General features: G+C 52.2%; 184 protein-coding genes and 1 pseudogene (1 of these 185 running past the window's edge). 58 read left to right on the forward strand and 127 right to left on the reverse strand.

The features are described from left to right. From R70331_RS20755 to R70331_RS20850, 20 genes are all read right to left on the reverse strand, one after another. Positions 1 to 597, reverse strand: partial view of a response regulator transcription factor gene (locus tag R70331_RS20755; protein WP_042178662.1) — the 5' portion only. 198 nt of this gene lie to the left of the window's left edge; only the first 597 of its 795 coding nucleotides appear in the window; its start codon is at positions 595 to 597; the stop codon falls past the left edge of the window. Then, on the reverse strand, positions 575 to 2,431 hold the full coding sequence (locus R70331_RS20760) for a cache domain-containing sensor histidine kinase (RefSeq protein WP_042178663.1): 1,857 nt from the start codon (positions 2,429 to 2,431) through the stop codon (positions 575 to 577). The genes R70331_RS20755 and R70331_RS20760 overlap by 23 nt, the downstream gene beginning before the upstream one ends. A 26-nt stretch (positions 2,432 to 2,457) precedes the next feature. Beyond that, entirely contained in the window at positions 2,458 to 3,288 is an 831-nt protein-coding gene (locus R70331_RS20765; RefSeq protein WP_039875272.1) for a carbohydrate ABC transporter permease, read from the reverse strand. Next, positions 3,288 to 4,172 (reverse strand): carbohydrate ABC transporter permease, encoded by an 885-nt coding sequence (locus tag R70331_RS20770; protein WP_042178664.1) that lies wholly within the window; start codon positions 4,170 to 4,172, stop codon positions 3,288 to 3,290. Before R70331_RS20770 ends, R70331_RS20765 begins: the two co-directional genes overlap by 1 nt. A 96-nt stretch (positions 4,173 to 4,268) precedes the next feature. Continuing rightward, positions 4,269 to 5,675 (reverse strand): type 2 periplasmic-binding domain-containing protein, encoded by a 1,407-nt coding sequence (locus tag R70331_RS20775; RefSeq protein WP_042178666.1) that lies wholly within the window; start codon positions 5,673 to 5,675, stop codon positions 4,269 to 4,271. Between the two features lie 219 nt (positions 5,676 to 5,894). Continuing rightward, positions 5,895 to 6,368: an HIT family protein gene (locus R70331_RS20780; protein ID WP_042178669.1), complete on the reverse strand. Its 474-nt coding sequence runs from the start codon at positions 6,366 to 6,368 to the stop codon at positions 5,895 to 5,897. 179 nt (positions 6,369 to 6,547) lie between these two features. After that, a complete protein-coding gene (gene pflA / locus R70331_RS20785) occupies positions 6,548 to 7,288 on the reverse strand; it encodes a pyruvate formate-lyase-activating protein (protein WP_042178671.1) in 741 nt (246 codons plus the stop codon). Between the two features lie 123 nt (positions 7,289 to 7,411). Next, on the reverse strand, positions 7,412 to 9,673 hold the full coding sequence (pflB, locus tag R70331_RS20790; RefSeq protein WP_042178673.1) for a formate C-acetyltransferase: 2,262 nt from the start codon (positions 9,671 to 9,673) through the stop codon (positions 7,412 to 7,414). Positions 9,674 to 9,936: 263 nt separating this feature from the next. Further along, positions 9,937 to 12,558 (reverse strand): bifunctional acetaldehyde-CoA/alcohol dehydrogenase, encoded by a 2,622-nt coding sequence (gene adhE / locus R70331_RS20795; RefSeq protein WP_042178676.1) that lies wholly within the window; start codon positions 12,556 to 12,558, stop codon positions 9,937 to 9,939. Positions 12,559 to 12,913: 355 nt separating this feature from the next. Then, a complete protein-coding gene (locus R70331_RS20800; RefSeq protein ID WP_042178677.1) occupies positions 12,914 to 14,386 on the reverse strand; it encodes an ABC transporter substrate-binding protein in 1,473 nt (490 codons plus the stop codon). 145 nt (positions 14,387 to 14,531) lie between these two features. Next, positions 14,532 to 15,404: a carbohydrate ABC transporter permease gene (locus R70331_RS20805; protein ID WP_042178679.1), complete on the reverse strand. Its 873-nt coding sequence runs from the start codon at positions 15,402 to 15,404 to the stop codon at positions 14,532 to 14,534. 1 nt (position 15,405) lies between these two features. Then, on the reverse strand, positions 15,406 to 16,233 hold the full coding sequence (locus R70331_RS20810; protein WP_144027150.1) for a carbohydrate ABC transporter permease: 828 nt from the start codon (positions 16,231 to 16,233) through the stop codon (positions 15,406 to 15,408). A gap of 211 nt (positions 16,234 to 16,444) precedes the next feature. After that, the gene (locus R70331_RS20815; RefSeq protein ID WP_042178683.1) at positions 16,445 to 17,779 is read right to left on the reverse strand and encodes a response regulator; all 1,335 of its coding nucleotides are present in this window, start codon (positions 17,777 to 17,779) and stop codon (positions 16,445 to 16,447) included. A 16-nt stretch (positions 17,780 to 17,795) separates the two neighbouring features. Continuing rightward, a complete protein-coding gene (locus R70331_RS20820) occupies positions 17,796 to 19,589 on the reverse strand; it encodes a cache domain-containing sensor histidine kinase (RefSeq protein WP_442950556.1) in 1,794 nt (597 codons plus the stop codon). A gap of 797 nt (positions 19,590 to 20,386) precedes the next feature. Further along, positions 20,387 to 21,508 carry a 5-methyltetrahydropteroyltriglutamate--homocysteine S-methyltransferase gene (locus R70331_RS20825; RefSeq protein WP_042178686.1) on the reverse strand — a complete coding sequence of 374 codons (1,122 nt, stop codon included), beginning with the start codon at positions 21,506 to 21,508 and terminating at the stop codon, positions 20,387 to 20,389. Positions 21,509 to 21,686: 178 nt separating this feature from the next. Next, entirely contained in the window at positions 21,687 to 23,291 is a 1,605-nt protein-coding gene (locus tag R70331_RS20830; RefSeq protein ID WP_042178687.1) for a peptide ABC transporter substrate-binding protein, read from the reverse strand. 134 nt (positions 23,292 to 23,425) lie between these two features. After that, a complete protein-coding gene (locus tag R70331_RS20835; RefSeq protein ID WP_042182970.1) occupies positions 23,426 to 24,235 on the reverse strand; it encodes an alpha/beta hydrolase in 810 nt (269 codons plus the stop codon). Positions 24,236 to 24,375: 140 nt separating this feature from the next. Next, positions 24,376 to 25,020 carry a beta-phosphoglucomutase gene (gene pgmB / locus R70331_RS20840; protein ID WP_042178689.1) on the reverse strand — a complete coding sequence of 215 codons (645 nt, stop codon included), beginning with the start codon at positions 25,018 to 25,020 and terminating at the stop codon, positions 24,376 to 24,378. 47 nt (positions 25,021 to 25,067) lie between these two features. Further along, positions 25,068 to 27,365 carry a glycosyl hydrolase family 65 domain-containing protein gene (locus R70331_RS20845; protein WP_042178691.1) on the reverse strand — a complete coding sequence of 766 codons (2,298 nt, stop codon included), beginning with the start codon at positions 27,363 to 27,365 and terminating at the stop codon, positions 25,068 to 25,070. After that, the gene (locus tag R70331_RS20850; RefSeq protein ID WP_042178693.1) at positions 27,362 to 29,668 is read right to left on the reverse strand and encodes a glycoside hydrolase family 65 protein; all 2,307 of its coding nucleotides are present in this window, start codon (positions 29,666 to 29,668) and stop codon (positions 27,362 to 27,364) included. Before R70331_RS20850 ends, R70331_RS20845 begins: the two co-directional genes overlap by 4 nt. Before the next feature lie 412 nt (positions 29,669 to 30,080). Between R70331_RS20850 and R70331_RS20855 the strand changes: the two genes are divergently transcribed. Further along, positions 30,081 to 30,800 carry a Crp/Fnr family transcriptional regulator gene (locus R70331_RS20855; protein ID WP_260509899.1) on the forward strand — a complete coding sequence of 240 codons (720 nt, stop codon included), beginning with the start codon at positions 30,081 to 30,083 and terminating at the stop codon, positions 30,798 to 30,800. 195 nt (positions 30,801 to 30,995) lie between these two features. Here the strand turns inward: R70331_RS20855 and R70331_RS20860 are convergent, their stop codons facing one another. From R70331_RS20860 to R70331_RS20900, 9 genes are all read right to left on the reverse strand, one after another. Further along, the gene (locus tag R70331_RS20860) at positions 30,996 to 31,787 is read right to left on the reverse strand and encodes a formate/nitrite transporter family protein (RefSeq protein WP_042178695.1); all 792 of its coding nucleotides are present in this window, start codon (positions 31,785 to 31,787) and stop codon (positions 30,996 to 30,998) included. A gap of 29 nt (positions 31,788 to 31,816) precedes the next feature. Next, positions 31,817 to 32,158: a nitrite reductase small subunit NirD gene (gene nirD, locus R70331_RS20865; RefSeq protein WP_042178697.1), complete on the reverse strand. Its 342-nt coding sequence runs from the start codon at positions 32,156 to 32,158 to the stop codon at positions 31,817 to 31,819. Between the two features lie 28 nt (positions 32,159 to 32,186). Further along, positions 32,187 to 34,616, reverse strand: coding sequence for a nitrite reductase large subunit NirB (nirB, locus tag R70331_RS20870; protein WP_081947689.1), 2,430 nt, complete (start codon positions 34,614 to 34,616; stop codon positions 32,187 to 32,189). 257 nt (positions 34,617 to 34,873) lie between these two features. After that, entirely contained in the window at positions 34,874 to 35,569 is a 696-nt protein-coding gene (locus R70331_RS20875; RefSeq protein ID WP_156131167.1) for a hypothetical protein, read from the reverse strand. Between the two features lie 196 nt (positions 35,570 to 35,765). Then, entirely contained in the window at positions 35,766 to 36,476 is a 711-nt protein-coding gene (gene ric / locus R70331_RS20880) for an iron-sulfur cluster repair di-iron protein (RefSeq protein ID WP_442950591.1), read from the reverse strand. A 231-nt stretch (positions 36,477 to 36,707) separates the two neighbouring features. Further along, on the reverse strand, positions 36,708 to 37,430 hold the full coding sequence (locus R70331_RS20885; RefSeq protein ID WP_042178701.1) for a hypothetical protein: 723 nt from the start codon (positions 37,428 to 37,430) through the stop codon (positions 36,708 to 36,710). A 227-nt stretch (positions 37,431 to 37,657) separates the two neighbouring features. Further along, positions 37,658 to 37,975: a winged helix-turn-helix transcriptional regulator gene (locus R70331_RS20890; protein WP_036698497.1), complete on the reverse strand. Its 318-nt coding sequence runs from the start codon at positions 37,973 to 37,975 to the stop codon at positions 37,658 to 37,660. Between the two features lie 126 nt (positions 37,976 to 38,101). Then, positions 38,102 to 38,425 (reverse strand): protein YxiS, encoded by a 324-nt coding sequence (locus tag R70331_RS20895; RefSeq protein ID WP_042178704.1) that lies wholly within the window; start codon positions 38,423 to 38,425, stop codon positions 38,102 to 38,104. A 25-nt stretch (positions 38,426 to 38,450) separates the two neighbouring features. After that, positions 38,451 to 39,386, reverse strand: a complete 936-nt coding sequence (locus R70331_RS20900) for a Gfo/Idh/MocA family protein (protein WP_042178706.1) — start codon at positions 39,384 to 39,386, stop codon at positions 38,451 to 38,453. A gap of 132 nt (positions 39,387 to 39,518) precedes the next feature. Between R70331_RS20900 and R70331_RS20905 the strand changes: the two genes are divergently transcribed. Together R70331_RS20905 and msrA are read left to right on the forward strand one after the other, a co-directional pair. Continuing rightward, complete coding sequence (locus R70331_RS20905) at positions 39,519 to 40,037, forward strand: TVP38/TMEM64 family protein (RefSeq protein ID WP_052419143.1); 519 nt, start codon at positions 39,519 to 39,521, stop codon at positions 40,035 to 40,037. Between the two features lie 83 nt (positions 40,038 to 40,120). Then, entirely contained in the window at positions 40,121 to 41,107 is a 987-nt protein-coding gene (msrA, locus tag R70331_RS20910) for a peptide-methionine (S)-S-oxide reductase MsrA (RefSeq protein WP_042178708.1), read from the forward strand. Positions 41,108 to 41,199: 92 nt separating this feature from the next. On the opposite strand, the gene R70331_RS20915 is transcribed toward msrA, so the two are convergent. Next, positions 41,200 to 42,333, reverse strand: coding sequence for a DUF4349 domain-containing protein (locus R70331_RS20915; RefSeq protein ID WP_052419144.1), 1,134 nt, complete (start codon positions 42,331 to 42,333; stop codon positions 41,200 to 41,202). Between the two features lie 383 nt (positions 42,334 to 42,716). Here R70331_RS20915 and R70331_RS31185 point away from each other — a divergent pair, with 383 nt between their 5' ends. Then, on the forward strand, positions 42,717 to 42,869 hold the full coding sequence (locus tag R70331_RS31185; RefSeq protein WP_076108838.1) for a DUF1540 domain-containing protein: 153 nt from the start codon (positions 42,717 to 42,719) through the stop codon (positions 42,867 to 42,869). A 203-nt stretch (positions 42,870 to 43,072) separates the two neighbouring features. Next, on the forward strand, positions 43,073 to 43,450 hold the full coding sequence (locus R70331_RS20920) for a VOC family protein (protein WP_042178710.1): 378 nt from the start codon (positions 43,073 to 43,075) through the stop codon (positions 43,448 to 43,450). Positions 43,451 to 43,514: 64 nt separating this feature from the next. Here R70331_RS20920 and metE read toward each other — a convergent pair whose 3' ends face one another. The 5 genes from metE to R70331_RS20945 form a co-directional block, all read right to left on the reverse strand. Further along, a complete protein-coding gene (gene metE, locus R70331_RS20925) occupies positions 43,515 to 45,806 on the reverse strand; it encodes a 5-methyltetrahydropteroyltriglutamate--homocysteine S-methyltransferase (protein ID WP_042178712.1) in 2,292 nt (763 codons plus the stop codon). Between the two features lie 403 nt (positions 45,807 to 46,209). Then, on the reverse strand, positions 46,210 to 47,070 hold the full coding sequence (locus tag R70331_RS20930; protein WP_042178714.1) for an undecaprenyl-diphosphate phosphatase: 861 nt from the start codon (positions 47,068 to 47,070) through the stop codon (positions 46,210 to 46,212). 12 nt (positions 47,071 to 47,082) lie between these two features. Beyond that, on the reverse strand, positions 47,083 to 47,718 hold the full coding sequence (locus R70331_RS20935) for a DedA family protein (RefSeq protein WP_042178716.1): 636 nt from the start codon (positions 47,716 to 47,718) through the stop codon (positions 47,083 to 47,085). Positions 47,719 to 47,735: 17 nt separating this feature from the next. Next, positions 47,736 to 49,685: an FtsX-like permease family protein gene (locus R70331_RS20940; protein ID WP_042178718.1), complete on the reverse strand. Its 1,950-nt coding sequence runs from the start codon at positions 49,683 to 49,685 to the stop codon at positions 47,736 to 47,738. Beyond that, positions 49,660 to 50,430, reverse strand: coding sequence for an ABC transporter ATP-binding protein (locus tag R70331_RS20945; protein WP_042178720.1), 771 nt, complete (start codon positions 50,428 to 50,430; stop codon positions 49,660 to 49,662). The genes R70331_RS20940 and R70331_RS20945 overlap by 26 nt, the downstream gene beginning before the upstream one ends. Before the next feature lie 239 nt (positions 50,431 to 50,669). Between R70331_RS20945 and R70331_RS20950 the strand changes: the two genes are divergently transcribed. The 3 genes from R70331_RS20950 to R70331_RS20960 all read left to right on the forward strand — a co-directional run bounded on the left by R70331_RS20950 (position 50,670) and on the right by R70331_RS20960 (position 52,828). Continuing rightward, positions 50,670 to 51,707, forward strand: coding sequence for an NADH:flavin oxidoreductase/NADH oxidase (locus tag R70331_RS20950; RefSeq protein WP_042178722.1), 1,038 nt, complete (start codon positions 50,670 to 50,672; stop codon positions 51,705 to 51,707). A gap of 143 nt (positions 51,708 to 51,850) precedes the next feature. Next, complete coding sequence (locus tag R70331_RS20955) at positions 51,851 to 52,288, forward strand: MarR family winged helix-turn-helix transcriptional regulator (RefSeq protein ID WP_042182981.1); 438 nt, start codon at positions 51,851 to 51,853, stop codon at positions 52,286 to 52,288. A 255-nt stretch (positions 52,289 to 52,543) separates the two neighbouring features. Then, the gene (locus tag R70331_RS20960; protein WP_042178724.1) at positions 52,544 to 52,828 is read left to right on the forward strand and encodes a PQ-loop domain-containing transporter; all 285 of its coding nucleotides are present in this window, start codon (positions 52,544 to 52,546) and stop codon (positions 52,826 to 52,828) included. Here the strand turns inward: R70331_RS20960 and R70331_RS20965 are convergent. The 12 genes from R70331_RS20965 to R70331_RS21020 form a co-directional block, all read right to left on the reverse strand. Continuing rightward, on the reverse strand, positions 52,773 to 53,792 hold the full coding sequence (locus tag R70331_RS20965) for a sensor histidine kinase (RefSeq protein WP_042178725.1): 1,020 nt from the start codon (positions 53,790 to 53,792) through the stop codon (positions 52,773 to 52,775). The genes R70331_RS20960 and R70331_RS20965 overlap by 56 nt on opposite strands. Further along, on the reverse strand, positions 53,793 to 54,491 hold the full coding sequence (locus R70331_RS20970) for a response regulator transcription factor (protein ID WP_042178728.1): 699 nt from the start codon (positions 54,489 to 54,491) through the stop codon (positions 53,793 to 53,795). Between the two features lie 131 nt (positions 54,492 to 54,622). Further along, positions 54,623 to 55,381 carry an ABC transporter permease gene (locus tag R70331_RS20975; RefSeq protein WP_042178730.1) on the reverse strand — a complete coding sequence of 253 codons (759 nt, stop codon included), beginning with the start codon at positions 55,379 to 55,381 and terminating at the stop codon, positions 54,623 to 54,625. Next, positions 55,378 to 56,274 carry an ABC transporter ATP-binding protein gene (locus R70331_RS20980; RefSeq protein ID WP_042178732.1) on the reverse strand — a complete coding sequence of 299 codons (897 nt, stop codon included), beginning with the start codon at positions 56,272 to 56,274 and terminating at the stop codon, positions 55,378 to 55,380. The genes R70331_RS20975 and R70331_RS20980 overlap by 4 nt, the downstream gene beginning before the upstream one ends. A gap of 118 nt (positions 56,275 to 56,392) precedes the next feature. After that, on the reverse strand, positions 56,393 to 57,709 hold the full coding sequence (locus R70331_RS20985) for a GHKL domain-containing protein (RefSeq protein WP_042178734.1): 1,317 nt from the start codon (positions 57,707 to 57,709) through the stop codon (positions 56,393 to 56,395). After that, positions 57,709 to 58,437 (reverse strand): LytR/AlgR family response regulator transcription factor, encoded by a 729-nt coding sequence (locus R70331_RS20990; protein WP_042178737.1) that lies wholly within the window; start codon positions 58,435 to 58,437, stop codon positions 57,709 to 57,711. The genes R70331_RS20985 and R70331_RS20990 overlap by 1 nt, the downstream gene beginning before the upstream one ends. A 175-nt stretch (positions 58,438 to 58,612) precedes the next feature. Then, positions 58,613 to 59,407, reverse strand: coding sequence for a TIGR00266 family protein (locus R70331_RS20995; RefSeq protein WP_042178739.1), 795 nt, complete (start codon positions 59,405 to 59,407; stop codon positions 58,613 to 58,615). Positions 59,408 to 59,612: 205 nt separating this feature from the next. After that, on the reverse strand, positions 59,613 to 60,284 hold the full coding sequence (locus tag R70331_RS21000) for a YitT family protein (RefSeq protein ID WP_042178742.1): 672 nt from the start codon (positions 60,282 to 60,284) through the stop codon (positions 59,613 to 59,615). Positions 60,285 to 60,639: 355 nt separating this feature from the next. Next, on the reverse strand, positions 60,640 to 61,140 hold the full coding sequence (locus tag R70331_RS21005) for a Crp/Fnr family transcriptional regulator (RefSeq protein WP_042178745.1): 501 nt from the start codon (positions 61,138 to 61,140) through the stop codon (positions 60,640 to 60,642). 675 nt (positions 61,141 to 61,815) lie between these two features. Beyond that, positions 61,816 to 63,741 carry a PTS fructose transporter subunit IIABC gene (locus tag R70331_RS21010; RefSeq protein WP_042178748.1) on the reverse strand — a complete coding sequence of 642 codons (1,926 nt, stop codon included), beginning with the start codon at positions 63,739 to 63,741 and terminating at the stop codon, positions 61,816 to 61,818. Between the two features lie 38 nt (positions 63,742 to 63,779). Beyond that, entirely contained in the window at positions 63,780 to 64,691 is a 912-nt protein-coding gene (gene pfkB / locus R70331_RS21015) for a 1-phosphofructokinase (protein ID WP_042178751.1), read from the reverse strand. Between the two features lie 30 nt (positions 64,692 to 64,721). After that, a complete protein-coding gene (locus R70331_RS21020) occupies positions 64,722 to 65,486 on the reverse strand; it encodes a DeoR/GlpR family DNA-binding transcription regulator (protein ID WP_231576326.1) in 765 nt (254 codons plus the stop codon). A 317-nt stretch (positions 65,487 to 65,803) separates the two neighbouring features. Between R70331_RS21020 and R70331_RS21025 the strand changes: the two genes are divergently transcribed. Continuing rightward, positions 65,804 to 66,091: a hypothetical protein gene (locus R70331_RS21025; protein ID WP_042178754.1), complete on the forward strand. Its 288-nt coding sequence runs from the start codon at positions 65,804 to 65,806 to the stop codon at positions 66,089 to 66,091. Between the two features lie 8 nt (positions 66,092 to 66,099). Here the strand turns inward: R70331_RS21025 and R70331_RS21030 are convergent, their stop codons facing one another. Continuing rightward, positions 66,100 to 66,573 carry a general stress protein gene (locus R70331_RS21030; RefSeq protein WP_042178756.1) on the reverse strand — a complete coding sequence of 158 codons (474 nt, stop codon included), beginning with the start codon at positions 66,571 to 66,573 and terminating at the stop codon, positions 66,100 to 66,102. A 181-nt stretch (positions 66,574 to 66,754) separates the two neighbouring features. Between R70331_RS21030 and R70331_RS21035 the strand changes: the two genes are divergently transcribed. Continuing rightward, positions 66,755 to 67,855 carry an AI-2E family transporter gene (locus R70331_RS21035; RefSeq protein ID WP_042178758.1) on the forward strand — a complete coding sequence of 367 codons (1,101 nt, stop codon included), beginning with the start codon at positions 66,755 to 66,757 and terminating at the stop codon, positions 67,853 to 67,855. A gap of 112 nt (positions 67,856 to 67,967) precedes the next feature. On the opposite strand, the gene R70331_RS21040 is transcribed toward R70331_RS21035, so the two are convergent. The 4 genes from R70331_RS21040 to R70331_RS21055 form a co-directional block, all read right to left on the reverse strand. Further along, entirely contained in the window at positions 67,968 to 68,372 is a 405-nt protein-coding gene (locus R70331_RS21040; protein WP_042178760.1) for a hypothetical protein, read from the reverse strand. Between the two features lie 31 nt (positions 68,373 to 68,403). Further along, a complete protein-coding gene (gene ung, locus R70331_RS21045) occupies positions 68,404 to 69,072 on the reverse strand; it encodes a uracil-DNA glycosylase (protein WP_042182985.1) in 669 nt (222 codons plus the stop codon). Positions 69,073 to 69,126: 54 nt separating this feature from the next. Continuing rightward, entirely contained in the window at positions 69,127 to 69,789 is a 663-nt protein-coding gene (gene rnhA, locus R70331_RS21050; RefSeq protein WP_042178763.1) for a ribonuclease H, read from the reverse strand. A 147-nt stretch (positions 69,790 to 69,936) separates the two neighbouring features. Beyond that, the gene (locus tag R70331_RS21055; RefSeq protein WP_042178766.1) at positions 69,937 to 70,512 is read right to left on the reverse strand and encodes a TetR/AcrR family transcriptional regulator; all 576 of its coding nucleotides are present in this window, start codon (positions 70,510 to 70,512) and stop codon (positions 69,937 to 69,939) included. Between the two features lie 167 nt (positions 70,513 to 70,679). On the opposite strand from R70331_RS21055, the gene R70331_RS21060 reads away from it, so the two are divergent. Both R70331_RS21060 and R70331_RS21065 read left to right on the forward strand, forming a co-directional pair. Further along, the gene (locus tag R70331_RS21060; protein WP_052419145.1) at positions 70,680 to 71,234 is read left to right on the forward strand and encodes a hypothetical protein; all 555 of its coding nucleotides are present in this window, start codon (positions 70,680 to 70,682) and stop codon (positions 71,232 to 71,234) included. A gap of 29 nt (positions 71,235 to 71,263) precedes the next feature. Continuing rightward, positions 71,264 to 72,616 carry a metallophosphoesterase gene (locus tag R70331_RS21065; protein WP_052419146.1) on the forward strand — a complete coding sequence of 451 codons (1,353 nt, stop codon included), beginning with the start codon at positions 71,264 to 71,266 and terminating at the stop codon, positions 72,614 to 72,616. Between the two features lie 134 nt (positions 72,617 to 72,750). Here R70331_RS21065 and R70331_RS21070 read toward each other — a convergent pair whose 3' ends face one another. The 3 genes from R70331_RS21070 to R70331_RS21080 form a co-directional block, all read right to left on the reverse strand. Beyond that, complete coding sequence (locus R70331_RS21070) at positions 72,751 to 73,305, reverse strand: hypothetical protein (RefSeq protein WP_052419147.1); 555 nt, start codon at positions 73,303 to 73,305, stop codon at positions 72,751 to 72,753. 34 nt (positions 73,306 to 73,339) lie between these two features. Beyond that, on the reverse strand, positions 73,340 to 74,458 hold the full coding sequence (locus R70331_RS21075) for a DNA alkylation repair protein (RefSeq protein ID WP_042178769.1): 1,119 nt from the start codon (positions 74,456 to 74,458) through the stop codon (positions 73,340 to 73,342). 280 nt (positions 74,459 to 74,738) lie between these two features. After that, complete coding sequence (locus R70331_RS21080; protein WP_052419148.1) at positions 74,739 to 75,092, reverse strand: DUF3139 domain-containing protein; 354 nt, start codon at positions 75,090 to 75,092, stop codon at positions 74,739 to 74,741. A gap of 132 nt (positions 75,093 to 75,224) precedes the next feature. Between R70331_RS21080 and R70331_RS21085 the strand changes: the two genes are divergently transcribed. Continuing rightward, positions 75,225 to 75,443 carry a hypothetical protein gene (locus tag R70331_RS21085; protein WP_042178772.1) on the forward strand — a complete coding sequence of 73 codons (219 nt, stop codon included), beginning with the start codon at positions 75,225 to 75,227 and terminating at the stop codon, positions 75,441 to 75,443. A gap of 180 nt (positions 75,444 to 75,623) precedes the next feature. Here R70331_RS21085 and R70331_RS21090 read toward each other — a convergent pair whose 3' ends face one another. Together R70331_RS21090 and R70331_RS21095 are read right to left on the reverse strand one after the other, a co-directional pair. Further along, a complete protein-coding gene (locus tag R70331_RS21090) occupies positions 75,624 to 77,456 on the reverse strand; it encodes an ABC transporter ATP-binding protein (protein ID WP_231576327.1) in 1,833 nt (610 codons plus the stop codon). Continuing rightward, the gene (locus tag R70331_RS21095; RefSeq protein ID WP_042178775.1) at positions 77,453 to 78,406 is read right to left on the reverse strand and encodes a pectinesterase family protein; all 954 of its coding nucleotides are present in this window, start codon (positions 78,404 to 78,406) and stop codon (positions 77,453 to 77,455) included. Before R70331_RS21095 ends, R70331_RS21090 begins: the two co-directional genes overlap by 4 nt. Before the next feature lie 189 nt (positions 78,407 to 78,595). Between R70331_RS21095 and R70331_RS21100 the strand changes: the two genes are divergently transcribed. The 10 genes from R70331_RS21100 to R70331_RS21145 all read left to right on the forward strand — a co-directional run bounded on the left by R70331_RS21100 (position 78,596) and on the right by R70331_RS21145 (position 91,345). After that, positions 78,596 to 79,591: a LacI family DNA-binding transcriptional regulator gene (locus R70331_RS21100; protein WP_042178778.1), complete on the forward strand. Its 996-nt coding sequence runs from the start codon at positions 78,596 to 78,598 to the stop codon at positions 79,589 to 79,591. 152 nt (positions 79,592 to 79,743) lie between these two features. Next, complete coding sequence (locus R70331_RS21105) at positions 79,744 to 81,156, forward strand: tagaturonate reductase (RefSeq protein WP_042178780.1); 1,413 nt, start codon at positions 79,744 to 79,746, stop codon at positions 81,154 to 81,156. A gap of 346 nt (positions 81,157 to 81,502) precedes the next feature. Beyond that, positions 81,503 to 82,990, forward strand: coding sequence for a UxaA family hydrolase (locus R70331_RS21110; RefSeq protein WP_042178783.1), 1,488 nt, complete (start codon positions 81,503 to 81,505; stop codon positions 82,988 to 82,990). 37 nt (positions 82,991 to 83,027) lie between these two features. Continuing rightward, the gene (gene uxaC, locus R70331_RS21115) at positions 83,028 to 84,428 is read left to right on the forward strand and encodes a glucuronate isomerase (RefSeq protein WP_042178786.1); all 1,401 of its coding nucleotides are present in this window, start codon (positions 83,028 to 83,030) and stop codon (positions 84,426 to 84,428) included. Positions 84,429 to 84,445: 17 nt separating this feature from the next. Further along, a complete protein-coding gene (locus R70331_RS32160; protein ID WP_052419149.1) occupies positions 84,446 to 85,213 on the forward strand; it encodes an alpha/beta hydrolase in 768 nt (255 codons plus the stop codon). Between the two features lies 1 nt (position 85,214). After that, positions 85,215 to 85,904, forward strand: coding sequence for a rhamnogalacturonan acetylesterase (locus tag R70331_RS32165; protein WP_042178788.1), 690 nt, complete (start codon positions 85,215 to 85,217; stop codon positions 85,902 to 85,904). A 120-nt stretch (positions 85,905 to 86,024) separates the two neighbouring features. Then, complete coding sequence (locus R70331_RS21130; protein WP_042178790.1) at positions 86,025 to 86,867, forward strand: sugar phosphate isomerase/epimerase family protein; 843 nt, start codon at positions 86,025 to 86,027, stop codon at positions 86,865 to 86,867. 214 nt (positions 86,868 to 87,081) lie between these two features. Next, a complete protein-coding gene (locus tag R70331_RS21135; RefSeq protein ID WP_042178793.1) occupies positions 87,082 to 89,019 on the forward strand; it encodes an NAD(+) synthase in 1,938 nt (645 codons plus the stop codon). A gap of 245 nt (positions 89,020 to 89,264) precedes the next feature. Then, positions 89,265 to 89,699: a MarR family winged helix-turn-helix transcriptional regulator gene (locus R70331_RS21140; protein ID WP_042178795.1), complete on the forward strand. Its 435-nt coding sequence runs from the start codon at positions 89,265 to 89,267 to the stop codon at positions 89,697 to 89,699. A 23-nt stretch (positions 89,700 to 89,722) separates the two neighbouring features. Further along, entirely contained in the window at positions 89,723 to 91,345 is a 1,623-nt protein-coding gene (locus R70331_RS21145) for a DHA2 family efflux MFS transporter permease subunit (RefSeq protein WP_042178797.1), read from the forward strand. A gap of 120 nt (positions 91,346 to 91,465) precedes the next feature. Here R70331_RS21145 and tnpB read toward each other — a convergent pair whose 3' ends face one another. From tnpB to R70331_RS21170, 5 genes are all read right to left on the reverse strand, one after another. Next, positions 91,466 to 92,554: an IS200/IS605 family element RNA-guided endonuclease TnpB gene (tnpB, locus tag R70331_RS21150; protein WP_197071521.1), complete on the reverse strand. Its 1,089-nt coding sequence runs from the start codon at positions 92,552 to 92,554 to the stop codon at positions 91,466 to 91,468. Between the two features lie 194 nt (positions 92,555 to 92,748). Further along, complete coding sequence (locus R70331_RS21155) at positions 92,749 to 94,770, reverse strand: beta-galactosidase (protein WP_042178799.1); 2,022 nt, start codon at positions 94,768 to 94,770, stop codon at positions 92,749 to 92,751. 45 nt (positions 94,771 to 94,815) lie between these two features. Then, positions 94,816 to 96,492 (reverse strand): type 2 periplasmic-binding domain-containing protein, encoded by a 1,677-nt coding sequence (locus R70331_RS21160; RefSeq protein ID WP_042178801.1) that lies wholly within the window; start codon positions 96,490 to 96,492, stop codon positions 94,816 to 94,818. Between the two features lie 55 nt (positions 96,493 to 96,547). After that, positions 96,548 to 97,417, reverse strand: a complete 870-nt coding sequence (locus tag R70331_RS21165; RefSeq protein WP_039875391.1) for a carbohydrate ABC transporter permease — start codon at positions 97,415 to 97,417, stop codon at positions 96,548 to 96,550. 15 nt (positions 97,418 to 97,432) lie between these two features. Further along, positions 97,433 to 98,317, reverse strand: a complete 885-nt coding sequence (locus tag R70331_RS21170; protein ID WP_081947872.1) for an ABC transporter permease — start codon at positions 98,315 to 98,317, stop codon at positions 97,433 to 97,435. A 318-nt stretch (positions 98,318 to 98,635) separates the two neighbouring features. Between R70331_RS21170 and R70331_RS21175 the strand changes: the two genes are divergently transcribed. Genes R70331_RS21175 through R70331_RS21185 form a run of 3 tightly spaced genes read left to right on the forward strand, consistent with a single transcriptional unit; the run spans position 98,636 to position 102,277 of the window. Next, the gene (locus R70331_RS21175) at positions 98,636 to 100,366 is read left to right on the forward strand and encodes a sensor histidine kinase (RefSeq protein WP_042178803.1); all 1,731 of its coding nucleotides are present in this window, start codon (positions 98,636 to 98,638) and stop codon (positions 100,364 to 100,366) included. Then, the gene (locus R70331_RS21180; protein ID WP_042178806.1) at positions 100,344 to 101,711 is read left to right on the forward strand and encodes a response regulator transcription factor; all 1,368 of its coding nucleotides are present in this window, start codon (positions 100,344 to 100,346) and stop codon (positions 101,709 to 101,711) included. Before R70331_RS21175 ends, R70331_RS21180 begins: the two co-directional genes overlap by 23 nt. Positions 101,712 to 101,746: 35 nt before the next feature. Next, a complete protein-coding gene (locus R70331_RS21185; RefSeq protein WP_042178808.1) occupies positions 101,747 to 102,277 on the forward strand; it encodes a cupin domain-containing protein in 531 nt (176 codons plus the stop codon). 210 nt (positions 102,278 to 102,487) lie between these two features. Here the strand turns inward: R70331_RS21185 and R70331_RS21190 are convergent, their stop codons facing one another. Beyond that, positions 102,488 to 103,390, reverse strand: a complete 903-nt coding sequence (locus tag R70331_RS21190; RefSeq protein ID WP_042178810.1) for a class I SAM-dependent methyltransferase — start codon at positions 103,388 to 103,390, stop codon at positions 102,488 to 102,490. Between the two features lie 92 nt (positions 103,391 to 103,482). Then, a complete protein-coding gene (locus R70331_RS21195) occupies positions 103,483 to 103,884 on the reverse strand; it encodes an Rrf2 family transcriptional regulator (protein WP_042178811.1) in 402 nt (133 codons plus the stop codon). A 369-nt stretch (positions 103,885 to 104,253) separates the two neighbouring features. On the opposite strand from R70331_RS21195, the gene R70331_RS21200 reads away from it, so the two are divergent. Then, positions 104,254 to 105,459 carry an IS4 family transposase gene (locus tag R70331_RS21200; RefSeq protein WP_042178813.1) on the forward strand — a complete coding sequence of 402 codons (1,206 nt, stop codon included), beginning with the start codon at positions 104,254 to 104,256 and terminating at the stop codon, positions 105,457 to 105,459. A gap of 548 nt (positions 105,460 to 106,007) precedes the next feature. Here the strand turns inward: R70331_RS21200 and R70331_RS21205 are convergent. The 6 genes from R70331_RS21205 to R70331_RS21235 all read right to left on the reverse strand — a co-directional run bounded on the left by R70331_RS21205 (position 106,008) and on the right by R70331_RS21235 (position 115,365). Further along, positions 106,008 to 108,491, reverse strand: coding sequence for a glycoside hydrolase family 31 protein (locus tag R70331_RS21205; RefSeq protein WP_231576328.1), 2,484 nt, complete (start codon positions 108,489 to 108,491; stop codon positions 106,008 to 106,010). A gap of 46 nt (positions 108,492 to 108,537) precedes the next feature. After that, positions 108,538 to 109,461, reverse strand: a complete 924-nt coding sequence (locus R70331_RS21210) for a carbohydrate ABC transporter permease (RefSeq protein ID WP_042178814.1) — start codon at positions 109,459 to 109,461, stop codon at positions 108,538 to 108,540. A gap of 15 nt (positions 109,462 to 109,476) precedes the next feature. Further along, a complete protein-coding gene (locus R70331_RS21215; RefSeq protein ID WP_042178816.1) occupies positions 109,477 to 110,400 on the reverse strand; it encodes an ABC transporter permease in 924 nt (307 codons plus the stop codon). A gap of 299 nt (positions 110,401 to 110,699) precedes the next feature. Continuing rightward, a complete protein-coding gene (locus R70331_RS21225; RefSeq protein ID WP_042178820.1) occupies positions 110,700 to 111,989 on the reverse strand; it encodes an alpha-amylase family glycosyl hydrolase in 1,290 nt (429 codons plus the stop codon). A gap of 560 nt (positions 111,990 to 112,549) precedes the next feature. Further along, positions 112,550 to 113,497, reverse strand: coding sequence for a LacI family DNA-binding transcriptional regulator (locus tag R70331_RS30635; protein WP_052419150.1), 948 nt, complete (start codon positions 113,495 to 113,497; stop codon positions 112,550 to 112,552). Between the two features lie 260 nt (positions 113,498 to 113,757). After that, entirely contained in the window at positions 113,758 to 115,365 is a 1,608-nt protein-coding gene (locus R70331_RS21235; RefSeq protein ID WP_042178822.1) for an extracellular solute-binding protein, read from the reverse strand. 324 nt (positions 115,366 to 115,689) lie between these two features. On the opposite strand from R70331_RS21235, the gene R70331_RS21240 reads away from it, so the two are divergent. After that, positions 115,690 to 117,432, forward strand: a complete 1,743-nt coding sequence (locus R70331_RS21240; RefSeq protein ID WP_042178824.1) for a sensor histidine kinase — start codon at positions 115,690 to 115,692, stop codon at positions 117,430 to 117,432. Next, positions 117,429 to 119,042, forward strand: a complete 1,614-nt coding sequence (locus R70331_RS21245; RefSeq protein ID WP_042178826.1) for a response regulator — start codon at positions 117,429 to 117,431, stop codon at positions 119,040 to 119,042. The genes R70331_RS21240 and R70331_RS21245 overlap by 4 nt, the downstream gene beginning before the upstream one ends. Before the next feature lie 571 nt (positions 119,043 to 119,613). Here the strand turns inward: R70331_RS21245 and R70331_RS21250 are convergent. From R70331_RS21250 to pnuC, 11 genes and pseudogenes are all read right to left on the reverse strand, one after another. Then, on the reverse strand, positions 119,614 to 119,793 hold the full coding sequence (locus R70331_RS21250) for a hypothetical protein (protein ID WP_042178827.1): 180 nt from the start codon (positions 119,791 to 119,793) through the stop codon (positions 119,614 to 119,616). A gap of 26 nt (positions 119,794 to 119,819) precedes the next feature. Further along, positions 119,820 to 120,296, reverse strand: coding sequence for a hypothetical protein (locus tag R70331_RS21255; protein ID WP_052419151.1), 477 nt, complete (start codon positions 120,294 to 120,296; stop codon positions 119,820 to 119,822). Between the two features lie 159 nt (positions 120,297 to 120,455). Then, the gene (locus R70331_RS21260; RefSeq protein WP_042178829.1) at positions 120,456 to 121,262 is read right to left on the reverse strand and encodes a class I SAM-dependent methyltransferase; all 807 of its coding nucleotides are present in this window, start codon (positions 121,260 to 121,262) and stop codon (positions 120,456 to 120,458) included. A gap of 127 nt (positions 121,263 to 121,389) precedes the next feature. Further along, positions 121,390 to 122,853 (reverse strand): SMI1/KNR4 family protein, encoded by a 1,464-nt coding sequence (locus R70331_RS21265; protein WP_042178831.1) that lies wholly within the window; start codon positions 122,851 to 122,853, stop codon positions 121,390 to 121,392. A gap of 109 nt (positions 122,854 to 122,962) precedes the next feature. Next, positions 122,963 to 123,721 (reverse strand): ABC transporter ATP-binding protein, encoded by a 759-nt coding sequence (locus R70331_RS21270; RefSeq protein ID WP_042178833.1) that lies wholly within the window; start codon positions 123,719 to 123,721, stop codon positions 122,963 to 122,965. Positions 123,722 to 123,730: 9 nt separating this feature from the next. After that, positions 123,731 to 126,049: an ABC transporter permease gene (locus R70331_RS21275; RefSeq protein WP_042178835.1), complete on the reverse strand. Its 2,319-nt coding sequence runs from the start codon at positions 126,047 to 126,049 to the stop codon at positions 123,731 to 123,733. After that, the gene (locus R70331_RS21280; protein WP_042178837.1) at positions 126,034 to 127,332 is read right to left on the reverse strand and encodes an MFS transporter; all 1,299 of its coding nucleotides are present in this window, start codon (positions 127,330 to 127,332) and stop codon (positions 126,034 to 126,036) included. The genes R70331_RS21275 and R70331_RS21280 overlap by 16 nt, the downstream gene beginning before the upstream one ends. Further along, positions 127,325 to 127,990, reverse strand: a complete 666-nt coding sequence (locus R70331_RS21285) for a TetR/AcrR family transcriptional regulator (RefSeq protein WP_042178838.1) — start codon at positions 127,988 to 127,990, stop codon at positions 127,325 to 127,327. The genes R70331_RS21280 and R70331_RS21285 overlap by 8 nt, the downstream gene beginning before the upstream one ends. A gap of 454 nt (positions 127,991 to 128,444) precedes the next feature. Continuing rightward, positions 128,445 to 129,249, reverse strand: a pseudogene (locus R70331_RS21295) (NUDIX domain-containing protein). An 18-nt stretch (positions 129,250 to 129,267) separates the two neighbouring features. Further along, positions 129,268 to 130,287 carry an AAA family ATPase gene (locus R70331_RS21300; protein ID WP_042178842.1) on the reverse strand — a complete coding sequence of 340 codons (1,020 nt, stop codon included), beginning with the start codon at positions 130,285 to 130,287 and terminating at the stop codon, positions 129,268 to 129,270. After that, positions 130,284 to 130,961, reverse strand: coding sequence for a nicotinamide riboside transporter PnuC (gene pnuC, locus R70331_RS21305; protein WP_042178843.1), 678 nt, complete (start codon positions 130,959 to 130,961; stop codon positions 130,284 to 130,286). Before pnuC ends, R70331_RS21300 begins: the two co-directional genes overlap by 4 nt. 218 nt (positions 130,962 to 131,179) lie before the next feature. Here pnuC and R70331_RS21310 point away from each other — a divergent pair, with 218 nt between their 5' ends. After that, positions 131,180 to 132,166 carry a phosphotransferase gene (locus R70331_RS21310; protein ID WP_042178845.1) on the forward strand — a complete coding sequence of 329 codons (987 nt, stop codon included), beginning with the start codon at positions 131,180 to 131,182 and terminating at the stop codon, positions 132,164 to 132,166. 387 nt (positions 132,167 to 132,553) lie between these two features. Next, entirely contained in the window at positions 132,554 to 133,396 is an 843-nt protein-coding gene (gene yidC, locus R70331_RS21315; protein ID WP_042178848.1) for a membrane protein insertase YidC, read from the forward strand. 94 nt (positions 133,397 to 133,490) lie between these two features. On the opposite strand, the gene R70331_RS21320 is transcribed toward yidC, so the two are convergent. Genes R70331_RS21320 through R70331_RS21335 form a run of 4 tightly spaced genes read right to left on the reverse strand, consistent with a single transcriptional unit; the run spans position 133,491 to position 135,169 of the window. Next, on the reverse strand, positions 133,491 to 133,871 hold the full coding sequence (locus R70331_RS21320; protein ID WP_042178850.1) for a hypothetical protein: 381 nt from the start codon (positions 133,869 to 133,871) through the stop codon (positions 133,491 to 133,493). Positions 133,872 to 133,884: 13 nt separating this feature from the next. Continuing rightward, complete coding sequence (locus R70331_RS21325; RefSeq protein ID WP_042178853.1) at positions 133,885 to 134,265, reverse strand: PLDc N-terminal domain-containing protein; 381 nt, start codon at positions 134,263 to 134,265, stop codon at positions 133,885 to 133,887. A gap of 36 nt (positions 134,266 to 134,301) precedes the next feature. Continuing rightward, entirely contained in the window at positions 134,302 to 134,610 is a 309-nt protein-coding gene (locus R70331_RS21330; protein WP_042178857.1) for a hypothetical protein, read from the reverse strand. After that, a complete protein-coding gene (locus R70331_RS21335; RefSeq protein ID WP_042178860.1) occupies positions 134,591 to 135,169 on the reverse strand; it encodes an RNA polymerase sigma factor in 579 nt (192 codons plus the stop codon). Before R70331_RS21335 ends, R70331_RS21330 begins: the two co-directional genes overlap by 20 nt. 347 nt (positions 135,170 to 135,516) lie before the next feature. Here R70331_RS21335 and ahpC point away from each other — a divergent pair, with 347 nt between their 5' ends. Together ahpC and ahpF are read left to right on the forward strand one after the other, a co-directional pair. Next, entirely contained in the window at positions 135,517 to 136,080 is a 564-nt protein-coding gene (gene ahpC, locus R70331_RS21340; RefSeq protein WP_042178863.1) for an alkyl hydroperoxide reductase subunit C, read from the forward strand. Positions 136,081 to 136,094: 14 nt separating this feature from the next. After that, entirely contained in the window at positions 136,095 to 137,624 is a 1,530-nt protein-coding gene (gene ahpF / locus R70331_RS21345; RefSeq protein WP_042178866.1) for an alkyl hydroperoxide reductase subunit F, read from the forward strand. A gap of 387 nt (positions 137,625 to 138,011) precedes the next feature. Here the strand turns inward: ahpF and R70331_RS21350 are convergent, their stop codons facing one another. The 4 genes from R70331_RS21350 to R70331_RS21365 all read right to left on the reverse strand — a co-directional run bounded on the left by R70331_RS21350 (position 138,012) and on the right by R70331_RS21365 (position 142,806). Next, on the reverse strand, positions 138,012 to 138,488 hold the full coding sequence (locus tag R70331_RS21350; protein ID WP_042178869.1) for a hypothetical protein: 477 nt from the start codon (positions 138,486 to 138,488) through the stop codon (positions 138,012 to 138,014). A 234-nt stretch (positions 138,489 to 138,722) separates the two neighbouring features. Then, positions 138,723 to 139,880 carry a S8/S53 family peptidase gene (locus R70331_RS21355; protein WP_156131168.1) on the reverse strand — a complete coding sequence of 386 codons (1,158 nt, stop codon included), beginning with the start codon at positions 139,878 to 139,880 and terminating at the stop codon, positions 138,723 to 138,725. 621 nt (positions 139,881 to 140,501) lie between these two features. Beyond that, positions 140,502 to 142,100, reverse strand: a complete 1,599-nt coding sequence (locus R70331_RS21360) for a hypothetical protein (protein WP_042178874.1) — start codon at positions 142,098 to 142,100, stop codon at positions 140,502 to 140,504. Then, on the reverse strand, positions 142,093 to 142,806 hold the full coding sequence (locus tag R70331_RS21365; protein ID WP_042178877.1) for an ABC transporter ATP-binding protein: 714 nt from the start codon (positions 142,804 to 142,806) through the stop codon (positions 142,093 to 142,095). Before R70331_RS21365 ends, R70331_RS21360 begins: the two co-directional genes overlap by 8 nt. A 161-nt stretch (positions 142,807 to 142,967) precedes the next feature. On the opposite strand from R70331_RS21365, the gene R70331_RS31195 reads away from it, so the two are divergent. Further along, positions 142,968 to 143,999 carry an S-layer homology domain-containing protein gene (locus tag R70331_RS31195; protein ID WP_081947696.1) on the forward strand — a complete coding sequence of 344 codons (1,032 nt, stop codon included), beginning with the start codon at positions 142,968 to 142,970 and terminating at the stop codon, positions 143,997 to 143,999. A gap of 111 nt (positions 144,000 to 144,110) precedes the next feature. Here the strand turns inward: R70331_RS31195 and R70331_RS21375 are convergent, their stop codons facing one another. The 4 genes from R70331_RS21375 to R70331_RS21390 form a co-directional block, all read right to left on the reverse strand. Beyond that, on the reverse strand, positions 144,111 to 144,695 hold the full coding sequence (locus R70331_RS21375; protein WP_042178880.1) for an NAD(P)H-dependent oxidoreductase: 585 nt from the start codon (positions 144,693 to 144,695) through the stop codon (positions 144,111 to 144,113). A 117-nt stretch (positions 144,696 to 144,812) separates the two neighbouring features. After that, positions 144,813 to 145,355, reverse strand: coding sequence for a GNAT family N-acetyltransferase (locus R70331_RS21380; RefSeq protein WP_042178882.1), 543 nt, complete (start codon positions 145,353 to 145,355; stop codon positions 144,813 to 144,815). Positions 145,356 to 145,736: 381 nt separating this feature from the next. Then, positions 145,737 to 146,777 (reverse strand): HAMP domain-containing sensor histidine kinase, encoded by a 1,041-nt coding sequence (locus R70331_RS21385; protein WP_042178885.1) that lies wholly within the window; start codon positions 146,775 to 146,777, stop codon positions 145,737 to 145,739. After that, positions 146,774 to 147,448, reverse strand: coding sequence for a response regulator transcription factor (locus R70331_RS21390; protein WP_042178887.1), 675 nt, complete (start codon positions 147,446 to 147,448; stop codon positions 146,774 to 146,776). Before R70331_RS21390 ends, R70331_RS21385 begins: the two co-directional genes overlap by 4 nt. 210 nt (positions 147,449 to 147,658) lie before the next feature. On the opposite strand from R70331_RS21390, the gene R70331_RS21395 reads away from it, so the two are divergent. Continuing rightward, positions 147,659 to 150,052, forward strand: coding sequence for an ABC transporter ATP-binding protein/permease (locus R70331_RS21395; RefSeq protein ID WP_042178889.1), 2,394 nt, complete (start codon positions 147,659 to 147,661; stop codon positions 150,050 to 150,052). Between the two features lie 84 nt (positions 150,053 to 150,136). Then, positions 150,137 to 151,087: a class I SAM-dependent methyltransferase gene (locus R70331_RS21400; RefSeq protein WP_042178891.1), complete on the forward strand. Its 951-nt coding sequence runs from the start codon at positions 150,137 to 150,139 to the stop codon at positions 151,085 to 151,087. 276 nt (positions 151,088 to 151,363) lie between these two features. On the opposite strand, the gene R70331_RS21405 is transcribed toward R70331_RS21400, so the two are convergent. From R70331_RS21405 to uxuA, 5 genes are all read right to left on the reverse strand, one after another. Continuing rightward, entirely contained in the window at positions 151,364 to 152,614 is a 1,251-nt protein-coding gene (locus R70331_RS21405) for a GAF domain-containing sensor histidine kinase (RefSeq protein ID WP_042178894.1), read from the reverse strand. Between the two features lie 43 nt (positions 152,615 to 152,657). Beyond that, positions 152,658 to 152,948, reverse strand: a complete 291-nt coding sequence (locus R70331_RS21410; protein ID WP_042178896.1) for a MazG nucleotide pyrophosphohydrolase domain-containing protein — start codon at positions 152,946 to 152,948, stop codon at positions 152,658 to 152,660. Between the two features lie 158 nt (positions 152,949 to 153,106). Further along, positions 153,107 to 154,513 carry a glucuronate isomerase gene (uxaC, locus tag R70331_RS21415; RefSeq protein WP_042178899.1) on the reverse strand — a complete coding sequence of 469 codons (1,407 nt, stop codon included), beginning with the start codon at positions 154,511 to 154,513 and terminating at the stop codon, positions 153,107 to 153,109. Between the two features lie 18 nt (positions 154,514 to 154,531). After that, complete coding sequence (locus R70331_RS21420) at positions 154,532 to 156,142, reverse strand: mannitol dehydrogenase family protein (RefSeq protein ID WP_042178902.1); 1,611 nt, start codon at positions 156,140 to 156,142, stop codon at positions 154,532 to 154,534. Position 156,143: 1 nt separating this feature from the next. Beyond that, positions 156,144 to 157,220 carry a mannonate dehydratase gene (uxuA, locus tag R70331_RS21425; RefSeq protein ID WP_042178904.1) on the reverse strand — a complete coding sequence of 359 codons (1,077 nt, stop codon included), beginning with the start codon at positions 157,218 to 157,220 and terminating at the stop codon, positions 156,144 to 156,146. Between the two features lie 392 nt (positions 157,221 to 157,612). On the opposite strand from uxuA, the gene R70331_RS21430 reads away from it, so the two are divergent. Then, positions 157,613 to 158,266, forward strand: a complete 654-nt coding sequence (locus tag R70331_RS21430) for a GntR family transcriptional regulator (protein ID WP_042178906.1) — start codon at positions 157,613 to 157,615, stop codon at positions 158,264 to 158,266. 65 nt (positions 158,267 to 158,331) lie between these two features. Further along, complete coding sequence (locus tag R70331_RS21435; RefSeq protein ID WP_042178909.1) at positions 158,332 to 158,889, forward strand: hypothetical protein; 558 nt, start codon at positions 158,332 to 158,334, stop codon at positions 158,887 to 158,889. 93 nt (positions 158,890 to 158,982) lie between these two features. Here R70331_RS21435 and R70331_RS21440 read toward each other — a convergent pair whose 3' ends face one another. The 5 genes from R70331_RS21440 to R70331_RS21460 form a co-directional block, all read right to left on the reverse strand. Beyond that, positions 158,983 to 162,528 (reverse strand): glycoside hydrolase family 2 TIM barrel-domain containing protein, encoded by a 3,546-nt coding sequence (locus tag R70331_RS21440; RefSeq protein WP_052419307.1) that lies wholly within the window; start codon positions 162,526 to 162,528, stop codon positions 158,983 to 158,985. Positions 162,529 to 162,582: 54 nt separating this feature from the next. Next, the gene (locus R70331_RS21445; RefSeq protein WP_042178911.1) at positions 162,583 to 164,178 is read right to left on the reverse strand and encodes an extracellular solute-binding protein; all 1,596 of its coding nucleotides are present in this window, start codon (positions 164,176 to 164,178) and stop codon (positions 162,583 to 162,585) included. Between the two features lie 211 nt (positions 164,179 to 164,389). Beyond that, positions 164,390 to 165,184, reverse strand: a complete 795-nt coding sequence (locus R70331_RS21450) for a Nif3-like dinuclear metal center hexameric protein (protein ID WP_042183013.1) — start codon at positions 165,182 to 165,184, stop codon at positions 164,390 to 164,392. 12 nt (positions 165,185 to 165,196) lie between these two features. Beyond that, positions 165,197 to 167,365, reverse strand: a complete 2,169-nt coding sequence (locus R70331_RS21455; protein ID WP_042178913.1) for an alpha-glucuronidase family glycosyl hydrolase — start codon at positions 167,363 to 167,365, stop codon at positions 165,197 to 165,199. Positions 167,366 to 167,785: 420 nt separating this feature from the next. Further along, positions 167,786 to 169,942, reverse strand: coding sequence for a glycoside hydrolase family 52 protein (locus R70331_RS21460; protein WP_042178915.1), 2,157 nt, complete (start codon positions 169,940 to 169,942; stop codon positions 167,786 to 167,788). A gap of 179 nt (positions 169,943 to 170,121) precedes the next feature. On the opposite strand from R70331_RS21460, the gene R70331_RS21465 reads away from it, so the two are divergent. Further along, positions 170,122 to 171,030, forward strand: a complete 909-nt coding sequence (locus R70331_RS21465) for an AraC family transcriptional regulator (RefSeq protein WP_042178918.1) — start codon at positions 170,122 to 170,124, stop codon at positions 171,028 to 171,030. Continuing rightward, positions 171,027 to 171,518, forward strand: a complete 492-nt coding sequence (locus R70331_RS21470; protein ID WP_042178921.1) for an LURP-one-related/scramblase family protein — start codon at positions 171,027 to 171,029, stop codon at positions 171,516 to 171,518. Before R70331_RS21465 ends, R70331_RS21470 begins: the two co-directional genes overlap by 4 nt. Before the next feature lie 101 nt (positions 171,519 to 171,619). On the opposite strand, the gene R70331_RS21475 is transcribed toward R70331_RS21470, so the two are convergent. Continuing rightward, positions 171,620 to 173,071 (reverse strand): 6-phospho-beta-glucosidase, encoded by a 1,452-nt coding sequence (locus R70331_RS21475; protein WP_042178924.1) that lies wholly within the window; start codon positions 173,069 to 173,071, stop codon positions 171,620 to 171,622. A 37-nt stretch (positions 173,072 to 173,108) separates the two neighbouring features. Continuing rightward, positions 173,109 to 175,703: a glycosylhydrolase-like jelly roll fold domain-containing protein gene (locus R70331_RS21480; protein WP_042178926.1), complete on the reverse strand. Its 2,595-nt coding sequence runs from the start codon at positions 175,701 to 175,703 to the stop codon at positions 173,109 to 173,111. 135 nt (positions 175,704 to 175,838) lie between these two features. Here R70331_RS21480 and R70331_RS21485 point away from each other — a divergent pair, with 135 nt between their 5' ends. Next, positions 175,839 to 176,882 (forward strand): AraC family transcriptional regulator, encoded by a 1,044-nt coding sequence (locus R70331_RS21485; protein ID WP_042178929.1) that lies wholly within the window; start codon positions 175,839 to 175,841, stop codon positions 176,880 to 176,882. A gap of 10 nt (positions 176,883 to 176,892) precedes the next feature. On the opposite strand, the gene R70331_RS21490 is transcribed toward R70331_RS21485, so the two are convergent. Continuing rightward, the gene (locus tag R70331_RS21490) at positions 176,893 to 178,773 is read right to left on the reverse strand and encodes a beta-glucoside-specific PTS transporter subunit IIABC (RefSeq protein WP_042183015.1); all 1,881 of its coding nucleotides are present in this window, start codon (positions 178,771 to 178,773) and stop codon (positions 176,893 to 176,895) included. A gap of 408 nt (positions 178,774 to 179,181) precedes the next feature. Between R70331_RS21490 and R70331_RS21495 the strand changes: the two genes are divergently transcribed. Then, positions 179,182 to 179,730 carry a hypothetical protein gene (locus R70331_RS21495; protein ID WP_042178931.1) on the forward strand — a complete coding sequence of 183 codons (549 nt, stop codon included), beginning with the start codon at positions 179,182 to 179,184 and terminating at the stop codon, positions 179,728 to 179,730. 110 nt (positions 179,731 to 179,840) lie between these two features. On the opposite strand, the gene R70331_RS21500 is transcribed toward R70331_RS21495, so the two are convergent. Next, the gene (locus R70331_RS21500) at positions 179,841 to 180,920 is read right to left on the reverse strand and encodes an LCP family protein (protein ID WP_042178933.1); all 1,080 of its coding nucleotides are present in this window, start codon (positions 180,918 to 180,920) and stop codon (positions 179,841 to 179,843) included. A gap of 152 nt (positions 180,921 to 181,072) precedes the next feature. Between R70331_RS21500 and R70331_RS21505 the strand changes: the two genes are divergently transcribed. Then, complete coding sequence (locus R70331_RS21505; protein ID WP_042178935.1) at positions 181,073 to 182,041, forward strand: bile acid:sodium symporter family protein; 969 nt, start codon at positions 181,073 to 181,075, stop codon at positions 182,039 to 182,041. A 6-nt stretch (positions 182,042 to 182,047) separates the two neighbouring features. Here the strand turns inward: R70331_RS21505 and R70331_RS21510 are convergent, their stop codons facing one another. Further along, entirely contained in the window at positions 182,048 to 182,611 is a 564-nt protein-coding gene (locus R70331_RS21510; protein WP_042178937.1) for a TetR/AcrR family transcriptional regulator, read from the reverse strand. Positions 182,612 to 182,848: 237 nt separating this feature from the next. Here R70331_RS21510 and R70331_RS21515 point away from each other — a divergent pair, with 237 nt between their 5' ends. Then, positions 182,849 to 184,342: a DHA2 family efflux MFS transporter permease subunit gene (locus R70331_RS21515; RefSeq protein ID WP_042178939.1), complete on the forward strand. Its 1,494-nt coding sequence runs from the start codon at positions 182,849 to 182,851 to the stop codon at positions 184,340 to 184,342. A 153-nt stretch (positions 184,343 to 184,495) separates the two neighbouring features. Here the strand turns inward: R70331_RS21515 and R70331_RS21520 are convergent, their stop codons facing one another. Then, on the reverse strand, positions 184,496 to 185,257 hold the full coding sequence (locus R70331_RS21520) for a YheC/YheD family protein (RefSeq protein ID WP_042178941.1): 762 nt from the start codon (positions 185,255 to 185,257) through the stop codon (positions 184,496 to 184,498). 209 nt (positions 185,258 to 185,466) lie between these two features. Between R70331_RS21520 and R70331_RS21525 the strand changes: the two genes are divergently transcribed. Continuing rightward, entirely contained in the window at positions 185,467 to 186,282 is an 816-nt protein-coding gene (locus tag R70331_RS21525; RefSeq protein ID WP_042178943.1) for a DUF6492 family protein, read from the forward strand. A gap of 13 nt (positions 186,283 to 186,295) precedes the next feature. Then, positions 186,296 to 187,621 carry a sugar phosphate nucleotidyltransferase gene (locus R70331_RS21530; RefSeq protein ID WP_042178944.1) on the forward strand — a complete coding sequence of 442 codons (1,326 nt, stop codon included), beginning with the start codon at positions 186,296 to 186,298 and terminating at the stop codon, positions 187,619 to 187,621. 54 nt (positions 187,622 to 187,675) lie between these two features. Here the strand turns inward: R70331_RS21530 and R70331_RS21535 are convergent, their stop codons facing one another. Together R70331_RS21535 and R70331_RS31910 are read right to left on the reverse strand one after the other, a co-directional pair. Beyond that, entirely contained in the window at positions 187,676 to 189,667 is a 1,992-nt protein-coding gene (locus R70331_RS21535) for a Na+/H+ antiporter (protein ID WP_042178947.1), read from the reverse strand. 439 nt (positions 189,668 to 190,106) lie between these two features. Further along, the gene (locus tag R70331_RS31910) at positions 190,107 to 190,277 is read right to left on the reverse strand and encodes a hypothetical protein (protein WP_167336649.1); all 171 of its coding nucleotides are present in this window, start codon (positions 190,275 to 190,277) and stop codon (positions 190,107 to 190,109) included. Positions 190,278 to 190,560: 283 nt separating this feature from the next. Here R70331_RS31910 and R70331_RS21540 point away from each other — a divergent pair, with 283 nt between their 5' ends. The 6 genes from R70331_RS21540 to R70331_RS21565 all read left to right on the forward strand — a co-directional run bounded on the left by R70331_RS21540 (position 190,561) and on the right by R70331_RS21565 (position 198,847). Next, entirely contained in the window at positions 190,561 to 191,424 is an 864-nt protein-coding gene (locus R70331_RS21540) for a P-loop NTPase family protein (RefSeq protein WP_042178949.1), read from the forward strand. 130 nt (positions 191,425 to 191,554) lie between these two features. Further along, a complete protein-coding gene (locus tag R70331_RS30640; protein ID WP_052419153.1) occupies positions 191,555 to 193,393 on the forward strand; it encodes a sensor histidine kinase in 1,839 nt (612 codons plus the stop codon). Then, complete coding sequence (locus R70331_RS21550) at positions 193,368 to 194,975, forward strand: helix-turn-helix domain-containing protein (protein WP_042178951.1); 1,608 nt, start codon at positions 193,368 to 193,370, stop codon at positions 194,973 to 194,975. Before R70331_RS30640 ends, R70331_RS21550 begins: the two co-directional genes overlap by 26 nt. A 247-nt stretch (positions 194,976 to 195,222) precedes the next feature. Beyond that, positions 195,223 to 196,200 (forward strand): ABC transporter permease, encoded by a 978-nt coding sequence (locus R70331_RS21555; protein ID WP_042178954.1) that lies wholly within the window; start codon positions 195,223 to 195,225, stop codon positions 196,198 to 196,200. A gap of 42 nt (positions 196,201 to 196,242) precedes the next feature. Beyond that, on the forward strand, positions 196,243 to 197,199 hold the full coding sequence (locus tag R70331_RS21560) for a carbohydrate ABC transporter permease (protein WP_042178956.1): 957 nt from the start codon (positions 196,243 to 196,245) through the stop codon (positions 197,197 to 197,199). A 94-nt stretch (positions 197,200 to 197,293) separates the two neighbouring features. Next, the gene (locus R70331_RS21565) at positions 197,294 to 198,847 is read left to right on the forward strand and encodes an ABC transporter substrate-binding protein (protein WP_231576329.1); all 1,554 of its coding nucleotides are present in this window, start codon (positions 197,294 to 197,296) and stop codon (positions 198,845 to 198,847) included. Positions 198,848 to 198,953: 106 nt separating this feature from the next. Here R70331_RS21565 and R70331_RS21570 read toward each other — a convergent pair whose 3' ends face one another. Genes R70331_RS21570 through R70331_RS21605 form a run of 8 tightly spaced genes read right to left on the reverse strand, consistent with a single transcriptional unit; the run spans position 198,954 to position 205,243 of the window. Then, positions 198,954 to 199,379, reverse strand: coding sequence for a GNAT family N-acetyltransferase (locus R70331_RS21570; protein ID WP_042178959.1), 426 nt, complete (start codon positions 199,377 to 199,379; stop codon positions 198,954 to 198,956). Positions 199,380 to 199,394: 15 nt separating this feature from the next. Then, positions 199,395 to 200,153 carry an amino acid ABC transporter ATP-binding protein gene (locus R70331_RS21575; RefSeq protein WP_042178961.1) on the reverse strand — a complete coding sequence of 253 codons (759 nt, stop codon included), beginning with the start codon at positions 200,151 to 200,153 and terminating at the stop codon, positions 199,395 to 199,397. Continuing rightward, positions 200,146 to 200,886 (reverse strand): amino acid ABC transporter permease, encoded by a 741-nt coding sequence (locus tag R70331_RS21580; protein WP_042178963.1) that lies wholly within the window; start codon positions 200,884 to 200,886, stop codon positions 200,146 to 200,148. The genes R70331_RS21575 and R70331_RS21580 overlap by 8 nt, the downstream gene beginning before the upstream one ends. Positions 200,887 to 200,898: 12 nt before the next feature. Then, positions 200,899 to 201,774 carry a transporter substrate-binding domain-containing protein gene (locus tag R70331_RS21585; RefSeq protein WP_197071356.1) on the reverse strand — a complete coding sequence of 292 codons (876 nt, stop codon included), beginning with the start codon at positions 201,772 to 201,774 and terminating at the stop codon, positions 200,899 to 200,901. A gap of 24 nt (positions 201,775 to 201,798) precedes the next feature. Further along, positions 201,799 to 202,803, reverse strand: coding sequence for a glutathione S-transferase C-terminal domain-containing protein (locus tag R70331_RS21590; RefSeq protein WP_042178967.1), 1,005 nt, complete (start codon positions 202,801 to 202,803; stop codon positions 201,799 to 201,801). A gap of 34 nt (positions 202,804 to 202,837) precedes the next feature. Next, positions 202,838 to 203,815 (reverse strand): glutathione S-transferase family protein, encoded by a 978-nt coding sequence (locus tag R70331_RS21595; RefSeq protein WP_042178970.1) that lies wholly within the window; start codon positions 203,813 to 203,815, stop codon positions 202,838 to 202,840. Positions 203,816 to 203,831: 16 nt separating this feature from the next. Next, a complete protein-coding gene (locus R70331_RS21600; protein WP_042178972.1) occupies positions 203,832 to 204,269 on the reverse strand; it encodes a GNAT family N-acetyltransferase in 438 nt (145 codons plus the stop codon). Between the two features lie 14 nt (positions 204,270 to 204,283). Then, complete coding sequence (locus R70331_RS21605) at positions 204,284 to 205,243, reverse strand: glutathione S-transferase family protein (RefSeq protein WP_042178974.1); 960 nt, start codon at positions 205,241 to 205,243, stop codon at positions 204,284 to 204,286. A 299-nt stretch (positions 205,244 to 205,542) separates the two neighbouring features. Here R70331_RS21605 and R70331_RS21610 point away from each other — a divergent pair, with 299 nt between their 5' ends. Next, complete coding sequence (locus tag R70331_RS21610) at positions 205,543 to 206,412, forward strand: helix-turn-helix domain-containing protein (protein WP_042178976.1); 870 nt, start codon at positions 205,543 to 205,545, stop codon at positions 206,410 to 206,412. A gap of 66 nt (positions 206,413 to 206,478) precedes the next feature. Here R70331_RS21610 and R70331_RS21615 read toward each other — a convergent pair whose 3' ends face one another. From R70331_RS21615 to R70331_RS21630, 4 genes are read right to left on the reverse strand one after another with little or no spacing between them, the layout of a single operon-like run. After that, positions 206,479 to 208,380, reverse strand: coding sequence for a DUF2264 domain-containing protein (locus tag R70331_RS21615; RefSeq protein WP_042178979.1), 1,902 nt, complete (start codon positions 208,378 to 208,380; stop codon positions 206,479 to 206,481). Positions 208,381 to 208,392: 12 nt separating this feature from the next. Continuing rightward, entirely contained in the window at positions 208,393 to 209,529 is a 1,137-nt protein-coding gene (locus R70331_RS21620; protein WP_042178981.1) for a glycoside hydrolase family 88 protein, read from the reverse strand. Between the two features lie 38 nt (positions 209,530 to 209,567). Further along, positions 209,568 to 211,382 carry a heparinase II/III family protein gene (locus R70331_RS21625; protein ID WP_042178983.1) on the reverse strand — a complete coding sequence of 605 codons (1,815 nt, stop codon included), beginning with the start codon at positions 211,380 to 211,382 and terminating at the stop codon, positions 209,568 to 209,570. A 57-nt stretch (positions 211,383 to 211,439) separates the two neighbouring features. Then, complete coding sequence (locus R70331_RS21630) at positions 211,440 to 212,585, reverse strand: DUF2264 domain-containing protein (RefSeq protein WP_042178985.1); 1,146 nt, start codon at positions 212,583 to 212,585, stop codon at positions 211,440 to 211,442. Positions 212,586 to 212,709: 124 nt separating this feature from the next. On the opposite strand from R70331_RS21630, the gene R70331_RS21635 reads away from it, so the two are divergent. Next, positions 212,710 to 213,558 (forward strand): helix-turn-helix transcriptional regulator, encoded by an 849-nt coding sequence (locus R70331_RS21635; protein WP_052419154.1) that lies wholly within the window; start codon positions 212,710 to 212,712, stop codon positions 213,556 to 213,558. Positions 213,559 to 214,192: 634 nt separating this feature from the next. Here the strand turns inward: R70331_RS21635 and R70331_RS31200 are convergent. The 4 genes from R70331_RS31200 to R70331_RS21655 all read right to left on the reverse strand — a co-directional run bounded on the left by R70331_RS31200 (position 214,193) and on the right by R70331_RS21655 (position 224,266). Further along, entirely contained in the window at positions 214,193 to 220,843 is a 6,651-nt protein-coding gene (locus R70331_RS31200) for an S-layer homology domain-containing protein (protein ID WP_081947698.1), read from the reverse strand. A gap of 209 nt (positions 220,844 to 221,052) precedes the next feature. Next, positions 221,053 to 221,892 carry a carbohydrate ABC transporter permease gene (locus tag R70331_RS21645; protein WP_081947699.1) on the reverse strand — a complete coding sequence of 280 codons (840 nt, stop codon included), beginning with the start codon at positions 221,890 to 221,892 and terminating at the stop codon, positions 221,053 to 221,055. A gap of 18 nt (positions 221,893 to 221,910) precedes the next feature. Continuing rightward, positions 221,911 to 222,846, reverse strand: a complete 936-nt coding sequence (locus R70331_RS21650) for a carbohydrate ABC transporter permease (protein ID WP_042178987.1) — start codon at positions 222,844 to 222,846, stop codon at positions 221,911 to 221,913. 73 nt (positions 222,847 to 222,919) lie between these two features. Continuing rightward, positions 222,920 to 224,266 (reverse strand): ABC transporter substrate-binding protein, encoded by a 1,347-nt coding sequence (locus R70331_RS21655; RefSeq protein WP_042178988.1) that lies wholly within the window; start codon positions 224,264 to 224,266, stop codon positions 222,920 to 222,922. A gap of 357 nt (positions 224,267 to 224,623) precedes the next feature. Here R70331_RS21655 and R70331_RS21660 point away from each other — a divergent pair, with 357 nt between their 5' ends. The 4 genes from R70331_RS21660 (at position 224,624) to R70331_RS21675 (ending at position 230,520) form a co-directional block, all read left to right on the forward strand. Then, complete coding sequence (locus tag R70331_RS21660; protein ID WP_081947700.1) at positions 224,624 to 226,351, forward strand: sensor histidine kinase; 1,728 nt, start codon at positions 224,624 to 224,626, stop codon at positions 226,349 to 226,351. A gap of 32 nt (positions 226,352 to 226,383) precedes the next feature. Continuing rightward, the gene (locus R70331_RS21665) at positions 226,384 to 228,033 is read left to right on the forward strand and encodes a response regulator (RefSeq protein WP_042178993.1); all 1,650 of its coding nucleotides are present in this window, start codon (positions 226,384 to 226,386) and stop codon (positions 228,031 to 228,033) included. A gap of 107 nt (positions 228,034 to 228,140) precedes the next feature. Beyond that, the gene (locus tag R70331_RS21670; RefSeq protein ID WP_042178995.1) at positions 228,141 to 228,809 is read left to right on the forward strand and encodes a hypothetical protein; all 669 of its coding nucleotides are present in this window, start codon (positions 228,141 to 228,143) and stop codon (positions 228,807 to 228,809) included. Between the two features lie 4 nt (positions 228,810 to 228,813). Beyond that, entirely contained in the window at positions 228,814 to 230,520 is a 1,707-nt protein-coding gene (locus R70331_RS21675) for a GMC family oxidoreductase N-terminal domain-containing protein (RefSeq protein WP_042183028.1), read from the forward strand. The last annotated feature ends 166 nt before the right edge of the window (positions 230,521 to 230,686 follow it).

Raw genomic sequence — 230,686 nt, forward strand, 5'->3', positions numbered from 1 at the left:
TAATGCAAACCTGTTCTTGAATAAAAGACAAAAATAACTGCTGCTGATGCCGATTTTGCGCGCAACCTCTTCAATGCCCAGATCATGGCTCAACCGCTCGGAGATGTATTTTACCGCCTGGTTCATCAGCTGCTCCGGTGTTTTCTTATGTGTCTCCTCGGCGGCGGCAGGCAGCTCATGGAACAGCGGAATGCTGTTATACAGCTTATCCTTATACTGCCTGCTGCGGATTTGCGCGCCGATATTGCGCACCTTATTACCAAGCTCCTCGTAGTGAATCGGCTTGCAGATATATTCTTTGACTCCGAGGCGGATCGCTTCCCGGGCATAATCGAATTCCTGATAGCCGCTAAGCAGCAGTACCTCACTCTCAATACCCATTTCCCGCAGCTTACCGACAAAGGTAAGACCGTCCATAACCGGCATACGGATGTCGCAGAGCACCAGATCCGGCGCCTCCTCCTCTACAATCCTGAGTGCCTCCATCCCGCTGCGCGCCATGCCGGCAACCTCCATCCCCATCTCCTGCCACGGCAGCACCCGTTTGAGATTGTTCAGAATAGGGGCTTCATCGTCAACCAGCAGTACCTTTAGCATAATGATCTTCCCCCTGCTCATATTTGGGAATGACGCATTGGATGACCGTTCCGGTACCCGGGCTGGCACAGATAAAGATGCCGTACCGGTTGCCGTACTCAATACGGATACGGTCAGCTACACTGCGTACGCCCAGGCCCCGCCGCTCCTCGTGCCGGACGCCCTCTCCGTTCCGGCCCGGAGACTCCGTCTCAACCGGATCATGGACCATGTACTGAAAGATGGACAGCTGAGCCGGCGTCATACCGATTCCGTTATCCTCGATCCGCAGGATCAGATTTCCGCGTTCCTCCCGGACTGTCACTTTTACAAGACCATGGTATCCGATCCCCTCAAAGCCGTGCTGAATGCTGTTCTCTACCAGGGGCTGGAGCGTCAGCTTCAAAATGCCGCAGCCCAGCAGCTCATCCGGTATCTCAATCTCATAATCAAATAGATCCTCGAACCGGAACTTCTGGATATCCAGATAATTGCGCAGATGGGTAATCTCCTCCTGCAGCGTAATTTCGTCACGGTCCTGAATACTGATCCGCAGAATACCGGCCAGCCGATAGACCATCTCACTGACCTTTCGCCCCTCGTTCTGCACCGCCAGCACATTAATTGATTCCAGTGTGTTGAACAGAAAATGCGGCTTAATCTGCGCCTGCAGCACCCGCATTTCCGCCTGGTTTTTGCGGTGCTGCTCGACCTGAATCCGGTTGAACAACATTTGGATCTTGTTCATCAGATCGTTGATGCCTCTGGCCAGCAGGGTCATTTCGTCATTGCCCTTTTCCTCTACCCTTGTTGTCAGATCGCCATCCTCTACCCGGCGCATGAAGCGGACAATGACGGCGATTCCGCCGGCAATCCGGTTCATAAAGAACAGGTTGAAGATGACCGCTGCCAGAAGACACAGGAAGATCACGGCCACGAACCAGCGGGCGAACACCGTAACCTCACGGGACAGGGAGTCCCACGAGGTGACCGAGACCAGGCTCCAGGGATAGTCCTTGAGATGATAGACGGACAGGATGCTTTTATCGCCGGCGAACTCCGTTCTGAAGCTCTGGAAGCCCGGCTTATACGTCATTTTTTTGGCGGTAAAAGCGCTCAAATCCTGCCCGTCCAGACCGTGGTCCGGATCAAGCAGGATCATCCCGTTATCATTCACCAGCATAAAGGACACCTTCTGGCTGCTGTCTCCGATTTTCAGATTACGGAAGATCGATTCGAACTCCCAGTTTTTGATCTGGACCACCAGAATACCGATATCCTGAAAAAAGCTAAGCTCTTTAATCAGGCGAATCTGCGTAAATACCGGCTCTGTTCCGGTAAGCTCAGGATATTCATGCGGCGCCAGCCACTTGGGTACTCCATTAAGCTCCATTACTTCCTGGTACAGCTCACTTCCCTTAAATTTTTCGTATGGAAGCGTCCGGAAGTTTTCCTTAGTGAATATAGAGACAATCTCTGAGCTGCCTTTTCCGTTAAAATTGTACAAAAACGCATAGCTGATCGACGGATGATTATAGAGCAGACTGCGGAAATTGCGCTGGCTGGCGTTCAGGCTGAGTTGCTCGGCATCCGTCAAGTCCTGCTTGGAGGGATCCTCCGCACTGAGCGCCATATGGAACACTGAGGTGGCGATCCCGTTATCCGTTACATTGTTCATATCCTTGAACACATTAGAGATGCTGTAGCTGATCGCTTTGAGTGAATACTCGGACTGCTGGCTGTACTTCTTCTCAATGGAGTTATACGTGACGAAGAACATAATCATACCAAGGGTAAAGAGCGGAATAATGATCAGGCCCAAAAAAGCAGTAAATAATTTATAGCGCAAATTCATGAGCTGCGCTCCTGACTGTAGTAAGGTTAGCCCTTTACGCTGCCTGCCGTTACACCTTCAATTATTTTCTCCTGCAAAATGGCATAAATGATAACCACCGGCAGCACGCTGTAGACGATACCGGCGGACATCTGCGCATAGTTCATCTGATACTGATCACGGAATTGGACCATTCCCACCGGAAGCGTGCGCAGCTCATCATTGGAAAGAAAATAGTTAGCCAGCAAAAACTCATTCCAATTTCCCAGGAAATTGACGATGAATACTGTAACCATGGCGGGAACCGTCAGAGGTACAATAATTTTAGCAAAGATGCCAGGGGCCTTCAACCCATCCATTACCGCTGCTTCCTCAATTTCACTGGGGAGAGAACGCATGAAGGCAGCGAGAATGATGATCGTAAACGGGATCGCATTGGCAATATACGGAACAATAAGCGCCCAGTGGGTGTTCAGAATATGCAGCTTGCGTACAATCGTATAAATCGGCAGCATTAGCGCGTTGTTCGGAATCAGCATTCCGACCAGTACAAACGAGTACAGCAGTATATTCCAGCGGCCGTGGCGCATACGGGTAACAGCGAACGCGAACATACCAGCCAGTATAATGGATACTACCGAAGCAAAGACCGATATATATAAGCTGTTAAAAAAGTACGTGCTGATCTTCGCATTGACCCAGGCTTCCACATAGTTATTGAAGACGAACTCCTTCGGAATGCCGAACGGATTCAGGGCAATCGAGTTGTTATCCTTTTTTACCGATGAGAAAAGCACAAACAGGAATGGGAACAGTACAACAAGAAGATACCCAAGCAGTGCAGCATGCGGCAGACTTTTTTTCAGGGCGCGCGGCATCAGTATTCAATCCTTTCACTACGCCGGTTGAACAGCAGCTGATATACTACTGTAACAATAAGCGTAAATACGAAGATCAGGACCGCAATCGTATTGCCGTACCCGTATTTAAAGTTCGTGATTGCATACTTGATCATATAGGTGGCCATAACCTCCGTTGAACCCGCCGGCCCGCCTTTGGTCATAACGATGACGATATCGGCAGCCTTCATTGCCCCGGCAATGGAGAGCATGATTACCACCGAAATAATCGGCACAATCAGCGGCAGGGTGATCCGTGTAGCCCGCTGGAAGCCCGTAGCGCCGTCAATTGCGGCTGCTTCGTCAAGCTCTCCGGGAATCGACAGAATCGCTGCAAGCACCATTACAATGTAGAATCCGGTCCACTGCCAGGCGTTGGTGATCAGAATCGACAGCATGGCAAACCGTTCATCGGACAGCCAGTAGACCGGCTCTATCCCGACCAGGCCAAGCAGCTTGTTGAACAGGCCGATATTAGGCTCATAAATAAAGCCCCAGAGAATACCTATAACTGCCGTTGACATAATCGAAGGCATGAACACCGCTGTTTTGTATAAGCCCTTAAGTTTCTTGACGTTGGCAATCAGCAGAGAGAACAGGATAATCAGCGGAACCTGGATAAAGACAGAGAACAGAATAAACCAGCCGTTATTCTTCACCGAGATCCAGAAACGGTCATCACCGAGCGCTTTTTCGTAATTTGTCAGGCCGGTCATTTTAACGGTGTCGGATACACCGTTCCAGCTGGTCAGGCTGTAATAGATGGAGCTGAATATGGGATAGATAAAAAAGATCAGGAACAGGGCAAGTGCAGGAAGAACAAACAGGATGAAGACGAGCGGATTTCTGAGTGCTTTATTCATAACTACCTCCGATGCTAAGAATCTCTGGGAAAGGTCAGGCATTAGAGTAAAAAAATGTACCCTGGAGCAGGCACCAGGGTACATTTCAATGGTTGCCTACTCCACCGCTGCGTTCGCTTCTTCCTGAATCTTCTGCAGCTCTTCGCCCATCTTCTCAGGAGTCGTCTGGCCGCCGATCAGCTTCTGAATCTGGATGTTACTGATCTCGGTAGTTACATCAGCCTGAACCAGCGAGTCAAACGCCGGGAAGGAGGATGCGGAGTTATTCAGCACCGCTACGATTTCTTTCATCAGATCATCAGTAATATTGGCATCCAGCACCGACTGGTCCAGCTTCATTGCCGGCAGTACGCCATCCTCTACCAGGCCGCGCAGCTGCATTTCTTCGTTGTACATATTTTTGATGAAGGATTTCACAGCAGCCAGCTGGCGCTCATCCTCACCTGCCGAAGCAGAGAACCCGTAGCCGTTGTTCACATCACGCATCAGCGCTGTCTGGTCGCCCGCACCGCCGTCAACCGCCGGAATGTTAAAGAAGCCAACCTTGCCGATCAGCCCTTCACCGGATTGGCCGGCTTTGAATACGGAGGATTTCCAGGTTCCGTCATACATCAGAATGGCTTCACCGCTGGTGAATTGAGTCGTATATTCAGCATATTCGAAGCCGAGCTCACCCTTTTTGAAGTAGCCGTTATCGACCCACTCCTTGTATTTGGCGAAGCCTTGGACAACGTTCGGGTCACTCCACTTTGCTTCACCGGTCGCGAATTTCGCTGTAACATCCGGTCCGGCATAACGGGACCACAGGTGGTTAGCCAGCATCAGCGGTACCCAGCCGGCTTTGGAAGCGCCAGCGAGCGGCACCTTCCCATCCGCTTTAATATCAGCCAGCTGCTGCTCCAGCTCAGCGAAGGTGGCCGGTGCTTTCCAGCCTTTGCTTGCGTAATATTCCTTGTTATAGAAGAAGCCCTCGCCGGAGCCGCCAATCGGCAGTCCGTAGATTTTTCCTTCATAAGTAAAAGGGTCCAGATTGGAGAATTTGTCCTTGATGCCCAGCTCTTCGAGAATAGGAGTAAGATCCAGCAACTTGCTTTCCTTCGCATAAATCTTGGAATCCGGACTGCCGAACAGGTCGAATATTTCCGGCGGGTTGCCGGCGGCCATCTCTCCGCGCAGCTTCTCTTTACGGTTCACATCCGAATCTACACCATCCAGCTTAAAGGTGAGACCGGGCACCTCTTCCTGCACCTTGCCTACTACATCCTCCAGAATGGCAAGACGCTTTTGCTTATCAGCACCGACCTGGGTATGGCGGATCGTCATTTCAAAAGGCTCTGTATTCGCAGGCTCTTCTGTAGCAGGGGCATTCGTTGCAGCCGTTCCGCTGTTAGTAGCTGCTGCTTCTCCGTTGTTACCTGTATTATTTTTATTTCCCCCACAAGCAGTCAACAGCGCAGAAGTGACAAACATCAGGGACAGCAGCATTGTTATCCTTTTTCTCATTACGGGTGACCCTCCCTATTTAATGATTTCCCTTACTTCTTTATTATAGAAAACGCTTTTTGTAATCGTAAGGTTAACATTCCTCTACAACAGGGATAAAAATCTCTAATGTAAGCGAATACACATCAATTATCTCACATCACACGTAATCTAAGACAACATTCCTTTCAGCTCCCGCTACAAAAAACGGCCAAAACGTCATATTATCTATACATTACTTTAGATTTTTTGTGCAAAATATTCCCTAAGCATGACTGAATAGGAGTTCCGTTCTTCTGCCGTAGTCATTATGGCTTTTGAAGTGTATAGCTGATCGTCCTTGTAGCGCGGAAATACGTGCAGATGATAATGCCATACATCCTGGTTGCCTGACGGCTCATTATGCTGCCGTGAGGAGACCCCGTCACACCCGTACGTTTCCTTCAGCGCTTTTGCCACTTCAATTTCCAGCCTATGTATCCAGTCGGAGAGTTCTCCTGTCAGACTGTAAATATTCTCAATATGCCTATTGGGAATGATAAGCACATGTCCGGGATTGCCGGGCCACCAGTGTGAGGCAATAAACGCTGTAACGAGCTCGTCCTGGTACAGAATGTCCGACTGCCTGGAAAGAACATGCTCGTTTTCGGTCCCTTGTACAAGCAGGCAAAAAGGACAATGATAATCTTGCGGTTCATGGACATAAAGATTCATTTTGCTCTCTCCTAACGGATAGTGATTAATTAGACTAGCTCCATATGTGATCCAATGCCTAATATACCATGAGTTAACTTAATCCAACATGAGCTTTATTGCCTCTTCTACCGCCTAGCAAAAAAGCCGCCCCGCAGCAGATATCTGCTGTCAGGAACGGCTTCATTCATCTGTATTCATTATTTTACCAGCGCTGATTCTCTGCGTCCTTCTTCAATCAGGCGGTATGCACGCTGCACTTCCTCATCGCTTGGCGAAGGCACTCCTTCAAGCTCATAAGGACGGCCAAGCTCTTGCCATTTATAAATCCCCATCTGGTGATAAGGCAGGATTTCGAACTTCTCAACCCCGTTCAGGGTTCCGATGTAACGTCCAAGGTTAAGCAGATCTTCTTCCTTATTATGAATGCCGGGTACATATACGTGGCGGATCCACATTTTACGGTTATGATCAGACAGCCAGCGGGCCAGCTTCAAGGTACGGTCATTAGACTTGCCGGTCAGCTTAATATGGGCTTCATCGTCAATATGCTTCAGGTCCAGCAGCACGAGATCGGTAACATCCAGCAGGTCGCTGATCTTCGAACCGTCATTGTAGCCGTTGGAATCGAGCGTTGTATGCAAATTCCAGCGCCGTTTTACTTCAGTGAACAGCTGTTTGACAAAATGCGCCTGCAGCGTAGGCTCGCCGCCGGATACGGTAAGACCGCCGCCGGAAGTCTTATAATAGTTCAAGTATGGCTCAATTTCCGCAAGCACTTCTTCGAGCGTCATTTCCTTGCCTTCGTTCAGACCCCAGGTATCCGGGTTGTGGCAATACTGGCATTTAAGCAGACAGCCCTGCATGAAAAGCACGAAGCGGATTCCCGGGCCATCCACCGTTCCAAAGGTTTCTAATGAGTGGATATGTCCTTTAACCATATGAGGTCATCCTTTCGAAAAAAAACTTAAAATTTTAATGAATTTCAGACAAGAGTTTACCGCCCTCTTGCAAGGGCGGCAGCTCTGTAGTTTATTTCAGTTCCTGATGTCCAAGAACAAATCTTACATGGAAGAGTGGAACGTACGGTTGATAACATCCAGCTGTTGTTCGCGGGTCAGCTTGATGAAGTTAACAGCATAGCCGGATACACGAACAGTCAGTTGCGGATAGTTCTCTGGGTGATCCATAGCGTCAATCAGCTGCTCACGGTTAAATACGTTAACGTTCAAGTGCTGAGCGCTATTGTGGAAGTAACCGTCCATCATGAATACCAGGTTGGACTTACGAGATTCTTCGTCTTTACCCAGCGCCTTAGGAACGATGGAGAACGTATTGGAGATACCGTCCTGTGCATCGGAGTAAGGCAGTTTAGCAACAGAGTTCAGGGATGCAAGTGCGCCCTTCTTGTCGCGTCCGTGCATTGGGTTAGCACCTGGTGCGAATGGCTCGCCTTTTTTACGTCCGTCTGGAGTAGTACCAGTCTTCTTACCGTAAACAACGTTCGAAGTGATTGTCAGTACCGATTGAGTCGGAACAGCATCACGGTACGTTTTGTTTTTGCGGATCATTGTCATGAAGGTTTCAACCAGTTCAACTGCAATGCTGTCAACAGCGTCGTCGTTGTTACCGTAGCAAGGGAATTCACCTTCAGTTTCGAAGTCGATGGCAATGCCTTGTTCGTTGCGGATCGGTTTAACCTTAGCGTATTTAATTGCGCTCAGGGAGTCAGCAGCAACGGACAGACCAGCGATACCGCAAGCCATTGTACGCAGAATGTCGCGGTCATGCAGCGCCATTTCGATGCGTTCGTAGGAGTATTTGTCATGCATGTAGTGGATGATGTTCAGGGTGTTAACGTAAGTCTTAGCCAGCCACTCCATCATTGGTTTGAAGCGTTTCATCACTTCATTGTAATCGAGATACTCGGAAGTAATTGCAGGGAATTCAGGACCTACCTGTGCACCGGATTTTTCATCCACACCGCCGTTGATTGCATACAGCAGGGCTTTTGCAAGGTTAGCACGGGCTCCGAAGAACTGCATTTGCTTACCGATGCGCATTGGGGATACGCAGCAGGCAATTGCGTAATCATCACCCCAGTATGGACGCATTACATCATCGTTCTCATATTGGATCGCGCTGGTTTCGATGGATACCTTGGCACAGAATTTCTTAAAGCCTTCAGGCAGCTTCTCGGACCAGAGTACAGTCAGGTTCGGTTCCGGTGCAGGTCCCAGATTGTACAGGGTGTGCAGGAAGCGGAAGCTGTTCTTGGTTACGCGGGTAGTTCCGTCTTCAGCCATACCACCGATGGATTCTGTTACCCAGGTAGGGTCACCGGAGAACAGTTCGTTATAGTCAGGCGTACGCAGGAATTTCACGATACGCAGTTTCATTACAAAGTGGTCAACAATTTCTTGTGCTTGCTCTTCTGTAAGAGTACCTTCTTCGAAATCACGTTGTGCGTAGATATCAAGGAAAGAGGATACACGTCCCAGGGACATCGCTGCACCGTTCTGCTCCTTAACAGCTGCCAGGTAACCGAAGTATACCCATTGAGTAGCTTCTTTGAAGGAGTTAGCCGGTTTGGAAATATCAAGACCATGAGCGGCAGCCATTTCTTTCAGTTCGGCCAGAGCGCGGATCTGCTCGGACAGCTCTTCACGCAGACGGATTACATCTTCAGTCATGGAATCAACTTCAAGCTCAGTCAGTTGCTGTTTCTTGTCTTTAATCAGGAATTCAATACCGTACAGAGCAACGCGGCGGTAGTCGCCGATAATGCGTCCGCGGCCGTATGCATCAGGAAGACCTGTGATAACGCCGGATTTACGCACTGCTCTCATATCTGGAGTATATGCATCAAATACGCCTTGGTTATGCGTTTTGCGGATATTCGTGAACATTTCGACAATGTTATTCGGAAGCTCGAAGCCATAAGCCTTAGTAGCATCGATCATCATCTTGATACCGCCGAACGGCTGGATGGAACGTCTGAAAGGAGCATCAGTCTGCACGCCTACGATTTGTTCCTTGTCCTTGTCGATATAACCTGGGTTGTGGGAAGTAATAGTGGAGACAGTATCGAGGGATACATCCCATACGCCGCCTCTTTCTCTTTCTTCCTTGCTCAGCTGGGAAATGATCTTCCACAGTTCAGTGGTGTTGCTTGTAGGACCTACGAGGAAATCTTCATTTCCTTCATAAGGCTTGATGTTTGTTGTAATGAAGTTATTAACGTCAACTTTCTTGGCCCATTTACCTTTTGTAAAACTTCTCCAACCCGACTTTACCTCTTGTACATCTTTTTCAATCACCGACATGCTAAATCCCTCCATTTATATATTTATTATATTTGTAGAGATCGCGGGCTTGAAGGTTGATCCCGTGTCTCGTGATCCCAAGAATATGGTTGTTATAAAATTCACAATCACAATTTCATATCTCGGGTTCGTTGTTTATATAAACATTTTAGTTTATTTTCTGAAAAAGGACTGTGACAAATATCACCTTTCCGGTGATATTTGTCACTACCATCTAGTCCCATATTATCCTTTAAACATATTATTCGCCACTCAACACCTAATTAGACGTCAAATCTTCCGTAGAAGGCATTGCGGTATACGTCAGCCAGCTCGCTTACCAGCGGCAGCTTAGGGTTAGCTGTTGTACATTGGTCTTCAAATGCACGGTCAGCCAGGTAATCTACACGGGATTCGAAATCCTTAGGATCGAAGCCAAGCGCAGAGAAGGATTCTTCGATACCGAGCTTTTTGTTCATGTCGCGGATTGCGTTGATCAGGCTTGTTACGCCTTCTTCAGTAGTGCGGGCCGGCAATCCCAGAATGCGGGCGATTTCGGCATAACGCTCGTCAGCTACAAAGTGCGAATATTTAGGGAACGCAGCGAATTTCGTAGGTTTCTTAGCATTGTAACGGATTACGTGCGGCATCAGGATTGCATTGGTGCGGCCGTGTGCGGTGTGGTACTGCCCGCCCCATTTGTGCGCCAAGCTGTGGTTGATGCCCAGGAATGCGTTAGCGAACGCCATACCTGCAAGTGTCGATGCGTTGTGCATTTTCTCACGGGCAACTTTGTCTGCTTGCAGTGCGGATTTCTCCAGGTACTGGAACACCAGTTGGATTGCTTTGATTGCCAGACCGTCGGAATAGTCACTAGCCATAACCGATACATAAGCTTCAATAGCATGTGTTAGAACGTCCATACCAGTATCAGCTACAGCAGTTTTAGGCAAGCTGTATACAAATTCCGGATCGATAATCGCAACATCTGGAGTCAGTTCATAATCAGCCAAAGGATACTTAGTATTGTTCCCTGTTGTCTTGTCAGTAATAACCGCGAATGAAGTCACTTCCGAACCTGTACCCGAAGTTGTTGGAATCGCAACAAATTTAGCTTTGTTACCCAGCTTAGGGAATTTGTAGACACGTTTGCGGATATCCATGAATTTCTGTTTCAGGCCGTTAAAGTCAGCATCCGGATGTTCATAGAATAGCCACATCCCTTTGGCAGCATCCATTGGGGAACCGCCGCCGAGCGCGATGATGCAGTCCGGCTGGAATCTGTTCATCATAGCAGTACCTTTTTCAACGGTAGTAGTCGATGGATCCGGTTCAACTTCCGAGAACACTTCAATCGCTACAGGAGTTTGGCGTTGACGCAGATAGTGCTCAACTCTTTCCACATAACCCAGCTTAACCATCATAGGGTCAGTAATGATTGCTACGCGTGTGATGTCAGGCATTTTAGCCAGGTACTGGGTGGATCCTTTTTCAAAGTAGATTTTGTCAGGTACTTTAAACCATTGCATATTCACGGTACGACGGTTCACCCTTTTCACATTGATCAGATTGATGGCAGTAACGTTCTGCGATACCGAGTTGCGTCCATAAGATCCGCAGCCAAGTGTGAGCGAAGGGATATTCGTATTGTAAAGGTCGCCGATGGCGCCATGTGTCGAAGGCGAGTTCACAAGAATACGTCCCGTTTGCAGGCGGTGCGAGAACTTCATGATAACTTCTTCATTGTTGGAGTGGATAGCCGAACTGTGGCCCATGCCGCCAAATTCAACGATTTCTGCAGCACGTTCGATACCTTGGTCAGCATTTTTAACTTTGTAGCAAGCCAGAACCGGGCTCAGCTTCTCAGCGGACAGCGGATATTTAGTACCTACACCTTCGATTTCTGCTACCAGAATCTTAGTGCCTGCAGGAACCTGGATTCCGCACATTTCAGCGATTTTCACAGCCGATTGACCAACGATTGCCGGGTTTACTGCGCATTTTTCTACATTCATAGCGCCGTTTGTCAGCTTAGCAGCTTCATCTTTGTTAACGAAATAGCAGCCGTTCGCGATCATTTTCTTTTTCACTTGGTCAAAAATGGCTTCTTCGATAATAACAGCCTGCTCAGAAGCACAGATCATACCGTTATCGAATGTTTTGGAAAGAATAATGTCGTTTACCGCTTGATCGATATCAGCACTCTTTTCAATGAAAGCAGGTACGTTACCAGGGCCTACGCCGAGAGCCGGTTTACCGCAGCTGTAAGCTGCTTTTACCATTGCCGATCCGCCAGTTGCCAGGATCAGTGCAACGTCAGGGTTGTTCATCAGTGCATTTGTTTTATCCATGGTAGGAAGCTCGATCCATTGGATGAAGTTCTCAGGTGCACCGGCTTTTACGCCTGCATCATGAAGAATTTTGGCAGATGCCGCGCTACACTCTTGCGCAGAAGGGTGGAAACCGAATATAATAGGATTACGTGTCTTAGCGGAAATCAGTGCTTTAAACATCGTGGTGGATGTTGGGTTGGTTACCGGTGTGATACCCATTACTATTCCGACTGGTTCAGCAATCTTTTGGAAGCTGTCATAAGCGTTATCCTCAATAACGCCTACTGTCTTGTCGTACTTAATTCCGTGCCAGATATATTCAGTTGAGAAGATGTTCTTCGTAATTTTGTCTTCGTATACTCCGCGGCCTGTTTCTTCGACAGCCAGTTTCGCCAAGTACATATGTTTGTCGAGACCTGCCAATGCCATTGCATGAACGATTGTGTTAACCTGCTCCTGATCCAGTTCCATGAACGCATCCAGGGCTTTCTTTGCTTTATCCACCAAAGTCTGAATATATTCTTCAGCGGTGGTTTGTTTCACTTGGGCGGCGACTTCGTTCTTAACTGCCATCTCCCTCGTCCTCCTGTCAATTTTTAGGTTGTTTTTCTCTACACATTTATCTTAACACATCATTTCCGTCTTGTATAGTGAATTCTTTCACAAAGTATAAAGTTTTTTTGATTTGTTTTCAAAGCGCTTACATTCAATCATATTCAGGACTATTATCCACTTTTTATGTATTTTCCTTGGTTATATTTAACTGATGCGGATTTTCATACCCGGGCTGCAGTACTTTCACATGCGTTGGGCGCTCATGCCCTGTCACATTTTGTCCTGATTTGACATTGCGAAGAAAAAGACCGGCTGTCCTCCAGCGTCGGAGGCTTTGCCGGTCTTTTGTCTGCACTAACACACTATCTGTCTGCTACTCAACTGTAATAGTATCGAAGAATTGCTCCTGTACCGTTTTGGCTGCGGCATCAAGCTGGGCTTTGGAGTCCGTTCCTTTTTTGGAGAACAGCTCCTGGATCACGTTGGACATCGTAGCATAGTAGTCCTGGGTGTTGTACTGGGCTTCAGGTTTTCCGTCGAGCAGAGCCATAATCTCCGGATTGTATTGATATACAATGTCTGAGTATTTGTCATAGACAGCTTTGGTTTTCTTACCGAACTCGGAATCAGCGGCATAATAGTCCAGAAGCGGCGGGATGAAGTATTTGCCGTCCGCCTTACGCTGCTGCAGTATCGCATCAAGCGCCTCCAGACCCTTGTCTGAGAAATAATCGAATGTGATATAACGGAACGCCATTTCCTGCTCATCCTTGGAGGCGTTCGGATTGATTACGAGATAATCGCCGCCGAGCACCCCGGTATGCTTGCCGCCCTTCTCAGCTGCAGGCATCGGATAGGTCAGCACATCCGCCGGCTTGAGTCCGCCCTGGTTCAGTGCCTGCTCAATTACACCGTCAGAGCCGGCCATAACCATAGCTGTACGCCCCTGCTGGAATGCACCGACCGCATCGCCCCAGCCGAGCGCCCAGTCCTGCGGGATAGCTTCCGCTTCCCATCTCAGCTTTTTGTAGAAATCCAGCGCCTTGACACCGGCTTCAGAATTGAAGGTCGCAACAACTTTTCCGCCCTCCACGTTCTGAATCTCTCCGCCTGCTTCAAACAGGAAGTTAGTCCAGTTCCAGCCGGCCTCGTTGCCTTTACCCATCGGAGCAATTCCGGAAATGCCTTTCTTGGCATCGGCTACACCTTTGGCGGTATTCAGCATGTCATCCCAGGTCCAGTCCATTGGAGGAACGGCTACACCTTTATCATCCAGCATTTTTTTGTTGATCATGGTGGTGGTAACATAGCCCTTTTGGGTTACACCGTACATTTTGCCGTCAATCAGGAACTGGTTCTGCAGCACCGGATTGATCTGCTCCTTGTACTCATAGGCATTCCACAGCTCGGTGATGTCGGCCGCCCAGCCCTTTTCCACCAGGAATTTGGCTTCCGTCGCATACGTGTTGAAGAAGGTCGGCGCCTCATTGGCTGCCATCTTGATGCCGATTTCGCTGACACTGTACTGCCAGTCGTCCTTGATGATCTCTACATTCGGATATTCAGCCTGGAACCGCTTGATCCGGTCGTCTTCCTGAGCGCGCATTTCGGTCAGGTCCGGCGTCGGATAGTGGATTTTGATTGTTACTTTTCTCTGGGTGATATCGTCCGCAGGCGCATCTGTCGCAGCAGTGCTGTTATCCGCAGCTGTAGCCGCCGGCGCCGGAGTCGCTTCCCCTCCTGTGTTCCCCTGGGCATTTCCGTTGCTGTTATTGTTGCCGCCGCAAGCGGATAACAACGAACCTGCCACAAGGAGACCTGCTAATACGCTGGAAAATTTACGCATTGAAACTCCCCTTTTCAATTCATGATTAGCTTACAAATTCATCTTAAAAGAGAAACCGTTTACAAACGAGGTGTATTTATATTGCTTTCATGTGCAGGTTTACGATGGTGTGCCTTCTAATGTTAAACGGGCCAGCGAGCCGCCTTTAGCCTTTTACCGCCGACAAGGCCACGCCGCGCATAATAAACTTCTGGAAGATCAGGAATACAAGTATCGGCGGCAGCGACACGAGAAAGAGAATGGCAAACTTAATGTTTGTATTGAGCGCCTTAACGCTGATTACATATTTGTAGATCGAGGTCGCCAGCGTATATTTTTCCTCGGAATGCATGACCAGTGACGGCCAGAACCAGTCGTTCCAGGCAGTGGAGAAAATAAAAATCGCCAGCGTGGCAAAAATCGGCACTGACAGCGGCACTGCGATCACAAAAAAGCTTCTCGGCTCCGAGGCCCCGTCGATCCGCGCCGCTTCAAAGATTTCTGGATGAATTCCGTCGAAGAAATTCTTCAGCAGCAGAAAATAAAACGTGTTCGCCCCCGCCGGCAGCCAGAAAGCCGCATACTGGTTAAGCAGGCCCAGCTCCTTCAGATTGACGAAGTTCGGAATCATATAGCTCGTCGCCGGAATAAACAGTGTCATCAGGAAAAAGAAGTAGAACGCCTTGCGGTAAGGCACGTTCATCCGCGAAATGCTGAATGAGGCCATCCCCAGCACGACAAGCGTCATAACCATGTTGCCGGCAAAAATATAAAGCGTGTTCTTGAGATACTTGAGCAGATCAATATAATTCACCGCATCTTTTAAATTGCCGAAATGCCACTCCTGCGGGAAAAAATGCGGCGGAAATGAGTTGACCTCGACATTCGACTTCAGCCCGTTGAACATTGTCATCAGAATCGGATAGATCATCGTGAACACCATTACCGCAATGCACAGCACCATAATACTGTAGACAACCTTGTTGCTTGTCTTTTTCAGATCATGCTCAGACAGAATTCCTCTCTCCACACTCTTCATCCTAATTATCCTCCTTATTCAGCCTGAACTGTAAAATGCCCAAACCGCCAAGAACGATAAACATCAGCATGCCAAGCGCCGTTGCCGTGCCGTAATCCAGTCTGGTAAAAGCATACTTCACAATCAGCAGCGCATAGGTCAGCGTGGTCTTGTTCGGCCCGCCGTCCAGCAGCGCCAGCTGGGACTGATAGCCCTGCGAGGTCGCGATAATCTGCAAAATCAGCATCAGGATGATCAGGTTGCGCAGCGACGGCAGCGTAATGTGGCGAATCCGCGCCCACACCCCGGCCCCGTCAATCTCCGCCGCTTCATACCAGTCACGCGGGATGCTGAGCACAGCCGCCAGGTAGATCAGCATCCCCGAGCCGAACTGCTGCCACGTCTCCATAAAGACAAGTGAGAGCATCGACCATCTGCTGTCCGTCAGGAAAGGGATCTGATCTGCCCCCATTGTACCGAGCAGCGCATTAACAGGGCCGACAGGATCGTACAGCCACCGCCACAGCCCGTAGAGGACAACCGCCGGCATGACATAAGGCAGATAAGCCGCTACCCGGACGAAGCCGCCGAACTTCCGCAGCTCAGAGATCGCAATGGCGAAGGCAATCGGTACCCAGAAGCCGACAACCAGACAGAGCAACATGTAGTATAGTGTGTTTTGGATCGCGATCAGCACATCGGGGTCTGTCAGTGCCCGCGCATAATTTTCAAATCCGACGAAGCTGTTTCCCTTAACAAAATCCACCGTATAGAAGCTGTACAAAAAGCCTTTAAAAATAGGCACCCACATAAACATGATGAAAATTACAATGGCGGGGACGAGGAACATATAGCCCCAAAAATTCTTTTTCCAGCGGTTCTGCTTATACGGCCTGCTCTCAAGCTTTGCCGGCAGTTTGTCGTGAAGTGCAGCGGTCTGATTCATCTGGCTCCCTCTTTCCTTTTGTCTTCAAGCACTTTGACAAAGTGCTTCCTACCTTAATTGTAGGAAAGGCGGGGGACGCTGCACATGTGTATATCTACCGAAGTCATGAGTGTTCTTACTTCTTCAGCTCGCTCGGGCTGATGCCGTAGTATTTTTTGAAAATCTTGCTGAAATGCTCCGGCGACTCATACCCGACCCGTTCAGCAATTTCGTAGCGGCGCAGATCGGTATGCAAAATCAGCTCCCGGCTCTCCTCCATCCGCAGCTTAATTACATATTCCCACAGGTTGTGGCCTGTATTTTTTTTGAACAGATAGCTCAGATAATTGGGGCTTACGTGATTTTTTTTGGCTACCTCATGTATCGTTAAGCCCTTCTGGGCGTAATTTTCATCGATATACTCCTTCGCCTTCTGGACAATCAGGTTGCTGCGTGTGTGCAGCTCCTCGGCGGAGGGTTCACCTGCACCGGTATAACTGTTCCAGTTAAAGTCCCCGTAATAGAATACGTAGTGGTCGTTGTGCTCCTTATTCCAGAGGATGGCCCGTGACGCCTGGCGGTTCAGCACCTCCATGAACGGCAATCCTTTGAGAATCTGGCTGATCCCGATGACCGCGTTCAAATGCAGAAATTTGTGGATGTTAAAATGAAGGCTTCGGCCCAGCACATCCAGCCTGCTGACCTGATTCCCTCCTGCCTCCTCGTAGCTTTTCTCATCCCATTGGATGATTACAGTCATTTCTTCCTCCGGGGAATAAAAGGCCGTCGAGCTCCACTCCTGGTCCAGCAGCTCTTTGACGATGTTGAGCGCGCCGTAGCGCAGCAGTCCCCGGTCACGCGGGCTATATTGGGCTCCGTCTTCTGCACCTGGGAGCGGCAGCTTAATCTTAAGCACAGCAAAATAAGGGCCCTGCAGCTTCAGCTCATCCAGCTTACGCATGGGCTCTTCGACGCCCATCACGGCAGCAGAATCAGTAAGCAGGCTGTTCAGCACCTCGCTGTAGGCCGGCAGAGGCTCTTCAAGCCGGAAGCTATCGCCGGGTCCGGTCACGTAGCCTGCGAGCTCGGGCGAAGGCCGGTCCATTTTGAGCAGCACATTCCGCACAGAATCCAGAAACTGCTCGCTGTTCAGCGGCTTGATCAGGTAATCCTTTGCCCCCAGCCTCACAGCCATCTGGGCATACTGGAACGTTTCATGGGCCGAAATGACAATTGCCTGCACCCAAGGCTTCGCCAGCTTGGCATGCTGCATCAGCTCAATGCCGCTCATCGCCCCCATCTGGATGTCGGTGACAAGCAGATCGACCTCCTCCATCCGGATGCAGTCCAGTGCCTCAAAACCGCTGCCCGCCGTATAAATATGGCCGATATCCAGTCCGGAGGAAGCAAGCAGGCTGCTTAGGCCTTTACAGATAAGCGGTTCATCGTCCACAACCAGAATATTGAACATTTGCGGATTCCCCCTTCTATTGTTGAACCTCTGTTTTGGGCAGCAGGACGGCCGCAACCGTCCCTCCGCCTGCACGCGGTCCATAGGTAATGCCGTAATCCGGGCCAAAATGCAGCTGCACCCGCTGGTTAATATTGCGGATGCCGTAGCCGCTGGCCGGATTCGGACTCTCATCATGCAGTATCCGGGTGATCGCCTCGTAGTCAGCCTGCTTATAGCCGTTGTCTTCAATCATAATCAGCACCCTATCCTCTAAAGTAAAGGCAGTGATGATAATCTCCCCGTCCTCCTCCATATTTTTGACCCCGTGGATAATGGCGTTTTCGATCAGGGGCTGGAGGGTGATTTTGGGAATCAGATTACTCTTGGTTTCGGGTGCGATGTTCCAGGTTACAGTGAACACGTAATCATAGCGGTGCTGCTGCAGCTTGATATAGGCGCTGGCATGCTCCAGCTCCTCCTCCAGCGTAATCAGCTCCCGGCCCCTGCTCAGGCTGATCTTCATCAGCTTGGACAGCTCCTTGATCATTTCCGCGGATTCGACGTTGCCTTCCAGCGAGCTTTTCCAATAAATACTCTCCAAAGTGTTATACAAAAGATGCGGATTGATCTGCTGATACAGCAGCTGCAGCTGGGACTCCTTCTGCTTCAGCTCCATCTGGTATTTATACATGATTAGGCCGTTCAGCCTGCGCGCCATATCATAGGTTGAGGAGATAAGCACACTGACCTCGTCATTGCTGCCCCGCTTCGGCGTTTCCGGCACCCGGTTGCCCGGCTCATACTTACGCACAAAAAAAGCCAGCTTCTGCAGCGGTGTCATCAGCGAACGCCAGAAATACGTAATAATGATTAAGCCGAATAAGGCGTAGGCCACAGTTATGTACTGAATGACTCTTTTCATCTCGTTCTGCTGCTGGAGCAGCGCTTTTACCGGAACCTTGTAGACCAGCTTCTGCCCGAGCATATGGTTATTGTTCACCACATAGATGAAGTCGTCGGTAATCACGTCCACGGTTCCTTCCGGATCACCGATCTCCGCCCCGTCCGGCAGCTCAATAATCTCCCCCGTGGAGCTGGTGCTGGAGGCAAGTACCCTGTTGTTCATATCCGTCAGGTAAATTTCCCCGTCCGGCAATGAAATCGACTTCAGCGATTCGCCGATCTTAGCCTCCATTTTGGTGACCACCAGCACGCCGATTGTTCCCGCACCGAGGTATATGTTATTGACTGCCCTTACATAGGTAAGCGTCTTCAGATCCTCAGCCTGCGGACTGAGCCGGTCCATGAACATCAGGTAACCCCGGCCCTTCTGCTCCACTGCCTGCCTGAACCAGAACGGCTCCTCTTCCTTGGTAAAAAAATAAACGCCTGCCTTCTTCACCTGCGGAAAATTGGGGGCAAAAAAATAATAATTGTTCGGATCGTACACGTACAGCGAGTAATAAATCGCATCCCCGCGCTCCGCACCCTGCGAGTAGCTGCCAAGCAGCTTTTCTATCGTTTCGTAGCGTTCCACCCGCTCCATTATGGGATCAAGCCCGCTCATATTCAGCTGCTGCAGAAAAGGGTTCTGGATCACCGTCGACGTTATTTTGTTGACTGTATCGATGTCACGGTTGATGATCGCAAAATTCTGCTTGTTCAGCTCGACATAGGCGTTAGTGACATGGCGCTTCAGAACCTGCTCGGCCTTGTAATTGCCGTAATTATTGAGAACCAGAATGGGAGTAAGCATAATGACGAACAGCAGGATCAGCTGCTGCTTGACGTTCAGCCGGACAATCGGCTTAAAAAGTGCGTTCAACACCCCGGAACCACCTCCAGTTTCAATAATATAACAAATGAAGAAGCGCTTACATATGTTTATTTTAAAGTTGTTTAGGTGGGATTGTATGCAATTTTTGCGTCTGGCAGACGCCTCCGAGGCTGTGGGTGTCATTACGCAGAACATTTGGGCTTCCGGCCGCTGTTGTCTCCAGATTTTATGATTTATACCGCTTGTGGTTAAAATCCGGCGACAAAGGCGGGTGCTAACGCTCCTCCAGCTCCAAATTTCTGCTCCACGACTTCCAGCCTCTTCCGGAAACTGAAAAGCACAAAAGATTGCTTACGGGGTGTCGGCAGGGGGAGTGAACGGGGATATAGTCGCTGTTGCGTGGAGCGTTTGGGCTTACTGGCCGCTTTTGGTGCTGCGAGCTAAGCAGTTTAGTTGGAAAATCTCCATCAAATTATTCGTGTAACAACTAAATTTGGCTATTAGTTAGAAAAATACCACTTAATTTATGTGATTTCACTGGATGAGGGAGACATCAATCAAATTAATAGTACATTTTCCAACTAATCTGCTCAAATGCTAAAAAAAGATAGAATTAGGCGGAGGAAATCCACCTAGTTCCGAGAGCGGCTGCTATCGATTTCCGAAGCCTCCCTGACTCTCATCACACCGCTCTCTGCCTCATCCCCTGCTCTACACGCCACGCCGGATGATCCGCCTGTTCTGCAGCAAAAACAAAAAGCCACCCAGGCATAACACCAGAGGCAGCTAAGGATACCGTCTTATTTTACATTTCCGTCAATAGCCGTTGTATTCAGCAAGCCCCTCCGTTACTCTGCACCCCACACCTCTTCAGCGATTTCCCGGATCAGGCTGAGCTTCGCCCACTGCTCCTCTTCGGTCAGGAGATTGCCTTCTTCGGTAGAGGCAAAGCCGCATTGCGGACTTAGATACAGCCTGTCCAGCTCCACATACTGTGCTGCCTCACGGATTCGCGCGAGGATGGTTTCTTTGTTTTCCAGCTCGGGTGTTTTGGATGTTATCAGGCCCAGCACAACTTTTTTGTCCTTACCCATGTAACGCAAGGGTTCGAAGCCGCCCGCTCTTTCCGAGTCGTACTCCAGATAGTAGGCATCCACATCCTGCCGAGCGAAAAGCGCCTCTGCTACCGGTTCATATCCGCCGTAGGTGGCCCAGGCTGAACGAAAATTTCCGCGGCATACATGCGTCGTAAGCCTCAGGTCTTGCGGCTGGTTAGCCAGTACCAAGTTATTGATTCTTAGCTTTTCTTCCTTCCGCTGCTCATCGGTGCTTCTGTCTGCGTCAAATGCTGTGGAACGCCCCTCAAAAAACTGTCCCCAGGAGCAGTCATCCAACTGGACATTCCGGCAGCCCGCTGCGTACAGGTCGGAAATGACGGTTCTGTAGGCCTGTACAATATCCCGGATCAGCTCTTCCCTCTCCGGGTAGATATCATTCGTATTATCCAGATTGGCTGGAGAGACCAGATGATGAAGAAATTGTGTTGGCGAAGGGAGGGTCTGACGCACAATAATCCCTTCGTCGGCAATGCTTTTGACAAACCTGAAATGCTCCAGAAACGGATGATGGTTCCCGCTGATTTTCCCCGTCAGCTCTGCAGATTGTGACCGCGCCGGCGTTCCTTTGAACACATTTACCGAAAGGCTTTCCGTTTTGGCTACCCCCTGGAGACCCCAGAAGAAATCAAGATGCCACCAGCTTCTGCGGAATTCGCCGTCTGTAGCCACTTTAAGCCCGGCCTGCTTTTGCTTGTGCACCAGTTCGATAATGCACTTGTCCTCTACTGCCTTTAACTCTGCCTGCGGGATTTCGCCGCCTGCATACTTTTCTCTGGCTTCCTTCAGCTCAGCCGGCCGCAGAAAGCTGCCTACGATATCAAAACGGAACGGTGCTGCGTGGGTTGTGCACATTGTATTTCCTCCTTATTCAAACACCAGTATTCTCATGCATTTTATCTATATTAGTTCAAGTCTAGCCGCAAATATAGGAAAAAGCGGAACCACAAACAGGCCAACCGGAAGATCCGGCTGACCTAAATGAAATGTAGCCCATACTGCAGAATATGCCGGGCCGGCTGAGCATGAGTGATTATTTTAGATAACCTCTGGTAAAAGCAATCGAACCGTCAAAATCCAGATATACATTGTTAACGTCCGGGCTCTTGAGCACACCCGCAACATAATAGTACAGCGGGAGGATAACCATTTCATCAATCAGCAATTTCTCTGCTTTGGCATACAGGCGCATCCGCTCAGCGGGCTCCTGTTTTTGCCGTGCCTGCAGAATATAGCTGTCATACAGCTTATTGCTCCAGCCCGAGTCATTGTCTGTACTCCATGACGTAAAGTATTCCAGAAACGCAGCCGGGTCATTGTAATCCGCTCTCCAGCCTGCTCTGGCTACCGTATAATTCTGGCTGTAACGGTTGTCCAGCAGCTCACTCCAGCTCTGAACCTCAACATTCGCCTTGATGCCCAGCTTTTCTTTCCAGCCGGAAACGATGAGTGAGGCAATCAGATCATGATTTTGCTCTGCGTTCACAATGATATTGAATTCCGGCAGGCTGTTCAGGCCCTCTTCCTTCAACCCCTCCTGCAGCAGCTTTTGGGCGGATTTAATATCTTCCTTAAAGTACCTGGAGTCCGCAATCTCCGAACGGAAGTTTTGTTTGACCCCATAAATGGTCGGAGGAATATCTCCATAAGCCGGAGTGCCGTAAGGCAAGCCCTCACGGTCCACCGCGATTGCCAGCGCTCTACGGATTTTCACATTATTAAACGGAGGTTCGTTCACATTAAACTGATAGTAATACAAGCTGGCGTACGGATAAGTATATGTTTCAATACCGTTATCAGCAGCCGTTATGGAATCATAATAGTCAATAGCCGTATTCTCACCGCTCCCGACCCAGTCGAGATTTCCGGCAAGAAAGGTTGATGTATTGGAAGGCTCCCAAGCCGCCGGCTTGAGGAATTGAACCTCGGAGAACTGAATCTCCTTAGCAGCGTAATACCCGGAATTTTTGACCAGAATAATCTTATTGGCATCCCAGGCAGCCAGCATGAACGGGCCGTTGGTTACGTAAGATTCGGTACTGCCGGCCCAGCTGGCATTAGCTTTAACCGCTGCTGCGTTCACCGGCAGATAAATATTCTCGGCGAGCATCTGAAGGAACGTGTAATTCGGAGCTGCAAGCGTCACCTGTAGGGTATAGTCATTCAGCGCCTTAATCCCTACTTTGGAGGCATCCTTCTGCTTACCATTGTGATAGCTCTCCGCGCCGGCGATCATATACATTTTAAAGGCCTTGCTGTTAAAAGACTGCGGAGACAACGCCCGCTTCCAGGCATATTCAAAATCCGCCGCCTTTACAGGCTGCTGGTTGCTCCATTTGGCTGCAGTCCGCAAAGCAAAGGTGTACGTTTTGCCGCCGTTCGATATTTTCCAGGATTTCGCGATGCCCGGCACAGCCTGGCCGTATTCATTCAAGCGGACCAGACCCTCGAACAGGCCCTTAATGACCGATGAGTCCGTATCGTTGACAGTAAGGGCCGGATCAAGCAGCCCCGGGATAACGTCCACGCCAATTCTGAACACCTGCTTGCTTCCTTCAGCCGAGGCCTTTCCCTCTTGCGTTAATCCGATGCCCAATATCAATCCCATTGCTAAAAGTACATGAAGCAGCTTCTTCATCCACGATTCTCCTTTTTCCCTGTTAAATCAAACCAATACTGCCATCTTATCATGTAACACCACATTCAGATAGAAGAACAGCAAACAGCCCTTCACAAGCTCTAAGAACTCGTGAAAGGCTTCAATGCAGTTATTCAAGAACCGTCTATGTCCCCATAACCGTTCATCTGCAGCCAGGAAGCGCAAGCGCCGGTCCAGCCGCGCGTATGAGGCTCCTCTTCAGCCAGGCCCAGGCCATGTTCACCATGGGCATACACATGCAGATCAAATGGAATCCGGCAGCGGCGCAGCGCTGCGGCAAGCAGCAGGCTGTTCTCCACCGGTACCGCGCCGTCATCCGCAGTATGCCAGAGGAAGGCAGGCGGTGAATCAGGCGTGACCTGCAGCTCACCGCTTAAACGGCGGATCAGCTCCTCAGGCGGATTAGCACCAAGCAGATTGTCCCTGGAGCCTTCATGTGTCACACCATCCATCATGGATATGACCGGGTAGCATAGAATAGAGAAGTCCGGACGGCAGGACTCCCGTTCTAGCGCTTCCTCTGACTCCTTGTTCCCTCTGTCAAACAGTCCGGATACTGTTGAAGCAAGATGCCCCCCGGCGGAGAAGCCCAGTATGCCGACTCTTTGCGGATCAATTCCGAATTCCTCTGAACGATAACGGATTGTACGCAGCGCTCTTTGAGCATCCAGCAGGGCGTTCGGATACCGGTAAGGAGCTACACGGTAACGCAGCACAAAAGCGGAGATCCCAAGTAGGTTCAGCCACTCGGCTACCGGCCCCCCTTCATGGTCAGCCCGCAGCCAGTAAGCACCTCCGGGACAGATCAGCACTGCAGCATTATTGCTTCCTTCCGCCAAATAAGGCGTAATTGCCGGGCAGTCCTCATCACTTGTACCCTGCGCCCCCGGAGCACCCTCCGGCCATAATAACAACGTTTCCATCTGCATCCCTCAAGCTTTCCTACTATAATAGAATAATGAGTCTACATAGATTGAATGCTGCTATCCTGCTATTTATGTATGTTCTGAGTTCAATCTATATCGGGAGTTGCCCTTGCCACGACTCTTAGTCTATCAAGCCCCTATAATTCATGCAATCCGCTTACAATAATATCTGCCCCGCTTAATGCCTCAGGCCTTCCGGTTCCGACGACCTGCATGCCTGCCGCTTTACCTGCAGCTACGCCTGCTTCGGCATCCTCAAAGACTACACACTCATACGGCTGCAGACCCAGTCCCCGGGCGGCTGTCAGAAATACCTCCGGGTCCGGCTTGGCTCTGGATACCTTGTTGCCGTCAACAACAGCATCGAACATTCCGGCAATATTCAGCTTATCGAGAATGAACTGTGCATTCTTGCTGGCTGAGCCGAGGGCGATGCCGATACCGCAGCCGCGCAGCCTGATCAGATACTCTCTGACGCCAGGAAGCAGCTCTGACTCCTCTAACCGGGAGATGTAATCCACGTATAGACCATTCTTTTTATCCGCCATGGCAAGCTTCTCATCCTCCGTGAATTCCAGCCCGCCAATGTCCAGCAGAATATCAAGCGATCTCATCCGGCTCACACCCTTAAGGCGTTCATTATCCGCTTCAGTAAAATCAAAGCCGAGCTCTGACGCGAGTGACCGCCAAGCCAGATAATGATATTTGGCAGTATCCACTATGACTCCGTCCAGATCAAAGATGGCACCTTTCATTTGCTGCAGCATGCTATAATCCGGCATACATTCATGACCTCCTGTTGTAACTTTATATTCAGATTCACCAGCCGCTATTCAGCAGCACTGGCACCTGCAGCCCCCGCCGTCCGCAGCGTCAGCATAGCTCCAGGCTGGCACAGCTGATCCCTGCTGCCGCATCCGCTTACCTTAAGCGCCTCCCTGTTCCCGGCGGCAGCACTAACCGTTATCTCTTCCCGGCTGACCCTCAGCCGGAAGCTGTCTCCGTGCAGGCTCAGCGGCACTTCCACCGCTGTCCACAGCTCAGGCAGTGCAGGCTGCACCCGCAGCACCTTTCCGTCAAACAGCACGCCGGCAAAACCGAGCACTGCCGCCATCCAGGCTCCGCCGTTTGCCGCCGGATGTGTTCCGCCGATATACAGGTCCCCGACATACTGCTTGGATTCCCCGGTCAAGTCTACTGTTGCGGTACGCATAAAGTAAGGATATCCCCAGTCAGGCGATCCAATATCGGCAGCCACCAGCGCATAGATACACGGGCTCAGACTGGAGCCATGCTCCGTCCGCGGTTCGTAATACTCCCAGTTGGCCTGCTTGACCTCTTGGGAGAAGGTGCTTTTGAACAGATTCAGCATCAGCACCACATCTGCCTGTTTAAGAATGGCGGTCGTAGTCGCCAGCCCGTTACCGCCGCCAAAATATTCATTCGGGTGAATAACCCGGGCTTTAAGCTCTGCCAGCGGGACATCCTCAAGTATAAAGTAACGGTCGAACTGCTCGATGAGCAGCGTCTGCGGATCTGGCTGCGGAACATAAAGACCAGCCAGCATCTCTCTGAACTCTTTCAGGAACGGCCCGCCGGCAAGCCTTCCGGCCAGCTGCTCATACCGCTCCGGATATTTAGCCCGCAACAGCTCTGCGCTCTGTAGAGCAACCTCAAGTGTCTGCCGGACAAGAGCATTGGTATAAGCATTGTTATTGACCCGTTCATGGTATTCATCAGGACCGGTAACATCCAGCACCTCGTAGCGCCGCTTAACCGGATTATAGCAGGCATAGGAATAAAAGAACCGGGCACATTCCCAAATCACTTCTGCTCCGCCGTCAGCCAAGAGACTGTCATCTCCGGTAAACGCGACATACTGCCAGATTCCGTGTACTACATCAGCACTGATATGCACCTGTTTATCACGGAAGTAGGTGCGCATCGGCCGTCCGGTAAACACATCGTTTACGTTGAACAGCGTGCAGGCATCATCGCCTGTATCCTGGCTCTCCCAGGCGTAAAAGGCGCCAAGATATCCATATTCAGCAGCCTTCCGCCGCGCGCCGTCCAGCGTATGAATGCGGTACATCAGCAGATTGCGGGCCGTGGCAGGGTCACTGTGCAGGAAAAAGGGCAGCATGAACATCTCTGTATCCCAGAACACTGCGCCTTTGTATACCTGGCCGGACAGCCCTCTGGCTGGAATGGATACCTTCTCCGACTGGGTCGGTGCAATGATCAGCAGCTGATAGATACTGTACCTGAGCGCAAACTGGGCAGCTGCATCCCCTTCGATCACACAGTCACTCCTCTTCCAGCGTTCCGCCCAGGCTTCACGGTGCGCTGCAAGCAGTTGTCCATAGCCGGCTGCTTCCGCCGTACGGACATTTTGCACGGCCGACTCGGCAGGCTCACTGCAGTCCAGCTCCGTATAGACAGCTGCGTATTTATACCATTCATAAACCTCTCCAGCCTTGACGTCAAAAGCAATGAACCGGCGCGCACCACCCTCTCCTGACGTTTCCCCCGCCTCAAAATGGCATGTTGTCATTTCTGCTACCGCCACCTGCAGACCAAGCTCACCGGTAACGGCTTCAGCCAGAAGTACGCCCTTCGTATGCCGCTCCTGCAAGCCGTACAGATGCGGGCCGTTAATATCCCACACCTCACTGTCAATGCCTGTCTCCAGCTCAATCCGGCAATCCGCCGTGGCAGCCAGGCTAAGCCGGGACACCAGCACATGCAGCTGATCCATGCTGACGAAGCGCTCAGCGGTAAAGGCCAGCTCGCCTCCGCTGATGCCATACACCGTCTCACGCTTATGCAGCGCACAGGAAATATCCAGCTCCTGACTGTGCGACAGCGGCTCTGCGTCAAGCACGCCCAGCCGTTTACCATTACAGCTAAGCCTGGTAAACAACGCATTCGGCGCGTTAACCGGCTCCCGCCACTTCCCTCCGGCCTGATCGTATACTCCGGCCAGGGTGACGGCGGCAAGCTGCTCCTTCCCGAATTCCTCCAGCGTTCCGCGGAAGCCCATATATCCGTTGCCGGTCATATATTTATTGCCGCCTGTTATAATCTTCTCAGCACTGAATTGAAGGTCCTTTACTATCCAGCTCATCCGGCCACCAGCCCTTCAGCGAGCGGGAGCATTACATTGTCCGGGCCAATGCTGATACGCTGCCCGTAAACCATAATTTCAGTGCATCCTCCGGAAACGGCTTGTAACTGCACACCCTCCTGCGCGACAGCCAGACGGATCAGCACTCCTTCATACTGTACATGGAAGCTGTAGGACGTCCAGCGCTCCGGCAGCGACGGACTGAAGCTGAGGAGCTCCCCGTCTGAACGCATGCCGCCGAATCCGTATACGATGTTCATCCACGCCGCGGCAATCGAGGTGGTATGCAGACCTTCACGGGTGTTGCGGTTGTAATTATCCAGATCCAGCCTGGTCGCAAATTCAAAGAACCGGTATGCCTCCTCATGCTTGCCGATTTCACTGGCAAGAATGGAGTGAATCGACGGTGACAGCGAGGATTCATGAATACAGCGCAGCTCATAATATTCATAATTGGCAAGCTTGGCTTCCCTGGTGAATTCACTGCTGTACAGGAACATGAACATCAGTACGTCAGGCTGCTTAATCATGTCGTAACGGTACAGACGGTCATAGGACCAGTTCGAATAGAGCGGAAAATCGGTTACCGGAATAGAGTGAATATCCATATGCGGCATATCAAAGAATCCGTCATGCTCCTCATATACCCCGATGGCCGGGTCAGCAGGGATCTTCATATGCTCCGCTTTATGTGCCCAGTCAATAAGCTCTTCTTCACGCAGCGCGGTCAGGGCAGCCAGCTCAGCGAACTGCTCCGGCACAGACCTCCGCATTTCTTCCAGTGTATCATTAGTGTACTCAAACAGCTTTTTAGCCATCAGATTGATATAGCAGTTGTTATTTACCATCAGCTGGAATTCATCCGGGCCCATTACGCCAAAATAACCGTATTGCCCGCTGCGCGCCCCCCACTGTCCTCGTGTGGCATAGAAGCGGCTGATCTGAATCAGCATCTCGGCGCCTTTACTGTATAGAAACTCCTTGTCACCCGTATTTTTTACATAATGCCAGATACCGTAGGATACAGCCGTTCCGACATGCAACTGCAGATTGGAATGCTGCCACAGATCACAGCTTTCAGTTCCGTCAATTGTCGCTATTGGATAGCAGGCGCCTTCACAATCCACATCCCCGGCCCGCTGCATCGCCTCCGGCAGTGTCTTGTAACGGAATTCAAGCAGGCTCCGGGCCGCCTTCGGATTGTTAAACATATAAAAAGGCAGGCAGTACGACTCTGTATCCCAGAATGCCAGTCCCCGGTAAGCTTCCCCGGTAAGCCCCTTCGCTCCGATGTTATAGCCCGGATGATCGCCATGGTACGTCTGGTACAGCTGGAAGATACAGAAGCGGATGCCCTGCTGGTTCTCCTCATCCCCTTCGATAGAGATATCGCTGGTCTCCCAGATCCCGTTCCAGTACGCAGCCTGGGCAGCAAATACATCATTCGCCTCAAGCCTAGCCGCTTCTCCGGCAAGCTGTATGCCCTTCTCCCACAGCTCCTCAGGAGTACGTATCTTCTCTGTGTCCGCATAGTTGACGGCAAGCTTCGTATAATGAATTCTTTCTCCTTCTATTAAAGAAAGTGCAAAGGACTGGCCAGCGAACCTGTCACGCTCTACCAGACATGGATTCAGTTCAGCCGGTGACTGCAGGACAAAGCCGGAGAACAGCCTGTTGCCGGTGGTCAGCGTTTCCGCCATAATTGCTGTAATTCCCTCCGCAGAACCGCTATGCAGACTTTTCCACATGCTTTGTCCGCGCTCCTCATGGACCGCCCCGAAATCAAGTCCTGTAAGCACCTGCACCTCACCCGAGAAATTAAGCGGCTCAAACGCCACCTGCTGCAGCCCGAGATGTGACATCTTCATGCTGACCAGCCGGGTGAAGGTTACCTTCAGCTCTTTGCCGCCCTCCAGCAGCCATACGAATTCACGGCAATAGGTACCGGTGCGGAAATCCAGCCTGCGGCGGAAGTTCTTCACCCGGCTATGAGCCAGATCCAGCTGCTCACCGTCAACCGTAATCCGTGTATACAGCCAGTCCACCGCATTCACCATATAACGCAGCGAGCGGATAATTCCTTTATAGTGGTTGCCGATAGCGTGCTCTTCATATAATCCGTTAAAATAGCTGCCCAGCAGCATATCCCCCGAGTAGCCTTCTTCCGGATAGCCGCGGACTCCCATATACTCATTGCCCAGCGAAAAGATCGACTCCGATACCCTGTTCCGCCTCGGATCAAACCCTTCTTCCATTACCGACCACGGATCTACCTTTAAATATTTATCCGCTACTTTAGCCATGTCTGATTCTCCCTCTCCGTTTTTTGATGCTCAACTCCAGCGTACCTGTCAAGCGGCCTGGGGCCAATGTCCGGCTGTAACGGAGTTATGTGCATTTTTACGGAGTTGAATAAACTCCACAGTTCACCATATAATCAATACTAAATGTCTCTTTCCCGGAAAAAAGCATAAAAAAGCCGTTTCCCAACAATTGTGCAAACTGGGAAACCGCTGTTATAATAGACGTTAATTATGGATTTTCCTCCTGAAGGGGCATAAAACATATTAAATCTCACACATTTGAAGTGAAAATTATCACAATGTTATAAATTCGACACTTTTTCGCGAAATTTTTTAACCATAAAGAGGAATTTACATGTATAATTAATTTAAAATTTACTGAAAAACTGAGGGAATAAAGGGGATGTCGATTATGATAAAGGAACATTACAATGTTATCGAAGCCCACGGAAATACAAACTGTTTCTCCGAACAGAATTTTAACAGACTTCTCGTTACAATGAAGGAACGTATGGTCCCTGAGGGATCACACCTCTTCTGGGAAGGCGACTACTCGGATAAATTGTTTTATATCAAACGTGGACGCGTGAAGCTGACGAAATCTACTGACGAAGGCAAGGAACTCATTCTTTATATGTATCAGGCTGGTGATATGGTAGGTCAGGCTGACCCGTTCTTCAGCACGAAGCATAGCTTCACCGCCGAAGTTATTGAAGAAAGCGAAGTTGGCGTAATTGAACAGAAGGATCTGGAAATTCTGATCTGCCAGCATTGCGATTTCGCCATTGACTTCATGAAGTGGATGGGTATTCATCACCGTCTCACACAGACGAAATTCCGTGATTTGATGATGTACGGCAAACCGGGCGCACTTTGCTCCACTCTGATCCGTCTTGGCAATACCTACGGTGAGAAGAATGGCGACAACATTCTGATCAACAAAAAGATTACGCATACTGACCTGTCCAACATGATTGGCGCTACCCGTGAGAGTGTCAACCGGATGCTGAGCGATTTGCGTAAAAAAGATGCTGTTGAATATGAGAATGGTATGATCGTCATTAAGGACCTTGGCATGCTGCAGGAAATCTGCCATTGCGAGATGTGTCCGAACGAAATTTGCCGGATTTAATTTCCTTGTAATAATACCCTCTATTCTCCTCATTGAAACAGTTCTGGCCCAAATATTATTTAATAACAAATAGAGTGGTCAAAGGCGCCGTGCAGGCGTCTTTTTTTCTGCCGTCAAAAACCGCCGGCTGCAGATATAGCCAACAAAAAAACTGCCCTGAAGGCTAATGCCTCAGGACAGCTTATCAGTACTGCCTTAACGTTTGCTGAAGGTATTGCGGACGGGAGAGATGAGCCAGTACGCTGCACCGACGAACAAGCCGCCGCCGATGATATTGCCGAGCGTAACCGGAATCATGTTGTGCAGCCAGCCGGCTACCGAGACCGTTTCAGGGTGGTTAGGCAGCAGAACTGCTACACTGAGCAGGGTCATATTGGCTACACTGTGCTCATAGCCGCTGGCGATGAAGGCGAACAGGCACCACCAGATCAGCACCAGCTTGGCAGCTTCGCTTTTGGCACGGGAGGACATCCAGATGGCCAGACAGACAAGCCAGTTACAGAGGATGCCGCGGAAGAACAGCTCCGAGAAGGGCAGCGTCATTTTTTTGGCAGCAGCAGCGAAGATCAGATGCTCCGCAGGAGCCGCCTTAAATAATCCGGTCCCCTGAATCAGCAGAGCCAGGATAACAGCACCGCCGACGTTGCCGATAAAGACGATGACCCAGTTCTTGACCGTGTCCCATACTGAGGTTCTTCCTGCAAGGGTACTGACAGTAAAGAACATATTGTTCCCGGTAAACAGCTCCGAGCCGGCAAAAATGACCAGGGTCAGGGCGATTCCGAAGGAGGCGCCCATTACGAGCGGCTGCAGCGGCGATTTAATCGCCGCCAGCGGTGCTCCCAATGAGAAGATAAGAATAATTCCGATTCCGACGTATGCCCCTGCGAGTAGCGCCGCCAAAAAGTACCGCGGCAAATTTTCATTCATTTTATCCCGTTTGCTGACTGCTGCCTCTACGATGTTCTCGACGCTTTGCGTAAACATCTCTCCACCCCGCCATTTCTTATCTTAATTTAGCTTTGAATCAATGTACCCTGCAGGGTAACTTTAACACTTTCCCCGTCTACAGTAACCGGGAATGTGGCGACTCTTCCTTTGTCGGGAGCCTGAACCTCTCCGCTGCGCAGATCAATTTTCCAGTCATACAGCGGATCATACAGGTAATGCCCGGACACAATTCCTTCCGCGAGCGGGCCGCCCTTCGGATGGGGATTCTTGTTCTCCACCGCGAAAATCCGGCCATCCGAGGTTTTGAACACAGCCAGCTCCACCGGACCGCAGCCGACTACACGCCCGATCTGCGGCAGGAAATGCTGAACCGTCCCTATCGTATACTCATGGTTTGTGTTTTCCATTGTTCTCTCTCCTCCTGGGCTTTTTATTTTAGTGCTGGGCTTTTTCGAACAGTGCGCTGCGGGTGTCTTCTTCCTTCAGCATTTTTTTCCATGGATCGGATACCTGGGCCAGGGCAAAATCAATCCGTGCCGCAAGCTCCTTGCGGTTCTCCTCGTTGTTCAGAATCACGTTCTGGATTTGCTCAAGACCCATGCGTTCTACCCATTCCGATGTTCTTTCCAGATAGTTGCCTGTTTCACGGTAGAACTGCATCACAGCTGAGCATACCTCTACCAGTTCCTCATCTGTCTTCACTTTGCAGAAGGCATCTGCAATACGCGGCTTGATACCGCCGTTACCGCCGATGAACACTTCCCAGCCGCCGTCGTTGCCGACGATTCCGATATCCTTGGTGCATGATTCCGCACAGTTACGCGGGCAGCCGTTAACCGCCATTTTGAACTTGGCAGGGAAATCAAGACGTTCGTATTTACGTTCAAGCATCGCCCCTACCCCCATGGAGTCCTGTGTACCAAACCGGCAGAATTGGTTGCCGACACAGGTTTTGACGGTGCGCAGCGATTTGGCGTAAGCGTAACCGGAAGGCATATCCAGCTCTTCCCACACTTTTGGCACATCTTCCTTTTTGACACCGATCAGGTCCAGACGCTGTCCGCCGGTTACCTTAACTACCTTCACATCATATTTCAGGGATACATCCGCAATCCGCTTCAGATCTTCCGGTGTAGTCACGCCGCCGTACATACGCGGAACAACTGTAAAGGTACCGTCCTTCTGAATGTTCGCACTCATCCGTTCGTTGACAAAACGCGATTCCTTCTCGTCCTCATGCGTATCCGGATAAATCATCCCGAGGTAATAGTTGACGGCCGGACGGCACTTGGAGCAGCCTTCAGGCTGTTTCCACTCCAGCACGTTCATAACTTCCTTAGTCGTTCTGAGTCCCTTAGCTGTAATCTCAGCAACAATTTCGTCACGGCTGAGCGGGGTGCAGCCGCAGATACCGGCTTTGGCACTCTCCTTGAAGCTGTCACCGAGCACGAATTGCAGGATTTGTTCTACAACCGGCTTACAGCCGCCGCAGGAGCGCGTAGCACCAGTGCAGGCCTTAATCTCATCAACAGTGGTAAAACCGTTCTCCGTTACCGCATCAACAATCGCCTTTTTGGTAACTCCGTTACAGCCGCAGACGATTTCTTCATCAGCCATCGCTTCTACGGACATGCCCTTTTTGGCATTGCCTCCGCCGCCGCAGCAGCCCGTTCCCATCACTTCGCTGTAGATATCATCAGTCATTTCGGTGCCTTGTTTCACAAGCTTCTGCAGATTCGCAGATTCGGTAACATCACCGAACAATACAGCACCGACAATGACATTATTTTTGAGCAAAATCTTCTTGTAGGTTCTCTTCCATTCATCCTTGGCCGAAATAACGGTATGCTCCGGTGTATCTGTAAACTCGCCTGCCGAAAAGACATCCACGCCGGAAATCTTCAGCTTTGTTGATACCACCGAACCTTCATAGGGCTGTGTTGCTGCTCCGCACAGGTGCTTTGCAAGCACCATACCCTGCTCGAACAGCGGAGCTACCAGACCGTAACAGGTTCCGCGGTGCTCTGTACATTCACCTACGGAGTAGACGTTTTCCATTGATGTCTGGAGGTAATCATCGACAACGATCCCCCGGTTAACAGTAATGCCGCTGTCTTTAGCCAGCTGAGTGTTTGGCTTGATTCCGACAGCCATCACTACAAAATCCGCCTGCAGCTCCGAACCGTCGCTGAATCTCAGACCGTTAACACGTTCATCACCGGTCAGTTCCGCTGTCTGCTTGCCCATGGCGAACTTCACACCTTGACGGGTAAGCTCTGCCTGCAGCATCGATGAAGCCGTATGGTCCAGCTGACGCTCCATCAGATCCTCCAGCAGATGTACTACGGTGACATCCATGCCGAGGTTGACCAGGCCTTTAGCCGCTTCAAGTCCGAGCAGACCTCCGCCGATTACTGCTGCTGTACGGTACTGCTTGGCCGCTGCCAGCATTGCATCACAGTCAGCAATGTCGCGGAAGCCGACTACACCTTCTTTGGTGCTGCCCGGAACAGGCAGGATGAAGGAGTTGGAGCCTGTGGCAATAATAACTTTATCGTAAGGAACAGCCAGTCCGTTATCAGCGATGACCTGCCGGGCTTCCTCGTCAATCTTTACTACCGTAGTTCCTGTATGCAGTGTAATATTGTTGTCTGCATACCACTGGCGGTCGTTCAGAATGATATCCTCAATACTTTTACTGCCTTCAAGCACATAGGACAGCATAATCCGGTTATAGTTGGGGTGAGGCTCGCTGCCGAAGATCGTAATATCATAAGCGCCGCCCAGCTTCAAAATCTGTTCAATAGTCCCTACGCCTGCCATCCCGTTGCCTATCAATACTAACTGTTTTCTCTCCACTCTCACTGTTAAAACCTCCCCAAAGCTCTTAAAATTCTTTGAATTTTATCTCGTACCTGAATTATACATTTTAAATTTGAACGGCATTTGTGATTACAATCACAATAATTGTGAATGTTTTCACAATATTACATGTCATGTAAGCTTACGCGGGGGTTTGATAATTACTGATTTTTCCACAAAAAACAGCCAGATTCTCTATCGCCAATGAAGGCCGTATAGAGAAAACTGGCTGTATAAACCCGCTTTCATGTTACATTATGTTATCGCAGAACAAGGGATATCTCCAGCTCATCCTGAATTCTCAGCTTCATATCAATTCCGTTGTCCAGCAGCGCCTTATCATTCAGCTTCAGCTTCCACTCTTCATTGGATAACGGCTTGTATTCCTTGACAGCTATCAGTGTCTTGTTATTCTCCGCCAGGCGGACATGGCCGCTGCTCTTCAGCAGCCCTCTCACGGTCATATCTTCAGCATAAGGCATAACATAGGAATGTGTCAGCTCCGGCTGTCCGCTCCCGCCGTTAATAGTCAGGATGACGGGCTGCAAAGGAGCTTCTTGTGCCGCTGCGGCTTTTATCAGGATCGTGTCCTCACGCTTCACTATGGTGCTTAAATCTGCCGCCGTTTTACCGCTTAATTGAATCTCCCAGGCCATATCAGGACTGAGCGATATATGGTTTACACTCAGCAATGAAGTTCCGTCTCCGGAAAAAGTGACCAGGCCGCTGGCATTAAGCAGCTCCTTGACAGTGATGTCAGGCTTAAATGCATCACTGATCTGCCGCCCAGAGCTCCCGGTCAGGTCATTATCTCCGATCTTTACTGAGAATGCTGGCTGAGGAGCACCAGCAGCAACATTATTCACTTCAAGATTTGCCCCCAGGGCTTCACAGCCCCCTGCAATCATAATCAGGATGAGACCCAAACCTATCCGCCACAACCCGTTCACCTTCAATCCCAGGCACCCGCCTTCTTTTGCCTGACACAGCTTCCAGCTTCTTCTCAGGCATGTAGTCGTTATGTATTACTCCCTATTTAAGGATAACGTAAACAGACAGGCTTCTCAAATTATTTTGGGGATCCCCGGCATTTTTACTTTTCTGCACAGAAAAAGCCCCCGAAGGGGCTTTTCCACAGCCAGCTCTTGATGCTTATTGATAGCGCAGAAACAGGTTGTTATTTTCCAGATGAACATGCTCGAAGGTCATGCCTTCCAGCTCCTCAAGCCGGGCATAGGTCAGGCGATAGGTTGTGCAGGCATGCGGCGGCGGCGTGAAGTCTCCCGTAACCGCACGCAGCTCACGCAGAATTTCGCCGGCCCCTTCATGCTCCTGCTCCAGATTGTGCAGCAGCTCATGCAGCTCAGCCAAGCCTGCTTCGCTTGGATTTTCGCTGTAAGCCAGCATTTTGGGGAATTCCACTTCCTCTTCCTGTGCTGTATGCTTCAGCAGATCTTCACGCAGCAGGTTGAACAGGCGGTGAACTTCAGCCAGATGCGGGGAATCGTCACCATGTACCCGGAATACCTTGGTCACGTTCTGGCTGATCTGCGGAAGCTCTTCACGCAGGTAGCGGTGATGCTTGTTCACAATATGCTCTACCAGCTCACGGGAAGTTGCCTGATTCCATCTGGTATCTTCCTCAAGTACCGGATGCTCCTCTACCAGCTTCTGCAGATCACCGAGCAGCTGGTCTGCGTTCAGCCCCTTCTCTTCAGCTGCTTCAGCCAGCGGCTTTGCTCCGCCGCAGCAGAAATCGATCCGCTGTCCTTTGAAGTAATCTGCCGCTTTCGGAAATTGCAGTACGATATCTCTCACAAAATCTTCACCGCTGAAGCTAAGCTGTCCGTTTGTATGGTTCAATTGATTGGCCGTCATAATAGGCCCTCCCTTATCATTATTGGTCTAGGTTCTTTCTTACCTCTACACAATAACGTCTGGCAGAACCCCGGCTTGTGATTTTGCGCACTAAATATATAAAATTTTATTGAACACAAAGCTCAATGCGTTTAATTCCCCATCGGCGTAATTCAGATCCAGTTCTCCGTATTCCAGCAGGTCAAGCTCCATAACATTACTTATTCAGCTTATTGTCTACCTTACCGTTGCCTGCATATACGTCCGCTTCCCCTGAGCATCCTTCAGGTACGGCCCAAGCCCGGCAAACCGGGAATGATCGACATACACGCCGGTCATCCATCTGCCTTCGGTCAGCCCGCCGTTCCACTGCAGGACCAGATCAGGGGCGGATATCCACTCCTGGTAGACCTCTATGTGATCCTGCTTGTATTCTTTGTAACGCTTGCCGTTCTCCTTCAGCCGGTACGGATTAACATATGTCGGCACGAAATACGCGGATATTGTATCCAGCTCAGCACCATCCAGAAAGGCGTCATTGCCCAGATATTGCTGAAAAAGCAGTGTGTTTTCATATAGCGACCATATTGCCGCCTGCAGCACCATACTTTGCCTGATCCCGTTGTGAAACGTGAATAACCGCTGACCGCTGGCAGCAGCCTGCCTTGAGGGCTCTGCCGGCTCCAGGCAATGCCGTTCACAGCCGATGCATTTCCAGCCGGAAGGACTCTGGATCCATTTTTGAAATACACGTCCGCTGTCGTTATCCCCTTTGTACAGAGAGGAGATAATGTCATAGGGTACACCAATCCACAAGTCCCACAAGGAGTCAGGTAAATGGCCGTGCAGCATAAACAACGCCTTATCATAAATTAGCTGCACTTTAATCGAAGCGGTCTCCAGCTCGGCAACATCCTCTTTTCCATAGGTTATTTCCCGGGAAAACAAGGTATTTTTCATTTTCCTCGCCTCCTAAATGTTGTGCAGAACGGACCTCACAATTTGGTTGCGCTTTCACTATCATTCTCTGCGACATCATAATCAGGGCTAGACAGGCTGGCCACGCTATTTTTCCTATTATATTACATTTTCGCGTTAGTTGTGCAAGTTTTATTTATTTAAATTTGAAAAAGCCCCTCTCTCCATTAGCGGAAAAAGGGGCTATCAACAGGACTTGTATCGCCGGATTACTCGACCCAGCTCTCGGCCCAGGACTGGATCTGCTGCATGACCGGCTCTAGCGCACGGCCTTTAACCGTTAATTCATACTCGATGCGTACCGGAGTTTCGGGATACACATGTCTTACCAGAATACCTTCGCATTCCAGATCCTTCATTCGTTCCGACAGCATTTTATCGCTCATTGACGGGATCAGTCCAGAGATATCCTTAAAGCGCTTCGGGCCGCTCATCAATGTCTGGATAATAAGTCCATTCCAGCGTTTGCCTAAGAAAGAGAAGGCCGTTTCGAATCTTGGGCACATCGTCAGCTGATGTTCTTCCATTGTTCTCACCTCTCAGTTGTAAAGCTTACTATAAGTTAGTATATATAATTTTAACATATTTATAGCGTAATGAACATCGTTTACCAAAAAAAAGTTCATCAGCCCTATCCCATTATATCTGCATTGTCAATCCCTTGTGCCTTGCTGCGGCTTACGCCGGGCAATCGCCTCAGTTACTACATAAGCCAGATCATCATTTCCGTACAGCGACAGCACACCGAGAACGGTATCATCCGAAATATCTCCCGCTTCCTCTTCAGGCACAGTCAGAGCAAGTGCCCGGCCGAGTGCGGCATTACCCTCCTGCTGCGGATAAGCCTGCAGATACAATTCATGCGGGTCAAGCTTGTTGTTCACACTCCACTGGGCAAACACAAGAATCATCATTTCCTCATCCCGCTTATAGCTCTCGATGATTTGTTCCTCCATTGATTTGCGGTATTCGTCCATGCTCTAACTCCTCTCAATTCCTCTGTCAGTCAGTAAGCTCTGCAGCCAGCCTGTGGCTCGATAATACATTAGATGCGCCGATGCTGCATAGCTCCGGTGTATGAATAGTGCTTAAAAAGTGCTTTACCGCCCCGCTGAATCCTCTGCGCTCCAGCACCGTGTCCCAGCTTCCGAAATTCTGGCTGCGGGGCAATGCGCCCTTCTCATATAGAACAGCCTGTTCCAGATCCGTCACCTCTACTGATCTGCCATTGCCGTGTAGCTCCAGCTTCTCAATATCGGCTCCGGCATCCCTGACCATACTGTACATTCCGGTGACACCGGTGTTCCAGCCAAGAATTCCGGATGACTGCAGCAGACGGCCTTCACTGTCAGACGTAAGCCGGCTTCTCAGCAGCTCATAATCGTTACCGCAGAGCCACAGCAGCAGATCAAGCATATGAATCAGATCATCATGAACCGTCTCATGGCTGGTGCTATTCTGCACGCCGGTCCGGTGCTTGACCGCATTGCACAGGCTGATTCCCCCGGCCTTCTCAAGCCAGGCCTTGGCTGCCGTATACATAGGTGCAAAACGGCGGTTGAAGCCGACAGCAAGCAGCAGCCCCCGGTTCTCGGCCAGCTCTGCCATCCGCTGCGACTCCTCCAGATTGTAAGACAGCGGCTTATCTACATACACCGGTAAACCGTGCTCCAGACATTTTGTAACATACTCATAATGGGTTGTAGTTGGACTGTGCACAAATACTGCATCCAGGTCCCATGACAGCAACTCATCCAGATCCGTTGTCCCTTTGGCAAGACGGTAAGAACGGACAGCTCCCTGCACAGTTGCCGGTGAATGGCTCAATAAGCCGACTACCTCCGCCTGATCATGGCGGGACAGCAGCGGCAGATATACTTTGCGGGCAATATCGCCGATCCCGATCAGCGCCACTCTTTTACGCACAGGAGTATTCATAGTACATCTTCCTTTACATGTCGTATAGATGTATTATACCGTGACATCTTGCGGCGGCAATGATCTTTACTTCATTAATTACTTTTTTTTCAGTATGATGAGGGGAACAGCTTGTGAAGGGGCATAGTAAAAATGAAAAAATGGTTAACGGTATTCCTGTATGTTTCGCTTGTAATCCTTGCGTTTATCTACAGATATGATCTGCTGGAGTGGCTGCGCAAGGATCATAGCCCTCTGCTGTCCTTTGTGGCTGCAATATTGCTGGCTTTTTTCCCTGTCCTTCCGTATAAGCTGATTATCGGGTTATTCGGCTATATTTACGGCAGTACCGCTGCGGTATTGATCAGCTGGAGTGCGACCACAATCGCAGCTGCAATAATGTACGGTTTAGTAAAATATCTGTTTCAGCAGCGTGCGGCCACTTATCTGGCATCCGTACCGTCACTGCATAAATTCACTGCCGCTGTACAGCGGCGTCCGTTCGTATCGATTATTCTAGCCAGGCTTGCTCCGGTAGTACCGCAGTCGGCTGTCAATATTTATGCGGGAGCCGCCGGCCTTCCTTTTTGGAGCTATCTCGCAGCAACCGGTATCGGCAAGCTTCCAGGCATTGCTTTATACGCATTTCTTGGAGACAGGCTGTTTGCATAACGTTGGCAGATGTGGCCTGTTTGTTTTATAATAGTTCTAGATTGTGATCTATTTAATTGCACATCTTGAATGGAGGGATATTAATGAGTGAGAATCAATTTGATAATATAGGCTCTAAGACGGAAAAAGCTACCTTTGCCGGCGGCTGCTTCTGGTGCATGGTATCCCCTTTTGAAGAATTGCCGGGCATTGCCGGGATTGTCTCCGGTTATACCGGCGGTCATACCGTTAATCCGACCTATCAGGAGGTGTGCTCAGAAACGACCGGGCACGTCGAGGCGGTGCAAATCACCTTTAATCCGGATATTTTCCCATACAGCAAGCTGCTTGAGCTGTTCTGGCAGCAGATCGACCCTACAGATGCCGGGGGCCAGTTCCATGACCGCGGAACCTCTTACGGCACCGCTATTTTTTATCATTCGGAAGAGCAGCGGCTTGAGGCCGAAGCTTCCAAGGCAGCTCTTGCGGCCAGCGGTCGCTTCTCGGCACCCATCGTGACGCCAATCCTGCCAGCCAAGCCATTTTACCCTGCCGAGGAGTATCACCAGGATTATCACCATAAGAATCCGGGGCATTATAAGCGTTACCGCAAGGGCTCCGGCCGGGAAGCTTTTATCGAGACCCATTGGAAGCATAAAGAAGATAAAGAGAGCCTCAAGACACGGCTGACCCCGCTGCAGTATGAAGTGACGCAGAATAACGCGACTGAATCCCCGTTCCGCAATGAGTTCTGGGATCATCACGGCGATGGCCTGTATGTAGACATTGTCTCCGGTGAGCCGCTGTTCAGCTCCATGGACAAATACGATTCCGGCTGCGGCTGGCCCAGCTTCACCCGCCCCGTCCGTGATTACGCAGTCAAGGAGAAGACAGACCTCAGCCATCTGATGATCCGTACCGAGGTGCGCAGCCAGACTGCCGATTCACATCTCGGCCATGTCTTTACCGACGGTCCCGGAGAGAACGGCCTGCGTTACTGCATCAATTCGGCTGCACTGCGCTTCGTTCCCAAGGAAGATCTCGAAAAGGAAGGGTACGGCGAATACCGGGTTCTTTTCCAGTATGCTTAAGCACGGGCCTGCAACCAAATGATTTCCTGATTACAGATAAAGCCTCCACATCCGTCAAACTAACGGATTGGAGGCTTTTTAGGTTATTAAAGCTATTTATTCAATGTTTCATTCTTATTCTCGTCTTCGTCCCGAGAGGCTTCCTCCGCAGGCAAACCGCTGTATTCAGGCGCAGCCTTCTGCTGCGGTCCGCCCGGCTTCCGGCTCCGCTCCGGATCGGCCGCTTCCCGCTGTTTCAGCCGCTTGCGGATAAAGAGCACGATTACTGCAAGGATAGCAACTACAATTAAGATCGGCAGCGCGGCCGCCAGGAAGACAAACAGCCACTGGAACGTTACCGACAAGGCATGCAGACTCTTCGTCAGTGCATCAGATGCCCGTGTCAGCAGCGGTCCCTGCTCTTTTTTCTGAATATCAGTAATGCCCGAATCGCTCTGGTAGAGCCGGAGCTCCACTGTGGAGAAGGATACATTCTGATCAATGTAGCGCATTCTGCCCTTGATCTTTTCAATCGATTCCTGAATAGCTCCGAGCTCATTGGCAAAGGCAACGAGGTCAGCGGATTTGGTCGCTTTGGACATGAAATCGATATACTGCTTCTCCATCAGCAGCTTCGCCTTCAGGCGGGATTCCAGATCCACATATTCCTCTGACACATCCTGGCCTTCAATGCTCCGCTGTACTCCATCGTTCTTTATCTGCTCCAGCTTATCAAGAAACGGAGAAAAACCGGCAGCCGGCACCTTCACAATAAAGGTTCCGCCTTTTTCGTAATCTGACATATTCTCGGTGAACCCGATGATATACCCGCCTGTCAGGGTAACCAGATTACGTACCTCCGACTGGGCAGCGCCGTAATCCTCCACTTCCATTGTAATGTTCGCTTTGTAGATCAGCTTCTTGTTCAGCCCGGCTGCAACGTCAACACCGCTAAATCCTGCCGTACTGTCTGACCCCTGCTGTCCTGAGCCGGAGCCCTTAGCTTCCGGGCTGCCGCCTACTGCTTCTCCGCGTGCCGTTGTATCTGCGCTTGTGTCTGCGGCACTGCTGTACTCTGATGTTTCTTCAGCTGCAGGCGCAGCCTGTGTCAGAACCTCAGAAGATGCCCCCATATTAGCCATGCTTGCATTATCACTGGCCGAGTTGTTGTTGCCGGAACCGCAGCCTGCCAGTATGACCGCCAAAATCAGTAAACCTGTTAAGTAATGCAGACCCCATTTTCGCATCCTTATTCCTCCAAACATGTAGTGGATATCCCGCTTCTTTGCTTCAGCCTTGCCGGCGGTCAGATTTTGTCTGTATACAGCTGATCCGCCTAACTCATTTGACGTTCCAAAAGCTGGAAGGTTGCAGGAAGAATGGAGAAAAGAGTATCTTTTTTATAAATATTTCTCCACAAAAAAGATGCCCCGTCTCACGGAGCATCACGTTTGCGAAAATTCACGTTATTTGCTACAATGATCATGTCTGAGAAGACATGAACACCAAATACCCTCTATTCATTAGAATAAGGGTATGGCTCTGTTGGACAAGCTCCACCTTGCCCGACAGGACAGTACAACTTCGCACTGACAATATTGATAATCTACTACAAGGGGAGGTGACCCTCATGGCAAAAGACGTTCTGTGTGCAGTGAACTCTTGCACCTACTGGGCTGAAGAGAACAAGTGTAACGCTGAAAGCATCTTTGTTGCTTATCACAGCTCCAAGGAGCCAACGCAATCTGAAGAAACAGACTGCAAAACCTTCGAAAGCAAATAAGTAATACCCTAGAAGGGACCCTCCACGGTTCCTTCTTTTCATTTCCTATAGTATCAAGAATGATAATTATTATCAAGTGTTTCCATGAAAAAAAATAACCGGCTTTTCTGAATCCTCCGGTATTGTGGCAATCTTGCAAACGATGGAGAAAGACCATAGAATGGTTGTACGCTTTCACATAAATTGAATCCGGAGGGTTAACGATGATTAAACAAATCGGCCAAGTTATGCTGTATGTGAACGACCAGGACCAGGCACTTCGGTTCTGGACTGAAAAGGTCGGCTTCATCAAGGTATCCGAAGCAGACAACGGCCAGGGGCTGCGCTGGATTGAGATTGCACCGGCTGCCGGGCTGCAAACCTCCTTCGTGCTTCATAACAAGCAGCTCATCGCTGAAATGCAGCCTGAGCTTAATCTGGGCACACCATCCATTCTGCTGTTCGCAGATGATCTTGACACGCTGTATAAAGACTTCCAGGCAAAGGGCATTACTGTGGGGGATCTGGTGGATATGCCGGAGGGCCGGGTATTTAACTTCGCCGATGATGAGAACAACTATTTTGCAATTGTGCAAAAATAGTATCCTGACAACGACAATTACGCCACCACAGCTACTGTGGTGGCGTTTATTATGTCTAATGCATTTACACTAAAACCGCTTTTCTTACCTGCTCTGCCGCCTCTATCATGTTGCGCAGGGCTGCTCCGGTCTCCTCCCAGCCTCTGGTTTTCAGGCCGCAGTCGGGATTAATCCAGAACTGTCCGGCATCCAGCACGCGCAGGGCACGCTCAATGCTTGCCGTCATCTCACCGACATCCGGCACCCGCGGACTGTGGATATCATAAACGCCGAGGCCGATTCCCTTATCATACTCCTGTTCCTCAAAGCTGACGATCAGCTCGCTGTGGCTGCGTGAGGTTTCTATAGAGATTACATCAGCATCCATTGCCGAGATCGGACCGATCATATCATTGAACTCACTGTAGCACATATGGGTGTGAATCTGCGTTGTATCCTTAACCGGGTTCGTGGCAATCCGGAAGGCTCTGACCGCCCAATTCAGATAATGCTCATGATCCTCCGCCTTCAGCGGCAGTCCTTCGCGGATAGCCGGCTCATCTACCTGAATCATCTCGATGCCTGCATCCTCCAGTGCCTTGACCTCTTGACGCAGCGCGAGGGCAATCTGATTCGCTACCTCTTCCCGGCTCAGGTCATCGCGGACAAACGACCAGTTGAGAATCGTCACCGGTCCGGTCAGCATACCCTTTACAGGCAGGCTGGTCAGCGACTGGGCATAGACGCTTTCCTTGACCGTCATCGGCTCTACAAAAGCAACATCGGCATAAATGACCGGCGGCTTCACACAGCGTGAGCCGTAGGACTGCACCCAGCCGCCTCTGGTGAAGAGGTAGCCTGCCAGCTTCTCGCCGAAGAACTCCACCATATCCGTCCGCTCAAACTCCCCGTGCACCAGGACATCCAGCCCCAGCTCCTCCTGAAAGGCAATCGCATCAGCAATCTGCTGGCGGACAAACCCGTCGTAGCGCTCCTGGCTCCATACGCCTTTGCGCCATTTAAGCCGGGCCTGGCGCACTTCAGCCGTCTGCGGGAAGCTGCCGATGGTCGTTGTCGGCAGCAGCGGAAGCTTCCATTTCTCACGCTGAACCTTTTGCCGTTCTGCAAAAGGCAGGGTCCGGCTGTCGGGAAGCTGCTGCAGGCTGCGCACCTGCTCTGCTACATCACTGCGGCCACGCTCCGGCAGTGCGCGGAAGAGAGCAAGCGCCTCACGGTTAGCTTCCAGCTCTGCAGCGTAGCTGCCCTGCTCATCCAGCGCGGCTGCAGCGATCAGGCTAAGCTCAGCCAGCTTCTCGTCTGCGAAGGCGATGGCATTCTTGACCGTGCTCTTCAGCCGGTCTTCACTCTGCACCGTCACCGGCACATGCAGCAGGCTGCTGGAGGGCTGCAGAATCAGCCGCTCAGCCGGTACGAAGCTGTTAAGCCGGCTGACTAGCTCCAGCTTGGCCTCGGCATCGCTGCGCCAGATGTTCCGCCCGTCAATGATTCCTGCGCCGAGCCACTTATCTTCCGGCCAGCCAAGCTGCCCTATAGCCGCCAGGTTAGCTCCACCGTCATGGACAAAGTCAAGACCAAGACCAGCCACCGGAAGCTTCAGCAGCGCCTCAAGCGGCTCTGCAGCCTCGAAATAAGTCTGCAGCAGCAGCTTAAGTCCCGGTACCTCCGCAGCAATCGTCTGGTAGATTCTCTCCAGCAGAGCCAGGTCTTCCTTCGTCAGCCCGGTAACCGCCGCCGGCTCGTCAACCTGCACCCAGGCCACTCCCTCCTGCTGCAGCTCCTGCAGCAGCTGAATGTAGACCGGCAGGAAGCTGTCTGCCACTTCTGCAATATCAGCAGCACGGAATCCCTTGGATAATTTCAGGAAGGTATACAGGCCGAGAATAACCGGCTTCCCTTCAATCCCTGCCTGCTCCTTAGCGAAACGGTAGGCGGCAAGCGGTTTGTTGGACGTAAGCACCGGGGTCTGATTGCCGATCTCCGGTACGATATAGTGATAATTCGTATTGAACCATTTAGTCATCTCGCAGGCAGGCGCTTCTGCGCTTCCGCGGGCCATCGCGAAATACAAATCCAGCTGAATCTCTCCGCCGGTATAGCCGTAACGCGGCGGTACAATGCCGAACATTGCTGCCGTGTCCAGTACATGATCATAGAAGGTGAAATCGCCAACCGGAATCAGGTCAATTCCTGCCTCCTGCTGTGTTCTGAGATGCTGGAGCTGCAATCCGGCCATTTCGGCGCGGAAAACCTCTTCACTGATTTTACCGCTCCAATACGATTCTAGCGTCTTCTTCCATTCCCGGTTTCTGCCGATTCTCGGATAGCCGAGGCTGCTGGTAATCAGTTTGTTAGCCATTATGATTCACTCCTGATTTCATATAGTTTATTATCGTTGTTATGCGATGTGAGCAGATAATAATGTAAACATCCCGCTTATCTACCTGGCAGTCCGGACGGTTAGCTCCGCCGGTGCTGCACATCTGATCTGCTGCAATCATACTGAACCGCAGGGTCTGCCCGCAACAGCTTTATCACTTTCCGGCTATACGCTTTCCCTATAACTGACACTGCTAAGTCCCGGTGCGGCTATTCCGCCATTGCAGGCTTCCTGCTTCCCTGTCCTGCCTGCGGCATCCATAACCACCGGAAACAGCAGGTAAACCGCACAAAAGCGGCGGCTCCTGCCCTTTCCGGGGAGGAGCCGCCGCTTCCGGCAGCCTGCTATAAATTCGCTTTATGGACACAGCCTGACAGGCTGCTTAGAACCAGACCAGATAGACCACGGCAGCCAGTACAATCCGGTAGATTGCAAAAGGCAGCAGCTTAATCCGGTTGATCAGCTTCAGGAAGAAGCGCATGGACAGCAGCGCGAATACAAAGGCGCTGATGAAGCCGGCGATGAAAAACGGCAGTGCATCCAGTGTAAAGTACTGCCAGTTTTTAATCAGTGAGATCAGGCTCGCTCCGGCCATAATCGGCACGGCCATAATAAACGTGAAGTCAGCGGCAGCACGGTGGCTCATCCCCAGCAATACACCGCCGGAGATGGTTGAGCCGGAGCGGGAAAATCCCGGCCAGAGCGAGACACACTGTATCAGGCCGACTGACAGCGCCTGACGGTATGTAATTTGGTCGACCGTTTCTGTTTTTACTTTTTTAGGCGCAAAACGGTCTGCAATAATCATAAAGACAGCTCCGACGACCAGTCCGATCAGCACCGTCGAGGTAGAAAACAGATGTTCATCAATGTAATCCTCAAACAGCAGGCCGAACACTCCTGCAGGAATGAGTCCGACAAGAACCTGGCCCAGCTTCAGGCGGCCTTCAGTCTCTACCTGCTGCACACCGTCAGGTACAGCTGTCATTTCTTTACGGCTGAACCGCTTCAGGCCGAGCAGATCAATAAATCTTTTGTAGAAAATAATGACCACGGCAAGAATCGATCCCAGCTGGATTACAACCTTGAATGTGTTGGCTGTATATTTTCCCAGAAACTCCTGCGATTTCAGCCACATATCATCCACAATGATCATATGGCCGGTGGAGGAAACCGGAGCAAATTCAGTCAGTCCTTCTACGATACCGAGAATAATGGCTTTGATAATGGTAAGCAGCTCCATGTCTCTTCCTCCTTATTTTGTGGTCTGGCTGCTTGCTTTGCCGGCAGCCTGCCGTCTGCGGAAAAATAAAATCCCCAATAGAACAATCCCTGCGGCAAGCGCAATATAAACAACATTCGAGTACGTATCCATATAACCGGCAATGTCTTCCCATGACTCACCCAGTGCTGCACCGAGCAGGATAAGCAGCGTGTTCCAGCCCAGTGTACCGATAGTAGTGAACAGCATGAACTGGCCGAACTTCATCCCCGACATCCCGGCCGGGATGGAAATCAGGCTGCGGACGAGCGGAATCATCCGGCAGAACAGAACGGTCCAGTAGCCATATTTATCAAACCACGCATCCGCCCGCCGGATATCCTTGGCGCTGATCCGCAGCCATCCGCCCCAGCGCTCCACAATACGCTCCAGCCTGCTTACATCCAGCATCCGGCCGACCCAGTACAGCACGACAGCTCCGAGCAGAGAGCCGGCGGTAGCGGCAATCAGCACCCCTGGAATGGTCATATCCGAGGTTGTTGTCATGAATCCGCCGAACGGCAGGATAATTTCCGACGGAATCGGCGGAAAGATATTCTCAAGGGCAAGCATCATCATAATGCCGAGATAGCCGAACTGCTCCATAAAGTCTGTAATCCAGGTTTTCATTGTCGGGTCCTCCGCTTTCAGATGAGATTTTTTTTGAGGTTGCGCAGATAACGTCCTCTGATCAGAAAGAAATACAACCCCTGCGCCGCCAGGTATCCGGCCAGCACCGCGCCTGTTTCGGCGGCAATGGACAGGTAGAACAGCCGCTGCAAGGCGATAAAAGCAAACAGGCTGTGAAGCATGGCTATACCGACAGGAATAAAGAACATCAGTGCGAGCTGAAGAGTGACGGTACGGTCCAGCTCCCGGTCGGTGAGGCCCATTTTTGACAAAGTAGAGTACTGCTGCCGGTCATGATCCAGGTCTGTATAGAGCCGGAAATATAAGAAGCTGCCGGCAGCAATGAAGAAGACGGTACCGACCAGCAGGGAAGCGAACAGCATGGTACTGTACAGGATTTTCTGAATTTCAAACAATGTACCGCTGACCACTACCGCATATGGAGAAGCACTCTCATAGCTTACCTTCCCCTTACCGCTGAGTGTGCTTGCAATACCTGAAGTCAGCGGGAAATCTTCAACATAGAAGCCGGTATAGCTGTCGGTATACACCGCTGCAATTGCCTGGAACAGGCTGTCATTGACAACCATTCCGCTGAAATCGCCACCGTCTCTGCCGTCAAGCTCAGGCAGCAGATATTCGGCGATCGGGACATGCCCGGTATAACCGGCTTCCGTGATCTCTATCCCCTGCTCCAAGGTGTATACCGCCTTTACCCGGCTTTCAGTTAAGCTGCGGTCCCGCTGGGAGCCGATCATGACCAGCCCCTCATAGTTCTCCGGCGGCGGCTCTGCGGACACAAATCCGGCTTTTTCCAGTGCCTGCATATAGCCGGTGTAGGCAATCAGCGGAAGCAGGAAGGTGCGGTCCGGCCCGGTCTGAGTGGTAACCTTTGCGTATTTTACCGGAAGCGTCAGCGTCTCATAGGGCAGCCCGAGGCGCTCCAGCTCACTCCGTATTCCCTGCAGGTCAGCTTCCGGTCTATAGCCGGCTTGATTGGCCTTGGCCACATAACCTACGGCAGCCGGATAATCCAGCTGCAGCTCTCTGGACAGCGTATGGATGGACGCAAACACGCCTACTGAGGTAAAGGATACCGCGGACACAATCGTCACCATGAAAAACATCCGTCCGTTTGTCTTCCAGCGGTAGGACAGGCCTGAAAGCATGATCAGATTGGTCTTATGCCAATAGAACCGCCGCATACGGCGAAGGACATTTGCGATATACAGGCTTAGCTGTGTGTAGAACAGATAGGTTCCGGCAACTGTAATGGCAACGACCGGGAGCATGATCACCTCTACGGAGCTTGCAGATGCCGAGGCTGCAAGGGCGTATCCTCCCAGCAGCAGAAGCGCTGAGGCAGCAGCCGGCAGCGGGGAGATCCGCGGCGTCTGCTCTGCCCTGATTCCGCCGTGAAACAGGATACGCGGGGAATCCTGCCCGATCAGCACGAAGGTGATTAGGGAGATCAGGATAAACAGCAGAGCGAAGCTGCTGATGGTCAGTAAAAGCGCCTGCCAGGAAAAATAGAATATCAACGGATCAATACCGAGCAACCCCGCCCCGATCATCAGGAACAGCTTGCCGAGCAGCATGCCCAGCAGGGTTCCGCTCAGGATAGCCGAGCCGCCGATCATCATGTTTTCCAGGAATACCATTTTGTTCAGCTGGGCCTTTGTCATACCGTGCATCAGCAGGAGACCGAACTCCAGCTTGCGCGACTGCAGAAAAGAACCGACCGAAACCAGAACGAACAGCGAGGAGAAAACAAAGATAATCGCCTCTGCTGCAAGCATCGTATCAGCTGCCGTGCTGAGAATCAGATCACCTGAAATGGCCGGATGAAAAATAAACAAGGCACACAGGAAGAAAATCATTACCGAAAAGGAGCTGCAGACAAAGTAAGCGGCGTATTTGCGTTTGTTACGTGTGACGTTCCTATAGGCGAATTGGCGAAAGGTCATGGGAAGCTCCTCCCAGCAGCGACAGCATGTCGATGATATTCTGGAAAAAGGCTGCTCTGCTGCTGCCGCGGTACATCTCACTGTAGAAGCGTCCGTCTTTGATAAAAATAACACGGTGGCAGAAGCTGGCCGCCACCGCATCATGCGTAACCATCAGCACGGTGGCTCCTTCCGCTTCATTCACCTCAGCCAGCAGGCCCATAACTTCACCTGCGGTTTTGGAGTCCAGGCTGCCCGTCGGCTCATCAGCCAGAATCAGCGACGGGCGGTGGATCATCGCCCTGGCAATTGCCACCCGCTGTGTCTGGCCTCCGGACAGCTCAAAGGTCCGTTTCTCCAGCAGCTGCAGGATATCCAGTCTGGCCGCCGCCTCCTGCAGCCGGCGCTCCATTTCCGGAACCGGTACTCCGGCCAGGGTTAGCGGGAGAATAATGTTCTCCCCGGCGGTGAGTGTATCCAGCAGATTGAACTGCTGAAAGACGAAGCCCAGCTCCTTGCGTCTGAACAAAGCCTTCGCATTACGGTCCAGCTTATTCGGATCACGTCCGCCGATCATAACTTCACCCGAGGTAGGCTCATCGATAGTGGCGATGACGTTGAGCAGTGTTGTTTTGCCGCTGCCGGAAGGTCCCATTATACCGACGAACTCCCCTTTCTCTACAGCAAAGCGGATATGGTTCAGCGCCTGAGTCGATACCTTGCCCTCATATATTTTGGATAGATTGTGTACGTCTAACAGGGGCAAGTGCTTCCGCTCCTTACGTCTTTTAGATTGGTTTTATTATACAAAGTGTTAACACCCGGTGCTATTTCTGAAACTTACAGTCACCTTACATTATTGTAAGCAAGCAAGGGTTGACATTCTCAGCTGAGCCGCCTATATTTATATGCATGAGCATGCATTTATTAATTAGCGGATAATAATTACCCTTCCGTTTACATACAGCATGCCAAATTCAGGCACTCTGCCAAGGAGAGATACAAATGAAGGACTTGTTCACCCCGTATGAATTAAAGGATTTGAAGCTGAAGAACCGCGTAGTTCTGCCTCCTATGTGCCAGTATTCTGTAACGGCAAAGGACGGAATTGCTACAGACTGGCATTATAACCACTATGTAAGCCGTGCCGTCGGCGGCACCGGACTGATTATTATAGAAATGACCGATATCGAGCCTGACGGCCGTATTACGGATTATGATCTGGGCATCTGGTCAGATGAGCACATCCCTGCCCTTGCCCGGATTGTTGACGCCTGCCACGCCTATGGCGCGAAAGTCGGCATCCAGATTGCCCATGCCGGACGCAAGGCTGAAGATGCTGCTGTTCCCGTATCCTCTTCCCCTATTCCGTTCGATGATAAATCCAAGACCCCCCGCGAGCTGACAACAGCGGAAGTGAAGGATATGGTCGGCAAATTCCAGGCAGGTGTAAGACGCGCCGTCCAGGCCGGCTTCGATGTCATCGAGCTGCACGGCGCCCACGGCTATCTGATTCACCAATTCCATTCGCCGCTGACCAACCGCAGAAGCGATGAATACGGCCAGGATCTTACCCTGTTCGGCAAAGAGGTCATTGCCGCCGCGAAGCAGGAAATGCCTGAAGGCATGCCGCTCATTATGCGCATCTCCGCCCAGGAATACGTTGAGGGCGGCTACGGCCTTACAGAAAGCCTGAATATCGGTGCAGCCTATAAGGAAGCCGGAGCGGATATTTTCCATATCAGCGCCGGCGGAGAAGGGGCTATTGCCGCTTCGGGCAGACCGGGTACTCATGCCGCTTATCAGGTGCCGCTGGCCCGGGCATTCAAGCAGGAACTGAATGTTCCCGTTATTGCTGTAGGCCGGCTGGATGAAGCCGTACTGGCCAATGCGGTTATCGGCAATGAAGAGGCGGATCTGGTGGCTGTCGGACGCGGCATGCTCAGAAATCCTTATTGGACGCTGGAAGCAGGCGTACAGCTGGGCAAGGATGCAGGCATTCCAAAGCAGTATACCTTCGGATTTCCCCGGGTTAACAACTAAACCGTCAGATAAGAGCTTAGAGTAATGGATCGTGCAGCTTTCAGGCTGGCCGGCTTCTTTTCTCGCAACCGCCGGGGTGATAATGGTATAATGGATTTTAACTAATTTCATGCGCCGGCATGCACCGGGAGAGGATTATGCAGATGAAGAAGAATCTGGAGGATGACCTGATTACCAGCTGGTTGTCTCTGACCCATATACAGATGAATGTAGCGAATGAGCTGGAAGCTCGGCTGCAGGAGAACTTTCAGCTGTCGCTCAAGGAGTTTTACCTGCTGCTCTTTCTGTCCGAGGCACCGGAGAAGAAGCTGCGGCTGCAGCAGCTGGAGTCCATGGTCGGCCTCAGCCAGAGCGCGGTTTCGCGCCTGGTCAGCCGTTTCGAGGCCAAGGGCTGCGGAGCACTGGAGCGGAAGAATTGTGACAGCGACCGCCGGAGCATCTATACCTCGCTGACAGCGATCGGTCAGAGCAAGGTGGACCGGGCGCGGGTAACCGTAAGCGAGGTGCTGGCAGAGGCATTTCCCCATAGCGAAGCTGCGCAGCTGCTGGAGCAGCTTGCACGGCTGGGGCAGCAGCAATAGTCTGCTGTCGCCTTAAGTGGGGCATTTCCGGCCCGCCCGTCATAAAAACAACCCCCGTTGTACCATATTGGTCAGCGGGGGTCTTTGTTATGCAGTGTGGTCTGTTAACACCCTCAGGCGCTCAATTTCTCCGTTGTAAAGTCCCGCTGTCTTGTCTTCTAATCAGTTTGACTAGTCATCTGAATCATAAGCTGTCACCTATCCGCCCGCTACAACATACAACGTATAAGAAATGATAAACCCGGAGGTGTGTGTATGCTGTTTGCCCTGATGCAGCTGCTTGGCGGCATAATTCTGTCTGTAGGCTGGATTCCGCAGATTATGCAGATCATCAGAACCAAATCGGTCGCTGACCTCAGCCTGAACGCCTATCTGCTAATGCTGCTGGGCATCGGACTGATGGAGGCTTATGCACTCAGGCTGGCCGCTGACGGGACGGGACTGGCTTTTCTCATCACCAATACGTTATCGCTGGCTGTTGTCTCTATTGTTGTGCTGCTGATTCTGCGCTACCGGCTGCCCCGGAGCCCGAAAAAATAATCCGTACCGCCGTACCCTGCCCAGCCTCGGAGGAAATCTCCGCCTTATGCCCCAGCTTGCCGCAGATCTGCTTCACCAGATACAGCCCCATCCCTGTAGATTCCTGAAACGTACGCCCGTTCACTCCGGTAAAATAAGCATCAAACACCCGCGGCAGGTCACCGGGCGGAATGCCCACCCCTTCATCGCGCACCTCAAGCACCACCTGCCCCTGCTCTGCAGTATACCCGTGAAAATGGACGAATCTCCCCTCCTCAACCGTGTACCTGAGCGCATTAGTTATCAGCTGGGTCAACACAAAGCCAAGCCACTTCTCGTCTGAAGTAATCGTGAGCCCGCTCTCTATGCTGATTGACGGGAAGACGCGCTTGCGGATAAACAATCTTTTCTGCTCGGAGGTCACGCTGCGCACCACCTCTTCCAGCTTCAGCTGCTCTACGTAAAAATCATGCTCGAACGTATCCAGCCTTGCAGTATACAGCACGGTATCCAGCCCCTTCTTCAGCCGGTCCAGCTCATCGCTGATTGCCGTAAACGGCGGGCCATCCTTATCCTGGATGATCAGATGAATGACTGACAGCGGCGTCTTCATGCTGTGCACCCACTGGTTGATGAAATGAATGTGCTCCTCCAGCTTGTGGCGGTAGCTGTGCAGATCGTTCTGGTAGAGCCGGAACTGCCGGGTCAGCAGCTTGCGCAGACTGTCAGCGAGCGGCGAGCTTTGGACCGGCCCCCCTGATTCGTTCAGCGAGCCCGGCGGAGTCTGCAGACGTTCATAAAAGGTCCGGTTAGACAGATAACGGTAAGCTAAATAGGCCAGCAGCAGACAGGTGCTGAGCAGCGCCGCGTACAGGGTGACTTCCACTGCGCTGCCGCCGTCCAGGCGGTATACGAGCGAGATGATCAGCAGCTGGGCGAGATATATGATAATAAGCGGTGTCTGCTCCCGCAAAAACAGCTTCATCTATAATTCCCCCCAGTTCCCGGATAACCGGTAGCCCTGGCCGCGCACGGTTTGCAGACCCTCCTGGATGTCCAGCACCGCCAGCTTTTTGCGCACCCGGGTAACATAGACATTCAGGGTATTATCGTCGACAAAGGCCTGGTCGTCCCAGATTTTCTCCAGCAGCCGGTCGCGTGTAACGAGAGTACCGGCTTTTCGCATCAGCTCATCGAGAATTTTGGCTTCGGTATGGCTGAGCTCGATTCTGGCGCTGCCGCGTGAGAGGACAAGCCGCTCGGCATCAAGCGTCAGCCCGGACACACTCAGGCCGCGCTCGTTCCCGCCTGCAGCATAGGAGCCGTATGCCCGGCGGAGATGGCTTTTGATTTTGGCAAAAGCAATTTCATAGTCAAACGGCTTCGTGATATAATCATCCGCCCCGTTCTCCAGCGCCATGACCTGATCCATCTTGCCGTCGCGGGCAGAGATGAACAGTACCGGACAAGTGGAGATTCCCCGGATCTGGCGGCACCAGTAGTACCCGTCGAACTTGGGCAAATTGACGTCCAGCAGCACCAGGTGCGGGTCATACTGCTCAAATTCAGTTTTGACCGCTTCAAAATCCTGTGCGGCCCGGGTTTCGTAGCCGAATTTATGCAGATAATTCTGCAGCAGGGCAACGAGCCCCTGGTCATCTTCGATAATGAATATTTTAAACATAGAAGGCCTCCGGTCGCAGCCTTGGCTTCTGCCAAGGTGTTTGCCCATAATATATACAGTCCCGGCGGGCTAGTCAAATCTGGGATACACCGGCAGGCTGGCGGTAAGCGTGCTTGTCCGTAATGATCTCCTCACAAATCGATTTCTTTAAAGACAGACCTGCTCCGGCGGATCACTAGAATGAACAGCACCAGATTGATACCGGCCTGCAGCAGCAGAACCGCCGTTTCTGAAGGGAGCTCAAGGCTGTTCACTGCCCAATAGCCGGGTGAAGCATATTGGATGCCGGGAATATAGTTAAGAATCGAACACAGGGCATACAGCAGCAGCACAAGGACAACGGAAATGATCATGCTGAACTTCGTAGAACAGAGCAGCACGAGATGACACAGAAGCAGCATAAAGACATAAACTCCGATAATTTGTATAATTTCCGAGAGCAGGCTGTAATCGAATCTGACAGGCAGTGCGTAATCCGTACCATAAATAAACAGATAAAAGGCAATGACAGAGCTCATAAGATTTACAATACAAAACAGCGTTGCCATCGCAGTAACCGCCCAAAACTTTCCGTCCAGCACCTTGCTCCGGTCCGCCACCCTGGTGACCGCCAACAGCAGTTGCCCTTCTGTCCTTTCACCGGCGAGCAGGCCTGCTGACAAAAACAGCAGGACAAACAGCGGTACTCCGAATATAAATACAATGGCCCACATGGAAGAAGCGAAATTTACAACGGAGAAGCCGTCCAGCGTTACACTTACAAAGCTCCATTTGAATCTGAGCGCCATGGCATACATGAACGAAAGCAGATTAATGAACAACAGCACCGCTATCACTTTTTTCCTCATTAGCTTATACAGCTCTATTTTCATCAACTCATAGCGGCTCATGGGCGTTCAGGCCTTTCTTGGAATAATTTATCAAGGGAATCATCAGAAATCTCAATATCGTTAATTTCGAGGCCGGCCTGCAAAAAATCTTCAAATAATGTATTGTACCGCAAATTTCCCGAATTAAAAGTCATATGATCTTCAGCGAGCAGCAGCAGATTCTCATACTTGTTATGAAAAAGAGCCAGTTGGGCCGGCTCTGCCTTCCGGAAGGAAAATTTGATTTGTTTATGCTCATTTTTCTGGTATTCGCTTAATCTCCCTTCATTCAGCACCAGATACCTGCTGCAAAGATCCTGAATTTCCGCAAGCTGGTGGCTGGACATGAGTACGGTCATTTTTTTATCACGGGTCAATGTAAAAAGATACTCTTTAAACGCCTTGATCCCGACCGGGTCCAGGCCCACAAACGGTTCATCCAGTATCAGCAGCTTGGGCTCAGAAATGATCGCCAGTGCCAGGCCCAACCTTTGCTTCATGCCGAATGAAAACGCCGAGACCTTCTGCCTGCTGTCTTTTAGCCCGACGAAGGCCAGGGTTTCCTTAATCTTTGACTTCATCTCATCGTCTGCCGGCCTGCCGCTGTACCGCCAATGAATCCCTATATTTTCTGAAGCACTTAAATGATCGTATAATCTGCACTCTATAAGATAGCCCAAATCATCCATCATTATGGGATTATTTACATATTCTGCGTTGTCCAGAAAGCGGATAGTGCCCTGATCAAATTGAAGGAGCCCCAGAAGCCCTTTCATCAATGTGGTCTTGCCGGCACCGTTCTTTCCGATCAAGCCTACAATCTCCCCTTCTTCCAGCTGAAAAGAGGCTCTGTCCAGTATACGGTTTGCTCCAAAATGCTTGACTGCGTTCTCTACACTCAAAACTGTCCCCATAGCTCCACACTTCCGTTCCTTTGATGAATCATTTATCGTAAGCTAAAAATACCACAATGGCTCCGCTGATCTCTCCCGGTTGTCGTAACCTGCCTGGTTATTGTAGTCGTTTGCAGATTTAGCCCACATTCAGCAGAACACTTACTTTAAAATGAGGATAGGTGTAGTCAAGGCTGACCGTTCCGTCAAGCTTTTGTACATACATTTTTATAATATCAACACCGCTGCCTTTGACTGACCCTGCCCGTTTGCTGGAGTGGTAATCACCCGAATTTGAGATGCTGACTTTATCAGCCGTGTTGATCACCCGGATCAGCAGGGTATTGTTGTAATATCTTATCTGCAGGTCGATCCACCGCTCCTGCCCTTTGCCCAGCCGCATTACGCCTTCCAGCGCGTTATCCAGCATGTTGCCGATAATCAGCGACAGCCCTACCTCCATCCCGTCCAGCACAAGATCCTGCGGAATCAGGATTTTCCGGTGTACCTCAATGCCCTGTTTCTCGGCAAAGCCGATTTTTTCGTTGCAGATCGCATCCAGAACCGCATGCCCTGTAGACACCCCGCTGACTGTAAAAGCAGCCTCGATAACGGTGTCCAGATATTGGCTTGCATCCTGCAGCGGTTGGCCGCTCAGCAGCCCGCGGACAGTGACGAGAATATTCTTCATATCATGCCTTAAATACTGCAGCTCCTGCTGTTTTTGCTGAAGCTTTTCATACTCCAGAATCTGCTTCTCAATGACCTCATTGCGGGCCATCTGATTGATGTAATACAGCAATTTCCGGTATACATACAGCACGGCAATATTAACCGTCAGCAGGCCCAGCATGACCATCACGGCATGGCCGCTGACCTTGATATCCTCAATCGACATTTTCCCGGCTTCCCCGGCCAGTGCCGCAATCAGAATTACTAGGGAGCAGACCGGAATGACGGATAGTACGAGCCAGTCCCGGGAAGACAGTGTAATTAGACTGCTGCTTCTAAATACAAACAGCATCCTGACTAGAATAAGTGTACAGAGCAGCACAACTCCCATCTGCACAACATTAACGATCCCGCCATTGATAACAGGCTTCAGGAGCCCGCTCACAAAGATAATGATCATTTCAATTGAAGCAGTAAATACGGTATAAAATACTGCTGCGAACAGCTTCTCTGCTTGTTTTCCATAAAAACAGAAAGCCAAAACAATGAAATGGATCAGGATCGACAGCAGTATCTTTTCCGTTACCGTAATGTAACTCCCCAGAAAAGCCTTTATTAATAACAGGCCGGAAATAAGCATCAGAATATTTTTGATCCCGGTTTTTTTCCGAAAAAAGATGCATACGTACAAATAAAGAGAATATCCCTGCGAAATGTAAACCATCAGAAAAAATAGCAGCAACAGCAGCAGCTGGCTGGGGCCGAAATCCGACATTTCTGCCATTAAATCAGCCTCTTCTCAATAAAACGGTGATATTCCTGCATAAATTGTTCCCGCCTTCCGCGGCTTACAGGAACAATGTCCCTGTTCGACATTACAATTTCTGTGCTGTTCAGGGAACGGATACTATTCATATTTACCAGATATCCCGTATGTACTCTTGAGAAATAATAGGGCTGCATCTCCTGCTCCAGATTACTGAGCTTGCCATAGCAGGTCACTTCCCCGCTGTCCGTAATGATTCGCAGCTTACGCCCGCTCTCCATAGTGATATAATGAATTTCTTTAATCCGCAGCTGATAGGTTACATTCTTGGACGAAAAAGTAATCAGATTGCTGTTATTCAGGATATAATCAAACGCCTGGCAGACACTACGGTTAAGCTCATCAAATACGACTGGCTTGGAAATATAGCGGAAGGGATGTACCTCAAAGCTCTCTTTCATATAGGAATCATGACTGGTCACATAAATGATCAGCACATCCGGATCGACGGCTCTGATCCTTCTGGCAACGGCAATTCCATTCATGTCCGGCATCTCGATGTCCAGCATGATAATGTGGTATTTCTCCAGTCCCCTGCTGAAGTGTTCCATGAAAGACAAGGGATGCTGATAGACCTCAACCTGGGCCTGAACGGCGCTCATTGATTCAAAAATCTTATAAATTTGACTTTCCAGTAAAGATGCATGCTTTAGGCTATCATCACAGATCGCAATGTTTAACTCCATTTTTAAGTGCCCTTCCCTTTACATTTATATCCTTTTGACTGCTCTATTCTATAGCAAATCCTGGGCTATGCAGCTCTCATTTACGAACATTTCAGCACAAAGTAAAACAGCCGCCCCTCCGGTCAATCCGGCGGTACGGCTGTTACAATTCCCTCTATGATTCTTTGGCTGCTGCTTATCTGCCGTCCAGCAGATTGCCCAGGCCGCCAAGAATACTGCCTTCCTCCTTGCGGCCGGAGCCGCCTGCTGCCGACAGGATGCGGTCAGCCATCCGGCTGAACGGCAGCGACTGCACCCAGACCTTACCCGGTCCGCGCAGGGTTGCAAAGAACAGGCCCTCGCCGCCAAACAGCGCGGTTTTGACTCCTTTTACAAATTCAATATTGTAATCCACAGAAGAGGTCATCGCTACAAGACAGCCTGTATCCAGCTTGATTGTCTCCCCCGGCTGCAGCGTCCGCTCCAGCACATGACCGCCGGAATGGACGAAGGCAAGGCCGTCTCCCTCCAGCTTTTGCATAATGAAGCCTTCCCCGCCGAAAAAACCTACGCCCAGCTTGCGCTGAAATTCGATGCCTACAGATACGCCCTTCGCCGCACACAGGAATGAATCCTTCTGGCAGATCACCTTACCTGAGTACTGCTGCAGATCAAGCGGAATGATTTTACCCGGATAAGGGGCAGCGAAGGTAACATTCTTCCGGCCGTAATGCCCGCTGTGTGTAAATACTGTCATAAACAGGCTCTCGCCGGTCAGCACCCGCTTGCCTGCGCCCATAAGCTTGCCCATCAGCCCGCTGCCCTGCCGGGAGCCGGAGCCGTCACCGAAAATCGTCTCCATCGTTATTTCAGGGTCCATCATCATAAAGCTTCCGGCTTCGGCAACTACGCTCTCACCTGGATCAAGCTGTACCTCCACACACTGGATTTCTTCGCCCATGATCACATAATCAATTTCGTGTGCACTCATTCCTGCAGCCTCCCAAAGGTTAATAATGCATATGTATTCGCGTCTCTGCGCTTCCATGATGTTTCGAATGAGGTATATACGCTCTGCCCGCAGCAGCGGTTTCAATCTTCAAGGTACAATAAATAAAGGCCAGCATAGATGCATGTCTGCATCCAGCCTGGCCTTTGATCTTGAACCCCGCGGTACGGGGTTAACTTTGCGCTAATCACGCTACTGTACTATCCTGCGGCTTACTCAGCTGCGGCTGAAGCTTCGGTACTTTGTTCAGCTTCGGTTTGCCCAGTGTTGTAGTCAAGGTAATAACATAGCCGGCTACTACTACGGCCATTACAGTATACAGCGTCTCTTTGAGCGGCATGTATATAAGAGACAATGCCAGCACAATAACATCCATAAGGATAAAGACGGTACCTACCTTAATTCCCTTCCATTCACTGATCAGCAGCGATAAAATATCGTCACCGCCGCTTGCACCGCCGCCGCGCAGGATCATTCCCGCTCCAAGACCTGTCAGTACGCCGGATAACAATGCCGCAAGCGGCAGATTATCCTGCAAGTCTATCACCCATCCGGAATAGCGTTCCATCAGCCCGTAGAACAGTGTAAAGGCTATTACTGAGATGACGGTGTTCATTACGAACGATTTTCCTTTGAAAATGATTGCGATTATAAGTACTGGAATGTCTAATAGCAGAGTGGATATAGATGGTGAAATGCCTAGTACGTATTTGCCGAGCAGTGCCAGGCCGACGAACCCGCCCTCGGTCAAATGATTCTGATAATTAATGTGATAATAAGTAAAAGCTAACAGCAAAGTTCCGGACAAAATAACGGTGAGTCGTAACGGCAGCTTCATACCGTTGTTGTGATTCCTCATACAGGTCTCCCCTTATCGTAGTTGGCGGCTCAGACGTCGCTTAAGCCTCTACGGGGGGGCATGCCAGAGGAGCTTTTCCTTCGCATACAATACTCCCTTCCCAAGTGAGAGGCGGCTTCGTCAATTACAACGTTTCGCACCTTCGACAGGGAAGCTAAGTATAAGACAGATCATAACGTTTCCAAATCGTCCTTTGGGGATTCGTCCTTCGGGGACACATGGTATCCTGATCCTTTCTCTAATTTGATAACTTCTGAATAGATTATACCACGCGGCAGGCTGTCTCTAAACAGGTTTCCAGTAAAAACATCACGAATCATGTAAATTTTACGCTTCATTCATGTAAAATCTGCATTCAGCCCTGATTCCGCAGCAGACGATTGACCGTTTCACGCCGGACTCCGATCAATTGTCCGATTTCCTCCTGGGTCAGCAAATCTGTAAGCTGTGCACCGTAAGCGTAATCCTTCATCCAGCGGTTCAGCAGCTCCATCCGTTCAGCCGGCGAGCCGACGGTAAGGTGATCCAGCCGTGTCTGCATGAACCGGACCTTCTCCTGAAGCAGCAGCGCAATCTCCATCACTTTATCCGGATTCTCGCGCAGCTCCCGGTACCACTCCGCAGCCGGAACGACCTCAATTTCACTTTTTATCATGGCAACAGCCGTTCCATGCGCCTCCTTCGGCGAAATGAGGGAATGATGGGGAACGGTCTCACCGGGATACAGCAGGTTAAACAATACCATATTCCCGTTTTCATGCAGTCTTGTTACTTTGAACAGCCCGCTCTTGACCTTATATAGATAATCGCAGCTGTCTCCCTGACGGAACAAGACTTCCCCTCTGTGCAGAATCATTTCGCTCTCTCCTTTAACTTCTGTTTATATATATTATTAATTATACAGAATTACACCTCAAAATTGCAGCGAAATCGAAAGAACAAATCCACCCGAAGGGTGGATCTATATATAGAGTACTTAAGAACCTAATTTGCTGACTTCTAGCAGCTGCTTAACTTTAATTTGGTCTTACCCACTTAAGGAGTTCATTGTTCTTGGCAGCTGGCAGCTGTATTGAAATAGCGAATATAGGCACATACCCTGGCCTAATGTATACGAAAAACAGAATACAATAGGCCACTAAGAGGGCAAACTAGCCAAATGTATGCGAAAAAACGATTACATTTTGCCACCATGAGGGTAAACGGCACATTGTATGCGAAAAAACGATTACATTCTGCCACCATAAGGGCAAACTGGCCAAATGTATGCGAAAAAACGAATACATTCTGCCACCATAAGGGTAAACTGGCCAAATGTATGCGAAAAAACGAATACAATGTGGGGGGTGGTATCAGGTCGTTTCTTCCATGTCTCCTGATTCTTCACGTCCACCCCTCCTTTATTTTTCATCGGAGTTATCCACATTTTTTTGCATTGTATAATTTCCTATACAACCAAAAAACTGCGGGGCATCAGACAAGTGTCTGATGCCCCGCAGTTCTCTATTTAAAACGTACCGTTTTAGAAGCTTTATTTGGTCTGCAGCGGCTTTTTCCAGAGGCCGAGAGTCAGGCCGGATATTACACTGCCGATCAGAACGGCCAGCAGGAACAGCAGCGCGTTGCTGGATAATGCAGCGACGAAGATCCCGCCGTGCGGTGCAGGCACGTTAATGTGCCAGAGCTGTGTCAGTCCGCCGGCAACAGCAGAACCGATGATGCAGGTAGTCAGCACACGCAGCGGATCGGCTGCCGCAAACGGAATTGCGCCTTCAGTAATAAACGACAGGCCAAGTACATAATTCGTCAGCCCGGATTTGCGTTCGGTTTCGGTGAACTTGTTCTTGAACAATGTTGTGGCCAGTGCGATTGCCAGCGGAGGAACCATACCGCCGGCCATTACTGCAGCCATCATCAAGCCGTTCACGTTACCGCTGGAGGTAAACACACCGATGGCAAAGGTGTAAGCCGCCTTATTGAAGGGGCCGCCCATATCGATGGCCATCATTCCGCCAAGAACAACACCCAGGAGAACCATATTTCCGGTGCCCAATCTGTTAAGGGCATCAATCATTGCTGTATTAATGGAGCCAAAGACCGGATCGAATATATAATATGCTACAGCTCCGGTGATCAGCAGGCCAAAGACCGGGTAGAGCAGAATAGGCTTCAGTCCGTCCAGTGTACGCGGCAGGCCCGCAAAGGCTTTACGCAGGCCGATGATCACATAACCGGCCAGGAAACCGGCAGCCAGACCGCCGAGGAAGCCGGCGTTGGAATTCAGGGCCATAATACCGCCAACCATACCCGGCATCAGTGCCGGCCGGTCACCTATGCTCATCGCGATAAATCCGGCGAGGATCGGGATCAGGAAGTGGAAGGCACCATCGCCGCCGCCGATCGTCTGCAGCAGCTTCACCAGCGGGTTATCGACGCCGGCCACCTGCTCGATCAGGAAGGAAATGGCAAGCAGGATACCGCCGCCGACTACGAACGGAAGCATGTGCGAAATACCGTTCATCAGATCTTTGTAGATTTTGCTTCCCACGCTCCCCGATTTAGCCGGAGCAGCTTCGCTGCCCGTGCTGCGTCCGCCGTCCTGGTAGATCGGGGCATCGCCCTTGAGTGCTTTGCTGATCAGTTCTTCAGGCTTACGGATACCGTCACTTACCGGTCTTTGCAGCACCGGCTTGCCGGCGAAGCGGGCCATCTCCACATTCTTGTCGGCCGCCACAATAACACCGCTGGCCCGGCGGATCTCATCAGCGGTAAGCACATTCTGTGCGCCTTCCGAGCCGTTGGTCTCAACGCGGATATTAACACCCATCTCCAGCGCTTTTTTCTTCAATGCATCTTCGGCCATGAAGGTGTGGGCAATCCCTGTAGGGCAGGCTGTAACAGCTACAACAAAACCGGAGGATTCCGGATTTCCAACGATCAGCTTCTCAGGCGCCGGCTTAGCTGCAGGAGCAGCCTTATCTGCTTCTGCCTTGGCATCCTGCTCCGCCTGCTTGGCATCAAACAATGCAGCAACCTCATCAGGTGTGGTGGCCTTCATGAGCGCCTCGATGAATTCGCTTTCAATGAGCAACCGGGACAATGCTGCCAGAGTGCGCATATGCATATTTCCGGCACCCTCCGGTGCGGCAATCATAAAGAACAGCTTGGCCGGCTCATCGTCCAGTGATTCGTACGCTACACCTGCGCGGCTCTTGGCGAATACTACAGTAGCTTCATTAACTGCAGAGGTCTTGGCATGCGGCATGGCAATTCCGCCGCCGATGCCGGTGCTGGACTGGGCTTCACGCGCCAGAATCTTTTCCTTGAACAGCACCTTGTCATTGATCCGTCCGCTGGCCGCCAGGCTGGCAATCAGTTCATCAATTGCCGCCTCTTTTGTAGTTGCCTGCAGATTCATGATCATTGCTTCTTTTATCATCAAATCTGTAATTCTCATGTTTATCAGCTCCCTATGTTCCTGTTAATACCTATTGCCTACAGCTGTGTAATCTCGATCTGGGGGCGCAGCCTTCCGATAAAGCCGCCGTCTGCCAAATCATCGGAGAACGCTGTTGCACTGCCGGAGGCAACACCTGTACGGAAGGCTTCAAGCAGATCGCCCTCTATGGACAAGGTTCCTACAAATCCGGCGATCATCGAATCCCCTGCACCTACTGAATTCCTTACCTGTCCCGACGGTGCATTCGCACTGTACACGCCCTGCTCCGTAATCAGCAGCGCACCGTCTCCGGCCATGGAGACCAGCACATGCTGTGCTCCGGCTTCCAGCAGCTTACGTCCGTACGTGATAACCTCTTCTCTGGTGCTGATGGTAACCCCGAACAGCTCGGCAAGCTCATGATGATTCGGCTTGACCAGCAGCGGTGCGTATTGAAGCGCCAGCTGCAGCGCCTGTCCGGTGGTATCAATGACGAACTCAGCCCCCTGCTGCCTGCACACCTCGATCAGCCTGTTATAGAAATCCGCTCCAAGGGAAGGCGGGATGCTCCCGGACATCACCACAATGTCCCCGGCCTGCAGATTGCGTAGCTTACCTGTCAGGACATCGGCTTCAGCGGCGGTAATTTCCGGTCCGGTTCCGTTAATCTCGGTTTCTTCTCCGGACTTCAGCTTAATATTAATGCGCGTATCCCCGCTGACCGGAACAAAGTCGCTTGAGGTGCCTTCCTCATGCAGCCAGTCTTCAATGAACCGGCCGGTGAAGCCGCCCAGAAATCCTGTTGCCGTGTTGCTTACTCCCAGCTGGTTCAGGACACGCGATACATTGATCCCCTTGCCTCCCGGCAGCTTCAGGTCACGGGTCATCCGGTTCAGGCTGCCGAGCTTCATATCTTCAACTTCCACGATGTAGTCAATGGAAGGATTAAGTGTGACGGTGTAAATCATGTTCATCCCTCATTATTGTGGTTTACTTGCTTACACGATTGTGAAGCCGACATCTAAAGCTTCAAGGCCCCGTGTAAAACTGCCGGGCACTGCCGAGTCCAGAATACAGTGATCAATCTCCCGCAGATCTGCCACCTTACAGAAAGAAACCTGGCCGATCTTGCTATGGTCAGCCAGCAGTATAGACTGCTTGGCAACAGTAATCATTTTGCGTTTCGTGGCAGCCTCCAGCATATTCGGAGTGGTGATGCCCTCCGTCAGATCAAGTCCGTTCGTCCCGAGAAAAGCTTTATCCACCCGTACCATCTCCAGCGAGCGTTCTGTCATCGGCCCCACAAAAGCCATCGTATCCGGGCGGAGCATTCCGCCAGTGATCGAGACTTCGATATTCCGGCAATCCCTCAGCTCATTCAAAGCCATGATCGAGTTGGTAATCACCTTGAGATTCGAGAAGCTCCTAAGTGCTCTGGCTATCTGCAGCGTTGTGGTTCCTCCGTCAAGCAGAATGGCATCGCCTTCCTGGATCAGCTCGACTGCCTTGGCCGCAATCCGCAGCTTCTCATCAATAAAGCGGTCTTCCTTATCCGGAAAAGCGGCCTCGAAGTTGACGCTCTGCAGCGATACAGCCCCGCCGTGCGTCCGCTTCAGCAGCCTCGCTTCCTCCAGCTCCTTCAAATCCCGGCGGACCGTCGATTCGGAAACACCCAGCTGCTGGCTTAGCTCCTGCACCGATGCCCTTGTATGCTGGTCTACGAACTGAACAATGCTTACTTTTCTTTCTTCTTCAAACAGCACAGCAGCTCACTCCCTCAACGCATAGCGTAAGCATGAAGTCCGCCTGCTATGCAGTGTCATTATTCGTTAACGAATTTGATCATTTATCTGGCATTTCGTGCTCATTGTTGATCATTTGTGCTCATTTATGATTTTAACAGCGTTTTCAAAGTCTGTAAAGTGATTTTTTTGCTTAAATACAAGCAGAAAAGGCTTAGCCGTCCTTCGGTGAAGACAGCAACCTTTTTTGCGAGAAATATCCTCCCGATTGCCTATTTCATCCATGGAGGCAGCAACATATTTTATAATACATATGGCGAAAAGCAGGTGAACAGGGAATGGCCAATAACATTAACGGTTACGGCAGCGGCGTCAGCAGTAACAAGAGCAGCAATCATCCCGGAAGCACCGGAAATCCTGTCGAGTCTGCGGAATTGACCGCTGATGACTATGAGATTATTGCTGCCGGACTCGGTGCTCTAGGAGAATTCTTTGCCTTCTTGGCACTTGTTAAAGCCAAGCAGGTTGCAAAGGAAACAGGCGGCCAGGTGGATATTGAGCCCGCCTTGTTTATCCAATCGCGAAAAAAAGCGGCTAAACGGAAATCCCGTCTGCCGCGCAGATAGCTGATTAACTATTCAGCAGATGTGAACGGAATAGCGTCATGCTGCCCCATGATAGTGCTCACCTGCTTATTCTGATCCTCTTCAACCTCCACTATTACAATAATACGTTCCATCTCCGCATGCTCCGCATATTTAGCAGCATCTGTCTCCGGAATTCCGATTCCGATCAGGCTGACGGTCAGGCCATCTGTCTCAAGATCAGCTCCGGCCAGCTTGCGTGCTGCCGGTCCGGCAGCAACAGCCGTATCATTAATCATATTCAGGCCAACCCCTACCTCCCGGGCTGTCCCGAACAGGCCGGCATTACCCGCTCCGCTCTCTACTTTTCCGATTCCGGTATCCTTGCTGATCAGCTCAAGCGTACTCTTTTGCTTAGTCACAGCTGATATTTGTTTCTTCTTTATTCCGCTATCCTTCAAGGCCTCGATTGCCAGAACGGCATCGCTCCGGTGCCCGAATATCCCTATTACCAGCGTCGTCATCTGCATCCCCCTCCTGTTAAGGCGTATTAACCTCCCCCATACCTGCTTAAACCGCTCAGCCAGCCAGAATTAACCGTCTATCAGACTGAATCAATTTCTAGCGTTTCGGTTATAAAGATAGAATCGGGATGATCAGATTACATACGGTCACTGTATACATTTAAATTACGGGGGTGCTGCAATGCTGCAAAGCAAGTATTTTCGGACATGCCTGTCCATAATCGCTCTACTCACTATTCTCTATCTGGGCTCCAAGGTTATTGTGCTGTTTACTCCCCTGCTCTCCATCATTAATCTGCTGCTCGTGCCGATGATGCTGTCAGGGTTCATGTACTACCTGCTGCGGCCGCTCGTCAAGTTTCTGGAAAAGCATAAGGTTAACCGCGCATTATCCATTCTGCTGATTTATCTCGTCTTCGCCGGGCTGTTCGTGCTGTTCTGGATTCTGATCTGGCCGACGCTGCGCGAGCAGTTCCAGAATTTCATTGATAATATGCCATATCTTGTCCAGGGGATACAAAACCAATTCAACCAGCTGCGGAGTGATCCGTCACTGTCAAGGTTTTTCCAAGGCGATACTGACGTGTCCGACAAAATCTCGGAATATGTAACCAGCGCCATCACCTGGATGACCAACTCCATGTCCAATCTGATCGGTGTCATTTCCAGTATTGTAGTGGTTATTGCGACACTGCCGATCATTCTTTATTACATGTTAAAAGACGGACACAAGCTGTCGCCGATTCTGCAGGGCCTGTTTCCGCGGAAATACCGCAAGGAAGGCCAGGAGATGCTCAGTGATATCGATTCAGCGCTCAGCGGCTTCATTGTCACCAGGGTCATTCTCAATGTTGTGCTCGGGATTCTGCTCTACATCGGCTTCCTGATGATCGGCCTGCCGTATTCTCTGCTGCTTGCCGTGATTTCTATTCCGCTTAATTTCATTCCATACGTCGGTTCGCTGCTTGCAGCAGTGCCGGTCATCATTGTAGGCTTCATTGAATCTCCGTCGATGGCGATCTGGTCACTTGTCATCATTCTTATTGCCCAGCAAATACAGGATAATGTGCTGTCGCCGATCATTTACGGTAAATCACTGGATGTGCACCCGCTGACCACGGTGGTAATTGTACTGGTGGGCGGTGATTTCTTCGGTATTATCGGAGTGCTGATTGCTCTTCCGGTCTACATGATCACCAAAATTATTGTTATGCGGATATACGAGGTTATTGTCGCGGAACGGGTCGAGGAGATACAGCTGCCTAAAGAGGAGCAGATGTAAGGCCCGGCCTTGAAGGAACACATTAATGGAACACGGATTCAATAATAAAGAGCAGCATTCCCCCGGTAACGGGAGGACGCTGCTCTTTATTGTGTCGTTCTTTATAACCCGGTTATCCCCGCAGGGATCGGACCACAAAAACATGTGTGCCTTTCATGAGGTTCTGTCCGTCCTGCAGTGTAACCGCACCTTTCGTGTGAGAGACGATAACAGCGTTGAATGCGACCAGCTGGTCGCCCTTCCAGACCGTTACCGCTGATTTAAAATAGACTGCGTTATCAAACTGCTGCCGTTCTCTCATGACATATCCGACGGAGTGAAGAACCGGAGGCAATGCCCGCTCCTTGGGAGCGAGCGCCTTAATGAACACAATGTCACGAAAAGGAACAGCAATTTCCTGGTGGCCGATGACAGCCAGCGAAGCCTGAGGGTCCCATCTGCGCAGCACGCCCTTCATAATCGTATAAGGCGCCTCTCCGCAATACATGATGACCGGCCTGCCTACCCAATGCTTCATTGCTCTTCCCCCTTCACTATGCTCCTGCTGCCTATAGATTCGGTATCGACCAGTCTATCCCTGTCAAACCGTGTGATTCCAGATACTGATTAGCCTGTGAAAAAGGCCTGCTGCCCAAAAATCCGCGGTGTGCCGAGAACGGGCTGGGATGCGGAGACTGGATAACTTTATGGCGGCTCTTGTCGATATAAGCCCCCTTCTTCTGGGCATGGCTGCCCCAAAGGATAAATACCAGCGGCTCGGCCCGTTCATTCAGCTTCTCCATAATAGCGTCGGTAAATGTCTCCCAGCCCAGGCCCTTGTGTGAATTAGGCTGGCCTTCACGGACAGTCAGCACAGCGTTCAGCATCAGCACGCCCTCCTCCGCCCAGTGCAGCAGCGACCCGTGATTCGGCACCGCCGTTCCAACATCGCTATGCAGCTCCTGATAGATATTACGCAATGAAGGCGGTATGCGCACACCCGGCTTTACCGAAAAGCTCAGTCCATGCGCCTGTCCGGCACCGTGATAAGGGTCCTGTCCCAATATTACAACTCTCGTCTTGCTATATGGAGTCAGCTTGAGCGCAGAAAAGAGCAGCTCCTTCGGCGGATAAACGGTATACTGCTTGTATTCCGCCGCTAACGCATAGCGCAGCTCCTGAAAGTAAGGCTTCAGAACTTCCTCCTGCAATACCTCGTCCCAATCATTTTCAAACAACATTCCGTTTCCCCTTCCGGTCTCCCTGCTATTTATGCTGTATCTTGTATTACCCTATTTCCGCCCGTAATCCGCTTTGATCTCTCCCCATTCCTTCGTTTGCCATTTCAAGACTTTATTCGGGTATGTGTTTGTCTGCAGCCAGTGCTCAGCCCGGTCAATCAGCGTCCAGATCTCTTCTGTTGATGCATCACGTGCCAGCGTTGTCGCCACTCTCTTCTGCTTGACCCATTTCATCGCATTGACGGAATCACTGTAGACCGTCTTGCTGCTGCCTTCTTTTTGTAAAAGGGCAAGTGCATGCACGATCGCCAGGAACTCACCCAGGTTGTTTGTGCCTTTCTTAATCGGTCCGCAGGAGAAAATAAGTTCTCCGGTCTGCGTATCTACTCCCTTATATTCCACCGGACCCGGATTACCTCTGGTGCCGACATCTACTGATATGCTGTCATAATCAATCTCGGCAGATGTCGGTACGGAGGCGCTGCGGCTCCATGAGCCGGCTGCTTTGCTTTTAGCTGCGCCCGTGCCGGTGGCGCCTGTTCCCCAATTGCCCTTCCAGCCGGCTTTGAAGGCGGCATCTGCGGCAGCCTTTGACTCATATGATTTGTATTTTGCCCCTGTGTAATGATCCGTCTGAGCCTGGCATTCCGCCCAGGTGCTGTATACCCCCGGCTGCTTGCCCTCCCAGACCACATAATATTTCTGTTTCGCCATGCCTGCTGCTCCTCCTGCCGCTTAAAATTCATCAGAAGCTTATTGTAATCCAAACCGCCTCCAGATTGAAGCCCGTACACGAAGCAGTTCTCCGGCGGGACCGGCTGGCGGATAATTATAGTGTGGTGCGTTTATACTATACCGGTGCTATTCCAGCGCTTTGAGCGTCATCTCTATAACCGTCTGCAGCCTGCCGGCATCCTTTGTCGTTTTGACCAGCACCCTGAGGCCTACAAGTGCATTGTGCAGATATGCGGCCATATCGGCCGCCTCAAAACTGCGCGTAAGCTCGCCGCTTTCCTGCCCCTGCCGCAGCAGACGTTCAAAAAGCTGCTCCGTGTTCAGAAAGGCTTCTGTTACTTTGGCTGCTGCCTCGGGATCATGATTAGTAAGCTCCACTGCAGTGTTTACAAGCAGGCAGCCCTTAGGTTCAGAACTCTTCTTAAATGCAGCCGCTTCAAATATGAGCCGGATTGCCTCCCTTGCGGATGCCGCGCCCTCTGTCCTGCTCTCTAGCTTGCCTGCGACTGTATCAGCGTAGCGGTCCATTGCTTTTATATATAAAGTATGTTTGTCTCCAAACGTATCGTACATGCTCCGCTTATGAATGCCCATGCCGGATACAAGATCCTGTATGGAAGTCTTTTCGTAGCCCTGCTGCCAAAAGATCGTCATCGCTTTTCCAAGGACATTGTCCACGTCAAACTCTTTGCTTCTCGCCATAAATGATGCTCCTTTCCTCACTTCTGTATTTTATCATTTATAGAACGATCGGTAAATATTCAGGAAACAGTGAGCTATATCACTTCCATTCCTTACCAATCGTTCTATATTAATTTTTAAGCTATCCGTTGCAGCATAAGCAATCAACCTTGAGGAGGCTTTGTAACATGAATAAATTAGCTCTGAGCACTGCCGTATTTGCACTGTTTCTGATGAGCGGCTGCGGGAATGAGGGCAGCAGCAATACTAACGCCGGCGGCGGCGCAGCGGTGAACTCCGGTTCCAACAACGCTGAAGCGGCAGATGCCGACACTACAGCTTCTATCGTTGATAATGAGGCGGCTTTCAAGCATGCTATCAGCAAGGATGGTACCTGGATAGCCGCAGTCCTGCGGAGTATGACCTTCAGCGAAGAGCTGGTTGTAGACGGCCCGTTTCTTCATAATGGTGAACCTGCCCGTAAGATTGCTCTCTATACGCAGGATGAGGACCAGGACATAACCGATTCATTCGCATTAACCGCGCCGAAGCTGATCATCAAAAGTGAAAACACCCGGCTTGAAGGCGGGATTTTTATCGGAGATGTCTATGTTGAGGCTGACGGCTTCACCATTGTGAGTGCCACTGTGAGAGGAAATATCTATTTTGCCGATAAGCAGTATCTCTCTACGTTCCATTTAGGGGATCAGGGGATTGTAAGCGGGTCGGCCAAAGTACAATAAACAGTTATTCGTGAAAAGAGGTGCAGGAAATGTCCGTCCGCCGGCTTAACATCAGCCTTCTCTGCTCCCTGCTGCTGCTGCTCTCTTCATGCAGCAGGCAAGATGCCGCAGGACAGCAGGCGCTCCGGATTCAGTCCGGCCAGAATATAAAGCTTCTCACCACCACAGATACCCATTACCTGTCTCCCAAGCTGACCGATAACGGCCCGGCCTTCAGCCGTTTTCTCGCTGCCGGGGATGGCAAACAGCTTGCATACAGCAGCGAAATACTGGATGCCCTCGGTAACGATATCGGTATAGAGCGTCCGGGAGCCGTCATTATCAGCGGCGATTTGACCAATAACGGGGAAAAAGCCAGCCACCAGGACCTGGCGGAGCATCTGCGGACTATTGAACAGCAGACCGGGACACAGATTTATGTCATCCCCGGCAATCATGATGTACAGAATCCCTGGGCAAGGCGGTTTGAAGGCGAGAAGCAGATTCCGGTGTCTTCTGTGACCCCGAAACAGTTCCGCAGCATCTACCGTGAATTCGGCTACGGGGAAGCTCTGCTTATGGATAACGACTCCATGAGCTACCTCGCAGCCCCTTCGGACGACCTGTGGCTGCTGATGCTTGATACCAGCCAGTACAGCAGCAATAAAAAGCTGGGCCATCCCCAGCTCGACGGCCGGCTCACCGAAGCTACTCTGAGATGGATTGACCGCTGCGGCAAGCTTGCTACTGAGCAAGGCGCGCAGATTGTTGCAGTCATGCACCACAGCCTGCTGGACCACAGTGAATTTGTTCAGGAAGGCTTCACGCTGAATAACAACGGCCAGGCAGCCGCTGCCCTGATTAGAAACGGGATAACCACTGTCTTTAGCGGACATGTCCATTTTCAGGATATCCGCAGCAGCGGAGAGGATATATATGATATCGCAAACAGTGCCCTGTCTGTATATCCGCATCAATACGGAATTCTGGACTATACTCCTGCAGCCGGAACTTATGAATATCATACCTCAGGGCTGAACATGGAGCTCTGGGCTAAAGCTGCCGGCAGTACAGATTCCAATCTGCTGCATTTCAATACATATAGCGAAGCAGCATTCCGCAGGCTGTCTGCTGACAGAACCTACAGCCGGCTGGCGGAGGACAGCAGCTATACCGCATATACACAAAAGCAGCTCGCCGCTATGGCGGATGTTGTCGGCAGACTGAATGCGGTTTACTTTGCCGGGACGGCTGACACAGAGCTCGCTGCCGTTATTGATACAGAGGGGTACCGGCTATGGCAGGCTGCCCCTTACAGCGGCTTAAAGAATTATGTTCTGCGTATGGCGGAGCTTGAGCAGAAGGACAATAACCATCTGCTGGTAAAATTACCGGGATGGTAACGTTTGAATTGGAGGAATTACGCTGCTTGCTGTTGAGGATTTTTAACGGGCTTGTCGGGCATGCAAACAAAGGGCACCTGCCTATTCAGGATGCCCTTTGTTTGCTATGCCTCGTATTTGTAGCTTTAAGCAGATTAGTCATAACCCCCGACTGCCTCAGGCAGCTCCAGATAAGCCTGCTTCGTTTTCACCAGCTCAAAAATATAGCTCCGCAGCTCCTTTAGCTGCTTAGCATCTTTAGTGGTTTCGCAGGCTTCATCATCCCAATCAAATGAGAATTGTGCTCCGTCCATTCTGATCTGCCAGTGCTCCTCATCAAAAGGCGTCTTTGCACAATTCTTCCTGTCCGGCTCCAGTTCCAGCTCCCTGTAGATGTTAATTGTACGCATACGGGCATAAATGTCCGCCATTTCGCTGTCTGTCAAAACCAATTCCGCTTTTGCAGTTCCGTTGAGAACCAGGTCCTTGGTCACCGTCCCGTCAAACGTGTTAATCTCATGTTTGCCGGTAATACCGAAGCGCACCGAGAATGCGAAATCCGCCGGCCTTGCTTCCGGCATCTGAGCCGCGGCGGTTATGGTGGACCTGTTGGACTTATCGGGTGATTTGGATGAGACGGATGCATTTGGAGCACAGCTTGTCAGAAATGACAGGAGCAGCATTGATATGAAGGGTAGCAGCAGTCTCATTTACCTTCCTCCTCCTGTAACCAATTACTATTAATTACCCGTCCAGCGCCGCAGGTTCGAGCAACAGCTCCGTGAAGGCAACCTCCCTGCCGTTCACCAGCAGCGCAATCCGGTGCGCGCCCGGATAGTGGCGGCGGGTAGTCAGGTCCGCCCAGCGGTGTGTCCGGACAGCGGACAGCCTTGCTCCTCCCGGAACCGTTTTGTCGGACAGCAGGAATAGCTTACGGGAGGCTTTGCCGCCGGATTTCACAAAATCAATCCCGTATTCCACCCGGACCCGCACCGCTTCTCCCTCCCGCAGCCTTAGTTCATAGCTCAGCACACAGCTATCCCCAATCCGCAGAACAGACGGATCGACAGACAAGGCGGCGGAAGCCACAAGCGGTGCGCCTTCCTCCTCTTCGGCATAGCCAAAAATCGCCATAATCTCCGGGTTAGCCTTGCGGATCAGCGAGCGGCAGCCATGCCGCACGATCCAGTCGGTGCGGATACTTGTGCCCATCCAGCGGCGGGCAATGCCAATTACGACATCGGGATGATCCTTGGCAATATCATTCAGGTTGTTGGCTACACTTTTGCGAACATACAGAGAAGGATCATCCTTCAGCTGCTCCAGCACCGGCAGCACGGGAGAAGGGTCGCGCTTGAACACCGGCAGCGCCTGGCCCCACGGCAGCCGCGGGCGGCTGCCCTCACTGGCAAGCCGGCGCACATGCTCATCACTGTGCCGTGACCAGACCCGCATCTGCTCCATCATCCGCTGAGGGTCGCGCAGCAGAAACGGCCTTACTGCAAACTCTGCCGAAGATTTTGCCGTAAACCGTTCCAGCGCCTTTATTGACAGCTCCCAATATTCCTCGTTCTGCCCGAATACTTCGACAAAATCGGGGAAGATCAGGTAAGGAAAACCGATGCATTCATGATCTATCGCGTATAAGACAGCCAGAGCCTGCTCATAATCCGCGGGCAGATAAGCTCCTAAGGTCTCCGTAATCCGCCGCATCCGCGCTTTCAGCTCCAGCTCTTCCCACGGCTCCCGCATCGCTTCAGCGACAAAGGCTTCTATCTCAAACATCTCGCAGGCTCCATGCAGCTTCCTGCCCAAGCTCCGCAGAAATTCTTCATTGTACATTGCTTTTAACGGCTCTGCCATATCTTGAACCCTCCAGTAGTTGTTGAAATCCCAGTTATGAAAGCATACCATGGCATACTGGACAGCCTTGTGTCAGGTTTGTTTTTAAGCCTGCCTATTTATACGATTATCCTCTGCTCATCCGTTATTCTACCGTTGTGGTATACCAGCTATACCAGTCCCGCGCTTATACTCTTTCTCTTCAAGGAAACTCACCCCTCAGCCTCCTCCTTCTTTCCGCAATTTCCCAAAGCTCATCTATGTTCTTCTTGTCCAGATATACATGCTACACTTCTACGAATCATTCATAAGCGTCCACATGCTTCAATCTGGCCTCCCTGAATCCATTCTCCCGCCCCTCAGGCGTTATCCTGTAACTAAACTGCAGCACACCGTCATGGGCAAAATAAGTATACTCTACACCCGGCTCATCCTTAAACTCTACCCTTACCAAAAAAGGCGGCGCCTTGATGCTCCAGATCCCTTGTACTGAGGCGATTTCCTTCCTGCTGTAGCCCATTGTATCCGTCAGATAGGCGGAGACCCGCTTGGCGTATAATATTTTGTTAACCTGCACATACGCCACCGGTGTCAAAAGAATCAGCACAACCAAGGTACTCAGCACATAACCTGCCCTTCCTCTTATCCGCCTCACCTGTAAACGCCTCCTTCTTCTAATCACTTGTTTTCATCACTTTTGCAAATTAAACCTGTTTTCAAAACGCGTTTGCTGTCGTAAAATAGTTGAAAAGCTTTTGGAGCGAAATGGATATGGAGGGCCGGGACGATGCCTAAGCCTATTGTCAAAAATATTGATTTTTTTGTTGCCGCGATGTCACAGACCTTTGTGTCCGCACTGCAGCTGGACCCTGACGGGATGTATTCCCAGGTCGGCTACGGCATTATTGAAAAATTCTCCGAGGAATATGTGCGGGTCAAACGCTTTGACGGCACGGTGTCGCATTATGACCGGGATGTTACCAGATTTCAGCATAACCGGGCATAGGCCATCAAAGACTACTATTTCTCTGGCCGGACTGAATCCCCTGCTTTTCCCACATTAGGAAGATATTCAGAGGTCTTGGAGCAAATGAAGAGGAACCAGGCAGCCTTACGGCCCAAAAAAAGCGGACGCACGCTCAGCATGCATCCGCTTTTTGGGTTGTTTACATACAGCCGCTTCGCCTTACGTTTGCAGCTGTTTTAATTCGTAGAAGGCTCCTTTGCGGTTCATCAGCTCTTCAAAGGTTCCGATTTCGGCAACCTGCCCGTCCTTCATCACCACAATCCGGTCCGCATCACGGATGGTAGACAGCCTATGAGCGACGATAAAGGTAGTCCGGCCCCGCCGCAGCTCCCGCATTGCTTTTTGGACGATGAACTCAGAGATATTGTCCAGTGCAGAGGTCGCCTCATCCAGCAAAATAATCTCCGGATTACGGATCATTGCCCGGGCAATGGCAATCCGCTGACGCTGGCCGCCGGACAGCTTGCCGCCGTGCTCGCCGATCAGCGTATCCAGGCCCTGCGGCATCTGCGCTACCACATCCTGCAGATTGGCCAGCCGGATGACCTCCTGCAGCTTACTCTCCGGCACATCCTTCAGCCCGAAGGTGATGTTGCTGCGGATCGTGCCCGAGAACAGGACGGTGCTTTGCGGTACGACAGCCAGCTTTTGCCGGTATATGCGCATGTCCAGCTCCTCCATCGGCCTGCCGTCCACCAGAATACTCCCGCCGGTAGGCTTGTAAAAGCCGACAACCATATTCAGAACGGTCGATTTCCCTGCCCCCGACTCGCCTACCAGGGCAATGCACTCTCCGGGACGGACGCTCAGATTAAAATCCTTCAGCACATGCCTGTCTGTATCCTTATAGCTGAACTGGACCCCGCGGAACTCATATTCGCCTCGCAGCGTAGCAACCGCCGACGTTCCCTGATATTCTTCAACCTGTGTAGAGGTCAGCACCTCAGAAATGGAATGGATTGATTCAAAGCCCCTGGCGAACTGCGGATATACTCCAAGCAGGCTGTTGATTGAAGCCATAATCGTTGAAAAGAAGCCCTGGTACATCACCACATCGCCGATCTGGATTTTGCCCTGATAGGCCAGAATACAAGTGAAACCCAGACAGAGCAGCTGGAACAGAGTGAAAACAGCCCAGCTTGAAGCACCGAACAAAGCTTCGGTGATGTCGAGCCGGTACCCTTTTCCCTTCAGCTCAGACAGGGTGCCCTCGACCTTGCCGATCTCGCTCTCTTCCAGTCCGTGCGCCCGGGTCACCGGAATCATCTCGACGGTTTCAGCCACCTGGCCTGACATGTTCTCAATCTCGCTGCGGAATTCCCGGTTGCGTGTGCGGATTTTGGTACGGAAAAAGGTAATCAGCAGCACGCCGAAGGGAATGACAAGCACGAAGAACAGGGTAACCTGCAGGCTTTTGAAAGCAGTAATAGAAATAGCAATCAGAACATTGGTCAGCGCCGGCACAAAAGAGTACATCATCTGCTTGGACAGTGTCTCGATTGCCTCGACATCACGCAGTACCTTGGACTGCAGCCGTCCGGCACGCAGGTCTGTATGATACGCCATCGACAGATGCTGCAGCTTGCGGATCAGCGTACCGCGCAGCCCCGCTTCAACCTGCCGGGACGACCGGCTCATAAAGCTGACGTGGATATAGGCAGACGGAATATTTTGCAGGATAACAACAGATACGATCGCCAGGTCCCTCCACAGGAAACTCAGGCTGCTCAAATCAGGCCGGCTGAGGTGATTGATAATATCAGCAGTAACAATCGGGATGACCCAGACAGGCGAATGCTTGAAAATATAGAACAGCAGGGAGATAAGCAGGTTCAGCCGCATGCCTCTGAACAGCAGTAAAAGGGTGCGGAACGGGCGGTCCTTCTTCAGCTCCCTGCTCATGAACAGCTCTTCATAATCAGGCATGCCTTCTGCACCGCGCTCCGGAAAACCTCCGCTGCCGGCTGCATCCGGCCTGCTTAATGCACTCACTTCCAGAACTCCGTCCCGGCAAAGACCTGTGCTTTATCCGGCGCACCTTCCCCTGTCCCGGTCACACTTGCCCACGGTACACGCAGCCCCCGCAGCTCACTTGCGCCTGAAGCTGTATATTCGCTGTAACGTACAGTAGCCTCATTGGCCGGGTTGCCCCAGTTATCCCAGCCGGCAGGATGAATATGCGTCCCCAGCCGGCAGTTCACAAAGGCCGTTGCCGCGTAGCTGCGCCATGGCCGCCCCAGATAAATACCGAAGACGTCAGCAGCAGCCGTTAATAGACATTCCTCGAATACATAGCCGTATGCCTGGCCCTCAGGCGTAGAGGCTGCTGTAATATAACCGACACCATCATGGGTGGAGCGCAGGCTGCGGATTTCACAATGCTCGAAATAAGCGGTTGCCCCGCCAAAAATAAAATCCACGGTCCCTTCAATATAGCAGCGTGAGTACAGCTGGCGGCACTGCTCATGCCGCTGACGCAGCGGAATCCCGCCGAAGGCGAAGCCCTGCTTGTTCGCTGCAGGCAGCGGACCGGTAAAGATCGTATCCTGATGCCCCTTGAAGGTACAATTGCAGAACACGGCTTCGTCGCAATGGGCATATAAGGCTAACGCCTGGCCGATTTCCTGCCCTTGTCCGGCAGTGTTGGCGACGGTCAGATTTTCGATGACCAGCCTGCTGCCGTTCAGGAACAGGGTCGGTGTAGCAAAGGTCCCCTGCTCTTCTCCTGTTTCGTCCAGCTGCCGGGCATACAGATTGTTTGTAATAATAACCTCACCGACTCCGGCAATCGTCAGATCTGACCGGTAAATCCGCACGGCCTCATCGTATACCCCCGCCATAATATATAATGTCTCGTGCTCCTGGGAAGTACGGCGCTCAAGCTCATTTACTGCCTCCTGGATTGTCCGGTAATCGCAAAAGGCCTCTTTTCCTACCCACATGTTATATCCTCCTTATGATCTATCTCAGGCACCCTAAGGCCGCGTCAAACAAACAAGATGATTATAGCGCTTTCTCAATCAATGTTCCACCAAAAATTTTAACGTGTGCATTTCATTATTCCCTTGACTTGACGCGGTTTGAGGAATACACTGGAATCGTTAACAATTTCATTTTTCCGGGGAGAGCTTATGATAACGATCAAGGACATCGCGCGTGTTGCAGGCGTCTCCCATACCACTGTGTCCAGAGCACTGAACGGCAGCCCGCTGATCAAGAAGGTCACCCGCGACAAGATTGAACGGATCGCCGCTGAGATGAATTATGTGCCCAATTACAATGCGAAGAGCCTTGTTACCAAGCGTTCCTTCACCATCGGGCTATTCTTCTCCAGTATTGATCAGGGAACCTCATCTAGCTTTCTGGTCGATGCCATCAAGGGCATCAGCCATGCACTTGATGAGAACTTCAATCTGACCGTTCACGGGATTGACGGGGTTCACAATTTCGGCAACATTCAGCCGCAGCGCTTTGATGGTATTCTCGTCATGAGCCAGAGCGATGAGGATAATGCTTTTATTTATCATGTCAAGACCATCGGCATCCCGCTTGTCGTGCTGAACCGCCAGTTAGAAGACCCAAGTATTATGAATGTGGTGGCGAACGACCGGGAAGGCGTCAGGGAAGCCATTGACTATGTGGTATCCCAGGGGCATCAGAAGCTGGCCATTATTGAAGGCAAACCCGGCTTTAAGTCCTCTACCGAACGCAAGCAGGGCTTCATGGACAGCCTGATTACCCATCGCCTGCAGCTTGATTCCGGTTATTTTGCCCAGGGGGATTACAGCATTGAGAGCGGTTACGCGGCTATGTCCAGCCTGCTCACCCTGCCTGAGCCTCCGACCGCCGTATTCTGCTCTAATGATGATATGGCCATCGGGGCTATGAATGCCTGTTATGCCCATAAGGTCAGCGTGCCGCAGCAGATTTCCCTCATCGGCTTCGATGACATTATGTTTGCGCGGTATACGAATCCCGCCCTGAGTACTGTCCGCAAGCCAATTGCAGATATCAGCGAGCTCGGCACAAAGATGCTGATCCAGCTGCTTCAGCAGCCGGACACGAAGCCTCAGCAGCTGTTCGTCAAAACCTCGCTGGTTGTGCGCGATACGGTGGCTGACTGCTAAGATTACATCTGTTACTGCCTTCATTCATGTTCTTGCAGAACCGGAACCCCTGCTCATGCAGCAGGGAAAATCCGTTTCTTCCTGATAAAAAATGTTCACGTGTGCATTTATTAAACTTTATCTATTTAAATTTAAAGGAGACGTTGAAAACCATGACAAACCGCCTATCCAGAACCACCCAGCCCGGCCTGCCCGTCTATCCAGAACGGATGATCCAGTTCGGCGAAGGTAATTTTATGCGTGCCTTTGTAGACTGGCAGCTGCAGCAGATGAACAACCAGGGGCTGTTTAACGGCAGTGCCGTGCTCGTTCAGCCGATCGGCCAGGGTCTCGGCGGACTGATGGCAGAACAGGATAATCTGTACACAGTACTGTTGAACGGTATTATGCAGGAGCAGACCGTCAACTCGCGGGAGATTATCACCAGTGTCAGCCGGGTGATCAGCCCTTATGATGACTATGCGGCTTATCTGGCTCTGGCTGAGGATGACGCCCTGGAATTCATCACCTCCAATACTACAGAAGCGGGCATTGCCTACAATGCCGGCGACAGCCTGACCGATACTCCTCCAAAGAGCTTCCCTGCCAAGCTGACTGCACTTCTTCACAAACGTTTTGAGCTGGGTAAAAAGGGCTTCATCATTATTCCTTGCGAGCTGATCGACCGTAACGGCGAGAAGCTGCTGCAGATCGTGCAGCAATACGCTGCAGAGTGGCAGCTGGGCGAGGATTTCAATAAATGGCTGGTTGAAGAAAATACCTTCTGCTGCAGTCTGGTTGACCGTATCGTACCTGGTTATCCGCGCGACAAGGCCGCTCAGCTGGAAGAGGAGCTGGGCTATAAGGACAATCTGATTGTTACCGCCGAGCCTTTCCTGTTCTGGGTTATTGAAGGCCCGGCATGGCTGTCCGAGAAGCTGCCGCTCGCTGAGGCCGGACTGAATGTAGTGGTGACTGAGGATATGACCCCATACCGTGAGCGCAAGGTTCACCTGCTGAACGGACCGCATACAGCGATGGTTCCGCTGGCTATGATGGCCGGTCTGGAAACGGTAGAGGATGTAATGAACGACGAGACCTTCTTCCGCTTCGTGCAGGAGCTGATGAACGATGAGCTGAGTCCGATGCTCGATCTGCCGGCCGAGGAGCTGTCCTCCTATTCTGCCGCTGTACTGGAGCGGTTCAGAAATCCGTTCGTCCGTCATGAGCTTGCTTCCATCTCGCTGAACAGCATTTCCAAGTTCAAGTCCCGCCTGCTGCCGGTTCTGCTCCGTTACCAGAAGGAGCGCAGCCAGCTGCCTGAGCTGACAACACTGGCCTTCGCCGCCCTGCTGCTCAGCTACCGCGGAGACCGTGTAACCAGACAGGACGGCGCAGAGGTACTGGAAGCCTTCGACAAAGCCTGGAGCAATCCGGATAGCTTCGTGCAGACCATCCTTGCGGATGACAGCCTGTGGGGCCAGGATCTGACACAGGTTCCGGGACTGGAGGGCGCCGTTGCCGCGAAGCTGCAGGAGCTTGACCGTACAGACAGCCGTGCGGTGCTGCAGCAGGCTGTGAACTAATTAAAGTACCGGCTTTAAAATAACCGGGAATTCAGCGTACGTTTGATACCTCATTATCAAAAAGATTTGCTGATACAAACACTTTAATCCTATCTAACGGACTGAGATGCTCTTATTATTCCTGAATTTCATTTTTTACAGGCTAACGGACACCAGCGCCCTTATTGGCGGTCATTTCTCCACCTTCGGGCAACAAATGAAGAAATAAGCGCATTGCGGTCCGTTAGCCATCGGAATATACACTTTCAAGCCGAATAAGGGCTCTACGGTCCGTAAGAATCAGAATAAGGCAGGATACCCTCCTGCCTTGACTTCATAACAACTTTTTTTAGGAGGGACAGACAGCATGAAACGATTAATGAAAATGAATCCCCGCGATACAGTTGCTGTAGCTCTGCGTCCGGTTACCGCCGGTGAGCAGCTTGAAATCGACGGGCTGACGGTACAGGCAGGACAGGATATTCCGCAAGGGCACAAGATCGCCCTGACAGCCTTTAACGAGAATGACGTCATCACCAAATACGGCTATCCGATCGGGCACGCGATTGCCCCTATCGCAGCCGGCGATTGGATTCACACGCATAACATCAAAACGAATCTCGTAGGTGAGGAAGAATACGATTATATCCCTGAGCTTCACCCGGTTACCTATCCGAAACGCGACCTCACCTTCCAGGGCTACCGCCGTGCCAACGGCAAGGTCGGCATCCGTAATGATCTGTTCATTATCCCGACAGTCGGCTGTGTGAACGGCATCGCCGAGCAGATGCTGTCTGAGTTCAAGGCGGAGCACCCGGATCTGGGCGGCTTCGACAATCTTACCGTGCTGAAGCATCCTTACGGCTGCTCCCAGCTGGGCGATGATCACCGCATGACCCGCAGCATCCTGCTGGATGCCGTGAATCACCCGAATGCCGGCGGCGTGCTTGTCTTCGGCCTCGGCTGCGAGAACAATATCGTCTCCGAATTCCGCAGCATTCTCGGCGATTATGATAAGAGCCGGGTCAAGTTCCTTGTTGCCCAGGAGGTCGGCAACGAGGTGGAAGCCGGCCGGGCACTTCTGGAAGAGCTGTATGATGCCGCGAAGGATGATAAGCGCGAGCCGGTACCGCTCAGTGAGCTGAACATCGGCCTTAAGTGCGGCGGCTCCGACGGCTTCTCGGGTATTACCGCTAACCCGCTGCTCGGCGCCTTCTCCGATTTCATTATTTCCCAGGGCGGAACATCGGTCCTTACGGAAGTACCGGAAATGTTCGGTGCGGAGAAAATGCTGATGGCCCGCGCGGAGAGCCGCGAGGTCTATGAGGATATCGTCTCCCTGATCAACAATTTCAAGCAGTATTTCCTCTCTTACGGAGAGCCTGTGTACGAGAATCCTTCCCCGGGCAACAAGGCCGGCGGCATCAGTACGCTCGAAGACAAATCACTCGGCTGCACCCAGAAGGCCGGTACTTCTCCGGTCGTTGATGTGCTGGATTACGGCGTAAAGCTGCGTAAAAAAGGCCTCAGCCTGCTGCAGGCGCCAGGCAACGATCTGGTCGCTGCTTCCGCCCTTGCCGCCTCCGACTGTCAGCTGGTGCTGTTCACCACCGGCCGCGGCACACCATTTGGCAGCTTCGTGCCTACGGTTAAAGTAGCCACCAACAACGAGCTGTTCGCCAAAAAAGGCCACTGGATGGACTTCAATGCAGGTCCCCTGCTGGAAGTGCCGATGGCTGAAGTCCTCGAAGAGTTCATTTCTTATATCATTGCCGTGGCAAGCGGCCAGAAAACACGCAATGAGCAGAACGAAGTGCGCGAGCTGGCTATTTTCAAAACCGGGGTTACACTATAATCTCTTATCCTAAATTTCTAATAAAGGGAGCGTCATCATGTTTTTAAACGACGATTTTTTATTGACCACCGAACCTGCACGGCAGCTCTTTCATGAATATGCAGTCAAGATGCCGATCATCGACTACCACTGCCATCTTGATCCGCGTGAAATCTATGAAGACCAGCCGTTCAAAAACCTGACTGCAGCCTGGCTGTACGGCGATCATTACAAATGGCGGCTGATGCGCGCGAACGGCATACCAGAATCGCATATTACCGGCGATGCTTCTGATTACGACAAGTTCCTCGCCTGGGCCAAAACGCTGCCGAAGGCTGTCGGCAACCCGCTCTACAGCTGGACCCATCTGGAGCTGCGCCGCTTCTTCGGTGTTAATGAGCCGCTGAATGAGCAGACAGCACCTGCGATCTGGGAACAGGTTAACCGCAAGCTGGCGGAACCGGAATTTACCCGCCGCGGGCTGATCCGCAGCTCACGGGTCAAGACGATCTGTACTACAGATGACCCTGCTGATTCGCTGGAGTATCACAAGCTGCTGAAAGAAACCGAGAAGGAATTCAGCGTATTCCCTACCTTCCGTCCCGACAAGGCGCTGAACATCGATGCTCCGGGCTTCCCGGCATGGATCGCTGCCTTGGAGAAAGCCGCCGGACTGCCGGTAACCAGCTATGCTGAGCTGCTTGAAGCGCTGAAGAACCGTGTAGAATTCTTCCACGACAACGGCTGCCGCCTGTCTGACCATGCGCTGGATGTTCTGCGCTACCGGGCCGGTTCAGACGCTGAAGCCCAGACCATCTTCGCCAAACGTCTGGATGGTGCAGAGCTGTCTGCCGAAGAGATTACACTCTACCGCACGGAGCTGCTCACGAAGCTCATCGGCTTCTACCATGACAAAGACTGGACCATGCAGCTGCATATCCATGCTTACCGGAATAACAACACACCGATGTTCCAGAAGCTGGGACCGGATACCGGTTATGACGGCATAAACGACCTGTCCATTACCGAAAGTCTGTCCAGTCTGCTGGACCGGGCAGAGTGCGCCTCGGGTCTGCCGAAGACAATCCTTTATTCCCTGAATGCGAAGGATTATCCGGCACTGCTGGCCTTGATGGGCTGCTACCAGAAGGATACAGCCGGCAAAATGCAGCTCGGCTCCGGCTGGTGGTATAACGATACGAGAAACGGCATGCGCGAGCAGCTTACCCTGCTGGCTGACAACAGCCTGCTTGGCAACTTTGTCGGCATGCTGACCGACTCCCGCAGCTTCCTGTCCTATACACGCCACGAGTATTTCCGCCGCGTGCTGTGCGGACTGCTCGGCGAGCTTGTAGAGCGCGGAGAAGCACCGGATGATAAAGCACTGCTCGGACAGCTGGTTCAGGATATCTCCTACAATAATGCCGCGGGATATTTCGGCTTCCCGGCTGCGGAATAAGATTAGGGGGAGCAAGCATGCTGCATGTATGTCTTGACGGGGATGGGGTTGTGCCGGAGAATGCCGGCGCCTCCATCCTTTCCCTTTATCCGCTGCCTGTACAGGAGGAGCGGCCGTTTATTCTCGTCCTGCCCGGCGGAGGCTATCATCATCTGGCCCGGCATGAGGGCGAGCCTGTTGCCTTATGGCTGAACAGCCTTGGCATCCATGCGGGTGTGCTGAAATATCAGACGCAGGATATCGAACCGGCTATCCTAATTAAAGATGTCGGCGATGCGCTGGCCTGGGTGCGGGAAGCGCCCAAGAATTGGAGTGTCCGGCCCGGACAGGTCGGCCTCACCGGCTTCTCTGCCGGCGGCCATCTCGCTGCCATAACGGCAGTCACGGCAGCCCCGGCACGTAAACCCGATCTGCTGATTCTGGGTTATCCGGTCATCACGTTCGAGGAGCCTTATGCCCATATGGGCAGCCGAGGGAATATGCTGGGTTCAAGTCCGGCTGAAGACGAGATTGCCGCTCATTCAGCTGACCGGCAGGTTAACCCGGATAGTCCGCCTGCCTTCATCTGGGCTACTGCCAACGATGCCAGCGTCCCGGTCGAGAACAGCCTGAAGTTCGCCGCTGCCCTGTCCGGTGCGGGAATCCCGTTCGAGCTGCATATCTTTGAAGAGGGCCGCCACGGACTAGGGCTATCCGCGGAGAATGCAGAATGCCGGCAGTGGCTGAAGCTCTGCAGGGCCTGGCTTGGCAAACACCATTTTGTAACTGATAAGGAGGAAGCCTGATATGCCGACACTATACATTGCCGGTGACTCCACTGCCGCCCTGAAGGGGGCGGAAGCCAAGCCGATGGCGGGCTGGGGAGAATATTTCCAGACCCACTTCGGCCCGGAGGTCATCATTGATAACCGCGCCATTAACGGGCGTAGTACCAAATCTTTTCTTGAACAAGGCCGGCTGGCCGATATTGAAAAGGACTTTCAGCCCGGTGATTACCTGCTGATCCAGTTCGGGCATAATGATGGTAAGCATGACGACCCTCTGCGTTACACAGATCCTGATACAGAGTACAGGCAGAATCTGCGGCTGTACATTGAATCTGCCCGCAGCCGCGGCGGTTATCCGGTACTGCTGACCTCCGTCAGCCGCCGCCTGTTCACTGCGGACGGTGAACCCGATCCGCTGGCCTTGGGCGCTTATCCGGCAGCTATGCGCGCTGTTGCAGAGGAGACCGGAACGCCGCTGCTGGATATCTTTGCAGCTTCCCAGCAGCTCTACCGCACGCTCGGCATTGACGGTTCGCAGCACCTGCTGATGCATCTTCAGCCGGGGCAGCATCCTAATTATCCGGACGGCGTCACGGATGACACACATTTCAGTACCGAGGGCGCTAAGCGGATCGCCGCGCTTGTGGCCGAGGCTATCCGGCAATGCCCGGCGTTAACAGAGCTGCATCCGCATCTGCATAAAAGATAAGCGTACATAAGCCCGCCAACTGGTCATATTAACGGGATATGTACCGTTATTTCCCGTCCGCTAACTTTTGTATCGTTCAATCCAGCCATGAAAATATTACTCACAAGGAGGCCACCTGTAATGACTGCACCGCTTCATCTAGGTATCCGTGCCCATGATTTCCCGGCCCACTCCCTGCCGGAGCTGATCGGGAAGCTGAAGCACTACCGGTTCAGCCACATTCAGCTTGCCGTGCGCAAATCCTTTCCGGCCAGTGTCCCGTCGCTGTCCTCACTCAGCCCCGGAACGGCTGTTTACTACGGTGAAAGCTTCCGTCAAAGCGGCATCAAAATCGCTGTTCTGGGCTGCTATGTCAACATCATCGACCCGGATCCTAATCAACGTGCGCAAGCATTGCAGGATTTCAGCACCCATCTGCGCCTGGCGCGTGACTTCGGGGCCAGCCTAGTCGGTACAGAAACGGGCAGTGTCGGCAAAGGATACACAACGGATAATTTTACCGAGGAAGCCTTTCAGGAGGTAGTTGCCTCTGTCAAAATAATGGTTGCGGAAGCTGAACGGTTCGGCGTTACCGTGGGGATTGAAGCAGGCCAGAACCATCCGCTGCATAGCGTCAGGCTAACGAAGCGGCTGCTTGAGCTGATCCCGTCGAACAATCTGCAGATTATCCTGGATTGTGCGAATCTCATGTCTCCGGACAATTACCGGCAGCAGGAGGATGTTATCAATGAAGCACTGGATCTGCTGGGCGACCGGATTGCAGTCATTCATCTGAAGGATTTCACTGTAGAAGACGGCAAAATCGTCATCGTTCCTGTCGGTCAAGGCCTGCTCCGGTTTGCACCGGTTCTGCAATATATGAAATACAAACGCCCTCATATCCAGGGTCTGCTGGAGAGCACAACGGAGCCTTTTATACAGGAAAGTGTCGATTTTCTGCACCGGCTGTATAATGAAGTTTGAGCTGCTAACGTTCTTATCACCCCTGCCATCGTATTTTCAGGCATCCGCAGCATGCGGGTGCTTTTTTTGCGTCAACAGCACTGCTGTTATGTGCTCCCGGTAATTTTTCATGTAAAATAGACCATAGTGCCCGCCTCCATACATATGTTAGCCAGTCAAGATCATGGGTACAATTAGTTAGAGAGCTTCATTTATAAAAAGGATAGGTGAAACCATGCATAATTTTGGATTCGCAAGGGTCGCCGCTGCTTCCCCTGAGCTGCGGGTAGCAGACTGCGAGTTTAATGCAGCACAGATTATTGAAGTAATAAAACAGGCACATACTCAGCAGGTCGAATATCTGGTGCTGCCTGAGCTGTCTATTACTGGATATACCTGCGCAGACCTGTTTCTGCAGCCCAAGCTGCAGGCCGCGGCAATTACTGCTCTGCATGAAATTACGGCTGCCACTGCCAGCCTCAGCCTGATTGTAATCGCTGGTCTGCCTGTCGCCATTAAAGGCCGGCTGTTCAACTGTGCCGCCGTTCTACAGCACGGCAAGATCCTCGGTATTGTGCCAAAAACCTGCCTGCCCGGATACAGCGAGTTCTATGAGCCGCGCTGGTTCGCACCAGCCGAGGAGCTGGAAATTACAGAGCTTCGTCTGGGAGACATTACGGTGCCGATCGGCAACGATCTGATCTTCGCCAGCGAAACAGATGGTAATTTGTCGTTTGGAGTAGAGATCTGCGAGGATCTATGGGTACCGGTTCCTCCGAGCAGCCTGCTGGCACAGGCCGGTGCGATACTGCTGTTCAACCCTTCCGCCAGCAACGAGCTGGTCGGCAAGGCCGACTACCGCCGCCAGCTGGTATCCGGCCAGTCTGCCTCCTGCGTGGCAGCCTACGTATATGCCGGCAGCAATACCGGCGAATCCTCAACGGATGTTGTATTTGGCGGCCATTCGCTAATCGCTGAGAACGGGCAGACACTGGCTGAATCCGAACGTTTCACTCATGAGAGCCGGATCATTACCGCTGATATTGATGTGCCGAGGCTGCAATATTCACGTTCGGTAATGGGCACCTTCCGTGCCGGCAAGGGCGGCCGCAACTACCGCGAAATCCTGTTTGCCGACCCGGCTGCGCACCAGAAGGAACGCAAGCTGGTCCGTAAAGTGGCAGTTAACCCGTTCGTGCCCGGCAATCCGCAGCAGCGGGATGAGCGGTGCCAGGAAATTATGTCGATCCAGACCTCCGGCCTGATGAAGCGCATCCGCCATATCGGCACGAAGCAGGCTGTCATCGGTATTTCCGGCGGTCTTGACTCCACCCTCGCGCTGCTCGTCGCCGTTCGCGCAATGGAGCGGCTTGGACGTCCGGCAAGCGATGTGCTCGCTGTAACGATGCCCGGCTTTGGCACAACGAACCGGACCTATGATAATGCCGTAGGGTTGATCAAGGCGCTCGGAGCTTCGATGATGGTTGTTGATATCAAGGCGGCATGCCTGCAGCATTTTGAAGATATCGGACATGACAAGGATGTTCATGATCTAACCTACGAGAACGTACAGGCCCGGGAACGCACACAAATTCTGATGGATCTGGCCAACAAAAACGGCGGCATCGTCATCGGAACGGGCGACCTCTCCGAGCTGGCCCTCGGATGGTGCACCTACAACGGAGACCATATGTCAATGTACAGCGTGAACTCCGGTATTCCGAAAACGCTGATCCAGTATGTCGTCGCCTGGTACGCCGATCATGAAGCAGACGAGACGGTGAACAAGTTCCTGTACAGTATCATCGAGACAGGCATCAGCCCTGAGCTGCTGCCGCCTTCAGCTACCGGGGAGATTGTGCAGCTGACCGAGAATATCCTCGGGCCGTACATTGTGCATGATTTCTTCCTCTACTATATGCTGCGGACAGGCGCCTCTCCGGGTAAAATGCTCTACCTGGCACAGCAGGCCTTCGGAGAAGCCTATCCTAAGGAGCAGCTCAAAGCCTGGCTGAAGGTGTTCATCACCCGTTTCTTCACCCAGCAGTTCAAGCGTTCCTGCCTGCCGGACGGACCGAAGGTCGGTACCGTGAGCCTCTCGCCGCGCGGCGACTGGCGGATGCCAAGCGATGCTTCCGCTGCACTCTGGCTGCGTGAAGTAGACGAATTATAAGCTTCCTTAAGCTGAATAATAGCTGTACCCTCATCAGTTCCGGCTGGTGCGGGTACAGCTTTTTTTACATGCCCAAAAAATTAGTTAGGCTCTTGACGTATTTCTGAACAGATGATATATTGTTTCATGCTTTAATAATTAAGTTGTTAATTATTTATCAATTAATTATTTCCTGATCAATTATTAAAAGTTTCATTTAGTAAATAGCTTACTTATTTGAAGACAGCAATGCGGGAGGTGAAGGATTGACAGATCAGGAGCGTGACCGATACTTTGAATTTCCGATTCTTTTTAAGACTTTTCTGAAGGGGCTGGGCCAGCAGTGGAACAAACAAGGCTTCCCGATTACCCAGACGCAGTTCAAGGCGCTGCAAATATTGTCCAAGGAAGGTCCGATGATGGTCTCCCAGCTCGCTGCTGCGCTTGATTTGACACCTGCCGCTGTTACCGGAATTACAGATCAGCTGCTCACTGAAGGCTATATTCAGAAGGAGCGTGCCGCCGGAGACCGCCGGGCAATGAACATCACGCTGACACCCGAAGGAATAGCCGTAATCAGGGCTACCCAGGCGAAGCTCGGGGAAGTCATGCATTCTTATTTCAGCATTTTGCCTGAAGAAGACATGGAGCATTTGAGAAGAATTTTCGGGGTATTAATTAAGGAATTAGACAAAAAATAAAAGTGACGGTGAAGAAATTAACTATGGAAAATTTAACAGACAAGCGCAAGCTATCCATTATGATTGCCATCATGGCAGCCATGCTGTTTGCCGCGATTAACCAGACGATTACCAGCACGGCTATGCCGCGTATCATCTCCATCCTGGACGGTATGGACTACTATACCTGGACCATTAATATTTATCTGCTGACCTCGACGATTGCCACTGTACTTGTCGGCAAGCTTTCTGACATGTTCGGGCGTAAGCCGTTCCTGCTGGCCGGGATTCTGCTCTTTATGGTCGGCGCCTTTTTAACAGGTACATCTGACAATGTCTATCAGTTCATCACTTACCGCGGGATCCAGGGGATCGGCGCCGGTATTATCCAGTCCACTGCCTTTACCGCTGTAGGCGACCTGTTCCCTCCGCGCGAGCGCGGCAAATGGATGGGCCTGATGACCGCAGTCTTCGGTTTCTCAAGCGTACTTGGACCGACACTCGGCGGCTATCTGATTGACCATCTCGACTGGCACTGGCTGTTCTGGATCTTCCTGCCGCTTGGTTTTGTGGCATTTGGCATGATCCTGGCCCTGTTTCCAAAAGCACAACGCGGAGCATCGACCAGCATCGATTACCTCGGCTCACTGTTTATGACAACAACCATTGTACCGCTTCTGCTCGCTTTTTCATGGGCGGGTACTGAATATGCTTGGGGCTCTGCCCAGATTCTCGGTCTGCTGGCTGCGACGGTTGTATCTGCACTTATCTTTATCTTTATTGAAACCAAAGCCAAAAACCCGATTCTGCCGCTTCACCTGTTCAAAAATAGTGTGGTTACGATCTCCAATCTGATCGGGTTCCTGATGAACTTCGGTATGATGGGTGCGATGATCTACCTCTCCTTCTTTGTACAGGGTGTGCTCGGAATTTCCGCAACCTACGCAGGTTATGTTACTATGCCGATGTCAATCGTCATGGTCGTAGCTAGTGCTCTGACCGGCCAGATGATTGCCAAGAAGGGAAAATACAAACGTTTTGCTCTGATTGGTGTGCCGATTATGGTTGCCGGTATGGCCATTATGGTATTCATGAATAGCGTACCGATGGCTGTGCTCAGTATGATCGTATTCGGTCTGGGTCTTGGCCTGGGTATGCCTGTCTTCTCACTTGCTACCCAAAATGCCGTTTCCCATACAGAGCTTGGCGCAGTCACGGCTTCTACCCAGCTGTTCCGTAACCTTGGCGGTACAATCGGTATCGCGGTAATGGGTACTGTAATGTCGAACAATCTGACCAAGCACCTGAAAGAAGCGCTGACCTCATCTTCAGCACCTGACTTCAGCAAGCTTGATCCGGCAGTAGCACAGCAAATGACTGCCTTCGCCAACCCTCAGGCGCTAATGAACAAGCCGCTGCTTGAGCAGACGCAAGCCGGTCTGCCGGCCGATGTGCAGCCGATTTTTGCACAGATGATCGATAGCATCCGTGATGCACTGGGCCAGACCTTGTCCACAGTGTTCCTTACTGGTACCATCGTTCTGTGCCTGGCTTTCGTACTCGTCTTCTTCCTGAAGGAGCTGCCGCTGCGTTCCTCCAACAAGGCACCTGCTGATGCAGAAGCTCCGGCTGAGGGTGTGAATACTAAGAAATTGGCTGTGGATTGAATTCTCCCCCACTTAGCTAACGCTTGAAGTGGCGGATTCTTGCGAACAGAAGAGTAACCTCTTCTTATTTAGCAAGCGATTCCTGCGTTCCCGCAGTTCTATCATTTGGATAGGTGGCGGTTAAACCGCTACTTGTGCAATATTATGAGCGGCGTTTTCATCACGGTCATGAAGCGTACCGCAAACGGTACACGTCCATTCCCGAACCGCAAGATTCTTTACTTCCGGGTGAATCGTGCCACACACGTGACACCGCTGACTGGTCGGTTCGAACGTATCGGCGATCCGAAGGGTTCGTCCATACCAAAGGGCTTTGTACGTCAGTTGCCGTACCCACTCCCCCCAAGACGCATCCGCGATGGATTTTGAAAGCTTGGGATTTTGAATCATATTCGCGACACGCAGATGTTCGATACTAATCGTTTGGTTTTCACGGATCAGTTTCGTTGTCAGTTGGTGGAGAAAATCATTTCGTTTATTCGCAATACGTTCGTGAATGCGAGCGACATGCTGCTTCGCTTTCTTCCAGTTGGAGCCGCCCGGAGTACGCCGAGCCATCCGCCGCTGCCAAAGCGCCAGCTTTTTCTCATATTGGCGGTAAAAGCGGGGGTTGGCATACCGTTCACCATTTGAGCTTACAGCATACTCTTTCAAACCCAGATCGATTCCGATATGTGCGTCCACTTGCGGCAGTGGGTTCTTTTCAACTTCGCAGCCAAGCGAAACGAAAAATTTCCCACTGGCGTTTTGACGCACGGTAGCGGACAATATCCGGCCTTCCAGCTTCCGGGAGTTTGCAAAACGCATCCAGCCGAGTTTTGGGAGCTTCAAGCGACTCCCCTCAATGGCGATATTCCCGTTCGTGAATTTGGTCGTGTAACTTTGAACCGGATGCTTCCGGCTCTTAAAGCGTGGCGCTTGATTTTGCTTTTTGAAAAAGCGATCAAAGCTATCCGCCACATGACGGGCAGCCGACTGCAAAGCAATGCTATCGACTTCTTTCAGCCAGTCGTATTGTGCTTTTAGTGCAGGGAGTTTTGTCGCACAAGCGTGATAGGACAAGCCTTTTCCCGTTTCCGCATAGCTTTGATTCCAAGTGTCTAAAAAGTAATTGAACACAAAGCGGCAGCAGCCAAACATACACCTTATGAGTTGCTGTTGTTCCGGTGTGGGGTAGATCCGGTATTTATAGGCTTGATGTATCAGTATGTGCGACACCTCATTTTTTGGTAATATTATTCATATTATAGCACATACGTTCGGGTTTAGGTCAAATACCGCAGATTCATCCCCACCCTATCGAGGGTGGAGTATTCTCAGCTTTTTTAGATAAATCCCGGCTTACAACAATAAAAGGGCAATGCGTAGTCACGGCCACGCATTGCCCTTTTGCAGTATAAACCTTAAAATCCGGTTCGCGGAATCTCTGCCGGAAGCTCACGATAGGGTTCAGCTGTGCCTGTTCTTACCTTATACATCTGCTTGTGCGCCTGCTCAGCCCCCTGCATAAAAGGCTCATACAGACTGTTGCAGACATCAGCTGCTCCGATCTGATAATTCTCCCCGTCAAAACGCCCCAGCACCGGCTGGTCATTCCACTGGAAATAATGAACGCCGATCAGCTGCGGGATAGCAGCAGCCTGCTCCACAAAATAACGGTACGCCCCGCCGCGATCCTCCTGGGTAGCCACCGCACGGATACCGTAAGCCAGCATTCCGCTGTCTGCGCCGCCGAAGTGGTACTCGCCGATCATAACAGGCTTGCCGAGGCGGCTGCTGATCTGTTCAATCTGCTCCCGGTCCGGAGCAAACTGGTAGCAGTTCAGCGAGAATACATCAAACCACTCGCAGCCTTCCAGCACTTCATCGCTGCTGACCCAAGCATAACGCATGCCGAGATTCAGGTGATTGGGGGCTGCCTCCCGGCAGGCACGGGCCGGCAGCTCCACATAACGCCGGATCAGCAGCCGGTTAAACTGTGCATAGTCAGCTGCTCTTACTGAATCAGCCAGAGGCTTCGTATCATCCGGAATGTACAGCTCATCGTATCCGGTATAACGGCTGTTCCAGGCTGCGTTTAATTCATCCACTGTACTGTACTTCTCATGCAGCCACTGGATGAACCGCTCTTTGCTGGCCAAGCGGGTCGCTGAAGACAGCATCAGCTGCGTCAGGTTCAGGCTGTCCACGAACGCCCAATGCGGCTCGTTGCGCATGAAATACCCGACCATCCGCCGTTCTTCCTGCAGCGGGAGCAGCTGCTCTGCAAACTGCTGCGCATTCCGCCCGTATTCCGGACTGAACACATCCGGAAAATCGCGGAAGATCCGCTGCTCTGTCTCCGGGAACCCGCTCAGCGGATACACATACGGCAGGTCCGAGGCCGCGATGAGACGCCTGTCCGACCAGTTGCCGATGGTATTGAACCCGCCCTGCCGCAGCCGGTATTCAGTCAGCTCCGTCCAGGCGGTCCGCCACTCCGGACCGAAGGCTGTGATCAGGTTCGCTATCCCGAAGCTAAATTCACGGCCCTCCTGCGACCAGGCATCTTGATAAGCCCCATCCTGCCCGGGCAGTTGCGGGAGGAGATGCTCCATACCGGTAACACGCATGGGCGAGGAAGGGCCGACACAATCCATTCCGGTGCTGAACAGTGCATAGCCGTCCGGATCAACGAACCACCAGTTCCGGCCGTCGAACTCCGTGCGGAAATAACCGGTGGCAGTGAACTTCAGCTCTTTCCAGCCTCCGTAACGGCTGAGGGAACCGGCGCTGTAATCTGCTCCTGCCGTCTCTGCCGTCTCTGCCCATTCCGCCGCCCGCTGCCGCTCAGCCCGGAGCCGGCTGACTAACTCTGCAGCATCGGCCGTTTTGCCCGGCCACTCTCTTCCCTTCAGCTGTCCCAGCTCATCCACATAAGGCTGATAGATATAATCGAAGCCCGGTTCCTCCGTGCTTAGGCATAAGCCCAGTATATCGGCACTTCTCTCCGCAGCCGATGGAATAGTGGCAATCGAAAAGCCGGTTATCTGCTCCCGGTCGACCTTGGCATCACCACGCAGCACCGTCTGCATTACACCGGGATAACGGGGCAGGAACAGCTTTTCACCGCTCAAATGCTCCAGCGGCAGACAGATTACGGTTCTTACGCCCGGCAGGATGCCCAGATGATAAGTAATTTCACGGTCATACCTGTCACGGAGGGTGAATAGCAGGACCAGGATATCATGGCACTCATGGTACACCTCAGCATTCACATACCGGCAGGCCTGCCATTCAGCAGCGTCTACTTTGCCCGGCTGCAGCTCTGCTCCGCCGCCCTCAGGCGACGTCCACAGCCGGAAGCCCCCGGAGGGGCTAAGCGTAAGCTGTGCATGAGGGCCGGTGTCGAACCATTCCCCGGACAGCTGGAAGGATGATGCCATCTCTCTACCTCTTTTCTGCACAACGTTTCAGTGAGCACCAGACTCTCATTTAAGACCCATATTGGTCATGACATCCACTTTACCCGCATTCGTATACCATTCGTTCACTTCTTCCGTGATCTGCGTTCCACCCTTCTCGTACCATTGCTTAACAAAAGTGTCGTAGCTTTCGAGCGGTTCTTTACTGTAGATAATCTTTGTAAAGGTTTCCTTCTCCATCGTGTTCAGCTGCTCCCATGAAGTCTGCATTGTTTTGGTCGGCGGGCCGTTGAAAGCGTTGGGGAGCAGCACATCCCGGTTCTCGTATGAAATGACATACCCTGCAATGGTGGTAGGATCATTAGCCGCTGACCGCATCAGCACCCCGGTATCGGCTTTGGCGCCTTGTGCCAGATCATAGAAAGACTTGCCCGGTCCGTCTACGCTTGGCGTATTTTTGGTAAAAGCCATCTTCCCCACTCCCTGAACGGCGTCCAGCGGTGTGTTGAATTCCTTGGGATCAAAAACAACCTCCTCGTTCACGATGTCATAATCATAGCCCTGTGCATATCCGTATTTGAAATCTCCCGTGCCGAAGGCTGCATCATACAGCTTGTCGTAGTAGAGGAAGAACGCTTCCATATTGTTAAAATCTTTATTGAACATAAATACGCCGTCATTCTGCTGGCCGGACTGGTACGTCTTATCACCGCTGACCCCGCTGATTGTCGGGTAGGCACTGATTTTGGCACCCTGCACATTGGTTTCAACATCCTTCACGCTGCCGTACAGCCAAGGACGTCCGATAATAATGCCTGCTTTGCCTTCGGTAAAGTCAGCCAGCGCATCCCAGGCTCCCTGTGTCGCCAGCTCCTTGTTCAAATATCCCTTGGAATACCAGTCTCGCAGCTTGGCAAGCGCATCTTTCATGCCGCCAGCAACAGACCCGTAAGTAAGCTTGCCGCCCTCGTTATACCATTGCCCCGGGAGATGCTTGCCGGCGTAGGCGCTGAAGATCATGACCGAGTCGCTGACCCAGCCGGTGTTGTAGGAATCCTTTCCGCTAAAATCGAATCCGTACGTATCCTGCTTGCCGTTCCCGTCCGGATCATCATTTGAAAAAGCGGCAATGACCTGCTCGAATTCGTCGATCGTCGTCGGCGCTTTCAGCCCCAGATTATCCAGCCAGTCCTGCCGGACCAGCATCACTTCGCCTTCAGTCAGATTGGGAGCAATCGGCATACCGTATACCTTGCCGTCCTGGATGACCGGGTTGAAGGCTGTCGGATATTCCTTGTAAATTTCCTTTAGCCGCTCCGGCATATATTTGTTGATGTCCTCTGTAATATCCTTGACCAGCCCGGACTGGATCAGGTCATTCTCCAGCGAAGTATCATAGACCGGCAGCACATCCGGAAGCTTCTCCGAGCCGGTCAGCGCAAGCCGCAGCTTCGTGTTATATTGCGATGCATCGCCGCCCAGCAGTGTTGTCTCAATCTGTACACCCAGCTTCTCTACACCCCAGCGGGTCAGCACATTATCATTCAGGCTCTCACCGTTGATATATTTCCCGGCATTTTCATCCTGCTGCTTCGCAATCGTAAGCGTGATCGGCGGATCATATTTACCGTCCTTAAGCGTCGCTTCCGCCGTAGAGCCTCCTTCCTTTTTGACCGGGCCGCACCCGGCAAGCATTCCTGTCAGCAATACAGCAACGGAGAGTAATGCACCTGTTTTTTTCATGTATAGACTCCTTTATCGTTGAATTTAGGTTGAATTTAGGTTGTATCTGCTTCTGCTACTCCTTGACTGCACCCAGTACAATGCCTTTTACGAAATACTTCTGCAAAAATGGATAGACGAGGATAATCGGCAAGGTGCTGATAAAGATCTGCGCAGCCTTGATGCTCTGCTCCGATAGAGCCGCCGCCTCTGACTGGCTGAGCGCCATGCTCTGGGCTGAGCCCTGCACCACAACCGTCTGCAAAAAGGAAGCCAGCGGGTAGTTCTCGGTACTCGACATATACAGAATTCCGTCAAACCAGGCGTTCCAGTGGCCGACCATAATGAACAGGCCTACCGTTGCCAGTCCGGGAAGGGAGAGCGGCAGATAGATTTTGCGGAAAATAACAAAGAATGAGGCACCGTCGATAAACGCCGCTTCCTCCAGCGCCTTCGGAATCGTTTTGAAGAAATTCATAATCAGAATCAGATTGTAAGCGCCAAAGGCTCCGGGCAGCACCAGCGACCAGATCGTGTCCTTAAATCCCAGCTTCGTAACCAGGATATAGGACGGAATCAAGCCTCCGGAGAACAGCATGGTGAAGATAAAAATCCACATCAGCACATTCCGCCCGCGGAAATCCTTGGATAAGGCATAACCGGCCGTCGTAATGACAAACATGCTGATCAAGGTTCCCAGTACCGTCCGGAATACAGAGATTTGCATCGAGCCGGTAAAGTTGGTGTTCCTGAATGTTTTAGCGTAAGCGTCCATATTGAAGTCTACTGGCCAGAAGGACACCAGATTGCCGTTGATCGCCGATTTGCTGCTAAGCGACTGGGCAAGCAGATGGAGCATCGGCAGGAAGCATGATAACGCAATCAGAATCAGAAATATATAGTTGAAGAACGAAAAGATCTTATATCCCTTGGACTTATGATACACTCTCCATGCTCCCTTCTAGAATATCTTGTAGTTAGCCACCTTGTAGGCAATACGGTAGGAAATAACGATCAGAACAAAGCTGATGCCTGATTTGAACAGCCCGACCGCTGTACCGAACCCGTATTGGCCGTTTAACAGGGATGACCGGTACACATAGGTATCAATAATATCCCCAGTACTGTACACCAGTGGATTGTAGAGGTTAAAGATCTGGTCAAAGCCTGCATCGAGAATATTCCCCAGACTCAGTGTGGCAATAACAATAATCATCGGCAGCATGCTCGGCAGCGTAACATGTCTGATCTGCTGCCAGCGGGAAGCGCCGTCTATCTCGGCAGCCTCATAATAAGACGGATCGATTCCGGTAATAACGGCCAGATATACAATCATGCCGAAGCCGAAGTTTTTCCACAGATCACTGATAATGACCGTTGGTCTGAACAGGACCGGGTCGCCCAGAAAATAGACCGGCTGAATTCCGAACACCTGGGTCAGCACATGGTTGATGCCGCCGTCGAGTCCCAGAAGGTCAATCATAATGCCGGCCACCGTTACCCATGACAAGAAATGCGGCAGATACACGAGCGTCTGAATGCTTTTTTTGACACCCATATTGCGGATTTCACTTAACAGGATAGCCATAATGATCGGCACGACAATACCAACAACGATTTTGATTACCGCAATAATCAGCGTGTTCGTAATAGCCTGGGTGGCTTCCTTGTACTGAAAGATTCTCGCGAAGTTGTCCCAGCCGATCCAGGCGGAGCCGGTAATGCCCAGCCAGGGCTTATAATCCTGAAAAGCCATCACCAGTCCGACCATCGGCCCGTAGGCGAAAATGAGGACACACACTAGTGCCGGGATACAGAGTACATACAGCGGCCAGCTTTTTTTCACTTCCTTGCTCCAGGGAGCTTTTCCTTTTTTCCGGATGTCAGTCTTTAGCGGCTGCACCTGGTTTTTTATAACGTGAGCTATTGGTGTTACCCCCTTTAGGAATGCCGAGTAGTAGTTGCAGATTTAATGTTAGCAAAAGCGCTTTCAATCTAAAATGTCCCGATCTGAAGATCATAACCAATCCCTCAACCTTTTTGATAAGCGTTTTCATTTTATGGGCTGATTGTCTTTTTCTTTTGAATTTAATGAATTATGATAGATTCTGGCGGATGCACAGCAATTAGACAAATACGTGTTACAGGGAATGAGGACGACGATATGATTAAAAAGGTGAATATGAAACGGTTCATCTACTTCTTCATTTTTTTCCTGCTGCTTACACTGGGGCTGTTCTACATCATGAATACCCTTAGCTCACGAACGCTTCAGGAGAGTCTGGTCAATGCCTCCAAGAATCAGCTCGCTTATGCGGAGGAAATCATAGACGGGGCGATCTCCGAGGCAAGTATGTACGGAATCCAGTATACCGCCGACAACGATGTGCGTTTCTATCAGAACCGCAAGCTGGAATTAAGCAACTATGACGCACAGATGAACAAAAATGAAATTTCCGGCCGGTTAGCGGATCAGCTTTTCTCAAGCCTTGCGGTCGAGTCGATCGGGATTTACTGGAAGCAGGACGGCACCTTCATCCAGACCGGACATGATTCGCAGGCGAAGCTCCCTTTTGAACAGGTAACGGAGCGCGGCTGGCAGACTTATAATAATAGCCTATACTACTTTTCGGTCTACCCTTATATCCACCAGCCCAAAAATCCGGCAAATATAAAGTATATCGTCGGCGTAAAGCTTAAGAAGGAGTATCTGACCGGACTGCTGGGAAAAGCGGTTAACGGCGACAGCTCCAACGCTTTTTTCCTCGTGAATGACAGCCTTGTGATTAGCAGCAAGCCGGTGGACAGCCGGATCGAGGAAAAAGCGCGGGCGACGGTTACCCCCGATCCGCAGCAGATTCTGAAATTCGATTATCATACCGGCGAGGATGACTATTATGTGCTGTCCAAATACATAGAGCCTATTGATACGTATCTGGTGACGTATACTCGGATGAGCGATTTCCTGACTCCGCTGGACCGCAACCAGCAGGTGTTCGCAGCCAGTATTATCGTTATCCTGATCATCGGCCTGACCGTCATTCTGATGTTCTACCGTAATTTCTATCGTAATGTGCATCTGCTCAGCAAAAAATTCCATCAGGTGGAGCAGGGTAACTACAGCACGCGGATCAGCGAGAACCCGGTCAACGAATTTTATACCTTGTTCAAAAGCTTCAACCATATGGTACTCAGAACCCAGAACCTGTTCGCCTCACTCAAAATCGAAACCGAGCTGCGCCGGGATGCCGAGGTAAAGCAGCTGCAGGCCCAGATCAATCCGCATTTTCTGTATAACAGCCTGTTCTTTATCATGTCGATGGCCAAGTCCTCACCGGAAGCCGTCATGCAGATGAGCAAGCACCTGGCGGAATATTACCGCTACCTGACCAAGCTCGACCGCCATGATGCCACGCTGGCCTCCGAGCTGCAGCTTGCCGGCCATTTCTTATCGATTATGTCTCTCTGTAAAGAGCTGCATTATGAGATCAGCCTGCCGCCGGAGCTCGGGGAGCACCGCATTATGCCGCTGATTATCCAGCCGATTGTTGAAAATGCGATCCAGCACGGCATTGAGGAGCTGCAGGGCGCCTACCGTGTCTCCATCTTGGTAAAAGCACTCGATGAAGGGGCCCTGATCATTGTTGCGGATGACGGGAAAGGACTTACGCCGGATCAGCTCGAGCTGCTGGCAGCCCGTGTGGGTAGCGAGACTCCTCCGCAGGGCGCCCGGGGCATCGGCCTGTGGAATATTCATCAGCGGCTCAAAAATGCCTATGGCGAATTAAGCGGCCTGCGGTTCTTCATCAATGACTGGGGCGGACTGTCCGTTATGGCTTACATCGATTTCTCACTGGATGAAGGAGGAGAATATGAAATTACTGATTGTGGATGACGGGCATTATATCGTTGAATATCTGAAGCATCTTCTGGACTGGAAAAAATTCGGCGTACAGCAGGTTGTAACCTCAACCAATTCGCTGGAAGCCAGACATTTGCTTAGCCAAAATGACGTTGATATTCTGATTACCGATATCCGCATGCCTGAGGTATCCGGTCTTGATCTGCTGGAGCACATTAGCGGGCAGCTGCTGAAGACCAAGGTGGTCTTCCTCTCCGGCTATTCACAGTTTGATTATGCGCAAAAGGCAATCCGGCTGGGCGCCCTGGATTATCTGCTTAAGCCTGTAGATAAAGAGGATATGGAAAAAGCCATGCAGCAGGTGCTTAAGAATATTGACGAGCAGCAGCGGAAACAGCTGCCGGTGCAGGCGGAATTTGACGCTCTGGGCTTTCTGCTGTCTGTTATCGGCGGTGCTTCTCCCGCAGAGGGCGACAATGACGCCGCTGCTTGTGATACTGTGCATCAGCTGAAGGAACGCTACTGCTTCTTTCAGATTACAGACGCCAAGGGGACAGACGAAGTCACGTTAAGGAATCACAGCTGCGCTGCAGAGGGATTCATCTGGACAGCCGGCCAGTCCATTACCGGTCTGCTCCGGGTGTCCGGTGCCGGCCCGGTTGCTGCTGAAATAGAGGATATCTCCTTCTCCGGGAGCTTTGAATTCGCAGATAAGAATACTGTCCGGCAACTTTTCTGCCAGTTTTATTACCGGGAGGAGCCGGATGCCGGGGATTGTACGCTGCTGCAGAACTGCACTGCCCATCCGAAACGGGAGAATGGGGACTGGGAAAACGCCCGGAAAAGCATCCTACGAAGCTACTCCAAGCTGCAAACCAGAAAGCAGCAGATTCTCTATCTGCTTGATTTCATCCAGCTGCTGTACTTCACGTCCGGCCGGCTGCAGCAGTCCGAGGTGGCAGACTGGATCTTCAACGAGCTGGCTGAGCCCGATGCTGCGCTCCAGTCCGTGCTGCTCTGTATCACCCGGCTGGAGCGCAGCCCCAAATTAACAAACAGCCATATTGTAAGTACCATTCAAGCTTATATTACCGGACATATCGGTGATGGTTTGAGCCTGGATGATCTGGGTAAAATTGTACATCTTCATCCGGTTTATCTGTCAAAGGTATATAAACAGGAGACCGGCGAGAACCTGTCGGGCTTCATTGCCGCCAAACGGCTGGAGAAGGCATCGCAGCTGCTGCTGGAATCCAATCTGCATGTGATTGACATCTCCCACCTGGTCGGCTACAAGAAGCCGCAGTATTTCATTAAGCTGTTCAAGGAACAGTACGGAATTACCCCTTATCAATACCGCAGACAGCAAATCCAATAAGGAACAAGATTGTGGACTTAGGAGGCGATTGCTTAATGAAGCCGTTAGAACAGCCGGGAGCCGGGGCCGGAGGGGCCATCGAAACCTTCATTCTCCCGCAGGACGGCCTGCTGCCGAACAACCCGGTGCTGCCGGTCATTGTGTACAAGGCAGTTCTACGGGAGAACCCGGAGGACACCGAGCAGATCTTCAATGACAACGGCTGGCTGAACAGCTGGGTAAGCGGCGTGTTCAGCTATCACCATTACCACAGCAACGCGCATGAGGTGCTTGGTGTAATGTCCGGGACCGCCAGCCTGCAGCTTGGCGGCGATGCCGGCCGGACGCTTGCGGTGTCGGCCGGGGATGTGCTGGTGCTGCCAGCCGGAACGGCGCACAAGCTGCTGCACAGCTCAGCCGGCTTCCGCGTCGCCGGCGCTTATCCCGGCGGCGCGGATTACAACACCCTCCGGGCTACCCCGGAGGATCTCGCAGCGGCGCTGCCCGAGATCGCGAAGGTTCCGCTGCCGGACAGTGATCCGGTGTACGGCAAGACGGGGCAGCTGCTGGAGGCGTGGGGCGTCTAAAATAGGCGGCAGCCAGGTGAGTACAGGAGACATCCGGTCAATCGGATAACTGACAATTTGCCTAATCTTCACCGTATGCCGGTGCTCTTTTGCCCTGTACAGACTCGATGTTCATCCAGTTCAGGATGTCTTATTCGCAGCCCTTTCCTTGTGCGGCTAAACAAAAAGCGCTTTGCCGGATCGAGACGGCAAAGCGCTTTTACATGCGGCTTATTTAACTCTGCTATACATATTCTCATCCCGCAGCCGGATCAGCACCTTGCCGAAGCGCCCGCCCTGCTGTACAGTAACTGTTCCTTCGGGATACGTAGCGTTCATATAGTCAGAAACAGCTTTCCTGGTATCATCACTATCTGTTAGACGGTGATGTTTCAACAGCTGAAGCACCTCGTCAATGGCCGCTTCAACCGAATATTCTGTACTCTTCATTTCCTTGGTCACAATCGACTCAAAGGCGTAGTCCTTTAGATAGAGCAGGTTTAACAGATAGGCCATCTCGGAGGCTTCGGCAAGCGGCGCAGCCTCTCCTGTGAACAGCGGCAGCACCTCATTCAGCAGGCTATGCCGCCTGGAGCCGGCTGAAGTACTGATATAACAATATTGATTGGCACAGCTGATCACACGTTCCGCGCCTGTCCAGTCGGACACAGCCGGACACATCGAGACAAAAACAAGATCAAATGCCTGCTCCCATCCCTTAGCCGCCAGATCAATATCCTCGAAAGCTTCGCGTACCAGTGTGATTTCCGCTTTTCCGGGGCTGACCCGGGCTTTGTTCGCTTCAAATAAATCGGCCAGCAGCGCATTCGGCTCAACGGCAGTCACCTTCGCCCCGCGCTCGGCAAACGGTACACTGAACCCGCCTGAAGCCGCGCCGATATCCAGCACGGTCAATCCGTTAAAATCAACACCCTGCCCCTCCATCCAGCCGATAATCCGTTCTACTCTCTGTCTTCCGCCTTCGCTGAATACCTCTTCGTTAAACGTATGCGCTTTGGAATCAAAGGAGCGGGTAGGGTCCACACCGGCCTTCCTTGTCAAATTGATGTAGGATTTCGGGTCTTCCTTCCATGCCTGCTCCCATACCTGTGCATCAAATAAATTTTTACTCATACTCATCATTCCTTTTCGTTTAATAACTGCTGATATTACAAGGACTTAAAAGACTTCTTATATCTACAATAACGCCGTAAAAATAACGGCGGTTATAAATCCACCGTTACTTTTGCAGCAAGCTCAGAGATCTTCTTGTTCTGCAGATAGTCTTCCATCCGGTTCTCTGCCTCCACCATCACCTGCTGGATCAGGCATTCACTGGAATGGTTCAGCGTGCAGTCGAACAGCGAAGCCGTTCCTTCAATCGCATGGATCACATCGAGAAAAGAAATATCATCCTTCTTCTGCTTGAGCTGATACCCGCCGTTCGCACCGGATACAGACTGGATCAGCCCTGCCTTCACCAGCTTGGTCAGAATCTTCGACAGATACGTCGGCGATACATGCTGCCGCTCAGCCAGCTGCTGCACGCCCACAGGCTTATCAGGAGAAGCAGCAACCAGGAAAAGCATCGTATGCAGCGCATAGTTCGTCGCTTTGGAGTACTTCATGTTCCACCTCAATCTTCAATCACAGACTTTATAAGTCTATAATAGCTTTTATAGAGGCGGAAAGCAAGCTGCTTTTTCGGACTTTATAGATTGCACCTGAGATCAACCAGTAGCAAGGAGTCTGTGCCAGATGTCAACTTGTAGAACACAGTGTCCAGTGGCTGCACGACGTGCTATTAAGCCATCTCTTCGATGCTTAACTGCACTTTGTGCACTAGACATGCGGCAAAGCTAACATGAAAATTCATTTGAAATAGTTAGCTAATTATGGATAAAAAAGATGAGTTTACTCTGGTGAAAAATGAAAAAAGCCCTAATGTAGAGAGAGTAGGCAGGTTACCCACATCTCTCCACAAAAGGAGCTAATCCATGGGTAACATATCGCAAAATTCAGTTTTACGCAAGTACTTACAGCATTTAATGTTACATTCTTTTCGTTGTCCATTCGCAGATCATTATTCTAAAAAACTTACCGTTGGGGCCGCGATTACCCTTTTTGTAGAAGCTCAGTTGCAGCAGAGGCGGACTCTTTCGGACATTGTGCTCCATTTGGAAACGAATGCAGAGCTTCAGGACATTACCGGACTCACGACCATTCACGAATCGACCTTGAACCGCAAGCTTGACGCTATCCCTCTTGCTTATCTCGAGTGGTTGTTTACCGATCTTGTTCAGGAAATAAAATTGCGAAAAGCAGAAGCCAAGGGCATCAAGCATCTTGGAAAGTTAGCACCCGTCGATTCAACGAGCCTTTCGCTACCCAAAATACTCGGCGATTGGGCGTTTTATCAAAATAAGACCAAGGGTGTCAAAATCCATACGCGGTTGCTTTCGCTGGAAGCAGGGTGTCATTTTCCGGATGAGATTGTCCTTTCCACTATCGGCGTGTCGGATCAAAAAGCGGTCAAATATCTGGTTGCCCCTGGAGAATTCACCTACATTTTCGACCGTGGCTATGTGCATTACGGAAACTTCAGAGAATGGTCGGAAGGGACGGTGCTTTTTGTAGCCCGGATTCGTGCAAAAACAAAGTACACCGTGCTGACCGAACATCCCATTTCGGGTAGCAGCAATATTACTCGGGACGCTGACGTTGAGATTCTGGATAAAAATTCGGGCCAAACGTTTTGCGTTCGCCTTGTACAATTCAAAGATAAGCATGGAAAAATCTACGAGGTCATCACAAATCGTCAGGATCTTTCAGCCGAAGACGTTGGTGAAATTTATCGCTGTCGCTGGCAAATTGAGCTGTTTTTTAAATGGATCAAGCAGCATCTGGCCACCGTAACGTTCCACAATCACCACCCCCACGCAGTGTGGGTCCAATGTTACATCGGAATCATTACGGCGCTACTTTGTCAGCTCATCCATTTAGAAGTGCAGTCCACCCTAAGTGTATGGAGCATGCTGCGAAAGATGAGGTATTATGCCATGAAAGACTGGGATGTATTTATTGAAGCGCTGAATCGTGAACCGACTCGTCGTTCTAAAGGTCGGCAAAAGATCCCTAAGCCCGCAGAAACGCCAGAACAAACGAAAGAGAAACGAGCGACGGTAAAGATAATTCTTAGATAGCAAACAAAATATACCGTTATATGGTAACCAAGCCTACGACTTAAGGCGCCACTGTTCTTTTTTCGTTGGGTCTATAAAACAAAATGTAAAATTATTACTTTTATCTCGAATTAGCTCACATGTAAGTTTGTATGCATGTCTAGTGCACTTTGTGCAACTAAAACGTCTGTTTTTCTCCGAAAGTTCATTTTAACTGTATTCCGTGCAACTAAACTGCCGGAAAAAGCCTGTTTTTGCCGTTTTGAGCGGAAATAGCTGCACAAAATACAGTTATATGGTTGAGGGCCACATTTTCCTCGGATATAACTGCAGATTGTGCAGCTATTTTAATTTCTATAGGATGGTCTGCCCAATGAGTGAAATGCTGCCTCACACACAACGTATGAGCAGGGGCGTGCGTTCGAGAGACGAGCTTATTTAGCTGCCGGAGTTCAGCCGGAACAACTTAGCCCGGCCGGTGAGCTAGCTATTCATCCGTGCACCACAAAGCAAATGCAGCGTACAAAGCTCAGCGCCGGTGCCGACTCTACCTTCGCCCTGCTCCTCTCTTACCCCAAGCTGGCCGTCAAAATCTCACACAACGCGCCAAACAGCGGCTGCTCCAGCTTAAGCGTGGTCAGGGACGCAAGCGCTGCCGCCGGCGTGGCAGCGGACCGCATCAGCCCATAGATCTGCTCCTTCAGCTGGAATTCTATCTGCGCCCGGTTCAGCAGGGCGAATACGTCCGCTTCAATCCGGTTAGCAGCAAGGCGCGCGCCGCCGAGTTCAACCGTAATCGCGGCAGACACCGCGGTCTGCGGGATTAACACTGTAAGCGTATGTGTGGAATGGTCATACGCTGTATCCGCTGCCGTCTCCGCACCGCCGGCAAGCACCTTCACCTGCGTATCGGCCAAGCCTGTGAAGCTCAGCTTCCAGCTGCGCAGCGGAGGCAGGGCAGCCAGGTTACCGCTAGCCGGATGAATTGTAAAGCTGGCGCAATCCCCCCAGCTTAGGGCCATCTCCGTAACGCACCAGCTCTCCCCGCGCTCCCCCAACGCGCCTGCATCCTTCACGCCCTCGGCCGTAAGCCCATCTCCCGCGCTCGCCCGCTCCCCGGCCGCTTCCTCCGCATCCTCCCACAGGTGAAAGCTGCCGTCAGCGCCAGCGAACACCTTAACCTCCAGCTCCCGCGGGTTCGCCGTGGACGAATTATATACGCTGAGATCAGCCAGCGGAACAATCGCCCCGGCCTTCGCCAGTACCGGAATTGTCTCCAGATTCCGGTACAACGTAAGACTGCGGCCGCCGTCATACCTCCGGCCGCTGAAAAAGTCATACCAGTGGCCCTCCGGCAGCCACGCCGTAAACTCCGCCATTCCGGTCCGGCGGTCCACCGGTGAGGTGATCGGGCAGGCCATCAGCTCGGTGCCGAAGTAATACTGGTTCGGCACCCCGTAAGCCTCCGGCTGCTCCGGATGATGATAGTACAGCGGCCGGACCAGCGGCAGCCCATCCGCGCTCGCGTAGCGGTTCATCGTGTACAGGTAGGGAATCAGCCGGTGCCGCAGGCGCAGCGCTTCCTTCATTGCTGCTTCCGCAACCGGGTTGAACCGCCACGGCTCCTTGCTGTTGAACGGACTGGCTGAGCTATGCAGCCGCAGCACCGGCGAGAACACGCCGAACTGCACCCAGCGCATCACCAGCTCATCGTCGAGATAGCCCTGCATGTGGCCGCCGATGTCATGGCTCCACCAGCCGTACCCGGCATTTGCTGCACTCGCCGTGAAGTAAGGCTGGAACGCAAGCGAGTCCCAGGTGACGATCGTATCACCGGAGAAGCCCACCGGATAACGGTGGCTGCCCAGTCCGGCATAACGGGAGAACGTCAGCGGCCTGCCGCCGCGCCGGCCGCTGTCCAGATAGTGATAATGGTTCAGCATCCACAGCGGATCAAGTCCCGGCACCCGGGTTACACCGCCCTGCTGCCAGTCGATCCACCAGAAGTTCACGCCTTCCTCTTCCAGCGGATGGTGCAGATATTTGAAATAGGCCTGCAGGAATTTCGGATCGGTGATATCAAACTCCACCGCATCGCCCTTTTCCGGATCCAGCCCAAGCTCCCCGGCGATCGCCAGATAAGGGTCTTCGAAAGCGCGCACGCCGTCTGCCGGGTGAACATTCAGCGTTACATGCAGCCCCCGCTCATGCAGCCTGGCCAGGAACTGCTGCGGGTCCGGGAAAAGCCTGCGGTTCCATGTATAGCCCGTCCAGCCGCTGCCGTACTGCGGATCGACATCGACCAGATGCCAGTCCATATCGATCACCGCAACTGAGAAGGGGATCTGCTCCTGCTCGAACCGTTCCATCAAGGCCAGATACTCATCTGCGTTGTAAGGGTAATACCGGCTCCACCAGTTGCCAAGGGCATAGCGCGGCAGGAGCGGCGCCGGGCCGCTGAGCCGGTAGAAATCCTTCAGGCATTCCAGATAGTCATGCCCGTACCCGAAGAAATAAAGATCCAGCCCACCCGCTTCACGCGGCGTAACCTGCCCGTCCTCCTCCAGCAACAGTGAATGGCTGTCGTCCATCACCGTATAGCCGCCGCGGGACATCAGCCCCGGCTCCAGCGGGATCGCCCCGTTCGCATTATCCAGCGTCCGGGCCGTACCGCCAAGATCCTGCGGCGTGTCGCCGTAATGCCAGACCCCCATCAGGTGGCCTGACCCGTTACGCACACGCACATTAAGCCCGTAGCGGGAGAACGGCTGCTTGTCATAGCTCAAATGCAGCCGTTCCGTAATAATCTCCAGCTTGTTACCGTGATCCACCAGCTGGAACTCCGGCACCGGAAAATCCCGGTTAAGCACAGTCTGGGTCGCCCGGTTCTCGAACCTTCCATCAGGATGGTATTCCAGGCGAAGCAGCTGAGGGGTCAGAACAGTGATCCGGAAGCCCTCTCCTTCAATGATCGCTTCAGGACTGGCAACTGGCCGCACCTCCAGCTTCAGATGCTCAGGCAGCGGCTGCTGCTGCTCCATAATCTTTTTCATAATATTATGACCTCATTTCCGGCTATAACCGGCGCACCGATAAGAACTACTCCTTTACCGCGCCGATCATAACCCCCTGGTTAAAGTATTTTTGGATGAACGGATACACGCACATAATCGGAACCGTCGCCACAATAATGACGGAGTAACGCATCATATTAGCCAGCCGCAGCGCCAGCTGCGCCGCCTCGCCGGACCCTATGCCGGACTGCATCTGGTTGGTAATGAGGATGTTGCGGAGGATCAGCTGCAGCGGATGCAGATTGGGATTTTTGAGATAGATCAGGGCATTGAAATAGGAATTCCAGTGGCCGACGGCAATCCACAAGCCCAGCACGGCAATAATCGCTTTGGACAGCGGCAGCACAATCCCCGTAAAAAACCGGAGATTCCCGCACCCGTCAATCTGCGCCGCCTCCCACAGGTCGCCTGGAATACTGGTCTGAAAAAACGTACGGGCAACAATGATGTTATACACGCCGACCGAGAACGGCAGCACCATGACCAGAAACGTGTCATACATATGAAAGTCACGGACCGTCAGAAAGGTCGGGATCAGCCCGCCGTTAAAAAACATTGTAAAGATAAAGAACAGCGACAGGAATTTACGTCCCTTCAGGTCTTTGCGTGAAAGCGCATAGGCTGCCGAGATATTAACAACCAGACCAATGAGCGTGCCGACGATCGTATACAGGATGGTATTGCGGTAGCCGATCCAGATATTACTATGGCGCAGCAGCTCCTTGTAGCCGTCGAGCGTGAACCCTTTAGGGAACAGCCAGACCTGGCCCCCGGCCACCGCCGAAGGGTCACTGAAGGAAGCGATAACGATAAAATACAGCGGATAAATCAGAATAATCAGAAACAGTACCGCAATCACGTACAGCACAATCTCCATCACGCTATCGGAGGAGCGGTTGTTTTTTATTTTCCCCTTAGGCTCTTTAACTGCAGGTGTAAGTACTCCCATTGTGAACTCCTCCTTCTACCACAGGCTGTTTTCGCTGATTTTTTTGGAAATCTGGTTGACGATGATCAGCAGAATGAAGTTAATGACGGTGTTGAACAGATTGACGGCCGACGAGAAGCTGTACTGGCTGCTGAGCAGACCGATTTTATATACATAGGTGGACAGAATTTCACTGGAGGTGGCGTTGAGATCGTTCTGCATCAGGTACACTTTTTCAAAGCCAACCCCAAGCAGCCCCCCGACACGCAGAATGAGCAGCGTAACCGCCGTCGGCATCAGCATCGGAATATCGATGTAACGCACCTTATGCCAGCGGCTCGCCCCGTCCACGGTTGCAGCTTCATATAGACTCGGATCAACCGCAGACAATGCCGCGATAAAAATAATGCTGTCCCAGCCGACATGCTGCCACACATCCGACCATACGTACACGCTGCTGAACAGCGACGAGGAGCCGAGGAGATCGGGTGCTTCTTTGCCGAACAGGCTGAACAGGTTGCCGACCAGACCGGTGCTTGGCGACAGCAGAATGACCATCAGCCCGACCATGACCACGGTGGAGATGAAGTGCGGCATATACGAAACCGTCTGGAAAAAGCGCCGGAACCGGTTCGGACGCATCTGGTTCACCATCAGCGCCAGAATGATCGGAATCGGAAAGGTTACAAGACTGTACAGGCTGATAATCAGCGTGTTCTTAATCGTATTTGAAAACTGGTAGGAGTTAAAAAACTTCTCAAAATATTTTAACCCCGCCCATGGACTCTCCGTAATCCCCAAAGCCGGGCTGTAATCCTTAAAAGCAATAAGTATCCCGTACATCGGTTTGTACGCAAACAGCAGCGACAGCACCACCGCAGGCAGCAGCAGCAAATACAGCCCCCAGTTTCTTTTCACCGCCATAAGCGTCCCCCCGGAACTGGCTTGACCGGATCTCATGAAATCCCCTCCTGAATGTATTTATCTGTTTAAGTACCTAAAGTATATCTTCATGCCTCCGGCGGCTGCCGGACCTAATGGGTGTGTTAACCGGACTTTTATGATTTGTGAAAAAGCTTCCGGACTGCACGGTTTCCCGGGCAGCGGGCCGGTATGCGCAATGCGGACTTTCGCTGCTGTTATCCGGACTTTCGGCTTGGCAGGCAGCAGGACAGTATTGGACTGCTGCCGGATGCAAAAAAATACCGCCGGGCAGCATCTGCTATCCGGCGGTATCTCTTACAGTATGTTACACAGGCTTACACCTGCTCAATAATGACGGGCCGGCCGGCACAGAATAGCTTGCCGCCGCCATAGACCGTGACTTCACTACCGTCGATCAGGCTCTGGTAGCTTCCATCCGGCAGGCCGGTATCCACCTCGGCTTCCCTGCCCTTCAGGCTGAATACACCGGCCAGCTTCCGGCTGCCCCAGATATAGATACCGGCTACGATGTCTTCTTCCTCAACTGCATGCAGATGGCAGATGCCCTCCGACATGATCTCCTTCTGCTTAACCGGATACAGCGCAGCGAACAGCCAGGACAGGTCCGTTCCGGTATCCCAACTGACCGTGTCCTTGTCGAACAGGTCGGGGCAAACGGTATTTGCTGTTTCCTGACCGCCATAGATCAGTGGCATTCCCTTCTGGAAATACAGGAAGGCCGTCCAGTTAATCAGGCTCTGCTCATCCGGAATGAGCGCTTTAGCCCGCGGCCGGTCATGATTCTCCAGAAAACGCAGCTTAACGTAGTTGTCCGGGTAGAGGTACTCCTGGGCGTTAATTTTCTCTACATAGCTCGCAAGCGTGATCTTACCGGCCAGATAACCGCTGTAATACGAATAGACATCGTAGTCATAGCAGGCGTCGAACGCCTGCAGCGTTTCCGCATCGCTGAGCCCGGTCAAGCCAAGTGAACGCAGATGCATAATGAAATCCGGCTCGATGGATTCGGCCAGCCACAGGCAGCCGGGGTTGACCTCGCGAACTTCCTTCACGGCCCGCTCCCAGAATGCCAGCGGCAGAAGCGGTGCAACGTCGCAGCGGAAGCCGTCGACGATGCCCGCGCACCTCTTCAGCGTCTCAATCTGGTAGTCCCACAGCTCCGGACAGTTATAGTCGAGGTCTACGATATCGGCCCAATCCCCTGCTTTATTGCCGAGCTTCCCTTCCGGCGTTCTATAGAAAAATTCGGGATGCTCACTGACCAGCACCGAATCCGGCGAGGTATGGTTGTACACCACATCGATGATGCATTTCATTCCATGTTCATGTATCGCACCGACCAGCGACTTGAAGTCCTCCAGCGTGCCCAGCTCCGGGTTAATTTCCCGGTAGTCCTGGTTGGCGTACGGGCTGCCTAAGCCGCCTTTGCGCTCGGCCGTACCGATCGGATGAACCGGCAGCAGCCATATAATGTCCACCCCAAGGCTGCGGATGCGTCCGAGATCACGCTCCACCGCGCGGAAGCTCCCCTCTTCACTGTGGTTGCGGATGTACACCGAGTACACAACACTGCTGCGCAGTGATTTTGCCGTATGCTTTGCCATTTCTGTTACACTCCTACTCCTATAGTTAAATGGATTTAAGGCTGGATGTTTGGCGGCTAAGTTAGCTTGTTGACAGTTTGGTGCTATGTGGGAGTTTGGCGCTATGTGGGAGTTGAATGCTATGTGAGAGTTCGGTGCTATGTGAGAGCTTGGTGCTATGTGAGAGCTTGGTGCTATCTGAGAGCTTGGTGCTATGTGAGAGTTCGGTGCTATCTGAGAGCTTGGTGCTATCTGAGAGTTCGGTGCTATGTGAGAGCTTGGTTTTATGTGAGAGCTCGGTGCTATATGGGAGTTTGTTGCGTAACCGTGTGTTGAGTAACCAATCTTTGGGCCGGGGTGTATTGAATTAAGTGGATTTTCGTCACCTGATTCTGCATAAAACAACGATATTTATACTTTAGTTGGAAAAAGGATACTTAATATGCCCAATTCACCTGTTCGGGGGTAAATCCACCGAATTAGGTGACGTTTTTCCATCTAATCGTCCGGATCAGCAGATAAGGATGGATTTAAGTGACGAAAATCCAACTAAAATCCACCTCCCCCGCATTTCAGAGTAACTATCCGTTCATAACCGGCCGGCGCAGGACAAACTGGGCCATCCAGCCCGCGTTCCCTCCGGGAGACTGCTGCTGATGCCGCCGCCGGATGCTCCCGATCAGCAGCTCCGAAGCCATGGCACCCATCCGCGCAACACTTTCATCCGGCATGCCGGGAAAAGTTACTACCGCTGCCGCCAGCGCACCGGCACCCTCGTCAGCGCTTTCCCTGCCAATCTTCGTCTGCCCGGCACTCCCGGCATTCGTTTCATGCAGATACGCCTCTACCTTACTCCCGGCCCCTGCCTCACCCCGGCCATTTTCCACCAGACTACTACTTCTACTATCTGCTATCTTCCAGCCAGGCTTCCCAAAACTAAAACTCCAGCCAGCTCCCACCAGATTGTTACTCTCACCACCAGCACCTTCCCGACTAGATCTAGTCTGACTCTCATCATCGCCAGCCGCCTGCTGATCCGCCGCCACCTCACTACCGCTGTCCGCCGCCGGCCCATCCTCCACCAGCACAAACGGATAGCCCTCCTGCTGCAGGAAATCAACAACCGAGCTGCTCCGGCGGGCCGAGAGCAGGATGGCCCCATCGGCCCGGCCGCCCTTCAGCAGCCGGGAGACGGCATCCAGCTCCTCCCGTTCCCCATCGCCGGAGGCGAGCTGGATGTCGTAGCCCAGCTTGCCGGCGCCGGACACAATCCCCCGGATCACCTCCATAAAGTAGAGGTTGGCCGGCCATATCTCTGCCGTGTCCGGCAGCAGGACACAGACACACCGGGTGCTCCGTGACACCAGGTTCTGAGCGATAATATTCGGTGTATAGCCCAGCTCCTCCATCGTCTGCCGGACTTTACGGGAGGTCTCCTCACGCACATTGGCATGGCCCGATAGAACCCTGGAGACGGTGGACACGGAGACGCCCGCCCGGCGGGCCACCTTTTTCATCGTAACCGTCATAGACACTAGAATCAGCCTCCTCTCCAACGCCATACTCTCAACCTTTCATGCCCTTAACTGCACTTCCGCACTGTCAATGCCCTGCGCACATGCATACATCGTGACACTTCGCCGTATCCCTACCCCCTTCTTCCTCCGTCTCCTTACACACCCGAGTCAGCAGGGTGGCGGAGTTGGAGGTGCGAGTATGGGGGGATGACCAACTCCCACAGACAATCCCGCCCCACGCAACGGATTGCGCGGGGCGGATAACAAGCGGATTATTTTACACTGGTATAACGGCTGTAGGCTTCGGTACGGATCTTGAGCAGCTTGTCGAGCCCCATGTCGTTCAGCTGCTTCACATAGGCATCCCAGCCCTCATCGATATTGCCCTTGCTGATGAATTGGGCACGCATGGTGTTCACATAGGAATCAATGTCGGTGGTCAGCGTCGGCAGCTCCTCGAACTCCTCAGCGGTGTACATTACGTTAGGGAAAGGCTCAGTTACATACTCACTGCCCAGCTTATCGAGCTGCAGCTTCAGGCCGTCGCCGGATTCTGTGCTCAGCACGATATTTTTCTCAAAGGCCGGGCTGACATATTTCGGACCGAAGTCACGCAGCGACTGCTCCCAATACCAGGCGTCGGCGCTGGTTCCGGCAGGCGGGTCCATCAGCGTATAGGTGCCGTCATCGTTCTTCTGGATAACCGTGCCGATCGCGCCCCAGAAGTTCTGGATGCTCGCTTCATCGGTGTAGAACTGGTCAGCCCAGCGTGCGGCGATTTCCGGCGTTTTGCAGGAGGAGGTGATCAGGAACTCGTTGCGGGCCAGGTTCATCCCGTTCGGATTGCCAATCGTGTAGCGCTTGCCGTCCGGTCCGGCGATTGGCGGAATCGTTACGTACTGCTCGCCCCATTTGCCGAATACGGCATCCGGCGTCCACTGGTAGGAGAAGCCTACAACTGGAGCATCCGGGTTCTGAAACTTGGCGGATCTCATCGTGTCGTCCTGGGTGAACAGCTCTTTGTCGAGCAGGCCTTCAGTGTACAGCTTGTTTTCCCATTTCAGGCCTTCCTTGTATTCCTCCGAGGTCGGATAGTATACCGCTTTGCCGTCCTTAACCAGCATGTTATTGTTGTTGAGGTCGGCGATGCCGAACGGGCTGATCAGGTCGTTGCTCACTTCAATATACGGAATTTCATCCGCCTTGCCGTTGCCGTTCGGGTCCTGCTCCTTGAATGCCTTCATTACGTTATACAGCTCATCGATGGTGTCCGGAACCTTTAGGCCGAGCTTTTCGAGCCATGTTTTGTTGATGACCGGCTGGCGGGAGCTCTTTGGACGCGAGGGCAGTCTTGTCGGCAAGGAGTAGATTTTACCGTCCGGGAACGTGCTGATCTTCTTCATATCCGGCGTCTCTTCCATTGCAGCCTTAAGATTAGGCATGTACTGGTCGATGTATTCATCCAGCGGACGGAAATAGCTCAGGTTGTTCACGATATCGGAATCCGAGAAGGTCTGATCCCCGATCACCACATCCGGCAGCGTGCCGCTGGCCAGCATGATCGATTTTTGCTCGCCCCAGTCATTGGAGGACATGACCTGCCAGTCGATTTTTACATTCGTATTCGTTTCCAGATCCTTCAGCCACTGGTTCTGCGTGAACGTGTCCCCCATGCTGCCCCAGCGCACAGTCAGTACCTTCAGCGTTACCGGCTCGCTTACAATCGGCAGCCCTTCCTTGTTGAAGCTGCTTGTATCAGTGCTTGCAGCATTGTTCTCCCCGTTACCGCCGCCGCAGCCTGCGAGTCCTGCAACCATTACGGCTGCCAGAAGTCCGGTCGTCAGCTTTTTGGCCGAAGCTTTTTTGCCCTGTTTGACCATTGTGTAACTCCCCCGTTTCTTATGTGTGCATATTGACTTTACATGTCTAATCATAACGGCTTGCAGATAGGCATTCCGGACGCTTTGCCGCCGTTATTCGGACCTCTGGCGCAGATTTGCCTGTTATCCGGACACGAATCTCTTTGCAGGCCCTTGTTTTCATAACACTTTCCAGACCTTTGTTAGCGCTTTCCGGACTTTGCGGCAAAACGCCTCCCTATACTTATGTTTTTTTCGGGCAAAGGTTTTATAATGTTGATGTTACCTAAATAAAACGCATTCATTATTGAAATCGCGCAGAAAGGGACCGGTACGTACCCAGCCATGACCAAAAAAACAGCAGCACCCAAGCCGCTTCCCATCCGCCACTATGTAAGGGTTATGATCCTGATTGCCGTCATTGTCCTCATCGCGGACCTTATCATTAGCATTACTTCCATTATTATCGTCAGGCAGCAGTCGACCCGCTATCTTAAGGATACGGCGGCGCTGTACATTAACCGGATCAATCATGATTTCGCTTACATGAACCACTATATGGGCTGGACGCTGGCCAATGACGAGACGCTGAACACGATGAATGCCTACCGCATTAACAGCATTGAATTCCTCAAATCCAACGAGAATCTGCACAAAAAATTTACCGAGCTGCAAAAGAACTACGGCCAGGAATATAATTTTTTCTACTATTTAAAAAATCAGTCCTACTTCCTGAACTGTGCACCGATCAGCGTGAACTATCCGGACTATCTGGAGCTGAAGCGGCAGATCATCTCTTTTATTGATGACAAGGAGGTGTACGAAAAGTTCTATTCCAAATGGACGCCTATTCTGGTAAACGGCAAATATTACGTCATTAACATCGTCCCGTACTACAACCGCTATCTGATCGGACTGATCTCCGCCGACAACCTGATCCGCCCGCTGCGCGAGATTAATCTGGGGGCTAACGGCTACGCTTCGCTCGTGGATGACCAGGGCACAGTGCTCTCAAGTCCCGTATCCAACAGCGGCAGGGTGCTTCCCGAAGAGGGAGGTTCTTCCCTGCTTATGCAGCCGCGCACCACGATCAGCAGCGAGTTCCTGAATACAACATTCAGCGCGGACATGGTGATCAAATTCGGGGCTTTTGAAAAAATCATGATCGCCCAGCTTCTGATCGTCCTGCTGTTCTTCATGGTGATCTCGTCGCTGTCGATCATTATGATCTTTTTCAACCGGAGGGTGCTTGGACCGATCCAGAGCTTCTCCGAGAATCTGGCCCGTATTAATGAAGAAAGCCAGCCGGCAGACTACAAGGGCAGCAAAATCATTGAGCTCGAGCAGGCCAACTCCCAGTTCAAGGATCTCGTCCAGCAGATCAAAACGTTCAAAATCACGATGTACGAGCAGGAACTGGAGAAGCAGCAGATTCAGCTGGATTATATGAAGCAGCAGATCAAGCCGCATTTTTTCCTGAACTGTCTGACCAGTATTTACAGTATGGCTCAAATTCAAATGTATCAGGAAATTGAGGATATGGCGATGACCACCTCGAAGTATTTCCGCTACCTGTTCCAGAACGGGGAGAACTTCGTGCCGCTGGAGAGCGAGATTGAGCATGTGCAGATGTATCTGGAGATTCAGAAGCAGCGCTACCGGGACGCTTTCAGCTATCAGGTCGAGCTGCCTGAGGAGGCCAGGAATGTGAAGATTCCGCCGCTTGTGCTGCAGACTTTCATTGAGAATTCCGTCAAATACGCCATCTCCCGGGAAAATGAAATGCAGATCACGCTCACTGTGCAGCGCTGCCAGCTGGAGGAGGGAATTGCCGGTACGCGGATTGAGCTGTCGGATAACGGGCCGGGCTTTCCGCCGGAGGTGCTGGAGAAGCTGCAGGACGGACTGCCGCTGGACCAGACCAAGGGTACGCATATCGGCATTATGAACACACTGAAACGGCTGGAATATCTCTACTATAATCTGGCCGACGTGACTTTCACCAATATTCCCGGCAGCGGTGCATGCATCACGTTATACCTGCCCGATCTTCCGGAGCCTGCAGCAGAAAGGAAGTTAGATCTATGAATATTTTGCTGGTAGATGACGATTATTACGTAATTGCCGCCCTGCAGAAAAAAATCAACTGGCCGCAGCTGGGCATCGAAACGGTATATACCGCAAACAATGTAGCCCAGGCGCGCGAGATTCTGGAGAAGCATCCTGTGCAGCTTCTGATCTCCGACATTGAAATGCCGCAGGGCAGCGGCCTGGAGCTGCTGGCCTGGATCAGGGAGCAGAATCTCAGCGTTCAGGCAATCCTTCTGACCAATTACGCGGACTTCAACTACGCCCAGAAGGCGATCGAGCTGCAGAGCTTCGAATATTTCCTCAAGCCGATTGAGTTCGACAAGCTGATGCTGATCATCCAAAAAGCTGTCACCCGCGCCAAGGAGCATCAGAGCAATGAGGAGGCGATTATCGGGGGCTACTTCTGGCAGAAAAACCAGTCCAAAAATCTGGAGCATTTCTGGCGGAAGCTGGTCAGCGGCAGCACCTCCTCCCCGGTTAAGCAGGCCGAAATCAGCCGTGCCATCGGGGAGCAGAACCTGTCCTATCAGATGAACGATCTCATTCAGCCTGTCCTGTTCAATGTCTTCCCCCATAATGGCAGCATGGGCAAGGAAGAGAAGGATCTGTTCGACTTCGCGCTGCTGAACGTGCTGTATGAGCTGCTGCAGCATCCCGGCTACACGGTCCAAAGCATTCTTGAGGTAAAAGAGTACAACTGGATCGCCATCCTCAACTGGAGCGAGCCGCCGCTGGACAATGCCTTGCTGCAGACAACCGGGGCTTCTTTTATCCAAAAGGCGGTGCCTTATCTGAAATGCGATGCCTGCTGCACAATCGGCCTGACGGGTGAGCTGCTGCAGTTCGGCAGCATCCTGAAGCAGCTGCTGAACATGGACGAGGAGCTGACGAGATGCCGGAACCAGACTTACCTTGTGGAGAACGATCTGCGCCAACCGAAGTCCTCCTACACCCCGCCGGATCTGGCCCAGCTTGAGGAGCTGCTGAACCAGAACAGGCTGGCTGCTTATCTGGAGGAGGCTATCCGCTATCTGCGCTCCATGCTCAGCTACAAGTCGCTCGATACCCCGGTGCTCGGCCTGTTCCGGCTGGACATGGTGCAGCTGGTGTACTCTTTTCTCAAGCAAAAGGGCATCCAGGCCCACAAGCTTTACGCCGGCAAGGCCAATGACAAGCTGCTGCTTCACTCCCTGCACTCAATCGAGGATATGGAGGAATACCTGAAGTACCTGGTCAACACCGCCATGGAGTACCGCGACTTCACCGCCCAGCCCAAATCGATTGCCGAGGAGATCAAGCAGTATATCCACGAGCACTATGGGGACGACCTGACGCGCAACGATCTGGCGGAAATCGTCTACCTCAATCCGGACTATCTGGCCCGGCTGTTCAAGCGTGAAACCGGCATCTCTCTCGGCAGCTACGTCATCCAGGTGCGCATCGCCGCTGCCAGACATCTGCTGGAAACAACCAGCCTGTCCGTCTATACCATCGCCAGCAAAACCGGCTACTCTAACTACTCCTACTTCTCCAAGCTGTTCAAGCAGGAGGTCGGTTTATCGCCGAATGAGTATAAGAAGGAGCAGCAGCCGCATGGGGTGGGTTAGGTGGCGGGGATAGGTTAGGATGAAAATAAAGAGCGGCAGTCCGGGATTTTGGGTCCGGGGTTGCCGCTCTTTTTAGCTGAATCCGGTTGTTGGCAGCTGATTTGCTGCATTTGATGGGTCCAGGACGGGTTGGAGCCGGTTATGAGAGATTTTTGCTGAGAGGATAGTTCCTCCTCCACATTTAGTTCGATTTTGGTCACTTAATTTCACTTTTTCTGACTACTTAAACTGATTAGTTGTAAAAATGTCACTTAATTCAGCCCAAACCCCCTCCAGGCGCAGAAACAGTAAAATTAAGTTACCTTTTTCCACTTAGATGGATCAAACAGGGTGTTTGACCGGAATTAGGTGTCCTTTTTCCACTTAATTCAATCCTACAAAAAACCCCGGAAATCCGAATACCCAAATCAGCAGCCCAAGGAGGATGATCACCCCGCCGGCAGCTTTAAACAGTACAAGGGGGGGCTTCATGAGTGTACTCTTTAGACTTTACAGTACGAATGGTTTTAATATTTACCTTCACCGTTTTCTGCCGAAGAATCGAGGCTCCGGCTATAAACCCTACGTAATCTCAGCTTCTCCGCTTGGAGTTCATAGCCATCCAATATCCTGCTGCGCCTACGACAATCGCATAAAGAGTGTATACTATCTTCTTCTGAGTAGACCATTCATCATACAGCAGCCAGACAGTAGCGGTTAATCCTCCACCGGAAAAGAGTCCAACTATAATAGACTGGGTTTTTATGGACATTCGGCGCCTCTCCTTACCTTGCCATATTAAGCATCCCGCTCCCGCACATACTCCGCAACCATCCGCTGATTCTTCTCATCCAGCCGGAAGCCGATTCCCAGAACATGAAGCTCAGCAAGCATTTTGAGGATGTCCTCTCTGCCGAGCCTTCTCATCTCGAGCTGGATGAGCTGCTGCAGATAATAGTCGGCCGCTTCCGCCGCGAATTTATCCTCTGAGAATACCCACACTTGATTGCCCGAACCAATGTATGGGTAATTCGTGTGGACATCATAAGCTATATATAATGTCTCCGCATTTAAGACAGCTTCCTTTATCGCAGTAAAAACCCTCTGCTCATCCAGGTGCTCCGCTCCTGGGACCCTGCCGTCCGCCGAGCTGCGGGCAGATTGAAGCATTCTAATCGAATCCTGGATCGTTAGTCCTTCGCTTGCTTTCATCGACATCGCAGACACAGATTGAACCGTTCCTTCCAGTCCGCCGTTGCTCCATTCATCGTTCATTGCCGGCGCTCCATTCGGTTTACAGGATATGGTTAGGTCTTGTCATATTATTAATACACTAACCAAAGTCTGCTTACGCAGCATCCCCTTCATAACAGCTAAAAAGAAACAGCGGCCGCCGGATCGGTTCATATCCTCAGCGCCGCTGTTGCCGGTGTGCTATTTGGTTATTTTTTTGCGGTAGGTGTAGATATCCCCGCCGGATTTGCTCACATGGTAAAAGACTTCAAAGCCCCTCCGCAGCAGCTCGTCATCGGGTTTTCTCTTATGGTCGTCGTCTCCGATACAATCGATGATCACACCGCCGTTTTTGACCACTCTGGTCAGCTCCGCCAGCTCAAGGTCATAGTGGTCACCTACGACATGCCCTGACATTACGATATCAAAGGTATTATCCTCGTAAGGCAGGCTGTCTGCTGTACCGTCAAGAACCTTTACATTGCTGACGTTCTCCCGCTTGATCTTGTCGCGTATGTATTCTCTCAGCCTGTCCGTAGGCTCACTCGCATAGACCCGTCTGGCCTGCTCCGCCGCCGCAAAGGCAAGCCGTCCGGTACCGCTTCCCACATCCAGCACCAGAGCGTCTCTGAAATCCGCCAAATCGAGCAGATGCTTTTTATCCCAATCATAGATGTAGTTACAATTCCGGTTCATAATTTCCGGGTAAGCGTACACCACAGAGGTTTCCATCGCCTGAAGGACAAACACCTCCGCCCGGCGTACCTCTTCGGCACTCAGCCCCTTTGCAGCAGCAGCAATGATCTGCTCCACATACGCTTTACTCTCCGGGCTCCGCTGAACGAAGTACCAGGCAACCGCGGGATTATAGGCCAGCGCAGCTCCAAGGCTCTGTTCATACTCCGTCCACTCCCGGTAATCCCGGCAGATCATCTCAATAATCCAACGGTCCAGCAGCAGGAAGCTGTTAAAGGAAAATTCCTCAGCATTTATCCAGTTATATCGCATTAACACCTCTCCTTGTACACCTGCATGGGGGAAGCTCCAATCTGCTTCACATCCATTATTTTACATACGCGAAGATTAAGGTATCAAGGGAGAGTTTGATTATAAACAATCTATTTTCCGGACTAACCTACCCCTGGTAAGAATTAAGGTTGAAGTGTTTGCTGAACTCAGCAACAATAGATTTAACATGTTCTTTCGAGGATGCCTCAAATATCCTGATCCCTCTAATATTACACCTGAAAAGCTCCGCCAGCCCGCTATATCTGGATGCATCTACTCCAATTTCCCGCAGACTCAAGCAATTTGCGAAAATGGATAACTCGCCAACCGGATAGATAAACTCCTCAAGCCTCCGCAGCTCCCCCAGGACTGCCATGTCCGATTCATCCTCAGCCCGGCCATCCGTTCTGAATGTGGTCAGATTCTTCAAATCTTTCATGAATGCAAAATCAGGGATTACCACTTTATTCAGCTCCAGCTTTTTCAGCTTTGTAAGGTTTGAAATGCAGCTTAAATCGCCAGCTTCTAAGTCTTCCAGTTCTAATTCCGTCAAATTCACTAGAGCACCTATCGTGTTGCTGTCGATTGAATCTATTTTAATTAATCGGAGTGTTTTTAATTTGGGGATATCCTTCAGTTTGTGTACATTCGTTAATGTAAGTCTTACCAGGGTCAGTTTCCTTAAATCCCCTAAATAAGCTAAGTAGTCCAGATCGGACTCTGTAAAAGAGGACCCGCCGATTACCAGCTCTGTTAGTCCTGTCAGCTGCTTGAATACTTCATAATCTGCAACGTGATCAGCATGGATAATAAGTTCCTTAAGATTAGGCATACGCGTCAAAAGCTCCAAAGACACTGCCCCGTGTTTTTCCGCCAATTCAGACCGGATAAAGATCCTATTCTGTTTGTTCAACGTTTCCGTAGAAATAAGGCCGTCTTCAAGCTTGTCTGCAAAATGCTCCGCCCAGTATCCGTCTAGCGGAATAAGGCTGTTCTGTACATCTTGCATATGGGCCAGCGTGAGCAAATCATCAAATAAATGTCCCCGCTTCCGGTGAACAAAGATCACATCCTCCGTTTCCTTCGGTTCTAAATCACCTGTTCTGAGCTGAGCTGCGATGGACTCTACAAACTGTCCGAAGCTCTCTGCAAGGACATAAGAAATATTAGTATTACGGTCTAACGAGATCACCTGACTATAAGTTCCCTTCTCTCCGGGTTCCAAATCCATAATAAGAACCGACCCGCCGCCATCATCTGCAAAAGGGACCCAGCCCTTTCTGTATCCTCCTTCTTTTATCGCATCCGGTTTACCGGAGATTATATTCAGGCTCGGATTCCTCCAATTATTCCCGTTAGGAAGAATATGCCAGGAAAATCCGGCCATGACGCCCATGACCTGATCTCCCTCGCCGTTATGCTTCATATACAGTTTTTTGAAATCATCCGGAAAGGGGAACCCGATTCTATTCTCAGCCTCCATGATTTGCGCTTCCTCCACTCCCGGATTCAGCAGCTCCTCTACCTCCGGTATGTATGCTTTCAAAGCTTCAATCAGACTGCACTCTCCATTTTCATTAAATAACGGCATATAATGGCCCCATTCCGCAAAAGTAGATTCTATTAGAACAAATCCAATATATCACATAAAAACCAAAGACCCTCCACTCTTTTTTAGAGTGAAGGGTCCTCCCGGTTATCTATATCCCCAGCTCCCTCATCCGCGTCACAACCTGCTCCATCCGCCCCTCAAGCTCCGTTCCCCTGAATTTCGGCAGCTGCAGCTCGCTCACGATCTGCCCGTCACACATGAACAGAATGCGCCCGGTCTTGGCGGCAATTCTGGCGTCATGGGTGACCAGCATCACCGCAGTCCCCGTCTCATTGATCTCGGCGAACAGGCTCATGATGCCTTCGGCAGCCTCCTGGTTCAGCGCTCCGGTCGGCTCGTCGCCAAACAGGATCTGCGGACTGCTCATCAGCGCCCGGCAAATACCTGCCCGCTGCAGCTGGCCGCCGGATACCTGGGTGATGTCCCGCTTTTCGAGCCCGGCAATGCCGGTTTTCTTCATAAGTGATCTCGCCTGTTCCGTAATCGTCTTCACGTTCCTTCTGTTATCACGCATGGACGGAAGGATAATATTATCCAGCAGGTTCATATTCTTCATCAGCGTTGGCTGCTGGAATACAAAGCCCATCTGCGTCCGGCGCAGGTCAGCCAGCTCATTCTCCTTAAGTCCTCCAAGCTCCCTGCCGTCAAAAAGCACCTGCCCGCCGTCAATCGTGTCCATCCCGCTCACCGCAAACAGCAGCGTCGATTTGCCCGAGCCCGATGGCCCCATCACCGACACGAACTCACCCTCGCTAATACTTACCGACACTCCATTAAGCACCTTGCGCCGTTCTATGCCCTGGCCGAAGGCTTTTTCGATATGGTCAGCAGCTATAATCTTCTTCATCTTCCTTATCTACTCCTTAATATGACCGGATATAGTGATGTGTCCCGTGCCTGATGTACCGATTATAGTGGCGATAAGCACCAGGCCGGCGAGCATAAGCGGACTGAACAGATACGCTTCAAGCGGATCGACCACGAATTCGAAGGAGGCTGCACCGAACGAGCCGATAAGCGCCCCCGCCAAGCCCTCGCCTAGTGTGTTCGCCAGAATGGTCCCAAGTACAATTCCGGCCACCAGCACAGCTGCCGCACGCGCAAAATACTGTACTCTGAGGTCAGCATTAGTGAACCCCAGTGACTTCATGACAGCAATCGGATACCGGTCTTTCGCTACCAGCAGCCGCATAAACAGCACTGTTACCAGCACGCTGATCAGCAGCATCATAACAATGGCTATCCGGGAAGCCGTACCCACAGAGCTTATGGTCGGGCCAAAGGTTTGCGCAACATACTCATCGACACCGGATACCTTGGCAAAAGAAAACCGGTCCGCATACTCCCCTGCTTTACTGCTGACAAGTGCCTTATCATCAAGCTCCGCGTAAATGACGGACCACATCACATCTGCAGCTTGACTGGCAAAGGCGGCCTTGGCGGTCTTCCCGCCATTGGTAACGTCCGAGTAGATGCCGCATACCGTCAGATTTATTGACTGCCCGCCGGACTTCAGCGTAATGACATCACCGGGCTGCTTGCCGAGCTCATCGGCGTTCATCACGGACAGGGCCATTTCATGGTCCGCCGCAGGCGCTCTGCCCTTAGCATATTTCACCGGGAAAATGGAATGGTCACCAAGCTCGATCTTGATTCTCTCCTCTGCTCCATCCTCTTTTAAGGCAGTAAAGCTCTCCGTTGTCAGCACGGCGTACCGGGAGATAGATGGGTCCTTCTCCATAACCGCAGCCACTTCCGCTGCTTTGGCAGCGATATTGTCCGTCTGCTGGATATCCAGGCGCAGATCGCTGTTGCCTACGCCCATGTAGGTAATGAAGCTTTTGGCAGCAATCGTGTTGTACAGGTTCCGGGGGACGGTGATAATGAATGATGCAATGATGATTACAGCAAGCATCGTCACATACAGGCTTTTCCGGGCAAGCACATCCTTGACTCCAAGAAAAACATTGGTGTTCAGCAGCCGGTTTGCACTCAGCCGCAGCTGCCTGGCTCCCCCTGATTTATCCTGCGTGGTACCGAACCGTACGGCTTCAGCAGCAGAGATTCTCCGGAAGCGTCCCAGCACCCTGTTCACATAGCCGGTAATGGCCAGGAACACAAGTACAGCTCCGCCCAGTCCAAGCAGCAGGGTCAACGAAGCCTTTTCGTTCCCGCCCATGTACAGCCGGATATTGTCCAGCAGCATCCCCCTGAACACCAGTGAAAGGACATATCCCAGGGCACAGCCAAGGGCTGCGATGCCCGCATATTTTACGAGATACAGCTTCTTGATGTCTGATACGCGAAGTCCAATAGCCTTCATAACGCCAATCTCACGAGTATCCCGTTCAATGGTGGCAAGTAAAGTAAACCGGATGCACATAAAAGCGACAGCAACAACAAGCAGGCTGACCAGCAGAATAACGAATATCATCAGCCCGTCGGACATGGCATTAAGCATTTTGAACAGAGGGTAGGTGATGGAGGGGCCGTTTGCTTCAAGTCCTGCCGAGGTGTAGTCATTTTTAAAAGCGCCAAGCATAGATAGTTCCTTCAGTCTGAATTCAATCAGATATTCGGTGCTCCCGGAGGCTTGGATAGCGGTGTAGTCGTGCCCGCTGACCAGAAATCTTTTGGAGGAGGCCAGCAGGGAGTTCATCTGGGAATCGCGGAGAAATCCGGCCACAGTCCATTCTTTTCCGGCAATTACAGCTGTATCTCCCGCCTTGGCGGTTCCGTCCTTCATGTAGACGATTGGCACATACAGCTCGCCGTCAGCCGGAGTGATCACCTTCCCATCCAGGCCTAGGAGGTAGTCAAATTTGCCGCTCTGTGTGCTGAACCCGTTGTCCTGGACATTGTCCGCCAGCGACTTGCCGCCGATGATAATCCGCGCATTCTCTACATTTACAAATTCAAGCACCTGGAACGCTTCAACCTTGCCGTTCTGCTCTGCAAAGGCCGTAAGCCGTGCCCGGTCCAGCTCTCCTGAATGCATCTGCATGAAATGCGGCGTCTTCGCCTGTGTCATCAGTGTATCAATGGCCCCCGCAAGATTGACGGTCAGAATGGCGGACAGGGAAACCAGCATAGCAGCAGCGGTGACGAACAATAGAGTGGTCAGTGTAATCAGCTTACCGGCGCGCAGGTCGCCCCGGATTATCCTGTAGTACATGGTTCACCTCCGGTTTCCAGCTTTTTAATGGATTTCAGGTTATATAGAACAACCGCAGCCGCACTTAACAGCAGCCCCGCGATAATGATCAGAAGTCCGATTCCCCGGCCGCTGCCTGTACCGGTAATCCGGCCCAGCGTACCTGCAAACATTCCATTGTCTGTCAAAAGCGGAGTGAACAAGCGGTCAGCGAGTACCCCTGACAGCATATAAGCGGCAATGAAGCCCAGCTGTGACACTAGCCCGATTAGTGACCAGGCCCGCCCCTGCACGGCATTCCTGATATTAGTCCGCAGCAGATAATCCAGGCTGGCATTGGCAAACGGTAAGGTGGCGAAAAAGAAAAACCCGGAAACGCCAAGCAAAAGCATATTTTCCCGGAGCCCGAATACGGCCATACACAGCCCTCCGCAGAACAGGGACAGCGCCAGGATCTTTACGAAATTCTTCTTGAGCGGGAGAACGCCGATAATGATACTGGATGCCAGCATTCCTAGTGCGATGACGGTTTCAAGCGTACCGAGTGCAGCGCTATCGGCAAAAGCCAGGATCATCGGCATCGACAGGGTCTCTATGAATCCGAGACAAAAGGTCATTACCGATGTCATTATTACCAGCATCAGCACACCTCTGCTTACGGAAACCGCGCTCCAGCCTTCTTTTAGCTCAAGGATGAAGGACCCGGTCTGTTCCGTTTGCTTGGAAGGAAGCCCCCTGCGTACAGCAAGCGTTGAAGCAACGGTTACCCCAAAAGTGCAGATGTCGATGACCAGCAGCAGCTTCACATCCGACACCATGAGCAGATAGCCGGCAAGCGCAGGGGATATGAGGTACTTGGCTGATCCGGCCACCTGGACGAAACCGCTCGCCCTGGTATACTGCTCCTCCGTCAGCAGATCCGTCACCGTTGCCTTGTACGCCGGATCAAGCAGTGAGGAAAACACCGAGCTGACGGTGACTCCCAGGCAGATCTGCCAGAGCTGCGCTTCACCGCTAAGCAGACAGACCAGAATGTAGATGAGCCCGGTTGCAGACAGGCTGTCACCCAGCATCATTAACAGCCGCCGGTCATAGCGGTCCGCAAGCACACCGGCAACAGGACTTAATAAGAGTGAAGGCATGAACGCCAGCAAAGTAACCAGAGCCATGGCGGATGCCTGCCCGGTCTGCTGATACAGGTATACCCCCAGACCGAACGCTGTGAGTCCGCTGCCGACTGACGACACAAGCTGTCCCGACCACAGCAGAAGGAATTTGCCGAAGGCCCGCTCCCGGTTACTCATTGCCCGGCTCATCTCCCTCTCTGCCGCCGAACGCCTGCATTACACTCATCAGGCTTCCTTCCTCAGCCCCGAGCAGCCGCTCCACATTGGCGATAAAAGCCAGAATGCGCGACATCCGTACCTCGTCTGTCATCTCAACCATCTCCTCATCAAAAATGGTGTTCGCATAGATGATAATCATCTCCATACTTTCATACGGGTACTGCGTGTGGAACAATCCCTGCTGAATACCCTCCCGGACAATGGGCGTCAGAATCGGCGGAACACCGTTAACCATGATCTTCTGGATCTTCTGATGCATCAGCGCATTCTGCGGCCGGTGGATATGCTCCATAATTTCCGAGCTGCTCTCCCCCCCGTTGCCGCTGCTGATATTCATAGCCATAACGGCACTGAGAATGCGTTCGACTACGGGAATGGTGGTGTCCAGGGCAATGGCCTGCGCTGCCCCCAGCATCTTACTGCTGTACCGCTCAATCAGCGCATCCATAATATCTTCTTTGGACTTGAAGTGATGATACAGCGTGCCCCGGGCAATCCCGACCTTGTTCAAAATATCATTGGTGCTCGTTCCGTCGAACCCTTTCTGACCGAACAGCTCATCGGCGGCGTCGAGGATTTCGTTTCTGCGTGCTTCGGCTTCTTTTACAATTCTCATGGAGGCTCCTTGTTGGGTGGATGGTTATGGATGGTTATAGTAAACGGGCTTACCGACCGACTGTCTGTCGGTTATATGGTAAATAATAACACATTATTAGAGGGAGGGGAAGGGGGGAATATACCTTTAGACCGATGCAAGCTTCAAAATAATCCAGTGCTCAAGCAGCATCGTACGCCAGACCGCCTTATAATGCTTCAAGTGCCCCAGTGCCAAATGCTAATACTGGTTTAACTGTATTCCATACAACTAAAACCAGCTAAAATCCGGGTCTGCACCGTATAAGTGTACTCTGTACAATTAAATCAGCCCAAATTAACAAAACCGGGCTTTTCAGGCGATTTTAAGTGTACAGAGTGCAGCTAAACCTGTTTCAGGAGGAAAAAGCAGCTTTTTAAATGTACAAAGTGCAACTATGCTAATTAATTATTCTCCGGGATGATACACATTAGAATCAGGTGGCGAAAATCAAACTAAATTCCCACTCCCAATTCCTCTGGTACAATGTAGGACCAACTTGTCCCGCATCATCCGCATTTTCATCCGTCTCTTCCACCAGCCCAGCGCATATCGCTGTCAATCTTCCACCTCCGCAGCCTCTCAATAGCACTAACAATAATCTTCGCATGATCAAAGGCCAAGCCTTCACTCGACTCTATGGCATATTGGACTGACTTCGAGTACAGCTTGGCTGTTACAGTCCGGCCTATAACCGCCGTCAGCTCTTGGCCGCCGCTGCTCAGCTTCAGCTCATATCTGCCCGTTTTGACGGAGCCCTTACCCAGCCGCTCCGTATGCTCCGCCAGCTGCCGGTAACTCACCGTAAACCAGGCAGCGTCCTCGGCATCATCTCCTGCCTGTACCTGCAGACGGCTGCTGTCGATCAGCGCAAGATAGCTGCAGCTTATCACCCAGGTGCGCGGGTCCCGGCCGACATCCGAGAAAACGCCAAGCTGCTCCAGATAAACATCGCTTAAGCCGGTCTCCTCGCACAGCTCCCGCGTAGCAGCTTGATCTGCCGTCTCGTCCGGCTGGACAAAACCGCCAGGAAGCGCCCATTGTCCCAGGAATGGATGTCCTCCCCGGCGGATGAGCAGAAGGCGAAGCTCTTTCCCGGGAAGCTTAGGTTCTTCATCCTCCAAGCCTGTGACCGCAAATATCACCATATCCGCCGCCACCGAAGGCCGTTCATAATCCCCTGGCCGGTATTGCTCCAAAAACTGCTGCTCGGTAAGCCCGTTACGATCCACTAGTCCCACTGTTGTCCGCCCCCTCATTCATCTGTTGTTACTAAGCCTGCCGCCAAAATAATTGCTGTAAGGCTCAAACTCCGCCAGCACCTCATCTACTCTGCGCATCCGCTCCTCAAGGCTTCCCCTGAGTGTAATGTAAGGAATCCGCCGGGCCTGCAAATCCGCGATAATCTGCTTATGAAACACATGCCGCTTCTGATCCCCGCTGCGGTCCCACGTATCATCATAAGGAATATCGTCATCACACAGGAAAAACAGATCGTACCGCTGCGCATTCTCCAGCGCGAGCCGGGTCAGCAGTTCAGGTGCCTGCCCGTGATAATCCAGCGCATACATATATGTGGTGACCGCATTGGTATCAACAAAAAGATACCGGTCCGCTCCAAGTAATGCCCGCTCTTCCCGCTCAATATGACCCACAGCAATTTCGTCAAAGGCCTTAAGCCCGATCCGGCGGTCCACCTGATGCTTTGCCCAGTAATCCCGTCCATACTCACTGGCGTAAGCCGTCCGGTACCGCCGGGCTAGCGCTTCGGTAATGGTGGATTTACCGGTGGACATTGCTCCCACGAATACCACTTTGGTAATTAAATCCCGGTACACGAGATCACTAACGTAATCCCGGTACTTATACGGATCGGAACGGACCATTGTGGCTGATACAGGTACCTTCTCACGTGCCTCATCCACCCGCCGGTCTGCTGCACCAAGGGCAATACTCATATGCTTGCCGTAGAACTCGCTGGAATAGAAGCGGGTCACCTGCTCGCCTTTTAACAATCCCAGGATGTACTGCTCTTCACGGATCTCATGCTCCCTGTCGTCAGAATAGCCGTCCGGACCGTCCCAGGCTTCAATCACACGGACCGCCGGATAGAGCTTACGTATCCAGCCTGCCCGGATATGCAATGGAATAGGGGAAACAGCCGTTTCATAGATTACCACAATGAGTTCATCTACCTCCTGCAGCGCCGTTTCGAACATATACTGATGCCCTTTATGCAGCGGGGCGAATTTGCCCAGCGTTAATCCACGTGTCTTCATGCCAGCGCCTCCTTAGCCCCTTTGTTCCAGTTATAGTAGCCGTAAGCTGCATTGAGCAGATAGGCGCTCCACATGACGATCATCAGCGGGCCTTCACTGCTCCCATCCGCCGTCCGGATACCCCACAGCAGCACCGTGAAGATATTGAGCACAATATAGACCAGCCACTGCTCCTTGAATCTGCGTACCATCAGAATGGTTGCCACAACCGATAAAACCGTTGTTAGAGCATCAATATAAGGTGAGTTCTGCCCCGGAAGGAACGACAGCCCGAAGCCCAGCAGCAGGAAGCCGGAGATACAGACTGCCCCGACCAGCAGCATGCCTCTAAGCTCCATCTGCCGCATCGCCAGCTTGCCGCCCTGGAAATTCTTCTTCCACATGTAGAAGCCGACGATATTCATCGGGACAAAAAACAGCAGATTCAGCATCACTTCCCCGAACAATCCGTTTATATAGGCCAGATAAGCATAGCCGAACGTGTTATACATGCCAAATACATAACTCATAAGCTTCCCCTTCGCCGTAAGCACTACACACAGCACTCCGGTGATAAAAACCGTGAAGCCAAATAATGAATCCTTGGATATAAACGTAAAAAGAACTCCTATAGCCGTAAATACAATCAGCCAGACGATTTCAAACCACTTCCAGTTCCCCATAGCCTTGCTCATGCTGCATCCCTCCGTTTATTCGATTGTTCTACACAACAACACTTATTAACTATTTGATAATTTCATTTTGTTAATATCAATTTAACAGAGGCTCCCTCCAAATGCAAGGAACATTTTCAAGTAGCTGTCCGTGACAGCAATCTGTTTATCCGGGAAGGTTATAGAAGTCTCCATACGGAATATAAACATATACATTATACATATCGGAGTTGACCCAAATGGAGGCTATATCTGCAGAGGAAATGATCCTGGATGACCTACTAGAAACCTTTCATTGTGTATTCGGTTTGAATGTAATGGAGACGACTTCAATAAAACGGGGCTGGTTGAACTTAAAATGGAAAGTTACGACTGAGGCAGGAGAGTATTTACTCAAACAATACAACAAAGAAAGATATAAATTGTTTAACCGGGAGGAGCTGTTGTTTGCATTCTCTCAGCAGATCAGATTATATGATCAGGGTCTTGCGTGCCCCAAACTGTTATCCCATAATGACAGTATTTTGCTTGAATCGGGTAATGGCGAGCTCTTCATGGTAATGGAATATTGCCAGGGCATCTTAATTCCGCCAGGCAGGACCAATGTCCATCAAATATACGATTTAGGCCGGGCAACAGGTAAAATGCACCGGATCTTAAATGACGGGACTCTTGGCTTTAATCATAGTCCGCAATTTATTCCTCCAAGCCGTGAGGAGCGTCTAGCCCACTGGAACGCAGTTAGGGAAAAGACTGCGGAAGCTGGTAAACCTCAGCTGCTTGCCGGCATAGAGACTCAATTTAAGGCTACTGAAGAAATGGATATAGAAATTTTCAGGCTCCTTCAAACAGGATGGGCACATCGTGACCTTTGGGCAGATAATCTTTTATTCAATGACAACGGATTAACGGCAATTCTGGATTTCGATCGGCTAAAGTATGACTATCCGCAGCTTGATGTGGCCCGTGCTGTTATCTCCTGTGCCTTAGATGATCATTTAGATGTCTCTCTGGCATCGGCCTTTATGGAAGGGTACAGTGAGGAACGGAACGTGGCAGAGGGCTATTTAACCTATTCATTACAGTTGTTATGGTATATGGAAAGCACATGGTGGATTCATGCGAACATGGATCAGCATAGTGTACCGCCAACCCGCTTCGCAAAAGAAATGATTTGGCTTGCAGAAAATCTAAAAAACCTATCCGCTATGTTAGGAAATATTTAGACAGTAAAGCAATGAAGAATAGACAGGTTACTGAAACTCCGCGGTTGTTCTGACGTATGACCCTTATTCATATTTTTCCAAGCACGGCTCATACGGAGGTGAACTTGACTGGAGCAATTTTATGACTTGTTTCAACTGGCACTCTCGATCGCCCTCTTCTCTTCCTTAGTATTCCTTCCATTCACCTATTTACGTTCACCTAAGATACACTGGGATCATGAAATTACTGCAGCCGGTTCATCCTGGTATGTAGCTGACAGACTATCGCAAGTGAACAGTATTCAGCGGTGGATCATACGTATTGCCAGAAGAAGAGAAGCACCGGCTGATGAAGACAGCTGTCCTTCCCCACATTGATATCCAGACATTCAATTAGGGAGGACAACAATGAAAAAGATTCAATTGCTCCAAAAAAGGGCCAAGCCCGTTCTCGTCATGCTGATCGGACTGATTCCGGTCCTTGTACTCAGCGGGTGTACGGCAGCATCGCCCATAGATCCGATTAACGCTGATTCGGCAGGGCTATTTAACCACCTTTTGATTTATCCCTTTTCGCTCATGATCAAATTCATCGCGGATGCATTTCACGGAAACTACGGATTATCTATTGTGCTGATGACACTGATCATCAGGCTTGCAATCATGCCGCTCATGATGAATCAAACCAAGAAACAAATGAGCATGAAAGAAAAGATGGCCATCCTTCAGCCGGAGTTAACTGCACTTAATGAGAAGTATAAGAACGACGTTAGTGCGGATGCAAAAAAACAACAGCAAGCCGAGATGATGCAGCTCTACCAGAAGCATCAATTTAATCCCTTAAACATGGGGTGCTTACCGATGCTTCTCCAATGGCCGATCACCCTCGCATTTTATTACGCCATTCGTCGTACCCCCGAGATTGCAGCTCACGATTTTTTGTGGTTTAACCTGGGGCAGGCAGATATGATTTTACCGCTGATTGCCGCTGCTGTGTATTACGTTCAGTTCCGGGTATCTCAATCTGCTTCAGCACAGGTTCAGCACAATCAAAAGAATCAGATGGCGTTCCTCGGATTGCTGTCACCGGTCATGATGGGTATATTTTCTTATCAGATGCCCGCCGCTTTACCGTTGTATTGGGCAGTTGGCGGCATATTCATTATCGTGCAAACGATCCTTCTTAATAAAAGCTATACTAAGCCAAAGGTAGCGGGTACTAACCGGCCTGCCAGCGCTGAAGAAAATTAATTCAGTTGTAAAGCAACACAAAAACAGAGCATCCGGGGTCAATCCTCAGATGCTCTGTTTTGGGCTGGCAGCTCGGTTAACAAGATCCCCTCTATTATTCAGTGCTGAACTTTATCTCATAGCTGCCCTTGGCGCCTTCGCCGGTGATAATAAACTTGTACGTCCCATCCTTGCCTGCTGTAATCTCCTCACTCCCAGCTTCGCCTGTATTAAAGTCCTTGACCAGCTCACCGTCCGGATCATAGAGCGCTATGGTCAGCTCTCCCCGCTCCACCTTGGACTTATAATCAACAGTAAGCGTCTCCCCGTTTTTGAGCTTAACCTTCTTATCGTCCGTACCGCTGAACAGCTTATACGAAGCCTTAATTTTCGAGCCGGATTCAGAGGCTATGAACATCATTTTTTTATCACAGGCGGTCAGCAGCATTGCAAGCACAAGTACGAGCATGCCCGGTACAATCCATTTCTTCTTCATCTCTTGACACTCCTTATGGGTGGATTAAGTTACCGCAGTGTGGGCACTGTACGGGATTAGCCCCCGGATCAGCAGCCGCAGGGATATGCTGCTGTCTGCGGGCAAAGAAATATAGCAGAAGTCCGATAAAGTTGGGAATATAAATAACAGCCAGCATCCACAGCCAGGGATTCATTTTTTTTCTGGAAGCATCTTTATAGATAAACACAGCGATCAGCACATTCAAAGCTATAAAGAGCAGCATAAGCCCCGTAATTACAGCCAGCGCAAAGTCATCCTCAAATGCTGCTTTTATAGAAGGAGCCATCATAATGAAAACTGTCCCGAATCCCAGCACAACAATCGTTGTGAACGCCCAAAAAACAAACCTTTCAAGCCCTGCCCGGTTCTTCATAGTACTCCCTTCTGAAAATAATAATGTCGGCATATTCTAATTCGTCGAAGCCTCCAAACTGCCGCCGGAGATACGGTAAAGCAGAAGAATTACAGCAATCATCTGAAATAAGGCAAACACCAGCAAGATAACTATTTTCCAGAATAAAAGGAGCGGACCGGCCAGCAGAACCAGTGCCAGAAAAAGCGCCATAATGATATTCAGTGCCGCTGCGCTGATTAAAATGCCAATAGGCTGACGGTTATTAATCCTCCGGAGTGTGTCCGCGACCAAATGAGGCGGTACGGCTGCAGGAGCGTTGAAATATTCTTTTAACAGCTCCTCACTATCCATTGATTGCTTCATAATCTCTGCCCCCCATTGCTGCTTTTAGCAGCTTTTTGCCTTGATTAAGTCTGGACTTCACGGTCCCCAGCGGAACATCAAGCACTTCGCCAATACTCTCATAACTGAATTCTTCATAATAAAATAAAATTAACGGGGCAAGATAACGCTTGGGCAGCGTTCGCAGGCATTGCTCCAGATACAGGAACTCTTCTTTTTTGAGCAAAAAATCTTCTGTTAACGGTGCGCCATCTCCGGGTTCCCTGTGCTTGCTGTTATCGTCGGTCCAGGCCAGCGTCAGGCGTTCACGCAGCTTTTTCCATTGACGGTAACGGTCCTTATGTAGATTAACGGTCACCTGAAACAGCCAGGCTTTGAACGGCCGCTCCGGATCGTACTTCTCCAGCTTGCGGAGCACACGCACCCAGACCTCCTGAAACAAGTCTTCTGCCTCCTGCCGGTCCAGAGAAAGATGACAGCAAAACCGGAATAAATCATCCCTGTACCGGCCAATTAAACGTTCAAGCCCTGCCTGCTGTCCGGATCGATAGTCTTCTACAAGCTGTCTGTCGCTTATCATTCTCCCCCTCCGTCTGCATTGTTCAATTTACATTACGAATGATATGAGAGCTTTGTTCGAAATTTCACAAGAAAAGTTTTGCGGATAGAATGAACAGGCACTTTCTCCGCACTATATACATTGTTCAAATATTCTACACAATTATCAGGGCGATTGCAGGGTAATTTATTATAGAAACTATGTAGTAGTGTCCTACTGCCCTCTTAAGAACAACTTGTGAAATGGATAACACACGCTTGACAAATAATAATTTCTAGATGATAATAATTATCAATAAAGAAAAGCTATTCAATAGCAATTCAAAAAAAGCCGCTATCATGCAGGCTCACTTTAGGAGGAAAATAAAAATGTCCCTGATTGGAAAAGAAGTACTGCCGTTTAAAGCGTCCGCTTACCACAATGGAAGTTTCATCGATGTATCCGAAGCTAATCTAAAAGGTAAATGGAGCGTAGTCTGCTTCTACCCTGCGGATTTTACCTTCGTATGCCCTACTGAGCTGGAAGACCTGCAGAACGAATACGAAACTTTGAAGAGCCTGGGTGTTGAAGTATATTCTGTCTCCACCGATACCCACTTTACACATAAAGCATGGCATGACAGCTCCGAAGCCATCGGCAAGATCACATACATCATGATCGGCGACCCGTCCCACACCATCTCCCGTAACTTCGACGTTCTGATTGAAGAAGCCGGTATGGCTGACCGCGGTACCTTCATCATTGACCCTGACGGCGTGATCCAGGCTATCGAAATCAATGCAGACGGGATTGGCCGCGATGCCAGCATCCTGGTCAACAAGATTAAGGCTGCACAGTACGTACGCAACAATCCGGGTGAAGTATGCCCGGCCAAATGGCAGGAAGGCAGCACAACCCTGAAGCCAAGCCTTGACCTCGTAGGCAAAATCTAAGGAGCGGATGAATTATGGCGCTTGATGCGGATATCAAAGCACAGTTAGCGCAGTATCTTCAGCTCATGGAGGGCGAGGTACTGCTGAAGGTCAGCGCCGGAGACGACAGCGTTTCGCAAGAAACGCTGTCTCTGGTGAATGAGCTGGCCGAAATGTCAGCCAATATCAAAGTAGAACACACTTCACTTCCGCGCACGCCAAGCTTCAGCGTAAATCGTCCGGGCGAAGATACCGGCGTTACCTTTGCCGGTGTTCCGCTCGGCCATGAATTCACCTCGCTGGTGCTGGCCTTGCTGCAAGTGAGCGGCAGAGCTCCAAAGGCGGAGCAGGAGACTATTAATCAGATCAAAGGCCTGGGGGGTGAATACCACTTCGAGACCTACATCAGCCTGACCTGCCACAACTGTCCCGATGTGGTGCAGGCGCTGAACCTGATGAGCGTACTTAATAGCGGCGTAACGAGTACCATGATCGATGGTGCTGCTTTCAAGAGCGAAGTTGAGAGCAAGGATGTTATGGCGGTTCCGTCGGTCTACCTGAACGGCGAGTTCTTTGGCAGCGGCCGGATGACCGCAGAAGACATTCTCGCCAAGCTGGGTACCGGACCGGATGCTTCCGAATTATCCGGCAAGGCACCCTTTGATGTACTGGTGGTTGGCGGCGGTCCTGCCGGTGCAAGCGCCGCTATCTATGCGGCCCGCAAAGGGATCCGTACCGGTATCGTCGCTGAGCGCTTCGGCGGCCAGGTCATGGAGACGATGGGCATTGAGAACTTCATCGGTACGAAGTACACCGAAGGTCCGAAGCTCGCCGCGAGCCTGGAAGAGCATGTGAAGGAATACGAAATCGATGTGATGAAGACTCTGCGCGCCAAGCGTCTGGAGAAAACAGATCTCATCGAAATCGAGCTGGAGAACGGTGCCGTGCTGAAGAGCAAGACGGTTATCCTCTCTACTGGCGCCCGCTGGCGTAATGTGGGTGTTCCCGGCGAAGCCGAGTTCAAGAACAAAGGCGTAGCGTACTGCCCGCACTGCGACGGTCCTCTCTTCGCCGGCAAGCATGTCGCCGTAATCGGCGGCGGTAACTCCGGTATCGAAGCGGCAATTGATCTGGCGGGTATTGTCAGCCACGTTACTGTCCTGGAGTTCATGCCGGAGCTGAAGGCAGACTCTGTGCTTCAAAAGCGTCTGTACAGCCTGCCTAACGTAACGGTGCATAAGAACGTTCAGACCAAGGAAATTACCGGCACCGACAAGGTGAACGGCATTACCTTTATCGAACGCGACACCGGCACGGAGCAGCATGTCGAGCTTGAAGGTGTATTCGTACAGATCGGCCTTGTGCCGAATACCGACTGGCTTGCGGATACCCTGGAGCGCACCCGCTTCGGCGAAATCGTCGTCGACAGCCACGGCGCAACCAGCATTCCGGGCGTGTTCGCTGCAGGTGACTGCACCAACAGCCCTTATAAGCAGATCATCATCTCCATGGGCTCCGGAGCAACCGCCGCCCTGGGTGCATTCGATTATCTGATCCGCAATTAATCTGGCATTATAAATAACCGGTTCTGCTGTTTACCCCATGGGCAGCAAAACCGGTTTTTTTTGGTGCAATGCTTATGAAAAGCTATACTTTGATTTCTGATGGTAGGTTATTTCCCTGCCTTGAACACTTCTGATTCCGTTTTGTTTAACTAGAGCTGCTCGGACGCTGTGTCTCCAGCGGACACCCCCGGAATTTGGACTTAACCAGTCTTCTTCAGTCAAGGCCGCATTTTTCTCAACAATAGAATAAAGCTCGCTTAGTAAATATACATGAGATGGAATAATTAAATACTTATTGGTCAAAACCGCTGTAATCCGTGCATTCCGATTGGTTGTCATATAATCACCCTTTTTATAAAATTTAGTTCAAATCCGAATTGGAATACCTTATTCAACCTTAATAATTTTAATAATGTTTGCCTCTTTATTAAATCCAACGCTGACTGTACGTCCACTTTCGAACTCCTCAAATCCCCGGTATATTTTGGAAAACCCATTGAGCCTCCCCTTCTGGGAAGGGTAATTATCCAACTTAGGGATGCTGCACATAAACCGTTCGTCCTTAAACTCCACCATGACCTGGGAGCCTTTGGGCAAAGCTTCAGCAATCCGCGAACCAGCCGGGAAACGCAGCAGCCCGTATTTGAGATCGTTCTCACTGATCACCGCTTCTCCCGGTATGCTATCACCCTCTTCCATCTCCGTCTCCATCTCAATATCTTTAAATGTTGCCGTACCCGGTTCGCTCTTAAGTTTGATTAGTACTTCGATTAAACTCATCCTATCCTTCAGTTCACGCAATTCATTTCTCAATGAATCTACATCCAATCCCGAAACAAAAGTGATATAATCTGCCGAATTCATGCTCCAATACTCCTTTCGCAATATTTATTTAACACCACTTTAACACAAATAAAGTTATCAGTAAAGTTAAACCGGTTTTGTTTTAATAACTTTTTTTCACATCACCATAGTTTCCTATTATCTAATTCTGAACTGATATAAAACTGATTCACCCCATCATTATACTCTTCCACGTTAAATTATACAATTACTCAAATGAACTTTTTTTGTTATTTTACAAAGATTTATAACTTATTAGTTATTCCCCTTTTTATCAAACTCAAGCCACTCCAAAACCGGCAATGCCTTGCCCGGTATTTCATCGGGATCATAAGTCATTTCCAGTTTCGGCAATCCCGGAAACTTCTCCAAATACCTGCTGACACACCAGCGGACACTCCAGTTGGGATCGGCAGCCCAGGGAATCCAGTGTTCCACTTCATTTTCTGTTGCCTCCTGTAATAACCCGTACGCATACCAGCCTCGCACTCCGCCCTCCTGCTCCTCACGTAGATTTGTCCAGAATGTCGTACGTTCATCAGCACTATCAGGTTTGTGTAGCGCCTTAGCAGCGATTTTTCGGACCACAGATGACGGATCTTGTGTATAAGCCCAGAGCTCCGCACGTCCACAACGCTGCTCTTCGAGCAATAAGGTAAGTCCCAAAGCCCGCTCTATAGGATCACCGGAAACAATAGCTGTGAATGAATTTCGGACATCAATTGGAGCTGCGCGGTAGAGAGCATTGCTTTTGGAATAGCCGTTGTCCAGCGCTTTTATCACATTCGCAGCATTTACTCTGGGCGCTTGATTATCATAGCCTTCAAATGAAACTCCGCAATCCACCAGTACATTTCTTAAAGTGTCTGCCTGAAGCTCCGGATATCTGGACAATAAAGCTGCACACATCCCTGCTACAATCGCGGATGCCCCGGAGGTCCCCCAAAAATACGATAACGCCTCAGGCTGCTCGAATGTTTCGCAATAAGGAACCGGCAGATACACTCTCGGCGCGAGAATATCCGGTCTGAAATGCCCATCACCGTTTCTGCCGTACGGCTCATCCGGATGGGGAGAGTGCAATTCCGCTTTTGCAAAGCCATGATCATTGTAGCCGCCAACTGCCAGAAATTCTGACGGGGGCATGATATTGATTGAGCTTGAGTTACCGTTAGCACATATGACCAGGATGCCATGCTTAAGCGCCGGGGCCAGCGCCTGAACCGTTTGGTTTCTGCTTGTATTTTTAAGTAAAGTCACATCATCCAAGGCGTGCCAGCCCATGCTTAGCATGATTTTGATGTTCCATTCCCGGCTTCGTTCGAGAATATAATCGATCCCGCGGTCACCGTCTGCATCATCCGGCTCTTCGCAGGCTATGTCCCGGCACTCGATGGATAAATCCTGATTCACAGATATATATTTGAGCCGTGAACCCAAATGACGGATGGTTTGATGCGGCCTTAGCGTATCAATGATTACAATTCCGACGCCTCAGCCGGCGTCTTCTTCTGGCGGATAAGGAAAGCCGAGCCTTGACCATACGGGTTCATGCGGTTTACTTGTCATTACAATCTCATCCTTCTCTTTAAAAAGATTAATGCTGAGCTAGCCGGCTAAGTCAACAAGCTAAAGGCCACCCCAAATGAGATGGCCTTGTTGTTAAAGTATTCATTGTTATGTTGCATGCGAATATTGAAGTCACTCTAAGTCATATTAAGGGATGTGGAATATAGAGTTCCTCTAAGCTTGCTATTTCGTCAGCACTCAGCTGAATTTCCAGTGAAGAAACAGATTCTTCAAGATGGCTAATCCGGGTAGGCCCGATGACCGGAGCTATCGCGCAAAGCTTCCATCGTTTCAAAGGCTATACGCAGACATTTCTGGATCTGTTAACCGGCCAGGACATCGAGTCGATTGCACGACTGACAGATAAAACAAAAAATCCTTAACCGCTGAGCTCAGCAGCTGCTGAAAATGACTAATACCCCTTCGCCAGAACTGGCGGAGGGGTATTGCCTGAATACTATTAAGTCACAACCCCAAAAACAACCGTTCTCCCGCATTCTTCAAATACCTATACATCCCCGCACACAATCCGGCCAAAATGACGCCTATTCCGAGCATGATTACCTTTCCGTCTAATCCTGTCAGCAGGAACTTTAGCGCCACAGGCACCAGCAGGCTGACAAAACCCAGCAGCATCGCCACCAGCACCGCTGCGCTCTGCTTAACAACCTGAACCTCGGTGGTCCACTCCAGCTTGGGCAGCTTCAGGTTGACGATGACTCCTGTCAGGGCGGAGAAGCAGGCGTAGATAACCGGAATTACCAGGAGAAGCAGACTATCCAGCCATCCTGTACCCAGCGATATCATCAACAGCACACAGCTCACAACCGTAACCGGTACGGTAATGGACAGGTTCACCGCCACCTTGCTGAGCAGAATAATGTGCTTGGGCACAGGCGAGCTCCGCAGAATCCATAAATGGTTGCCTTCCAGAGAAATTGAGCTGGACGTAGTGCAGCTAAGGGCTACGAAAAATGACACAAATATTGGCGCCAGCGTGTTCAGATACTGCTGCAGCTGCGGAATATCGGCCAGCTGTCCAAGCTGCTCCGGACTGGTAAACAGCAGAGAGACTGACATTACGAGCAGCAGCACCATGCCGATTCCTGTATTCAGCACATAGATGGATGAGCTGAAATAGCGGCGCAGCTCCTTCCGGTACAGGGCCTGAAAGGCTGTGGATGCCTTAAGCGGCTGCATGGTATATTTACGGCCTGCCCGGCTGGTTGAAAGCCCGGTATGAATCGCTTTGTAACGGGTTCCCAGTATGGTACAGAACACGACGAAAGAAAGCACGGACAGCAGTGTGAATACAAGAAAAGCATCGACACGGTAAGCACTTATTGCATCCACATACAGCTCCGTAAGCGGGTACAGCTTGAATATCGTATCCGCCAGCCCTGTTCCCAGATCTGCCAGCTCCGGCTCGTTCCCGTCCAATGTGAAAGAGCCGAGAATAAGGACAACCACAAACAGCAGGGTTAACACCAGATTAATCATCCGGCTTGCCCGGAACCGGGAGGATACCCAGCTGATCAGTGCACCGACCACCGTTGCTGCAATAATCGGAATGAACGGGATACATAAGAGCAGCGGTACAAAAAGCAGATAATAATAGGCTTCCGGACGCACCTTTAACGCGTACACCACTCCCGCCGGGAGCATAACTATCAGAGTAAAAAACAGATTCAGCACATACAGCTGCAGTACCCGGCTCGCCACCACATGACTCGTCTTCACCGGCAGCGACATCAGCAGATCGTAGTCCTTGTAGCTGAACAGTACGCCGCCCGCTTTATACACCGTGGTGAAGAATGCAACCACTGATGTAACAGCCATCATAATGGCCAGGAGCAGATCCAGACGGCCGATTTGCTCAAAAGCTCCCGCCATCGCATAGCTGTATCCGAACGAAAACACGGCGGCCAGCAGCACACCGCAAACAATAGCAAGACTAACCAGAAGCTGCTTACGTCTTTCTTTTGCATCCTTCGTATGAAGGGCTTTATTGAGGCCAAAGGTGGAGAGCAGCTGCAGCTTCGTAAGTCTCCAGATATTAATCATGATCGATCAGCTCCATAAAGACTTCCTCCAGACTATTCTCCCCTTTTACATCCTCGGTTTTGCCCTCGGCGATCAGCCGGCCTTCCTTGATAATCGCTATTTTATTACACAGCTTCTCTGCCGTATCCAGCACATGTGTGGAGAAAAAAATCGCACTGCCTTCCCTGCACACCTCCGCCATGATCGTCTTCAGCGTATGGGCCGCCTTGGGATCCAGTCCGACAAACGGCTCATCCAGCACCAGCAGCTTCGGCTTATGGATAAGCGCAGAGATGATTGCCAGCTTCTGCTTCATCCCGTGGGAGTATGAAGAGATCATATCGCCCAGATGGGCAGTCAGCTGAAAAGCGCCGCCGTATTTGGTTATGAGCAGCTCACGGTCCTTACGGGGTACACTAAACAGGTCTCCGATGAAACCCAGGTACTGAATCCCCGTGAGATGGTCATACAGATCCGGATTGTCAGGAATATAAGCGATACGTGACTTGCAGGCCAGAGGATCTTTTTTCATGGAGATGCCGTCAATTTCAATCTCGCCCTCTTCAAAATCGAGCACACCGACCACCGCCCGGATCGTTGTCGTTTTGCCTGCCCCGTTATGACCGATAAAGCCGTAAATATCCCCTCTTTCGACTGTGAGACTGAGGTTATGTACAGCTTTCTTCCCGCCCTTATAGCTTTTCGAAAATTGTCTGATGGTTAACATGCCTTCACCTCTTCCATACTGTTCAACAACTGACTGTAATACGTATAGCCCGGGGGAATCGTTCATTCCTTCGGATAAAAAATCCGCTGTAACCTTTTTGCACCTTCGTCCGTCTATGAAAACAAATAACTAACCACAAACTAACCACGAGGTGAATTCTAATGAAAAAATCATTTAAGCTTGTTACACTATCCGCCGCTGCTGCAATCGCATTTACTTTTGCCGGAGAACAATTCGCTTCCGCCGCCGCCTTTACCGATCTGAATAATGTTGCGGATAAAGATATAATCATTGCCCTGCAGGATCATGGGCTGATCAAAGGAATCAGCGCAACCCGGTTCGGCCCGCATCTGCCGGTCTCTGAAGCGGAAGGCGTGCAAATGATCGTCAATGCTGCCGGGCTCAATCTGGATACGATCCGGTTTGTGAAGGCCCCTAAGGCTTCGGATTATTTCGTGAATGCGAATGATTCCGCCTGGTATGCGCAGGCTCTCATCATTGCCGGTGTGCACGGGCTGGACCTGCCGGCCGATCTCCAGCCGGGCAGTAAGCTGACGCGTGAAGCCTTTACCCATCAGCTTATTGACGCAATTGAACTGGGCGGACGCCTGCCGATGATCAAGATCGCACCTGTGGAGTTTGCAGATCAGGATCAGGTTACGGCGGAATATTCCGGCTCGCTCCAGCGTGCCCTGGCTTACGGGGTAGTGAAGCTGGATAGCAGCGGCAAGCTGAATCCGAAGCAGCAGATTACCCGGACTGAAGCTGCAGTGGCAATTAGTAATGCGCTCGCATATTTGAAAGCACATCCGGCACCGGGTGCCCAGAGCGAGATCCTTACCGCAGAAGAAGCTGTTCAATTGATTAAGGAAGCCGTAGGCCCGGAAGCGGATCTGCAGATCAAGATTGACCCGGCGGCCAGCATGAGCAGAGAATCGTTCACCTACTTGCTTATCAATACGCTGCAGTCAAGCGGCCAGCTGCCGATGTATAAGCTCATTCCGGTGGATATTGCGGACAACGCAGAGATGGACATTCTGAACTCGGGAGCCATTCAGACAGCAATTGCCCTCAAGATTGTCAGCCTGGATCAGGACGGCAATTTTAATCCGAAAGACCCGATCACCCGTACAGACGGGACTGCGATGGTCAGCCGGGTGCAGGAGATTCTGAAGAATAAAAACTCCTTATAAAAGTTTTGAAGTTGTTCATTCCTGTTAACAAACACCAAAAAGAACGGCACTGGATGCCGTTCTTTTTGGTGCGCATTGTTTATCTGATGCTGCTTCTGCTGCCCAAACGGCTTACAGAGCGCTGAATGTTTCCTTTACCTGAGCCAGCATCTTGCTGCGTTCTTCATCACCCGCACCACTTCCAACGCCGCCGAACAGGAGATGCTCCAGCACTTCAACGCCGCAGAATTCAAAGATTCCGCCGCCGGACGTCTGTTTCAGTGAATTGTTCATGCCAATAGCCTCATACACTTCACCCGGAGTACCGTGGGTGTTAACGATGATCCCCTTCTTGCCTGTGAACAGCTTGTCTATGCCGCCCTCCGCATTGTACTGATAAGCGAAGCCGTAAGAAAAAGCACGGTCTACATAGCCTTTGAGAATAGCCGGAAGCCCTGTCCACCAGATTGGATAGACAAAAGTAATAACATCCGCCTTACGCAGATATTCCTGCTCTGCGGCAATATCTGCCGGCGTGTTACCTTCACGCATCGCTGCAGTATCTGCAGGGGATAATACCGGATTGAAGCCCAGCTTGTACAGATCACGGACATGAACCTCGTGGCCCTGGCCTTGCAGAGCAGTTACTGCAGTATCAAGAATAGCTTGATTGAAGCTTCCTTCATGCGGATGAGCGTAGACGATCAGGTGATTCATTATTTTACAACCTCCGGTTATATAGTATTAGCTTACGGGCACAGGCTGTGCAATAAAAAAAGTGCCTCCCGAGATGTAACTATACCAGTTACAACTAAAGAAAGCAACTTCATTTTTCTATGGGCGGATAATACCGTAATGCACCAGATCCACGTACCTGCCTTCTTTTCTTATATGATCTCTCAGGATTCCTTCCCTACTCATGCCAACTTTCTCCATCACCTTACCCGAGCCTGCATTGGAGCTGAAGTAACGCGCAAATACTTTATGGTACAGCCTGTCTTCAAAAGCGAATTTGACCATTGCCTCTGCCGCCTCAGTAGCAAATCCGTTTCCCCAGAATTCCTCGCCTATCCAGTAAGCCAGTTCGCCATGGTTGAATTTGCCGCTGTGGGACAATGCTATCGCACCATATAATGCTCCGGTGAGCTTGTCTGTTACGGCGAACTCATACGACAGCTCTGCATCAAAGTTAGCCGCATGGCGGTCAATCCAGCTCAGGGCATCCTCCATCGTATAGGGATACGGCAGGTACATTGTTGTCTTGAAGATATTGTAGTTATTGCACAGCCTGGCTACCTCCGCAGCATCAGACGAGGTGAATAATCTGAGCAGCAGCCGCTCCGTGGAGATTGTTCTTTCACCGTTGTTATATGACATATGCAGCAGCCTCCTCAAAAAAGTTAGTGGTGACCAAATTTGCCGGTCTATTGTACAAGGAGCATTGAGTTTCTTTGGAATACCATGTCATTCGCCGCAGCGCACTTTATTTCCTCTATGCCGGGCACACGCTGCAGAATCTCCGCCATAGAGCGGCTCATCAACTTAGCTGCACTTTATACACTTATTATCCCTGTTTTTTGCTGCAACAGCACTTTAAGTGTATTTCGTGCAACTAAAAAAGCCGAAAACAGCCTTTTTAGCCGATTCGGACAGCTTTAGTTGCACAGAGTGCAGTTATACTGCGCAGATGCAGTTTTTCACTGTTTTTAGTTGCACAGAGTGCAGTTATTCCCGGACAGATAGTGGATTGCATACCCCTTACACCGGCAAAATAACGGTAAACACCGAGCCCTTCCCCGGCACACTTTCCGCCGACACATTTCCGCCGTTCAGCTCCACAATCCGCCGCACCAGCGCAAGCCCTAGACCGTTGCCCTCAGCGGAACGCGACTTGTCACCCTGATAGAACTTCTCGAAGATCCGTATCATTACTTCCTCGGTCATCCCCGTACCGGAATCCTTAATCCGCACAGTTACCGCATGCTCCGTCTGAGCCAGACTGACTGTTATCTCTCCGCCGCTGTCTGTGAACTTGATCGCGTTGCCCAGCAGATTCAGCCACACCTGCATCAGCAGCTCTTCATTCCCGTAATAAACGACCGGCTCAAGCGTAAGATCCAGATTAAGCGCCTTATCATTCCACTGGGCTTCCAGCAGCAGCAGGGCCTGGCGGAGCTGCTCATCAAGCGCGAACTTGATCCTGCCGGCAACAATCTCCTGGTTCTCCAGCTTGGACAGCTTGAGAATGTTGCTGGACAGCGATGACAGCTGCCGGGTACTCTCAATGATGAGCCTGCTGTAGTCCGCACGTTCCTCCGGCGACAGCTCCTGGTCCTGCATCAGCGAAGCATAACCCTCAATTGCAGCAATCGGCGTTTTGAATTCATGCGACACATTGACGATAAAATCATTGCGCAGCGTCTCCATACCGCCCAGCTCCTGAACCATGCTGTTAAAGTTCACCGCCATCTCGCCGATTACATCCACTTTATGGTCTTCATGCGCCACTCTGGCGCTGAAATCCCCTTTGGCTACCCGCTTCGCCGCTTCACTCAGATCGTTAATCGGAGCCAGCAGCTTCCGTCCGACAATTGCGGTAATGGCTGTACCGGTAAGCACGCTTGCAAGCAGCAGCACGGACACCGGCCAAAAAATATGAAACCGCCCTACATCAATCAGGCCTGATTTGACAATCAGCATGCTGAGGCCGAACATGAGTATCCCGTCACACAGCAGGATCAGAAAGACGCTCAGTACCAGCGCCCCCCACAGATTACCGTTTTTACCCGGCCTGCTCACAGATGCTTCACCGCCTTATACCCCAGTCCGCGGACCGTTACAATCTCGAACTCGGGGCAATCTTTGAAGCGTTCACGCAGCCTGTTGATATGCACATCCACCGTACGGGCATCCGTCTCTGAATCCATTCCCCAGATTTCGTCCATCAGCTGCTGGCGGGTAAATATTTTGTTCGGATAGGACAGCAGCTTGTACAGCAGAAAGAACTCCTTCTGGGGCAAAAGCGCACTGCGGTCCCCGCGGTGTACCGTCAGCGAATCATAATTCAGGATAAGTTCGCCGATTCCCAGCCTGCGCTCACTTACAATCTTAGCCCGGCGCAGCAGCGCCCCGACCCGCAGAATCATCTCGTTCACATCAATCGGCTTCACCATATAGTCATCAGTACCTGCCAGGTAGCCGCGCTGCTTATCTTCAAAGCTTTCTTTTGCCGTAACCATCAGCACAGGAGTATTATAGCCCGCATCACGGAGCCGTCCGGTCAGCTCATACCCGTCCACATTCGGCATCATAATATCGGAGATAATCAGGTCAATATGCTGTGTATCCAGCAGCGCCAGCGCATGCTGGCCATCCTCGGCCAGTACCGGGTTATAGCCGTGCTTCGCCAGTACGGTGCCTATCAGCTGCCGCAGCTTGCCGTTGTCTTCCACTACCAGAATGTTTATCATTTATGCACCTGCATTCTCTTAAGGTTCAATTCTTAACTATTGTACAACAACTTTATGAACCGATTGTGAACCAACGCACGTATCAGTAACTATACATAAGCTTCTCCCCTGCCTGCCGGCGGCACGGAGTTGATGTTCAGTTCATAATCGTATGTTACGCTTTGCACAAAGACAGAGAATCAAGGATGAAGAGAGGATGAGATTAACGGTATGCTGCAGCTTAAAAATATCTCCAAAAGCTATACCACAGGCAGTTTCACGCAAACTGCACTTAATGATGTAAGTCTCGATTTCAGGAAAAGCGAGTTCGTGGCCATTCTCGGGCCCAGCGGCTCAGGTAAAACAACCTGCCTTAACATTATCGGCGGGCTTGACCAATATGACAGCGGTGACCTGATCATCAACGGAACCTCGACCAAGAACTTCAAGGACAGCGACTGGGATGCCTACCGCAACAACAGTGTCGGTTTTATTTTCCAGAGCTATAATCTGATCTCCCACCTGAGCATAACCGATAACGTGGAGATGGGGATGACCCTGAGCGGCGTGAGCGCCGATGTCAAACACAAGAAGGCTGTAGAAGCGCTGGAAAAGGTCGGGCTGAAGGAGCATATCCACAAAAAGCCGGGCCAGCTGTCCGGCGGCCAGATGCAGCGTGTTGCCATTGCCAGAGCACTGGCCAACGACCCTGACATTATTCTCGCGGATGAGCCGACCGGCGCACTTGATACCGTGACCAGCGAGCAGATTATGGAGCTGATCCGGGAGATTGCCAAGGACAAGCTTGTTGTTATGGTTACCCATAACCCGGAGCTGGCAGAAGCCTATGCCGACCGGACTGTCCAATTCAGGGATGGTAAGATGATCTCTGATACCAACCCTCCGGCTGATCTTAAGACTAACACGAATTATCAGCTGAAAAAGACGGCAATGAGCTACTTTACCGCACTTAAATTATCCGGTAAAAATATCTCGACCAAAAAATGGAGAACGGCGCTGACTGCCTTCGCCTCCAGCATCGGGATCATCGGAATTGCACTGATCCTGTCCTTATCGAACGGGTTCGACAAGCAGATCAGCAGCTATGAATCCGGTGCTTTATCCAACTTCCCTGTGACGATCAGCGAAACAGCCGCGCAGATTGATATGTCCAATCCTCCGGGAGCACAAGCGGAAGCGGCTGACAGCAAATGGACCGAGTTCACGGATGCAAGTGAAGTTTATCCATATGATCCAACCGCTAACACCGTCCTGCATTCAAATGTGCTCAGCAAGGAATATCTGGATTACCTGGACAATATCGATCCAGCCTATCTCGACGGAGTATCTTACAGCCGCAAGGTAAATATGAACATTCTCCGTTTGGATGGCGAAGCCGCTGTCCCTGTAGACACAGCCAGCCTGAATTTCACCTCCTATCCGGATAAGCCGGACGGTACAGAAGGCAGCTATCTGGCAGACTACTATGATCTGCTCGCCGGCAGTCTGCCTGAGCAGCCGACTGATCTGGTAATGGTTGTCGATGAATACAACCGTATGAACCAGAGTATTCTCGAAGCCCTCGGTCTTGATTTTAATGCAGCTAACCTCAACTTCGATGATATTGTCGGCCGGGAGTTTAAGCTGATCTATAATGATGATTATTATACTAAAGCAGACGGGATGTTCAGCCTGAACGGCAACGCCGCCGATCTGAGCGAGATGTATAATGATGCTAACGCGGTTACCCTGAAGATTTCCGGAATTATCCGCAAGCAGCAGGATTCACCGATGTCCACCATGTCGGCAGGAATTGCTTATTCGGACAGCCTGTCGGAACAGTTCATTGAGAATGCACAGGGCTCAGCCATTGTGCAGGCCCAGGAGCAGCAGGATCAGGTGAATGTACTGACCGGCAAGGTGTTCTCCCAAATCGGCGGAATTGATATGAGCGGTATGGGCATGGGTATGGGAATGGGCATGGGCGGCTCAAGCACAAGCACCGACCCGGGCAGTGCAAATTCCAAGGAAGCTGCGCTTGCAGCACTTGGCGCTGTAGCAACACCATCCTCAATCTCCTTGTATCCGAAGGATTTTGGGGCGAAAGAGAATATTGTTGCTTATCTCGACAAATGGAATGAAGACCACAGCAATGAAGAACTGATTGTGTACACCGATTTGGCTGCAATGGTAACGAGCCTCTCCAGCGGGATTATGGATGGAATTACGATGGTCCTGGTTGCTTTTGCATCCATTTCACTGGTCGTATCCCTGATCATGATCGGGATCATCACCTATATCTCCGTGCTTGAACGGACGAAGGAAATCGGTGTGCTGCGTGCCCTCGGTGCGCGCAAGAAGGATATCACCCGTGTCTTCAATGCAGAGACCTGCATTATCGGCTCGCTCTCCGGTCTGCTCGGTATCGGGATTGCTTATCTGCTGACCATTCCGGTTAACCTTGTGCTGAAGTCACTGACCGACCTGTCGAATGTAGCTCAGCTTAATCCGCTGCATGCCTTCGGACTTGTTGTACTCAGCGTTGGGCTGACCATGCTGGGCGGCTTCATCCCCGCCAAATTCGCAGCCAAAAAAGATCCAGTCGTGGCGCTGCGCAGCGAATAACTCTTGCCATACAGGAAGCCGGTCTTGGACCGGCTTCTTTTTTTATTTATAATGAAGAAAAAACGAAGCACTGGAGTATAAAAAATGAGGAAGTTCACGAATGAAACCGCCAAAAAAATATTGGCAAATGAGATCACTGTACAGACCTTGCTGCAGCAATATCCGGAGTATAAGGAAGAGGTGCTCCGCGAGCTGGGTGAGATTAAAAATAATGCCGGGGCTAATGTCATACAGGCCGTCATCGACCGTTATACCGCCAGCGCCAAAACTGCCAATGCCAAAATCAGCAAAAGCGGGATGAATGAAGTCACCGTGAATGCTTTTCTGCCGAATATTATTAAAGCCCGGTTTGCCATCCACCTGCTGGAGCAGCTGAATGTTGCCGTATCCGCAAACTCTGGAGGCAATGTCCGCTTTAACCGCTGGGACGGAACGATCCTGCAGAAGCTGCTGTTCCGTAAAGGATTTGAGCGTAAGCCGGTATCCCTTCCCTTGTTCCGCTTTTTCTGGAGGCTCATTAAGGACAAGAAGATTCTGATGCCGCTCGTGGGCAAAAAGGGGATTTACTGTTTCTACTCCAAAGAGCTGATTAAGGAGCTGGCAGTGCTTACAGGTGGACACAAATGCCTGGAGATTGCAGCGGGCGACGGAACGCTAACACGCTTCATGAATGAAGCCGGCACGAACTGCACAGCCACCGATGATTACAGCTGGAAGCATTACATTGATTACCCTGCGTTTGTAGAGAAGGCAGATGCTAAGACAGCACTGGCCAAATACAACCCTGAGGTCGTGATGTGCTCCTGGCCTGTTCCCAGAAATCCCTATGAAAGACATGTGTTCAAGACGGATTCCGTACAGCTCTATATTGTGATTGGAACCCGGAACCCGCAGACAACCGGTGACTTCGAGGCTTACCACAATCCCGGACCATTCAGCATGGAGCTGAACGAACGCTTATCCGCACTCATTCTGCCTCCGTCGGGCGACAATGCAGTGTACCTGTTCAGACGGAAACCGGCGGGAAATCTCTGAACCTTACATACAGGTTTAGCCGCCGGCGTATAACTGCGCAAATAGAAACGGCACGCCGGCTGATGCCGGCATGCCGCCCTTGCTCCGCTTGACCTGTCCTCCGACGACATTGCCTGCGCAAGGCGCTGCTCTCTCTTTCGGCTGACAAGGGCGGGATTTGTGAGGCTCCCCGCATAACCGGTGTTATTGTCCAGATTGTCAGCAGCTACTGATGCAGGAAAGCAATTCACAATTCAAATTTACCCGTTAACCGGCATTTAAAACGCCATTTCTGTCTCAGGATATTTTACTTGAGAGGTTCTGCGCCGCTGCGGGCGCAAATGGAATAGCAAAGGCAAAGGTACACCCTTTGCCACTGGTCTCCTTCAGCCACACTTTACCGCCCATAAGCTCGGCCAGCTGTCTGCAGATGGAGAGTCCGAGCCCCGCTCCGCCGTATTTACCCGGAGAACGATGCTCATGAATCTGTGAAAAGGAGCGGAACAGTATATCCTGCTGGTCAGGAGGCAGTCCGATTCCTGTATCCTTCACTTCAATGGACAAAGTGACATTCTCCGGGTGAAGGCTTGCATCCAGAACAGTGAGTCTGACCTCGCCCTGTTCGGTGAATTTCAGCGCATTGCTCACCAGGTTCGTTACAATCTGGGACAGCTTGGGGCTGTCACCCAGCAGCAGCGGACTTTCCGTGCTGTCGTATACCGCATGCAGCCTGATCCCCTTCTTCTCCGCATCGGCTGCGAACAATTGCAGGACATGAGTAATGACATCCCGGATATTAAACGGGCTAAGCTCCAGCTTCATCGTCCCGGCTTCCATTCTGGAATAATCAAGAATCTGATCCATCATCGTCAGCAGATTGTTACTGCTCTTCTCAATGACATCGATGTAAAGCGTCTGTTCCTCGGTCAGCTCGGTTGTCTTCAGCAGGCTGGTCATGCCGATTACCCCGTTCATCGGGGTGCGGATTTCATGACTCAGCACGGCGAGCAGATTTTTTTTGTCCTCAAGGACCCGTTCAGTCTTCTCCTCTGCAGTCCGTAACTGATTAAGTGCCGTTTCCATTTCCAGCAGGTTGGTGAAAAAGGCCGACAACGACACCAGCAGCTCCACATCCCGCTCCTGATACTGATAGAATCCATGGTCAAACGAGCACAACGAACCGTAAAACTCCCCTTTTTCGTTACGGATCGGCACTCCGATGAAAGAGCATCCGCCGACGAACTCGGTCGCATCCATATCCTTGGTCAGCGGATGGGTCAAGTTATTGTCTATTACAAGCGGTCCCTGTGCATGTTCGGTGACAAGAGCACAATACGACTCCTCATTGTCTACCACCAGCCCCTCGACCAGCATGATTTTATCCCGGTTAAAGGACTTGAGCACTTTAGTCGAGAGGCTGTCCAGATTGGCAATACAAAATGTATTGGCCGGGATAAGCCTGCTTGCAGTATCCATCACATTTGCCGCTGACGTGTATAATTTGCCGGAAATAACCGACAACACATCGATGTAATCTGTTTTCAACATCAATCTGCCCGTCCTTTCATTAGTTATATAAAATAGGATTCAATTAATCCCAGTTCCTGTGGTCGTTGATCTCCCGTTTCTCCCGGAAAGCCTGTTCCAGATCAATATCCAGCTTGTTCGCCAGATCAAAAATATTCCAAACCACATCATACATCTCATAGCCCAGATTGGCTTTACGTTCGGCATCCGGATGAAAGGAGACGGACAGCACCTCTTTGGACAGTTCACCGACCTCCGTCATCAGATACAGCATCCGCTGCTCGATAGTGCTCGTATCAAAGCCCTTCATTTCACTAAACTTTCTGACATACTGCTGAAACGCTGCTGCATCCATTTCTTCCGCTCCCCGCCCATTTTCTTCTCTCTATTCTACAAATCTCATTTCATTATACATGAAAAAAAACGCAGTACCCGAAAAAGCGGGCCCTGCGTGAAAACTTACTATTCATTTTTCTGCTGCGGCTGTGGCCGCGAGTCCGGAAAAATGCAGACTCACTCAGCCAATCCAAAATAACGCTCAGCATTATTATAGCAGATGTCCTGCACGATGCCGCCCAGGAAAGGCAGGTCGCGCGGCGCTTCGCCGCTGGCCACCCAGCCGCCGATCAGGTTGCAGAGAATCCGGCGGAAGTATTCATGGCGGGTATAGGACAGGAAGGAACGGGAATCGGTCAGCATCCCGACAAAGCAGCTCAAGAGACCCAGATTAGACAGTGAGGTCAGCTGCTTGATCATGCCGTCCTTCTGGTCGTTGTACCACCAGCCGGAGCCGAACTGGACCTTGCCCTTGATCCCTTCGCCCTGAAAAGCGCCGATCATTGCCGCCAGCACATCGTTCTGCGCGCCGTTCAAATTATACACAATCGTCTTCGGCAGCTCACCTGTCCGGTCAAGCCCGTCCAGCAGCTTGTATAGACGCTCGGCATAGCTGTGGTCGCCGATGATATCAAAGCCCGTGTCCGGCCCGAGCTTCCGGAACATCCGGGTATTCGGGTTGCGGAGCGCTCCGATATGCAGCTGCATCGTCCAGCCGTGCGCTGCATACCCCCGGCCCATTGCCAGGAACAAGGCCGTTGCATACTGGTCACATTCCAGCTTGCTGAGACTTTGTCCGCCGAGCCGTTTGCTGAAGATCGCTTCAAGCTGAGAGGAGGATGCCTCCTCAAACGGCAAATCGGTGAAGCCGTGATCCGAGATCATGCAGCCGTGCTTGCCGAAGTATCCGATCCGCTCCAGCAGGGCGCGTTCCATCAAGGCATAACTGGTAATCCCGTACCCTGCCGCCTGCTCCAGGCTGGCCAGATAGGCCGGGAACGTCTCAGCCCCGATTAACATGGCCTTATCCGGACGAAAGGTTGGCGTGACGCCGGTTTTGAACTCTTTTTGCGCGGCTAATTCAGCATGGTGCTTGAGGTCATCCGCCGGATCATCGGTCGTACAGATCCATTTCACGTTAGAGCTTGTGATCAATCCCCGGGCCGTGAAGCCGTCTGTCGCAATAAGCTTGTTGCAGTGGTCATAGATCTCCCGCCAGTTCTGCGGATTCAGCTGCTCTTCGATACCGAAGTAGCGCTTCAGCTCCAGCGCAGACCAGTGGTACAGCGGGTTGCCGATTGTATAGGGCAGTACCTCGCTCCACTTGGCGAACTTCTCTTCATCTGAAGCCGGGCCGGTGATATAATTCTCCTCCACGCCGAAGGTTCTCAGCGCGCGCCATTTATAGTGATCCCCGCCCAGCCAGACATCGGTGATGCTGCTGAAGCGTTTATTCTCTGCTATGGCCTGCGGATCAAGGTGACAGTGATAGTCAATGACCGGCAGAGCCTTGGCATACTCGTGATACAATATCCACGCTTCCTCAGACTGCAGCAGAAAATCCTCCTGGATTAATCCCTTCATTACGTATGCTCCCCGCCTTTAATTCACGTATTTCTCAAGTGTGCTTCTTACAGCTCCCGGTCCGGCCAGCAGCTCGTAGAACATGCCTTCAATCTTGCCGCCAAGGCCGATGTCATACAGCTTCACGCCGAACAGCTGCTCATCTTCGAGAATAGCACGCACATTAGAGCTGGTGTCGCCCAGCTTCACACCCTGCAGATGGCTCTGCAGAGCTTCAAGCAGCGGGTCAGGACTGAGCGTAAAAGCTTCGCCTTTATCATCCACAGCCAGCAGATAACGGCACCATACCGCAATAGCCAGCGGAATAGCAGTCAGGTCAGCCGGGTCCAGATCCTCCCTGCGGACATAGGACTTGATTGTTTCTCCGAAGCGGATGCCCACCTTCTGCGAGGTATCTGTCGCGATCCGCTGCGGCGCATCGGGAATGAAAGGATTGGCGAAGCGCTCTTTCAGCACCTCATCCAGGAACTGCTTCGGGCTGATAATGCCCGGATCAACAACGACCGGCAGCCCTTCCTTGTAGCCGATAATCTCAACCAGCTTGCGCAGCGTCTCGTCCTTCATCTCATCAGCGATCAGGGTGTAGCCGAGCAGACAGCCGGATACGGCAAGTGCCGTATGCAGCGGATTAAGGCAGGTGGTAACCTTCATCGTTTCAATATTATTGACTGTATCCCGGTCGGTGAAAATAACCCCTGCCTGCTCCAGCGCCGGACGGCCGTTCGTGAATTTGTCCTCAATAACCAGATATTCACTGATCTCGGCATTAACAAACGGTGCAGTATAGGTATTCTTGGAGGTAACAATAACATCCATCTCGCCGATCCCCTGCTCCAGCAGAGCAGCCTGGACGGTTTCGGACGGGCGCGGTGTGATTTTATCGATCATCGACAGCGGGAAGGTAATCAGCTGCTCATTCAGCAGGTAGTCCACGAAGCCCGCTTCCACCGAGCCTTTTGCCGCCCATTCCTTGGCAATTGTAACGATCCCGTTCTTCAGCTTATCGCCGTTATGCGAGCAGTTATCCATACTGACAAAAGTCATCGGGTACGCGCCCTTCAGATAACGCTTGTATGCAAGGGCAGCCACGATGCTCATCGCATGAATCGGCTGCTCCGGCCCGCCGGCGATATCCTTCTCTACAATGCCGAGATATTGGCCGTTCGGCCCGGTCAGGGAATAGCCCTTCTCGGTAATCGTGAAGCTGGCCATCTGCAGGCTCGGGTTCTCAAAGATTTCAGTCAGCCTCTGGTCGTCGGCTTCACGGGTTTTGTCGGCAGTGATGCCTTCCGCGATGCTGCTGACCACTTTTTTCTGGAAGTCGCCGCGCGCATTCATCAGCACCAGCAGAGTCAGATTGTCATACGGCTTGTAGACCTTGTCGATCATCTCAAAATCAAACGTCTCCGCTGCAATGATCCCCGTGTCCGCCGCCCCGCTGTCGAGCAGCTTCTGATGGGCATTTGCCACGAATCCGCGGAAGATGTTGCCTGCGCCGAAATGCACCCATTCCGGCTTCTCCAGTGTATTCTTCGCTACTGTGTCATAGTCGAACTTGGGAAGCTCGACACCGGCGGCTTCCCAGGAGGCCGCTTCATTCCGGATACTGGATCGGGTCAGGCGCAGCATGTTACTTCGCCCCCTTTACATTCTCCAGGCTATCCCATACGCCAAGCAGGTACATAATACCCATCGCTCTGTCGTAGAGACCATAGCCCGGACGGCAGTTCTTCTCTTCTCCCCACAAGTGGCGGCCGTGGTCCGGACGGACATAGCCGGTAAATCCGCTCTCATGGTAGGCCTTAACCACTTCAGCTACATCGACACTGCCATCTCGGCCGCGGTGGGACACTTCGATAAAGTCCCCATTGTCGAATACCTTAACGTTACGGATGTGGGCAAAATAAATCCGGTCATGGAACTCGCGGATCATCGCCGGCAGATCATTCTCAGGATTCGTGCCGAGCGAGCCTGTGCAGAACGTCAGTCCATTGTAGGGGCTGTCTACAGCATCCAGCATCCGGCGGATGGAGTCGCGGCTGCGGATAATACGCGGCAGTCCAAAGATCGGCCAGGCCGGATCGTCAGGGTGAATAGCCATTTTGATATCCACCTCTTCACATACCGGCATAATGCGCTCCAGGAAATACACCAGATTCTCAAACAGTTTATCTTCCGTCACATCGGCATAAGCCGCGAACAGGTCATCGAGCTTAGCCAGACGCTCCGGCTCCCAGCCCGGCATCGTGAATTCCCCTGCGCCTTTGAGGATGCGGTCAACCATATCGCGCGGATTATCGGTAATGGCAGCCTTTTCATAAAAGAGGGCGTTCGATCCGTCCGGCAGCTCCTTGTACAGCTCCGTACGTGTCCAGTCGAACACCGGCATGAAGTTGTAACAAATCACCTTTACGCCGACTTTTGCCAGCTTGCGGATCGTATCAATGTAAATGTCAATGTATTTATCACGGGATGGCAGACCGATCTTGACATCATCATGGACGTTAACACTCTCAACTACTGCAGTGCTGAAGCCCTTGGCTGTAATCTGATCCGCAACCTTCTGGATTTCTTCCATCTCCCACACTTCACCAGCCACCTTATGATGCAGCGACCAGACAATGCCCATTACCCCCGGAATTTGCCGGATATGATCGAGAGTAACATTGTCGTTCCCTTCGCCGTACCATCTCCATGTCATGTTCATAAATAAACCCTCCTTATAATGTTAAAAGCGAATGACACCATTGTGCCCAATCAGGCTTATAGAGTGATATACGCGGGAATCCAGTGCAACAAAGCAGCTGGCACGACCGGACACAAACGCCTAGCAGGCCTGAGGAACAATCGAATTCAGCGGATCTGAAGCGCAACCCCATCCAGCGGGCCTGAGGTACAATCTCATCTTGTATACAAGTTTGACTTGATCATAATTTAAACTTTATAAAGTTGTCAATAGCCAATTAGAAACGCTCATGTATACCCTTACAACAGTGTTAATTGAGGTTTTTATCACAAGGTTCCTGATTGTGTTCTTTTTTAAACCTTTAGCATGATGTATACTAGACATTAAAATATAACAATGGAGCAAAAGTAGCCATGTCAATCAAAGAAGAAATCATGAAAACACTAAAGCAGGAAATTCTCACCCTGACTCTGAAGCCGGGCGCTATCCTCAGTGAGACAGTTCTGTCCGAACGGTTCCAGATTTCACGGACTCCGCTGCGTGACGTGCTGAAGCAGCTCAGCCTTGAAGCTTATATTGATATCTACCCGAAGAAGGGGAATCTTGTTTCCTATATTGATCTGGAATCGGTGGAGCAGATTATTTTTCTGCGGAGTGTGCTGGAGAAGGAGATTATCAAATATCTCTCGGAGCATCTTGCGCTGAAGGGCGTGCATGAGCTGAAGGACATTCTGGACCGGCAAAAGGCCGTTATCCTTGAAGATGCGGCTACCGAGCCGTTCCTTAATCTGGACGATGCGTTCCACGCCGCCTTGTTCCGGCTGGCCGGACGGGAATACCTGTGGAATCTGATTCAGCAGTCCAATGTACACTACGTCCGCTACCGCAGACTGCACATGCTGAGAAAAGAAAAGCTGGAGGAAATCTGGGACGAGCACCAGCGCATCCTTGAATACATGACCCGGCGTGAAACCGGCAAGCTGGAGGCGCTGATCCACCACCACCTGCGGGAGGATATCAATTCCCTCTATCTGCAGGAGAATTTTGCGGATTATATCCGGGGCTAGAGCGGCAATGAATGATCCCTTCAGGGAACATGTTGGTTGAATGATGAGAAAAAGAGGTGCAATTAATGAGTGAATTTACATACGGCAATATTATTAGAGCAGTTGACAAAACAAAGCTGATCGGGAACCTGCCTGCAGGCACACCCACTCTTAAGCTGAGCGAGGAATGGATTGCGTTCTTTACATCAGAAGACGGGGAGTTTGCGGCATCACAGCAGCTCAAGACATTATCAGAGCATTGTCCGATCTTGTACTTTACCCATTTGGAGGATCATGGCTGGGGGTTTGAACTCTTCCATAAGGGGGAGGTTGTTTCGAATCTTCAGGTGATGTATGAGTTAATAGACTATGAGTTTAAAGAATTAATGGAGGAATATGAGGATGTAGACTCCTCCATTTTTGATGGATACCTGAATCAAAATCCTCGTCCCGAGGCTTTTAGAGTATTCGGACTGAAGGAAGAGCAGATACAATCCATTGAAGAACTCCTGGCCGGCAATCTTGCGTTTGATGAAGAGGAGTTCGCTACTGTAGAGCAGTTCAAGGAGTTACTCGGGATCGAAGCGATGAGCTGGATCAGATACGAGCGCACAGATGATCGAGAAGAAGTGGATTACATATAAGGTTCGTATCCAATAATAAACAGCGGCCGCCCGGGACGTCATTTCCCCCGTCCATGGCAGCCGCTGTTTCAATTTCGCCTAATGCCCGTTGCCTTACTCTCCGCTTCCATCCCCGCCACCCGGCAAAAACCGGAACCACTGCAGGTCAAAATTACTGCCCGGCAGGAACAGGAATGTCACAGTCTGTGCACCGTACACTGGCTCAAGCATAAATTCCTGCACCGTATAGCTGTCCGATCCCCGGAATTCAACAAGCTGCTTCGAGTCGCCGTCCGGGCTGCTGAACAGCAGATGGACCGTATTGTTCGCAAGCTGGGAACGCCCGCAGATCTGCAGCCGGACTGCTCCGCGCTCACCAAAATCCATATCCTCATAGATCAGGGACACATTGTTGCCGATTCCCTCAACCGCATTCTCCGTGACAGAGAACGTATCGCCGTATATCCGGCTGTTCTCCAAAGCGCCGAGACTGGCGAAGGCTTTGTGCCGGCGGGCGAACTGGAAGCCCTTAAGGTGAATCTTCTTCTGCAGAGCGAAGGATAATGTCACAATTCCGCTCAACCGCTTAGGCAGCCTGTAGCTCTCCTCCTGGTATTCATTCCATTGTGACGGCTTCTGGTAGAGCACGGTATCCAGCAGCACTGCACCGGACTGGCCGGGAATGCCCTCCCAGATCCCTATCTGATATTCCTCACTGTCCAGTGCGAATATAGGCAGTGTCATTTCATCAGCACCGTAACTGCCGAAGTCGATCCGCTCGAAGCAAATCAGGCTCTCCCCTTCACGCGCCGTCGCTACGCCGCGTTCATTGCCGTTGGTCAGATTGTAGCTGGCACTGCTGTGATAGGCTGCGGAGACAAACGCATACGGATTCAGATACGCCTGCCCGAAGCCACTCAGCTTAATCTCCATCTGCGAGTAGAGCCGGATGCTGTCTGCGCCGTTCCGCACTCCGCAACGCACAAAGACATCGCCGTCGCCTAGCGCAGTGATCAGCACTTCATGCCCGTTCACCTCAAGAGAGCCGATATTGGAATCCACCCCGGCTGCATTGGTGATGCGCCACTCCACATCTTGATAGGTTGCGTTCTCTGGGTGCAGCTTCACCCGCAGAGGCAGGCCGGCCCTTTCCGGGGTCAGCAGCGTACCTTCAGGGCAGAGGATCTCCAGCTTCCGCACCGGCACCTCAGGCAAGACCCCGCTGCTGGCAGAACCCGCTTCCAGATCGGCTCCCCGTCCGGCTTCCAGCGGACAATCCGCATAGAGCACCTGCTCTTCCGCTCCCGCAGCAGCCGCCACAGACTGCAGCACAATCTCTGCACCGGCAATGCCTGCCGACTCCGCGCGCAGCGTAATTGCCCCCGGGTCCAGTGTTCCGGCAATAATCGCCAGCAGCTTGCCGCTGAACATCCTGCGGCTTGTGCCTTTGTAGGCATCGTAATCGGTGCTGTCCCCGTTATCCAGGCCGACCAGCCGTCCCGGTCCTTCAATGCTGAGCTGCACCCGGTTATTGGCGTTCTCGACCGGCAGACCCGCTGCATCTGCAGCAGTAACCGTGACGAAGATCAGATCCTGCCCGTCAGCAGCAAGCTCCTGCTTGTCTGCTGCAAGCACAAGGGAGGCGGCATCGCCGAAGGAAGCACGCTGCTCCGAGGCTATTACCTGACCCTGATCATCATAGGCATCGGCCCGGAGAACCCCTGCCCTGTACGGCAGCTTCCAGTTCTCTACCAGCTGCAGGCCGTGTTCATGGTCAATATCATAGGTCCCCTGCGACACGTCATCCAGGAACAGCTCAATCCGCGGCGCATTGGAGCAGACACGCACATCAATCAGCTGCCCTTCTGAGAAATCCCAATACGGGAAGATATGAATCATCGGGGAAATGCGGTAATCCGTCCATTCCGCCTGATAAATATAATAAGAATCCTTCGGGAACCCGGCGGTGTCCAGCTGCCCGAAGTAAGAGTTCTTGGTATGATACGGGGTCGGCTCCCCGATATAGTCAAAGCCGGTCCACAGGAACTGTCCCAGGGAATACTTGGCGTCCCGGTCACCGGTGATGCAGGTTTCTGTATTCTTCGCTCCCCAGCTGGTTGAGCTGTTGCCAAGTGCCGAACATTGCTGATCATCGTCGGCAAGCACGGGCTGGTCCTGCGGAAAATGATAGATACCCCGGCTCTGCACCGTCGAGCAGGTCTCACTGCCGTAGATAATCCAGTCCGGATGCTCCGCATGATGTGCATCATAATATTTCTCGCCGTAGTTATACCCGGCAACCTTGACGATGTCTGCACATATCTGTGCATTCTCCCACGGCATATAGTTCGAGCCGATCGTTACAGAACCGTTGCCGCGCGGGTCATGCAGCAGCACCTCATCCTGCAGCATCCGGGTAACCTCCTGGCCCCGCTCGCCGGCATGGGTATCATAGATTTCGTTGCCGATGCTCCACATGATCAGGCTCGGACGGTTCCGGTCGCGCCGGACCCAGCTGGCAATATCCCTTCTCCACCATTCCGGGAAAAAACGGGCGTAGTCGTAAGGCGTCTTGCTGCGCTCCCACATGTCAAACGCCTCCGAAACGATCAGCACGCCCAGCTCATCGGCCAGCTCCATCAGCTCAACTGCAGGCATGTTATGGGCGGTGCGGATGGCATTCACGCCCATCTCCTGCAGCAGCACAATCTGCCGGCGCAGCGCTGCCATATTAACTGCTGCCCCCAGCGCCCCAAGATCATGGTGCTGGCACACCCCGTTCAGCTTAAAAGAGCGGCCGTTGAGGAAAAATCCCTTGTCACTGTCAAGCTCCACTGTCCTGAAGCCGAACCGCTCACGTTCCACCTGGACAGTAGTCCCGCCGGCCAGCAGCTCTGTCTTTAGCCAGTACAGGCTCGGACTGGCAATATCCCAGAGCGCAGGCTGTTCCACTGTCAGCCGGCAGTGGGCATGCACGGTTCTGCTGCCGTCCGCCACCAGCACTGCGAACTCCTCCTGGGCCACTGCATTACCGTCGCCGTCCAGCACCGTATGACGAAGCCCATATGCCACCTTTTCCCCGTCAGCCGCAAAGCTCTGCTCATTATCCAGCGTCCGGACGGCAGTGTCGCCAAGCACCAGCTCTGTGTCCACATCCACGGTCCAGTCTCCGGCGTCCCCCGGCCGTGCAGCAATGTAGATGCCGTCAGCAGCAATATGACTCAGCGGATATTCACGCAGCCACACTGAGCGGTAAATGCCTGCACCGGAGTACCAGCGGGAGCCCGGCGATTCATGGACGACCCGCATAACAATGCTGTTATCGCCTTCCTGCAGATAAGGCGTAATGTCAAACTCAAAGGTGGAATACCCATATTTCCACTCCCCTGCCTCCTGTCCGTTTACATAGAGTGTAGAATCCATGTATACGCCTTCAAACCGCAGAGACCAGCAGCGCTCCGGCGGTATTGTATCCAGAGTTAGCGTCTTGCTGTACCAGCCCTCCCCGTTCTCATAGAGCGCATTCGTATCGTAGATCAGCCAGTCATGCGGCAGGGTAACCGGCATCCAGTCGGCTTCCGCTATTACATTTGACAGCCTTGAACCTAGTGGCTGCTTGCTGAACTGCCAGCCCCCGTTTATTTTGCGTGAAGTGTTCATCATATGTTCTCCTCCTGTATCCATTCTCTCCGTCAGCTTCCTTCAGGCCAAAATTCAGCGCTTCAGATACCGCTCATAGGCTGCCTGCTGAATATCCAGCGCCCGCTCAATCCCCATGTCCCGCATCTGCTGCACAGATTTGTCGTAGTGATCCACCGGTTCGGTGCCGAGGATGATTTTGAGCTCCGCCTCCTTCACCAGGGTATTGATGTCGTTCATAATGCTGCCCAGCTCGTCGGATTCCTCGCCTGTCGGCGTAACCGGAGGGAGCAGATGGCGCTCGTGGTTCGTATTCTTCCAGATGTCGAGGGCCGCAGTGGTCTGGGCAAACTTCACCGGCAGATGATTATCCTGCTGAATCATTGGAAAGTTCGTGCTGTGCGAGTACTTGAGCATCACCTTATCACTGGAAATACCATCCGGGTTATTCGCCACAAAGTCCGTGTACACCGGCTTACCATCCTCCAGAGTGTATGTAATACCTTCTATTCCGAAGGCGTTCAGCATACTCCCCTCCCCGGTAAACGCATAGTCAAGCCAGCGCATAGCCGCCTCCACATGCTCCGTATCAGCCGAAATTGCCGCAGAGTAGGTTCCCGCATAGGCATTGTCGAGCTGGCCGAACTCCGGCGTTTCCCCCTTGGCGGCTGCAGGATACGGGGCGGCTGCAAAATCAGCCTGTTTCCCGGCAGCCTGCGCTGCCGAATTGTAGCTCTCAATGTAAAATTGCCAGCCGATGGTCGCCCCGCTTTCGCCCGAGGTCATCTTTTTATCCACAGTCGCGGCATCAATGGAGGCAAAATCCTTGTCGATCAAGCCCTCCTTATACCACTGGGCCATCGTCTTCAGATACTCCTTATACCCCGGCTCAAGATACCCGTAGACCACCTTACCGTCATTGACGTAAAAGTTGCCCATCACCCCGAAGGCCCCGGCAAATCCGCCGGTCCGCTCACCCAGGAACAACGTCCGGAGCGTCAGCGGGGCGGCAGCCTGTTTCTTGTCTTTAAAAGCGGTCAGCACCGTATGCCACTCCTCCATTGTCTCAGGCACGTCCTGGCCCAGTTCATCCAGCCAGTCCTGGCGGATAATAGGTCCGCCGTACACCCGCCCGTTCTCTGAGCGTATGAACGGAAAGGCGTAGTAGGTGCCGGCGTCGGTTTTGATCATTTTATCAATCTCCGGGTGGGCCTCGAGCGTCCGTTTCAGATTGGGCGCATATTGGTCAATCAGGTCATTGAGCTTGAGAATGTAGCCCTGCTCCACCGCTTTATCCGGACCGCCCGGATACTGCAGCCACGTATTCAGAAAAATATCCGGCAGTTCCCCTGACGCCAGCAGCAGGCTGAATTTCTGGTCACCCATCGGCGTGCCCCCCAGCTGCCTGATCCGGATTCCGGTCCGGGCTTCATACTCTTCATCTATCGGCAGACGCTCCGGTGTGCCTCCCAGCTGCTCATTCATAAACGTAAGCGTAATATCACCTGCCACCGGATAGGGCAAACCGGTTTCCGCAGACGGGTTACCCGGGGGCGTATTCAAAGCGCTTTCATTACTTAAGCCTCCGCAGCCGCCGGCGAGCAGGATAACCCCCAGCAAAAAAACGGCTGAACCTCTGGCTCTTCCATCTCTCCCACTTTTGATCAACATGATGACCTCCACTGTAAATTTGGGTCCGGTGACCGTTCTAGTGCAACATCATACGATTTCATGCACTCTCAATGTAAGCTATAACCAGCGCCCGCAGCAATGTTCAATATGGTAAATGGATTGTCATTATCATAAAAAAGCCTGCATTGTCCCGCTGCCAGGACATGCGGGCAAAACCAAAAACCTCCTTGGCTGCAAGGAGGTTCCGGCGTTAAATCACTTCAAACACCGGACGTTCCGGGATGTAGCGCACCGGCACCGCCGGAAACTGTGCGGCCAGCCGCTCTGCCAGCTGCTTCATGCCCGGGGCCTCACTTTCGGCATGCCCAAGCATGATCAAAGCCTTGCTGCGTCCCTGCTGCAGCGCATCCCTCACATATTCCGGTGTCTCCCATTCCGGGCCTTCACCGGCAATAATCAGGTCAAGCCCCTCTTCCCCGTAGAGGGGAATCACCAGCTGGCCGCCGCCCCGGTAGCCGGCCAGGATGCCTATTCGGCTGCAGGAGCCCGATAAATCCCCTGCTGCGCGCACATAGGATATCTGCAGCTTGCGCTTCACATACTCCGCGATTTCCCTGAGCGGTGCGGGCGGAAGAGTAAGAACGGACACCGCCGGACGGTGCTCCTCCACATACTCCAGCCAGCCCAGTTCAGCAATTAGCCCTTCGGTAATACCGTCCGGCGTATAGCGGTGTATATAGTCATGGAAACGGTAGATGCCTGTCTCCGTTCCGGCAATTAGCGCTGACTTCTGCCGGTAAACAGGGTCCTGTCCAAGCCAATCCCGCTGGTCGTGATGGCTGTAATAGATGCCTTCATGGGATATAACAAGGTTGGCTCCCAGAGCAGCCGCCTGTTCTATCACATATTGCGAAGCGGTAAATGCGGTGACAATTCCCCGCACCTCCGTCTCCGGTATTCCTGTTTCCAGCCTGTCTACCGTCTGCTCCGGCACGGGGATTCCGTCCGTAAGCCAGTCAATAACCGTACTGAAGGTAATCATCATGTTCATATCCATTTAGTAGATGGTACGTGACAACTGATCTTCTATACCGCTTTTCCGGTAAAAATACGTGTTGATCTGGTCACGCCATTCCTTCGCATGCGCGGCTTGGCCTGTAAGACGCTGTTCCACCTGTACATACAGATCCTCTCTTACCTTATCCTTCAAGGTCTGCCAGGAGGATAACAGCCCTTCTGCCCGCTGCGCTCCTTCAAAATGCGTATCGTAAATGTGCTGGATTACGGTTTTGCCGGAATGGAGCACATGGGTGTACGGCACATGGTGGAAGAACAGCAGCAGCTCATCCGGGCATTCCTCAAGCGACTCATAGCGGGCTGCATTGCTGTCGATGTACTGGGCGCTGTACCCGGTTCCCGTCTTCACCGTCCGGTCGACCCCGATCCCGCGGTTGTCGGCGTAATGATAGGTGCCCCACTGAGAATATTCATAACCGTCCACATTCGGCCCGTAGTGATGCTCCGGATTGATCATCCAGCCCACACCGAGCGGCGCGGTATAAGATTCATAGATTTCTAATGAATCCAGCAAAATCCCGCTGATCACATCCGCCACCTCCTGATTGCTGCCGAAGGTCAGGGCAATCCATTCAGCGGCGATGGCTTCAGCGCTGAGCCCGGGATTCCAGGCCAGACGGCCGTAGCCATACAGATTGGCCTGGGCCAGCAGATGGCCGGTCCAGTTAATGTCATTGCCGGTGTTGGACACCGCGGCAATCCCGCTGTGCCGGTTGCCCCACAGCGAACCGTCCACGATACGCTTCACCGGAGAAGCCTCCCCTTTGGCTAGGGTCTGGAACTCCAGTACTTCTTTCCACTGGGGAACCAGGTAGCAGACATGGCGCTGCTGGCCGGTATATTCCTGGGCGATCTGGAATTCAATAATCTGATTGGTCTGCTCCATTGCCCCGAACAGCGGGGAGACCGGTTCTCTGACCTGGAAATCCATCGGCCCGTTTTTGATCTGCAGGATGACATTGTCCTTAAATCTGCCGTCAAGCGGCTTGAAATGATCGTAGGCAGCTCTTGCCCGGTCTGTCCTGCGGTCCCGCCAGTCCTGCTTGCAGTTGTACACGAAGCAGCGCCAGATGACGATGCCGCCGAACGGCTCCAGCGCTTCAGCCAGCATGTTGGCCCCGTCAGCATGGTCGCGTCCATAGGTGAACGGGCCTGGACGGTTCTCCGAATCCGCCTTGACCACAAAGCCGCCGAAATCCGGGATTGCCTGATAAACTTCAGCCGCCTTGTTCTGCCACCATGTGCGCACGCCCGGATCGAGCGGATCGGCAGTACCCGCACCGCCTTCCTGCATAGGACCGGCAAAATTCACGCTCAGGAACAGCCGGATACCGTATACTCTGAACTGGTCCGCGATTTCGGCCACCTGCGGCAAGTACTCCGAGATGAACAGCGTTTCCAGCGCATGCACATTTACATTGTTGATTGCAATGGCATTGATACCTGCGGAGGACATCAGGCGTGCATAATCGCGAACCCGCTCCATATCTCCGATAAACCGGTTATTGTCATATAAAAAGGACCTGCCGGCATAGCCCCGCTCCACGCTGCCGTCAAAATTATCCCAGTGGTTAATCATCCGCAGGCCGTTGACCGGGTTGACTGCTTCATCGAGTGCCTCGATTGGCTGCAGCGTGCCCATGAGCCGCAGCAGATGGAACACTCCGTACAGCACACCAGCCGGTGTGGAGGCGCCAACCGTAATGCAGTTATGTTCTGCACTGGTACGGATGGCGAAGCCTTCGCGGCCGACCCTGCGGATGTCGGCCTCTGCAAACACGCTGCTAATCAGCGTGTTGCCGCCCCCGAAGGTGCCGAAGGCAACGAGCGGTTCTGTGTCGGTTCCGGCAGAACGCTCCGGGGCATTGGCTGCGATATTTGCCGCAGCAGCATTCTTTGAATCGCTCCCTGATTTAGTCTCAGGAGCCGCTTGCTGCACCTGCACCTCAATGCCCAGCATCGAGGCAAGGCCTCTCCGCCATTCCGCAAGCGCAGCCTGAACGGTGTCATCTGTCTCCGTAACGCTCACCGCTCCGCACCATTTCACATATTGCTCCTGAAGCTTACCCTGCGGCAGCTCAGGGTAGCTCAGCCAGGCATTGTAGCCATGATCCTGCAACAGATTGTTAATTCCGCCCGCCTCATTCATCCGGATATCTCCTCCTGCTTGTTCCTGATTATTGTTACTTAACACATTTTATTTCCACACTTGCTTCTACACACTTGATATACTCACTCAACCTGTCCGCTCTGCGCATACGCCTCACACTTCAATCCCACAGCTAGTTGCTCAGTACTCTTGCATGAACCTGACATGGTTTCAATAGGTGCGCTTTCCGCTACAACTGACTTTAGCTGCACTCTGTACAGCTATTTCGGCCATTTTTGCTTACCGAACCGCTTTAAGTGTACTCCGTACACCTATATCGGCCGACTAAGCCCGTTTAGCACGATTTCAGCCTGTTTAGCTGTACCAAATGCAGCTATTTCGTCCAAACGCGGATTTCTCCTGCTTTTAGTTGCACAAACTGCAGTTATAGAGCCTCCCTGCTCTTAGTTGCATAATCAGCTATTTAACACCGGCCTGCCGGGCCAGTTCCGTCAGCGACCGGCTGCCCGTACCTTCAAGCAGCCAGAGGATGGCTGTAACGCCGCGCGGGTAATATTTGCTGCCGCCGATCAGGCCGGCCAGAATCTGGTCACTCCAGCACCAGTAGGACAGCTCGGGATGGAGCAGCCAGCTCACGTGGGCGGCATCCGCCGCGCGGCCGCTCTCCTCCCAAGGCAGATGCAGGATCTCTCTGGCGATAAACTGAGAGAGATAGATTTTGCTGAGCCAGGAGTTGTTGCTGGTGGAGGACAGCTTCCAGCCTCCGTCAGCGAACAGGCAGACGCCCGGAACCAGTACGGTCTGCAGATGCGTGTTCAGCGCACTGAGGTACCCGGCAAACCGGCCGGCCGGATCAAGCGCTTCCTGACATCCGGTGAAGAGCGGGAAGATCAGCCCTTCAATCGCCGGAATGATGCGCGAATCGTTGTTTTCGTGAATGACAGCCGGAATGTACCCTTCGCTGTTCAGCTCTGCCGCAATGGAAGCGGCGCATTTCTCCGCCTGCAGGCCAGCCTCCGCTGCCAGCTCCACCAGCCCCTCCTGCCCGAAAAACTTCTCCAGCGCCACATACGCTGCCCAGCATTTGCCCGCCATATAAATGTTATTGCGCGACTGTCCCAGCGAGGTGTCCAGACTGTCGTAGGTGGTAATCTCGGCACCGCCCTGCGTCCGGTTGCTGTCCAGGCCCATCAGGCCGTTACGCCGCTCCTTAACCGGGTGGTCACGGTTCAGCATGCTCTCGAAGCAGGCCCGGAGCACAGGCAGCATGTTATCCGTGAAATCACGGTCCCCGGTCTGTTCAATATAGACGAGCGCCGAGACCAGCCAGTTCACCAGCTCCTCATGACTCATATAAGAAAAGCAGTCATCCAGCCCCGCCAGCTCATAGGCGGAATACTGCGGACGTGAGAACACATTGGCTACCCCGACATCGTGGGTGAAGCTGATGCCGCCCGGATACTCCCTGGTTTCGCCCGGGAACACAACCTTATCCTCATAGCTGTAACGGTCCACGAATAATTCCAGCTCATTACGCACCGTCCAGGGATTCATCACCAGCTCAAAAAACAGCTGATCCGCCGTCAGATCCAGCGTATTCATCATCCGGTATTCGCCTTCGTTGACAATCCATAGATACTTCTCCCCGTCATGCAGCAGCTGCGTGCTGCCGTAATAGCTGTGAATCGCATGCGACAGCATAAAAGTCTGGTCTGCGCTGAGCCCGGCCGAGTGAATCCAGGCATCAGCGTCCGCACAGGCAGCCGTCAGCTCAGCGAAATGCTCCAGTGCATAACCGGCCACCTCCTCAATATTCCGGAAAAAGCGGGTATACGCATAGCCGGCATCAATTCCTGTAGTCACCAGACCGCCGCGGTAAAAGCAAACCGCAAGCCGGTACGTCCGCTTTTCGCCCGCCGGAACCTCCATCAGTACCGCACCCGTGCCGCCCAGACCAAAGGACAGATTATGCTCAAGCTTGGCTTCCAGAATCTTTTCCATGGTAAATCCGAGCGCCGACTGCACGCCTTCCTCTGCACAGGCAACCGCCGTCAGCCGGCCTTGTCCGATCCCCTGAAAAGCGCCTCCGCTCGTATCGCCCAGCCTGCGCATGGAGCTGTAAGGATCGCTGCCTTCGTAGCCAAAAAAGCCTCTGCGGGCAATAGTTCCCCGGGTGTTATCGAGCGTAAGCTCAGCAAAAACCGCCGGCAGCAGCGCTGCCTTCAGCGATTCATCATCAGCCGTGGACGGATCAGGTACCGACCGGACGGGAGAGTACACCTTGAAAGTCAGGTCCCCAGCCTGCCACGTATCGCTCGCTGTTCCCAGCGTCCGGCTGATTGCCTCATCTTGAAACGCTTTCAATTTAATCTTAGCGGTCTCATCCGCTTTTTCTATATCATATCTGGCTCCGGCATCTGCCGCCTGCTCAAAAAAAGGCAGCACCTCATAGCTTTCACCGTCCGCAGACTGAAATCCGATGTACATATTCTGGTCAGCCGGCTTGCCCAGCTCCAGCCCGAGCCCCCCGTTTTTACCTTTAAAGCCGAGTGTAAAGCTTGCAAATGCCCCGATAGGCGAATGCTGGACATTATAGAATGGATTAGACTTTGTCATAATAGCTCCTCCCTGATGCAGCATGCGAGTTTGGCAGTTGATAGATTGCCTATTCTCATCCTATCACGGGGCTCTATGCCGGGAACATTGCCAAATCAGGCAGATTTTTACCCAAATCAAGCCGAACTTCGATATACTGGAAATAGACAGTGAACCTGAACAGCAAGGAGGAACCGCCTATGGCTTCGGCCTTTCTGCCGCCAGAACTCAGTCAGAATATTAGTGAAATCATTATTCCTGACGTCAAAACAACGCTGAACCTGTTCGGCATGCATCTGCGGACGGTAGGCGGTGCATGGAGTTATCCAATTCATGCCCACCCGCAGTACGAGTTCAACTATGTGCTGGACGGAGAGCAGCGGATCATTGTGAACAGCCGAAGCTATACGCAGCGTGCCGGGGATCTGGTCCTGCTGAGACCGGGCGACTCGCATTCCAGCCAGAGCGGCAACGGACGGCCGTTCACGTATTTTTGTATCCATTTTGATATCGACGATAAAATTCTGATTTCGCTCTTAAGCCGGCTGCATCATGTACTCTTTCCGGCTGACAGCACGATTGCCCATAAGTTAACGCCCTCGCTCACCAGACTTGTGGACATTTCCCATCAGATACAGGGTGACATTACAATGTCCCAGCGGATGAGGCTGCAGTCTGCCGTGTTTGACCTGTTCGGCCAGCTGTGGGAAGCCTTCTCCGTTGAGGCCAATCTGCATTCGTCCGCCAGCTATGAAAAGGTCGAGCTTGCCCATCAGATCCGCAGCCGTCTGCAGGGTCTTGTCTACCAGCAGTTCAAGCAGGATATCCAGGAAGACAGGACGCTTGGTGTCGATGACATCGCAGCTGAGCTTGGCATCAGCTCCTCGCACTGCTACCGGGTGTTCCGCCAGGTGTTCGGCCTATCCCCGAGAGAGTTCCTGTCCCAGCAGATGCTGCATGAGGCCAAGGTGCTGCTGGACGATCTCCGTCTGCCTGTCAGCCACATCTCCGCAATTCTCGGCTACCGGGATATCGCCCATTTCAGCCGCCAGTTCAAGCGCTGGCACGGCAAATCACCGCGCGAATACCGCGAAGGAGGTTCATTATGAGACAGCTGTATATGAAGCAGAAGGTATTTAGCCTTAGCGGCAAATTCACTGTAAAGAACCAGCAGGAGCAGGATGTGTATTTTGTAGAGGGCAGCTTTATGCAGATCCCAAAAACATTCTCCATTATGAATACCCGAAGAGAAGAAGTCGCACTGATTACGAAAAAGGTGTTCAGCTTTCTGCCGAAGTTTTTTGTCGAGGTGAACGGCCGGGAAGTGCTGACAATCAAGAAGGAATTTTCTTTTCTAAAAGCACGCTATGCCATTGATTCGGCCGGCATCGAGGTCCGCGGCAACTGGTGGGACATGGACTTCGAGGTCCTGCAGCACGATTCAGTCATTGGTGAGGTCAACAAGGAGTGGTTCACCTGGGGCGACAGCTACAGGATTCACATCTTGAATGAGCAGATGGAGGCCATTATGATAGCGATTGTGGTGGCGATTGATTGTGTGAAGGCTGATGATGCGGCGGCTGGCTCTTCCCAGTGATTCCATCTCTAACAAAAAAACACCTCCATGGATAATTCTATCGAACGATAGAGCTTACCCTCTTGGAGGTGTTTTCTGGCTTTCATCCTATGCGGCTTATCCTAATCCAGCCCATCCACTGACAGATCCCCGCCGTTACTGGCAATCACCTGCTTGTACCAGTGGAAGCTCTTCTTCCGGCTCCGCTGCAGCGAACCGTTGCCGGCGTTGTCCTTGTCGACGTAGATGTAGCCATAGCGCTTGTTCATCTCGCCGGTTGAGGCGCTGACCAGATCAATCGGGCCCCAGCTGGTGTAGCCGATAATGTCCACTCCGTCCTCAATCGCTTCGCCCATGGCGGCAATATGCCGCTGCAGATAGTCGATCCGGTAGTCGTCGGCTACCTCACCGCCGGGACCGGGTTCATCGGCAGCACCCAGCCCGTTCTCGACCACAAACAGCGGCTTCTGGTAGCGGTCATACAGCTGATTGGCCGTAATGCGGAAGCCGAGCGGGTCAATCGTCCAGCCCCAGGCTGACTTCTGGAGATACGGATTATCGACCGAGCCGAATACATTGCCGCTGGTCATCCGGCCCAGCACTTCAGGGTCCGTGCTGGCAGTCCGGCTGGCATAATAGCTGAAGCCGATGTAATCCACCGTATTGTGCTTCAGCAGCTCCTCATCGCCCTGCTCCATCTCAACCGTGATTCCTTTATCCTTAAAGAACCTCTTGGCATAGCCGGGATACGCCCCGCGGGACTGGACATCGATGAAGAAAAATGATTCGCGGTCTTTGTTCATGGCATCCCACACATCCTCCGGATTGCACACATACGGATAAGTCGAGCCGGCGGCCAGCATACAGCCAATCTGCGCATCAGGTATAAGCTCATGACAAGCCTTCACCGCCAGCGCGCTCGCCACCAGCTGATGATGGGCCGCCTGATACTGGATCTGCCGCTTATCCTCCCCCTCACCAAAGACCAGCCCCGCGCCGACAAACGGCAGATGCAGCAGCATGTTAATCTCGTTGAAGGTCATCCAGTACTTCACTTTGTCCTTATAGCGTGTGAATAGCGTAATAGCATACCGCTCAAACAACCCCACCAGTTCGCGGCTTCTCCAGCTTCCGTACGTCTGCACCAGATGAACCGGCACATCGAAATGCGCGATCGTTACCACCGGCTGTATCCCGTACTTTAGCAGCTCATCAAACAGATTATCATAGAACTCTAGCCCCGGCTCATTCGGCTCAGCATCATTTCCGTCTGGAAAAATCCGCGCCCAGGACACCGACACACGCAGCGCCTTAAAGCCCATTTCGGCGAACAGGGCAATATCCTCTTTATAGCTGTGATAAAAGCCGATCGCTTCATGCGACGGGTACATCAGCCCAGGCTGCGGCTCAAAAGCATCCAGCTTCCCGCCCATCACAGGCCAGCGCTGCGGCCCGGACGGAATCAGATCCACCGTGGTCAGCCCTTTGCCGCCCTCCCGGTAAGCCCCCTCCGTCTGATTGGCCGCAATTGCGCCGCCCCACAGGAACCCTGCGGGAAAAGTATATTTTGACATGTTATTATGCTCCTTCTGCTTCTGTTTCAGCTACTACCTACCGCAGCACCACCGGACCCAGCAGCCCTGACGGCTCGTGGATCATGTACTGGGACAGGAAATCCTGCTCCTGCTTGCCGAGGTTATTCGTTACCTCAATCACCAGCCGGTTCTCGCCAACAACCAGCGCGCTGCCTGCATCAAAGATGTACGGCGGGCAGATTTTGACCCCCAGCTGCTGGCCGTTAAGCATAACCTCCGCTACTTCATACACGCGTCCCAGATCAAGCACGGCATTGGCCGGAGCTGCTTCCTCCAAAGTAAACGCCAGCTCATAACGCATCGTTCCGGAGAACCGTGCCTTGCCTTCCACTCTGGAAATGTCCCCCAGCGATACCAGTGTCTGCTCTGCAGAAAAGGACGGATAAGCTGTGGCTGTGGCAAAAGAAACGCTCCATTCTCCACCGATTTCTGCGGCCTCATTTGCCTGCTGCGGAGCCGCTTCCGCTGCCTCCCGGCTCTCGAGCACCACAATGGATTCATACGGATGCAGCACCAGCTGAACTGCAGTTTTGCCATCGGCCTGCGACTGCGATACCGGCTTAACCTGATTGGTGAAGCCGTCATAGGCAATAACCGGACGATCCCCGCTCAGCGTCACCGTTGTCTCAATCACCTTGTAAGGATCTTCATTGAAGAACATGTACACATCACCTTCGGCCTGACGGTAATGATAGCTGCGCAGGTACGGCTGATGCTCTGAGGTGTGCACATCGTGATGATTTTCTTTTATCAGCTGAGCCGTAAAATCCTCCAGCCCGCATACCGCCGCCTGCTCCACTAGCGCACCGTCCACCTGCTCCCCGTGCTCGTTTCTCACCGGAAGACCGTCAATGAACTGCACCCGGATACCGGCATCCGTGAACACCTTAACCCGCTCCAGCAGCGTCTGCGGCAGTGCCTCGGCATAAGGGATGACCAGCGCGCTGAACATCTGTCCGTTAATCGTATACGTGCCGCTGCCAAGCTCAGCCTGTGCAATCAGATCCGCCGGAATAACATCAAATTCGATCTGATGCTGCGCCAGCTCCTTTGCCGGCTTCTGGAACAGCATATACTCACCCAGCCATTCCGCTTCCGCATGATACAGCAATCCAACATTAGCAACATGCTGCCCTCCGTTCAGCAGATGGCTGACCCGGTTCAGATAATCAAACAGCACGCTCATGAACCGGTACTGCGGATTATGGCCTCTGGCATCGAGATGCGGCGGGCAGTCGGGATCGGGGAACTCTTTTGGCGAAAAGGCATGGGGTACAAAATGGGTCACGCCCCGCACCAGCATATGGTCGGTAATCCACTTCATCAGCTTGATGCCTTCCGCCCAGCCGTAAGCCCCGTAGACCTCGCACATCGTGCGGTTCCGCTTTTTGGGATCGAGATGGCCGAGGGATGCGCCCATCTTAGCCAGTCCGTAATGGAAAAACTCCCCGTCCCAGCCCTTCGCCGTCATCGATTTGAACGGGCCTTTGTCCATGCCGGGCATAATCTGGTTCAGCACCACGTCGATGCCGGCCATATCCTGCTCCCAGATCGCTCTGAAAAAATGTCCCGCCCCGTAACCGAGCCGCGCATGCGCATTGTTGTCCTCGATCAGATGGCCGATATACTCTACCCCGTGCTCCCGGCACCAGGCCGCCAGCGTTCCGGTGAACGCTTCACCATACATCCGGCTTACAATGTCCATGTATTTGTAGCGGATGGCGTGCTCTGCACCCTCTGCCTCCACGGTTGAGAGCAGCGGCAGCAGCAGCCGTTCCTCACCAGTGAACCTGTCCTGCAGGCCTTCCTTCCAAGGCAGCACCATTTCTGTCCGGCCTATCGAGCCGAAGGCCCCGTGCATATTGCCGAACCGCGGCTCATCCGAGAAAAATCCGGCAAACGTCCGGCCGAAATCCGCCGCATAACGGGCATAATGCGATTCGTAGACCTCGTTAATCAGCACTTTTACAGCTTCAGGATCAAGCGGATTCAGATAGCCTTCGGTGTGCGGCTCACCGCCGTGAATCGTCTCCAGCAGGATAAAGATCCGCCAGTCTCCTTCCGGGATGTCCCAGTAGAGCACGCCGTCCTGCTCATGGGAGCTGATATCCACGAAGCTCGCCGGATCGACGCTGTTCTCACCAGTTCTCCGGGCGGCGATGATGCTTAGAATCTTATCGTTCACGGCCTTCGGCGTTGCAGTCAGGCTCATCCGGTTGCCGGGGCTGCCCCATTTTACGAGAAAAGAGGCGTCCTGCAGCGGACCGGTGAAATCGAGCTGGTGGATTTTGAGGTATTTTTTGACCAGCTCCGGGTGATCGGACTTGATCTTTCCGTTCGCATAGCCCGTAGGAAAATGGGAGTCGTCCAGCAGCCATACCTTCATATCACGGCGGCGGGCCTCATCCATAATAATGTCCATGTCGCGCCACCAGCCCTCACCGCAGAAATCGGGGTGCGGCCGGGATTCCACGCAGACGGCGTGTATGCCGGACTCCTGAATTTTAGCGACCGATTCTCTTAAAAGCGCCTCCGGCTCTCCATGCAGCCACAGAAAAGGAAGCACGTAGTTTTCCTGTTTATTGTCCAGAACCTCAGTAAGTCTTCTCATAATGCTCCACTCCTGTCTATTTCGTATATATATATATATCTATCTGTTCCCGCTGGAACACGGATTATTAATTTGACTTACCAAACTTAACTTCATATAGTTGATCTTATCTTTGGACAAAGGGGGACCTCAGCTATGCAGAGAGATGAATTAAGGCGGCGGCTGTCCGAGCTGTCGGAAAGCGAGCACCGTCACCGGAAGGACCCTGACAAGGGCCTGCTTATATTCGAACAAATGAACCGGACGGTTAACATCACCGGAAGCCCGGTGTACATTCTGGATCTGGACCCTTATTCAACCCATGCATGGAGAGACTCCAAATTTCCCGCTAACTCTACTAACTCTTTTCACATCAACCAGATGACGATCCGCCAGCATTCCCGCTACAGTAAAATTCCGATGCATATCCATAACTACGTGGAAATCAATTACGTCTACTCCGGCCAGTGCAAGCAGATTATCGACGGCAAACACGTTACCCTGCGGGAGGGTGATCTGTGCATGCTCGATACCAATGTGCCGCATACCATTCTCGAAACAACCGAGGACGATATCATCATCAATCTCATTATGCTGAAGCCGTTCTTCACCACAGGTTTTCTGAGCAGGCTGGCGACGACCGGGATCATTTCCAATTTCATCGTCAATGCGATCTCGCAGATTCATAATCACAACCGCCACATTATTTTTCATACCGGGAATGAAACCTCCTTCAAGGAGACGATGGAGAGCCTGATGTGCGAGACCTTTGATCCGGGCTTCTGCTCCAAGGAGATTATCGAATCCTATATGGTTATTGTGTTCAGCAAGCTGCTGCAGTCGTTCCAGGGCGGTCAGGACAAGGACTACGGTGATGATAACGGCAAGGCTAATCTGATCAAGATCCTGAAATACCTGGAGGACCATTACAAGGACGTCACCTTGATCTCCGTAGCCGAGCATTTCAATTTCCATCCCAATTACTTTAGCAGCTATCTGAGAAAAGCGACCGGAAGAACGTTCAAGGAGCTTGTGCAGATTCAGCGGATGACCAGCGCCGGCCTCCTCCTGACCAATACTTCGCTTACTGTGGAGGAGGTGGCCGGTGAGGTCGGCTATAACAATCTCGGCTTCTTTTATAAAAAATTCGTGGCTTATTACGGCCAGACTCCGAGCGATTACCGCAAGCAGCACCGGTAGTGCAGTTTTATTAGCGGATGCTCAGTACCAGCTCGCCTATCTTAACTTCGCTGCTGCGGTCTGCCTTGAGCTCAACCGATTCATGCTCGGCTGTATTAGTAACAATTACCGGGGTCGTCACCTCGAACTGGTTGTCCCGGATCATGTTCCAGTCGACAATGGCCAGCAGCTGGCCTTTTTGGACGACATCGTTCTCCTGAACCTTAAGCTCAAACGGCGCGCCCTTCAGCTTAACCGTATTAATCCCCATATGGATCAGCAGCTCCACACCGTCATCCGACACCATTGCAACCGCATGCCTGGAGTTCGCCACGGTTACTACCGTACCGTCGAACGGCGCGTAAACCTTATTATCTGCCGGAATGACGGCATAACCGCTGCCCATTGCCCCGCTTGCAAAGGCTTCGTCCGGCACCTCACTGAGCGGGATAATCGTACCTTGAATGGAGTTGTAGACCTGGGTTTTCGTACCCGCCGCTGGTGCTGTGCTGCTTGCCCCGGATGCTGCCGGCGCTGCCGCTGGAGTCTCCTGCTTGTCCTTGAAGCCGAACAGATAGGTGAGCACGGCTGCGATAACAACGGCCACCGCACTTGCAATGACATAGGCATAGAAGCTGTTGTCGAGCCCTGCAGGATTAATGAACATCGGAGCTGCAAAAATCCCCCCGCCGCCGAAGCCGAACATCTTCGCACTCATCGCCGCAGTAATACCGCCGCCTACAGCCCCGGCAATTCCCGCCATGACAAAAGGCTTTTTGTACGGAAGCGAGATCCCATAAATCGCCGGCTCTGTTACACCCATGAAGGCGGATATGGCGGCCGGACCGGCAATGCTGCGCACCTTCGCATTTCTTGACTTCAGGAACACCCCGAGCGCCGCACCAACCTGGGCAAATACAGAGGCACTCAGAATCGCATTCACCGGATCATACTGGAGCGTTGTAATATTGTTGATCAGCACCGGGATAAAAGCATAATGCAGGCCGAAGATGACAATCAGCTGCCACAGCCCGCCGAGAACAACACCTGCGACGACCGGACTGAGGTTATAAATCCACATGGTCGCATCTGCCAGCAGGCTGCTCGCTTCCGTTAGCACCGGACCCACCAGCAGGAAGGTCAGAATCCCGGTAATCAGAATGGTAAAGAGCGGTACGAAGAACAGCCTCAGGGAGGCGGGAAGCTTGCGTTCAAACCATCGTTCCAGCTTCGCCGCAACCCAGGCGGCAAGAATAATCGGAAACAGTGACGAGGTGTAGCTGGCCAGCACAACCGGAATCCCGGCAAAGGTCAGGCTGTCACCCGCATTATAGGCGGTAATGACCGCCGGATAGACCAGCGCGGCGCCGATGGCTGCCGGAATAAACGGATTGCCGTTAAATTTCCGGCCGGCCGAGAAGCCGACAATAATCGGCATGAAATAGAACAGCCCGTCTCCAAGCGCATTCAGCAGAATATAAGTGCCGTCTGTTGCCGCCAGCCAGTCCAGTGCAGTGGCCAGACCAAGCATCCCCTTGATAATCCCGGCAGCGGCCAGCAGGCCGATGATCGGTGAGATAATGCCGACGATTACATCGACGAAGCGGTTAAAGGCATTTTTCTTTTTGCCGGATGGCGCTGCTTCTGCATCATTCGACAAGACTGCTCCGCCGAGCTGGTCCGTGACCTCTTTATAGACCTCTTTTACCTTGTTGCCGATGACAACCTGGTATTGGCCTCCGCTTTTGACCACTGTCATAACGCCGTCCAGATTATTGATCGTGTCCGTCTGGGCGGCGGATTCATCCTTAAGCGTAAATCTTAACCGGGTGACACAATGCTCCAGGTGGCTGATGTTGCTCCTGCCCCCGACATTCCGGATAATCTCCCCCGCTAATTTCTGACTGTCCATAATAGACCCTCCCTGTTTCTGAAAAAAGGATATGATGGAAAACGCCGGCATCTGCTGCTTCATAGGATTTCATCCCAGTATGCCGATCATTCCAATTAAGCGTATAGCATGTACCGTAGAGCGTTTACAATGAAGCTGAAGCGGATATTTCCAGGTTAGGCCTTTACCCTTGAATACCCTTACAAGGCTATGATAACAAACGGGGACAAGGTAAGGTATCGTCAGTTCTTAATCAATTTACTTACCAAACTTAAGGTTAGGTAAAGCGGTTACGGAGATGCTTGGGTGTAATGCAGGAGGGGTTGGGATGGCGGACTGCGGGGCGGAAAAAGTTTCCAATAAGCGGAAGACGGCTGCAACCTTCCCCCTCAAACAACCGTCAGATAAGTATTATGGAGGTGAACCCTTATGCGCAGAGCAGCCCTGCTTGCTCTTTTAATCATCCTTTTCCTGCCTGCCGGCAGATCGAGTGCCTTATCCTGTGCCGAATTTCAGACGGTTGAACAAGCCTATGATTATTACGACGGTATCGTGATTGGACAGGTGGATAAGGTGTCCCGGAGTAACGACGATTCCTCCAATGAGATCCATGTCACGGTTAAGCGCAGCTTCAAAACAATAACGGAGCGGTCGCTCATCCTGAAGGAGAATATCACCTGGGGGGCGCTCAACGGACCGAGCGAGACTGGAAAGGACTACCTGTTCTATCTTAAGCAGACGGACGGGGAGTGGGAAAATCCGTTATGTTCACCTTCTGCGTTAATCAGCAGCGATTCTGCCGCGCCGGAGTATTTGCAGAATAAAGAGATCGCACTGCTGCCTGCTCCACAGCCGCCCGGAGATAACAGCACTTTGGCTGAGAATACGTCCATCGATGCCTGGACCATCGGCGGCTTAGTGGTCATCGGCATATTAACAGCTGCAACGATTGTCCGGTCCCTCCGGAGGAGGGGTTAAACCTACGTTAAATCTGTATTTGAAAAGAACACCTGTATTTAAAAAGAGGGAGCTGCTCTCCGCTTTATGGAGAATAGCTCCCTTTTCTTGTGTTGCCTTTTGAAAAAGCATTATTTCAGAATACCGAAATCTCGAAGCAGCTGAGAGTTATCCAGTGCAGGCAGGCCAAGCGGGCTGCGCAGCTTCTCCAGCTTCTCCACCAGATCTTCCTGATTCGCATAGACATAAGGGCTCTTCCATTCCGATTCCAGCGTGATTAGCTCCGTTGCGGCAGGCTTCATCGTTTTGTAGTTCAGAATCCAGCTGATCAACTGATCCTTGCCGATATCCGTACGGATATTATCGCCGAGAATATCAATAATCTCGCCCAACTTGGTTAACCCGTTCACAGAATCCAGCTTGTCGAGGATCAGGTTCAGCACTTCCTGTTGCCGCTCATTCCGGGAAAAGTCAGAGGATTCCGCCGTTCCGCGGTTGGATTTGCGGTAGCGGACGAAATCGAGCACTTCCTTGCCGTTCAGATGCTGCATCCCTTTTTTAAGATTAATATTGGTGCCGTCCGCGTTATCGACATACCGCATATCCATCGGCACGTCAATATCCAGCCCGCCCAGCTCATCGACGATACTGCTGAAGGCTGCAAAATTAACCAGAATCATATGATCAATATCCATCTGCAGCAGGCTGCCGTAAAACTCTCTCGTCTTCTGCAGGTCTTCGCCCTTGTTATGGGCATAATAATAGGCATAGTAATAGTTCGCCTTGTGCGTTCCCAGCTCACTGCTGGTGAGCTTCATATCCCGGGGAATAGACAATATGGACAAGCGTTTGGTAGCAGGTTCATAGACAACCGGCATAATGACATCCGTGTTCATCGTCCCGCCGCTGCCGCTTCTATTATCGACGCCGGCCAGCAGGAACGTAAGCGGCTTGTTCATCTCTTCTCCGGCAGCAGCATCTGCAGCAGCCGAAGCTTCCGGGGCAGGCGATGCCGTTCCGGCTGTTCCACTCGGGGCTGTGCCCGATGCCGAAATCCGGTCCAATGCCCGTTCTGTCTTATAATACAGTGTTCCGGCATATACCGCACCGGCAATCAGGCAAGTGCCGAGTATAGCAGACGTGGTGATCAGCACAGTGCGTTTACGTGTTTTGCCGAGCTGCACTTTCCTTCTCTTACTCCGTTGATCCATTCCCTTCCTCCTGCTTGCTATGTATTAACTATTATAAGTCGACAACTATTATACCATACGCTGCCAGAGGTCCTCAAAAAGCATAGTCTCACATGCACGATGCGGCAAAAGGTGTATAATAAGGGAACCCTACTGAAAAAGGATGTCATAACATGCTTCTCAAGCTGAACCGCATACTTAACCGGATGATGCCGTTAATTACGCCGCTTAGTGTGCTTACCGGAGTGCTCTGCGGCAGCGCCCTGACCCCTTATACTCACTTATCCCCCTGGCTGTTTGCCTTTATGACGTTTGCCGGGAGCATCAGCCTTGGTGTCAAGGATTTCGTAAATGTACTCAAAAAACCGCTGCCCCTGTTCGTCTGTCTGTTTATCCTGCATATTGCGATGCCGCTGGTCGCTTTCGGGCTCGGAAATCTGCTGTATTATACAGATCACTTTACCATTACCGGCCTGGTGCTGGCCGCTGTCATCCCTACCGGGATCAGCAGCTTTATCTGGGTCAGCATCTATAAAGGCAACACCGCCCTTACTCTCTCCATTATTCTTATCGATACCCTGCTTGCCCCGTTTATTGTCCCGGGGGTATTGTCTGTACTGATCGGAACGAGCGTGGAGATGGATACATGGGCGATGATGAACAGCCTCTTCTGGATGATTGTAGTGCCTTCGCTGCTTGGAATGGCACTCAATGAATGGAGCAAGGGTGCCGTCGCCCCCGTCTGGAGCCCGCGCCTGAATCCCTTCTCCAAGCTGTTCATGGCTGTTGTCATTATGATTAACGGCTCGGTTATCTCGCCGTATCTGGCTAACATTGACCTCAAGCTGGTCGGGCTGGCAGCCGTAATCGTGTTCATGGCCTCCACCGGCTATGTTCTCTGCTTCCTGACCGCCAGGCTGCTGCGCTGGAATGAAGCTGACGAGGTCGCGCTGATCTTCAATGGCGGCATGCGCAATATCAGCGCCGGTGCCGTCCTCGCTGTATCCTATTTCCCGGCCCCGGTTGCCGTACCGGTAGTTCTCGGCATGGTATTCCAGCAGCTGCTCGCTTCACTGGCCGGCTTCATACTCGGCCGGCGCTCCAAAGTCAGCCATCCGGCAGACCGGACCTCAGCGGCCTAGCCGCGGTTATCGCGAGCGCAGCAGCGTAATCTGTCTGGCTAAGTACGCAGGGGTATAAGGCATATCCCTGCGCAGCCATTTGACAATAGTGCCGATTAGCGCTGCAGAGCCGTACCAGAGCGCAATATCCCGCTGTACTGCTGACTCCGGAGTCTCCCCTTGGCGTGCAAGTCGTGAAGTAATCATATCCTCGATCAATTTTACCAGCCTGTCCGTAAAAATCGTGCTGTGCCTAAAGGTCAATGTAACCTTATACAACCGCGAGTTAGCCTCAATATGCTTCAGCAGGCTCTCCAGCAGCGGCCACTCCTCCCCTGAAGCCTGTTCGGGATGACTGCTTACCACCTTATAAATATCCTCCACCATCTCATCCGCCATTCTCTCCAGCATATCCGGCAGGTCCCGGTAATGCAGATAAAAGGTCACCCGGTTAATCCCCGCCCGCTCAGCAATACGGTTTACTGAAATCTTCTCAATATCCATTTCCTCCAGCAATTCAATCAGTGCATTCTTCAGCAATTGGCGCGTGCGCAGTACGCGGGGATCGATACGCGGCATTTCACTATCCATCCTGTTCTCTCCACTCCCTCACTCTAAAAAATCAGACTACAATTCACGTGAAAATGTCTCATTTGCTCAAGTTAGACTACAGTCCTCAGCAGACCGTCAATTACTTTACACATTTTCTGAAAACGTCGCTTGATTACATGAAATTTTCAATTATAATATGTTTTATGCTTTGTAAACTATACAACACACTGTAAATTAAGTCCATGCAGTATGGGTAACAGGAAAGGATGGCTTGAAATGAGCACAGTAACAGAAAACAATAATTTCATAAAAAAAGGCCCCATCTTGTTCATCATGATTCTAGGTGCCTTTCTGGCGACGCTGAACCAGACGGTTATGAGTGTTGCTGTTCCGGGGCTAATGAAGGATTTCGGCATTACCGCAGCAACAGCCCAATGGCTGACCACTGGCTATATGCTCGTTAACGGGGTACTTATCCCGATTACTGCCTTCCTGATGCAGCGTTTTACCACACGTGAGCTGTTCCAGACCTCGATGTTTGTATTTCTGGCAGGGACGGTTGTCTCGGCGCTAGCCTCAAGCTTCCCCGTGCTTCTGACCGGGCGAATGATTCAAGCAGCCGGGGCTGGCATTATAATGCCGCTGCTGACCAATGTCATCCTGGCCCTTTTTCCCCGGGAAAAGCGGGGCGCGGCGATGGGGATGGTCGGGCTGGCAATTATTTTTGCGCCGGCAATCGGGCCGACACTGGCCGGATATATTCTGGAGCATTACAGCTGGGAGACCATGTTCTACGGCATGATTCCTTTGACGCTCATCGTCATCGTCTGCGGATTTCTCTATCTGCGAAATGTATCAGAGCGCACTTATCCCAAAATTGACCTGATCAGCGTAGTCCTGTCCACCGCCGGGTTCGGTATGCTGCTGTACGGCTTCAGCCAGGCAGCCGGCAGCGGCTGGTCAAGCGGCGAGGTTCTGCTGACGCTAGGAACGGGAATTGTTGCGCTTGCCCTGTTTATATGGCGGCAGCTGGCTTCGCAGAACCCGCTGCTTGATCTGCGCGCCTTCAAATACAACATGTTCAGCCTGACCACGCTTATCAGCGTTGCCGTTACAATCGTAATGTATGCGGATATGATGCTCCTTCCGCTCTATCTGCAGAATGCCCGCGGCTACACTGCACTTGAATCCGGCTTGCTGCTTCTGCCGGGCGCCCTGATTATGGGGCTTCTGATGCCGGTCACCGGCAAGCTGTTCGACCGGTTCGGCGCAAAATGGCTGGCTGTCACCGGCCTGCTCATCATGATCCTCACAACGCTCGGCTTCGTGAACCTGACCGACTCGACCAGCTTCACTTATCTGGTGCTGATGTCTACCGGCCGGCGGATCGGGATGGCGCTGCTGCTGATGCCGATCCAGACTCTCGGCCTGAATCAGCTGCCGTCAAAGCTGAATGCGCACGGCACGGCCATCTCCAATACAACCCGGCAGGTAGCCGGCGCTGTCGGAACCTCTCTGCTGGTTACAGTAATGACGAGCCGCACGACCGTACACATGAAGGAGATGCTGGCTGCAGGCGCTGCCACAGGCGGCACGCAGGAGCATATGATTATGGAAGCATCCATCCAGGGCATCAACGATGCCTACCTCGTCATCGTCGGGATCGGTGTCCTCGGCCTGCTGCTCTCCTTCTTCATTAAGAAGGTCGGACCGGCCGCAGGCTCAGAATCCGGCCGGCCGCTCAAGCAGGCAGCCGTGGAGAACGCCTGAGGCACAAGCTCTCACTCTGGGGGCCACATCACAGGCATTATTGTACTGTTAATCCGCACCCCACCGGGCGCTGCCCGCAGTAAAGAGCCCAGCCGGCAAACCGCCGCTGGGCTCTTTTTTTATATCCATATTTCTGCACTAGCGCTGCTTGCTTTATTGTTTCTTTTTCAGCTGTACCCGCCGGTACCGCATTACTTTTTTATACATAGATTTGTCTTTAAGCTGATTGAAAATATACGGGTCGGGCATCATGTTCACTTCAATAATCCACGGGATCAGCGACCGGTCCAGACCTACATCCACACCAATCTGATGAATTTTCGGGTAGGTCTTCTGCATATGGGCTGCCATGCGCACACCAAGCGTGTTCAGCTCTTCTGTCAGCCGGGCCAGCCGGTGCGGGGACAAATGGCTCTGGAGCAGTGCTTCGATGGCCATCGGCTTGCCGCCGCTGTGGTAGTTCGTAACAATTTTGCGCGGATGTCCCAGCCGGCCGATAATGCCGGTAGCCTCCCAGGCTCCCTTCGGACTTACCTGCACCATCACCCGGATGTCAAAGCGGCGGCTGTTATGCTTCAGCAGATGAATGCCCTTTTGAATCAGATATCTTCTGCGGCCTGCTTTCTTCGCCAGACTTTTATGGAAGGCTTCGAACGTATCAAACTGGCGGACCGTCTCCTCATACTGGTAGGTAAAGCCCCCCCGTTCTCCCCGTTCAGCCCGGATTACGCCGTTCCCGTACGTTCCCCGCTCAGGCTTGACATAGATCATTCCGTAGCTGTAAATCATCTGCTCCAGGTTGCTTCTGCTGAATCTCCGGGTGTCCGGAATATAGCGCTTAATGAAACCGCTCTGCAGCAGCAGCTTGGTCTTATACCATTTACTCTGCAGAGGGTCTGCCTTCTTCACCTTCACATCTGCACTCTCCTGTCCGGGTAAGACAGTCCGCCTCCCCTGATATACATGACAGTGCATTTTATGCTGCGGCTGCTCCGGTTGAATGAACCATCTGTCCAGTGGCGGCGCATTATCTTTAAAGTCGCTTTTGCCCTGTCACCGTCAGCTTGCAAGGCATACCTTAGTGCAGACGCTAACGTGTCAATTCACACACGGAGATGAATCCCATGTCAGCACCTTCAGCAGGCAGCGCGGTAAGCGGGCCCCCTATCGACGTCCTGATCCCGGCTATTGAAAAGGATCTGGCGACCCTCCCTTTTGTAATTGACAGCCTGCGCCGCTATGTCCGCCATCCGATCAGTCATATCTACATCGTCTCACCGGCCAGCAGCAGAATCAAAGCATTGTGTGCACGCAAAAATTGTATTTTTGTCGATGAAACCACTGTGCTGCCGTTCACCAAACGAGACATCCAATACTCCTCCTCACGCTGGAACCGGTCCGGCTGGCTGTATCAGCAGCTGCTGAAAATGAATGGAGACCGCATCTGCCGCGAGGCCTTTTTTCTGGTCATTGACGCAGACACTGTGCTGATCCGCCCCCACCGCTTCCGCACAGCAGGCAAAACCGTCTTTTATTGCCGGGACTGGAGCCAGCCGGAATATTTCCGTACGTACCGGAAGCTGCTCGGGAGCGCCGCCCCTTCCCCCAGGTCTTTTGTGACCCATTACATGCTGTTTGAAAAACAGAAGCTGGCCGCTTTAAAAAATGGCATTGAAGCACGGCACGGCCTGCCCTGGCATGCGGCCATTATGCGCAGCATCAATAAGAAAAAGCAATTTGGCTTCTCCGAATATGAGACGTATGCCAACTATGTATACAGCCACAGCCGCACTTCGGTGCTGCTGAGAAGCGCCAACAATAAATCTCTGCACAGTCCGGCAGCCAGCCTGAATGAAAAACAAATCCGCAAGCTGGCCCGCACCTACCGTTCTCTGTCTTTCCATCAGCGTAAGGGCTATTCCATTCCCGGCCGGCACTAAGGAGGTTTACCGTATGCAACATACCATTCTGCTCTGCGGCGGCTCCGGGCAGCGGCTGTGGCCTCTCTCCGGAGAGATCCGGTCCAAAATGTTTCTTAATCTGCTCCCTGCACCGGACGGAGGCACAGAATCTATGCTCAGCCGGGTATGCCGCCAGCTCACGGAGGCAGGACTGGGCGAGTCTGCCCTGTTCGTGACACATAAGGATCAGCAGGCTCTTGTCCGGCGCTACACCGGCAGCACCTATCCAGTCATCGGGGAGCCCTATAAACGCGGCACTTTTACGGCAGCCGCACTTGGAGTGCTCCATTTATGTTCGACAGGAAAAGCACAGCCGGAGGACACGATATGCGTGGCTCCGGCTGATATGTTTGCGGACGATGATTTCTTCCAGTTATTCCACCGTTTTGCCGGCGTGCTGACAGCTTCCGGCGCCGAGCTTGCCTTACTTGGGACAAGGCCCGCCTATCCGTCTGACCAGTATGGTTATATTGTCCCCGGGATAGGCGGTTCCACAGGCTGCGACCCGGTGCTTTCTTTTGCAGAAAAGCCCGGCAGCAGCCGGGCGGAAGAGCTGATCCGTAAGCATGCTCTCTGGAACTGCGGAGTATTTGCTTTCCGGGTAAGCTTTATGCTGTCCCAGCTGGCGCAGATGGGCCTGCCGGTTGAATACGATGCTTTTGCCAGCCTGTATTCCGGCCTGCCGGTACGCAGCTTCGACAAAGAGATTGCCGAACGCAGCAGCCGGGCTGTAGTCCTGAGGCATGAGGGGGAATGGAGCGATCTCGGAAGCTGGGCTGCCCTGACAGCGGAGCTGGACCGGATGGTTACCGGACATGGCGGCATTTGGGGAGAATCGCAGAATACTGTAATCGTCAACGAATTAGACATTCCGCTGTATGTGATTGGCGTACCCGGCATTATTGCCGCTGCAAGTCCGGAAGGCATTCTGATTGCCGGCATCCATGAGGCTAATGCAATTAAAACGGTTCTGCAGGAGCATTCAGCCGCACCCAGGTACGGGGAGACCGGCTGGGGCAGCTACACCGTACTTGATCAGGCATCCAGCGGTGCGGACCGGATACTGACAGTTAAGCTGTGTATCCTGCCGGATCACGAGCTGACTGAAGCTGCCGGTCTGCATTCCGGTAAGCACTGGAGGATTGTCTCCGGGCATGGCTTGCTCCAGCAGAACGGAATGCTTATGGCGGTAACAGCAGGAGATTTAATCGCGTTCGGCCGCGATGAGCAGCATGGAATCAGAGCTGCAGCCGCTATGGAAATTATCGAAATCCGGACGCTTGGTGAAGCTGACAGCGGTCTAATCTATACCTCCTGATGACGGCCACTGGGCTGTCCATCCTGTGATGGGAACCGGCGGCAGGCGCCGCCGTTATACTGCCTCTTCGCGCAGATCATGCTCCATGAACAGAATGTCCCGCTTCATTTCCTTCATACCCTGGCGGGATATTCTGCCGCTCTCGAACATCGCCTGCAGGCTGTCGCGCTCCAGCTGAATACCAATCCGCGCAAGCTCCCGGATCGACTCGTCATAATCTTCACGGCTGCCGGAATAGGCTTCGCCCCGCGTCAGCCGCAGCAGCATCCGTTCATACTGCAGGATGAACGAGCTGACCGTCTCGATATCCGGCCCGTCCTCCAGCAGCGGCCCTTTCAGTTGCTCAAGCACATAGGTAACGTTGCGGATTCTCAGCCGGCTGAGCTCGGCGCGTCGTTCTCGTCTGCTGAGCCGTGCCTGCTGCAGAATACCGACCACCTCATCCCAATGCTTGACGGGGAACAGCTCCCGTTTATACCGGGCATCGCGCGTATGCATGAACAGCAGTCGGTTAATCCGGTTCAAATATCTGTAGCCGGTATAAGGGTCTACCTCCTTGATCTCAAGCACCTGCAGCGTGTTCTCCCGTTCCCATTTCATCACCTGCAGGCCCAGGGAGCGCTGTATTTCATCCTTTCGGTCACTCTTGCGGAGCATACGGATTCTTGAAGTATACGTATTAATAATCTGGACGGAGGCCAGCCGGTTCTGCTCCGTGGACAGATCATTCAGCCCGGCGACTACACTTCGCAGAATCTCTATTTTAGCCTGCGTTTCCTCTTCCTCCTGCGCCGTCGCTGCCTCTGCCCCGAGAAGCAGCGGCAGCAGGTAATTGGAGGCCAATAATGTCCACAAGATAACGCCGGATGCCAGGAAAATGATCAGATCCCTGGACGGAAAGGCCGTGCCGTCATCCAGAAAAAAAGGCAGGGACAATGTACTTGCGAGTGTAATGGTGCCCCGTACACCGGAGAGTGCGAGAATCAGTGCAGTTCTGAATCTGCTTGCACGCGGGCTGCGGCCTGCTCCTTCGTCTCCGGGCACCTTCATCAGCAGCACCCAGATCAGCCGAAGGCCGAGTACAGCTAATGTAAGAAGCAGCGTATACAGAATCACCCTCACATTGCCGATTTCCGGGCTGTTCCATACGGTTTGAATAATCTCCGGCAGCTGTGTACCGAGCAGCAGGAAGACCAGGCCGTTCAGCACAAAGATGATAACTGACCAGGTGCTTTTGGAAACTACACGCAGCTTGGCGACTTCGGGATTCATTTTTTTATAATTAAAGGAATGGGCAATCCCGGCGGCAACTACAGCCAGGATACCGTTGACCCCCAGCTCCTCTGCCGCCAGAAAGATCAGAAAAGGTGTCAGAATCTCAATCAGCATATGGAGGGTAACATTCTCCATCCCCAGCCTGCGCAGCCATTTGACTACACCGTATTTGATCAGCGTGAGCAGCAGTCCGAGCACCACGCCGCCGAGTGAAATGGCGAGGAAGCTTAGCCCGGCGGACCGGAATGAGAACATTCCCGTAACCATCGCGGCAGCCGCAAACTGGAAGGAAACCAGGCCCGATGCATCATTAATCAGCGATTCCCCCTCCAGAAGCTGCATCGTACGGTGGGGAATCTTCACCTTCTGCTCCAGCGCTCCTACCGCTACTGCATCTGTCGGCGCCAAAGCCGCCGCCAGGGCAAAGGCTGCAGCCAGCGGGATAACCGGCAGCAGCCAGTTCACGAAGTAACCGACAATGCCGACCGTTACAAAGACAAGCCCAAGCGCCAGCAGAAGAATCGGCTTCCGCAGACTCCAGAGCGCTTCCTTATCGGCATGCCGACCGTCATTGAACAGCAACGGAGCAATGAAGAGCAGCAGGAACAGCTCCGGATTCAGCGTTAATTCGAAATGCAAAGGCAGCAGCGTAATCGCCACCCCCAGCGCAATCTGGATAATCGGCACAGAGACCGACGGTATAAACCGGTTCACCAGATTAGATACGGCAAGCGCCGCCAGCATCAGCAATATGTATTCAAACAATTCCAAAAGCTCTCTACCTCCGTCTTATTAGTCAAGCTTAGTGTAAACAAACAATGCAAACAGAATGTAAACAGGCTGTTTATTTTTTATCGGTATTGCTGCCGTTAGATTAAGTGGATTTTCGCCATCTAATCCTCTGTCCTCCACTTTAATTTATAGATTAGTTGGAAAAAGCGCACCTAAAACCATCGTATCCCACCAAAGCGACTGTAACACTATGATTAGGTTGCTTTTCTCCACCTATATGTTGTAAGGAGCCTAATTTATTGAAATTAGGTACCTAAAATCCACTTATTTCCCTTATGAAACGGTAGCTAATTCAAAATAATGACTCCTCTCCAGCACTTGTCGTTTGACCAGCTCTGAAAAGGAGTCATTATGCGGCGTTGCGTCCGCTTTGCTCTGCAATTGTACGACTGACAGCCATGCACAGCTCAAAATGCTGTTACAGCGGCTGCGTTGGCGGAACCTCCGGCGGTACAGCTGGCGGGATTTCCGGATGTTCACGGGGAACCACCTCTGGCGGAATATCGGCTGGCTTCGGCTCCGGTATCCGCTCCGGGTCAACCTCGGGAACAATCTGCGGGGGAAGCTCGGGCGGCAGATCTTTATTCATGGCCTCACACCTCCTTCATTCCTGTTACCCCATAATACCCGGCAGGGCTTTTTTTAAACGGTATCCGGGCAGGAGCAGCTCTATTGAATTGCCGGTTGTCTCCGGCTCTGCCAGATGGTAAGCTGAAACGCAGAGATGTATACAAAGGAGCCTCCGACCAGTCATGTGGATTAATCTGTAACGGTTAACATTGCCTATGCCTGCCCGAAAACAGTATTTATGCTGTTCTATTCGGCTTGCCCGCATCTAATCCTACACTTAATCCGAATGGAGGAATCTGAGTATGACACCCAAATTAATTCTAATTGAAGGCCTGCCCGGCTCAGGTAAAACAACAACCGCTGCACTGGTCCAGGAGCTGCTGAAGGAAAAGAATATCAGTGCCCGGCTATTTCTTGAAGGAAATTTGGATCACCCTGCTGACTATGACGGGGTTTCCTGTTTTGAGGAGCATGAATTTGCAGAGCTGCAGAGCTGCTTTTATAAATATAAAGATTTCTTGAATGATCATATCATCCGCCAGGATGGCCGCTGCTTTCTGGAATACCGCAAGCTCCAACAGAAGGCTGGGACGGAATTCCCGGATGAGCTGCTGAAGGCTATTGTCCAAAAAGATATTTATGAGATTCCGCTCGATGACAATAGAAAGCTCATTACTGAAAAGTGGAGGAAATTCGCTGCTGAGGCTGCGGATGGACAGGACACCTATATTTTTGACTGCTGCTTCATCCAGAATCCCGTAACGGCGGGAATGATTAAATATGGCGCTGACAGGGAGACTGTCACTAGCTACGTAACAGAGCTCGCTGCCATTATAGAGCCGCTTCAGCCGCTGCTGATCTACGTTACACAGAATGATATTGACCGCTCCTTTAAGAAGGCTGTCCGGGAACGCCCGATCGAATGGTCACAGGGATTCTTTGAGTATTATACAAACCAGGGATACGGTGCGCGGCACCAGTATTCGGGTATAGAAGGAACGCTCCAGGTACTGAAAGCACGCCAACAGCTGGAAGCTGAAATTTACAGCAGCCTGACCATCGCCAAGCATAAGGCGGATAATTCTGCTTTTGACAATGAAGGTTATAGACAGAGGGTTTCGGAGATTCTGAATGTATTCTTTAACACGGCACATCAGCCTGACTAATCCGGCAAATCCGCTTTACTGCAAGGACAAAGATTAAGGGTTCTCCCTTCATCTCTGTCCTTTTTTGTTGGCAAACTCCAGACATTGCGTTATTCTAGTATGCAAAACATTTTAACGGAGGAGGGTTCAGATGCGGTACTGGCGGTCGATGCGTTTTCGGATCGTATTCGGATTTCTCCTCATTGTGGCTCCGCTTGTGCTGTTCCTGATGTACAACAATCTATACGCCGCCCGCATTGTACGCGCCCAGCTTTCGGCTAATTACGGCAGTCTGATCCGCACTGAGGTCAATGCCAATGATGCGCTGCTGAAAAGCACCTATAATTTTCTCATCCAGCTCGGCACCGCCAATGATTCCGAAATGCTCTCCCTCAAAACACTGCCTGTCAGCGACCCGGAGTATACACTCGCCAAGGTACGGCTGTATAACCGTTTTTTGATTGATACGAATTACTACAAGATGGTGGACACCTTCTTCGTCTATCTGACCAAGGAAAGCAGCTACCCGCTATATTCTACACAGAACATTAACAAATCCAATGCCCTGAATCTGCTGCTCAGCTCCTATTCCGCTGAATTTATCGCGAACGAGCCGCTGCAGAGTGACCGCTGGGAGACTGTAACGATGCAGGACGGTGATTCCTATCTGATCAAGGCTATTGACATCGGCTTCGGGATGCTTGATGGCGCGCTTGTCCGGACAGACACCTTGAACCAGACGCTCGCCGCGCTTGATGTCGGCCCTGAGGGCTCCGTTTTTATTATGGACGGCGGAGGTGGCCTGCTCTCCTCCATTCAGCTTCCGGACAGACTGGACAGCGACTTCCGCACAGCCGTGCTGCATATGAAGTCCGGCGCCGATACCCTCCAGTGGAAGAACAGGAATTATCTTGTGCTTACGGAAGCATCGCAATATTCGGACATCCTGTACGTGGTCGTTACCCCGGAGTCCTACATTCTCAAGAATCTGCCCCTGCTGCAAAAAATGCTTTATTACTGGGTCCCTCTGCTCTCCGTCATGGCCCTTTGCGGTTATCTCCTGTATCTGCAGCGCTTTTTGTTCCGTCCTTTAACCGGTCTGATCGGCGGAATGCGAAAGCTCGGCTACGGGATGCTTGATGTGCGGCTGCCTGCACAGGCTGCCGACACCAGGGAATTTTCGCTGATGACAACCACCTTTAACGAAATGGCCCGGCAGATTGAAGCGCTCAAAATTGATATCTATGAAGAGCAGCTGCGGGTGCAGAAAGCCGAATACAAACATCTTCAAATGCAGATCAACCCTCACTTTTACATGAATACACTCAACATTATTTATAACATGGCTGCACTCAGGGACTATGCGTCGGTACAGAAAATGTCGCTGCATCTGGCTGATTACTTCCGTTTTCTGATGCATGGCGACAGGACGACCGTTCCGCTGGAGAGTGAGCTGGCCCACATCCGCCATTATCTGGAGATTCAGAAGCTCCGTTATGTGGACATGCTGGATTATGAGATCAACATGCCGCCGGGGCACCTGAAGCTGAATATTTCACCGCTGCTGCTGCAGCCCTTTGTGGAAAATGCCATTGTGCACGGCTTGACCCGCAGGCAGCAGGATGGCACGCCCTTCCGTGTACTGATATGCTCCGAGGATGCTGCCGATGCTCCGGCTCCGTACATCCGGGTTCTCATCTCTGATAACGGTCCGGGCTTTCCCCCCGCGCTGCTTGAAGCACTGGATAGCGGAATCTTCGCGGATGGCATGGGTGAGAGACACCTTGGCATCTGGAATGTGCTGCGCCGGTACCGGATTATGTACGGGGAGCAGGCGGGCCTTCTGTTCCGCAACAGCCCAGAAGGCGGCGCTGTCGTTGAGGTCCTGCTGCCGTTTCAGCAGCAGGGTACCTTTCAGGAGATGCATACCGGGATAACACAACAGGAAACGGAGGACAACGGCGATGGTACAGATGCTGGTAGTCGATGATGAAATCTATGCACTCAAAGGGATTACCCAGGGCATTGACTGGAGCGGTCTGCCGCTCTCTGCCATCCTTGAAGCCGGCAGTGTCACAGCGGCGAAGCAAGTGATGGAGCAGCAGCAGGTTGATCTGGTCATCTCCGACATTGAGATGCCGGGGGCAGGCGGCCTTGAGCTGCTGCGCTGGATTCATGATCGTTTCCCTCACACGCTGGTGATATTCCTGACCGGCCATGCCCGGTTTGAATACGCCCGTGATGCACTTCAGCTGGGCTGCTTCGATTACGCGCTCAAGCCGATTGATCACGGACTGCTTAAGGAAATTGTCAGCCGCGCCCTGACAGAGATAGCTGAACAGCGCATCCGCCAGTCCTTCAGCAAGCTGCTGGAGGAGCAGCAGCTTCAGTGGAACAAGCAGCTCCCCGTTCTGGTTGAGCGCTTCTGGCAGGATCTGCTGGCCGGGCGTATCCCTTATCAGCCGGAACGGCTAAACCGCCAGTTTGCACTGTATAACATTCCGTTGACTGCAGACCATTATGTCCTGCCTGTACTGCTGAGTATCGAGCACTGGAAGGAAGATATGAGCGCCCAGGAGGAGACGATCATGGAGTATGCCCTCCGCAAGGAGGCAGCGCAGAGTATTATCGGAACCTTGGGCGGAGTCGTGTTTCAGGACAGTCATGAACTGAACCTGATTCTGCTCTACTGCACTAATGATCAGCTTCCGGACCGCGAGGCGCTGCTTGAGCGCTGCCGCAGGTTCATAGCCGCTTCCGGGAAATTCCACTGCCAGGCCTCCTGCTATGTCGGGGCGCCGGCTCCGGTAGAGGAGCTGGCCGAGGCCATCGGCAGCCTGCTGCAGGCCGAGAGGACCAATATTTCCTCCCCGCAGTCGGTTATAGATGCGGCCGAAACCGGCAGCACGGGAGCTCCAGGTGAATTCGGCATAGTGCCGAGTCCCGGTGAATGGGCCGAGCTGCTTGAACAGGGCAGGCAGGAGGAGCTGGTCCCGCTGCTTGAGCTGACGGTGAAGAAGCTGCAGGAGGAATCGGCCAGCCGGGAGACACTGGAGCAAATCTACTACGGGCTGCTGCACCTGTTCTACCAGACAGCCCGCCGCAAGGGTCTGTCCATCTACGATCTGGCCGGCATACAGGAGCTTAACGATCCGCTGGCTACCCGCTCGCCCCAGCATTTGCTGCAATGGGCGGTACGGCTAGTATCTAAGACTGCAGACGCCTTCCCGGGTATAACGCGGAGCGCTTCACCGGTTATTGCCAAAGCCCATCAGTATATCCAGGATCATCTGCAGAAGGATTTAAGCCGGGATGAAATTGCCGAGCTGGTAGGCCGTAATCCGGCTTACTTGTCACGCCTCTTCCGCAAGGAGACAGGCATGTCACTGTCAGAATATATTACACAACAGCGTATTGAACGGGCAAAACAGCTGCTGGTAGAATCAACTGACAAGATCAGCAGCATTGCTGAAGGTCTCGGCTATGTTCATTTCTCTTATTTTGCCAAGCTGTTCCGTAAGCTCACCGGATTAACGCCGCAGGATTACAGGCGGCTCCACCGCCAGCCTTAACCTGCATCTAACGCCAGCTATCAGCCGCATTGAGCCACGTTCCTTTCCTGTAAGGACCGCTGCTTTATGCGGCTTTTTTGCGTTTTTTCATTTCATCACATACATGTTTCATTAAATGTAATGTATTTTTCCGCAAAAGTCACATATTTGCTATTCATGTCATCTGAGTAGATAGAATGATCATCCTGATGTCTCTATAATGAAGCCAACAGAGAAGCATCCTGATTGTGAAAGGAACGTGAGAACAATGAACCAATCTGTCGAGGCTGCCCCGCTTCCTCTCCCCGCTGACGGTAAAATCCGCCGCAGGCAGAATGTCGGACACTTGCGGAAATTCGGCGCCTTTTATCTGATGATGACACCCGCCCTGATCTTCCTGCTGATCAACAATTACCTGCCCATGCTAGGCTCCGTCATTGCCTTCAAGAGCGTCAACTACCAGACTGGCGTGTTCCAGAGCCCCTGGATCGGCTGGAAAAACTTCAGCTTCCTGTTCAGCACAAGCGATGCCTGGAATATCACCAAGAACACAATCATTTACAATGCTGTATTCATCCTCCTGAATCTGATCATCGGCGTGGCCCTCGCGCTATTATTTAATTCCATGCGCAGCCGCAAGCTTGCCAAGTTTCATCAGACGATGATGTTCCTGCCGTACTTTCTTTCCTGGATCATCGTCACTTATCTTGTCTACGGTTTTCTCAACCCTGAAATCGGGCTGCTTAACAAGTCGGTCCTGCCGGCGCTTGGCATCGGGCAATCTTTCGACTGGTACTCGGATCCGAAATATTGGCCGTATATTCTGCCGATCGTGAATACCTGGAAGGGCATTGGCTACTATGCCGTATTCTATCTGGCGGCGATTATCGGAATTGACAAGGAATATTATGAGGCGGCCACAATTGACGGTGCCTCCAAATGGCGCCAGATCCAGTCCATCACCCTGCCGCTGATCCGTCCGGTCGTGATTGTGCTGACCATGCTGCAGATCGGCCGTATTTTCTACTCCGACTTTGGACTGTTCTATCAGGTGACCCGCAATGCGGGCGCGCTGTACGATACGACGCTTGTTATCGACACCTATGTGTATCAGGGCCTTATCGTTACGGGTGATTTCGGAATGTCTTCTGCCGCAGGCTTGTACCAGGCGGTTGTCGGCTTCATTCTTGTCTTCGTCAGCAACCTGATTATCCGCAGAATCAGCCGGGAGGACGCGTTGTACTAAACCAGCGGAACGCTAAATACACAGAACAGGAGGCTACCTCATATGGGAACTCTCACAGCAAAGAACCCTAACCGCAATCGCAAGCCTGTTGACAAGGCACCCTCGGTGACTGATATATCCAAACCGGCAAATACCCTGATCAACATTTTCTTCTGGATCTATTCCGCCATCTGTATCATCCCCTTCGTGCTCGTGCTCGTTGTTTCTTTTACGGATGAAAAAACAGTGCTCCTGAACGGCTACAGCCTGTTCCCCAGGAAGCTGAGCCTGTCCGCCTACGATTTCCTGCTGAATGACTGGTCCAGTATTGTCCGTTCCTACGGCATCTCTATTTTCGTCACAATCATCGGCACCATCCTTTCCATTGTTATTATGGCGCTGTTCGCTTACCCGATTTCCCGGCGGGACTTCAAGCAGCGCGGCATTTTCTCCTTCATCATGGTGTTTACCATCCTGTTCAACGCCGGCCTTGTACCGTTCTACATGATGTACACCCAGTACCTGCATATGCAAAATACGCTGGCCGTTCTTATCATTCCTTATCTGGTTCAAGGCTTCTTCGTACTCGTGATGCGGACGTTCTTCACCAATTCAGTGCCGACCGAGCTGATTGAATCCGGTAAAATCGACGGCGCCGGCGAATGGCGGATCTTCGCCCAGATCGTCATGCCGCTCTCGCTGCCGGTGCTCGCCAGCGTAGGCCTGCTGTGTACACTGAACTACTGGAATGACTGGTATCTGAGCATGCTGTTCATAAACGACGATACCCACATCAATATCCAGTACCGGATGTACAAGGCGCTGCAGGATATGCAGTTCCTAAGCTCCAACTCCACCGCCTATGCGGCGATTATGCGGCAAAATCCGAATTATCAGCTGCCAAGCGAAACGGTCCGGATGGCTATGGCGGTTGTCGGCATCGGCCCGATTATTTTCGCTTACCCGTTCTTCCAGCGCTTCTTCATCGAAGGATTGACTGTCGGCGCCGTAAAAGGATAAACCCCGTGAGCATTCCGGGATAGAAAGAGCTGTATCCGGTATCCGCCGGTTGCATATAGCTGCACATACCGTTATTAAGGGGAGGCCAACCACTATGACAATGGTTAACATGAACAAAAACCGCTCCAAACGTGCATGGACACCCGTGACCGCTGTGCTGATGATGTCGATGCTGCTTGCCGCATGCGGCGGCAATAATGCAGGCAACTCAGCAGCAGGCTCTTCCGGCAGCTCTGCTGCATCAGAACTAAAGCCCTATGAAGTGAAATTACTGTGGGAAGGCCCTGCGCAGAAGGATGTGCTGGCCATCGAAGCTAAAATCAACGAATACCTGCAGCCTAAAATCAATGCCACTGTCAAAATCAGCACACTCGACTGGGGACAATATGACGAAAAGATGCCGCTTCTGATTGCCAGCCGTGAACCGATGGATATTGTATTTACAGCCCAGTGGAACGGTTATGCCAACAATGTCTCCAAAGGCGCATTTATCCCGCTGAATAATCCGGACGGCACATATGGTGATCTGATCGGGGAGTATGGACAGGATATCACCAGCTCGCTCGATACGGCCTTTCTCGAAGGCTCCTCCGTCGGGGGCAAGATCTACGGAATTCCGACGAATAAAGAAATGGCCGCCCAGGGCGGAGTATTATACCGCAGCGATATTGCCGAGGAGCTTGGCCTAACCGAGCAGCTGAACAATGCCAAAACCGTGGCTGACCTTGAGCCGATTCTCCAGACTGTCAAGGAGAAGAAAGGCGCCGGCTTCACCCCGCTGTTCATGTCAAAAACCTCCAACTTCAATACCCACTACATGGCGCAGCTTGATTTTCTGGGGGATGATACAATTGACGGCGCGGTGCGGAAGGACGGCGAGGATACAACTGTCATCAGCCGTTTCGAAGATGAGGATTATATGGCCCAAATCGGGCTGACACGCAAATTTTTTGAAGCCGGCCTGATCAATAAAGATGCGGCAACAACCTCGGTCGGCGATCCGCTGAGCAGCGGCAATGTGTTCATGGCTATCGCTTCGCTCAAGCCGGGCTGGGCTGACGAATACGCTATTTCTGTAGGGCTTGAAGGTAAGATCAAACAGCTGGAGCTGGGACCGGCCACCGTATCCACCAGCGAAACAGCAGGTGCGATGCTGGCAATCTCCTCAACCTCCGAAGATCCTGCCCGGGCCATGATGGTCATCAACCTGCTGCATTCCGACAAGTACCTGATTAACCTGATCAACTTCGGCATCGAAGGAGAGCATTATACGAAGGTGTCCGATAACGTAATTAAGTCCGGCCCGAAATCCGCTGATTACAATCCGGGTGTGGCCTGGGAGCTTGGCAACCAGTTCCTGAACTATACCTTCGAATCGGAAAATCCGGATAAATGGGAGCAGACCAAAGCGTTCAACGCAAGCGCCCATCAATCCCCTGCCCTCGGGTTCATCTTCAATGTAGAGCCGGTCAAATCGCAGGCGGCAATCCTGATCAACATCTCGAAGCAGTATGCTGCTGCGCTGGAGACAGGTTCTATCGATCCGGCAAAAGCACAGGAATGGTATGATAAGGAGAAGAAGAACGGGCTTGAGGATATTCTGGCTGAGAAGCAGAAGCAGCTTGATGCCTTCCTGGCGGATAAATAACCGATCTTTTCCTGAAGCTTAAAAACAGAGGTATGTTAAAAACCACAAGACAGCGGCCGGTTACAATCGCCGGGCTGTCTTGTGGTTTTTACTTGTAGCTGAAATTTCAGATAAACCCCATCCCCGCCAGCTTGGAGATCCGGTCAGGATGGTACAGCGCAAGCCCCGTCTTCATCCTTCGGAACCCTTGCTCTTCATACCAGCCGACCGTGTCCGGATGCGTATAGAGCACAACATTGCAGCCTGCCGTCTCTTCAAGGATCAGTGCGATAATCTTTTTTCCAAGCCCCTGGTGATGGTAGGCTTCGTCTACAGCAATATTATACACCGCCGCCTGCGAGATCCCGTCCGAGAGTGCCCTTCCACAGCCGATTAGCTGACCCCCGTCGAAGACAAATACATTCACTGCACTATTCACAAAGGCCCTCTCGGTCTGTTCCGGTGTACAGTCTGTTAAGCCAAAGCCGTTCAGCAGGCGGGTGACCTGTGTCCAGTCGATATTAGTCCTGTCTTTCCGGTAGGTGTACGTCATCGCAGTCCCTCTTTATCAAATGGTAAATTCCGGTTCCTGATCACGGTAATAGTTAGCGAGAAACTGCCGGGTCCGCTCCGATTTCGGATGCGAAAATACTTCCTCCGGCGTTCCGTCCTCCACTATCACCCCTTGATCCAGAAACAGTACCCGGGTAGCTACTTTGCGGACAAAGCTCATTTCGTGGGAGACCAGCAGCATTGTATTTCCTTCCTCCGCCGCCTTCCTAATCGTATCCAGCACCTCACCGACAAGCTCGGGATCAAGCGCCGAGGTCGGTTCATCGAACAGCAGAATCTTCGGCTGCATGGCCAGCGCCCTCGCAATACCGACACGCTGCTGCTGCCCGCCGGACAGCTGTTTGGGATAATGATGCATCCGGTCCGCCAGGCCAACTCTCGCCAGGTGCAGTTCAGCCGTCCTCCGCGCTTCCTCCTTAGGAATTTTGCGGACAACAAGCAGCCCCTCCATCACATTCTCCAGCGCCGTCTTCTGCCGGAACAGATTGAATTGCTGAAAGACCATCGCCGTACTTTTACGCAGCGCCAGAATATCCGACTTGCTTTTTTTGGCAAAATCGACCTGTAGCTTATCCACTCTGATCGTCCCCTCATCCGGCACCTCCAGCAGATTGACGGACCGCAGCAGCGTAGATTTGCCGGCGCCGGAAGAGCCGATTATGGCGACTACATCCCCTTTTTGAATGCTAAGATCGATATGATCCAGGACCTTATGCTGATGAAAAGATTTCGTTAACCCGCGGATCTCAATCAAGGATCACATCCCCCTTACGTTTGCGGAGGCTTTTAAAATCAATATCCAGCCGCTTCTCAAGCAGCGCTATCGCCTGCTCAATAATAATCGTCAAGCCCCAGTAGATCAGGGCCAGCGAGCAGTAGGATTCGAAGAACCGCAGGTTATTCCCGGCCAGTATCCTCGACTGTGCAGTAATTTCCACCACGGAGCAGACAAAGGCGAGCGAGGTCCCCTTCATCAGGCCGATCAAGGCATTGCCGAGCGTAGGAAGGGCCACGATAAATGCCTCTGGCAGAATAATCCGTCTCAGCACCTGCGGGTACGTCATGCCCAGTGAATGTGCGGCTTCGATCTGTCCTTTGTCCACAGACTGCAGGGCAGCCCGGATAAATTCAGAGCTGTAGGCCGCCTCGTTCAGTGAGAGGGCAAGCAGCACATAGAAGATCGAGGGAATGGAATTCACGTTATAGCCGGTTTCATGATAATAATTGTAGTATTTCAAAATAAGCGGAATCCCGGCATAGGACAGATACAGCTGGACCAGAATCGGCGTTCCCCGGATAAAAGAAATGAACACTGCGCTCAGCTGGTACAGCATGGGAATTTTTTTCATCTTAATGAGTGCCAGCAGCAGCCCCAGAAGGAGCCCCGCCAGCATGGAAACGGCCGTAAGCTGAAGGGTAACCGGCAGATAAACCAGCAGCTTCGGTATGAGGGTAAAGACCAGCTCAACATCAAAGATATTTGGCATCGCGCTGTCCCGTTATTGCACTTCAGGGGCAAAATCGCCGTTCAGATACGCTTCACTAAGCTTCGAAACCGTACCGTCCTCAATCAGCGCCTTGATCCGTCCGTTAACATCCTGCAGCAGCTGGTCACTGTTCCCGCCCTTGCTGAGAATAAGGTAGCTGTAAGGAACCCCGATCCGGTCAGTATCCTCCTGGGAGAGCGGAATCGCCTTCAGCTTCAGTCCGAACTCCTTAATGTACAGCTGCAGCATCGCCGCATCGATCAGGTTGAAGTCACTCACACCGCTCTCCACATTCTGCAGAGTCACGGCCATTTCAGCATCAGTGTACTTCAGATTAACCGGCGTCTTGGCGGTTGACTTGTTATAGTTCTCCAGGGCAACGGTATAGTTTACACTCGGGCTGACCTCGGTAGTTTTCCCTTCCAGATCGGCAAAGGAATTAATATCCCCGCGGTCCTCCGCAACGGCAATCACGAACTGGTTTTTGAAAATCGGATCGGAGTAATTATACTTCTCCCTTCTCTCCGCATTGCTGGCAAAGTTATTCGCGCCGATCTGATAACGGTCGGAGTCCAGGCCGGCGAAGATGGACGGAAATTCGGTTTTTTCCAGCTTCACTTCATATTGCGGCAGTCCTTCAAAAATCGCTTTGACAACCTGAATATCATATCCGTCAAGCTCGTTCTTGTCATTCACATAGGAGAACGGTTTAGGTGCGCCGCCTGTCGCAATATTAACTGTAATTTTCCCGTTGTTTGCCGAAGATTTGTCCGCAGCTGCTCCTGAATTAGCCGCCGCCCCGGAATTTGTGTTATTTCCGCAGGCCACAATCGCTGCCAGCAGCACTGCCGCCGTAATTCCTAGTCCAAGCTTTCTCCATGTCTTCATCTGTATAATCCCCCTAATGATCTGTTATTTTAGTTTGAATTTCTGCTCCGGGTCACTGCTGAGCTCTTGTCTGGTATGCGGCTGCGACCACAGGCCCTCATAATCAATCTGATCCCAGAAGCGTGTATTATAGTCTATGAAAATCACTGATTTATCGCCGTTTGCTTTTGCCAAGTCCCGCAGATAGGTATTGTTCTTGAACGCCGGGATTGCGTACAGGTCACGCGCATACCCCCAGATGTTCTTGAAGTCGACTATGCGGCCCCGCAGCGGACCGAGATTCCTGAAATAGTAGGTATCGAACCGGGCCAGTGTGACAAACAGACGCACATCGGAGTCAGTGACATAATCGCCGAATAAAAAGCGGCTGTCCGCCAGACGTTCCTCTATCAGATCCAGCGCGGCATACAAATGCTCAAAAGCATCGTTGTAAGCTTCAATGGACTGGGCAAACATCGCCTTGTAGACTCCGTTGTTCACATTGTCGAACAGATAATCATTGTACTTATCGATGTCCGCTCTCAGCTCCTCCGGATATAAATCCGGGGCGCCTGCCTTATGAAACGGGGCAAATTCATGCTCCAGATAATTAGTCAGCCAGACGTAGTCGTTATTGACCACCTTGCCCGTGGCTACATCAATTACAGCCGGAACGGTTGGTCTGCCCTTATACTCCGGGTCGGCTTTGGCATACAGTTCACTGAGGAACTGCACGCCCAGCACCGGGTCCTTCTGGCCTTCGTCATACACAAACTCCCAGCCCAGATTCTGCTCATGCTTGCCGCGGCCCACCAGATTAATGCTAATCGCATCCTCTAGACCAAGCAGCTCTCTGACAATGGAGGCCCGGTTCGACCAGTGGCAGCCCTTGGCCCAGATCAGGCGGTAGCGTCCTGCAACGGCCGGCAGCTTGCCCTCCCCTTCGCCGAAGGGGGTGGTGAAATGATTATTTTGCCGCACAAAATAGCCCTGCTCATTAATCTCATGCTCGGTCTCCTTGGGACGGACACGCACGTTGTTAGTAGTCATTGAATATTCCTCCTTAGTTCAATTTAGGGTTTGTTTAGCCAAATACCCTGTCTCTGTTATGCGGCTGGTTCCAGACCGACACATCCGGGCCTTTGGCCAGCAGCTGATTCGGATTGTCTGCATGATTGCCCAGCTGGTAGCCTCTTTTGATAGAGTCAAAGTCTGTTGTATCCCCGAAGCCGGGGGTTTGATAGAGATCCTTTGCATAGTTCCAGATGTTCGGGAAATCTATGATCCGGTTACGGTTCGTTCGGAAGACGGAATAATAGGCAGCATCAAAACGTACCAGGGTGACGTAGAAACGGACATCGGAATCGGTGATCGAGCTGCCGAACAGATACCGCTGCCCCGACAGTCTCTCTTCCAGCTGATCCAGTCTGGCAAATAACACATCATAGGCCTGCTCGTAGGCTGCCTGGGAATGGGCAAAACCGGCCTTGTATACCCCGTTGTTAACCTCATGGAACAGGAGGTCATTGAACTCGTCGATTCTTGCGCGCAGCTCTTCCGGATAAAGGTCAGGCGCACCCTCCTTATGAAAAGGCTTGAAGGCTGTTTCAAAATAGTTCGTCAGCCGGAAATAGTCGTTGTTCACAACCTTTCCCGTAATTACATCGGCCACCGTTGGTACTGTTGCCCGCCCGTTGTAATGCGGATCGGTCGCTGCATAAATCTCCGGCAGATAACGGATGCCCAGCACAGGATCTACACCGCCTTCGTCTAGCGAGAATTCCCAGCCGTTCTCCGTGCGCACCGGACTGGCAGTGCCCAGACTGATCACGTTCTGCAAGCCCAGCAGCTCACGGACAATGACCGCACGGTGTGCCCAGGGGCAGATTTTTGCCCATAATAGGCGGTATCGTCCCGCTTCGACGGGCAGCTCGCCCGGCTGATCGCCAAAAGGGGTGGCAAAACGGTTCTTTTGACGGTTAAACGCTCCGTCTTTGGTAATCTCATGTGCGTTCTCATGGTTCACAACCCGGGTATTCAGGACGGTTTTCTCTTGCGGCATAGGTTCCTACCTCTTTTCAGTGAAGTATTTTTTCAGTATAGACAACCGGGATAGAGGATGATTTCAGCTCGATATCAGGCCTTGCCGTATATCCCAGGCTTTCATAAAAGCCCAAGGCCCGCTGCTGGCTCGTAATCACAATTTTGTGTATGCCCAGCTCGCTGATCCAGCGCTCCGCCGCCTCAATAAGAATCCGGCCGTAGCCCTTGTGCTGGTATTCAGGAATGACACCGACTCTTTCAATTTTGGCGTACGCCTCATGTGCCAGATTGATACGCGCTGTAGCAACCGCCGTCTCATTCTCCTCCAGTAACAGATAGTAATACTGCACGCCGTACGTTTCATCAAACTCCAAATGCCTGGGTATCCCTTGCTCTTGCACAAAGGTTTTATTCCTGACCTCATAGACACCGGCCAATTGCCAGACTGTATCTACTCTGTATATTGCCGTCATCCCTTCCCCTCCCTTCAGCTATGGCGTCCATGGGGAGTATTCCACTGGTTCAGGTCCGGCCCTTTGGGCAAGATCCGGTAAGGGTTGGACCCTTCAGCCGCTATCAGTATAGATAAATGATAATGCTGCTTGATCGCTGTAAAATCCGTTGTATCTCCAAAGCCCGGAGTCTGATACAAATCTCTGGCATATGCCCATAGATGATTGTAATCAGCCAGCCGCTGCCGGTTCGCACGGAAGGCGGTGTAATAGGCAATATCAAAACGGGCCAGAGTGGTATACAGCCGGACATCCGCATCTGTCAGCTGGTCCCCGAACAGATAACGGCCTTTGGACAGACGTTCCTCTAGTTCATCAAGCCGTGCGAATAAGGTATGATAGGCTGCTTCGTAGGCTTCCTGCGAGCGGGCAAAGCCGGCCTTATAGACGCCATTATTCACATCGTGAAAAATCTGCCCGTTCAGCTCATCAATCTCCGCACGCAAATGCAGCGGATAGAGATCCGGTGCGCCCTGCTTATGCAGCGGAGCCCACGCCGTCTCCAGATCATTGGTCAGCTTAAAATAATCGTTATGTACCACCTTGCCGGTTGCAGTCTCCACAATTGCCGGCACTGTGGGACGCCCGCGGTAATCCGGGTCAGCCGCATGGTAGGCTTCACTCAGATAGCGGATGCCCAGCACCGGGTCTTTACCGTCTTCATCCAGAGTGAACGCCCAATCCGGGTGCGGAAGATCAGGCCGCAGCGGATCAGCAGTGCCCAGGCTGATAGCCTCTTCGAGACCCAGCAGCCGCCGCACGATTACTGCACGGTGCGCCCACGGGCAGGCTGCCGACCAGATCAGCCGGTACCGGCCCGGTTCCACCGGAAGCCCGCCGGGATGATCCCCGAAGGAAGCGGAGAACCGGTTAGTCTGTCTTACAAATGAACCATTATCGGCAATTTCTGCCGGTGTCTCTGTTGTATTGCTCATCTGGAATACCCTCCTTTTAAATACGCCCGCCCGTGGGGGGCTGTGAATTCCTCTTATTCAGGCCCGAGCGGATAAATCCCGTATGGATTGGCTGCAACCCCTCAATATATCCGACCAAGCCCATCGGTTTATTTGATTATAGATTGATAAGTAGTCCACTTATAGTAAAAATCGGAACCTCCGTTCACATTTTCGTTGCTTGACTTGAGCGCCGCTACTCGTTTTAATGTGAATATCTCTTTTAATACTTATAATTCATATTGGCTAAATAGGTTTTGAGAGAAAAGGAGGTTTCTTATATGCTATTGCCAACAAGGCCATCCATACTCTACCGTCCCTTCCAGCCAGCCTTTGAAAAGACGCTCAAGTCCTATTCCGAATATCTGCCCTCCTTAACCGATTCCTTCGGCGGCGGTATTCAATTCTACGGCTTCTATATGGACAACCTAAACGTCAATCAAATGTTTGTCATTCCCGAGGGCTGCATGAGCCTCGTAATTTGCTGCTATCCGGACGCCCCGTCAGCCAATATTTGCGGTACCTTGTTCAAGGGCAGACAGGGATTTTTCGTCCGTTCGGAGTGCGAGTACTTTGTTATCCGGTTTCTGCCGGGCTATGCAGAGCATTTCTTCCGCTACCCTATTGGAGAATTCAGTGAGCTGGAAATCCCCGTCGGGGATGTCATTCCCAATGCAGCAGAGTTGCTGGAACGGGTGGCCCTAAGGAAGACCTTTCATGAGCGGGTCCGCGCCTTTGAGGGCTTTTATCAGACTTACATAGGGCCTCAGCTGGAAGTCCCGCGCCTGATCGCATATCTGACTGATCAGATTATCTGCAGCCGCGGCACCTTGCATGTTAATGACCTGTCGAAGGATACCGGGTACTCCAGCCGTTATATGATCAAGTCTTTTGAGCGGTATATCGGAGCCTCTCCGAAGCTGTTCAGCCGCATTATCCGCTTTCAGCATGTACTGGAGCTGCTGGAGATGAAGGATTATAAGAAAACGCTGGAGCAAATCTTTGAACTGGGCTATTTCGATCAGAATCATTTCATAAAAGAGTTCAAGGAGTTCAGCCTGACCACACCCAAGAAGTATGTGATCAAGGGGACGACCGGACCTGCCGATCTGATGGATGCCTCCCTCAATACTCTGTCTAAACATTTGTAGCGGCAAAAAGGGCTGTCCCGCGCCATGTTATGGCGCGGGACAGCCCTTTTACCAGAAATATAAAGCTTAGTCCATACGGATAAGAATGTTGTGACTATCAGCCGTTAGTACCGTGATTGTCTGCTGCTCAATGCCTACATTAAGCCTGGACTCCGGCTGCTGCTCCAGAATAGCAGCTGCCTGGCGGCTCCAGCTATCCATAGAGGGATTGGCTTCCGGATCACCATAGACCGCTGACACCAGCCAATGCACCCCCGGCTCAAGTGATGCCGTCAAGGTAGGCAGCACGGTGCGCGGCCGCAGGAGGTTCGTGTTCGCATTCGGCATAATCAGCTCTGCCTTACCTGCGGGGCCGGCATATCCGAGCAGTCCTTTAATCGCTGTAGCTCCCCAGGCCGTGCATGCAGCTGCGCCTGCGGGGCTGATAAATTGCCCGCGCTGTGCCTCCTGGCCAAGGGCAAAGCCGCCTTCCGCAATGTCCAGCGCCCGTCCCGCTGCAATCCGGTGCACCCGGATATGCCACGGGAGTCCGGCGACAATCCAGGTGCGGACTTCAACATCAGACCACGGCTTCCATACGCAGTGAAGCACATTGTCCGTAATCTCTGATTTCAGGTTCCGCCTTCTGACCCGGTACAGGTTATCCCCGCTCTCACTCAGGGCGAGCATGGAATCAAAAGCTCCCTGGGACAACCCCCACTCCGCACGGGGCACGCTGAACCCGAAGCCGGTCGAGTACACGAATTTCTCGTACTTGGCCGAGGTATGAGTATGTTCATTCGTATACAAATGCCCGCTGTTGAAGCCGGCCACATGGCCTGCCTCACGCACCATAACCAGATGCGCCGGCTGCTGGACTGATACTGCAGGAAGCTCCGGCAGCGGCAGCTCGTCTTCCTTCCAGAACGGGTGCTCCTCGCCCAGCGCCAGCGGCAGAAAGGACTTCAGCGCCCAATACGGTGATCCCGGCGCATTGTAATTCTCTGCCATCACCAGATTCGGATAGGTGTAGCCGATCGTCAGCACGCCGTCCCGGTCAAAAATCTCCTGGCTGAACCACCAGCGCAGATTGCGCAGCACCAGCCCTTTAACCACTCCGGCGGGGTAGCCGCCTTCTACATCTGCATAAGCATATGCGCTCCAGAAGGCCGATTGGGCAAAACGGTACGCCAGACTGCGGCCGTATGGCAGCGCGGAGCCGTCCGGGGCGAACCAGCTGATAAACTGGGGTGCGAACAGCTCTGCTCTTTTCTTGAACAGTGCTGAACGCTCCGGGTCCTCCTGCTCCATCAGCTTCGCATACAGCAGCCCGTAATAATGGATGGCAAACGGTACATAGTAATCGCTGTGCCCGTTGACCCCGTCGCTGTACCAGCCTTCTCCCAGATAGAATGCATCCATCCGCTGCAGGTTCGTCTCCAGCTGCTCTGCGTCATAGGCAAGCCCGAGCTTTTTGAAGCCGGCATTGACCAGCACATTGAAGAACAGCCAGTTGCAGTCATAGCAGGGATGGGCGTTGATCTGATTGAGCCAGCTGTACAGCTTATCCTGCTCCTGCGCAGCAAGCGGCATCCAGATCTGTTCCGGTACCGCAGCCAGAGCGAAGCCGAAGACCGCCATCTCTACCAGCCGCTGGTCGTAATCAGCCACATCCCCCCAATATTCGTCATGTGCAGGATCTGTGCCATGCCGGATGCCATCCAGCACGGTATCCAGAAGCGGGCTGCTTCCGCCGCCCATCAGGAGCGGCACCAGCCCCCACAGCACGCGGGAAAAGCCTTCCATCTGCGCTACGGCTGACGGATAGCTGGCTCCTGTCTTTCCGGCCCTGAGGCGTGCTCCCCCCGGACTATACAAGGGCTGCAGCGGAGCGGTAAGCTGCTCAAGCGCCTGTACCAGATCCTGACGGGTGATAAGCGGATTGTCCTGTATTGCAGCCGAAGCCGCAGGTCTCTGTTCCATTGTCATCCTTATTCTCCCCTATTCCCAGTAGAACGGTCCGGCTTCCTTCACCCGGGCCAGTGCCTCTACGTAGAAGAAGTCACCGTAAATGAGCGGGACATCGATGTTCCCGTTCTCCGGGTAGTTGCCTGTGCCGTGCAGCAGCAGCCCCTGCTCCTCCGGATTGTCCCAGGTGCCGTAGTTGCTGTAAAGCGACTCCAGTATTTTCAGGGCAGCATTCCGGTATACATGCGATTCCGCAGCGTTTACCTGACCGGCCAGCAGCAGCATTCCGCTCGCTGCACACGAACCGGCAGAGGTATCGCGGAGGTCTCCGGTAACACCTGCAGCCCGGAAGTCCCAATGCGGAACATGATCCTCCGGCAGCCGGGTGATGAAGAAATTCGCCACCTGCTGGGCTGCGTTCAGATATCGTTCAAAGCCGGTATGATGATAAGCCAGCGCCAGGCCGTAGATTGCCCAGGCTGTGCCGCGCGACCAGGCAGATTCCGGCGCATAGCCCTGGCCGCCGCGTTTTTCTGCAACCTCACCGGTGTGCGGATTGAAGTCAACAATATGATAGACCGAGCCGTCCGGCCGGATGAAATGCTCAAGCACTGTATCCATATGCGCTTCCGCGATATGCCTGTAACGCGGATCACCGGTCGTCTCGGACGCCCAGAACAGCAGGCTCATGTTCATGCAGCAGTCGATAATGGCAACCCCGCTGTTGTCTTCCCCTTCACGCCACGGATTCCAGGCCCGGATATAGCGGCCCTTCAGATTGAAGCGTGCTGCCAGATAATTGGCCGCCTTCAAAGCCCGGGTACGCGAGACCTCAGAACCGGTCAGCTTGAAGTTCGCAATACTGGTCAATATCCACATGAAGCCCAGGTCATGATCCAGCTTGACATAGCTGTCAAGCACCTGATCCAGCCGCTGCTCACACTCCTCGGCAACCGACTTCAGGCTCTCGCCGCCGCCCCCGGCATAGAGCTGCCAGAGCATGCCCGGCCAGAAGCCGGCTGTCCACCAGTGGGGTGCCGCCAGATCGTATTTACCGCCGTGGCTGGCATGAGGGAACTCAGAGCCGATACTCCGGCTGTTGGTAACGGTCTTCTCCAGCGCTTTGGTCCAGGCTGCTTCCACCCATGTAGGCTGTGCTGTCTTATTCATTTTAAGTTCCCGCCTTTGCTTGAATGATTGTGTTTCTTCTATATAAATTGAAAGGTAAAAGCATAGCTGCCTTCGCTGCCGGGCCGGACAGCAAGAAAGTCCAGACTGTGCCATACCTGCTTCTGCCCGAAATGATCATGGTTCACATGCTCATTAATCTGCAGTTCAACTGCTGCCGGATCATATGTCACCTGTACTCCGCCGCCGTCTTGTCCCGGCAGCAGCACCGCACCGGAGGATACTACCTTCGGCTTCCGCCATGTTATGAAGCGTTCTGTCCAGCTTGCCGGCGCTCCTTCATAACGGTATACATCAGCCAGCTCCAGGCGGGGCAGCTGTTCCTTATGCCAGACAAGAGTGCGGATGAGTGACTGCAGCCCCTCCGCCTCATACGCGGCTGTCAGGTCAAGCGTCAGCTCATCCGACGCCCCGTCCGTTGCCGCGTGCACTACAGCGGCACTGAACTCCCGGCCGGCCTGCTGATACCGGCCGTTAATGACCGGCACCGAATGACCCTGGGAGCCGTTGCAGTCATACCCATAACGGCCGGCGCCGAAGTAGCCGGCCGTATATTCCCCGCTGCCCAGATCGGCAGCGTACACCTCACCTCGGCCGGTCAGAATGAACTGGCCGAGGTCATTATGGTTATGCGGCTCGTTGTTATGGCCGCCTTTGGCTGCGAAGCCAAAGGTACCAGCCGGCGAGACATGCCGCGACAGCAGCCAGGCGGCATCGGGAAGGTAGGCGCTGGCTGCCGGCCAGTCCTGCTGCCCGGTGCCGGGCTGCTTCCAGATCAGATTGCGCAGCGCCGGTGCGAACCGGCTGCAGTGATCCTCGGTGTACGGAGCCCGCAGCTCTGCGGGAGGGCCTTCAACCTCTCCTGGATATACTCCGGCCAGGTAATGGGATAATCCCATATGCACATGCACCCGGGGCAGTGAATCGGAAAAATTGGCGGTAAGGCTGCCGTCAATGAAGCACTGCTGCTGGAAGCGGGCGATCCGCTGAACCTTGAGCACCTTGAACCAGTCGAGGCCTCCTGCGCTGCGGGAACGGAGCAGATCACTGTAGTAAGTGAAATAGCCGAACCCGTAATTCCAGTAGCCCAGCCCTTCCAGGCAGGCACCGTCCTCCCCGAAGCCTTCCAGATAACAGTGCATGCTGTTTTCTGTCTTATACAGAATGTCTGCCAGCAGCTGCGGATCTTCTATAGATAGCATTGCAGCGGCGCCGATGGAGCCGGCGCAGACCGCTGCCCAGTTGTGCCGGGCAGTCTCCCAGTCATAGGGCCCATGTTCGAGAAAAGGCCGGAACAGCCTGTCTTCCGTTTCCTGTCTGATCCGCAGCCGGAGCTGCAGCGGAAGCCGTTCCCCCAGCAATAGCGAAATTTCACTCAGCGTAAAACCGGTCTCGGCCGAGAAGAGGTCAATATAACGGTTAATCTCCGCGGCTTCATGCCCTCCGGGAACGTGGGCCGGCAGGCACCAGGTGTATTCGCCGCATACCGCCAGGAGCATTTCTTCCGCATACTGCAGATGCTGTATGCAGTCCGGCTCCAGGAGTGCCAGGAATACATAGGTGTTAAGCCTTCTTCTCCGTTCAAAATACACCCGTTCATATTCAAGTCGTGAGCCGGTGCGTGCAAAGACCGAGAACAGCTCAGGAGTCAGCTCAGGAATGGGCTGGCTTCCCAGCCGCTCCCCTTCTGCACGGATTTCTGCAATGTCCTGCTCAAGATGACCGGCAGATGCCGCTGTTCTCCAGAACGTTTCCTGATTGCTTCCGGGATAATAACAATCTAGATCTGCAGACTTAAACTGAAGTACTCTTTCGAAAAGCTCCTGCTTGCTCATGTGCTCCTCCTCCATCAGACGGTTAAGCTGTGTCTGAACCATTGTCTGCTACCGGCATTATTTACCGATTGCCTGATCCCTCATTACATTCTCACCGTCAGCAATCTTCGCAGAGGTCCATTTCATGTCGTCCTCCGCCCAGAAGGGATCGGAGGGCAGCAGGCCGAGCGGCAGAAATACAGAGGCACATAAGTAGAGGCTGCCTGTATTAATGTAGCTTTCGGCAAGATCCGGCTGATAGCCGTATACTCCCGGCCGCAGCCAGCCTTCCCCGTCCAAATTTCCCGGGAAATCCATCGTCCGTCTGATAACCGCTGTCAGGGCGCAGCGTACCTGCTGCGGAGGCAGCGCATCCTCCAGAAAATGCTGCAGCGCAGCCTGCGACAGCAGCTGAAAAGCGCCGAAACGGTACACAATCGACCGCCCGGTGAACGGATAGGTTCCATCCGGGGCAATCATCTTTTCCAGTACGGCAGCGTACCTCCGGGCCCGCTCCATAATGACCGGCTTCAACGCAGCATACTGCGCAGAGTCCTGCTCAAACACCGCAACTACATCCGCCAGCATCGGCTGAATGACAAAGCTGTTATAGTAATCCCAGTGGAAATCCTTACCGTCCCCGTACACGCCGTCGCCTTTGTACCAATCCATAAACATATGGACCGCATAGCCTACACGCATCCGGTCATAATCCGGATCGCCCAGAATGTAGAGGGCAGCTTCCACCATGGCGCTGAACAGAATCCAGTTGCTGCCGCTGGGCGCGGTGCGCCTTGTTTCTTTTAACGCGGTAATTACATTAGCCTTGACCCGGCCGTCCAAACGTCCCGCGAGCTGCTTCGGCGCCCGTACCAGCGCATGGGCCAGAAAAGCGGCGTCCACCAGCGGCTGGCCTTCAGTCTTAAAGTTCATATAATCCGGGGAAGCCGGGTCGGTACCGGCATCAATGGCTTCCAGCATCAGGCCGGCATAGCGGGCTCTAAGCTGCTCCTCTTCACCCTCCAGCCCCTCAAGCTCCAGCCATGGAGCCATCCCGCAGGCCAGCCGGGCAAAAGCCTCCAGATGGGCAAACTGACTCCGGTCAGCGTGAAATTCAGTAGGAAGCTCTTCTTTTAGACGTCTGCGGCTCAAGGCATCCAGTACCGGATGACCGATCAGCAGTAAGGTATCAAGCCAATATTTACGCTGCTCCTTAATATGCATGTAAGCGCTCTTCCTTTCATTTGCACAATCTACCTTTATAGTTTACTGTTGAGTTATTGCAATGTCTTTGCGATTAATAAGGTTTTATTGCGTTTATTGCGATGAATCGGAAGGGGCAGCAGGAATGAAGCATTCAGAGTACTATCAGCCGTTTCAGGGGGATATTCTGGCCGGAATCGGCAATTCGCCGGTCTCTCCGACCCGTGATTTTCATATCCATGATCATTATGAAATCTTCCTGTTTCTGGGCGGCAGGGTGAATGGATTCGTAGAGCAATACAGCTATCCGCTGCAGCGCGGGGATGTGCTGATTTTCAATAACCACGAAATTCACAAAATCATCAATCAGACCCAGGAGCCGTATGAACGGTTAACCATCCATTTTCGGGCTCCGCAGATCTATCCCTTCTGCACGGCAACAACCAATCTGCTCGCCTGCTTCCAGAACCGCCAGCCCGGTGAGCATAATCTTGCGCATATGGAGGAGCCGCTGCTGAGCGAGTATCTGGAGCTGTCCATGCGCCTGATTGAAACGGTGGAGCAGCCGAAATACGGCAGCGAGGTGCTTGCCCTGACTTATCTGATCCAGATTCTGGTGCTTGTAAGTGAGCTGTACACCCGTACCCGCTCTGATGTAACCAGCGTTATTTCACCCCATATTCAGGCGGCCATGAGCTACATTGACGGCCATCTGCAGCTGAACCTCACACTTGAGCAGATTGCCGGTGAGCTGGGTCTTGATAAATATTATCTCAGCCATATGTTCAAGCAGCAGACCGGGGGAACCCTCTACCGCTACGTCCTGCTCAAAAAAATCACCTTAGCCAAGCAGCTCCTGTCCGCCGGCACCTCTGTCTCCGATACCTGCTATCTGACCGGCTTCAACGATTATGCCAACTTCATCCGCACCTTCAAAAACATCACCGGCATCCCGCCGGGCAAATACGGCAAGCTGGCGGAGCGGGCCGACTGAGGCGCCGGGTGCCTGGGCTAGGAGAGAGCGGTTAGCCGTTGGGCTGGCGGTTAGCCGTTGGGCTGGCGGTTAGCCGTTGGGCTGGCGGTTAGCCGTTGGGCTGGCGGTTAGCGGTTAGCCGTTGGCCGTTGGCCGTTGGGCTGGCGGTTGACGGTTGGCGGTTTGGTTTCTGGCTTTGGCTTCAGCTACTCGGAACTTTGTGCATATACTAATCTGGATGCCATCTGCCCGGTTGTATTAGGTAGCTGTCTGATTTACGATGCATTTTGCCCGGAGCTGCTTCTTGCCTTGCTGCTCTGTGCTCTGTGCCCAATGCTGGAGATGCCGGGAGTGTGATGAGCATGCTAATAGTTAAATGGAATTTCTCCGCCTATTTCTCAACAAAACGCCTCTCACAAGGTATTAGCGGGAAAAACTCCACTTAAAATACGCGATATTCCCTCCCGAAGTCTGATTCACCCCAAGTAAGCGAATTCATTCCAATTAATCATAGTCATCGCATAAAAAACACAGATTTAGGTGGAGGAAATCCGCCTAATTCCTCAAGCGTTTCTTTCCTTCGTCCTCCGCTCTGCCCAATAGAAGCCCGGCCGCCAGCATATTGCGCAGGCGGCCGGGCTTCTTGCTTGCAATCCTACTGCTGCTTCAGCAGATTGTAGATCACCTGTGCACTTTCGGCACGGGTCATCAGTGCCTGCGGAGCAAATTGCTGGCCGCCGCGTCCCTGCAGAAGTCCTGCCTCTACAGCGATGCTAACTGCCTCCTCTGCCCAGCCGCTGATGTGCAGCTGATCACTGAACGATCCGGCTGAAGCTGCCTGCGCCTTCTCAGCCTGCAAATACTCGTAAGCCCGCACAACCATCACAGCCATCTCCTCACGGGTAATGCTGCTATCGGGAATGAAGGTATCTGCTGTGCGTCCCAGTACAATCCCTGCCTGATTAACGGCAGCTATGCTGTCAGCGTACCAGGCTTCAGTCTTAACATCCTTGAATGCCGGAGCTCTTCCAGCCGCAGCCTCCAGGCCGAGCGCCCGGGCGAGCATCGCCGCGAACTGCGCTCTTGTCACCTGCCCTTGCGGCGCATACTCCGCAGCGGAAATCCCTTCAATAATATGTCTGGCGGCCAGCGACTTGATTGCGCTGCCGGCCCACATGCTGCTGCCGACATCCGCGAAGCTCTTGTCATATTCCAGCACTGCATATTGGCTGAAGTGACTTACCGCTGCTGTCATTTTTCCATCCTTCAGGGTGCCTCCAACATACTCGATCTTTCCATCCCCGGCAATATAGTACACGCCGAGCAGATCGGGGTTGGCATCACCGTCGACACTGAATGTCAGACGCAGCGGCACATCAAACGCTGTTATCTTTGTAGCAGTGCCGTCTGCAGCGACAGTCTCCAGGCTGAAGCTGATTGCATCCCCTGCCGCAGACAAGCGGAGTGAGCTGCCCGCAGCCTGATTGTTGATCAGCTGTTCGGCCGCAGCCGCAGAGGTCTTCAGACCTGTCAGCCTGATGCGTACCTGATCGGTCTGAGTCTGCCCCGCTGCTGCTTTCTCTACAATGCTCTTCAGCGCATCAGGAGTGAATTCCACTGCAGCATTACTCCATGCTAAGCGCAGTGTACTGCTGCCTGTCAATCCTTGAACACCTGCCGGAAGCACGACGGATTCTGTGCCTTCAGCCAGCTGAACCGTAACGGCTCCGTCTTCAGCAGCAGGAATATCCTTCTGCTCCAGTGTCCGTACAGTCTGCACCGCAGGTGTCGGTGTAGCCGCCACCGGTGGAGCAGTTTGTACAGGCGCATCCGTCGGTGCTGGGGTAGGTGCCGGCGAAGGCGCCGGAGTTGGCGTCGGTTCCGTTACCGGCGGCTGCTCTTTCTCAGCAACGGTTACGGTTCTGATAACCTCAGCCGCCGCATTACCCGCTGCATCGCTCACATTATAATGGTAGAGATAAGTACCTGCTTGCGTGGTATCCAGCACCGTTACCGGCTGGCCGCCCATCGAAAGTGTCACACTAATCTGACCTGTAAGATCTCCGTCCCTGTCATCCGAAGCTGTTGCGCCGGCGTCGGTATACGCTGCGCCGTTCTCCAGCTCTACAGCTGGCTCACCAAGCAGGGTAATAACCGGCTTTACTGTATCCGGGTCTTCGGCTACAACTACTGTTCTCGTTACTTCCAGCGCCTTGTTGCCTGCGGCATCACTGACATTATAGTGGAAGGTGTAGACATCCGCTTTAGCCGTATCAAGCGCTGTCAATCCATATACCTCACTGCTGACTGTAGTGACAATCCGGTCTGTCAGATCGCCGTCCACCTCATCGGCTGCAGTCGCTCCGGCATCTGTATATTCCGATCCGAGCTTAACATTGACCACCCGATCTCCGTTCAGGTTAATGACCGGTGGTGTTACATCCGGCTCAGGCAAGGTAATCGTACCGCTGGCCGAACCCGTAGCCAGCGCTTCACCTTTGCTTAGCGCTACAGTAAAGCTGAAGCTTCCCGCGGTGTCCTCAGCCGCTTCCTGGAAAGCGGTAAAGATCACGTCTCCCAGTATCACACCTGTTTCACTCAAGCCTTCCAGCCCGGAAATGGCCTGCTGGAGCCAGACCTGCATAGCCGCTTCACTGTTGGCTTCCTCCTTCTTCACATTAAAGGCTGCTCCCTCAATAATGCTCTTGGCCTCATCCACGGCCAGCTCATTGGCAACACTGGTCTTATCTCTGGCTATAGCCACATAGCTGACCACCGAAGCCTGATTGCCCGAATAGGTATTGTTAATTGTATACTTCACTGTTCCGCTCACCGGCAGCGTGAAATCATGGTTAAGCATAACGCCGTTCGGTCCCGCAATGATTCCGGTGCGGACAGTCTCCGTTACCGGCTGGCCCCCGGCATCGGTATAGCTGACGGTGATATCCATCGTGCGGTTAGCATTGCTCCACCAGTCCCTGTGGAAGGAGGTAACGGTATATTTGCCCGCCTCCAGCGGGAACAGATATACCAGCGGATTATTTCTGGTGTTGGAGCCGTAGACCCCGGTCTGCGATTTATCCGTCGCAACTACCGCACCTCCGAGTCCTTTCATGCCGTAATTAGCCCCCGTGTTGGTATGTCCCCATACGGTATTCCCGGTTGATAGCTGATCTGCCTGCTCATTCAGCAGACCGGCACCCACAAAATCCTTGATAACGGTATAAGGCGGAGTAACCCCTTCCGCAGCTACACCCGGATCAACAAAATAAACCAGGCCCTGCGGCACGACTTCTACATATACAACTGTCTTGAGATTGCCGTACGTACCGGTAACCGCCACTCTGTCATACGGCGTATCAAAGCTGACTTCCGCCGTATTCCACTTCACAGTTACAGGCAGTTTGCTGCCGTCTGCCCGTGTCGCCTCCACCTGCTGCGGAAGAACAGGCTGCTTGCCGGCATAGGTTGCGGTATCCGGCAGAACAGCCAGCTCCCGCAGGTCGCCTGTGGTCAGCTGGTTCTGCGCCGAGACCAGACGCGCAGCCAGCTGCAGGGCTCCCTCCTGATCAAGCCGGTAAGCTGCTGCATCTGCCAGCGCACCCTCGGCACTGTCCAGTGCTATTGTGAACAGCTGCCAGTCCGCTTCCGCATATTCGTCCAGCTTCACCGTTTCCTTCGCTGCACTCACCGCTGCGGCAAGCGCTGCCGTATCCGGTGAGCCTTGCACTTCCCCGGAGACAACTGCTACGGCATCCACAAGCAGTGTTCCGCTCAATACTTTAATCTCTACCGTATGCTGGCCGTATTTCAGCCCGCGAAGCGCATAGGTCTGATAAAGCTCCTTCGTGGCCATGGTTTCCGCCGACTGCACAGCAGTCTTGCCGTCCACTGTCACTTCAAGCTTCGCTGATCCGTCATTCGGGCCCAGAATATCCAGCCCGGTACCTTCAAACGTATACGTGAGTGTCGCACCTGCCCCCTGACTGGTGGAAGTGGAACGCTGATAGATGAACATGCCGGCGCCGTTGGTATGATTCCAGTTCCCGTTGTAGGCCAGCTTGGCATTCGGGGCAGCAGCCAGATCATACATTTCCAGATTGTCCAGCAGCTCGGAATAGTAAGGTGCATAGCCGTCTACCGTCTCTACCTTCAGATTGTCGAACCGGACATGATAGTAGCCGCTGGCCAGATCAACCCGGCCGGACAATTCAGGAGCCGGATCGGTATAAGCCGCCAGCTTCTCTCCGTCCAGATAAGCGGTCACTGTGGCTCCGGCAACCTGGACAGCAAGGTTATGCCAGGCATCATAAGCCGTATTGAAGCCTTCAATTTTCACGCCGCCGGTGCCTGTCGCCGCATTTCCGCTGGCCACAGCCCCGCCGTTCACCAGCAGCTGCCAGCCGCCGTCAAACCAGAATTTCAGCACATATGGCGTACCGCTAATCGTGTGTGAGCTGCCGCCGCCCTGATAGCGGGCACCAATTGCCGCGTAATTGGCACTTCCCTCAGTGCTGTTATGCTCAAACGAAACATCTACGCTGGCTTTGTAGTTCGTCCAGCGGTTGTCGCCGATGGCTGTAACCGGATCGCCGCCGTTCCAGGTGCCGCCAAGCCCCATAATGCTCCGGTCCAGCTGCTGGCGGAGAACATAGTTATCCGACCCGTCCGGCAGATAAGCCTCAAATGCACCGTTGCGGTCATGGGTATAGCGCGGAATGGCCCCCTTTGATCCGCCACGGGAATCGATATAGCTCTCGGTACCTGCAGCCTTTCCGCCCTCTCCGATCTTAACAACTGTCCGGTCCGAATAGTCAAAATCATCGGCGTACAGGAATTTGTCTCCCGTATTCTGCACCGCTCCTGTTGCATCGGTATCCAGCACCGTCCGTTCGCCTTCCACAGGCAGCGGGGTGTTATATTCCGCTTTGTCCTTGGTATCCAGCGTGGTTACTGTAACCGTTGAATACGGCTTCACTTTCACGGTGTATACACCGCCGCCGTCTGCGGCAACATCGCCGAGATACTGCATGTAATTGCTGTTGAAAGCTTTTCCGGCGTCAGCTGCACGGGTCTCCCATACCTCTAAGGACGGATTGCCGGTGTAAGCCATATTGACGGCCTGCAGCTTGTAGGTTTTGGCGTACTCGCTGTCATTTACAATGACGGACGAGAAATCGCTTTTGTCAGGGGCAGCAAGCGTAATATAGCTTGGCGTTCCGTTGCGCCCGTTGACCGGGTTAGTTCCTGTAGCACCGGTGGAGCTGGCCTTGGGAACTGCTCTCCAGATGCCTGCCGTGTTGTCTTCATTTTCCCAGCCCAGCTCTGCGAACCGGCTGTAATGCTGCAGAATGACCAGGCCGGCGTCATAGTGAATCCAGCCTGACCAGGGGTCGCGTGCGCTGACCAGCTCCTTGAAGGAATATTGTCCGCCCTCATAGAAGGAGCCGATTGCCGGCTGGTAAATAAAATGCGTACGGCGTGAATTCACAAACCCTTTAATAATCGTGTTGCTCATTTCCAGCGGACCGCCTACCCCGCCGATCCCTGTTCCGGCAGTTGCAGGGTCCTTCACATTGTTATTGGGGCGGAACGCTGAATTACTGAATGTAGCCTGCGCCTCGCTGTTCCAGATCTCAATGTCATACTGCTCGGCAAGCTTTTTGAAATTGCCTGCGGCATCATCATCGGTGTTGTAGTGATAGCCGGCAATCGGCACGGCATTACGCAGCGACTCATCGCTTACCATTGCACTGCCGAAGGAGCCGATGCCGACCTCATCAGAGATAACCACTTGAATCCGGTTATACAGCGCTTGCTCCTCTGCACTGGCAAAGCCCTCTTTATCGTTCTTTACCTTGTCTGCATATTGCTTGGTCCACTCTATATCCGGCGCATGCTCGTTAATATGCGGGTTAACGTAGCTGGTCATGTAACCATACTGGCGGTAAGCCTCCAGAATCGTGTTTTTGTACCAGGTATAGATTTTATCGTTGTTATCCGCCCAGGCCGGAGCGCTCCAGCGCAGGATGCTGACCTTGAGGTCCGGATTAACCGCCTTTGCATCGGCTGCCAGCTGGAAGCCGGGATGGCGCTTGACGTTGACCTCCTCCTCTGCGGTACGCATCGTGGCCGGGTCAGGTCCGGTGGAGTTGTTGCGGTCATTACCCATCTCTATTTTGACATGGGTCATCAGCGGATGCTCCCCGCCGAACAGGATCTGCAGCATTTCCGCATATTTTTCCGGCTGCTCTGACTTGTAATCCATCAGGAGTGCACTGGTGCTGTTGGCACTCAGTACACCAAAGCCCTTGAACGTAAGGCCGTGCTCATTGTCCGGCTGAATGTCATTGCCGTTCAGCAGAACCTGTACCATCGAGGCGGCATTTGCCTTGGCATCCTCCAGAATCGATTTAATTCCGCCTTCGGCCATGGCGAACCAGCTGAGGATCGGCTTTTCACCGGAGATTGAGGCATATGTCAGCGTCATTGGAACGCTGGTGTCTGCATCTGCGGGAACTGTAAATTCGCCGGAGTGAATCTTGGATGCATTGATATTGAACTCATTCAATGACAACGTATGCTTGCCGCCGCTTGTATCCTGGTACTCAATCCGCGGCTGAATAACCCGCGAACGGCTGCCATACCAGTCATAGAAGCCGCTGCTTAGCGTATAGGTTCCGGCTTCAAGCGCCTTCAGCTGGTAGACGATATTGTCGTTAGCTGCGCGTACACCCACTACCCAGACAGAAGGATCTGTAGCAGGATCAGTATGTCCGCCGTCCTTGGAATTTTTGATCTTCTGCACGGAATCATCGAAGCCCCAGGCAGTAGTGCCGCTGACATAGCGCTGGTCCGGTGCCTGGTTGATCAGGCTCCCGCCGCTGAGAGCTTTGACCGCTTCATACAGCGGGGAGGCCGTTGGCCCGTTCCCTACCGAGTCTCCGCCCCGGCCGCTGTCCACAAAATAAGCAAGCGGATAATCCGCGGGCGGAATGACCAGAGCGCTGGCGGTAACCGGGCCGCTGGCCGTTGTTCCGCTCACGGTTACCGTTTCGTAAGGTACTGCGAACGTGTCTTCCCCGATCTTCCAGCTGACAGCCGTACTGCTTCCTCCGATATTAACGCTCTCCGGCAGATTGGTGCCCGCCGCATTCTTTGCCCCCATATAAGCGGCTGCGTAGACGTTATCTGCAGTTGCAGCAGATGCTGCCGGCTGGCCGGGTCCCGGAAACATTCCGAGCACGAGCATGGCCGTCATCAGGATGGAAAATAGCTTTTTGCCGGATACTGGCTTTCTGTTCATTCACTTGTCCTCCTTCAATAGTTAAAGTGGGCAAACCAAAACCAAAAGAAAGCGTATACATATTGATCTAAAAAAATATGCCTTGGACAGCTTCCGGACAAGTTATGCGATCTCAGAAAGCTTGGGACAGACAGACAAGGCATAGACAAACAAACCTGGCAGCTTGCGGATAAGGCAACTGCCAGGCTTGCAGATAACTGTAATTCTCTCTAGCCTTTAACCCCTGAAGCTGCAACACCCTGCACGAAATACTTCTGCAGCGCCAGGAACACGATCACTACCGGAATAATAGATACAACACTAGCCGCCATAATCAGCCCGTACTCAGCGGAATACTGGGATATGAACATGCGGAGTCCGATTTGAATCGTCTTCAGCTCGGTTTTGGTCAGATAGATCATCGGTCCGAGGAAGTCGTTCCAGGTGTTGACAAAGGTGAAGATGGTCAGCGTTGACAGGGCCGGCTTGGACAGCGGGAGCATGATTCTGGCCCAGATTCCGTATTCGCTGAGACCGTCAATCCGCGCCGCTTCACATAATTCATCCGGCACACCCTGGTAGAACTGGCGCATCAGGAACACCCCGAATGCCGAGAAGGCCTGCAGCAGAATAATGGACAAGTGCGTGTTATTCAGCCCGAGCGAACGCATCATGATGAACTGCGGTACCATATATGCCTGCCAAGGAATCGCGATGGTAGCGATATAGCCGAGGAACAGGATATTCTTCCCTTTGAACTGCAGCTTGGAGAATGCATAAGCCGCGAAGCTTGAGGTCAGCAGCTGCAGAATCGTAACAACTACGGACAGCTTGGCCGTATTATAGATGAAGCGGCCGAGCGGAATCCGGGTCCAGATGTCCACAAAATTTTGCCAGCGCGGCACATCCGGAATCCACTGCATCGGGAAGGAAAAGACATCCTTGTTCATCTTAAGTGATGAGGACAGCATCCATACATAAGGAATCAGCATACAGAAGACTGCTACAGCGAGCAAAGCGTATATTAATACTTTTACGCTGACTCTGAAGATTTTATTTGAACCTACCATATCATTCATATCCCCCTATTATCCGTACTTCTTCTCGCCGCGGAACTGGACAATGGTAATACCAAGCACCAGCAGGAACAGCACAATAGCCATGGCGCTGGCATATCCGTAATCAAGCGAACGGAACGCCGTGTTGTAGATTTGATAGACCATTACTCTTGTTGAGTCGTTCAGCTGATTGTCGGCACCGGCAAACAGGTTGATGAAGATATCGTAGACCTTGAACGAATTAATGACCAGGATCATCAGGACAAAGAACGTCGTAGGTGCCAGCTGCGGAACGGTCACATTGCGGAACCGTCTCCAGGCGCCTGCGCCGTCGAGCTCAGCAGCCTCATATAATTCCGGGTTGATCCCCTGGAGGCCTGCAAGGTAGATGACCATGTAGTAACCCATGTTTTTCCAGACAGTAAACAGGATGACTGTGAACATCGCCCATTGCTTATCCGCCGCCCAGCGGGGAAGATCCTCAATCGGTACGCCTGAGATCAGATGCAGGATATTATTCACAGGACCCATAGTCGGGCTGAAAATAAAGTTCCACACTGCCGCCACCGCTACAAGCGAAGCAACATAAGGGAAGAAGAAAACAGTACGCATAAAGTTACGGGCAATAATCTTCTGGTTCAGCAGAATAGCCAGCGCAAGGGCAACAGCCATCGTGAACGGTACAACGCCGATTGTATAGACAATCGTGTTCCACAGCGCTTTATGGAAGGTGGTATCCTTGATCAGCCGGGCAAAGTTATCAAAGCCGACGAATTCCATCGGATTGGCTCCGTCCCATTTGACAAACGCCAGGACAAAAGCAAAAAACATAGGGACAAGCGTAAAGATGGCAAAGCCGATAAAGTTCGGCGCAATAAAGCTGTATGCTACGAGATGATCCCGGACGCCCTTGGACAGTATGCTTTTGGGGGCTTTTTTTGGTCTAAGTACGGTTTCATTTTGCATTCCTTCTCCTCCAAACCTTCTATGCAAAGGGCGGGCATGGCCCGCCCCCTGAGAATTACCGCTATATCCTGCCTTAGTTGTTCAAAAGCGACTGCACACGGGTGTTCATGTCCTTCAGGCCTTCGTCAATCGTCGCATTCTTGGTCATGATGTTGTCATGCGCTTCGTTCAGAATGACTTCGATATCCGCGCTCTTCTCATGCATAGGCATTTCCAGGTAAGTCTGCACAGTAGTCAGGGCAGCCTTGCTGTTGTCGTCTGCAGGGAAACCGTCGATGGAAGTGATCGAGCTGATAACCTCATCATTTTTGATCGCCGGAATCGTACCTGTGGAAGCAATGACAGAAGCACCGTTTTCACCAGTTACGAACTTCATGAAATCAAGGGCAGCTTCCTTGTGCTCGGACTTCTGGTTAACCGCCAGGGAAGTAATTGTTCCCAGTGTGGTTCCCGCTTCAACGCCGTCCGGATGCGGATATTTCACGATACCCCAGTTGGTTGCCTGGGACTCGCCGCTTTTCACCTTTTCAATCTGGGTGGCGATGAACCAGCTGCCCATGTTCATCATGGCAACGGAGTTGTTGTAGAATACGCCGGAATAGTGCGTGCTGGAGGTCTTCAGTGTTGCATAATCCATTACGATACCGTCTTCCTGCTCTTTCAGGATGCGCTCATAGGTAGGCTTCAGGAAGTCGTAGCTTCCGTCCACTACAGTGTTCTTGCCGTCCAGGATACCGAACAGCTGAACCGCACTGCGCCATGTGTGATAATGTGCACCGTATACCTTTTCCGCGCCGCTGCCGGAGGTCATCTTTCTGGCCAGCTCATCGTATTGGTCAAAGGTCATGTCGTTGCTCGGATATTCAACCCCTGCCTTGTCGAACAGGTCTTTGTTGTAGTACACGATCCAGAAGTCGCTGCGGAAAGGAAGCGCATAAACCTCATCGTTCACTTCAATCTGCTCTACAGTACCGCCATACAGCGCCGGATCAATGCTGTTTGTGCCCATGAAGCCTTTTAACGGCTCAAGATGGTTCTGCTTCACCAGGTTGGAGTAGCCCGGAATGTCCTTGATGGTCAGGATATCGAGATCGGCACCGCCGGACAGCTGCGTGCTCAGCATCGTCATATAGTCGGTGGAGCCAAGGTCAACGTACTCGATTGTCACGTTCGGATGCTCTTTCTGGTAAGCCTCGATCAGCGGTTTATAGTAAGCGGTTGCTTCCCAGTCCCACAGCGCCCATTTCAGGGTAACAGGCTCCTGGCTCGGTTCGGAGGAAGCGCTTGCATTGGTTCCGGCAGGAGCAGTTGTAGCAGCGGCATTATTCTGTGCATTATTGTTGTTGCCGGAGCAGCCCGCCAGCAGGCCCACGGAGAGCACTGCAGTAAAGGTCATGCCATACAATCTTTTGTAATTCATTGATTTATCCCCTTTTCTTCTTGTATTGTTGACCAGTCATCATCTTCTGAAGCTATTTCACATTCTACCGGGTTACAGCCCGGGATGGGATGTATTTTCCTGCTCAGATCATTCACTTTTATGTTCTGTTTGCGCTTTCATTGTCCTGAACCTGTAATTTTCTATTCAAAACCTGTAAAATTCCCGGTTCCTGCCTCCCCCTCTATTTTGAAATACAGGAATATGCTATGGTGGTTATAATGCTTCCTCTACCGTTAACCGGCATTATTGTAAACGCTTCAATCCATTTTTTTATTGATAAAGGAGAGAATCATCACGAATAGAAGATCTACCATTAAAAGCCGCATCATCCTGATCATGATCGTTTTTGCGATGCTGATCGCCACCCTGCTGTCTTTTTTCAGCTACGAGCTTATTTCCTATTATCAGCGCAAAACGACAATCCAGGCAACCGAGTTCAACCTGCAGCTTGTCTCCCATATTATAGAACAAGACCTGCTCAACCTGTCCGTGCTGGCAATGACCAGCAGTACTAATTCTACTACTAATACGCTGCTGGCGGATTATTTCGAATCACCCGATGCCAAGGCCAGGGATGCGCTGAATGTATTCAGCTCGATGCAGGAGGATTTTCAGATTAACCGCTCCTACAATTATGTCCGCCGGCTGATCGTAACGGATAATAACGGAAAATTCCTGCAGCTCGATAATTCGGTCAGTGTGTCCACTCCGCTCACGATCCACAATATCGGCCAGATTACCGGACTGAACAACGAGGCTACAGAGGAATATGACCAGGTGATCAAGGACCCGCTCTCCACCGCCTATGGCATTCCGTTTATTCTGCCGATTTACGGGGACCATGCCTCCCGGATCGGGACCGTCTACCTGCTGGTCAACACCTCGGTGATTACCGACAAGCTGAAGGGCTACACCCTGCCGGAGGATTCGCGTCTGCTGCTGACGCTCGGCAACAATCATTATGAGATTATTGGTGATAAAATACAGCAGATTACAACCCCCTACGAACCCGTCGCTTACACCGAGGATGAGCCTGTCGGCCCGATGACCAAGCTGTCTGAGATCAGTCTGGAGGATGAGGAGCGGACGCTGGCCGTCTCCTACGTGGTCAGAAGCGGAGTTGAGCTGACCCAGACGATTGCCGGCAACCAGTTCGCGCCAAAAGCAAATATATGGATACCGATTATGTTCGGCGTCTGCCTGTTAGTGCTTGTGCTCAGCGGCATCATTACCCTGTATCTGACCCGGACGATCAGCCTGCCGGTGGAGAAGCTCAAGAAACGGATCGACAAAATCGCCCAGGGCAACTTCCTGCTCGACCGCAACATTGAGTGGAACAGCGAGCTTGGGGATGTAGGCCGGGGTATCAACCGCCTATCCCAGGATATCATTGCCCTGATGGACAGCAGGCTGGCCGATGAGAAGCAGAAGCAGGAGCTGGAGTACCGGATGCTGCAGAACCAGATCAACCCCCATTTTCTCTATAACACGCTGAATTCGATCAAATGGATGGCTACCATCCAGAATGCTACAGGTATCGCGGAAATGACCACCTCCCTGTCGAGGCTGCTGCGCAGCATTGCCAAAGACAACCGCCGCCTGCTGCCGCTGCGTGATGAGCTGAACCTGCTGGAGGATTATTTCCTGATCCAGAAATACCGTTACGGCAGCACTGTAACGATGGTGCAGAGTATTGCGGACGAGGAGCTGCTATCCGGCCTGATTCCGCGCTTTACCCTGCAACCACTGGTGGAGAACGCGATTTTTCACGGCATTGAGCCCAAGGGCAGAGGCGACATCCAGATTACCGTGGCCAAAAGCGGCTTCGCCGACATTCTGATTACAGTCGAGGATAACGGGGTCGGCATGCCGGAGGAGCAGATTTCGCATATCCTGTCCAAGCAGGAGGAAGGGGCAAAGGGGCTGTTCGAGAACATCGGACTGCGCAGCGTGAATGAGCGGCTGCAGCTGGCGTTCGGGGAGCCTTACGGGCTGTCGATTGAGAGCAAGCCGGGACAATATACGCAGATGAAAATTATGATCCCGTTCCAGCTGAAGGAATAGTCTGCACTACTACAAGCAAGGAAGTGATACCCTTGATCAAGCTGCTGATTGCCGATGATGAGGCGCTAGTCTGCATCGGCCTGCAATCCATGCTGAAATGGGAGCAGTATAACATAGAGATTGTCGGTGTAGCCCATAATGGGGCCCAGGAGGAGGAAATGATCGACAGCCTGCGCCCCGACATTGTGATTAGCGATATCAAAATGCCGATTAAAACCGGTCTGCAGGTCGCTGATTCCGTCCGTAAAAAATACGGGCGTGTCCCCCTGTTCATCATCCTGACCAGCTACGAGGAGTTCGAATATGCGCGCAGCGCCATTGAAGTGCAGGCTGCCGATTATCTGGTGAAGCTGGAGCTGACGCCGGAGACGCTGGCTGCCTCCATCCAGCGGGCGATTACCCTGCTCGGGGAATATCAGACGATCGAGAGCTATCCCAAGCTGGTGCACCGCGGCAACCTGCAGGCCGAGCGCGATAAATTTTTTGTGCGGCTGTTCAACAATCTGTTCGAGAACAAGAACCAGTACCTGCTGCAACAAGAGGATCTCGATCTCGACCTCAGCGGCTCCGCCTATGTGGTCTGCACCTGCCGGATTCTCGGGCCGGACACGGTTCCCCCGCGCGGGGATAAGCTGGTCGCCCTCTGCTCAAGCACGGTGCAGATGGCTAAGGATACACTTACATCCATCAGGCCCTGCCATGTAACCAGCCTCGACCTGCGCAACTTTGCCGTAACCCTGCCTGTCTGCGGAACCGATCCGCAGCTGTGGATGCCGGATACCCGCAAGCTGCTGGCCGATATGGCCTCCGTGCTCCATAACTATTTCAATGTGACGATTATCGGGGCAATCGGCTTTGCTGTAGAGGACCCTTATCTGCTGCGGGAGAGCTATCTCGCCGCCCGCAAAGCGCTGCCGGCTGCGGTCAATGCCCAGTCCTTCGTCTTTTTCTCCGAGGGAAAGCCGCCGGAGCAGGACTTTCCGCTGTTTGATTTCTCGGAGTCGCGCTCCGAGATCCGCCGGGCCTTTGAGGAGATGGATACCCAGGCGCTCTATGCCATTATCTCCAGAATGATTGAGATCTTCGACGGGCGGTCCGACCTGCTCGTTCCCGCCACCGATGCGGCCTGTAATATTCTCTACATGGCTACCTCCCTGCTGGCAGATGGTGAAGAAATCGTGGAGCACATCTTCGGGCATGAGCCGGAGGGCTACCGGGCAATCTACCAGATGCATTCTATTGAAGAGATAGCCGGCTGGCTGGTCTGCTTCCGCGACGGCGTCTCGGAAATGCTGTCCACCCGGAGACAGAGCTACAAGGAGCAGATCGTCAAGAATGTCCAGGAATATATCAAACGCAACCTCGGCTCCAAGCTTTCGCTCAACCAGGTAGCCGATGTCTTCAACTTCAGTCCCAACTACCTGAGCCACCTGTTCTCCAAAACGGCCAAGGTCAACTATGTCGAGTACATTACAGAGACCAAAATGACGGCCGCCAAAGAGATGATGCTGCGCGGCGAAGGCCGGATCTATGAAATCTCGCAGAAGCTCGGCTATGAGAGCGCCTTCTATTTCAGCAAGGTGTTCAAGAAGGTTACCGGCATGTCCCCGCGGGAGTATATGCAGCAGGGCGAGGTCGGTGCACAGGCTGTACGGGATACCAAAGAGAACAGCCGCTCATAAATAAGCCTGTTACGAATTTTCCTTCTCCGCGGCCTGAACAGCGTCTGAAACCGCAGCCTGGAGAATAGGTATCTATATCAGGGGATCCATCTAAAGGGGGATTTATTATGCATCAGGCCGCAGCCTATGCCGCAGCAGTCCCTCCCCATACCTATATCACCTTTCTTGCTCTAGTCGAAGCCATAATTCCTTATACAGCAGCCTGTTCTGCGCCTGGGGACGTTCAATCTGCCGGAGCTGTTCAATTCGGTATCCACGAGTATTTAATCTGGGAACTGGACCACAATCTGTCTCTTTGGCAGGGCTTTTATCTGACAGCAGTACCGTTATCCGCTCCTACAGCAGAGCTGCTCAATTATGGGGCAGTCCAATTTACCGCATTAGGGTACAATCAGGCCCCTCCCTGCTGCGCCGGCCGGACCGGGTGTCCGTTTGCCGATCTCCACCCTGCAGACCGGATTCGGGTGCTGTCCATGCTGGAGCAGTCGGATCAGCTTGATTTGGCCCCGTTGCCGCCTCCCTACCGGAATGACCTGGGGATTGTCCGGTACATGATAGATTTTATCAACAGGCAGACCCTGTTCGGCAACTATTCAGAATGGCCGGCATACGGAAGTACCCGGCTGAGAGCCCCGACAGAACGGAGGCTGGAGGGTTTCCCGCCGGGCTGGAGCCAGGTGCACTATCCGGGCGTTGTCCCCGGCTACCGGGCCTTTATGGGCAATGTATTGACCATTGAGCGGCAAGGAGGAGGGTCATCTATTGTGTGCAGCTGAGTCTATGTTCGATGCTGATGTCATCGTTATCGGTTCAGGCGGCGGCGGTGCTGTTGCCGCCAAGGAGCTGGGAGAAGCCGGCTTGAAGGTTCTGGTACTGGAAGCCGGTGCCTGGTACGGCAACAAGCACTGGGCGAATCCGAACAGTGAGCACGGCGGGGATTGGAGCTCTGATTATAAGGATCTGGATATCGGGATTTATAAAAAGGTCTTCAACTCGTATGAGAACAATATGAACGATGTCGTATCCGGAGTATTCCGCTTTGGACCTGCTGACCGGCGCCGCACACCCTGGCACCGGATTATGCGGCAGAAGGGGGACATCTGGCAGGCCTCCGGTGTCGGCGGCACGACTCAGCATTACTGGTCACAGTCTCCACGGGCTTTTCCCCAGGCCATTGATCAGGTATGGCCGCTCAGCTACCGGGAGCTGATTCCTTACTATGAGAAGGCCGAAGCTACCTTGCCTGTCCAATTCTCACCCACAACCCCCAAGGAAGAGCTTTTTTATTATGGTGCCAAAAAAGCCGGCTGGCAGCTGAATCCAACACTGAACGTAACCACTCCGGGCTACCGCCCCAATCCGAACGCCATTCTGCCTCCCAACGACCGTCTGATGGATCCCGGCTGTTCACTTGAAGAGCTGTCGGATATGGAAGGATGTACGCTTAGGGGGAATTGTGTCAACGGATGTGCATCTGGTCCTTCGGTAGACAGGATTGCCAAACGCAGCACACTTGTCAGCTATGTACCGCTCGCCCTGAAAACCGGCAATGTTGCGATCCGGCCCAACTCCTTCGTTATCAAAGTCCTCACATCGCAGGACCCCAAGGAGGGCCTCCGTGCCACCGGCGTCCAGTTCAGGGATACGTGGACCGGGGAAATCGGGGAGCTGACGGCCAGAACGGTTATTATGGCAGCCGGCTGCATCGAAACACCGCGGCTGTGGCTGAATTCCAGCCTTCCTTTTAATGAATGGGTCGGCAGAGGGTTAACCAATCATTGCTTTGATTGGGTAGGCGGCGTGTTCGAGGAGAAGGAGCTTATGCGGATTATGGGCCTGCCCGAGGTCTATCCTTATGTGGGCCATACTTCAGGAGCAAGGGTCGATATTCCGGGAACAGGCATCTTTCAGGTCTCCTGCCTGAGTCCGGGATTAATGTCTTTTCTGACTTATGGCTTCAGTGAAGCAGGCTATAATGCCCTGAACCCGCCGGAGCCCGGAGAGCCATGGAATATCCGCGGCAGGGTCGCCGGTCCGCAGCTGAAGGAATTAATGAGGAATTACAGCCGGACAATGACCATGCTGCTCCTGACGGATGATGAAACGCTTTACCGGAACCGGGTTGAGGTTGACCCCCTTCTCAAAGACGAGCACGGCCCGATTCCAATCGTGTATTACACCCCCAGCCCCAAAACACTCAAACGGCGTGATCAGCTGGCAAGATATGCGTCTGAAACCTTGCGGCAGGCCGGGGCCAGGCAGATTATCCGCTCGGATACCCCTTTTGGCTTCATGCTTCATCTGGAGAGCACGATGCGGATGGGCTATGTAACCGATACCAACTGTGAAGCCTTTCAAGTGAAACGCTTGTTCATTGCTGATAACAGTGTGCACTTCAACGGAATAGGCGGTCCCAACCCCACACTTACGACTCAGGCGCTGGCTACACGGACTGCTGAAAAGATAGTAACCAAGTACTTCAGTTAACTCCCCAGCACGGTGGAATAATACAGCAATGCTCCTGATATGGCAATAATAATAAGGTAAGCTATAACCTTCCCAAGAAGCTTCACCGCCCTTCACATCCTTTCTTCCAGCATTTGTGTACCACGGAGGAAGTATCTGCAGCAGCGGAGAAAATATACCCGTATAC

The organism is Paenibacillus sp. FSL R7-0331 (assembly GCF_000758645.1).
Taxonomy (GTDB): Bacteria; Bacillota; Bacilli; order Paenibacillales; family Paenibacillaceae; genus Paenibacillus_AQ; species Paenibacillus_AQ camerounensis.

Bases quoted from the DNA above. Each gene is read 5' to 3' on its own strand.
- R70331_RS20760 (WP_042178663.1), bottom strand. From the start codon at position 2,431: ATGAATTTGCGCTATAAATTATTTACTGCTTTTTTGGGCCTGATCATT.
- R70331_RS20765 (WP_039875272.1), bottom strand. From the start codon at position 3,288: ATGCCGCGCGCCCTGAAAAAAAGTCTGCCGCATGCTGCACTGCTTGGG.
- R70331_RS20770 (WP_042178664.1), bottom strand. From the start codon at position 4,172: ATGAATAAAGCACTCAGAAATCCGCTCGTCTTCATCCTGTTTGTTCTT.
- R70331_RS20775 (WP_042178666.1), bottom strand. From the start codon at position 5,675: ATGAGAAAAAGGATAACAATGCTGCTGTCCCTGATGTTTGTCACTTCT.
- R70331_RS20780 (WP_042178669.1), bottom strand. From the start codon at position 6,368: ATGAATCTTTATGTCCATGAACCGCAAGATTATCATTGTCCTTTTTGC.
- pflA (WP_042178671.1), bottom strand. From the start codon at position 7,288: ATGGTTAAAGGACATATCCACTCATTAGAAACCTTTGGAACGGTGGAT.
- pflB (WP_042178673.1), bottom strand. From the start codon at position 9,673: ATGTCGGTGATTGAAAAAGATGTACAAGAGGTAAAGTCGGGTTGGAGA.
- adhE (WP_042178676.1), bottom strand. From the start codon at position 12,558: ATGGCAGTTAAGAACGAAGTCGCCGCCCAAGTGAAACAAACCACCGCT.
- R70331_RS20800 (WP_042178677.1), bottom strand. From the start codon at position 14,386: ATGCGTAAATTTTCCAGCGTATTAGCAGGTCTCCTTGTGGCAGGTTCG.
- R70331_RS20805 (WP_042178679.1), bottom strand. From the start codon at position 15,404: ATGAAGAGTGTGGAGAGAGGAATTCTGTCTGAGCATGATCTGAAAAAG.
- R70331_RS20810 (WP_144027150.1), bottom strand. From the start codon at position 16,233: ATGTTCCTCGTCCCCGCCATTGTAATTTTCATCATGTTTATGTGGGTG.
- R70331_RS20815 (WP_042178683.1), bottom strand. From the start codon at position 17,779: ATGTTCAATATTCTGGTTGTGGACGATGAACCGCTTATCTGTAAAGGC.
- R70331_RS20825 (WP_042178686.1), bottom strand. From the start codon at position 21,508: ATGTGCACAACCCACGCAGCACCGTTCCGTTTTGATATCGTAGGCAGC.
- R70331_RS20830 (WP_042178687.1), bottom strand. From the start codon at position 23,291: ATGAAGAAGCTGCTTCATGTACTTTTAGCAATGGGATTGATATTGGGC.
- R70331_RS20835 (WP_042182970.1), bottom strand. From the start codon at position 24,235: ATGGAAACGTTGTTATTATGGCCGGAGGGTGCTCCGGGGGCGCAGGGT.
- pgmB (WP_042178689.1), bottom strand. From the start codon at position 25,020: ATGCCGGATTATAGCATGCTGCAGCAAATGAAAGGTGCCATCTTTGAT.
- R70331_RS20845 (WP_042178691.1), bottom strand. From the start codon at position 27,365: ATGAGCTGGATAGTAAAGGACCTTCAATTCAGTGCTGAGAAGATTATA.
- R70331_RS20850 (WP_042178693.1), bottom strand. From the start codon at position 29,668: ATGGCTAAAGTAGCGGATAAATATTTAAAGGTAGATCCGTGGTCGGTA.
- R70331_RS20855 (WP_260509899.1), top strand. From the start codon at position 30,081: ATGATAAAGGAACATTACAATGTTATCGAAGCCCACGGAAATACAAAC.
- R70331_RS20860 (WP_042178695.1), bottom strand. From the start codon at position 31,787: ATGTTTACGCAAAGCGTCGAGAACATCGTAGAGGCAGCAGTCAGCAAA.
- nirD (WP_042178697.1), bottom strand. From the start codon at position 32,158: ATGGAAAACACAAACCATGAGTATACGATAGGGACGGTTCAGCATTTC.
- R70331_RS20885 (WP_042178701.1), bottom strand. From the start codon at position 37,430: ATGAAAAATACCTTGTTTTCCCGGGAAATAACCTATGGAAAAGAGGAT.
- R70331_RS20890 (WP_036698497.1), bottom strand. From the start codon at position 37,975: ATGGAAGAACATCAGCTGACGATGTGCCCAAGATTCGAAACGGCCTTC.
- R70331_RS20895 (WP_042178704.1), bottom strand. From the start codon at position 38,425: ATGGACGAATACCGCAAATCAATGGAGGAACAAATCATCGAGAGCTAT.
- R70331_RS20900 (WP_042178706.1), bottom strand. From the start codon at position 39,386: ATGAATACTCCTGTGCGTAAAAGAGTGGCGCTGATCGGGATCGGCGAT.
- R70331_RS20905 (WP_052419143.1), top strand. From the start codon at position 39,519: ATGAAAAAATGGTTAACGGTATTCCTGTATGTTTCGCTTGTAATCCTT.
- msrA (WP_042178708.1), top strand. From the start codon at position 40,121: ATGAGTGAGAATCAATTTGATAATATAGGCTCTAAGACGGAAAAAGCT.
- R70331_RS20915 (WP_052419144.1), bottom strand. From the start codon at position 42,333: ATGCGAAAATGGGGTCTGCATTACTTAACAGGTTTACTGATTTTGGCG.
- R70331_RS31185 (WP_076108838.1), top strand. From the start codon at position 42,717: ATGGCAAAAGACGTTCTGTGTGCAGTGAACTCTTGCACCTACTGGGCT.
- R70331_RS20920 (WP_042178710.1), top strand. From the start codon at position 43,073: ATGATTAAACAAATCGGCCAAGTTATGCTGTATGTGAACGACCAGGAC.
- metE (WP_042178712.1), bottom strand. From the start codon at position 45,806: ATGGCTAACAAACTGATTACCAGCAGCCTCGGCTATCCGAGAATCGGC.
- R70331_RS20930 (WP_042178714.1), bottom strand. From the start codon at position 47,070: ATGGAGCTGCTTACCATTATCAAAGCCATTATTCTCGGTATCGTAGAA.
- R70331_RS20935 (WP_042178716.1), bottom strand. From the start codon at position 47,718: ATGAAAACCTGGATTACAGACTTTATGGAGCAGTTCGGCTATCTCGGC.
- R70331_RS20940 (WP_042178718.1), bottom strand. From the start codon at position 49,685: ATGACCTTTCGCCAATTCGCCTATAGGAACGTCACACGTAACAAACGC.
- R70331_RS20950 (WP_042178722.1), top strand. From the start codon at position 50,670: ATGAAGGACTTGTTCACCCCGTATGAATTAAAGGATTTGAAGCTGAAG.
- R70331_RS20955 (WP_042182981.1), top strand. From the start codon at position 51,851: ATGAAGAAGAATCTGGAGGATGACCTGATTACCAGCTGGTTGTCTCTG.
- R70331_RS20960 (WP_042178724.1), top strand. From the start codon at position 52,544: ATGCTGTTTGCCCTGATGCAGCTGCTTGGCGGCATAATTCTGTCTGTA.
- R70331_RS20965 (WP_042178725.1), bottom strand. From the start codon at position 53,792: ATGAAGCTGTTTTTGCGGGAGCAGACACCGCTTATTATCATATATCTC.
- R70331_RS20970 (WP_042178728.1), bottom strand. From the start codon at position 54,491: ATGTTTAAAATATTCATTATCGAAGATGACCAGGGGCTCGTTGCCCTG.
- R70331_RS20975 (WP_042178730.1), bottom strand. From the start codon at position 55,381: ATGAGCCGCTATGAGTTGATGAAAATAGAGCTGTATAAGCTAATGAGG.
- R70331_RS20980 (WP_042178732.1), bottom strand. From the start codon at position 56,274: ATGGGGACAGTTTTGAGTGTAGAGAACGCAGTCAAGCATTTTGGAGCA.
- R70331_RS20985 (WP_042178734.1), bottom strand. From the start codon at position 57,709: ATGGCAGAAATGTCGGATTTCGGCCCCAGCCAGCTGCTGCTGTTGCTG.
- R70331_RS20990 (WP_042178737.1), bottom strand. From the start codon at position 58,437: ATGGAGTTAAACATTGCGATCTGTGATGATAGCCTAAAGCATGCATCT.
- R70331_RS20995 (WP_042178739.1), bottom strand. From the start codon at position 59,407: ATGAGTGCACACGAAATTGATTATGTGATCATGGGCGAAGAAATCCAG.
- R70331_RS21000 (WP_042178742.1), bottom strand. From the start codon at position 60,284: ATGAGGAATCACAACAACGGTATGAAGCTGCCGTTACGACTCACCGTT.
- R70331_RS21005 (WP_042178745.1), bottom strand. From the start codon at position 61,140: ATGATTCTGCACAGAGGGGAAGTCTTGTTCCGTCAGGGAGACAGCTGC.
- R70331_RS21010 (WP_042178748.1), bottom strand. From the start codon at position 63,741: ATGAGAATTACAGATTTGATGATAAAAGAAGCAATGATCATGAATCTG.
- pfkB (WP_042178751.1), bottom strand. From the start codon at position 64,691: ATGATTTACACCGTCACACTTAATCCTTCCATTGACTACATCGTGGAA.
- R70331_RS21025 (WP_042178754.1), top strand. From the start codon at position 65,804: ATGGCCAATAACATTAACGGTTACGGCAGCGGCGTCAGCAGTAACAAG.
- R70331_RS21030 (WP_042178756.1), bottom strand. From the start codon at position 66,573: ATGACGACGCTGGTAATAGGGATATTCGGGCACCGGAGCGATGCCGTT.
- R70331_RS21035 (WP_042178758.1), top strand. From the start codon at position 66,755: ATGCTGCAAAGCAAGTATTTTCGGACATGCCTGTCCATAATCGCTCTA.
- R70331_RS21040 (WP_042178760.1), bottom strand. From the start codon at position 68,372: ATGAAGCATTGGGTAGGCAGGCCGGTCATCATGTATTGCGGAGAGGCG.
- rnhA (WP_042178763.1), bottom strand. From the start codon at position 69,789: ATGGCGAAACAGAAATATTATGTGGTCTGGGAGGGCAAGCAGCCGGGG.
- R70331_RS21055 (WP_042178766.1), bottom strand. From the start codon at position 70,512: ATGGCGAGAAGCAAAGAGTTTGACGTGGACAATGTCCTTGGAAAAGCG.
- R70331_RS21060 (WP_052419145.1), top strand. From the start codon at position 70,680: ATGAATAAATTAGCTCTGAGCACTGCCGTATTTGCACTGTTTCTGATG.
- R70331_RS21065 (WP_052419146.1), top strand. From the start codon at position 71,264: ATGTCCGTCCGCCGGCTTAACATCAGCCTTCTCTGCTCCCTGCTGCTG.
- R70331_RS21070 (WP_052419147.1), bottom strand. From the start codon at position 73,305: ATGAGACTGCTGCTACCCTTCATATCAATGCTGCTCCTGTCATTTCTG.
- R70331_RS21075 (WP_042178769.1), bottom strand. From the start codon at position 74,458: ATGGCAGAGCCGTTAAAAGCAATGTACAATGAAGAATTTCTGCGGAGC.
- R70331_RS21085 (WP_042178772.1), top strand. From the start codon at position 75,225: ATGCCTAAGCCTATTGTCAAAAATATTGATTTTTTTGTTGCCGCGATG.
- R70331_RS21095 (WP_042178775.1), bottom strand. From the start codon at position 78,406: ATGTGGGTAGGAAAAGAGGCCTTTTGCGATTACCGGACAATCCAGGAG.
- R70331_RS21100 (WP_042178778.1), top strand. From the start codon at position 78,596: ATGATAACGATCAAGGACATCGCGCGTGTTGCAGGCGTCTCCCATACC.
- R70331_RS21105 (WP_042178780.1), top strand. From the start codon at position 79,744: ATGACAAACCGCCTATCCAGAACCACCCAGCCCGGCCTGCCCGTCTAT.
- R70331_RS21110 (WP_042178783.1), top strand. From the start codon at position 81,503: ATGAAACGATTAATGAAAATGAATCCCCGCGATACAGTTGCTGTAGCT.
- uxaC (WP_042178786.1), top strand. From the start codon at position 83,028: ATGTTTTTAAACGACGATTTTTTATTGACCACCGAACCTGCACGGCAG.
- R70331_RS32160 (WP_052419149.1), top strand. From the start codon at position 84,446: ATGCTGCATGTATGTCTTGACGGGGATGGGGTTGTGCCGGAGAATGCC.
- R70331_RS32165 (WP_042178788.1), top strand. From the start codon at position 85,215: ATGCCGACACTATACATTGCCGGTGACTCCACTGCCGCCCTGAAGGGG.
- R70331_RS21130 (WP_042178790.1), top strand. From the start codon at position 86,025: ATGACTGCACCGCTTCATCTAGGTATCCGTGCCCATGATTTCCCGGCC.
- R70331_RS21135 (WP_042178793.1), top strand. From the start codon at position 87,082: ATGCATAATTTTGGATTCGCAAGGGTCGCCGCTGCTTCCCCTGAGCTG.
- R70331_RS21145 (WP_042178797.1), top strand. From the start codon at position 89,723: ATGGAAAATTTAACAGACAAGCGCAAGCTATCCATTATGATTGCCATC.
- R70331_RS21155 (WP_042178799.1), bottom strand. From the start codon at position 94,770: ATGGCATCATCCTTCCAGCTGTCCGGGGAATGGTTCGACACCGGCCCT.
- R70331_RS21160 (WP_042178801.1), bottom strand. From the start codon at position 96,492: ATGAAAAAAACAGGTGCATTACTCTCCGTTGCTGTATTGCTGACAGGA.
- R70331_RS21175 (WP_042178803.1), top strand. From the start codon at position 98,636: ATGATTAAAAAGGTGAATATGAAACGGTTCATCTACTTCTTCATTTTT.
- R70331_RS21180 (WP_042178806.1), top strand. From the start codon at position 100,344: ATGAAATTACTGATTGTGGATGACGGGCATTATATCGTTGAATATCTG.
- R70331_RS21185 (WP_042178808.1), top strand. From the start codon at position 101,747: ATGAAGCCGTTAGAACAGCCGGGAGCCGGGGCCGGAGGGGCCATCGAA.
- R70331_RS21190 (WP_042178810.1), bottom strand. From the start codon at position 103,390: ATGAGTAAAAATTTATTTGATGCACAGGTATGGGAGCAGGCATGGAAG.
- R70331_RS21195 (WP_042178811.1), bottom strand. From the start codon at position 103,884: ATGAAGTACTCCAAAGCGACGAACTATGCGCTGCATACGATGCTTTTC.
- R70331_RS21200 (WP_042178813.1), top strand. From the start codon at position 104,254: ATGGGTAACATATCGCAAAATTCAGTTTTACGCAAGTACTTACAGCAT.
- R70331_RS21205 (WP_231576328.1), bottom strand. From the start codon at position 108,491: ATGAAAAAGATTATGGAGCAGCAGCAGCCGCTGCCTGAGCATCTGAAG.
- R70331_RS21210 (WP_042178814.1), bottom strand. From the start codon at position 109,461: ATGGGAGTACTTACACCTGCAGTTAAAGAGCCTAAGGGGAAAATAAAA.
- R70331_RS21215 (WP_042178816.1), bottom strand. From the start codon at position 110,400: ATGAGATCCGGTCAAGCCAGTTCCGGGGGGACGCTTATGGCGGTGAAA.
- R70331_RS21225 (WP_042178820.1), bottom strand. From the start codon at position 111,989: ATGGCAAAGCATACGGCAAAATCACTGCGCAGCAGTGTTGTGTACTCG.
- R70331_RS30635 (WP_052419150.1), bottom strand. From the start codon at position 113,497: ATGACGGTTACGATGAAAAAGGTGGCCCGCCGGGCGGGCGTCTCCGTG.
- R70331_RS21235 (WP_042178822.1), bottom strand. From the start codon at position 115,365: ATGGTCAAACAGGGCAAAAAAGCTTCGGCCAAAAAGCTGACGACCGGA.
- R70331_RS21240 (WP_042178824.1), top strand. From the start codon at position 115,690: ATGACCAAAAAAACAGCAGCACCCAAGCCGCTTCCCATCCGCCACTAT.
- R70331_RS21245 (WP_042178826.1), top strand. From the start codon at position 117,429: ATGAATATTTTGCTGGTAGATGACGATTATTACGTAATTGCCGCCCTG.
- R70331_RS21250 (WP_042178827.1), bottom strand. From the start codon at position 119,793: ATGTCCATAAAAACCCAGTCTATTATAGTTGGACTCTTTTCCGGTGGA.
- R70331_RS21255 (WP_052419151.1), bottom strand. From the start codon at position 120,296: ATGAACGATGAATGGAGCAACGGCGGACTGGAAGGAACGGTTCAATCT.
- R70331_RS21260 (WP_042178829.1), bottom strand. From the start codon at position 121,262: ATGCGATATAACTGGATAAATGCTGAGGAATTTTCCTTTAACAGCTTC.
- R70331_RS21265 (WP_042178831.1), bottom strand. From the start codon at position 122,853: ATGCCGTTATTTAATGAAAATGGAGAGTGCAGTCTGATTGAAGCTTTG.
- R70331_RS21270 (WP_042178833.1), bottom strand. From the start codon at position 123,721: ATGAAGAAGATTATAGCTGCTGACCATATCGAAAAAGCCTTCGGCCAG.
- R70331_RS21275 (WP_042178835.1), bottom strand. From the start codon at position 126,049: ATGTACTACAGGATAATCCGGGGCGACCTGCGCGCCGGTAAGCTGATT.
- R70331_RS21280 (WP_042178837.1), bottom strand. From the start codon at position 127,332: ATGAGTAACCGGGAGCGGGCCTTCGGCAAATTCCTTCTGCTGTGGTCG.
- R70331_RS21285 (WP_042178838.1), bottom strand. From the start codon at position 127,990: ATGAGAATTGTAAAAGAAGCCGAAGCACGCAGAAACGAAATCCTCGAC.
- R70331_RS21300 (WP_042178842.1), bottom strand. From the start codon at position 130,287: ATGAAGACACGTGGATTAACGCTGGGCAAATTCGCCCCGCTGCATAAA.
- pnuC (WP_042178843.1), bottom strand. From the start codon at position 130,961: ATGAGCAAGGCTATGGGGAACTGGAAGTGGTTTGAAATCGTCTGGCTG.
- R70331_RS21310 (WP_042178845.1), top strand. From the start codon at position 131,180: ATGGAGGCTATATCTGCAGAGGAAATGATCCTGGATGACCTACTAGAA.
- yidC (WP_042178848.1), top strand. From the start codon at position 132,554: ATGAAAAAGATTCAATTGCTCCAAAAAAGGGCCAAGCCCGTTCTCGTC.
- R70331_RS21320 (WP_042178850.1), bottom strand. From the start codon at position 133,871: ATGAAGAAGAAATGGATTGTACCGGGCATGCTCGTACTTGTGCTTGCA.
- R70331_RS21325 (WP_042178853.1), bottom strand. From the start codon at position 134,265: ATGAAGAACCGGGCAGGGCTTGAAAGGTTTGTTTTTTGGGCGTTCACA.
- R70331_RS21330 (WP_042178857.1), bottom strand. From the start codon at position 134,610: ATGAAGCAATCAATGGATAGTGAGGAGCTGTTAAAAGAATATTTCAAC.
- R70331_RS21335 (WP_042178860.1), bottom strand. From the start codon at position 135,169: ATGATAAGCGACAGACAGCTTGTAGAAGACTATCGATCCGGACAGCAG.
- ahpC (WP_042178863.1), top strand. From the start codon at position 135,517: ATGTCCCTGATTGGAAAAGAAGTACTGCCGTTTAAAGCGTCCGCTTAC.
- ahpF (WP_042178866.1), top strand. From the start codon at position 136,095: ATGGCGCTTGATGCGGATATCAAAGCACAGTTAGCGCAGTATCTTCAG.
- R70331_RS21350 (WP_042178869.1), bottom strand. From the start codon at position 138,488: ATGAATTCGGCAGATTATATCACTTTTGTTTCGGGATTGGATGTAGAT.
- R70331_RS21360 (WP_042178874.1), bottom strand. From the start codon at position 142,100: ATGATTAATATCTGGAGACTTACGAAGCTGCAGCTGCTCTCCACCTTT.
- R70331_RS21365 (WP_042178877.1), bottom strand. From the start codon at position 142,806: ATGTTAACCATCAGACAATTTTCGAAAAGCTATAAGGGCGGGAAGAAA.
- R70331_RS31195 (WP_081947696.1), top strand. From the start codon at position 142,968: ATGAAAAAATCATTTAAGCTTGTTACACTATCCGCCGCTGCTGCAATC.
- R70331_RS21375 (WP_042178880.1), bottom strand. From the start codon at position 144,695: ATGAATCACCTGATCGTCTACGCTCATCCGCATGAAGGAAGCTTCAAT.
- R70331_RS21380 (WP_042178882.1), bottom strand. From the start codon at position 145,355: ATGTCATATAACAACGGTGAAAGAACAATCTCCACGGAGCGGCTGCTG.
- R70331_RS21390 (WP_042178887.1), bottom strand. From the start codon at position 147,448: ATGATAAACATTCTGGTAGTGGAAGACAACGGCAAGCTGCGGCAGCTG.
- R70331_RS21395 (WP_042178889.1), top strand. From the start codon at position 147,659: ATGCTGCAGCTTAAAAATATCTCCAAAAGCTATACCACAGGCAGTTTC.
- R70331_RS21400 (WP_042178891.1), top strand. From the start codon at position 150,137: ATGAGGAAGTTCACGAATGAAACCGCCAAAAAAATATTGGCAAATGAG.
- R70331_RS21405 (WP_042178894.1), bottom strand. From the start codon at position 152,614: ATGTTGAAAACAGATTACATCGATGTGTTGTCGGTTATTTCCGGCAAA.
- R70331_RS21410 (WP_042178896.1), bottom strand. From the start codon at position 152,948: ATGGATGCAGCAGCGTTTCAGCAGTATGTCAGAAAGTTTAGTGAAATG.
- uxaC (WP_042178899.1), bottom strand. From the start codon at position 154,513: ATGAAGGGATTAATCCAGGAGGATTTTCTGCTGCAGTCTGAGGAAGCG.
- R70331_RS21420 (WP_042178902.1), bottom strand. From the start codon at position 156,142: ATGCTGCGCCTGACCCGATCCAGTATCCGGAATGAAGCGGCCTCCTGG.
- uxuA (WP_042178904.1), bottom strand. From the start codon at position 157,220: ATGAACATGACATGGAGATGGTACGGCGAAGGGAACGACAATGTTACT.
- R70331_RS21430 (WP_042178906.1), top strand. From the start codon at position 157,613: ATGTCAATCAAAGAAGAAATCATGAAAACACTAAAGCAGGAAATTCTC.
- R70331_RS21435 (WP_042178909.1), top strand. From the start codon at position 158,332: ATGAGTGAATTTACATACGGCAATATTATTAGAGCAGTTGACAAAACA.
- R70331_RS21440 (WP_052419307.1), bottom strand. From the start codon at position 162,528: ATGAACACTTCACGCAAAATAAACGGGGGCTGGCAGTTCAGCAAGCAG.
- R70331_RS21445 (WP_042178911.1), bottom strand. From the start codon at position 164,178: ATGTTGATCAAAAGTGGGAGAGATGGAAGAGCCAGAGGTTCAGCCGTT.
- R70331_RS21450 (WP_042183013.1), bottom strand. From the start codon at position 165,184: ATGATGATTACCTTCAGTACGGTTATTGACTGGCTTACGGACGGAATC.
- R70331_RS21455 (WP_042178913.1), bottom strand. From the start codon at position 167,365: ATGAATGAGGCGGGCGGAATTAACAATCTGTTGCAGGATCATGGCTAC.
- R70331_RS21460 (WP_042178915.1), bottom strand. From the start codon at position 169,942: ATGACAAAGTCTAATCCATTCTATAATGTCCAGCATTCGCCTATCGGG.
- R70331_RS21465 (WP_042178918.1), top strand. From the start codon at position 170,122: ATGGCTTCGGCCTTTCTGCCGCCAGAACTCAGTCAGAATATTAGTGAA.
- R70331_RS21470 (WP_042178921.1), top strand. From the start codon at position 171,027: ATGAGACAGCTGTATATGAAGCAGAAGGTATTTAGCCTTAGCGGCAAA.
- R70331_RS21475 (WP_042178924.1), bottom strand. From the start codon at position 173,071: ATGTCAAAATATACTTTTCCCGCAGGGTTCCTGTGGGGCGGCGCAATT.
- R70331_RS21480 (WP_042178926.1), bottom strand. From the start codon at position 175,703: ATGAGAAGACTTACTGAGGTTCTGGACAATAAACAGGAAAACTACGTG.
- R70331_RS21485 (WP_042178929.1), top strand. From the start codon at position 175,839: ATGCAGAGAGATGAATTAAGGCGGCGGCTGTCCGAGCTGTCGGAAAGC.
- R70331_RS21490 (WP_042183015.1), bottom strand. From the start codon at position 178,773: ATGGACAGTCAGAAATTAGCGGGGGAGATTATCCGGAATGTCGGGGGC.
- R70331_RS21495 (WP_042178931.1), top strand. From the start codon at position 179,182: ATGCGCAGAGCAGCCCTGCTTGCTCTTTTAATCATCCTTTTCCTGCCT.
- R70331_RS21500 (WP_042178933.1), bottom strand. From the start codon at position 180,920: ATGGATCAACGGAGTAAGAGAAGGAAAGTGCAGCTCGGCAAAACACGT.
- R70331_RS21505 (WP_042178935.1), top strand. From the start codon at position 181,073: ATGCTTCTCAAGCTGAACCGCATACTTAACCGGATGATGCCGTTAATT.
- R70331_RS21510 (WP_042178937.1), bottom strand. From the start codon at position 182,611: ATGGATAGTGAAATGCCGCGTATCGATCCCCGCGTACTGCGCACGCGC.
- R70331_RS21515 (WP_042178939.1), top strand. From the start codon at position 182,849: ATGAGCACAGTAACAGAAAACAATAATTTCATAAAAAAAGGCCCCATC.
- R70331_RS21525 (WP_042178943.1), top strand. From the start codon at position 185,467: ATGTCAGCACCTTCAGCAGGCAGCGCGGTAAGCGGGCCCCCTATCGAC.
- R70331_RS21530 (WP_042178944.1), top strand. From the start codon at position 186,296: ATGCAACATACCATTCTGCTCTGCGGCGGCTCCGGGCAGCGGCTGTGG.
- R70331_RS31910 (WP_167336649.1), bottom strand. From the start codon at position 190,277: ATGAATAAAGATCTGCCGCCCGAGCTTCCCCCGCAGATTGTTCCCGAG.
- R70331_RS21540 (WP_042178949.1), top strand. From the start codon at position 190,561: ATGACACCCAAATTAATTCTAATTGAAGGCCTGCCCGGCTCAGGTAAA.
- R70331_RS30640 (WP_052419153.1), top strand. From the start codon at position 191,555: ATGCGGTACTGGCGGTCGATGCGTTTTCGGATCGTATTCGGATTTCTC.
- R70331_RS21550 (WP_042178951.1), top strand. From the start codon at position 193,368: ATGGTACAGATGCTGGTAGTCGATGATGAAATCTATGCACTCAAAGGG.
- R70331_RS21555 (WP_042178954.1), top strand. From the start codon at position 195,223: ATGAACCAATCTGTCGAGGCTGCCCCGCTTCCTCTCCCCGCTGACGGT.
- R70331_RS21560 (WP_042178956.1), top strand. From the start codon at position 196,243: ATGGGAACTCTCACAGCAAAGAACCCTAACCGCAATCGCAAGCCTGTT.
- R70331_RS21565 (WP_231576329.1), top strand. From the start codon at position 197,294: ATGACAATGGTTAACATGAACAAAAACCGCTCCAAACGTGCATGGACA.
- R70331_RS21570 (WP_042178959.1), bottom strand. From the start codon at position 199,379: ATGACGTACACCTACCGGAAAGACAGGACTAATATCGACTGGACACAG.
- R70331_RS21580 (WP_042178963.1), bottom strand. From the start codon at position 200,886: ATGCCAAATATCTTTGATGTTGAGCTGGTCTTTACCCTCATACCGAAG.
- R70331_RS21585 (WP_197071356.1), bottom strand. From the start codon at position 201,774: ATGAAGACATGGAGAAAGCTTGGACTAGGAATTACGGCGGCAGTGCTG.
- R70331_RS21590 (WP_042178967.1), bottom strand. From the start codon at position 202,803: ATGACTACTAACAACGTGCGTGTCCGTCCCAAGGAGACCGAGCATGAG.
- R70331_RS21595 (WP_042178970.1), bottom strand. From the start codon at position 203,815: ATGCCGCAAGAGAAAACCGTCCTGAATACCCGGGTTGTGAACCATGAG.
- R70331_RS21600 (WP_042178972.1), bottom strand. From the start codon at position 204,269: ATGACGGCAATATACAGAGTAGATACAGTCTGGCAATTGGCCGGTGTC.
- R70331_RS21605 (WP_042178974.1), bottom strand. From the start codon at position 205,243: ATGAGCAATACAACAGAGACACCGGCAGAAATTGCCGATAATGGTTCA.
- R70331_RS21610 (WP_042178976.1), top strand. From the start codon at position 205,543: ATGCTATTGCCAACAAGGCCATCCATACTCTACCGTCCCTTCCAGCCA.
- R70331_RS21615 (WP_042178979.1), bottom strand. From the start codon at position 208,380: ATGACAATGGAACAGAGACCTGCGGCTTCGGCTGCAATACAGGACAAT.
- R70331_RS21620 (WP_042178981.1), bottom strand. From the start codon at position 209,529: ATGAATAAGACAGCACAGCCTACATGGGTGGAAGCAGCCTGGACCAAA.
- R70331_RS21625 (WP_042178983.1), bottom strand. From the start codon at position 211,382: ATGAGCAAGCAGGAGCTTTTCGAAAGAGTACTTCAGTTTAAGTCTGCA.
- R70331_RS21630 (WP_042178985.1), bottom strand. From the start codon at position 212,585: ATGCATATTAAGGAGCAGCGTAAATATTGGCTTGATACCTTACTGCTG.
- R70331_RS21635 (WP_052419154.1), top strand. From the start codon at position 212,710: ATGAAGCATTCAGAGTACTATCAGCCGTTTCAGGGGGATATTCTGGCC.
- R70331_RS31200 (WP_081947698.1), bottom strand. From the start codon at position 220,843: ATGAACAGAAAGCCAGTATCCGGCAAAAAGCTATTTTCCATCCTGATG.
- R70331_RS21645 (WP_081947699.1), bottom strand. From the start codon at position 221,892: ATGGTAGGTTCAAATAAAATCTTCAGAGTCAGCGTAAAAGTATTAATA.
- R70331_RS21650 (WP_042178987.1), bottom strand. From the start codon at position 222,846: ATGCAAAATGAAACCGTACTTAGACCAAAAAAAGCCCCCAAAAGCATA.
- R70331_RS21655 (WP_042178988.1), bottom strand. From the start codon at position 224,266: ATGAATTACAAAAGATTGTATGGCATGACCTTTACTGCAGTGCTCTCC.
- R70331_RS21660 (WP_081947700.1), top strand. From the start codon at position 224,624: ATGATCGTTTTTGCGATGCTGATCGCCACCCTGCTGTCTTTTTTCAGC.
- R70331_RS21670 (WP_042178995.1), top strand. From the start codon at position 228,141: ATGCATCAGGCCGCAGCCTATGCCGCAGCAGTCCCTCCCCATACCTAT.
- R70331_RS21675 (WP_042183028.1), top strand. From the start codon at position 228,814: ATGTTCGATGCTGATGTCATCGTTATCGGTTCAGGCGGCGGCGGTGCT.